204 protein-coding genes, 3 tRNA genes, 1 other RNA gene and 3 pseudogenes are annotated in these 211280 nt (G+C 64.3%); 113 read left to right on the forward strand and 98 right to left on the reverse strand.

Features of this window, described 5'->3' with window-relative positions:
- Positions 1 to 240: 240 nt before the first annotated feature.
- The gene (locus JQ632_RS08730) at positions 241 to 1056 is read right to left on the reverse strand and encodes an acyl-CoA thioesterase II (protein WP_212401898.1); all 816 of its coding nucleotides are present in this window, start codon (positions 1054 to 1056) and stop codon (positions 241 to 243) included.
- 174 nt (positions 1057 to 1230) lie between these two features.
- Positions 1231 to 3756, reverse strand: a complete 2526-nt coding sequence (locus JQ632_RS08735; protein ID WP_409363475.1) for a glycogen/starch/alpha-glucan phosphorylase — start codon at positions 3754 to 3756, stop codon at positions 1231 to 1233.
- A 208-nt stretch (positions 3757 to 3964) separates the two neighbouring features.
- On the opposite strand from JQ632_RS08735, the gene JQ632_RS08740 reads away from it, so the two are divergent.
- Positions 3965 to 4198 carry a hypothetical protein gene (locus JQ632_RS08740; protein ID WP_212401900.1) on the forward strand — a complete coding sequence of 78 codons (234 nt, stop codon included), beginning with the start codon at positions 3965 to 3967 and terminating at the stop codon, positions 4196 to 4198.
- A gap of 61 nt (positions 4199 to 4259) precedes the next feature.
- Here the strand turns inward: JQ632_RS08740 and JQ632_RS08745 are convergent.
- Positions 4260 to 4546, reverse strand: a pseudogene (locus JQ632_RS08745) (GIY-YIG nuclease family protein).
- A 195-nt stretch (positions 4547 to 4741) separates the two neighbouring features.
- Here JQ632_RS08745 and JQ632_RS08750 point away from each other — a divergent pair.
- Complete coding sequence (locus JQ632_RS08750) at positions 4742 to 5173, forward strand: hypothetical protein (RefSeq protein ID WP_212401901.1); 432 nt, start codon at positions 4742 to 4744, stop codon at positions 5171 to 5173.
- A 78-nt stretch (positions 5174 to 5251) separates the two neighbouring features.
- Here the strand turns inward: JQ632_RS08750 and JQ632_RS08755 are convergent, their stop codons facing one another.
- Together JQ632_RS08755 and pyrE are read right to left on the reverse strand one after the other, a co-directional pair.
- Positions 5252 to 6019 (reverse strand): DUF2865 domain-containing protein, encoded by a 768-nt coding sequence (locus JQ632_RS08755; RefSeq protein ID WP_212402087.1) that lies wholly within the window; start codon positions 6017 to 6019, stop codon positions 5252 to 5254.
- A 183-nt stretch (positions 6020 to 6202) separates the two neighbouring features.
- Entirely contained in the window at positions 6203 to 6766 is a 564-nt protein-coding gene (gene pyrE, locus JQ632_RS08760; RefSeq protein WP_212401902.1) for an orotate phosphoribosyltransferase, read from the reverse strand.
- A gap of 192 nt (positions 6767 to 6958) precedes the next feature.
- Here pyrE and JQ632_RS08765 point away from each other — a divergent pair, with 192 nt between their 5' ends.
- Positions 6959 to 7585 (forward strand): glutathione S-transferase family protein, encoded by a 627-nt coding sequence (locus tag JQ632_RS08765; protein ID WP_212401903.1) that lies wholly within the window; start codon positions 6959 to 6961, stop codon positions 7583 to 7585.
- A gap of 31 nt (positions 7586 to 7616) precedes the next feature.
- On the opposite strand, the gene JQ632_RS08770 is transcribed toward JQ632_RS08765, so the two are convergent.
- The 3 genes from JQ632_RS08770 to polA form a co-directional block, all read right to left on the reverse strand.
- A complete protein-coding gene (locus JQ632_RS08770; RefSeq protein WP_212401904.1) occupies positions 7617 to 8252 on the reverse strand; it encodes a LysE family translocator in 636 nt (211 codons plus the stop codon).
- 227 nt (positions 8253 to 8479) lie between these two features.
- Entirely contained in the window at positions 8480 to 9022 is a 543-nt protein-coding gene (locus JQ632_RS08775; protein ID WP_212401905.1) for an NADPH-dependent FMN reductase, read from the reverse strand.
- A gap of 17 nt (positions 9023 to 9039) precedes the next feature.
- Positions 9040 to 12105, reverse strand: coding sequence for a DNA polymerase I (gene polA, locus JQ632_RS08780; protein WP_212401906.1), 3066 nt, complete (start codon positions 12103 to 12105; stop codon positions 9040 to 9042).
- A 528-nt stretch (positions 12106 to 12633) separates the two neighbouring features.
- On the opposite strand from polA, the gene JQ632_RS08785 reads away from it, so the two are divergent.
- From JQ632_RS08785 to JQ632_RS08850, 14 genes are all read left to right on the forward strand, one after another.
- The gene (locus JQ632_RS08785) at positions 12634 to 12939 is read left to right on the forward strand and encodes an AlpA family transcriptional regulator (RefSeq protein WP_212401907.1); all 306 of its coding nucleotides are present in this window, start codon (positions 12634 to 12636) and stop codon (positions 12937 to 12939) included.
- The gene (locus JQ632_RS08790) at positions 12936 to 13823 is read left to right on the forward strand and encodes a hypothetical protein (RefSeq protein WP_212401908.1); all 888 of its coding nucleotides are present in this window, start codon (positions 12936 to 12938) and stop codon (positions 13821 to 13823) included. The genes JQ632_RS08785 and JQ632_RS08790 overlap by 4 nt, the downstream gene beginning before the upstream one ends.
- A 415-nt stretch (positions 13824 to 14238) precedes the next feature.
- A complete protein-coding gene (locus tag JQ632_RS08795; RefSeq protein WP_212401909.1) occupies positions 14239 to 15273 on the forward strand; it encodes a toprim domain-containing protein in 1035 nt (344 codons plus the stop codon).
- 8 nt (positions 15274 to 15281) lie between these two features.
- On the forward strand, positions 15282 to 16517 hold the full coding sequence (locus tag JQ632_RS08800; protein WP_212401910.1) for an ArsR family transcriptional regulator: 1236 nt from the start codon (positions 15282 to 15284) through the stop codon (positions 16515 to 16517).
- 236 nt (positions 16518 to 16753) lie between these two features.
- Positions 16754 to 17041 carry a hypothetical protein gene (locus tag JQ632_RS08805; RefSeq protein WP_212401911.1) on the forward strand — a complete coding sequence of 96 codons (288 nt, stop codon included), beginning with the start codon at positions 16754 to 16756 and terminating at the stop codon, positions 17039 to 17041.
- 9 nt (positions 17042 to 17050) lie between these two features.
- A complete protein-coding gene (locus JQ632_RS08810) occupies positions 17051 to 17338 on the forward strand; it encodes a hypothetical protein (protein ID WP_212401912.1) in 288 nt (95 codons plus the stop codon).
- A gap of 40 nt (positions 17339 to 17378) precedes the next feature.
- Entirely contained in the window at positions 17379 to 17684 is a 306-nt protein-coding gene (locus JQ632_RS08815) for a hypothetical protein (RefSeq protein WP_212401913.1), read from the forward strand.
- A gap of 10 nt (positions 17685 to 17694) precedes the next feature.
- A complete protein-coding gene (locus JQ632_RS08820) occupies positions 17695 to 18261 on the forward strand; it encodes a hypothetical protein (RefSeq protein ID WP_212401914.1) in 567 nt (188 codons plus the stop codon).
- On the forward strand, positions 18248 to 18478 hold the full coding sequence (locus tag JQ632_RS08825) for a hypothetical protein (RefSeq protein WP_212401915.1): 231 nt from the start codon (positions 18248 to 18250) through the stop codon (positions 18476 to 18478). The genes JQ632_RS08820 and JQ632_RS08825 overlap by 14 nt, the downstream gene beginning before the upstream one ends.
- A gap of 68 nt (positions 18479 to 18546) precedes the next feature.
- On the forward strand, positions 18547 to 18891 hold the full coding sequence (locus JQ632_RS08830; RefSeq protein ID WP_212401916.1) for an HNH endonuclease: 345 nt from the start codon (positions 18547 to 18549) through the stop codon (positions 18889 to 18891).
- 212 nt (positions 18892 to 19103) lie between these two features.
- On the forward strand, positions 19104 to 19394 hold the full coding sequence (locus tag JQ632_RS08835) for a hypothetical protein (protein ID WP_212401917.1): 291 nt from the start codon (positions 19104 to 19106) through the stop codon (positions 19392 to 19394).
- Positions 19384 to 19575, forward strand: coding sequence for a hypothetical protein (locus JQ632_RS08840; protein WP_212401918.1), 192 nt, complete (start codon positions 19384 to 19386; stop codon positions 19573 to 19575). The genes JQ632_RS08835 and JQ632_RS08840 overlap by 11 nt, the downstream gene beginning before the upstream one ends.
- Before the next feature lie 30 nt (positions 19576 to 19605).
- Positions 19606 to 19803, forward strand: coding sequence for a hypothetical protein (locus JQ632_RS08845; protein WP_212401919.1), 198 nt, complete (start codon positions 19606 to 19608; stop codon positions 19801 to 19803).
- Positions 19804 to 19866: 63 nt separating this feature from the next.
- Positions 19867 to 20325 (forward strand): hypothetical protein, encoded by a 459-nt coding sequence (locus tag JQ632_RS08850; RefSeq protein ID WP_212401920.1) that lies wholly within the window; start codon positions 19867 to 19869, stop codon positions 20323 to 20325.
- A 159-nt stretch (positions 20326 to 20484) separates the two neighbouring features.
- On the opposite strand, the gene JQ632_RS08855 is transcribed toward JQ632_RS08850, so the two are convergent.
- The 7 genes and pseudogenes from JQ632_RS08855 to JQ632_RS08885 form a co-directional block, all read right to left on the reverse strand.
- Entirely contained in the window at positions 20485 to 20697 is a 213-nt protein-coding gene (locus JQ632_RS08855; RefSeq protein ID WP_212401921.1) for a hypothetical protein, read from the reverse strand.
- A gap of 24 nt (positions 20698 to 20721) precedes the next feature.
- Positions 20722 to 20949, reverse strand: coding sequence for a hypothetical protein (locus JQ632_RS08860; protein ID WP_212401922.1), 228 nt, complete (start codon positions 20947 to 20949; stop codon positions 20722 to 20724).
- Between the two features lie 39 nt (positions 20950 to 20988).
- Positions 20989 to 21198, reverse strand: coding sequence for a hypothetical protein (locus JQ632_RS08865; RefSeq protein WP_212401923.1), 210 nt, complete (start codon positions 21196 to 21198; stop codon positions 20989 to 20991).
- 799 nt (positions 21199 to 21997) lie between these two features.
- A complete protein-coding gene (locus tag JQ632_RS08870; protein WP_212401924.1) occupies positions 21998 to 22240 on the reverse strand; it encodes a hypothetical protein in 243 nt (80 codons plus the stop codon).
- Between the two features lie 725 nt (positions 22241 to 22965).
- A pseudogene (locus tag JQ632_RS08875) lies at positions 22966 to 23630 on the reverse strand (SOS response-associated peptidase).
- Positions 23631 to 23637: 7 nt separating this feature from the next.
- Positions 23638 to 24069: a DUF3237 domain-containing protein gene (locus JQ632_RS08880; RefSeq protein ID WP_212401925.1), complete on the reverse strand. Its 432-nt coding sequence runs from the start codon at positions 24067 to 24069 to the stop codon at positions 23638 to 23640.
- A 144-nt stretch (positions 24070 to 24213) separates the two neighbouring features.
- A complete protein-coding gene (locus tag JQ632_RS08885; RefSeq protein WP_212402088.1) occupies positions 24214 to 24675 on the reverse strand; it encodes a hypothetical protein in 462 nt (153 codons plus the stop codon).
- A 278-nt stretch (positions 24676 to 24953) separates the two neighbouring features.
- Between JQ632_RS08885 and JQ632_RS08890 the strand changes: the two genes are divergently transcribed.
- Both JQ632_RS08890 and JQ632_RS08895 read left to right on the forward strand, forming a co-directional pair.
- Entirely contained in the window at positions 24954 to 25916 is a 963-nt protein-coding gene (locus JQ632_RS08890) for an ABC transporter substrate-binding protein (RefSeq protein WP_212401926.1), read from the forward strand.
- Between the two features lie 229 nt (positions 25917 to 26145).
- Positions 26146 to 26637 (forward strand): cupin domain-containing protein, encoded by a 492-nt coding sequence (locus JQ632_RS08895; RefSeq protein ID WP_212401927.1) that lies wholly within the window; start codon positions 26146 to 26148, stop codon positions 26635 to 26637.
- Positions 26638 to 26974: 337 nt separating this feature from the next.
- Here the strand turns inward: JQ632_RS08895 and JQ632_RS08900 are convergent, their stop codons facing one another.
- From JQ632_RS08900 to JQ632_RS08910, 3 genes are all read right to left on the reverse strand, one after another.
- Positions 26975 to 27958, reverse strand: coding sequence for an AbiJ-NTD4 domain-containing protein (locus tag JQ632_RS08900; RefSeq protein WP_212401928.1), 984 nt, complete (start codon positions 27956 to 27958; stop codon positions 26975 to 26977).
- A gap of 374 nt (positions 27959 to 28332) precedes the next feature.
- Positions 28333 to 28629, reverse strand: coding sequence for a hypothetical protein (locus tag JQ632_RS08905; RefSeq protein WP_212401929.1), 297 nt, complete (start codon positions 28627 to 28629; stop codon positions 28333 to 28335).
- A 158-nt stretch (positions 28630 to 28787) separates the two neighbouring features.
- Positions 28788 to 28943 carry a hypothetical protein gene (locus JQ632_RS08910; RefSeq protein ID WP_212401930.1) on the reverse strand — a complete coding sequence of 52 codons (156 nt, stop codon included), beginning with the start codon at positions 28941 to 28943 and terminating at the stop codon, positions 28788 to 28790.
- 65 nt (positions 28944 to 29008) lie between these two features.
- Here JQ632_RS08910 and JQ632_RS08915 point away from each other — a divergent pair, with 65 nt between their 5' ends.
- Positions 29009 to 29260 (forward strand): hypothetical protein, encoded by a 252-nt coding sequence (locus JQ632_RS08915; protein WP_212402097.1) that lies wholly within the window; start codon positions 29009 to 29011, stop codon positions 29258 to 29260.
- A gap of 37 nt (positions 29261 to 29297) precedes the next feature.
- Here JQ632_RS08915 and JQ632_RS08920 read toward each other — a convergent pair whose 3' ends face one another.
- Positions 29298 to 30728 carry a site-specific integrase gene (locus JQ632_RS08920; protein ID WP_212401931.1) on the reverse strand — a complete coding sequence of 477 codons (1431 nt, stop codon included), beginning with the start codon at positions 30726 to 30728 and terminating at the stop codon, positions 29298 to 29300.
- Positions 30729 to 30915: 187 nt separating this feature from the next.
- Positions 30916 to 31983 (reverse strand): acyltransferase family protein, encoded by a 1068-nt coding sequence (locus JQ632_RS08925; RefSeq protein WP_249151642.1) that lies wholly within the window; start codon positions 31981 to 31983, stop codon positions 30916 to 30918.
- A 189-nt stretch (positions 31984 to 32172) separates the two neighbouring features.
- Here JQ632_RS08925 and JQ632_RS08930 point away from each other — a divergent pair, with 189 nt between their 5' ends.
- The 4 genes from JQ632_RS08930 to JQ632_RS08945 all read left to right on the forward strand — a co-directional run bounded on the left by JQ632_RS08930 (position 32173) and on the right by JQ632_RS08945 (position 38438).
- Positions 32173 to 33489 carry a UDP-glucose/GDP-mannose dehydrogenase family protein gene (locus JQ632_RS08930; RefSeq protein WP_212401932.1) on the forward strand — a complete coding sequence of 439 codons (1317 nt, stop codon included), beginning with the start codon at positions 32173 to 32175 and terminating at the stop codon, positions 33487 to 33489.
- A 152-nt stretch (positions 33490 to 33641) separates the two neighbouring features.
- A complete protein-coding gene (gene hrpB, locus JQ632_RS08935; protein ID WP_212401933.1) occupies positions 33642 to 36119 on the forward strand; it encodes an ATP-dependent helicase HrpB in 2478 nt (825 codons plus the stop codon).
- Positions 36120 to 36245: 126 nt separating this feature from the next.
- Entirely contained in the window at positions 36246 to 36758 is a 513-nt protein-coding gene (locus JQ632_RS08940; protein WP_212401934.1) for a TIGR02281 family clan AA aspartic protease, read from the forward strand.
- A gap of 180 nt (positions 36759 to 36938) precedes the next feature.
- A complete protein-coding gene (locus JQ632_RS08945; RefSeq protein WP_212401935.1) occupies positions 36939 to 38438 on the forward strand; it encodes a phosphomannomutase/phosphoglucomutase in 1500 nt (499 codons plus the stop codon).
- Between the two features lie 159 nt (positions 38439 to 38597).
- Here JQ632_RS08945 and JQ632_RS08950 read toward each other — a convergent pair whose 3' ends face one another.
- From JQ632_RS08950 to JQ632_RS08995, 10 genes are all read right to left on the reverse strand, one after another.
- Positions 38598 to 39107, reverse strand: coding sequence for an Lrp/AsnC family transcriptional regulator (locus JQ632_RS08950; RefSeq protein ID WP_212401936.1), 510 nt, complete (start codon positions 39105 to 39107; stop codon positions 38598 to 38600).
- A 67-nt stretch (positions 39108 to 39174) separates the two neighbouring features.
- The gene (locus JQ632_RS08955; RefSeq protein ID WP_212401937.1) at positions 39175 to 40128 is read right to left on the reverse strand and encodes a sugar kinase; all 954 of its coding nucleotides are present in this window, start codon (positions 40126 to 40128) and stop codon (positions 39175 to 39177) included.
- Positions 40129 to 40143: 15 nt separating this feature from the next.
- Entirely contained in the window at positions 40144 to 41088 is a 945-nt protein-coding gene (nudC, locus tag JQ632_RS08960; protein ID WP_212401938.1) for an NAD(+) diphosphatase, read from the reverse strand.
- Positions 41089 to 41098: 10 nt separating this feature from the next.
- On the reverse strand, positions 41099 to 41518 hold the full coding sequence (locus tag JQ632_RS08965; RefSeq protein WP_212401939.1) for an HIT family protein: 420 nt from the start codon (positions 41516 to 41518) through the stop codon (positions 41099 to 41101).
- A gap of 110 nt (positions 41519 to 41628) precedes the next feature.
- Positions 41629 to 42897, reverse strand: coding sequence for an FAD-binding oxidoreductase (locus tag JQ632_RS08970; RefSeq protein ID WP_212401940.1), 1269 nt, complete (start codon positions 42895 to 42897; stop codon positions 41629 to 41631).
- 8 nt (positions 42898 to 42905) lie between these two features.
- Positions 42906 to 44033, reverse strand: coding sequence for a muconate cycloisomerase family protein (locus JQ632_RS08975; protein WP_212401941.1), 1128 nt, complete (start codon positions 44031 to 44033; stop codon positions 42906 to 42908).
- Positions 44030 to 44785 carry an SDR family NAD(P)-dependent oxidoreductase gene (locus tag JQ632_RS08980; RefSeq protein ID WP_212401942.1) on the reverse strand — a complete coding sequence of 252 codons (756 nt, stop codon included), beginning with the start codon at positions 44783 to 44785 and terminating at the stop codon, positions 44030 to 44032. Before JQ632_RS08980 ends, JQ632_RS08975 begins: the two co-directional genes overlap by 4 nt.
- Positions 44785 to 45579 (reverse strand): amino acid ABC transporter ATP-binding protein, encoded by a 795-nt coding sequence (locus JQ632_RS08985; RefSeq protein ID WP_212401943.1) that lies wholly within the window; start codon positions 45577 to 45579, stop codon positions 44785 to 44787. The genes JQ632_RS08980 and JQ632_RS08985 overlap by 1 nt, the downstream gene beginning before the upstream one ends.
- The gene (locus tag JQ632_RS08990) at positions 45576 to 46238 is read right to left on the reverse strand and encodes an amino acid ABC transporter permease (RefSeq protein WP_212402090.1); all 663 of its coding nucleotides are present in this window, start codon (positions 46236 to 46238) and stop codon (positions 45576 to 45578) included. Before JQ632_RS08990 ends, JQ632_RS08985 begins: the two co-directional genes overlap by 4 nt.
- Before the next feature lie 137 nt (positions 46239 to 46375).
- Positions 46376 to 47236 carry a transporter substrate-binding domain-containing protein gene (locus JQ632_RS08995; RefSeq protein WP_212401944.1) on the reverse strand — a complete coding sequence of 287 codons (861 nt, stop codon included), beginning with the start codon at positions 47234 to 47236 and terminating at the stop codon, positions 46376 to 46378.
- 190 nt (positions 47237 to 47426) lie between these two features.
- Between JQ632_RS08995 and ffs the strand changes: the two genes are divergently transcribed.
- The 6 genes from ffs to JQ632_RS09025 all read left to right on the forward strand — a co-directional run bounded on the left by ffs (position 47427) and on the right by JQ632_RS09025 (position 51308).
- Positions 47427 to 47523: signal recognition particle sRNA small type (gene ffs / locus JQ632_RS09000), an RNA gene on the forward strand.
- A gap of 94 nt (positions 47524 to 47617) precedes the next feature.
- Positions 47618 to 49456, forward strand: coding sequence for a DNA polymerase III subunit gamma/tau (locus JQ632_RS09005; RefSeq protein WP_212401945.1), 1839 nt, complete (start codon positions 47618 to 47620; stop codon positions 49454 to 49456).
- Positions 49457 to 49529: 73 nt separating this feature from the next.
- Positions 49530 to 49847, forward strand: coding sequence for a YbaB/EbfC family nucleoid-associated protein (locus tag JQ632_RS09010; protein WP_212401946.1), 318 nt, complete (start codon positions 49530 to 49532; stop codon positions 49845 to 49847).
- A gap of 4 nt (positions 49848 to 49851) precedes the next feature.
- Entirely contained in the window at positions 49852 to 50454 is a 603-nt protein-coding gene (recR, locus tag JQ632_RS09015; RefSeq protein WP_212401947.1) for a recombination mediator RecR, read from the forward strand.
- Positions 50455 to 50480: 26 nt separating this feature from the next.
- Positions 50481 to 50912, forward strand: a complete 432-nt coding sequence (locus JQ632_RS09020) for a hypothetical protein (protein WP_212401948.1) — start codon at positions 50481 to 50483, stop codon at positions 50910 to 50912.
- Positions 50913 to 50921: 9 nt separating this feature from the next.
- Positions 50922 to 51308 carry a hypothetical protein gene (locus tag JQ632_RS09025; RefSeq protein ID WP_212401949.1) on the forward strand — a complete coding sequence of 129 codons (387 nt, stop codon included), beginning with the start codon at positions 50922 to 50924 and terminating at the stop codon, positions 51306 to 51308.
- Positions 51309 to 51407: 99 nt separating this feature from the next.
- Here the strand turns inward: JQ632_RS09025 and JQ632_RS09030 are convergent, their stop codons facing one another.
- Together JQ632_RS09030 and JQ632_RS09035 are read right to left on the reverse strand one after the other, a co-directional pair.
- On the reverse strand, positions 51408 to 52781 hold the full coding sequence (locus JQ632_RS09030; RefSeq protein ID WP_212401950.1) for an AmpG family muropeptide MFS transporter: 1374 nt from the start codon (positions 52779 to 52781) through the stop codon (positions 51408 to 51410).
- A gap of 129 nt (positions 52782 to 52910) precedes the next feature.
- Positions 52911 to 54110, reverse strand: a complete 1200-nt coding sequence (locus JQ632_RS09035; protein ID WP_212401951.1) for a DNA recombination protein RmuC — start codon at positions 54108 to 54110, stop codon at positions 52911 to 52913.
- Positions 54111 to 54280: 170 nt separating this feature from the next.
- Here JQ632_RS09035 and def point away from each other — a divergent pair, with 170 nt between their 5' ends.
- The 3 genes from def to truA are packed head-to-tail and all read left to right on the forward strand — an operon-like array spanning position 54281 to position 56490.
- A complete protein-coding gene (def, locus tag JQ632_RS09040; RefSeq protein ID WP_212401952.1) occupies positions 54281 to 54808 on the forward strand; it encodes a peptide deformylase in 528 nt (175 codons plus the stop codon).
- 9 nt (positions 54809 to 54817) lie between these two features.
- On the forward strand, positions 54818 to 55753 hold the full coding sequence (fmt, locus tag JQ632_RS09045) for a methionyl-tRNA formyltransferase (protein ID WP_212401953.1): 936 nt from the start codon (positions 54818 to 54820) through the stop codon (positions 55751 to 55753).
- Complete coding sequence (gene truA, locus JQ632_RS09050) at positions 55753 to 56490, forward strand: tRNA pseudouridine(38-40) synthase TruA (protein WP_212401954.1); 738 nt, start codon at positions 55753 to 55755, stop codon at positions 56488 to 56490. The genes fmt and truA overlap by 1 nt, the downstream gene beginning before the upstream one ends.
- 167 nt (positions 56491 to 56657) lie before the next feature.
- On the opposite strand, the gene dapE is transcribed toward truA, so the two are convergent.
- From dapE to rpmH, 11 genes are all read right to left on the reverse strand, one after another.
- Positions 56658 to 57824: a succinyl-diaminopimelate desuccinylase gene (gene dapE, locus JQ632_RS09055; RefSeq protein WP_212401955.1), complete on the reverse strand. Its 1167-nt coding sequence runs from the start codon at positions 57822 to 57824 to the stop codon at positions 56658 to 56660.
- Positions 57821 to 58465 carry a DUF805 domain-containing protein gene (locus JQ632_RS09060; protein WP_212401956.1) on the reverse strand — a complete coding sequence of 215 codons (645 nt, stop codon included), beginning with the start codon at positions 58463 to 58465 and terminating at the stop codon, positions 57821 to 57823. Before JQ632_RS09060 ends, dapE begins: the two co-directional genes overlap by 4 nt.
- Positions 58466 to 58728: 263 nt before the next feature.
- Entirely contained in the window at positions 58729 to 59574 is an 846-nt protein-coding gene (dapD, locus tag JQ632_RS09065) for a 2,3,4,5-tetrahydropyridine-2,6-dicarboxylate N-succinyltransferase (RefSeq protein WP_212401957.1), read from the reverse strand.
- Positions 59575 to 59762: 188 nt separating this feature from the next.
- Entirely contained in the window at positions 59763 to 60458 is a 696-nt protein-coding gene (locus JQ632_RS09070) for a pyrimidine 5'-nucleotidase (protein ID WP_212401958.1), read from the reverse strand.
- Positions 60459 to 60644: 186 nt separating this feature from the next.
- Entirely contained in the window at positions 60645 to 61631 is a 987-nt protein-coding gene (locus tag JQ632_RS09075; protein WP_212402091.1) for a DUF1036 domain-containing protein, read from the reverse strand.
- A gap of 185 nt (positions 61632 to 61816) precedes the next feature.
- Complete coding sequence (argB, locus tag JQ632_RS09080) at positions 61817 to 62704, reverse strand: acetylglutamate kinase (protein WP_212401959.1); 888 nt, start codon at positions 62702 to 62704, stop codon at positions 61817 to 61819.
- 107 nt (positions 62705 to 62811) lie between these two features.
- Positions 62812 to 63180, reverse strand: coding sequence for a DUF423 domain-containing protein (locus JQ632_RS09085; RefSeq protein ID WP_212401960.1), 369 nt, complete (start codon positions 63178 to 63180; stop codon positions 62812 to 62814).
- A complete protein-coding gene (gene yihA, locus JQ632_RS09090; protein WP_212401961.1) occupies positions 63180 to 63833 on the reverse strand; it encodes a ribosome biogenesis GTP-binding protein YihA/YsxC in 654 nt (217 codons plus the stop codon). The genes JQ632_RS09085 and yihA overlap by 1 nt, the downstream gene beginning before the upstream one ends.
- A 112-nt stretch (positions 63834 to 63945) precedes the next feature.
- The gene (gene yidC, locus JQ632_RS09095; RefSeq protein ID WP_212401962.1) at positions 63946 to 65811 is read right to left on the reverse strand and encodes a membrane protein insertase YidC; all 1866 of its coding nucleotides are present in this window, start codon (positions 65809 to 65811) and stop codon (positions 63946 to 63948) included.
- A 16-nt stretch (positions 65812 to 65827) separates the two neighbouring features.
- On the reverse strand, positions 65828 to 66202 hold the full coding sequence (gene rnpA / locus JQ632_RS09100; RefSeq protein ID WP_212401963.1) for a ribonuclease P protein component: 375 nt from the start codon (positions 66200 to 66202) through the stop codon (positions 65828 to 65830).
- A 30-nt stretch (positions 66203 to 66232) separates the two neighbouring features.
- Positions 66233 to 66367 carry a 50S ribosomal protein L34 gene (gene rpmH / locus JQ632_RS09105; protein WP_008542748.1) on the reverse strand — a complete coding sequence of 45 codons (135 nt, stop codon included), beginning with the start codon at positions 66365 to 66367 and terminating at the stop codon, positions 66233 to 66235.
- Between the two features lie 349 nt (positions 66368 to 66716).
- Between rpmH and JQ632_RS09110 the strand changes: the two genes are divergently transcribed.
- The 3 genes from JQ632_RS09110 to queD all read left to right on the forward strand — a co-directional run bounded on the left by JQ632_RS09110 (position 66717) and on the right by queD (position 68929).
- The gene (locus JQ632_RS09110) at positions 66717 to 68210 is read left to right on the forward strand and encodes an ATP-binding protein (RefSeq protein ID WP_212401964.1); all 1494 of its coding nucleotides are present in this window, start codon (positions 66717 to 66719) and stop codon (positions 68208 to 68210) included.
- Positions 68211 to 68409: 199 nt separating this feature from the next.
- Positions 68410 to 68486, forward strand: a tRNA-Arg gene (locus tag JQ632_RS09115).
- A gap of 86 nt (positions 68487 to 68572) precedes the next feature.
- Positions 68573 to 68929 (forward strand): 6-carboxytetrahydropterin synthase QueD, encoded by a 357-nt coding sequence (gene queD, locus JQ632_RS09120; RefSeq protein WP_212401965.1) that lies wholly within the window; start codon positions 68573 to 68575, stop codon positions 68927 to 68929.
- 40 nt (positions 68930 to 68969) lie between these two features.
- Here queD and JQ632_RS09125 read toward each other — a convergent pair whose 3' ends face one another.
- A complete protein-coding gene (locus JQ632_RS09125) occupies positions 68970 to 69302 on the reverse strand; it encodes a hypothetical protein (protein ID WP_212401966.1) in 333 nt (110 codons plus the stop codon).
- Between the two features lie 261 nt (positions 69303 to 69563).
- Here JQ632_RS09125 and JQ632_RS09130 point away from each other — a divergent pair, with 261 nt between their 5' ends.
- Positions 69564 to 69803 (forward strand): hypothetical protein, encoded by a 240-nt coding sequence (locus JQ632_RS09130; protein ID WP_212401967.1) that lies wholly within the window; start codon positions 69564 to 69566, stop codon positions 69801 to 69803.
- 21 nt (positions 69804 to 69824) lie between these two features.
- On the opposite strand, the gene JQ632_RS09135 is transcribed toward JQ632_RS09130, so the two are convergent.
- Complete coding sequence (locus tag JQ632_RS09135) at positions 69825 to 70370, reverse strand: carboxymuconolactone decarboxylase family protein (RefSeq protein WP_212401968.1); 546 nt, start codon at positions 70368 to 70370, stop codon at positions 69825 to 69827.
- Positions 70371 to 70526: 156 nt separating this feature from the next.
- On the opposite strand from JQ632_RS09135, the gene JQ632_RS09140 reads away from it, so the two are divergent.
- Both JQ632_RS09140 and JQ632_RS09145 read left to right on the forward strand, forming a co-directional pair.
- Positions 70527 to 71741, forward strand: coding sequence for an acyl-CoA dehydrogenase family protein (locus JQ632_RS09140; protein WP_212401969.1), 1215 nt, complete (start codon positions 70527 to 70529; stop codon positions 71739 to 71741).
- Between the two features lie 120 nt (positions 71742 to 71861).
- The gene (locus JQ632_RS09145) at positions 71862 to 73001 is read left to right on the forward strand and encodes an acyl-CoA dehydrogenase family protein (RefSeq protein WP_212401970.1); all 1140 of its coding nucleotides are present in this window, start codon (positions 71862 to 71864) and stop codon (positions 72999 to 73001) included.
- A 272-nt stretch (positions 73002 to 73273) separates the two neighbouring features.
- Here the strand turns inward: JQ632_RS09145 and JQ632_RS09150 are convergent, their stop codons facing one another.
- From JQ632_RS09150 to JQ632_RS09200, 12 genes are all read right to left on the reverse strand, one after another.
- Positions 73274 to 74311 (reverse strand): amino acid ABC transporter substrate-binding protein, encoded by a 1038-nt coding sequence (locus JQ632_RS09150; RefSeq protein WP_212401971.1) that lies wholly within the window; start codon positions 74309 to 74311, stop codon positions 73274 to 73276.
- A gap of 54 nt (positions 74312 to 74365) precedes the next feature.
- Complete coding sequence (locus JQ632_RS09155) at positions 74366 to 74959, reverse strand: L,D-transpeptidase (RefSeq protein WP_212401972.1); 594 nt, start codon at positions 74957 to 74959, stop codon at positions 74366 to 74368.
- Positions 74960 to 75155: 196 nt separating this feature from the next.
- Positions 75156 to 76130, reverse strand: a complete 975-nt coding sequence (locus JQ632_RS09160) for a hypothetical protein (RefSeq protein ID WP_212401973.1) — start codon at positions 76128 to 76130, stop codon at positions 75156 to 75158.
- A gap of 92 nt (positions 76131 to 76222) precedes the next feature.
- Positions 76223 to 76816 carry a hypothetical protein gene (locus JQ632_RS39380; RefSeq protein WP_249151643.1) on the reverse strand — a complete coding sequence of 198 codons (594 nt, stop codon included), beginning with the start codon at positions 76814 to 76816 and terminating at the stop codon, positions 76223 to 76225.
- Positions 76813 to 77202: a hypothetical protein gene (locus tag JQ632_RS39385; RefSeq protein ID WP_249151645.1), complete on the reverse strand. Its 390-nt coding sequence runs from the start codon at positions 77200 to 77202 to the stop codon at positions 76813 to 76815. The genes JQ632_RS39380 and JQ632_RS39385 overlap by 4 nt, the downstream gene beginning before the upstream one ends.
- Positions 77203 to 77312: 110 nt before the next feature.
- A complete protein-coding gene (locus tag JQ632_RS09170) occupies positions 77313 to 77876 on the reverse strand; it encodes a thioredoxin family protein (RefSeq protein WP_212401974.1) in 564 nt (187 codons plus the stop codon).
- A 26-nt stretch (positions 77877 to 77902) separates the two neighbouring features.
- On the reverse strand, positions 77903 to 78601 hold the full coding sequence (locus JQ632_RS09175) for a cytochrome c biogenesis CcdA family protein (protein ID WP_212401975.1): 699 nt from the start codon (positions 78599 to 78601) through the stop codon (positions 77903 to 77905).
- Positions 78602 to 78980: 379 nt separating this feature from the next.
- Complete coding sequence (locus tag JQ632_RS09180; RefSeq protein ID WP_212401976.1) at positions 78981 to 79592, reverse strand: sigma-70 family RNA polymerase sigma factor; 612 nt, start codon at positions 79590 to 79592, stop codon at positions 78981 to 78983.
- A gap of 315 nt (positions 79593 to 79907) precedes the next feature.
- Positions 79908 to 80645, reverse strand: a complete 738-nt coding sequence (locus tag JQ632_RS09185) for a response regulator (protein WP_212401977.1) — start codon at positions 80643 to 80645, stop codon at positions 79908 to 79910.
- Positions 80646 to 80669: 24 nt separating this feature from the next.
- Positions 80670 to 82418 (reverse strand): DUF3369 domain-containing protein, encoded by a 1749-nt coding sequence (locus tag JQ632_RS09190; protein WP_212401978.1) that lies wholly within the window; start codon positions 82416 to 82418, stop codon positions 80670 to 80672.
- A complete protein-coding gene (locus JQ632_RS09195; RefSeq protein WP_212402092.1) occupies positions 82388 to 84418 on the reverse strand; it encodes an ATP-binding protein in 2031 nt (676 codons plus the stop codon). Before JQ632_RS09195 ends, JQ632_RS09190 begins: the two co-directional genes overlap by 31 nt.
- A 54-nt stretch (positions 84419 to 84472) precedes the next feature.
- Positions 84473 to 85477: a TRAP transporter substrate-binding protein gene (locus tag JQ632_RS09200; protein WP_212401979.1), complete on the reverse strand. Its 1005-nt coding sequence runs from the start codon at positions 85475 to 85477 to the stop codon at positions 84473 to 84475.
- 217 nt (positions 85478 to 85694) lie between these two features.
- Between JQ632_RS09200 and ugpB the strand changes: the two genes are divergently transcribed.
- From ugpB to JQ632_RS09250, 10 genes are all read left to right on the forward strand, one after another.
- Entirely contained in the window at positions 85695 to 87023 is a 1329-nt protein-coding gene (ugpB, locus tag JQ632_RS09205) for a sn-glycerol-3-phosphate ABC transporter substrate-binding protein UgpB (protein ID WP_212401980.1), read from the forward strand.
- A complete protein-coding gene (locus JQ632_RS09210) occupies positions 87024 to 87968 on the forward strand; it encodes a phosphotransferase (protein ID WP_212401981.1) in 945 nt (314 codons plus the stop codon). It abuts the gene before it with no gap.
- A 244-nt stretch (positions 87969 to 88212) separates the two neighbouring features.
- Positions 88213 to 89835 (forward strand): ABC transporter substrate-binding protein, encoded by a 1623-nt coding sequence (locus JQ632_RS09215; RefSeq protein ID WP_212401982.1) that lies wholly within the window; start codon positions 88213 to 88215, stop codon positions 89833 to 89835.
- A 296-nt stretch (positions 89836 to 90131) separates the two neighbouring features.
- Entirely contained in the window at positions 90132 to 91145 is a 1014-nt protein-coding gene (locus JQ632_RS09220) for an ABC transporter permease (RefSeq protein ID WP_212401983.1), read from the forward strand.
- A 10-nt stretch (positions 91146 to 91155) separates the two neighbouring features.
- Positions 91156 to 92055, forward strand: a complete 900-nt coding sequence (locus tag JQ632_RS09225) for an ABC transporter permease (RefSeq protein ID WP_212401984.1) — start codon at positions 91156 to 91158, stop codon at positions 92053 to 92055.
- The gene (locus tag JQ632_RS09230) at positions 92055 to 93905 is read left to right on the forward strand and encodes an ABC transporter ATP-binding protein (protein WP_212401985.1); all 1851 of its coding nucleotides are present in this window, start codon (positions 92055 to 92057) and stop codon (positions 93903 to 93905) included. Before JQ632_RS09225 ends, JQ632_RS09230 begins: the two co-directional genes overlap by 1 nt.
- A 97-nt stretch (positions 93906 to 94002) precedes the next feature.
- The gene (locus JQ632_RS09235) at positions 94003 to 94182 is read left to right on the forward strand and encodes a DUF4089 domain-containing protein (protein ID WP_212401986.1); all 180 of its coding nucleotides are present in this window, start codon (positions 94003 to 94005) and stop codon (positions 94180 to 94182) included.
- Between the two features lie 7 nt (positions 94183 to 94189).
- Positions 94190 to 95587, forward strand: a complete 1398-nt coding sequence (locus JQ632_RS09240) for an AtzE family amidohydrolase (protein WP_212401987.1) — start codon at positions 94190 to 94192, stop codon at positions 95585 to 95587.
- Between the two features lies 1 nt (position 95588).
- Positions 95589 to 95999 (forward strand): oxalurate catabolism protein HpxZ, encoded by a 411-nt coding sequence (gene hpxZ, locus JQ632_RS09245; RefSeq protein WP_212401988.1) that lies wholly within the window; start codon positions 95589 to 95591, stop codon positions 95997 to 95999.
- Entirely contained in the window at positions 95996 to 96718 is a 723-nt protein-coding gene (locus tag JQ632_RS09250) for a GntR family transcriptional regulator (protein ID WP_212401989.1), read from the forward strand. Before hpxZ ends, JQ632_RS09250 begins: the two co-directional genes overlap by 4 nt.
- Positions 96719 to 96857: 139 nt before the next feature.
- Here JQ632_RS09250 and atzF read toward each other — a convergent pair whose 3' ends face one another.
- Positions 96858 to 98666 (reverse strand): allophanate hydrolase, encoded by a 1809-nt coding sequence (gene atzF, locus JQ632_RS09255; protein WP_212401990.1) that lies wholly within the window; start codon positions 98664 to 98666, stop codon positions 96858 to 96860.
- Positions 98667 to 98873: 207 nt separating this feature from the next.
- Positions 98874 to 99383 carry a MarR family winged helix-turn-helix transcriptional regulator gene (locus JQ632_RS40030; protein ID WP_212401991.1) on the reverse strand — a complete coding sequence of 170 codons (510 nt, stop codon included), beginning with the start codon at positions 99381 to 99383 and terminating at the stop codon, positions 98874 to 98876.
- Positions 99384 to 99538: 155 nt separating this feature from the next.
- Between JQ632_RS40030 and JQ632_RS09265 the strand changes: the two genes are divergently transcribed.
- Together JQ632_RS09265 and JQ632_RS09270 are read left to right on the forward strand one after the other, a co-directional pair.
- On the forward strand, positions 99539 to 101395 hold the full coding sequence (locus JQ632_RS09265; RefSeq protein ID WP_212401992.1) for a feruloyl-CoA synthase: 1857 nt from the start codon (positions 99539 to 99541) through the stop codon (positions 101393 to 101395).
- Between the two features lie 248 nt (positions 101396 to 101643).
- Positions 101644 to 103326 (forward strand): tannase/feruloyl esterase family alpha/beta hydrolase, encoded by a 1683-nt coding sequence (locus JQ632_RS09270; RefSeq protein ID WP_312015588.1) that lies wholly within the window; start codon positions 101644 to 101646, stop codon positions 103324 to 103326.
- Positions 103327 to 103485: 159 nt separating this feature from the next.
- Here JQ632_RS09270 and JQ632_RS09275 read toward each other — a convergent pair whose 3' ends face one another.
- A complete protein-coding gene (locus JQ632_RS09275; protein WP_212401993.1) occupies positions 103486 to 104472 on the reverse strand; it encodes a fumarylacetoacetate hydrolase family protein in 987 nt (328 codons plus the stop codon).
- Between the two features lie 90 nt (positions 104473 to 104562).
- On the opposite strand from JQ632_RS09275, the gene JQ632_RS09280 reads away from it, so the two are divergent.
- The 3 genes from JQ632_RS09280 to JQ632_RS09290 all read left to right on the forward strand — a co-directional run bounded on the left by JQ632_RS09280 (position 104563) and on the right by JQ632_RS09290 (position 107328).
- Positions 104563 to 105222, forward strand: a complete 660-nt coding sequence (locus JQ632_RS09280; RefSeq protein WP_312015589.1) for a GntR family transcriptional regulator — start codon at positions 104563 to 104565, stop codon at positions 105220 to 105222.
- Between the two features lie 78 nt (positions 105223 to 105300).
- A complete protein-coding gene (locus JQ632_RS09285; RefSeq protein WP_212401995.1) occupies positions 105301 to 106527 on the forward strand; it encodes an MFS transporter in 1227 nt (408 codons plus the stop codon).
- A gap of 24 nt (positions 106528 to 106551) precedes the next feature.
- A complete protein-coding gene (locus JQ632_RS09290; RefSeq protein ID WP_212401996.1) occupies positions 106552 to 107328 on the forward strand; it encodes a cyclase family protein in 777 nt (258 codons plus the stop codon).
- 320 nt (positions 107329 to 107648) lie between these two features.
- On the opposite strand, the gene JQ632_RS09295 is transcribed toward JQ632_RS09290, so the two are convergent.
- The gene (locus JQ632_RS09295; RefSeq protein WP_212401997.1) at positions 107649 to 108155 is read right to left on the reverse strand and encodes a MarR family winged helix-turn-helix transcriptional regulator; all 507 of its coding nucleotides are present in this window, start codon (positions 108153 to 108155) and stop codon (positions 107649 to 107651) included.
- A gap of 83 nt (positions 108156 to 108238) precedes the next feature.
- Here JQ632_RS09295 and JQ632_RS09300 point away from each other — a divergent pair, with 83 nt between their 5' ends.
- Genes JQ632_RS09300 through JQ632_RS09310 form a run of 3 tightly spaced genes read left to right on the forward strand, consistent with a single transcriptional unit; the run spans position 108239 to position 111056 of the window.
- Positions 108239 to 109450 (forward strand): cytochrome P450, encoded by a 1212-nt coding sequence (locus JQ632_RS09300; RefSeq protein WP_212401998.1) that lies wholly within the window; start codon positions 108239 to 108241, stop codon positions 109448 to 109450.
- 10 nt (positions 109451 to 109460) lie between these two features.
- A complete protein-coding gene (locus JQ632_RS09305) occupies positions 109461 to 109784 on the forward strand; it encodes a 2Fe-2S iron-sulfur cluster-binding protein (protein WP_212401999.1) in 324 nt (107 codons plus the stop codon).
- 60 nt (positions 109785 to 109844) lie between these two features.
- Positions 109845 to 111056 carry an ABC transporter substrate-binding protein gene (locus tag JQ632_RS09310; protein WP_212402000.1) on the forward strand — a complete coding sequence of 404 codons (1212 nt, stop codon included), beginning with the start codon at positions 109845 to 109847 and terminating at the stop codon, positions 111054 to 111056.
- A gap of 266 nt (positions 111057 to 111322) precedes the next feature.
- Here JQ632_RS09310 and JQ632_RS09315 read toward each other — a convergent pair whose 3' ends face one another.
- Positions 111323 to 112588, reverse strand: coding sequence for an NAD(P)/FAD-dependent oxidoreductase (locus JQ632_RS09315; protein ID WP_212402001.1), 1266 nt, complete (start codon positions 112586 to 112588; stop codon positions 111323 to 111325).
- 300 nt (positions 112589 to 112888) lie between these two features.
- Here JQ632_RS09315 and JQ632_RS09320 point away from each other — a divergent pair, with 300 nt between their 5' ends.
- The 3 genes from JQ632_RS09320 to pdeM all read left to right on the forward strand — a co-directional run bounded on the left by JQ632_RS09320 (position 112889) and on the right by pdeM (position 117628).
- A complete protein-coding gene (locus JQ632_RS09320; protein WP_212402002.1) occupies positions 112889 to 114061 on the forward strand; it encodes an ABC transporter substrate-binding protein in 1173 nt (390 codons plus the stop codon).
- Between the two features lie 237 nt (positions 114062 to 114298).
- Complete coding sequence (locus JQ632_RS09325; protein WP_212402003.1) at positions 114299 to 116860, forward strand: ligase-associated DNA damage response DEXH box helicase; 2562 nt, start codon at positions 114299 to 114301, stop codon at positions 116858 to 116860.
- A 69-nt stretch (positions 116861 to 116929) separates the two neighbouring features.
- On the forward strand, positions 116930 to 117628 hold the full coding sequence (gene pdeM, locus JQ632_RS09330; RefSeq protein WP_212402004.1) for a ligase-associated DNA damage response endonuclease PdeM: 699 nt from the start codon (positions 116930 to 116932) through the stop codon (positions 117626 to 117628).
- On the opposite strand, the gene JQ632_RS09335 is transcribed toward pdeM, so the two are convergent.
- Positions 117625 to 118488, reverse strand: coding sequence for a LysR family transcriptional regulator (locus JQ632_RS09335; protein ID WP_212402005.1), 864 nt, complete (start codon positions 118486 to 118488; stop codon positions 117625 to 117627). The genes pdeM and JQ632_RS09335 overlap by 4 nt on opposite strands.
- Positions 118489 to 118583: 95 nt before the next feature.
- On the opposite strand from JQ632_RS09335, the gene JQ632_RS09340 reads away from it, so the two are divergent.
- Positions 118584 to 119489 (forward strand): DMT family transporter, encoded by a 906-nt coding sequence (locus JQ632_RS09340; RefSeq protein WP_212402006.1) that lies wholly within the window; start codon positions 118584 to 118586, stop codon positions 119487 to 119489.
- An 82-nt stretch (positions 119490 to 119571) separates the two neighbouring features.
- Here JQ632_RS09340 and JQ632_RS09345 read toward each other — a convergent pair whose 3' ends face one another.
- From JQ632_RS09345 to JQ632_RS09370, 6 genes are all read right to left on the reverse strand, one after another.
- Positions 119572 to 120342, reverse strand: coding sequence for a TIGR02186 family protein (locus JQ632_RS09345; protein WP_212402094.1), 771 nt, complete (start codon positions 120340 to 120342; stop codon positions 119572 to 119574).
- Positions 120342 to 121259, reverse strand: coding sequence for a sulfite exporter TauE/SafE family protein (locus JQ632_RS09350; protein WP_212402007.1), 918 nt, complete (start codon positions 121257 to 121259; stop codon positions 120342 to 120344). Before JQ632_RS09350 ends, JQ632_RS09345 begins: the two co-directional genes overlap by 1 nt.
- 459 nt (positions 121260 to 121718) lie before the next feature.
- Positions 121719 to 122528, reverse strand: coding sequence for a hypothetical protein (locus tag JQ632_RS09355; RefSeq protein WP_249151650.1), 810 nt, complete (start codon positions 122526 to 122528; stop codon positions 121719 to 121721).
- 130 nt (positions 122529 to 122658) lie between these two features.
- Complete coding sequence (locus tag JQ632_RS09360) at positions 122659 to 122994, reverse strand: GIY-YIG nuclease family protein (RefSeq protein ID WP_212402009.1); 336 nt, start codon at positions 122992 to 122994, stop codon at positions 122659 to 122661.
- Positions 122995 to 123023: 29 nt separating this feature from the next.
- A complete protein-coding gene (locus JQ632_RS09365) occupies positions 123024 to 126533 on the reverse strand; it encodes a tetratricopeptide repeat protein (protein WP_212402010.1) in 3510 nt (1169 codons plus the stop codon).
- A 272-nt stretch (positions 126534 to 126805) separates the two neighbouring features.
- Positions 126806 to 127396, reverse strand: coding sequence for a PadR family transcriptional regulator (locus tag JQ632_RS09370; RefSeq protein WP_212402011.1), 591 nt, complete (start codon positions 127394 to 127396; stop codon positions 126806 to 126808).
- Positions 127397 to 127577: 181 nt separating this feature from the next.
- Between JQ632_RS09370 and JQ632_RS09375 the strand changes: the two genes are divergently transcribed.
- The 5 genes from JQ632_RS09375 to JQ632_RS09395 all read left to right on the forward strand — a co-directional run bounded on the left by JQ632_RS09375 (position 127578) and on the right by JQ632_RS09395 (position 133660).
- Positions 127578 to 127970 (forward strand): nuclear transport factor 2 family protein, encoded by a 393-nt coding sequence (locus JQ632_RS09375; RefSeq protein ID WP_212402012.1) that lies wholly within the window; start codon positions 127578 to 127580, stop codon positions 127968 to 127970.
- Positions 127971 to 128081: 111 nt separating this feature from the next.
- Complete coding sequence (locus JQ632_RS09380) at positions 128082 to 129872, forward strand: acyl-CoA dehydrogenase C-terminal domain-containing protein (RefSeq protein WP_212402013.1); 1791 nt, start codon at positions 128082 to 128084, stop codon at positions 129870 to 129872.
- Between the two features lie 10 nt (positions 129873 to 129882).
- Positions 129883 to 130170, forward strand: coding sequence for a hypothetical protein (locus JQ632_RS09385; RefSeq protein WP_212402014.1), 288 nt, complete (start codon positions 129883 to 129885; stop codon positions 130168 to 130170).
- Positions 130171 to 130219: 49 nt separating this feature from the next.
- A complete protein-coding gene (locus JQ632_RS09390; protein WP_212402015.1) occupies positions 130220 to 131428 on the forward strand; it encodes an acetyl-CoA C-acetyltransferase in 1209 nt (402 codons plus the stop codon).
- A gap of 18 nt (positions 131429 to 131446) precedes the next feature.
- Complete coding sequence (locus JQ632_RS09395) at positions 131447 to 133660, forward strand: FAD-dependent oxidoreductase (RefSeq protein ID WP_212402016.1); 2214 nt, start codon at positions 131447 to 131449, stop codon at positions 133658 to 133660.
- A gap of 532 nt (positions 133661 to 134192) precedes the next feature.
- Here the strand turns inward: JQ632_RS09395 and JQ632_RS09400 are convergent.
- Positions 134193 to 134501, reverse strand: a complete 309-nt coding sequence (locus JQ632_RS09400) for a hypothetical protein (RefSeq protein WP_212402017.1) — start codon at positions 134499 to 134501, stop codon at positions 134193 to 134195.
- Positions 134502 to 134733: 232 nt separating this feature from the next.
- On the reverse strand, positions 134734 to 135348 hold the full coding sequence (gene gstA, locus JQ632_RS09405) for a glutathione transferase GstA (RefSeq protein ID WP_212402018.1): 615 nt from the start codon (positions 135346 to 135348) through the stop codon (positions 134734 to 134736).
- Positions 135349 to 135473: 125 nt separating this feature from the next.
- Between gstA and JQ632_RS09410 the strand changes: the two genes are divergently transcribed.
- The 3 genes from JQ632_RS09410 to JQ632_RS09420 all read left to right on the forward strand — a co-directional run bounded on the left by JQ632_RS09410 (position 135474) and on the right by JQ632_RS09420 (position 138306).
- Positions 135474 to 135959, forward strand: a complete 486-nt coding sequence (locus JQ632_RS09410) for a MarR family winged helix-turn-helix transcriptional regulator (protein WP_212402019.1) — start codon at positions 135474 to 135476, stop codon at positions 135957 to 135959.
- Between the two features lie 97 nt (positions 135960 to 136056).
- Positions 136057 to 137427 carry a glutamate--cysteine ligase gene (locus tag JQ632_RS09415; protein WP_212402020.1) on the forward strand — a complete coding sequence of 457 codons (1371 nt, stop codon included), beginning with the start codon at positions 136057 to 136059 and terminating at the stop codon, positions 137425 to 137427.
- Positions 137428 to 137739: 312 nt separating this feature from the next.
- On the forward strand, positions 137740 to 138306 hold the full coding sequence (locus JQ632_RS09420) for a PAN domain-containing protein (protein ID WP_212402021.1): 567 nt from the start codon (positions 137740 to 137742) through the stop codon (positions 138304 to 138306).
- A 128-nt stretch (positions 138307 to 138434) separates the two neighbouring features.
- Here the strand turns inward: JQ632_RS09420 and JQ632_RS09425 are convergent, their stop codons facing one another.
- The 3 genes from JQ632_RS09425 to tldD form a co-directional block, all read right to left on the reverse strand.
- On the reverse strand, positions 138435 to 139010 hold the full coding sequence (locus JQ632_RS09425) for a nucleotidyltransferase family protein (RefSeq protein WP_212402022.1): 576 nt from the start codon (positions 139008 to 139010) through the stop codon (positions 138435 to 138437).
- Positions 139011 to 139142: 132 nt separating this feature from the next.
- Entirely contained in the window at positions 139143 to 139928 is a 786-nt protein-coding gene (lepB, locus tag JQ632_RS09430) for a signal peptidase I (RefSeq protein WP_212402023.1), read from the reverse strand.
- Positions 139925 to 141352: a metalloprotease TldD gene (gene tldD, locus JQ632_RS09435; protein ID WP_212402095.1), complete on the reverse strand. Its 1428-nt coding sequence runs from the start codon at positions 141350 to 141352 to the stop codon at positions 139925 to 139927. Before tldD ends, lepB begins: the two co-directional genes overlap by 4 nt.
- Before the next feature lie 89 nt (positions 141353 to 141441).
- On the opposite strand from tldD, the gene JQ632_RS09440 reads away from it, so the two are divergent.
- On the forward strand, positions 141442 to 141930 hold the full coding sequence (locus JQ632_RS09440) for a GNAT family N-acetyltransferase (RefSeq protein ID WP_212402024.1): 489 nt from the start codon (positions 141442 to 141444) through the stop codon (positions 141928 to 141930).
- A gap of 236 nt (positions 141931 to 142166) precedes the next feature.
- Here JQ632_RS09440 and JQ632_RS09445 read toward each other — a convergent pair whose 3' ends face one another.
- A complete protein-coding gene (locus JQ632_RS09445) occupies positions 142167 to 142700 on the reverse strand; it encodes an invasion associated locus B family protein (protein WP_212402025.1) in 534 nt (177 codons plus the stop codon).
- 511 nt (positions 142701 to 143211) lie between these two features.
- On the opposite strand from JQ632_RS09445, the gene coxB reads away from it, so the two are divergent.
- The 14 genes from coxB to JQ632_RS09515 all read left to right on the forward strand — a co-directional run bounded on the left by coxB (position 143212) and on the right by JQ632_RS09515 (position 155836).
- Positions 143212 to 144069, forward strand: a complete 858-nt coding sequence (gene coxB / locus JQ632_RS09450; RefSeq protein WP_212402026.1) for a cytochrome c oxidase subunit II — start codon at positions 143212 to 143214, stop codon at positions 144067 to 144069.
- A 68-nt stretch (positions 144070 to 144137) separates the two neighbouring features.
- Complete coding sequence (gene ctaD / locus JQ632_RS09455; protein WP_212402027.1) at positions 144138 to 145757, forward strand: cytochrome c oxidase subunit I; 1620 nt, start codon at positions 144138 to 144140, stop codon at positions 145755 to 145757.
- Positions 145758 to 145819: 62 nt separating this feature from the next.
- Positions 145820 to 146764, forward strand: a complete 945-nt coding sequence (locus JQ632_RS09460; RefSeq protein WP_212402028.1) for a heme o synthase — start codon at positions 145820 to 145822, stop codon at positions 146762 to 146764.
- 7 nt (positions 146765 to 146771) lie between these two features.
- Positions 146772 to 146936 carry a CoxF protein gene (locus tag JQ632_RS09465; RefSeq protein WP_212402029.1) on the forward strand — a complete coding sequence of 55 codons (165 nt, stop codon included), beginning with the start codon at positions 146772 to 146774 and terminating at the stop codon, positions 146934 to 146936.
- Between the two features lie 8 nt (positions 146937 to 146944).
- Positions 146945 to 147601 carry a cytochrome c oxidase assembly protein gene (locus tag JQ632_RS09470; protein WP_212402030.1) on the forward strand — a complete coding sequence of 219 codons (657 nt, stop codon included), beginning with the start codon at positions 146945 to 146947 and terminating at the stop codon, positions 147599 to 147601.
- Positions 147602 to 147684: 83 nt separating this feature from the next.
- Complete coding sequence (locus JQ632_RS09475; protein ID WP_212402031.1) at positions 147685 to 148581, forward strand: cytochrome c oxidase subunit 3; 897 nt, start codon at positions 147685 to 147687, stop codon at positions 148579 to 148581.
- A gap of 77 nt (positions 148582 to 148658) precedes the next feature.
- Positions 148659 to 149045, forward strand: a complete 387-nt coding sequence (locus tag JQ632_RS09480) for a DUF983 domain-containing protein (RefSeq protein ID WP_212402032.1) — start codon at positions 148659 to 148661, stop codon at positions 149043 to 149045.
- The gene (locus JQ632_RS09485; RefSeq protein WP_212402033.1) at positions 149042 to 149797 is read left to right on the forward strand and encodes an SURF1 family protein; all 756 of its coding nucleotides are present in this window, start codon (positions 149042 to 149044) and stop codon (positions 149795 to 149797) included. Before JQ632_RS09480 ends, JQ632_RS09485 begins: the two co-directional genes overlap by 4 nt.
- 210 nt (positions 149798 to 150007) lie before the next feature.
- The gene (locus JQ632_RS09490) at positions 150008 to 150373 is read left to right on the forward strand and encodes a nuclear transport factor 2 family protein (RefSeq protein WP_212402034.1); all 366 of its coding nucleotides are present in this window, start codon (positions 150008 to 150010) and stop codon (positions 150371 to 150373) included.
- A gap of 221 nt (positions 150374 to 150594) precedes the next feature.
- Positions 150595 to 151239, forward strand: a complete 645-nt coding sequence (locus tag JQ632_RS09495; RefSeq protein ID WP_212402035.1) for a response regulator transcription factor — start codon at positions 150595 to 150597, stop codon at positions 151237 to 151239.
- Between the two features lie 429 nt (positions 151240 to 151668).
- Positions 151669 to 153087: a threonine synthase gene (gene thrC / locus JQ632_RS09500; protein ID WP_212402036.1), complete on the forward strand. Its 1419-nt coding sequence runs from the start codon at positions 151669 to 151671 to the stop codon at positions 153085 to 153087.
- A complete protein-coding gene (locus JQ632_RS09505) occupies positions 153084 to 154373 on the forward strand; it encodes a pitrilysin family protein (RefSeq protein WP_212402037.1) in 1290 nt (429 codons plus the stop codon). Before thrC ends, JQ632_RS09505 begins: the two co-directional genes overlap by 4 nt.
- 40 nt (positions 154374 to 154413) lie before the next feature.
- On the forward strand, positions 154414 to 155001 hold the full coding sequence (locus JQ632_RS09510) for a GNAT family N-acetyltransferase (RefSeq protein WP_212402038.1): 588 nt from the start codon (positions 154414 to 154416) through the stop codon (positions 154999 to 155001).
- 181 nt (positions 155002 to 155182) lie between these two features.
- Complete coding sequence (locus JQ632_RS09515; protein ID WP_212402039.1) at positions 155183 to 155836, forward strand: hypothetical protein; 654 nt, start codon at positions 155183 to 155185, stop codon at positions 155834 to 155836.
- Between the two features lie 264 nt (positions 155837 to 156100).
- Here the strand turns inward: JQ632_RS09515 and JQ632_RS09520 are convergent, their stop codons facing one another.
- The 5 genes from JQ632_RS09520 to JQ632_RS09540 all read right to left on the reverse strand — a co-directional run bounded on the left by JQ632_RS09520 (position 156101) and on the right by JQ632_RS09540 (position 158744).
- Positions 156101 to 156586 (reverse strand): ATP F0F1 synthase subunit B, encoded by a 486-nt coding sequence (locus tag JQ632_RS09520; protein ID WP_212402040.1) that lies wholly within the window; start codon positions 156584 to 156586, stop codon positions 156101 to 156103.
- Positions 156587 to 156591: 5 nt separating this feature from the next.
- On the reverse strand, positions 156592 to 157158 hold the full coding sequence (locus JQ632_RS09525; protein ID WP_212402041.1) for a F0F1 ATP synthase subunit B: 567 nt from the start codon (positions 157156 to 157158) through the stop codon (positions 156592 to 156594).
- A gap of 60 nt (positions 157159 to 157218) precedes the next feature.
- Positions 157219 to 157446 carry a F0F1 ATP synthase subunit C gene (locus JQ632_RS09530; RefSeq protein ID WP_018643436.1) on the reverse strand — a complete coding sequence of 76 codons (228 nt, stop codon included), beginning with the start codon at positions 157444 to 157446 and terminating at the stop codon, positions 157219 to 157221.
- A 53-nt stretch (positions 157447 to 157499) separates the two neighbouring features.
- On the reverse strand, positions 157500 to 158249 hold the full coding sequence (locus JQ632_RS09535) for a F0F1 ATP synthase subunit A (protein ID WP_212402042.1): 750 nt from the start codon (positions 158247 to 158249) through the stop codon (positions 157500 to 157502).
- A 120-nt stretch (positions 158250 to 158369) separates the two neighbouring features.
- A complete protein-coding gene (locus tag JQ632_RS09540) occupies positions 158370 to 158744 on the reverse strand; it encodes an AtpZ/AtpI family protein (RefSeq protein WP_212402043.1) in 375 nt (124 codons plus the stop codon).
- A gap of 372 nt (positions 158745 to 159116) precedes the next feature.
- On the opposite strand from JQ632_RS09540, the gene JQ632_RS09545 reads away from it, so the two are divergent.
- Positions 159117 to 159638 carry a hypothetical protein gene (locus JQ632_RS09545; protein WP_212402044.1) on the forward strand — a complete coding sequence of 174 codons (522 nt, stop codon included), beginning with the start codon at positions 159117 to 159119 and terminating at the stop codon, positions 159636 to 159638.
- Between the two features lie 8 nt (positions 159639 to 159646).
- The gene (locus JQ632_RS09550) at positions 159647 to 160120 is read left to right on the forward strand and encodes a secondary thiamine-phosphate synthase enzyme YjbQ (RefSeq protein WP_212402045.1); all 474 of its coding nucleotides are present in this window, start codon (positions 159647 to 159649) and stop codon (positions 160118 to 160120) included.
- Positions 160121 to 160179: 59 nt separating this feature from the next.
- Here JQ632_RS09550 and JQ632_RS09555 read toward each other — a convergent pair whose 3' ends face one another.
- Entirely contained in the window at positions 160180 to 161805 is a 1626-nt protein-coding gene (locus JQ632_RS09555) for an MFS transporter (protein WP_212402046.1), read from the reverse strand.
- A gap of 350 nt (positions 161806 to 162155) precedes the next feature.
- Here JQ632_RS09555 and JQ632_RS09560 point away from each other — a divergent pair, with 350 nt between their 5' ends.
- The gene (locus JQ632_RS09560) at positions 162156 to 162827 is read left to right on the forward strand and encodes a response regulator transcription factor (protein ID WP_212402047.1); all 672 of its coding nucleotides are present in this window, start codon (positions 162156 to 162158) and stop codon (positions 162825 to 162827) included.
- A gap of 153 nt (positions 162828 to 162980) precedes the next feature.
- On the opposite strand, the gene eda is transcribed toward JQ632_RS09560, so the two are convergent.
- From eda to JQ632_RS09585, 5 genes are all read right to left on the reverse strand, one after another.
- A complete protein-coding gene (gene eda / locus JQ632_RS09565) occupies positions 162981 to 163661 on the reverse strand; it encodes a bifunctional 4-hydroxy-2-oxoglutarate aldolase/2-dehydro-3-deoxy-phosphogluconate aldolase (protein WP_212402048.1) in 681 nt (226 codons plus the stop codon).
- Positions 163658 to 165496, reverse strand: a complete 1839-nt coding sequence (gene edd / locus JQ632_RS09570; RefSeq protein ID WP_212402049.1) for a phosphogluconate dehydratase — start codon at positions 165494 to 165496, stop codon at positions 163658 to 163660. The genes eda and edd overlap by 4 nt, the downstream gene beginning before the upstream one ends.
- 49 nt (positions 165497 to 165545) lie before the next feature.
- Positions 165546 to 167024: a glucose-6-phosphate dehydrogenase gene (zwf, locus tag JQ632_RS09575; protein ID WP_212402050.1), complete on the reverse strand. Its 1479-nt coding sequence runs from the start codon at positions 167022 to 167024 to the stop codon at positions 165546 to 165548.
- 58 nt (positions 167025 to 167082) lie between these two features.
- Positions 167083 to 168051: a carbohydrate kinase gene (locus JQ632_RS09580; protein ID WP_212402051.1), complete on the reverse strand. Its 969-nt coding sequence runs from the start codon at positions 168049 to 168051 to the stop codon at positions 167083 to 167085.
- Positions 168052 to 168170: 119 nt separating this feature from the next.
- Entirely contained in the window at positions 168171 to 169412 is a 1242-nt protein-coding gene (locus tag JQ632_RS09585; RefSeq protein WP_212402052.1) for an ROK family transcriptional regulator, read from the reverse strand.
- 202 nt (positions 169413 to 169614) lie between these two features.
- Between JQ632_RS09585 and JQ632_RS09590 the strand changes: the two genes are divergently transcribed.
- From JQ632_RS09590 to JQ632_RS09600, 3 genes are all read left to right on the forward strand, one after another.
- A complete protein-coding gene (locus tag JQ632_RS09590; RefSeq protein WP_212402053.1) occupies positions 169615 to 170634 on the forward strand; it encodes a sugar ABC transporter substrate-binding protein in 1020 nt (339 codons plus the stop codon).
- Between the two features lie 123 nt (positions 170635 to 170757).
- Entirely contained in the window at positions 170758 to 171840 is a 1083-nt protein-coding gene (locus JQ632_RS09595; protein WP_212402054.1) for an ABC transporter permease, read from the forward strand.
- Positions 171837 to 172634 carry an ATP-binding cassette domain-containing protein gene (locus JQ632_RS09600; protein WP_212402055.1) on the forward strand — a complete coding sequence of 266 codons (798 nt, stop codon included), beginning with the start codon at positions 171837 to 171839 and terminating at the stop codon, positions 172632 to 172634. The genes JQ632_RS09595 and JQ632_RS09600 overlap by 4 nt, the downstream gene beginning before the upstream one ends.
- A 248-nt stretch (positions 172635 to 172882) precedes the next feature.
- Here the strand turns inward: JQ632_RS09600 and JQ632_RS09605 are convergent, their stop codons facing one another.
- The 7 genes from JQ632_RS09605 to JQ632_RS09635 all read right to left on the reverse strand — a co-directional run bounded on the left by JQ632_RS09605 (position 172883) and on the right by JQ632_RS09635 (position 183495).
- The gene (locus JQ632_RS09605; protein WP_212402056.1) at positions 172883 to 176392 is read right to left on the reverse strand and encodes a PAS domain-containing hybrid sensor histidine kinase/response regulator; all 3510 of its coding nucleotides are present in this window, start codon (positions 176390 to 176392) and stop codon (positions 172883 to 172885) included.
- Between the two features lie 371 nt (positions 176393 to 176763).
- Positions 176764 to 177993, reverse strand: a complete 1230-nt coding sequence (hemA, locus tag JQ632_RS09610) for a 5-aminolevulinate synthase (protein ID WP_212402057.1) — start codon at positions 177991 to 177993, stop codon at positions 176764 to 176766.
- A gap of 226 nt (positions 177994 to 178219) precedes the next feature.
- Complete coding sequence (locus JQ632_RS09615; protein ID WP_212402058.1) at positions 178220 to 179281, reverse strand: MBL fold metallo-hydrolase; 1062 nt, start codon at positions 179279 to 179281, stop codon at positions 178220 to 178222.
- Positions 179282 to 179501: 220 nt separating this feature from the next.
- Positions 179502 to 181646 carry a methyl-accepting chemotaxis protein gene (locus tag JQ632_RS09620; RefSeq protein WP_212402059.1) on the reverse strand — a complete coding sequence of 715 codons (2145 nt, stop codon included), beginning with the start codon at positions 181644 to 181646 and terminating at the stop codon, positions 179502 to 179504.
- A 166-nt stretch (positions 181647 to 181812) separates the two neighbouring features.
- Entirely contained in the window at positions 181813 to 182544 is a 732-nt protein-coding gene (locus JQ632_RS09625) for an outer membrane protein (protein WP_212402060.1), read from the reverse strand.
- Positions 182545 to 182765: 221 nt separating this feature from the next.
- Positions 182766 to 183086, reverse strand: coding sequence for a hypothetical protein (locus tag JQ632_RS09630; RefSeq protein WP_212402061.1), 321 nt, complete (start codon positions 183084 to 183086; stop codon positions 182766 to 182768).
- Positions 183087 to 183183: 97 nt separating this feature from the next.
- Complete coding sequence (locus tag JQ632_RS09635; RefSeq protein WP_212402062.1) at positions 183184 to 183495, reverse strand: hypothetical protein; 312 nt, start codon at positions 183493 to 183495, stop codon at positions 183184 to 183186.
- A gap of 218 nt (positions 183496 to 183713) precedes the next feature.
- On the opposite strand from JQ632_RS09635, the gene irr reads away from it, so the two are divergent.
- From irr to JQ632_RS09660, 5 genes are all read left to right on the forward strand, one after another.
- On the forward strand, positions 183714 to 184202 hold the full coding sequence (gene irr / locus JQ632_RS09640; RefSeq protein WP_212402063.1) for a Fur family transcriptional regulator Irr: 489 nt from the start codon (positions 183714 to 183716) through the stop codon (positions 184200 to 184202).
- Between the two features lie 94 nt (positions 184203 to 184296).
- Complete coding sequence (locus JQ632_RS09645; RefSeq protein WP_212402064.1) at positions 184297 to 185235, forward strand: helix-turn-helix domain-containing protein; 939 nt, start codon at positions 184297 to 184299, stop codon at positions 185233 to 185235.
- Between the two features lie 86 nt (positions 185236 to 185321).
- Positions 185322 to 185786, forward strand: coding sequence for a (2Fe-2S)-binding protein (locus tag JQ632_RS09650; protein ID WP_212402065.1), 465 nt, complete (start codon positions 185322 to 185324; stop codon positions 185784 to 185786).
- A gap of 1 nt (position 185787) precedes the next feature.
- Positions 185788 to 188019, forward strand: coding sequence for a molybdopterin cofactor-binding domain-containing protein (locus JQ632_RS09655; protein WP_212402066.1), 2232 nt, complete (start codon positions 185788 to 185790; stop codon positions 188017 to 188019).
- A 95-nt stretch (positions 188020 to 188114) separates the two neighbouring features.
- Entirely contained in the window at positions 188115 to 189359 is a 1245-nt protein-coding gene (locus JQ632_RS09660) for an acyl-CoA dehydrogenase family protein (RefSeq protein ID WP_249151651.1), read from the forward strand.
- 193 nt (positions 189360 to 189552) lie between these two features.
- Here JQ632_RS09660 and JQ632_RS09665 read toward each other — a convergent pair whose 3' ends face one another.
- Positions 189553 to 191868: a molybdopterin-dependent oxidoreductase gene (locus tag JQ632_RS09665; protein ID WP_212402067.1), complete on the reverse strand. Its 2316-nt coding sequence runs from the start codon at positions 191866 to 191868 to the stop codon at positions 189553 to 189555.
- 365 nt (positions 191869 to 192233) lie between these two features.
- On the opposite strand from JQ632_RS09665, the pseudogene JQ632_RS40420 reads away from it, so the two are divergent.
- A pseudogene (locus tag JQ632_RS40420) lies at positions 192234 to 192665 on the forward strand (alpha/beta fold hydrolase); the annotation flags it as partial.
- Between the two features lie 402 nt (positions 192666 to 193067).
- Here the strand turns inward: JQ632_RS40420 and JQ632_RS09675 are convergent.
- Positions 193068 to 194618 (reverse strand): winged helix-turn-helix domain-containing protein, encoded by a 1551-nt coding sequence (locus tag JQ632_RS09675; protein WP_212402068.1) that lies wholly within the window; start codon positions 194616 to 194618, stop codon positions 193068 to 193070.
- Between the two features lie 134 nt (positions 194619 to 194752).
- Here JQ632_RS09675 and mddA point away from each other — a divergent pair, with 134 nt between their 5' ends.
- Both mddA and JQ632_RS09685 read left to right on the forward strand, forming a co-directional pair.
- Positions 194753 to 195529, forward strand: a complete 777-nt coding sequence (gene mddA / locus JQ632_RS09680) for a methanethiol S-methyltransferase (RefSeq protein ID WP_212402069.1) — start codon at positions 194753 to 194755, stop codon at positions 195527 to 195529.
- 25 nt (positions 195530 to 195554) lie between these two features.
- The gene (locus tag JQ632_RS09685) at positions 195555 to 195977 is read left to right on the forward strand and encodes a GFA family protein (RefSeq protein WP_212402070.1); all 423 of its coding nucleotides are present in this window, start codon (positions 195555 to 195557) and stop codon (positions 195975 to 195977) included.
- Between the two features lie 165 nt (positions 195978 to 196142).
- Here JQ632_RS09685 and JQ632_RS09690 read toward each other — a convergent pair whose 3' ends face one another.
- A complete protein-coding gene (locus tag JQ632_RS09690) occupies positions 196143 to 197702 on the reverse strand; it encodes a winged helix-turn-helix domain-containing protein (protein WP_212402071.1) in 1560 nt (519 codons plus the stop codon).
- A gap of 188 nt (positions 197703 to 197890) precedes the next feature.
- Here JQ632_RS09690 and JQ632_RS09695 point away from each other — a divergent pair, with 188 nt between their 5' ends.
- Positions 197891 to 198151, forward strand: coding sequence for a hypothetical protein (locus JQ632_RS09695; protein ID WP_212402072.1), 261 nt, complete (start codon positions 197891 to 197893; stop codon positions 198149 to 198151).
- Between the two features lie 12 nt (positions 198152 to 198163).
- On the opposite strand, the gene JQ632_RS09700 is transcribed toward JQ632_RS09695, so the two are convergent.
- A complete protein-coding gene (locus JQ632_RS09700; protein WP_212402073.1) occupies positions 198164 to 198988 on the reverse strand; it encodes an SDR family NAD(P)-dependent oxidoreductase in 825 nt (274 codons plus the stop codon).
- 205 nt (positions 198989 to 199193) lie between these two features.
- Here JQ632_RS09700 and JQ632_RS09705 point away from each other — a divergent pair, with 205 nt between their 5' ends.
- Entirely contained in the window at positions 199194 to 200630 is a 1437-nt protein-coding gene (locus JQ632_RS09705; protein WP_212402074.1) for an NAD-dependent succinate-semialdehyde dehydrogenase, read from the forward strand.
- Between the two features lie 684 nt (positions 200631 to 201314).
- Here the strand turns inward: JQ632_RS09705 and JQ632_RS09710 are convergent.
- Positions 201315 to 201389 (reverse strand) — tRNA-Thr (locus JQ632_RS09710).
- Between the two features lie 325 nt (positions 201390 to 201714).
- On the opposite strand from JQ632_RS09710, the gene JQ632_RS09715 reads away from it, so the two are divergent.
- The 13 genes from JQ632_RS09715 (at position 201715) to JQ632_RS09775 (ending at position 210966) form a co-directional block, all read left to right on the forward strand.
- Positions 201715 to 201903, forward strand: coding sequence for a hypothetical protein (locus tag JQ632_RS09715; RefSeq protein WP_212402075.1), 189 nt, complete (start codon positions 201715 to 201717; stop codon positions 201901 to 201903).
- A 23-nt stretch (positions 201904 to 201926) separates the two neighbouring features.
- Positions 201927 to 203639 carry an FAD-dependent oxidoreductase gene (locus JQ632_RS09720; RefSeq protein WP_212402076.1) on the forward strand — a complete coding sequence of 571 codons (1713 nt, stop codon included), beginning with the start codon at positions 201927 to 201929 and terminating at the stop codon, positions 203637 to 203639.
- A 119-nt stretch (positions 203640 to 203758) separates the two neighbouring features.
- Positions 203759 to 204067: an EthD family reductase gene (locus JQ632_RS09725; protein WP_212402077.1), complete on the forward strand. Its 309-nt coding sequence runs from the start codon at positions 203759 to 203761 to the stop codon at positions 204065 to 204067.
- A gap of 192 nt (positions 204068 to 204259) precedes the next feature.
- Positions 204260 to 204769 (forward strand): hypothetical protein, encoded by a 510-nt coding sequence (locus JQ632_RS09730; RefSeq protein WP_212402078.1) that lies wholly within the window; start codon positions 204260 to 204262, stop codon positions 204767 to 204769.
- A gap of 87 nt (positions 204770 to 204856) precedes the next feature.
- A complete protein-coding gene (locus JQ632_RS09735) occupies positions 204857 to 205681 on the forward strand; it encodes an alpha/beta fold hydrolase (RefSeq protein ID WP_212402079.1) in 825 nt (274 codons plus the stop codon).
- Between the two features lie 188 nt (positions 205682 to 205869).
- Positions 205870 to 206529: an epimerase gene (locus JQ632_RS09740; protein ID WP_212402080.1), complete on the forward strand. Its 660-nt coding sequence runs from the start codon at positions 205870 to 205872 to the stop codon at positions 206527 to 206529.
- Positions 206530 to 206604: 75 nt separating this feature from the next.
- The gene (locus tag JQ632_RS09745; protein WP_212402081.1) at positions 206605 to 207039 is read left to right on the forward strand and encodes a DUF2948 family protein; all 435 of its coding nucleotides are present in this window, start codon (positions 206605 to 206607) and stop codon (positions 207037 to 207039) included.
- Positions 207040 to 207317: 278 nt separating this feature from the next.
- Positions 207318 to 208613, forward strand: a complete 1296-nt coding sequence (gene hisD / locus JQ632_RS09750) for a histidinol dehydrogenase (protein WP_212402082.1) — start codon at positions 207318 to 207320, stop codon at positions 208611 to 208613.
- Complete coding sequence (locus tag JQ632_RS09755) at positions 208610 to 209107, forward strand: UPF0262 family protein (protein ID WP_212402083.1); 498 nt, start codon at positions 208610 to 208612, stop codon at positions 209105 to 209107. Before hisD ends, JQ632_RS09755 begins: the two co-directional genes overlap by 4 nt.
- Positions 209108 to 209113: 6 nt before the next feature.
- Positions 209114 to 209581 (forward strand): low molecular weight phosphatase family protein, encoded by a 468-nt coding sequence (locus JQ632_RS09760; RefSeq protein ID WP_212402084.1) that lies wholly within the window; start codon positions 209114 to 209116, stop codon positions 209579 to 209581.
- Positions 209582 to 209736: 155 nt separating this feature from the next.
- On the forward strand, positions 209737 to 210366 hold the full coding sequence (locus tag JQ632_RS09765; RefSeq protein WP_212402085.1) for a Maf-like protein: 630 nt from the start codon (positions 209737 to 209739) through the stop codon (positions 210364 to 210366).
- Between the two features lie 157 nt (positions 210367 to 210523).
- Entirely contained in the window at positions 210524 to 210706 is a 183-nt protein-coding gene (gene yacG / locus JQ632_RS09770; RefSeq protein ID WP_212402086.1) for a DNA gyrase inhibitor YacG, read from the forward strand.
- A 184-nt stretch (positions 210707 to 210890) separates the two neighbouring features.
- Positions 210891 to 210966, forward strand: a tRNA-Phe gene (locus tag JQ632_RS09775).
- Positions 210967 to 211280 lie beyond the last annotated feature (314 nt).

Consider the following 211280-nt stretch of genomic DNA (forward strand, 5'->3'; position numbering starts at 1 on the left):
ACCGAACCGCCGTATACGGACCCGTACGTACGGTGGTGTGGGAGGGGCGGAGCTGAGAGGCTCCCCCCTATCCCGATTTGGGGCACGGGCGCAAGCCACACATCCGCTGTCGTCCCGGCGAAGGCCGGGACCAATACCGCGTGATCTATCGATGAAGAGAGATCGCAGTACCGGACGACAAGTCTTCGCCAAACTCGGTCCTGTGGTTATGGGTCCCGGCCTTCGCCGGGACGACACCTTCTACGCCTTGAAATACGCAATCTGCGTCGTGGTCGCGAGCAGGCGGCCGTTCGGCGACCAGAGTTCGGCCGTCTGATCGCCATAGCTTCTGTGAAAAATCCTCGCGTCGGCGGTGGCGAGCACGCGGGTGATATCCTCGGTCGCAAGCTCGTCCGCATCGCTGTGGAAATAGGTGGTCAGCGACACCGTGCCGAACGGCACCAGCTCGCGCCGCGCATGGAAGATGCGGCCGAAGAACGCGTCCGACATCGACATCAGCGACAGCATGTCGAGCGTGCGCGGCGAGCGATCGCCGATCCAGACTTTTGAGTAGGCGCTGTCAGGCCCGGCTTTCATGCCGCCGATCCGCATCTCGCCCTCGACGAAACGGAATTCATACTGGTTGGCCCAGCTCGCTGCGATCCTGGGAAACGGCAGCGTCTCTTCGAACGGTTTTGCGTCCGGAAATTTGGCCACCTGGTGCGACCAGGATGGGCGGCGCTCGGCAAACACGGCGGTCGCCAGCGTCGCGACCTCGCCGCCGTCCTGCGAGAGCTCGACGCACCAATGCTGGCTGGAGCGGTTGGCCTTCACCAGCCGGACGTCGAGATCGAATGCGCCCTTCGCGATCGGCGCGCAATAGTTGACGGTCATCGACAAGGGATCGCCGGCCCGCTCCGGGTGGTCGATCAGCGCGCGCAAAATGGTGGCGGCGGTGGCGCCGCCGAAGGGGCCGACAAAAGCCCAGTAGTCGTCGCTGGTGTGGCCCTGCCAGCGGCTGTCGCCGGCTGTGACGCGCGTGGCTTCATCGAAAGGGTGCGGGAGTTTGGCGTGCATGCTTTTTTCCGACTGAAGTCATTCCGGGGTACGTCGCAGACGTGAACCCGGAATCTCGAGATTCCGGGTTCGGTCCTTCGGACCGCCTCGGAATGACGATCGTCATATCACACGCGTCGCAGCCTTGTTCAATAACCTCGCTGGTAATCGACCGGCTTCCGCGCCGCGGAAAAATCAGCCGGCAGCGCCGCGCACGTCGCGTTGTGCTGGCGTGGCCGGATGCACCGGCACGTTCCAGATCTCCTCGGCATATTCGCGGATGGTGCGGTCGGAGGAGAACCACGCCATGCGCGCGACATTGAGGATGCTGGCCCGCGTCCAGGCCGGCACCACCTGCCAGCGCGCATCGATGCTGCGCTGCGCATCGTAGTAGGAATCGAAGTCGGCGCTGACCATGTAGTGGTCGAGATAGCGCAGCGCATGCGCGATGGACTCGAAGCGGCCGGGATCGCCGGGCGAGAACTCGCCACCGCCGATCGAATTGATGGCGCGCGAGAGCTGCGGCGATCGGCGGATCACGTCGGCCGCATCCAGGCCCTGTTTGCGGCGGATCATCACGTCGCCGGCCTCCATGCCGAAGATCGCGATGTTCTCCGCGCCGACATGGTCGCGGATCTCGATATTGGCACCGTCGAGCGTGCCGATGGTGATGGCGCCGTTCAGCGCCAGCTTCATGTTGCCGGTGCCGGAGGCTTCCATGCCGGCGGTCGAGATCTGCTCGGAGAGGTCGGCCGCGGGAATGATGACTTCAGCGAGGCTGACATTGTAGTCGGGAATGAAAGCGACCTTCAGCTTGCCGCCGATCGTGGGATCGTTGTTGACGACCTCGGCGACATCGTTGATCAGCTTGATGATCAGCTTGGCATATTTGTAGCTCGCCGCCGCCTTGCCGGCGAAGATTTTTACGCGCGGCACCCAGTTGCCGTTTGGATCGTCCTTCATCGCCTGGTACAGCGCGACGGTCTCGATGATGTTGAGGAGCTGGCGCTTGTACTCGTGGATGCGCTTGATCTGTACGTCGAACAGCGCGTTCGGATCGACCTTGATGCCGAGCCGCTCGCCGATCAGCCGCGCCAGCGCGGCCTTGTTGTGCAGCTTGACCTCGCGGAACTTCTGCTGGAATGCGTTGTCGCTGGCGCGCGCTTCCAGCAGCGTCAACTGCGTCGGGTCGTCGAGCACGGCGTCGCCGCAGGTTTCGCGCAACAGCTCGGTCAGCTTCGGGTTCGCCAGCATCAGCCAGCGGCGGAAGGTGATGCCGTTGGTCTTGTTGGTGATGCGGCCGGGATAGAGATGGTTGAGATCGTGGAACACGGTCTCGCGCATCAGGTCCGAATGCATCGCCGAAACGCCGTTAATGCGGTGCGAGCCGACGAAGGCGAGCTGGCCCATGCGCACGCGCCGGCCGCTCTTCTCGTCGATCAGCGAGACCGAGGCGCGGAAATCGATGTCACCGGGGCAGCGCGCCTCGGCCAGCGCCAGATGCTGGACGTTGATGCGGTAGATGATCTCGAGATGCCGCGGCAACAGCCGCTCGAACAGCTCGACCGGCCAGGTCTCCAGCGCCTCCGGCAGCAGCGTGTGGTTGGTGTAGGAGAGGGTGGCGACCGTGATCTTCCAGGCCTCGTCCCAGCGGAAATTATGGAGATCGACGAGGATCCGCATCAGCTCGGTAACGGCGAGCGACGGATGGGTGTCATTGAGCTGCACCGCGACCTTCATCGCGAGGCTGCGGAGCTGGCCGTCGGAGGTCAGGTGCCGCTTGACGAGGTCCTGCAGCGAGGCGGAGACGAAGAAATATTCCTGCCGCAGTCGCAGCTCGCGGCCCGCGGGGCTTTCGTCGTTCGGATAGAGGAATTTGCAGATCGCTTCGGCGCGCGCCTGCTCGGCGCTGGCGCTGACATAGTCGCCGGTGTTGAAGGCGTCGAGCTTGAGCGGATCAGGCGAGCGTGCCGACCACAGCCGCAGCGCATTGACGTGCTGGCCGCGCCAGCCGACGATCGGCGTGTCATAGGCGATCGCCTGCACCGTCTCGGCCGGATGCCAGATTGCGCGGTCGCGGCCCTTCTCGTCGACATGCTCGACGCCGCCGCCGAAATGGATGTGATAGACCACCTCCGGCCGCTGCAATTCCCAGGGATTGCCGAAGCCGAGCCATTCGTCCGGATATTCCTGCTGCCAGCCCTGATTGATGATCTGCCGGAACAGGCCGTAATCGTAGCGGATGCCGTAGCCGATCGCGGGGATCGACAGCGTCGCCATGCTTTCCATGAAGCAGGCGGCGAGGCGGCCCAGGCCGCCATTGCCGAGCGCGGCATCGGGCTCGCATTTTCGAAGTTCGGGGAGAGAGACTCCGAGATCGCCGAGCGCGACCTCGAAGATCTTGAGCAGCCCCATATTGTTCAGCGCGTCGGTGAAGAGGCGGCCGATCAGAAATTCGAGCGAGAGGTAGTAGACCCGCTTGCGGCCGGCGTCGTAGCTGCGCTTCTCGGCGGAGAGCCAGCGATGCACGATGCGGTCGCGCAGCGCGAGCGCTGCGGCCTGGTACCAGTCGTGCCGGGTCGCCATGCCGGCGTCCTTGCCGATGGTCAGGCGCAGCTTCGTCAGGATCGCGCTCTTGATCTCCGCCAGCGCCAGTTCGTCGATCGGCTGCCCGGGGGCGAGAAAGGTGTGCTCGAAGGTAGAATCTTGCAAAGCCGTCACATCCTGGTCCTGGGAAGACAACACTTACGCGCCCTGACCCTACCCGCCTTGCTCTGGGATCGGAACCATCGCAGGCGCGGCCGTGCACTGCATTGATGTAAATTTATGCAAGGAATGGGCCGCTTTGGGAACCCGGATGGCCCCGGAGAAACGCCGATTTGATGCTACACTGGCCGCGGTCCAGCCATCGTCGGGGAGGAATAACCTCATGAGATTGATGATCGAAATCGCGGCCGCCACCCTGCTCGTCGTCTGCATCAGCGCCTCCAGCGCCGCCTTCGCCGCCGGCACGACCGGCCGCAGCGCCGACGGCCTCACCTGCTCCTTCTCCGTCCCGCAAAACGCCACTCCAGCCGCCCGCTGCGCCGCCATCAAGCGCCAATGCGGCGGGAAGTTCTACGCGAATTATTGCGGCGACAAGATGCTGTCGGCGGTGAATTGAGGGGGCAAGGCTCTCTCCACATCGTCGTCCTGGCGAAAGCCAGGACCTATTACCCCAACTATCAGAGAAGGCCCGAGCGGTCTTCCCAATCGGGATTTTCCCTCTCGATCAGTTCGATCTTCCAATCCCGCTTCCAGAACTTGAGTTGCTTCTCGCGCGCGATGGCCTCTTGAGGTGTGGTAAATCAACGTGGACAAGGCGGAAGATCTTGTACTTCTGCACGAACTTCGAGCCGCGCCCTGTGCGATGCAGGTCAAGCCGCGCGCGAATGTCATTGGTAACGCCGATGTAGAGCGTGCCGTGGTGGCGGCTCGCAAGGATGTAGACGTAGTAGCTGCCTGCGCTCATCGGTGGCTCAAGCTCGCAAAGACAACGCTGACCGGGGTAATGGGTCCTGGCTTTTCGCCAGGACGACGTTTCCGCACAATCAGATTGCACCATCGGAACAAATTAAGAACACTTTAGCAAGTCTTTGATATATCATTGTGATTCGGTGCGTTGCCGACACAATATCTAGCGTCTGTCCGATTCCGCGAGGACTACATGTCCACCATCGCCTTTGATCAATTTGCCCTCACCCGGATCGCCGACTTTGCGCGGTCGCTATCGCTTCTGCATCAGGCGGCGCGCCGTTACGCGGTCGACGACGACCAGTTCGACCGCGAGTTCAACGCGGTGTGCCAATCGATCTGGGGCTACACCATCGACGACATCAGCGACGATCTGTTCTCGGCGGAGGACCATATGTTCCTCGACACGCTCGACGAAGCGCATGCGCGCATCTTTGCGGCCGAGCAGGGTTATGACCTCGTCGACGAGGCGGGCATGCTCACGGACTGGTGGGGCTTTTGCTGGATGATCCTCGCCGAGAAGCGCGGGCTGCTCACGCCTGATAACCGCGCCGCGGCGCGCGCGGCCATCGAGGAGAAATATCTGGCGGCGCCGAACGTGATCGGCGTGATTATTGGCAGGTGACGCGAAGCGTCATTCCGGGTTCATCGCTGCGCGATGCCCCCATTGCGCACTTGCGCAATGTGGAATGACGAACTCAAATCAATCCAATCCCGCCCGCTTCGCCGATTTCGGCGCCGGCGTCTTCGGCACAGTCACATCGGGCAGCGGCTCGCGAACGATCTCGGTCGGCGCATCGGCCGCAAGTGTCTCCGCACGCACCGGCGCGACCTTCATCTCGCCGAGCCGGGCACGCACTTGTGCCGTGAGGCCGGGATAGGAAGCGACCGGCGTGAAATCAGCGGCCTGGTCGTTGCCGACGCGGATGCCGGTATAGGCCACGAGGCCGTCGGTGGTCGCGATCACGTCGCCGGCCTTCAGCGAACTGTCCAGCGCGAGGTCGACCGGGGCGAGGCCGGCAGGCTCGCGACCGTTGCAAGTGCAGTCCGCGCGCAGCGCTTTGCGGAATGCGAAGGCGTTCTCGCTGTCGGCGTAACGCTCGCCGTTCTGCGCATAGGCGCCGTCGATGCTGGAGCCGAAATAGATCTTTGTCGCGCTGGCGGGGCAGAACGCCTGACACATCTGTGCCGGCGACGCCATGCCGCGCGTCAGCGGAAAATACTTGCCGTCGCAGGTGCGCACGCAAAACGCAGGTCCTGAGCCGCCGGCGGTCCGCGTCGGTGGAATGTACGATGATCCGACCGGCTGGCCGACGAAGGCGTTGGGATCGGTGTAGGCGCTCGCCTGAGGCACCTCGCGTTGCGGGCGCTGCTGCTGCATGCCACCGAAGAAGAAGTCGAACAGGCCCTCGGCCGAGACGGGCGCCGGCACGATCAGGAGCGGCGCGACGAGGGTGGCGGCAACGAACATCGCGCGACGCCGCCGGCGCGCAGGCACAAACTGTGTACGCAAAGCTCACTCCACCCGACGCAACGCACCCAGCCGAGACCAGCATGTCTCAGCTTCAAGGTCACAATAAGACGCGATGGTAAATGAGCGGTCACCAGAGAGGCTTTCGCCTCGCCCCGCTTGCGAGGAGGAGGAGAGGAGTTTCTACCCCTTCAAAAACTCGGACGCCTTGTAGAGCGAGCGGAACGGCAGGCCGGCCGCGCCAAAAGTGTCGTTGGCGCCTTCCTCGCGGTCGACCATGGTCAGCACCAGCACCACTTCGGCGCCGGCCTCGCGCACGGACTCCACCGCCTTCAACGCCGAGCCGCCAGTGGTGGTGACGTCTTCGACGATCACGACGCGCTTGCCTTCGAGCGTCTCGCCCTTGGCGAGCCCCTCGATCGCCAGACGCGCACCGTGCTCCTTCGGCTTCTTGCGCACGAAGAACGCTGCGATCGGATGGCCCTTGATCCAGGAGATCTGAGCAAGGGCGCCCGCAAGCGGCACCGCGCCCATCTCGAGACCGCCGATGAAATCGAGCTGGTCGTCCTTCAGCGCCTCATAGGTGAGCTCGGCGAGCAGCGTCGCGCCCTCGGGGTCGAGCATGGTCGGCTTCAGGTTGAAGTAGAAATCGCTCTTGCGGCCCGATGCGAGCGTCACCTCGCCGCGGCCGAAGGAGCGGCGGCGGATGATTTCGAAGAGGCGGGCGCGAGAGGCAGATTTCGACACGGTGGTCCCTCGGGGGCTTTGCTGGAGGAGGCGGAATTTATCCGTCGTTGCGCCGACATTCCAGAGGGGAGGATGCCCGTCAACAAGGCATCGGCCGCGCGGGGAACGACGATCCGCCATACCGGCCCGCCGGTTGTAAGGCCGCAACTTCCTGGGGTAGTTGGGTGGGCGAAATGGGGGAGGACAGAGAATATGACCATCGCGCTCCACACCTGGAACACGCCGAACGGCCGAAAAATCTCGGTCGCGCTCGAGGAAATGGGGCTGCCCTACAAGGTCATCCCGGTGAACATTACCAAGGGCGAGCAGATGGCGCCGGAGTTCCTCAGGCTCAGCCCGAACAACAAGATTCCTGCGATCGTCGACCCCGAGGGGCCGGACGGCAAGCCCGTCAGCGTGTTCGAATCCGGCGCGATCCTGCTCTATCTGGGCGAAAAGACCGGCAAATTCCTGCCGAAATCGCTTGGCGAGCGCATTCCCGTCTATGAATGGCTGATGTGGCAGATGGGCGGGTTCGGCCCGATGCCCGGCCAGGTGCATCATTTCATTGCGCTGGAGAACGAGCAGGACCGCGCCTACGGGTTGAAGCGCTTCATGGCCGAGACGCGCCGGCTCTATGGCGTGCTCGACCGCCGCCTCCAGGCCCGCGATTTTGTCGCAGGCGACCTGTCGGTCGCCGACTTCGCCATTCTGGGCTGGGCCTGGCGCCATCCGCGCCACAAGGTGGAGCTTGCAGACTTCCCCAACGTCAAGCGCTGGTACGAGACCCTGATGGCCCGCCCGGCGGTCAAGCGCGGCATGGAAGCGAAGCTGGATTGAGCTCTTACCCTCCGGGGAGGGCAAGACGAGCTCACACCCTCTTCGCCTCGACCGCCATTCGCACCGCGAGCCCCGCCAGCACCGTGCCCATCAGCCAACGCTGGATCAGCATCCAGCTCGGTCGCGCTGCGAGGGCCAGCGCGATCGACCCTGCGGCGAGCGCGATCATGGCGTTGACGCTGACGCTGATCGCGATCTGGATCGCGCCCAGCACCAGCGACTGCGTCAGCACGCTGCCGGCGCTGGGATGGATGAAGTGCGGCAGCAGCGCCAGATAGAGCATCGCGATCTTCGGATTGAGCAGGTTGGTGACAAACCCCATCGCGAACAGTTTTCGCGGGCTGTCGATGGCGAGCTTGCGCACCTCAAACGGCGAGCGGCCGCCGGGTTTCACCGCCTGCCAGGCCAGCCACAGCAGATAGCCCGCGCCGGCAAGGCGCAGTGCGTCATAGGCAAAGGGAATGGCGAGCAGCAGCGCGGTGATGCCGAAAGCCGCGCACAGCATGTAGAACACGAAGCCCAGCGCGACGCCGCCGAGCGAGACGATCCCGGCCCCTGGCCCCTGGGTTATCGAGCGCGAGATCAGGTAGATCATGTTCGGCCCGGGCGTCAGCACCAGACCAAGACAGACGAGGGCAAAGCCGAGCAGCGCAGGCGCGTGGGGCATCGGTGGATCCGTGCGGGAGGTGCCACGGTTCTATTATGCGTAGCGTTGTGCCGCCATCGCGCAATTGCACGGAGGACAATTCAGTCGCATGCGCGGTCGCTAAAGCGTGACGGTTTTAGGTTGAATCGTCGTCGCGCTTTAGCTCGTTGTTCGAGCATGATCTCCGCGCAATCGCGTTCCGCGTTTGTCGCGAGGGAAAACCGCTGCGCACTTTTCCGGATCATGCTTTAGGAGGCCTCGGCCTGCACATTCCTGATGAATACTGCAAATCTCTCCATTGCCGCACGCAGAGGCTCGGCAAGGGCCGGATCGGCGACAATGCTATGCTCGTCATGGGCACCGCCGAGCAGAGGCAGCGTCGCGCAGCCGTCCTTGGCGATCCGGGCCGACATGGTCTCCAGCGTCAGCGTCAGCGCCGCCAGCGCATGTGTCGCGCGCGGCGACGTATTGATCAGGGCGACAGGCTTGCCCGGAAATTCATGGCTGCCGACGAGCCAGTCGAGCGCGTTCTTCAGGACGCCGGCGACGCCACGGGCATATTCGGGGCTCGAGATCAAAATCCCGTCCGCGTTTCCGATCGCCTTGCGCATTGCCTCAACCGGCTCTGGCACGACGTCGCCGTCGAGGTCCGGATTGAAGAAGGGTAAAGCCGCAATTCCATCGAACGAGAAGACCTCGACCCCGGCGGGCGCGAGATGCGCTGCCGCACGGAGCGCGGCCGTGTTGCTCGAGCCGGCGCGCAAGCTGCCGGAGATCGCGGCGATCCTCATCTGGAAGCCCCTGGCTCTCAGTGCGCCTCGTCCCAGTTCTTCGCCGCGCGCGCATCGACATGCAGCGGCACCGAGAGCAGCACGGCCGGGAAGGGCGCGTCCTGCATCACGTGCTGCACGACGGGCAGCGTCGCCTCGACTTCCGCATCGGGCACCTCGAAGATCAACTCGTCATGCACCTGCAGCAGCATCTGCGCCGAGAGTTTCTTTGCGGCAAGCGCGTCCTCGACCCGGGTCATGGCGCGGCGGATGATGTCGGCCGCGGTGCCTTGCAGCCGCGCGTTGATCGCGGCGCGCTCGTTGAAGGCGCGCACCGAGGCGTTGGACGCCTTGATGTCGGGGTAGTGGCATTTGCGACCGAACAGCGTGGTGACATAGCCGTGCTGCCGGCAAAACTCGCGGGTCTCGTCCATATAGGCGCGGATGCCGGGGAAACGCTCAAAATACTTCTTGATGTAGGCGGACGCCTCTTCCCGCGCGATGCCGAGCTGGTTGGCGAGGCCGAAGGCCGAGATGCCATAGATGATGCCGAAGTTGATCGCCTTGGCGCGGCGGCGGATTTCGCTGGGCATGCCCTTGATCGGCACGCCGAACATTTCGGACGCCGTCATGGCGTGAATATCGAGCCCGTCCTTGAACGCCTGCTTGAGCACGGGAATGTCGGCGATCTCGGCGAGCAGCCGAAGCTCGATCTGCGAATAGTCTGCCGACACCAGCTTGTGGCCCGGCGTCGCGATGAAGGCGCGGCGAATCTTCCGGCCGTCCTCGGTGCGAACCGGGATGTTCTGCAAATTCGGCTCGTTCGACGACAGCCGGCCGGTGGTGGTCGCGGCCAGCGCGTAGGTCGTATGGACGCGATGGGTCTGCGGATGGACGTAATTTGGCAGCGCGTCGGTGTAGGTCGACTTCAGCTTGGAGACCTGGCGCCACTCCAGAATCTTCTTCGGGAAGTCGTGGCCCTGCTCGGCGAGCTCGTCGAGCACCTGCGCCGTCGTCGACCAGGCGCCGGTCTTGGTCTTGGTGCCGCCCGGCAGGCCCATCTTGCCGAACAGGATGTCGCCGATCTGCTTTGGGCTGCCGACATTGACCGGCTCGCCCGCGATCTCCTGGATTTCCGCCTCGACCCGCGCCGCGGTCTGGGCGAAATCGCCCGACAGCCGCGACAGCACCTGCCGGTCGATCGAGATGCCGCGCCGCTCCATGCGCGCGAGCACGCTTGTGAGCGGCCGCTCCAACGTCTCATAGACGGCGGTCATGTGCTCGGCCACGAGACGCGGCTTGAGCACGTTCCACAAACGTAAGGTGACATCGGCGCGCTCGGCGGAATGCTCGGTCGCCTTGTCGATCGCGACCTGGTCGAAGGTGAGCTTGTTCTTGCCGCTGCCGACGAGCTCGCTTTCAGCCAGCACCGCGTGCCCGAGCCAGCGCTCGGCGAGTGATTCCAGCGCGTGCGAGCCGCGGCCGGCATCGAGCACATAGGAGATCAATTCCGCGTCGTCATGATTGCGCAGCGTGATGCCGGCCTGCGCCAGCAGCACCGCGATGAACTTGGCGTTGTATCCGACCTTCAGGATGCCCTTCGACTCGAGCACGGGCTTCAGCGCCGTGACGGCCGCTTCGAATTTCATCTGGTCGGGTGCGAGCCCGGCATCGAACAGCCCGGCGCCGCCGCCCGGCTGCTTGTGGGCCAGCGGAATGTAGGCCGCGTCGTTCGGGCCGAGCGCCAGCGCGATGCCGCAGATATCGGCCTGCATCGGATCTTCCGCGTTCGCCTTGACCTCGATGGCGACATGGCCGGCGTCGTGGATGCGGGCGATCAGCGCCTTGAGCTGATCCGGCGTCCTGACGGTCTGATACTTGGTGCGGTCGATCCTGGCCTTGCGCGCAGCCTCGGCGTGTGCTTCGGCCAGCGAGACCGGCGTGCCCTTGAGGCTCGCGCCCTTGTCTCCCTTGTCGCCGCCCTTTGCGCTGGCCGCAGGGGCCGCAAAGAGATCGCCGGAGGCGCCGGCCGGTTTGGCCAAGGTAGCGGCGGACGCAGCGCCGCTGCGAGCCTCGCTGCTGTTGGTCGCGTCGGCCTCGACATTGGCGGGATCGATCTGCGAATAGTCGGCGACCCGGCGCGTCAGCGTCGTGAACTCCATCGCCTTCAAGAAAGCGATCAGCTTGCGCGCATCGGGCTCGTGCACCGCAAGATCGTCCAGCGGCACGTCCAGCTTCACCTTGTCGTCGAGCAGCACGAGCTGCCGCGAAATGCGGGCCTTCTCGGCGTTCTCGATCAGCGCCTCGCGCCGCTTCGGCTGCTTGATCTCGCCGGCGCGGAACAGGAGCTGTTCGAGGTCGCCATACTCGACGATCAGCTGCGCCGCGGTCTTGATGCCGATGCCGGGGACGCCAGGCACGTTGTCGGTGGAATCGCCGGCCAGCGCCTGCACCTCGACCACCTTCTCCGGCGGCACACCAAACTTCTCGATCACCTCTGATATGCCGATGCGGCGATCCTTCATGGTGTCGTACATGGTGATCTTGTCGTTGACGAGCTGCATCAGGTCCTTGTCGGAGGACACGATGGTCGCAATTGCGCCGCGTTCGCTGGCCTGCCGCGCATAGGTCGCGATGAGATCGTCAGCCTCAAATCCCGCCTGTTCCAGGCAGGGCAGGTCGAACGCTCGCACGGCCTCGCGGATCAGCGCGAACTGCGGGATCAGATCATCAGGTGCCGGCGGCCGGTGCGCCTTGTACTCAGGATAGATCTTGTTGCGGAAGGTGACTTCCGACTTGTCGAACACGATCGCGAGATGGGTCGGCCGGTTGTCCGCGGGCATGTCGCGCAAGAGCTTCCACAGCATGTTGCAGAAGCCGAGCACCGCATTGACCTGCAAGCCATCGGACTTGCGGTTGAGCGGCGGCAGCGCGTGATAGGCGCGGAAGATGTAGGAGGAACCGTCGACCAGGAAGACATGGTCGCCCTTGCCGGCGGCTTTCGCGGCGATGGGCGCTGCCTTGGCAGGTTTGTTATCGGCCGCCTTCGGAGCAGCAGCCTTGGTGTCAGCTTTGGCGGGGGGCTTCGGGGAGGTTTTTGGCATGGCCGCAATGTATGAATTTTTGCGGGCTTTGACAGCCTTGGGCGGAGGAATTTCGAGCTGATTCCCACACTCAAATCGTCGTCCCGGCGAAGGCCGGGCCCCATACCCACAGGGAGATTTTTGACGAAGACTCGGAGTCATCTCCCGCCATAACCCAATCCTGGGGATATGGAAGCAAGGGCTTTTTCTCGGGATTTTTGCAGTGTTTGCTTGGCCGGGCCCCAATAGGCCCTTTGCTCATATGGCGCCGGGGCTGAAACACCGCGACACGGGCCGACTCTATCTCAGCATGTGAACCTGTAGCGGCACCACCCGCAAATTTAATGCTTGGGCCTTTTCGGTGGCACCTTTGTGTCAGGCGCGCCGAGTTCTTCTGACAGAGCAGAGCCTTATGCCTGCCATTGTCGGACCACCCAACAATAAGTGTTGGTTTTCATTGAAGAATTGCTGTTGACGGTGTCCCGCTCACTTTGTTCGGATCGCCGCTGATCAACCGTGTCCTGCGGGAAACTCTGAGAGAGGTCAGTGATGATCACCACGGCAAAAACCGACGACGTCATGCGGTCCGCCGCGACCGTAGCGGAGCAGCCCGAGCCGATGCTGAACGAGGCGCAGGTGCTGCAGCTCATCCCGGTGGCAAGGACCACGTTGCATCGGATGATCAAGAAAGGGACGTTTCCGAAAGGCGTCTACGTCTCGCCGAATCGCGTGCTGTGGCGCGCGAGCGAGGTGGCACGCTGGCAGCTTACGGTCAACGAGCGTGTCCCGAACCGTGGCCGTGGTCCGGGACGTCGCAAGCGCGTCGCCCGCGAGCAGGCGGGGGCGCAGTCATGACCAGCGAGTATTTTCAGACAAGTATGAAAAAGGGTCGCGGTCGGTCGCAGCGGTCAAAAGACCTGATCCAAGCCATGTACGACATCGTCGAGGAGGCTCAACCGATCACCGGGCGCGGTGTCGGCTACAAACTTTTCTCGCGCGACCTGATCCCATCGATGAGCAGGAACGACATGCAAGCCGTCTACCGGCTGCTGAAAGAAGCCCGTGAAGAAGGCTCGATCCCGTGGGATTGGATCGTCGACGAGACCCGCGAGCTGGAGCAAGTCTCAACCTGGGACGACCCAGCGGCCTTTGTCCGTTGTGTGGCCCGTTCCTATCGGCGCGACTTCTGGATTCAGCAACCGCAACGCGTCGAAGTCTGGAGCGAGAAAGGCACCGTGCGCGGGGTGCTGCAGCCGGTGCTTGACGAATATGGCGTCGGCTTTCGCGTCATGCACGGGTTCGGCAGTGCCACCATCATCAACGATGTGGCGCAGCAGGATGATGACGGCCGTCCGCTGACCATCCTTTACATCGGCGATTATGATCCGAGCGGGCTTTATATGTCGGAGGTCGACATTCCCGAACGGCTCAAACGTTACGGCGGCAACCATGTCTTCGTCCGGCGGATTGCACTGCTTCGCCGCGACTGCGATCGTCTCGGCAGGCGGCCTGCCTTCAATGTGAAGGAGAAGAAGAAGGACCCGCGCGCGCCGTGGTTTCGCAAGACCTATGGGCAGCTGTGCTGGGAGCTGGACGCGATGGACCCCAACGATCTGCGTGCCCGCGTCGACGTGGAAATTGGGATGTATATCGAACCTGACGCTTGGGAACGTTGCCGGGTCATTGACCAAGCCGAGCGCGAATCCCTGCGCCATGTTCTGGACAAGTGGAATCAATGACCACACACCAGCCCGGCCTTGGAAGCCGGGCTTTTGCATTTTGGGCTGAGGGGCGACAGCGAGAGCGAAAAGGAAATTCCAAAATGGAAGGTGAGAACGCCGTCAGGCTAGACGAACAGGGGCGATGCCCTGTCTGCAACGAAGCGCCGCAAGTCAAGAAATACACCAGCGAGCGCGTGTGCCCGAAGTGTCAGCGCGCGTTTGATCCCAAGACCGGCGAGCAAGTCGCAAGTCTCGCTTGGGATCGTGTACGCGATTCATCGCCACCCAAGTTCAAACATGCACTAGGGCCGAAATGGAAAGTTTGAGCACCTGATGCGCGAAACCCGCCCAAAAGCGGCTTGGCTCGCGGGCGGGTTTCAACAGATCAAGAGCGAAAAGGGCAATCGATCATTCCGGGCTGGGAGACGATCCAATGCGTCGACAGTCTAACTCTGCGAGCGCCGCGCAAGCAAGCCGCGACTTTGACAACTGGGTGGATCGCGCCCGTGCCGTCACGCTGGAAGATGTGCTGAGACTGCGCGGCATCTCTCTGAAGGGCAAGAATGGCAAGCTTGCCGGGCCATGTCCGCGCTGCGGTGGCCGGGACAGATTCTCTGTCAACTGCAGCAAGCAAGTCTTCTTTTGTCGCCACTGCGATCAGGGCAATGGCGGATCGATCAGTCTCGTCAAATTCATCGACGACTGCGACTTCCTGACGGCCGTCGAGTCGTTGACCGGCGAGCCGCCGCCAAAACGCGATCACAGGGAAACCGACGACGAGCGCCGCGCCCGTGAGCAGCGCGCCATTGAACGGCGCGAACGGCTGGCACGTGAGCAGCGCGAGCGTGAGATGCGCGAAGCCGCTGAGTTACGCGACAAGATTCAATACTGCGATCAGCTCTGGGCCGAGACGGTGCCGCTGCCGCTGGAAGCCATCGCGTATTTCGCGCGGCGACGCATCCATCTCGATGATGTACCCGATCAGGGCGGGCTGCGCTTTCATCCGCGCTGCCCATTCGATGGCGTGATCCTACCGTGCATTCTCGCCCGCTTCACCGATGCGGTGTCCAACACACCGGGCGGCGTCTGGCGTCGTCCGCTCAGTGGCGAGAAACCGAAGTCGTTGGCGCCAATCAAGGATCACGTCATCCGGCTATGGCCGGATGAGTACGTCACACTGAGCCTGACAGTTGGCGAAGGCGTCGAGACGACATTGGATGCCGCCACCAAGAAGCAGCATCGCAATGCGCTGCTGCGCCCGGCGTGGGCGTGTGGACATGCCGACAATCTGCGCAACTTTCCGATTCTCAGCGGCATCGAATGTCTGACCATTGTCGCCGATGCTGACGCCAGCAGCACGGGACAGGACGCCGCGCGCGCGTGCGCGAAGCGATGGGCGGCGGCAGATCGCGAAGCCGACGTGCTAATCCCCGACAAGATCGGCACCGATTTCAATGACATTGAGTGAGCCGCGTTATGAACGAGCAGTTTCACGGTGAGCACTACGGGCCGTCATCGTCGTCGGGAAACAGCAATGCCGGTTTCCGCTGCAGCACGCTCGCCGAAGTGCACGACGTCTTTCGCCGCTGGCTGGGCGATGACTATGACATGGATAGCCTGGATGCCGTGCTGGCTGTCGCCGCAAGCGAGCGTTTGCCAGGCGATCCGGCGTGGTTGCTGGTGATCTCGGGCAGCGGCAACGCCAAGACGGAAACCGTGCAAGCCGTCGCCGGACTCGGTGCGCATATCATCTCGACGATCGCCAGCGACGGCGCGTTGCTGTCGGCATCGCCCAAGCGCCAGAAGGCCAAGGACGCGACGGGCGGATTACTGCGCGTGATCGGCAAGCGCGGCATTCTCGTGATCAAGGATGTCACGTCGATTCTGAGCACAGCGCGCGAAATTCGTGGCGCCATCCTCGCCGCACTGCGCGAGATTCATGACGGCCGTTGGGTGCGCAACGTCGGCAGCGACGGCGGGCAAACGCTAATCTGGGAAGGGCGAATCGTCGTGATCGGCGCGTGCACGACGGCATGGGACGCAACACATTCCGTTGTCGCCGCGATGGGCGATCGTTTCGTGACGATCCGTCCGGACTCACGCAAGGGCCGTCTCAACAACGGACTACGTGCGATGCGCAACACCGGCAGCGAGACTGCGATGCGTCACGACATGGCGGAAGCCGTGGCCGGGCTCGTCGGCAACATCGACGTAGACAAGCCGTATTGCTTGACCGCTGACGACGAGACGAAGATCGTTGCAGCAGCCGAATTGGTGACGTTGGCGCGGACTGGCGTCGAGACCGATTATCGCGGCGACGTGCTCGATGCCCATGATCCGGAAGCGCCGACCCGGCTGGCCAAGCAGTTAACGCAGATCATGCGCGGCGCGATGGCGATCGGCATGTCGCACGGTAATGCACTGCGTCTCGTCATCCGCTGTGCGAGAGATTCGATGCCGCAACTGCGGCTGGCTGTGCTGTGCGACGTAGCGAAGCATCCGGACTCGCCGGTGATCGAGATCAGGCGACGGCTGCAGAAGCCAAGGACAACCATCGATCGGACACTGCAAGCGCTTCATATTCTGGGCTTGCTGGTTTGCCGCGAAGAAGAGCGGGCACGCGGCGGGCAGATCGTGCAAGTCCGCTTCTACAAGCTGGCGGATGACATCAGCATCGACCCGATCACAGTTCCTGTCCGGAAAAGTAAGTAGATATATAGTCAGATAGTAAAATAAGGGGCTTCATACGGTTACTTACTTTCCCGGACAGGACGCGTTTTGGCGCGGCAAATAAAGAAAACTTGTATCGGCACAATGACTTGAACTCGATAACGAGGGTTCCATGCCCGGCCGTCACCTGCCCCGCACGACGCGCCTGAAACTTCGCCATGGCGTCAAGGTCTCCGTCCATCGCGGCTGGCCGCCCGGCCGAGTGCCCGCCGAGAGCCGTGCGCCGGACGATCCGAAGCGATCGGGTTAATCTGACGGACGAACAGAAACAGCTCCTTAAGGTCATCTACGACGGCCCAACGAAGGAGCATGTCGTGCAGGGCGATCTCGCCGCCTATCTGGCGCTGACGACGATCTGCGGCCCTGCAACAAGCGAGCGTTATGTGCGGTTCGCCGTCGATGATGCTACAATGTGGCAAGCGGCTTCACCCGAATTGCAGGGAGTTATCGGCCGCGATGCAAAGGGCCGTCTCTATTTTTCTGGCAGAGCCGTCCTGACAACATAGGTGATTTCGATGGCTGGCATCATGAAGCGTGCTTGGTTCAGTGCGGCGGAGCGAGACCGGCGCATCGTTTCGTCCGTGCTGGGCGATAAGCAGCTTGCGCTGATGGACAAGGCGAATGCCGAAGTCGACGCCTTGCTGCGCAGGCGTCGTGCGAAGGCCAAGGCTAACGCCTTGCTGCGCAGGGTTCGTGCGAACGCCAAGGCTAAGGCCAAGGCTAAGGCCTTGTTGCGCAGACTTCGTGGTCGCACGGCGAGGGCCAAGGCTAACGCCCTGCTGCGCAGACTTCCTGGGAGCTAAGCAGACGCTATCAGCGTTCAATTGGTAGGGGATTGATCCGATGGCAAGCAACAAAGAAGACCAGACGACTGCTCCTCCGCTCTCGAACATTACGATGGCGCAGGCTACCGAGCTGCGCGCCGAGATCACGCGGCTTCATGCTGAGCTGCATCAAGCCAGGATCGATCTGCATCGAACCACAGACGAGCTGAATCAGAAGCAGAAACAGATCGACGACAATAAACGGGCATACGACGGCTGGCGTGTCTCCGTAGATCGGTTGCAGGAGGAGCTGCTGGCCGTCAGAGAGCGCAACATTGAGCTGCGAGACAAATTGCTGGCGGTACATCGAGCCGTGAGTGAGTAGGCAAGCAAAAATGACGCGCGAAGAACTTGCAGAAATGGATCGACAGAACGCTGATTGCGATCTCTTGCTGCGCCGGATGGGCGAGCGCCGCATTGCAAGCGGCGACGACGATGATATCCGGCGCACCAACTGGATGCCGTCGCATCGCTCGCGTCGAGAGCAAGGTACGACGGTTGACAAGCGTGTCGTTGAGCAGATGGTTCGCGAGATGCAGTCCCCGCAGCATAGTCAAGGTTATGTCGAAGGCTGGACGCGTTTTGTCGACCAGTGCATCGATCGGCGCGACCTGCTCGACAAGGATTTCCACGACAAGTTCGTCGACTGGTACACCAACATGCTCGCCGAGGAAGTCGGTCGGATCGAGCGCGGCATTAGAAACGATCTTGTCCAACGACAAGATACCGAGATCGCCGCGTTGCGCGCCGAGGTTACGGTGTTGCGCGCGCAGGTCAGTGAGCTGGTCGACATCACGCAAGGGTTGGCGGCCGACATCGCCGAACTGCAAGCCGATATGGGTGATGCGATGGATCGATCCGGCAATGTGACGAAGTTGAGGAAGCGCAATGCGGCTGCCTGACTTGGAACGGTTTTGTAGGATTTATGAGGATACGCGCCGGCGCGTTGCGGCTGGTGAAGCATATCCGTTCATCGAGGATCGGTTTCGGCTTGGTGTGCTGCTCGCCTTGGTGCGGCGCGTGGTCAGCCATTCACACGGACTGACCTATGACCAACGGCTCGCGTTGTCGAACGAACTGCTAGGAGCAAGTGACGAGATCTCGCATCGTCGGGATTGACCGATAGGTTCTCGGTCAAGGCGGCCAGGCGCGGTTACCAGAGCGCTGCAGCAATAAGGAACGCGTCGATGGTCTACGATGAGGTTGAGAGATGGCGAGGTTCCGCGCGGTGGCGGCGACGCGTGCGGTTCCAGTTGGCCACCAACCCCCTTTGCCGAATGTGTGCCGAGCAGGGTGTGGTAGCGAGTGCAACAGTCGTCGATCACGTCATCCCGCATCGCGGTGATCAGCAGTTGTTCTGGTTCGGCGACTTGGCCTCCCTATGCGCCAGCCATCATTCGAAGGACAAACAGCAGGCCGAAACGAAGGGCTACACGACCGCGATCGGCGCAGATGGTTATCCGACCGACGTGCAGCATCCGTTCTATCGAGCAGGTTGTGCAGAAACAAAAAGACACCCGGGGGGCGAGTAATCCGTTTTCGCCACAACCCAGAGTTTCACGCGGCGGGGCGACCAAATCGTGCTAAACATCCAGTTTCCCCGAGGCTCAGCCGGTCACCGCTAAAGGCCAAAACGATGAGAAACCGAGGCCGAAAATCGATCGCATCGCTGACGACACCGCGTCCAACCGGCAAGTCACCGCGATTGAATCCGCCCGCATGTCTGACGACCGCCGAGCGCGCATTGTTCGTTGAGCTGATCGAGTCGACGGACGAAAGACATTTCGTCAAGAGCGATTTGCCGACGCTGACCTGCTACGTGGAGGTCGTCGCACTGGCGCAAAGTCTGGCTCACAAGTCGAAGCAGCGTGCGGAGTGGCGCGAGGCTGTCAAGCTGCAAATGGCATTGGCGCGATCGTTGCGGCTCACGGTGCAGTCTCGCACCGATCCGAAAACGATCGGCAGGCGCATGCCTGACGTGATCCTTGAACGGCCGTGGGAAGATGACGACATGAGCCCGCGCCATGACAACTGATCGCAAGGCCAAGTTCTTCGCGCTGATCGCGCGCGCCAATCGCATCGGCGCGCTGTTGCCGACGAACATCGAGGACATCGATGTCGACGATCCCGTTGTCATTGCCGAGCTGAGGGTGATCTTGGCCGAGTTCAACGCGGCGCTTGCGGCCATCGCGGCGTTTCCGCCCGGCGCGGCCTGAATAAATAGGAACGTCCGCTGAGCATGACACTTGCCGTTCATGCATACCGCGCGCGAGCTGTTCGCCCGCGCCGCAGACCTAGAGCGGCGCGCTAAACAGGCGATTGATCCGTCGACGACGCTGACGTTGCTCGCAGCTGCGCAGAACTTGCGGCGGGTCGCGGCGCGGCTGAAGCGGATAGAGGACGATCCGATATTCCGGATGTATGTTGGGCGGCGTGAGGATTGAGCCGGATGGCGGTTTGGCTTGGCCGTTTGATGGCTTTGTGAAATCATCAAGACGGAAAAGGAAATGATGAGCACCACAGAAGATAAATATCCTCGGGGCACTGCGGTTCATGAGGCTGGTCATGCCGTCGTCGCATGGTCGCTTGATTTGCCAGTCGGCGCGATCTGGGTCAGTGCCGATGATGCGAGTGGCGGCGCGCAGATCGGTCGGGCGGATCACCTCAAGCTCGAAGAGCAAATTGCCGTCCGTTGCGCGGGCGGCATTGCGGAGGAGGTCTTTGAATGCTCAAACCATGAATTCGCAACATTCAACGACAACGTGGCCATCATGGCATTACTCGACGAACACGGGGTCACCGAGGAGAACGGCGGCGCGGCCATACGAGCACAGGGCTATGACATTGCGGCGGCCAAGCTGGGGGTGAACCGGGCTAAGGTGCTGGCTTTAATCGAGCAACTTGTGGAGCACGGCAGAGTGGAGCCCGCTGCTTTCCTAATCCTGATGAACGATCCCCATCTTTAGAGTCACATTCACCGCCGATCCCGACCCGCCCGCTCCGCCGCATTCATCGTCGTGTAGGCCTTCGCCAACGCTTCCTCGCCGTGCTTCTGCTTGAACGCGGTCGACGTGGATGCTGTAGTCGCGGACGCCAATGACGCGTTTGGTGAGCATTCAGGCCACTCACCCTAGCTCCGCTAGAATCCGGTCGCGTTCCTGCTCGTGGAGCCTTTGCGTCTGTCGCATGGTGTAGAGCACGGCCAGAGCGCCGGTCGTGTCGTGGCCATCACGATCCAACTCGGCGACCAACGCCTCTTGTTTTGCAAGATGGGCTTCGCCTTTCGCCACGTGGCGCTCGGCAATCGCGAGGTGTTGCAGGAGAAGGTCGCGGTTCATGGCTTGCCTTCTGCCGTCGCTCTGTTAACTGCCCCGCAGCGGAATAGCTAGACGATCAGGACGGCTGATGTTTCCGGACTTCTCCCGCTTCATGTTCAAGGCCGCTGCGTGCTCTTCGCTGAGCTGGCGCTGAACCAAGCTAGCGGCCCAGCCCTCCGGGATGATGTCGAGCACCGCGCTTACGGCTTCATCCTGAGGCGTCGCGGCGAGCCAGATTTCGGGGACGCGATCGTCCGGTGTGACCCGGACCAAGCAGACTCCGGGCTTGCGTTGCATGATCCTACAAGTGCCTCAGCTGGGTTTAGTTTCTTGAAACTGCGCCCACCCGCGATCGGAGATGCGGTAAAGCCCTTGGACGCCCGTGGTGTCCGGCCCCTCGATCAGCCCGCTCTCGATCTGCTGCGCCAGCAAGGCCCGGAGTTGGCTGGCGCCGCCAATCTGGCCGTTGAGCGCAAAGTGCACCTTCGCGATATCACCCCAGCGCAGATAGCGTTCGTTCATTGGTTGATCCTTTTCGTGAACGGCACCCGTCGACGTTAGCGCTAGGCCGTCCCGGACGTCGAGACCATTGCGCGGCTCGCCGGGGCTCAATTGCGCGGATCGGGGTCATGAGAGCGCTTAACCGTGGCAAGGCGGCGCGCGGTGGCACGGCGCAAGATAGCGCGGGTCTACAGGATCGTTCGGTAGCAAGGGGCCGCCTCGTAGCGACCCCTGGCGGTCGAAATGCTTGTTCGGAATGAAATGTCCAGCCCCGGCAACGCCTAGCTTTGGTGTCTGCCGCCGGTTCGATCACTCTCGGGAGACTACTGGTCGTAGCATCATCTCCTGAATTTCGACCAGCCCCGCGCGCCTGCACGATCAGATTTTGCGTCGCCACGACCAGCTGAGCCATCGATCTCGTCGGCGCGCATCCCTGTGCGGCTTGTTGCCGACCCGGCGCTGCGATTGGCCGTCCAGCTCGCGTAGCCGGTCGATCTGCATTCGGAGGAGCGCCGGTAGCTCAGGCTCGTCTCTCAGGTATGCTCGTAGTCGTTCGCCAATCTCTTGAGAGATTGCCCGGCTGTGTACATGGTCGATATCGATGCGGTTTCGCATAACGGAACCTTCGTTCCGGAGAAACCCCGCCCACAAACCATTGATTTCATCAATCCCACCGGACCACGCACGCGCCAATGCAGGTTCGCGGAATGGAGACCGCCGCCTTTGGCTATCTGCGCGCGCGCTGTTTTGATCAGCGGGTCCGGAGGACCTTTGGCTATCCGCGACATGCGCCGTTCTCTGTTGGCGGCGAGCGGCGGCCTCAAGCTCCAAAGTCGCGGCGGGGACTTTCGTTCCCCGGTTTCTCTATCGCGCTGTCCAAAGTGCGGTATCTTGCGAGACGCTCCTCGCGCTCTTCACCCAACTGGTCTAGCCGGTGCAGATACACCAGCCCGGCCTTCTGCAGAGCAATAGGGTCTTGCTCGTCAGACTCGCAAAGATTGATGATGTACCGATGCAGCGCGATACGCCGATCGTCGTCTTCCTCCACGTCTGTGTGGGCCATTAGATACGTGCTCCAAGCGGCAGCGCACGCACACTCTGCAGCATGAGAAGTCATGGAATGACTCCTTCTTTCAGAGGGACCTCAGCCGCCACTGTTTGTGGAGGAACAAACAGAAGCGCTCTTTTTCGTTCCGAAGGAACTCTCGGTACTGTCTGTATTTAGTGTCCTATGTTGAACCCGCTGGTGTCCTCGTTTGATGGATCGTCAGGATGTACCGAATGGCCCCAGACTATCGAGCAGTCCCGGACTATCGACACCTGCAGCTAATATGCGAACGACAGGCCGTCGTTACGAGCACGGAGGAAGCCCGCAGGGCGCTGGAGGAGATGGCCGAGGAATATCGCAAGATGGCTGAGTTCCTAGAGCACAAACTACAGGAACAACAACGCCACTAGGCCGCCTCACAGCACCGGGGACGGTCTCGTTCGCAGTGGAGCGAACGATGGAAGCTTCGAGCGGCGATAAGTCGTCGCCTCAACAGGATCATGAAGACCGCCGCTGCCCTCGCTGCAACGCTCCGTCCCCTTGGCTCGCCACATTACTAGATACCCATAAGGGGAAGACGGTGCGCATTTTCAAATGCGGCGAATGTGGCAATCTCACTTGGGATGATTAAGGCCGCCTCAGCTGGCGGCATCTTTCGTTTTGAACGTCACCCGTTGGCCCATAGCGCCCAGACCGGGCCGTCTGCTCTTGGTCTGCTTATTGAAGCGAAGCAGGACTGATCATGCCGCCGCCCGATCTTCCTTCTCTGCCCCACGCATCACGATCTTCAGCGCATCATCCGTCAATGGCCGCTGCAGCGCCTTCGCCTCATCCCACGGTGCGCGCATCCAGACGTCGCGCTCTTCATCGGTCGTCAGGATCACTGGCATCGCTTTGGCATGGATCGGCTCGACAACCGCGTTCGGCGATGTCGTCAGAAATCCGTAGACCTGATGCGGCCCCGGAATCGGCTTCGACTTGGTCCCGCGATCACCCTTGAAGGTGGTCCAGATGCCCGCGAACGCGAACAACGGCCGATCCTCATTGAGCGCGAACCACACCACGTCCTTCTTCTTGGTCTCAGGGTTCGGCTCCGGCGCGTACTCGGCGAAGCTGTTGGCGGGGACCACAGGCAGCGGGTCTCCGGCTTTAGCCAACCGCGCCAATGCGGCGACGAGGTGTTGCGGATGTTGGTGACCGGCGGCCCGCCGGTGCGGGGCGGGGGCGGCATGCCCCAGCGCATCGTCTCCAGTTCAGTGCCTGTCTCAGTGTTGCGGATTACGGGAGCCGGATAGTCCGGGAAGACGCCAGGCATCGACGCGAGGTTGCCGACATAGCGGTTGATAACGCGAAAAAGCGTGCGGATTGCTTCTTGGTTCGTGGTGATGCTGTAAAGATTGTACATTCACAGGTCATTTGACGACGAAGAGATCGTAAATGAGGTGGTCTCCGTTTTTGTACTCCACCATTTTTCCAATGGCCTGAACATCATTGAGCCAAGAATACTTCTCCGACTTCGTCTGGAATGTAGGAGCACTAACGAGGTAACATTCGTCGGCCTTTATCGGTTCGCCCTTGCGGAACCGATCTGCGCTTTCCTTATCGCAGTTCATCCTGCCATTGTAGCTCATGTAAATTGTTTCGTGCTCGTCGGTTTCGATAGTTACGCGAGCGTCTAATCGAAGCCGCATGGCATTGCTCGGGACTATCGTAATCCAATCGGCGGATGGGTCCACAATTCTCCCGCTAACCTTACCTCTTATCCATCCCCCTGTTTGGTCACGGGAGATCGCGAGAGTGGAGGCCGCGGCTAGAGCTGGGTCTTTCTGGATGTACACCGTCATCAGATACTCGGTACTGACAGACGTCGATTGCGCTATCGCTGGTGTTCCGGAGAGAAGGGTCGCCGTTGCCAGCGCTGCGAACCGTGAGCACAATAAACATGTCATCGTTTCCTCCTTAGAACCTCACCTTCCCCCGTTTTGCCGTTATCTCACCGTTGAACGCTGCTCGCTACGGGATATCACCCACATTGCTTCACCTCTCCCCGGCCACCATGTCGACGCCGGATCACCCGCCGAAATCTTAGCCCGCCGTAGCGCCACCAGATGGCTTCGCTTGTACGGATAACCGCGCATCTCCGAGCAGTCCTTGCAGCGCATGTAGCGCTCAAGCTCATGGATCGGCGTCGCCTTCGGTCGCCGCACGATGTCGAGCGCAACGGTCTGGTTGGTATTGCAGCCGAGGCTGCGAACTTCGAGATAGAGATAGCCCGCATTAAGCGCGTCGCCCAGTGTCGGCGAGGGCTGCGCCGGATCCTTGAACGCGAGCATGCGCTTGGTCCACGCCTCGCAGGCGAGCTTGTCGGCTTGCTTGCGTGCCTCAGCGGCGCGTTCGGCCGCCATGCGGACCGACGTGCCGTAGAGGCTGTCGCGAGATTTGGTGCCCAGGGCGGGAAGAATGCGATGGCGGGTCGGCCGGGGCAAGCCGCTAGAACTTGAGGCCGATGCATAGGGGGCCACTAAGGGCACTGCTATGAGATGTCGGCAAGCTCAGGCCGCTAGGTCGGGTATTAGCAGTCCACTGGACATCGATCTCTGATCTTCCGACCAGCGCTTTTGACCCTGAGCGGAACTCGCATTGACCGCCAAAGCCGCGGTGAGGCTTTCTGACTCCACGCGGTTCGGGCTGCTATAATCTGGTGGTGGCCCCGCCGTTGGAGGACCAAATGAGACGCCGCGATCTCATTGTATTTGTCGGTGCGGCGAGTGTTCTTGCGTCATTCGCCGCCGCGCAGCAGCCAAAAATGCCAACCATCGGCGTTCTTGTTGTCGGATCTCCCGCCTCGGAGCGCTTTTGGCGGCTCTTTCAGCAGGATATGCGCGAGCTCGGCTACATCGAGGGAAGAAACGTTCGATACGAATTTCGATCGGACGCGGGGCAGACAAGCCGGTTGCCCTCTTTGGCTGAGGAACTGGTGCGGCTCAAGGTGGACCTGATTGTGGCCTGGTTCACGCCAGCAGCCCTCGCCGCCAGACAGGCAACTCAACAGATCCCGATCGTGATGGCACTGGTGGGCAATCCGGTCGAGACGGGGCTTGTCGCGAGCGTCGCCCAGCCGGGAGGCAATATCACCGGCATGGCGGCCATCGGTGCGGAACTGGCAGGCAAATTGGTTGATGTCGTCCGCGAACTGATTCCGGCATCGCATCGCATCGCGGCGCTGGCGAATGTACCAGATCCCTTTTCCAAGCCATTTTTGCAGCGGGTCGAGAGCGACGGGGCAGCTGCCGGGGTCATGATCAATCCCGTCATGATCCACAGCAGCGCCGAGCTTGACGCTGCCTTTTCGGCATTGGAGCAGGAGACTCCGGACGCACTGATCGTCCAGCCCAGTTTGCCGATCCGGCGGGTTGCCGAACTGGCGGTCCGCTACCGGATTCCGGCGGTGTCCTTCGTTCGCGATTTCGCAGATCTGGGCGGCCTGCTGAGCTATGGGTCCGACGAGGCCGATGCGTACCGGAAGGCCGCAACCTACGTCGATAAGATCCTGAAAGGCGCCAAGCCTGCCGACCTGCCTGTGCAGCAGCCAACGAAATTCGAGCTCGTGATCAACCTGAAGACAGCGAAGGCGCTCGGCCTTACCGTGCCGCAATCGTTCCTCATTCGCGCGGACGAGGTGATCGAATGATCGAATAGGCTTTGCTTGCTGCGGCGCATGAGTCCGCAAGTGGCCCTGAGGCGAAGTCGCGCGGGAACCTACGGAGGTCCGCTGTCACGGGCGAAGCGGACTCACCAAGCAGGCAGTTTCGATCGCCGCTCTTGACCCAAAGCCGTCCTTGGCCATGGGCGTCGCTCGTGGTGCAGCATTCTGCTATTGTGGCTTTTTCATTGTTGCGTATTGGCCGAGGGAGCACGCGATGCCAAATAGCAAGGAAATCGAGGCGAAGTCGCACAACCCGGTGCCGCAGGGCTATGTGCTTGGTGCCGAAGAGGGCGAACACCTGATCCATTTTCGTGATGGTGGCAACATCTTCATCAAGGTCGACCCCGTAACGGGGTCCAATAATCTTGGCCTCGGCATTCAGCAGCTACCTAAGGGCTCAGGCATTCCGGTTCACCGACACCTCGACAGGGACGAAGCCTTCTACGTTCTGGAAGGCAGTGGCACGGTCACACTCAACGATGTGTGTCACTCTTGCGAAAGAGGTGGAACGATTTTCATACCCAAGAACACGTGGCATGGTTTCAGTAGTCCAGATCAGGAACTGGTTCTACTGTGGATCATGGTGCCCCCAGGCCTCGACGGTTTCTTTCGCGAAACCTGCGGCCGACCCGGCGAACCGCGAAAGGAATTGACGCGGGAGCAGATCAACGCGATCGCTCTCAAACATGGGCAAGAATTCAGGTAGGCGGGGCTCAAACATTTGCCCACAAGAGCTAAGCGCTGAGTCCGAAATTGGCCCATAGCGCCCAAACCCGGCCTTCTGCTCTTGGGTCCGGTTCTGAGGGGTAAGCGAACAGAGAACGCTGCCAACCGCTCAATCTCCTTTCGTGGCGCCGCTTCGCACGATCCTTTTGAGCGCCCCCAGGCGGCAACGGGTCGATCGTTGCCCGCAGGCAGATGCGTTCAGTGTGTGGGCCGCGACGTCGGAGCGATTGCACCACGTGCTAAAGCGTGACGGTGTGAGATGATCACGTGCCTGAGTTGGGCACGAGCTATCTCGAAGGGCGGCGTGATCTCTCACATCATGTTCGAACCAAACGTTTGATCCAACTTAGGCTCGTGTCGATCACCCAATCGGTTTGTTCGGTGGTCAATGTCGGCATCGCGGCGGCGCCGGGACCATGGCCGAGGGGATTTCGTACATAGGTGAATAGATGTTTTAGAGCATTTGCTTCCCAGCTCACAAGGTTTCCGTTGCCTGACAAGTTATCGATATAGTTATGAGCCCCGCGCTCCTTGCCTGTTGTCAAATTGTTTTCCGCCGAGATAATTTTGATCGCGCTCTCCAGCGCTCGTACTGCATAGAACGCTGGGTCACGCGCGCTATTGTCTCGACGGTCGAATGCCTCTTTCATGTCAGTGTCTACATTTTTCCACTTCGGAGCAGACACTAGACTCCAGAACGGTGTATCGATTTCAGCCTGCATCCGCTCATCGTCCGCACTTTGGACAAAGCCGTTGTGATAATGCAGTTTGCACTCGGCTTGACGGAGGCGGGTATTCAGCTCTGCCACGGCCGCGCGAAAATCTTTGTTCATCGTCTCATTCTGCGTCCGAATCCCGTCGGAATAGTTTCCGGGGATACGGGGCTTTCCGCTGCGAGCGCTTCTGGTGCTATAAAAGTCTTCCGCCTGCTTAATCGCTGCAGGCAAGTTGGCGTTGTTGGTGGCGACGCGCTCCTCGACCAGACGAAAGGCAAGCTCGATAAAGCTAACTCGTTCCTTCATAAAGCGATCGGCTGGATCACTTCCATCGAAGTCTTGCAAGAACCACGTTTTGCAGACGTGTTCGATATCCCATGATCCATAATAGTGGTGTGGTTGGCCGTTCCAGGTTCCCATGAAATTGTAGGTCAGAGGCGAAAGAGATGCTTGGCCTAATTCCATTGACAGCCTGCTTTGCACCTCAGACCAGAGGCCTTTGTTGCTGCCGGTGAAGCGACAGAGTTGCTCCGAAAACAATCGGTAGATTTGGACCAGCAGTCGCTGCTCGGTTTGAGTGAACATGGTCCATAGAGGCGTCTGCTTGTAACGCTCTGCAAAACATCAGTCAGCATTGCGGAAAATATCCTCGAATCAACGAGGGATGGTTACACGCGGGCGCTACACGCCAGACAGTTTTTGGAGGATGTCCGCAAAATCCACAGGGAGTTGCGGGACTGCGCGGCCCCGCCGCAACTGGTCACCGATTACCAATTGGTTCGCGTGGCTCATCTATACGCCAATCTCGCGGCTGCCGGACTGCCCGCGCCGCGTAGCGTTTTCGAAACGGGGGACGAGCCCGGCGAAGTTTGTCGGCGTTTGAATTGATCGTGCCCCCGGTGAAAAATTCTTCACCCGGGAAGTGGGGCCGAAGTGGCGGCGCATTCTTGGTGCGCAGTTCAATCCTTATAACCTTCCTTGTGCTTCATGCATCCTTCTTGGTCGCAGACATAATCGCCCGTGCGACCGTGCATCGTGCAAGGCTGCTTGGGAATCGGGGCGTCATCGGGTTTTGCGTTCGAGTCTTGGATAAATCGATCCCAAGCTGCCAAAAACTGCCTAGAACAATCCTTAGGTCGTGGCTTTAAAGTCTTTCCTGTCTCGGCGATCACCATTCCTGACATGAACGTTATCGCCGCAAAGGCTATGGCAAACTTGATTCTCATCGGCATATCTTGCCCCACGGCAGTATTCATGGCGTGGTCGCCATGCCGGGCACGCTAGAACGGTACCATGGCTGAGGTGAAGGGCTGGGGCCGCCCCTTCGACGATCCGATCAGGCTACCGGATGACCGCGTGCTGACCACGCTGCCCAAGGCGGTCCACAATGCGCCAGAGTGACAGGCGGCGACGGCTATGGACGTTCTTCCCGCTTGGGACTGGCCGGGACTTCTCGCGCCTCTTCTTCGGACAGGAGTTGCCGGATGACGGCGCGCTTGTGCTCGTCGGTCTCTTCCTCAATGAGCTTTCGATACCGGCGGATATTCTCGTTGTGGATGTATTGTTCCATGGGACCTGCCCTCCCACGCAAATTTGGGTCGTGTCGGTATCCTAGTCCCAAGCCAAACTTAATCCATGTTAATTTTTGTGGTGCCGGCCGCGCGGCATCAACAAGGGCTTCCCTTGATCTGTCTCAACGGCCCCCTTCAGCCCCTCCCTCCCATCGGGCCTATGAACCAAGCTAAGGACAAGCTGCCACCCCGGCCGAAACCCAAGCCCGCGCCGAAGTCGCGTAAGTGGCAGATAGACGAGGCGCAGAAGACCATCGAGGAGTACGCGGCCGATCTGCGCGAGCTGATCAAGAAGCTGCGGCGGCGGCTGCATTGAAGTGCTGCGGGGCGTCGCGGCGGGCGGCGCCACCCGATCACGCCGCGATCTTCCGCGCCTTGCTCTCAGCCGCCGTCGCGACGATCCGTCGCAGCTCGGCCGCGACGCCGTCGAGCACCGCGCGCTTTTCCTTCATCCGCTTGGAATGGTTGTAGACCTTGCCGGTGACGGTGGGCACGATCTCCTCGCCCTTCTTGCTCACGGCGTGGTCGAGGCATTTCGCGATCTGCGCATCGTCGAAACCGAGATCACCGGCCAAGGTCGCCGCCGTGCGGCGCAGATCGTGCGGCGTGAAAGGCTTGAGCCCGAGCAGCGCGCAAAGGCCGGGCGTCTTGATCTGTCCCTTGCGCTTGCCATCGGTGTGCGTGGTGCCGCGCAGTGCCACGGCCATCACCTGCCGGTTCATCCGCTGGTCGCCGAGCGGGCTCGCAAACACGAACTGCTGATCCTTGGACGCCAGCGCTTCCTTGATGGTCTCGACGGCGAGAGACGACAACGGTTGCTGAATCACCCGGCGCTTCTTGACCCGCTTCAACGGCACGTCGAAGCGCGGGTGCTCGCTGTCGAGATCGAACAGCTCGTCCCGGCGGGCGCCGAGCAGCTCATTCGAGCGCAGCATGGTGACCAGCTCGAACTTGAGCGCCAACCGGGTCCGGCGGTCCCATGGCAAATCCTCGCGGTCGAGGCCGTGCCAGAAAATCCTGATCTCGTCCTCGGACAACACCCGCGTGCGCGGATGCTCCGGGTCGAGCTTCGGCAGGTTGACGCAGGGGCTGGCGGTGACGTAGTCGCGGCCTGCTTCGGCCGCCCAGTTGAACAGCGCGCTCGCCGCCTTGCGCATCTGCCGCGCATTGCTGGTCGAGGGGACGCCGAACTCACCGGCAACGATGTCGTTCGACAGCGTGGCGATGTCGTGCTTGGTAACCTCGGTGGCGAGCTTGCTGCCGAGCCGGGGGCTCAGGAACCGTTGCAAATTGCTCGCGGTCGTCTCCCAGCTCTCCAGCCGGGGCCGCATCTCGCCGTCCGGCTTCTTGACTTTGACCTTCATCCATTCGATGCGCTCGGCGATGATGTCGTCGACGGTCCGGCCGCGCTTGGTCTTCAGCACCTTCTGCTGCCGCAGACCCTCGGCGACGTTCTCGCCCTTGCCGAGCCGGGCCTTGAGCGCATAGACCGCGCTGCGGGCGTCCTCGACGGTGAAGGTCTCGGGGTTATAGACGCCCAGCACGGTGGAACGCTGCTTGCCGGTCGACGGATCGGTGAACTTGAAATTGAAAGTCGCCGTGCCCGCCGCGATGATGCTGACATAGAGGCCGGGGCACTTGCGGTCGTAGACCTTGGTGCGCGCGGTGACCCGCTTCTGGCAGATGCGGTCGGTCAGGATCACACGGCCGTTGCGGGCGGGTTTGGCGAGGGGTTCGAGAATGATGACGGTCGGCTCGATCGCGACGAGTGCGGTGCTGGTCATGTGCGAATGTCCTTCGGTTGGGGTTAGGGCCCGGCCCTGAATTTGGCGAAGCCCGCAGAAACAGCCCGCACCAAGCCTAATCAGAAAGGCCTGATTTCATAGGGGTTTCTTAGTTTCGGCGTGTTTCACCGAATACCAAGATAATGCCCTGTGGTTATGGGTCCCGGCCTTCGCCGGGACGACGGTGTCACTCTGCCGCCTGCAACGCGCCCGCTGCCTTCTTCGGCGCGATCCAGAATGCGCGGGGACGCTCGAACAGGAAATTGGCGCGCAGGCGCAGCGCGGCCTGCCAGATCACGAGCGATCCAACGATGCCGGCGATGGTGACGATCAGCGAGACCATGCCGATGTCGGGGATAATGTCGGTGCGCAGCAGAAAGGTGCGCGTCGAGGCCATCGGCAGGAAGAAGGCGAGGTAGATCACGATGGAATGCTCGCCGCAGAAGCGCAGGACGTTCATCCAGTGCACGCGCGCCAGCAGCGTGCCCACCGTGATGATGGCGCAGGCGCCGGCAAAGCCGAGCAGCAGCGAGACGAGCTTCCATTCGCTCGCGCCCAGCGCGACGAGGCTGCCGTTGACGATCGCCCATGCCGCGAGTCCCGCGAGCGCCAGCCGAGGATGGCTGCGCGCACGATCGGACAGCGCGAAGACGTAGTCTGCGAACAAATAGCCCGAATAGAAATAGACGAAGCGCGCACAGAACTCGTCGATCGCGGTCCACCCCGTCGTGACGCGCGCGGTCTCCAGCGCTGCTGCGATGAGCCAGATCGCGAGCGGGGGGAATCTGCGTGTCAGTTTTGTGACGACGAAGAACACCGGCAGCAGATAGATGAACCAGAGCGTGCCGAACGGCTCGATGAAGGACTCCAGATAAAGCCAGCCGACCTCGCGCCAGCCGGTCTCCACCGCAAGGCCATGCGCCTTGAAGCCGAACTGGATTGTCACCCAAACGACATAGAAATAAGCGAAATGCACCACCTTGCGGTCGAGATAGGTTCGCCAGTCGCGGTCGATCACCAGGGGCAGGAACAGGCCCGAAATCAGGAAGAAATCCGGCATCCGGAACGGTTTTGCGAACACCACCAGTCCATGCATGAAGCCGGTCTCGCCCGCAGCGAGTTCAACCCCCAGCACCGAATGCATCATCACGACCATGACGATGCAGATGCCCTTGGCATAGTCGACCCAGTCGACACGCGCGGCCGCCGAGGTCCCGAAACCTCCGTGGGCGGGCATTGTGCCGATTGGTGTCATGGTGTCCCTTTTCGAGGCGGTCACCGCCCGGTTGTGAGGCAGTGTGAGGCCTTGCGGTTTACGCTATCTTTACTGGTACAAATCGCATGCCGCTTTTCGAATTCCAGGCCTTCCCTCGCGGCCGGAAAATGCCTAAGACCGAGTCGAATTCGAGTTAGATTTTGTTAACCACGACAGACAGGGTTTCCGATGCGCATCGCCATGATCGGCACGGGTTATGTGGGGCTGGTGTCCGGCGCCTGTTTTGCGGATTTCGGTCACGATGTCACCTGCGTCGACAAGGATGAAAGCAAGATCGCAGCGCTCCATCGCGGCGAGATCCCGATCTACGAGCCGGGGCTCGACGCGCTGGTCGCGGCCAACGTGAAGGCCAAGCGGCTCGACTTCACCACCGACCTGTCCAAGCCGGTGGCGGACGCGGATGCGGTGTTCATCGCGGTCGGCACGCCGTCGCGCCGCGGCGACGGTCACGCCGATCTCACCTACGTCTATGCCGCCGCGCGCGAGATCGCGCAGTCGCTGTCCGGCTTCACCGTGGTGGTGACGAAGTCGACCGTGCCGGTCGGCACCGGTGACGAGGTCGAGCGCATCATCCGCGAGACCAATCCGAAAGCCGATGTGGTGGTCGCCTCCAACCCCGAATTCCTGCGCGAGGGCGCGGCGATCCGCGACTTCAAGTTCCCCGACCGCATCGTGGTCGGCACCGAGGACGAGCGCGGCCGCAAGGTGATGGGCGACGTCTACCGCCCGCTGTCGCTGAACCAGGCGCCCGTCATGTTCACTGCGCGCCGCACGGCCGAGATGATCAAATACGCCGCGAACGCCTTCCTCGCGACCAAGATCACCTTCATCAACGAGATCGCCGATCTCTCCGAAAAGGTCGGCGCCAATGTCCAGGAGGTCGCGCGCGGCATCGGCCTGGACAACCGCATCGGCACGAAGTTCCTGCATGCGGGGCCCGGCTTCGGCGGCTCCTGCTTCCCGAAGGACACCCGTGCGCTGATCAAGATCGCGCAGGACTATGATGTGAGCCTGCGCATCGTCGAGGCGGTGCTCGCCGTCAACGAGAACCGCAAGCGCGCGATGGCGCGCAAGGTCAGCCACGCGCTCGGCGGCGCGCTTCGCGGCAAGACCATCGGCGTGCTCGGCCTCACCTTCAAGCCCGACACCGACGATATGCGCGAGGCACCGTCGATCCCGCTGGTCACCGGGCTGCTCGACATGGGCGCGAAGGTGCGCGCCTACGATCCCGCCGGCATGGAGCAGGCGCGGCCGGAGCTGCCGAGCATCGACTATTGCGAGGACGCCTATGCCTGCGCTGAGGGCGCCGACGCCCTCGTGATCGTCACCGAATGGGTCCAGTTCCGCGCCCTCGATCTCGACCGGCTGAAGCAGACCATGGCGCAGCCCGTGATCGTCGACCTGCGCAATATCTACCGCCCCGAGGAGATGGAAGCCGCCGGCTTCGTCTATGAGAGTGTGGGAAGGGCGTCGGCGAACGGTTGATTCGCATCTACTCCAGTAATTCCGTCATGGCCGGGCTTGTCCCGGCCATCCACGTCTTGTTCACTCCGCGATGAAAGAACGTGGATGCCCGGGACATCTAGCGCGAAGACGCGCTTCGCGCTTTTGCCCGGGCATGACGAGTGGATAGAATCTTGCCCCACAGCTTCGACACACCTCTTCCAATCGACACGGTGCTCGACGAGCTCACGCGCACGCTCGATCAACACAATGCGGCCGTGCTGGTGGCGCCGCCGGGCGCCGGCAAGACCACGCGCGTGCCGCTGGCGCTGCTGGACGCGCCCTGGGCTGTGGGCAAGAAGATCATCGTGCTGGAGCCGCGCCGCATCGCGGCCCGTGCCAGCGCCGATCGCATGGCGAAATCGCTGTCCGAGCGCACTGGGGAGACCGTCGGCTATCGCGTTCGTTTCGGCTCGAAGATATCGAGCGCGACCCGCATCGAGGTGGTGACCGAGGGCATTTTCACCCGCCAGATCCTTAGCGATCCCGAACTGTCGGGCATCGCTGCCGTGCTGTTTGACGAATTCCACGAGCGCTCGCTGGACGCCGATCTCGGCCTGGCACTGGCGCGCGACGCGCAAACCGGACTGCGCGAAGACCTGCGCATCCTCGTGATGTCGGCAACGCTCGACGGCGCGCGGGTCGCAAGGCTCTTAGGGAATGCGCCCGTGGTTGAAAGTGAAGGCCGCGCCTTTCCGGTCGAGACCCGCTATCTCGGCCGCAAGCCGGACGTGCTGCTGGAACGGCAGATGGCGGATGCGATAGCGTCCGCGTTGCGCGCAGATAGCGGCTCGGTGCTGGCGTTTCTTCCCGGCGCCGCCGAAATCCGCCGCACGCAAAACTTCCTCGCCGAGCGCATCCAGGATGCCAGCACCGAGATCGTGCCATTGTTCGGCGCGCTCGATGCCGCCGTGCAGGACCGCGCGATTGCGCCGGCGCCCAGGGGCAGCCGCAAGGTCGTGCTGGCGACGTCGATCGCCGAGACCTCGCTCACGATCGAAGGCGTGCGCATCGTGGTCGATTCCGGCCTTGCGCGCGTGCCGCGCTACGAGCCGGATATCGGCCTGACCCGGCTCGAGACCGTGCGCGCCGCGCGCGCTGCGGTCGATCAGCGTCGCGGCCGCGCGGGCCGCACCGAGCCCGGAATCTGCTATCGCCTGTGGGACGAGCCGCAGACGGCGTCGCTCGCGCCCTATACGCAGCCGGAGATCCTCAGCGCCGACCTGTCGTCGCTGGTGCTCGATCTCGCGCAATGGGGCGTCGCCGATCCCACGGCGCTGTCGTTCCTCGATCCACCGCCCGCGCCCGCTTGGAAGGAGGCGAACAGCCTGCTCGGCGAGCTCAACGCGCTCGATGCCGACGGCCGCATCACGGCGGAAGGCAAGAGCTTGCGCGCGCTCGCGCTGCCGCCGCGGCTGGCGCGCATGATCGTGGATTCGCACCGGTCGGGCGAGGGCGAAGCCGCCGCCGAAATCGCAGCTATCCTCACCGAGCGCGGGCTCGGCGGCGATACCGTCGATCTCGACCAAAGGCTCGATCAGTTTCGCCGCGACCGCTCGCCGCGCGCCTCCAGCGCCCGCGATCTCGCCCGGCGCTGGGCTGCGCAGGTCGCCTCGACGGAGAAATCTGGATCAGGGCAGGGCGAGCTGAGCACCGGCGTGATGCTTGCCTTTGCCTTCCCCGATCGCGTCGCGCGCAACCGCGGCAATGGCAGCTTTGTGCTCGCCAATGGCCGCGGCGCCGCCGTCGATCAGACCTCATCGCTTGCGCGCGCACCCTACATCGCGGTGGCCGAGATGACGGGAACGGCGGCCAGCGGTCGCATCCTGCTCGCCGCGCCGATCCGCGAGGCCGAGATCGAGCAGCATTTTGCCGAGCACATCGAAACCTCGGACGAGATTTCCTTCGATCGTGGCGCGATGGCGCTGCGTGCGCGGCGCAAGCGCATTTTGCATGCGATCACGCTCGCGGAAGCACCACTCACGATTTCACCGTCCGCCGAGACGGCACGCGTCCTCGCTGACGGCTTGATCGCGACCGGACTTGACCGGCTGCCCTGGTCGAAGCAGGCCGTTCAATGGCGTGACCGCGTGATGTTTTTGCGCAAGGCCGAAGGCGAGAGCTGGCCCGACCTGTCCGATGCGGCATTGATCGCACGGCGCGAGGATTGGCTGGTGCCCGCGCTCTACGACAAGATTGCGCTGAAGGACGTCTCGGCCGGCGATCTGTCGGAGGCGCTGATGGCGCTGTTGCCTTGGGACTTGCGCGCGCGGCTGGATCGCGAGGCGCCGACGCATTTCGAGGCGCCGACCGGCACGATGCTCGCGATCGACTATGAGGCCGAGCAGGGGCCGACGATCGCGGTGCGGCTTCAGGAATTGTTCGGCCTCAACACCCATCCCTCGATCGCAGCCGGCAAGGTGCCGCTGGTGTTGGAATTGCTGTCGCCGGCGCAGCGCCCGGTGCAGGTGACGCGCGATCTGCCCGGCTTCTGGCGTGGCAGCTACAGCGCGGTGCGCTCCGATCTGCGCGGCCGCTATCCACGTCACCCCTGGCCCGACGATCCCGCCAATGCGTTGCCGACCCGGCGCGCCAAGCCGCGCGGGACCTGAATCACACAGGCTCATTAACCGTTCGCTCATCCTTTTCGCCAAAATGGCAGCGTCCCGGCCGTGGCCTTGCTCGCGGAGGGGCGCTTGCCGTGGTGAGATCGTGCGTTCGGTTCGAAGTGGTGTGTCATGCGTAACATTATGATCTTCGCGGCCATCATGATCGGCCTCGGCACGTTCATGGCTCAGATGGCGGATAAGATGAGCGCGGCCTCGGCGACCGCGGCGCCACAGCACACCATTGCCGTCGCGACGCCGGCGCAGACGGGTTCTCGCAGCCTCAGCATCGCCCGCGACGCCCGCGGCCATTTCCAGACCGAAGGCCGCATTGACGGCCAGCGCATCGACTTCATGGTCGATACCGGCGCATCGGTGGTTGCGTTGAACGAGAAGTCGGCAGCCCGTTTCGGCCTGCGTCCCTCGCGCAGCGACTACAACGCGAGCGTCACCACCGCCAACGGCACCATCAAGGCCGCGCGCACCCGTCTTGCCATGCTCGAGGTCGGCGGGCTCATCGTGCGCGACGTCGATGCCATGGTGCTGCCGGACGAGGCGCTGTCGGAGAACCTGCTCGGGCTTTCCTTCCTTTCCCGGCTGAAGCGTTTCGAATACGCCAACGGTCGGATGATGCTGGAACAGTAAGGCCCAGCCGAACATATTTCGCGATATTGCAGCCGTTTGCTCCACCATCGGGCGGTTAAGGTTTCCTCGTTACCAATCTGCCGCAATTATCGGCCATAAGCCGCCAATCCCGCCTTCCGCTGCGCCCTGGCATTCGCTATGGCTGCGGCATTCCTCTGTCGATTAACGAGACGGTTCTCAATGTTCCCCAAGCCGAAATCCGTGCTGCTGCCCAACACCTATGCCTTCGAATCCGAGCCGATGGTGAAGGCCACGGGTTTCCGCGAGTATGACGCCCGCTGGCTGTTCCAGAAGGAAATCAACCTGATGGGTGTGCAGGCGCTGGGCATGGGCCTGGGCGCGCTGATCGCCGAGCTTGGCGTCAAGCAGGAGATCGTCACCGGACACGACTTCCGCGGCTATTCGGCCTCGATCAAATATGCGCTGATCTCCGGCCTGATGGCGGGCGGCTGCAAGGTGCACGACATCGGGCTCGCGGTGACGCCGATGGCCTATTTCGCGCAGTTCGATCTCGACGTGCCCTGCGTCGCCATGGTCACGGCCTCGCACAACGACAATGGTTGGACCGGCGTGAAGATGGGCGCCAACCGCCCGCTCACCTTCGGCCCTGATGAGATGACCCGGCTGAAGCAGATCGTGCTCAACGCCGAGTTCAGGAACAAGGCCGGCGGCTCCTACCAGTTCCACGAGAATTATCCGGCGCGCTACATCGCCGACCTCACCAGCCGCCCGAAGCTGAAGCGCAAGCTTAAGGTGGTCGCGGCCTGCGGCAACGGCACCGCCGGCGCGTTCGCTCCGCAGGTGCTGGAGGCGATCGGCTGCGAGGTGATCCCGCTCGACACCGAGCTCGACCACACCTTCCCGAAATACAATCCGAATCCGGAAGACATGGAGATGCTGCACGCGATCCGCGACGCGGTGCTGCATCACAAGGCCGATGTCGGCCTCGGTTTTGACGGCGACGGCGACCGCTGCGGCGTGGTCGACAACACCGGCGAAGAGATCTTTGCCGACAAGGTCGGCGTGATGCTGGCGCGCGACATGTCGGCGATCCACAAGGACGCGCAATTCGTCGTCGACGTGAAGTCGACCGGTCTCTTCGTCACCGATCCGGTGCTGCAGAAGCAGGGCGCGAAGGTCGCTTACTGGAAGACCGGCCATTCCTACATGAAGCGCCGCACCAACGAGATGGGCGCGCTCGCGGGCTTCGAGAAGTCAGGCCATTTCTTCTTCAACAAGCCGTTCGGCCGCGGCTATGACGATGGCCTGGTTTCGGCGATCGCGATCTGCGACATGCTCGACCGCGCGCCCGGCAAGTCGATGGCGGACCTGAAGGACGCGCTGCCAAAAACCTGGTCGTCGCCGACAATGTCGCCGCATTGCGGCGACGAGGTCAAATACGGCGTCATCGATGCCGTGGTGAAGCATTTTGAAGGCTTGCAGAAAAACGGCGCGAAGATCGGCGGGCAGGCGATCCGCGACCTCGTCACCGTCAACGGCGTCCGCGTCACGGTGGAGGACGGAAGCTGGGGCCTGGTGCGCGCCTCCTCCAACAAGCCGGAGCTCGTGGTGGTCGTCGAAAGCCCCGTCTCCGAGCAGCGCATGCACGACATGTTCGAGATGGTGAACAGCGTGCTGCGCACCCATCCCGAGGTCGGCGAGTATAATCAGAAGATCTGAGCAGTTTCAGCGATACTGGCGCCCCTATCTCCGCCGTCATGCCCGGGCTTGTCCCGGGCATCCACGCCTCTCCTCATGCGCGAATGCTAAGACGTGGATGGCCGGGACGAGCCCGGCCATGACGATTTCCGAAGGAGCGTCGCCCTCCGTTGAACAGACTTACGCCGCCACCACGGCCGGGATCGGCAGCGCGGTGACCGACTTGATCTTCTCCATCGCAAAGCGCGAGGTGACGTTCTTCAACGGCACGGCGCTGATCAGCTTCTTGTAGAACACGTCGTAGCTCTGCATGTCCGCGACCACGACGCGCAGCATGTAATCGACGTCGCCGGCCATGCGGTAGAATTCCATCACCTCGGGCATGGCGCTGACGGCCTCGGCGAATTTCTTCAGCCAGGCGTCGGAATGGTCGGAGCTCTCGACCGACACGAACACGGAGATGCCGAGCCCGATCTTGTTCTGGTCGACCAGCGCGACCCGCTTCAGGATCACGCCGTCGGCCTCCAGGCGCTGGATGCGCTTCCAGCAGGGGGTGGAGGACAGGCCGACCCGGTCGCCGATCTCGGCGACGGACAACGAGGCATCGTCCTGGAGCACCATCAGGATCTTGCGATCGATGGCGTCGAGGCGGCGGTTGGTCTCGGGGAGTTGGACGGCGAGGTCGCTCATTTTGAGAAACTTTTTCCATTCTGAGGAGCAGTTTCCCTCATATAGAGAAAAATCTTCTATTGCAAGCCTATAATCTCGGCGCGACTGTCGCACCCCCGTTCGACGCCGCCCGCAAAAGCTCTTCAACTTCAAAGCGTTGCGGGGCGGAGGTGCCGCCACCAAAGCGGATGCATTTCAGCGCCGCCGCCGCGGAGGCGAATCGCAGCGCCTCCCGTGCGTCCCGGCCTTCGGCAAGCCGAAGCGCGAAGGCGCCATGAAAGACGTCGCCGGCCCCGAGCGTGTCCACCGCCTGGACCGGAAAGGCGGGCGTTTCCGCTAGCTCGCCCCGCTCGCTCAACCAGATCGTCCCTTGCGGGCCACGCGTGGCGGCCAGGAAGGCCGGCGTCACCCGGCGGAGGTGCTTCAGGGCCTCGCCGTCATCGGCCATTCCCGCGGTCTCCCGCACCTGTTCGCTCGCGAACAGAATGTGCGAGGCCGCCGTGAGCAGGGCGTCGTTCAACACCATCGCGCGATCGACGCCGACGATGACAGCGATCCCGCGCCGCCGCGCCGCGTCACAGAGGTCGATGCAAAACGGCGCACAGCGGCTTTCGACGAGGACCGCCTGGCAGTCGGCAAGCAACTCCTCCGCGCCCGGCAACGTCACGCGCCACAGGGCGGGATCGCGATAGATGGTGAGCGTCCGCTCGCCGGTCGCGTCAATCGTGACGGCTGATACGGGCGTCATCAGGCCCGGCATGCGCACGATATGCCTGGTCTCGATGCCCTCGCGGGCCATCTGTTCCTGGATGAATCCGCTCGATGTCTCGCCGACATCGCCCATGGGACCTGCCAGCGATGCGCGGCCGCCGAGCCGCGCGATCGCGATCGCGGCATTGAGCGCGTTGCCGCCGCAAATCTCGGCCAGGTGGGTGGCATTCGCCTTACTGCCGCGCGCCGGGACGTGCTCGACCCGGAAGGTGAGGTCGCGCACGGGAATGCCGATGCAGAGAATGCGCGGTGCTATCCCCGATGTGGACAAGCGCCACTCCGTCGCTTAGGCGCCGCCCTTGCCATGCACCCAGCGTCCAAGCAGGTGATGGGCGATCGCGAAGGGATGCGGCCCCGCGAGCCCGTCGGGGTGCGTGCGCGCCAGCATCTGCCGCGCCTCGTCGCGCGTGAACCAGCGCGCCTCTTCCAGCTCGGTGCGATCGACGACGATGTCCTCGTTGAGCGCCCGCGCGCTGCAGCCGATCATCAGTGATGACGGATAGGGCCAGGGCTGCGTCATGTAATACTGCACGTCCGTGCAACGGATGCCGCTTTCCTCGAAGATCTCGCGGCGCACCGCGTCCTCGATCGTCTCGGCCGCTTCGACGAAGCCGGCGAGGCAGGAATACATGCCGGGGGGAAACTGCTTCTGGCGCCCGAGCAGGCATTTGTCGCCGGAGGCCACCAGCATGATGACGACAGGGTCAGTGCGCGGAAAATGCTCGGCCTTGCAAGCAGGACAGTCGCGCTTCCAGCCGCCTTCCTTCATCGCGCTGCGCGTGCCGCAATTGGCGCAATAGCCGTGGCGCTGATGCCAGGTCACCATCGACTTCGCCATCGCGATTGCGGAGAGCTGATCGGGCGGAATCGCGCCCTGCATCGCCATGCCGCGCAATTCGGTCACGGCATAGTCGTCGCGGCCCATCAGTTTCTCGGCGGCGGCCTGCGGCATGCCCATGCCGAACACCGCGGCGCCGTCACGCAGGCCCAGAAAGATCGTGCCGGGATTGGCGCCGCACTTGGTCGCTTCGTCGATCGACAGCAGCGCGCGCACGCCATCGCCCTCGCGCTTCACCAACAGCGAGTCGCGGTAGATGACATAGGCGCGCGAGGTGGACTTCTGCTCGAGCGCGAACAGTTTTTCGTCGTCGCGGCGCAGATGCGCGGCGCGATCGAGGATGCTTGTGACGAAGGCCGGCTGTCCCAGGGGAAATGCGTCGAATGCTGACATTATTGTTCTTTCAACCCAACCAGATCTTGCGGCGAAGCGCGCTGATGAAATTCTGGACTTCCGTGGCGTCATGCGCCAGCGGCGGCATCACCCCCCAGACCGGACGCGGCCAGGCCGCATCGCTGGTCCGCCGCGCGATGATATGCACGTGAAGCTGCGGCACGAGATTGCCGAGCGCTGCGACATTGAGCTTGTCGCATTTGGTGATCTCTTTCAGCGCGCGCGAGACGCGCGAAATCTCCGTCATCAACTGCGCCTGCTCGACCTCGTCGAGATCGATGATCTCGACCGCATTGGGCCGGCGCGGCACCAAGAGGAGCCAGGGATAATGGGCGTCCTTGATGACCAGGACTTTTGACAGCGGCAGATCGCCGATGTCGATCGTGTCCTCTTTCAATCGGGAATTCAGCGACCAGGCGGGTTCAGGCATGAAGGTTTCCGGATCGCCCGATGGATTCGGGCTTGGTGGGGCAGGCCCCTGCTTGTTTGGATCAGACCATACGATACCGATTCCCCGAGGGGAAGGATTGCAGGCTCGGGTCACCACATCCGAAAACGCACAGCGGAATAGGACCGGAGTGGAATCGAGGGCGAGCGCCCCGCGATCACATCAGCGACAACCGCGGCCGTGGCCGGCCCTGCGGCGAGGCCTACATGACCGTGGCCGAACGCATGCACGATGTCGTGACAGGCGGAGGCTGGCCCGATCACCGGCAGCCCATCTGGCGTCGACGGGCGGTGGCCCATCCAGCGGCTCAGTCGCGTCGCCGGAACATCTTTAGGCAATGCCGGATAGGTCCGGCGCAGATGATCGAGCAGCACCTGCGCGCGCTGCCAGTTTGGCGGCGCCTCGATCGTGGCGAGCTCCACCTGGCCCGATGCGCGCAGGCCCTTTGTCGTGACCGTGTTTCCCATCTTGCCGTCGCTCGGCATCACGGGCGTGCGCGGCACGGCCTCGGGATCGGCGATAACGACGTGATAACCGCGCTCGCTCGTGAGGCTCACGCGGTCTCCGGCCGCCAGCGCGAGATGCTTCGACCAGACACCCGCCGCGATCACCGCGCGATCGCACGCGATCCTGCCTTTCGCGGTCAACACCGCGCGCAGCCTGCCCTCAGCGATGTCGAAGCCGGTGGCGCGAGCGCGGGCAAGCGTCGCACCTTGCGCCACCGCATGACGGACGAGTGCCGCGACATAAGCGCCGGGATCGACGCAATGCGCGCCGGCTTCGACGAGCACGCCAAAACGATAGCGCGGATCGAGCGTTGGCTCGCGCGCCTGCAACTCCTCGCCGTACAGCTCGCGCCATTGCACGCCATTGTCCCGCCGCAGCCGCCACGCCAACGCTTCGGCCTCGAACGCCTGGCGATCGGGATAGACGTAGAGCAGACCATTTTGGCGGATGAGGTCCGGCACGCCGGCTTCAGCCGCGAGCTTTGCGTGCTGCGCCGGGGAATCCCTCAGCAGCGGCGACAAGGCGCGCGCGGTGGCTTCCACCCGCGGCACTGTTGCGCCTGCCAGGAGGAAGCGCGTCAGCCAGGGCAAGAGGCGCGGCAGCGCCGTGATGCGGATGGTCAGCGGCCCCAGCGGGTCCGCGAGATATCCCGGCACCTTCTTCCACATGCCCGGCATCGACATCGGCACGACCGAGGCGGGGCTGAGCCAGGCGCCGTTGCCAAAGCTTGCCGCCTGCTCGCCACCGGGCTCGCCCGGCTCGACGATGGTGATGTGATGGCCGTCGCGCAGCAATTCGAGCGCGGTCGCCGCGCCGACGATTCCCGCTCCGATGACGACGACATGCAGGCTCATGAGAAGGATCAGGCTTCCGCGAGCACGCGCGCATTGGCGCGCACGGAGGATTCGCTGACGCGAATGCCGAGGCCTGGGCCGTCGGGCACGACGACGTGGCCGGCGCGGTTGGCGACGCGCTCCTCCAGCACGTCCTCGGTGAGCACGTGATGCGGCATGTAGAACTCGCAGCCGAGCGAGATGCCCGGCGTCGCCGCGATCAACTGCGTGCCGGCGGCAAGCCCGATGCCGCCTTCCCACAGCGTGCCGCCATAGCCGGGTAGTCCCGCGATATCGGCAATCGCCATGATGGCCTGGGCCTCGAACAGGCCGCCCGCCTTCATCAGCTTGATCGAGACGGCGTCGGCCGCCTCGCGGCGCACCACCTCCATCATGTCGCGGCGGTCAAAACAGCTTTCATCGGCCAACACCGGCGTTTCCAGCGCCGCAGTGAGCTGCGCCATCACATCGAGAAACTTGCGCGGCACCGGCTGCTCGATGAAGGTCGGCGCGAACTCTTCGACATCGCGCAAGATCTTGATGGCGCCGAACGGCGCCAGCGCCTGGTTGTAGTCGACGCGCAGATCGACCTTGTCGCCGAATTCCTTTCGGATCGCCGCGAGATGATCGAGGTCTTCGCGATGCGGTTTCACGCCGGTCTTGACCTTGTAGATGACGTTGCCCTCGGGGACCATTTTGCGCATGCGCTCGAGGTCGGCGGAAAAATCCGGGTCGGCGATCGAGAAGGAGAGGGGGATGGTGTCGCGTACGCGGCCGCCGAGGAGATCGGCGACGGACAGCCCCGACGCCTTGCCGATGATGTCGAGCAACGCCATCTCGATTCCGACCTTGGCCTCGGCATGCCCGACCAGCGCGCGATCGAGTTCGACCATCAACGCGCGCACGCGCTTGACCGGCTTCTTCAGCACGATGGGCCGCAGGTAGATATCGAGTGCCGAGAAGGCCGCTTCAGGCGTGCCGGTGAACACCTCCCAGGGCGCGGCTTCGCCCCAGCCGACGATGCCGTCGCTCGACGTGAGCTCGATCAGGACACGCTTCACCGTGCCCTTGACGTTGCCGACGCCCTGCAGGCGCGCCATCTTGATCGGGCTTTCGATCAGGAACAGCCTGATACGTTCGACGGTCGCCTCGGTCATGTCAGGCCTCCATTGACGTGCCAGATCTGGCCGGTGACGTAAGACGCGGCCGGCGAGGCCAGGAAGGTGATCACGGCGGCGACCTCCTCCGGCCGTCCGCGGCGGCCCATCGGGATCGACGCCTCGGTCGCGGCAATCTGCTCCGGCGAGAGCTTGCTCTCGGTCGGCTTGTCCTTTGCGATCAGCCCTGGCGTCACCGCGTTGACGGTGATGCCGTCCCGCGCAAGCTCGAGGGACATCGATCGCACCAAGGCTTCCAGCGCGGCGCGACTGGCCGCGGTCGCGGCGAACGGCGCGAAATCGGGGCGGAAGACGTGCGCGACGAAGGAAGACACCGCGACGATCCGCGGATCGGTCCCGGCGCGCAGCATCGGCAGCGCGGCCTCAGTCAGTCGTGTGAAGGCGAGCGCGGACTCGTCCATCGCCTGGCGGAATTGCTCGGCTGGAACATCAATCGCGCTGCCGCGACGCGCCGATCCCCCGATCGAGACGAGCGCATCGAGCCGACCGAACGAACGCTGCGAGGCCGCGACAGCTTCCGATGCGACCGAGGCCTCGGCGAGATCGCCGAGACACACGGCGACCTCAGCACCCCTGGCACGGGCGTCGTTGGCGGTCGCATCGAGGCCGGTCGCGTTGGCGCGCGTGTGCAGCAGCAGCGCCGTGCCCGGTGCTGCGAGCAGTTTTGCCGTGGCGCGGCCGATGCCGCTGGCGGCACCGGTGACGAGATAGGCGCGATCGATCCCGGGCATCACGATGCAGCGGTGGCTGGCGGCAGGGCGCCGGTGCGGTGGAAATGGCTGAGGAAGGCACGCATCGCCGCCTCTTGCGGGGTGTCGATCACCTGTCGCGCCGGGCCTTCCTCGACCACGACGCCGTCGCGCATGAAGACTACGCGGTCGGCAACCTCGCGCGCGAAGGCTATCTCGTGGGTGACGATCACCATGGTCATGCCTTCGGCGGCGAGCTGCTGGATGACGTTCAAGACTTCGCCGACGAGCTCGGGATCGAGTGCCGATGTCGCCTCGTCGAACAGCATCACGTCCGGCTCCATGGCGAGCGCACGTGCGATCGCGACGCGCTGCTTCTGCCCGCCCGAGAGCGTCGCCGGATATTGATCCGCCTTCTCGGAGAGCCCGACCTTTGCGAGCTGCGCTCGCGCCAGCTTTTCGGCATCGGCCCTGGGCATGCGGCGGACCGTGACCGGACCTTCCATGACGTTCCGCAGCGTCGTCATGTGCGGGAACAGGTTGAAGTGCTGGAACACCATGCCGGTCGTGGCGCGGAAGCGCGCCAGCGTCTTGACGTCAGGTAGTCTTGCCCCAGTGCCGAATTCGAACCTTGTGTCACCGACACGGACGCTGCCGCCGTCGGGGACGACGAGCAGATTGATGCAGCGGAGCAGCGTCGATTTGCCCGAGCCCGACGGGCCGATCAGCGCCACCACGCCGCCCTTGGCGACGTCGAGGCTGATGCTCTTCAAAACCTCGTTGCTGCCAAAGCTCTTGCGCAGCGACCGGACTTCGATCTTCGGTGTGTCGCTCATTCGCTCACCGCCATTCGCTTCTCGCCGCGCCGGACGAGGATGGTCAGGGGAATGAGGATCGCCGCATAGGCGACCGCCACGGCGGTGTAGGTTTCCAGCGGCCGGTAGCTGTCATGGGCCGCGACCTGGCTCTGATAGACCAGATCAGGCACCGCGAGCACCGAGACCAGCGAGGTGTTCTTGAACTGGATGATCGACTGGTTCATCAGCGCCGGGATCATGCGCTTGATCGCCTGCGGCAGCACGATGCGCGTCATGGTCTGCCGCGGCGTCATGCCGAGCGCGGCGCCGGCCTCGGACTGGCCGCGGTCGATCGAGACGATGCCGCCGCGGATGATTTCCGAATAGAACGAGCCGCCATAGAGCGACAGCGCCAAAGCCGAGGCCGTGATCGGCGTCATCTCGACGCCGGCGAGAATCGGCAGCGCGTAATAGAACCAGATCAGCTGCACCAGGATCGGCGTGCAGCGGAACGCCTCGATGAAAATCAGCGCGAGCGTGCGCACCGCCTTGAAACGGGAAAGGCTGCCGAAGGCGGCTATGAGGCCGCAGAGCAGCCCACACACCACAATGACCACGGTGAAGCCGACGGTGACGCCAAGCCCGTTCAGGAAGAGCCACCGGTAGCTCCAGAGGATGCCGAAGTCCCACTGATACATGCGTGCTTTACTCGTCGTGCGCTTGGCCGTTTGCGCCGTCATTCCGGGGCGCGACGAAGTCGCGAACCCGGAATCCAGAAGTTGTGGCGCGAGATTCCGGGTTCTCGCTTCGCGAGCCCCGGAATGACAGTGGAAGCTTACAGCGACACGCCCGGCGGAATGTCCGCCTCCGTCACGCCCACGAGCTCCATGTTCGTGATGATGGCGTTGCGGATGAAGCCGAGGCCCTTGTTGAAGTCGATCCAGGTGTTGACGAAGTCGCGCCAGGTCTTGTCGGTCTCGCGGCGGAAGCCGGCATTGGACGTGGTGGCGAAGATCGGCGTCGGCAGCACGAACTGGCCGAGCGAGGGGTTCTTCTTCAGCACGGTCAGCGACAGCATGGTGATGAGGCACTGCGCGTCGACGCGGCCGGTCTGCAGCGCGGCGGTGGCGTCATCCGCGGTCTTCAGCCGGGTGATCTGGGCTTTCGGCGTCAGGCGGCTGACGACCTGGTCGTGCGAGGAGCCCTGGTCGACCGCGATCTTGATGTCGGGCGAGTTCAGCTCGGCCCAGCTCTTCGGCTTGAAATCCTTCTTGCAGAGAATGCCGAAGGCGTTGTTGAAGACCGGCACCGAGAAATCGATCACCAGCGCGCGCTTCGGGGTCGGGTTGAGGCCGAAGAAGATGTCGATCTTGTTGGACTGGAGGTCCAGCACCGAGTTGCCCCAGGTGGTCTCGGTGATCTCGAGCTCGGCTTCCATGTCCTCGGCGAGCGCCTTGGCGATGTCGATGTAAAAGCCCTTCCACTGCCCGGTCGAAAGATCCTTCATGTAGTAGGGGGCGCCGCCGCCCACCGCGCCGATCCGCATCTTCTTGGTGCGGCGGATGCGGGCAAAGGTCGTTTCGTTGGGATCGGCCGCCGTCTGTGCCGCAGCCTGGGGAACGATCGCGCTTGCCGTGACTGCGGCGCCGAGTGCGCCAAGCCCGACAATCGATGCAACATCACGACGTGTAACCATTTGAATGATCGCTTTTCTGGTTGGGTGGAGTTCCGGGAGTTTTCTTACCAAGGCGGCACCATCAGCGAAAGCACAGCCTCTTGGCGCCGAGGACTAGATCTTGCGCCGGGTTTTGCCCGGATGCTGGGCAAGTCAAATCCGGGCCGATACCCGCTTGCTTTCCGGCCCTTTTGGCCCCAAATAGGGATTGGGAGATTGGCGGTGGACGAGCCACTCGCCAACCGGGTCAGGTCCGGAAGGAAGCAGCCCTAACGAGGTCCGGATCGGGTCGCTCGTCAGTCTCCTACCTGTTTTTCGAGCGGATCAGCGCAGGCCTAAGCCGCCTGCGCACGCTCCTTTCCGCAAAAGCCGGCCGAGAGACATTTCATTGCGGATCGACCGATGACCGACGCTGGCGGCCCGACACCCCCCCATAGCGCCAGCCAGGCTGGCTTTGAGCTCGGCGCCCAGCCGGGCACCCCCTATCGGGTGCTGGCGCGAAAGTACCGTCCCTCCTCCTTCGACGATCTGATCGGCCAGGAGGCCGTGGTCCGCACCGTCTCCAATGCGTTCGAAACGGGGCGCATACCGCAGGCCTGGATCCTCACCGGCGTCCGCGGCGTGGGCAAGACCACCACTGCGCGCATTTTGGCGCGCGCGCTCAACTACGAGATGCCGGACGGCTCGGTGAAGGGCCCGACCATCCACATGCCCACCCTCGGCGTGCACTGCCAGGCGATCATGGAAAGCCGGCACATGGACGTGCTGGAGATGGACGCGGCGTCCCACACCGGCGTCGACGATGTCCGCCAGATCAATGACAGCGTGCGCTACGCGCCGGCCAGCGCCCGCTACAAGGTCTACATCATCGACGAAGTCCACATGCTGTCGACGGCGGCGTTCAACGCCTTCCTGAAGACGCTGGAGGAACCGCCGGAGCACGCCAAATTCGTGTTCGCGACCACCGAGATCCGAAAAGTTCCGGTCACCGTGCTGTCGCGCTGCCAGCGCTTTGACCTGCGCCGCGTCGAGGCCGACGTGCTGATGAAGCACCTCGCGGGCATCGCGACCAAGGAGAGCGTCGAGATCGAGCCGGAGGCGCTCGGCATCATCGCGCGCGCGGCCGAAGGTTCCGTGCGTGATTCGCTGTCGCTGCTCGACCAGGCGATCGCGCATGCGGCGGGCAGCGTGAAGGCCGATGCCGTCAGGCAGATGCTGGGGCTCGCCGACCGCACCCGCGTCATCGACCTCTTCGATTCGCTGGTGCGCGGCGACATCGCCTCCGCGTTCAGGGAGTTCCGCGACCAGTACGACACCGGCGCCGATCCGATCGTCGTGCTGTCGGACCTCGCGGAGTTCGTGAACTTCGTCACCCGCGTCAAGATCGTGCCTGCGACCGCCGACAATGTCGCCTATGGCGAGACCGAACGGCTGCGCGCACGCGATTTTGCGTCAAAGATCTCGATGCGCGTGCTGTCGCGGATGTGGCAGATGCTGCTCAAGGGCATCACCGAGGTGCAGGCCGCGACGCGCCCCGCCGCCGCCGCCGAGATGGTTTTGGTCCGCATTGCCTATGTTGCCGACCTGCCGACGCCGGACGAAGCGATCAAGATGCTGGAGCAGAATGGCGGCGCCTCGCTGGTGGTGAGCGGTGCAAGTGCTTCGCGCAGTGCGCCGACCGCGCCTGTCGCCTCGGCGGCACCGGTGCGTGCGCCGACGTCGTCGCCGCCTTCTTTCGGCGGTGGTGCGCGTCCGCAAATGGCGGCGCCACCGGCGCCGCAGGCCGCGACTGCACCCGCGCTGCGCATCACGAGTTTTACGCAGCTCGTCGCGCTCGCCGGGCAGAAGCGCGATGTCATGACCAAGGCGGCGCTCGAAGGCGACATGCGCCTGGTGCGGTTCGAGGATGGACGGCTCGAAGTTGCGCTCGAGCCCAACGCGCCGAAGTCGCTGATCACGGAACTGCCGCGCAAGCTCGAGCTCTGGACCGGCCGCCGCTGGACCGTCGTGGTGTCCAACGAGCAGGGCCAGCCGACGCTGCGCTCGGTGAACCAGGCCGCCAAGCAGGAGCATGCCCGCACTGCCGAGGCCGATCCACGCGTGCAGGAGGTGCTGTCGCGCTTCCCCGGTGCCAAGGTCGTCGAGGTCCGCAGGCTTGCCCCCGAGACGCCCGAAACCAATATTAACTCCGACTATGGCAGTGACGATCCGCCCGACGGTTCCGACGGCGACGATCTCTAGAGCATGATCCGGAAACGAGTGAAGCGGTTTTCCGCTAAGATCATGCTCAAGCAACAAGTTGAGGACAGGACCGATGGCTGATTTTCTCGGCATGATGAAGCAGGCCCAGCAGCTTCAATCCAAGATGCAGGCGATGCAGGAAGAGCTCGGCAATCTCGAGGTCGAGGGCATCTCCGGCGGCGGCCTGGTCGCGGTGCGCATGACCGCGAAGATGGACGTGAAGGGCATCAAGATCGATCCGTCGCTGATGAAGGCGGAGGAGCGCGAGGTGCTGGAGGATTTGCTCGTCACCGCGCTCGCCGACGCACGCCGCAAGGCTGAAATCGCGATGCAGGAGAAGATGCAGGCGCTGACCGGCGGGCTCGGCCTGCCGCCGGGACTGCTCGGCTGACATCATGCCCGCGGTTGCCGGACCCGAAATCGAGCGCCTGATCCAGCTTCTGGCGCGTTTGCCTGGTCTGGGCCCGCGCTCGGCGCGGCGCGCCGCGCTGCATCTGATCAAGAAGCGCGAGGCGCTGATGATGCCGCTGTCGGCCGCGCTCCAGGTCGCGCTCGACAAGGTCCAGGTCTGCAAGACCTGCGGCAATATCGATACGCAAAATCCCTGCACGGTTTGCACCGATCCGCGCCGCGATCCATCGATCATCGTCGTCGTCGCCGACGTCGCCGATCTCTGGGCGCTGGAACGGGCCAACGCGACGCAAGGCCGCTACCATGTGCTTGGCGCGACATTGTCGCCGCTCGACGGCGTCGGCCCGCAGGATCTCACCATCGACGCACTGGTGGCCCGCGCGCACAACGCTGAGGTGCACGAGATCATCCTGGCGCTGAATGCGACAGTGGACGGCCAGACCACGGCGCATTACATCACCGACCTCCTGCAGGACGCCAATGTGAAGGTTACCCGGCTCGCGCACGGTGTGCCTGTCGGCGGCGAGCTTGATTATCTCGACGAAGGTACGCTATCGGCTGCGATGCGGCAGCGGACCCTGTTCTAATACTCCCAACGACGGAAACGGACGACATGACGAAACGACGATTCGGCAAGCGGCTCGCTGTGGCTGCCACGATGATGACGCTGGTGACGCCTGCCGTATCCGCGCAGCAGGGCGACGTGCCGCCGTCCAAGCCCGGCAGGCCGATCAACACGGGCGACGTGCTCTCCGGCGAGCTCAACGCGATGAAGGTGCGCGACGCCAAGAACGGCAAGCGCGTCGCGACCTATCAGATCACGTCCGAGCCGCGCCGCCTGCCGGCGCCGAACGGGCTCTGCAATCTGGAGACCGGCCCCGAGACGTTCCAGCTCGTCACCTCCAGCGACGCGCAGGCTACGCAGCTGAAATCCTTTGTCGGCAAGGAAATCTCCGTGAAGGTCGACGAGGTCGCTTGCGCCAGTGATCCCGGCCAGATGAGCGAAGCCGTGATCACGAAGTGGAGCCTGGTGAAGAAGCAGTAGGAGTTTCGCATGTCGCCGCTGTCGCGCCTTGCCTGCATCGCTACTGCCTTGCTTGCGCTGTGCACGGCGGCCGAGGCGCAGGCGCCGATCAAGGCCGGCGATACGCTGACCGGCACTTTGCGGTTGGTGCGTACGCGGCATCCCAACGGCACGAAGATCGAGGCCTACCAGATCGTCAGCGCACCGCGCCTGATGCCGGCCGACGATGATTTCTGCGAAGCCGGCAAGGGCGTCACCACCTTCCATCTGTTCACGATGACGGATGCGGCGCGCAAGCAGCTCAAGCCGCTGCTCGGCAAGACCGTCACGGTGCAGGCGACCGCGCTGTTCTGCTCGGAAACCGCCTGGCACATCGGCGATGTCGCGGTGCCGGAGTGGACGGTGGTCGGGAAGTAAACACTCTCCGTCATGCCCGGGCTTGTCCCGGGCATCCACGTTCTTGGTTCGGGAGAGCAAGGCGTGGATGGCCGGGACAAGCCCGGCCATGACGAACTCCTACACCCTTACCGGCCCCAGCTGCTCAAAATGCCCGCGCTTCTGCAGCCAGGTGAGCAGCATCAGGCTCGGGATCGCGACCAGCACGCAGATCACGAAGAACATCGGCCAGCCCACGGCCTTCGCGACATAGCCGGCACCTGACGACAGATAGGTCCGTCCCACCGCGGCGAGCGCGGTGAGCAGCGCATATTGCGTGGCCGTGTGCAGCGGGTTCTGGCACAGCGCCGAGAGATAGGCGACGAAGATCACGGTGCCGATGGCGCTGGTGAAGTTCTCGGCGCAGATGGCGAGCGCCAGCGCCCATTGATTGGTGCCGACCACCGCAAGCCAGGAGAAGGAGAGGTTGGCGAGTGCCTGCACCACCCCGCCGATCCACAAGCTTGCCGCGAGCGGATAGCGCCGCGCGACGAACCCGCCGGCAAAGCCGCCGATCAGGGTCGCGGCAAGGCCAACACCTTTCACGATCGCCGCATAGTCGTTGCGGGTGAAACCGAGGTCGATCACGAACGGCGCGGTCATGGTGCCGGAAAACGCGTCGGTGAACTTGAACAGCACGACGAAGGCAAGCGCCGCCAGCGCATCCTTGCGCGACAGGAATTCCGAGAAGGCGCCGACCGCGGCATGGAGCACCCGGGCGATGGCCGAGTCCGCCTGCGTCGCAGCTTCCGCGCGCGCGGATTGCTCGGGCTCGGTGGCGGCGAGCGCGGTGATGGTGCCGATCAGCACCAGCGCCGCCATCACCACATAGCCCCACATCCACGCCGACGAGCGCGGAATGCCGGTGCCCTCAAATCCGGAGACGATGAACAGCGCGCCCGCGGTCGAGACCAGCATGCCGATGCGGTAGGCCGCGACATAGGACGCCATGCCGGCGGCCTGCTCGCTCTCCGGTAGGCTCTCGACGCGGAAGGCGTCCACCACGATGTCCTGCGTCGAGGACGTCGTCGCCACCAGGAGCGCGCCGAGCGCGACATAGAACGGCGAGCGCGCCGGGTCGGTCAGCGCCAGCAGCAGGATGGAGATGATGAGTAGCAGTTGTGCGAACAGCAGCCAGCCGCGGCGCCGCCCGAATGCGCGTGTGAACAGCGGCACATGCAGCGCATCCACCAGTGGCGCCCACAAGAACTTCAGCGTGTAGGGCGTACCGACCAGCGCGAACAGCCCGATGGTCCCGAGATCGACGCCGGATTCCCGCATCCACACCAGCAGCGTCGACCCCGACAGCGCCAGCGGCAGGCCGGAGGAGAAGCCGAGGAACAGCACGATGAGCACCCGCGGCTGCAGGTAGACAGCCAGGCTCTCTCGCCAGGAGGGGGAGGAGGCGTCGGTGGTGGCCGGAGCAGTTCCGGAGGTCGCGTCAGGTGCGGTCATGAAGGGGTGTTAGCAGATTCTGGCGGCGCTGCCTCTGCCCCAAACTCGTCATGCCCGGGCTTCCACGTTCTTGGTGCGGCGAGCAAGCTCATGGATGGCCGGGACAAGCCCGGCCATGACGGCGCGGAATCACTCCCCGGCCTGCAGCTTCCTTGGAAACAGCTCCGGGCTCGTTGCCACCAGCCGCGGGCCCTCCGTCGGCGCATCGGTCTTGCTGAAGTCGAGCTCTTCGATCCGTCCGGCGCGCTTCTCGATCTTGTCGGCCGAGATCAGGATCTGGCGGACGTCCTCGTTGGCGTCGGCAAAGTGCTTCTGCAACTTCGTCACACGATCCCTCAGGCGGCCGAGATCGTCGCCGAGCTTGATCACCTCGGTGCGGATCTGGTCGGCGGCGTCGCGCATGCGCGCGTCCTTCATGATCTGCTGCATGACCTGGATCGCCAGCATCAAGAGCGAGGGCGAGACCAGCACGACACGGGCGCGATAGGCCTTTTGGATCACATCGTCGAAACCGTCATGGATTTCGGCGTAGACCGATTCCGACGGCACGAACATCAGCGCCATCTCCTGGGTCTCGCCGGTGACGAGATATTTTTCGGCGATGTCGCTGACATGCTTCATGACGTCGCCGCGCAGCCGCTGGCTCGCGACACGCCGCTCCTCGTCGCTGCGCGCATCATGCAGCGCGGTCATCGCTTCCAGCGGAAACTTTGCGTCGATGCAGAGCGGGCGCTGGTCCGGCAAAAACACCACGCAGTCCGGCCGCTTGCCCGTCGAGAGCGTGAACTGGAACTCGTAGGAGCCCTTGGGCAGACCGTCCTGGACGATCGCCTCCATCCGCGCCTGGCCGAAGGCGCCGCGCGACTGCTTGTTGGCGAGCACATCGCGCAAGGTCGTCACCTGCGTCGTCAGGTCGGTGAGGTTCTTGTGCGCATTGTCGATGATGCCGAGCCGCTCATGCAGCGCGCGCAGGCTCTCCATGGTGTTGCGGGTGGTGTGCTCCATGGACTGGCCGACGCGATGCGTCACCGAATCCAGCCGCTCGTTGACCGCCCGCGCCATTTCGGCCTGGCGTCCCGCGAGCGACTGCGCCATGGCGTCGACCCGGCCCGAGTTCTCGCTCTGGGCGCGCAGCATCTCGCTCAGCCGCTCCTCCAGCTCATCGGCGCGGATGGCGTTCGCCATCGCGAGTTCCGCGCCTCGGCGCGAGGACTTCGCGATCACAATGGCAATGACCAGAAGGAGGATGAGGACGAGCGCGCCGAAGCCGATAGCCGCGTCGATCGCGCGCACCGGCCAGTCGCCAGCCATGAAAATGATCTCGTTCATGGCAGCCCTTCTATCCGATTCGCCCGATAGCGCGAACGAATAGCGAACATTTATAGTAAATGGGCGGTTAATTTTTATGGTTAACGAAGGCCTAACTTTTATGGTTAGCGGATCGTTAACGCGTTCCCGTCCGCATTGACCGCTTGGGGGCGGCGGCTTAAATCGCGGCCATGGCCCTCAGAGAAATCATCATCCTGCCCGACAAGCAGTTGCGTCTGGTCTCCAAGCCGATCGAGAAGGTGACATCGGAGATCCGCAAGCTCGCGGACGACATGTTCGAGACCATGTACGACGCGCCCGGCATCGGGCTCGCGGCGATCCAGGTCGCGCAACCGCTCCGTCTCATCACCATGGATCTCGCCAAGCGCGACGAGAACGGCGAGACCAAGCCGATCCCGCGCGTCTTCATCAATCCGGAGATTCTGTCCTCGTCCGAGGAGATGTCGGTCTACGAAGAGGGTTGCCTGTCGATCCCCGAATATTACGAGGAGGTCGAACGGCCCGCGAAGGTGCGCGTGCGCTTCACCGATCTCGACGGCAAGGTGCATGAGGAGGATGCGGAGGGGCTCTACGCCACCTGCATCCAGCACGAGATCGACCATCTCAACGGCGTGCTGTTCGTCGACTATCTGTCAAAGCTGAAGCGCGACCGCGTGATGAAGAAGTTCGAGAAAGCCGCCAAGCGCGCGGCGGAGTAGGCGCCGCTCATGCCCCTCCGCCTCATCTTCATGGGCACGCCCGATTTCTCCGTGCCGACGCTGCTGGAGCTTGTCGCGCACGGCCACGAGATCGTCGCCGTCTACACGCGCGCGCCGAAGCCGGGCGGGCGGCGCGGGCTGCAACTGCAGCCGACCCCGGTCGAGGAAGCCGCGCGAAAGCTCGGCATTCCCGTGTTGACGCCGAAGACACTGAAGACTTCCGAAGCACTGGAGGAGTTTCGCGCATTTGATGCGGATGCCGCCGTCGTCGTCGCCTATGGCATGATCTTGCCGCAGGCCATCCTCGATGCGCCAAAGCTCGGCTGCTACAACCTGCATGCCTCGCTGCTGCCGCGCTGGCGTGGCGCCGCGCCGATCAATCGCGCGATCATGGCAGGCGATGCCGAGAGCGGCGTCATGGTGATGAAGATGGATGTCGGGCTCGACACCGGCGACGTCGCCATGGCCGAGCGTCTGGCGATTCAGGACAACATGACCGCGGCCGATCTGCACGATCGCCTCTCCCGGCTCGGTGCCGATCTGATGGTGCGCGCGATGGCCGCACTCGGACGCGGCGGGCTCCAGCTCAAGAAGCAGGACGAGGACGGCGTCACCTACGCCGCCAAGATCGATAAGGCCGAGGCGCGGATCGACTGGAGCAAGCCGGCGCGCGCGGTGCTGCGCCACATCCACGGCCTGTCGCCCTTCCCCGGTGCCTGGGCCGAGCTTGCCGGCGTGACCGAGAACGCGCGCGTCAAGATCTTGCGCTGCGAACTGGCAAAGGGCACCGGCGCGCCCGGTGACGTCCTCGACGATCAGCTCACGATTGCCTGCGGCGACGGCGCGATCCGCATCATCGAGCTGCAGCGCGAGGGTAAGGCGCGGATGCAGGCCGCCGACTTCCTGCGCGGCGTGCCGTTGAAGCCGCCGATGCGGCTCGCATAGTGCCCCGCTACAAGCTCACCATCGAATATGACGGCGCGCCGTTCTTCGGCTGGCAGGTGCAGGAGACGCTGCCGTCGGTGCAGGGCGCGCTGGAGACGGCCGTCAAGGCCATGTGTGGCCAGGACGTGCGCGTGCATGGCGCGGGCCGTACGGACGCCGGCGTGCACGCGCTCGGCCAGGTCGCGCATGTCGATATCGAAAAGCCGTTTCCGCCGGATCGCCTGCGCGACGGCTTGAACGCCCATCTGCGTCCGCATCCGATCGCAGTGCTCAGCGCGGAGATCGTGCCCGAAAGTTTTGAGGCGCGCTTCTCGGCCGTCAAGCGGCACTATCGCTACCGCATCGTCAACACCCGCGCCAACCTCGCGCTGGATGTCGGCCACGCCTGGCGTGTGTCCCGCAAGCTGGACACGGATGCGATGCATGCGGCCGCCCAGCGCCTGCTCGGCAAGCACGACTTTACGACGTTTCGCGATACCGAGTGCCAGGCCAAATCGGCGGAGAAGACGCTCGACCAGCTCGATGTGCTGCGCGACGGCCGCGAGGTGACGATCCTCACCTCGGCGCGCTCGTTCCTGCACAGCCAGGTGCGCTCGATGGTGGGCTCGCTGGTCTGGGTCGGCGAGGGCCGCTGGACCGCCGACGATCTCGCCGCAGCGCTAGCCGCGCGCAACCGGGCCGCTTGCGGCATCGTCGCCCCGCCGGAGGGGCTGTATCTGGTGCGGGTGGATTATTAGAGGTCGGAGCGAGACGCACGCTCTCGCCACACCCACCGGAGTCATGCCCCGCGAAGGCGGGGCATCCAGTACGCCGCCGCCTCTCCGTATCCTCGCGCTGCCTCTGGAATACTGGATCGCCCGCCTTCGCGGGCGATGACGGCGGAGGGATTGGCGGCAGCGGAGCGCTACGCAAAATACCGCGTCAAAATCCCCCGATACACCTTCGTCAGCTGCTCCAGATCCTTCACCGGCGTGCGCTCGTCGATCTGGTGCATGGTCTGGCCGACGAGGCCGAATTCGATCACGGGGCAGTAGCTGGAGATAAAGCGTGCATCCGACGTGCCGCCTGATGTCGACAGTTCCGGCTTGCGCCCCGTCACCTCCTCGATCGCGGAGACCGCGAGATCGGTGAACGGGCCCGGCTTGGTGACGAACACGTTGGAGTTCGACGTCTCCCAGACGATGCGGGCGCGGATGCGGTTGCCGCAGGCTTTTGCCAGCCGTGTCTCGACCAGCTCGCGCAGGCTCGCTTGGGTGTGGTTGTCGTTGTAGCGGATGTTGAACTTTGCGCGGGCCTGGCCGGGGATTACGTTATTGGCGGTGTTGCCGACGTCGACCGAGGTGAATTCGAGGTTGGAGGCCTGGAACTGCGCGCTGCCATGGTCGAGGGGCTCGTCCGAGATCGCCACGATCAGGCGCGAGATGTCCGGCACCGGATTGGCGGCGCGATGCGGATAGGCGACGTGCCCCTGCAGGCCGTCGACGTAGAGCGTGCCGGATTGCGAGCCGCGGCGGCCGACCTTGATGGTGTCGCCAAGCGTCTCGACATTCGAGGGCTCGCCGAGCACGCAATGATCGAACTTTTCGCCGCGCTCGGCGGCCCATTGCAGCAGCTTGATCGTGCCATTGATCGAGACGTCTTCCTCGTCACCGGTGATCAGGAAGGAGATCGAGCCCTTGCCATCGCTGCGCGGCTTGCCGCCATTCGCTGCGAGATGCTCCAGCACCGCGGCGGCCGAGCAGGCGATGCCGCCCTTCATGTCGACCGCGCCGCGGCCGTGCAGAAATCCGTCCTTCACCTCGCCGGAAAACGCGCCGACGCTCCAGGCGCTCTCGTCGCCGGGCGGCACGACGTCGGTGTGGCCGGCAAAGGTGATGTGCGGGCCTTCGGTGCCGATCCGCGCGTAGAGATTGTCGACATCGGCAGTACCGGGCTCCGAGAAGGTCACGCGGTGGCAGGTGAAACCGGCTTCGGTGAGCAGCTTTTCAAGCACCCCCAGCGCACCGGCGTCGGCCGGGGTTACCGAGGGGCAGCGGATGAGGTCGCGGGCAATCGAGAGGGCATCGGTCATGCGCTCCGCTTAACATGCATGCCGCCGGGCGGGCTAGCGCTGGGCGGCACTAAATCGAGTTCACTCTGCTGGTCCCAGCTTTTTGCGGAGGACGAGGCGGAGCCATCCTCGGTCTCGGCCAATGGATCAGGACCGAACCGGTTATTGCCCACGCTGCCGGGTACGACGAACATTTCGACGAAGCCCCACAGCCACAGGATGGAAGCGGCCCAGCTCAACGGAAGCACCCAGTTGGACTCGGGCAGCAGGTCCGAGAACTGGCTGAACAGGCCGGGCACGACGAAGAACGGAACCATCCACCAGCCGCTTCTGTCGCGATCGTGCAGCCGCTTGATCGCGGTTGCCAGGTAAATCCAGAGGAACGGCGATATGCCGAGCACCTTGAGGATCAGGGACGCACGATCGGCGGATGCCGGCAGACGGTAGGCCCGCGGGTCGACAAGCCTGAAGAGGTCGTCGAGGCCGAAGTCGAAGTCGAGGTTGACCTTGAACTTGAAGGATGTGGCCCCTTCGAGGATCCCAATGACCTGACCGATGATCCCCAGCAACGCCGCCAGCAGCGCGACAATCAGCAGCGCCTGCCACAGCAGGGCGCGGTTGATGCGGCCGTCGAAGCGGAAGAGGTACCAGGTCCAGTCCATGGCAAAGGCTCCGGGCGGCAGGGGCCGCCCGGGAATTGGTCGCTGTGGGGGGAGGGAGGGTTCGATCTGCCGCCAGCCCCGTCATCCTGAGGCGCGAGGCATGGGGCGCGGCGCGCCCCATGGGGAGCCTCGAAGGATGAACGGCCCCGATGCAGCCGGGCCGTCGCCCTTCGAGGGCCGCTGAAGAAGCGGCCACCTCCAGCGACAACGGCTTCGCCGTTGCGCGGGGGTGACGGTGAGGGGATGGCGGTCGCGGCGCGCGATCAATCCCGCAGCAGCTCGTTGATGCTGGTCTTCGAGCGCGTGCGCTCGTCGACGCGCTTGACGATCACGGCGCAGGCGGTCGACGGGCCGGGCTGGCCGTTCTTCATGGGCTTGCCGGGCAGGGCGCCGGGGACCACCACCGAATATTCCGGGACTTCGCCGATGAACACTTCACCGGTCTCGCGGTCGACGATCTTGGTCGAGGCGCCCAGAAACACGCCCATCGAGAGCACCGCGCCCTTGCGCACGATGACGCCTTCGGCGACCTCGCTGCGTGCGCCGATGAAGCAGTCGTCCTCGACGATCACGGGCTCGGCCTGCAGCGGCTCGAGCACGCCGCCGATGCCGACGCCGCCGGAAATGTGCACGCGCTTGCCGATCTGCGCGCAGGAGCCGACGGTCGACCAGGTGTCGATCATGGTGGACTCATCGACATAGGCGCCGAGATTGACGAAGGAGGGCATCAGCACGACGTTGCGCGCAATGAAGGCCGAGCGGCGCACGATCGCGCCGGGCACGGCACGGAAGCCAGCGTCGCGAAACCGGTTCTCGCCCCAGCCGTCGAACTTCGAGGGCACCTTGTCCCACCACGAGGCCTTGCCGGGGCCGCCGGGAATGGCCGCCATGTCGTTGAGGCGGAAGGACAGCAGCACAGCCTTCTTCAGCCACTGATTGACCTTCCACTTGCCATCAGCCTCGCGCTCGGCGACCCGCGCCTCGCCCTTGTCCATGATCTCCAGCGCATGGTCCACGGCCTCGCGCACCTCGCCCTTGGTCGAGGTCGAGATGCCGTCACGCGCGTCGAATGCGCCGTTGATGGTGGTTTCGAGGGCTGCAAGAGACATCGGGATTTCCTCTTCGAAAGGCGGGATTTGCGGTGATTTGGAGCGCTTTTTCGGGATTTGGGGGGAGAGAGTCAAGCTTGGTTCGCTGTCATCACCCGCGAAAGCGGGTGATCCAGTACGCCGCAGCAGTTGTGATGAATCGAGATGGCAGTGATTACTGGATACCCCGCCTTCGCGGGGGATGACGGCTATTTCGGGCCCGAAAGCCCCGCCAAAAACCCCGCCAGATCATCCGTGACATGGTCGACATGGGCGGCTTCGCGGCCCTCGAGTTCCCAGTCTTCCCGCACCACCTCCTGCGTGCCGTCGGGCACGACCAGCACCGTGGTCATCCCGAGGTCGTGGGGAACGACGAGGTTGCGGGCGAGGTCCTCGAACATCGCTGATCGCGCCGGATCGACCGAATGGTCAGCGAGAAATTTCTCATAGGTCTGCCGCGCCGGCTTCGGCTCGAAGTTCGCGGCGATGATGTCGAACACCCCATCGAAATGTGCAGCCAGGCCGAGCCGCGCCAGCACCGCATCGACATGGTCGACGGAGCCGTTGGTCAGGATGAGCTTTCGTCCCGGCAGCTTTGTGATGGCCGCACCGAGCGCCGGATTCGGCTCCAGTGGCGAATGGTCGATCTTGTGCACATAAGCGAGGTAGTCGTCGGCGTGCACGCCGTGCAAGGTCATCATGCCGCGCATGGTGGTGCCAAAGCGCTGGTAATAATCCTTCTGGATCTTTCGCGCTTCCACCGGCGTCACGTTGAGCCAGTTGCACACGAACTCGGTGATCCGCAAATCGACCTGTTGCCACAGGTTCACGTGGTGCGGATAGAGCGTGTTGTCGAGGTCGAACACCCAGGTGTCGATGTGGGTGAAGGTGCGGGGAATTCTCATCGCGATTCTCTATCTGCTACACGCAAGCGTCGCCCATTCTCCGCTGACGTCCCGGCGAAGGCCGGGACCCATAACCCCAGGGAGCGGTTTGGCGAAGACTGACAACCACCATCTCGCGCCACAACGATCCCGGCCTTCGCCGGGACGACGGTTGTGTATGCGGCGCCGTCATCGCAACACGCCCGATCACGGCACCGCAAATCGCAGCGTCTTGCCGCCGCCGCTCATATCGACCGCGCCAAAGCCGGTGGCGGCAAATCCGCGCGCGGGGCAATCGGCCTGCTCGTTGGTCTCGAATTTTGTCTCGCGCGTGCAGAGCTGCCGGTCGCCACCCCAGTTCAGCGGGCGGTCCTTCAGCTTGATCGCGCGGTTGTCGGCGTCGACGGCTTCCGCAAAGCTGTAAACCTGCTTCGGCGTGCCTGTCACGTCGGGGTGCAGGCATTTGCCGGGATCGATGCGATACCAGCCGCGGCTGGTCACGGCCTTGCCGTCGTCGGTCGCGACCGCCGCCATCACCTTGTGCGGCGTGTCGTTGCACCAGGTGAGCCCGCTCACTGAGGGCGTCTGCACCGCATCCACCATGGTCTTGAAGAAATTTGGTGACGACGTGATGTCGGAGCCGAGCCCGCGGCTTTTCAGGAAAGCTGCGAGGGCACCTTGCGTCTTCGGGCCATCGACGCCGTCGATCGCGCCGGCATCGTAGCCTGCGATAGCCAGCAGGCGCTGGATGCCGGCGAGGCGCGCCTGCTCGTCGTCATATTCACTGTCCTCGGCGAGGTAGGCGACGAGGTTGCCGTCGTCGGTCCGCGTCGGCGTGATCTGCGTGAACGGCGCCTGCGTCTGTCCGGTGCGGCACTGCCGCGCGGCCGCAATGACAAAATTCTCCGGCGCGACGCAAAGCATGTCGCTGCCGTTCTGCGGGATCGGCGAGGAGCCGTAGACGCCGAGCGCGCGGGCATTCAAGAGGATGCGGTCGGCGGCGAGCGTGCCTTGCACCACGACGCGGCAGGTGGCGGGATCGATGCGGAACCAGCCGCGCGTCGCGGTCGCCGCCTTGTCGTCGATGCCGATCGCAGCCTCGACGACATAGCTCATGCGGTTGCAGATTTTGAGGTCGGCGAATGCAGGTGCAGCGGAAGCAAAGAAAGAAATGACCGCTGCCGGCAGCGTCATCAGGAAACGCGTGAGAGGCGAGCGACGCGGGCGCGTCTCTCTCCGCTCGTCATGGCCGAGCAAAAGCGCGGAGCGCGTCTCAACGGACAAGTCCCGGCCATCCACGTCTTGGCCGCGAGAAGAAAGGTCGTGGATGCCCGGGACAAGCCCGGGCATGACGTTCATCTTCCTTGGCCGCTCGCCCATCACTTGTGGATCAGCGTTCCCGTGCCCTGGTTGGTGAAGAGCTCGAGCAGCACGGCGTGCTGCATCTTGCCGTCGATGATGACGACGCCCTGCACGCCCTGCTCCAGCGCGTAGATGCAGGTCTCGACCTTCGGGATCATGCCGCCGGAAATGGTGCCGTCGGCGATCAGTTTGCGCGCGTCCTTCACCGAAAGCTGCGGGATCAGTTTCTTGGACTTGTCGAGCACACCCGGCACATCGGTGAGCAGCAGCAGGCGTTTTGCCTTCAGCGCGCCCGCGACCGCGCCTGCAAAGGTGTCGGCATTGACGTTCAGCGTCTGGCCGTCCTTCGAAGTCGCGAGCGGCGCCAGCACCGGGATCAGTTCGTAGCCGATCAGCTGGTTCAGCAGCGTGAGGTCGACCTTCTCGGGATCGCCGACGAAGCCGAGGTCGATCGCTTTCTCGATGTTCGAATCCGGATCGACGATGGTGCGCGTCGTCTTCGACGCCTTCACCATGTTGCCGTCCTTGCCTGAGAGCCCCACGGCCTTGCCGCCGGCTTCGTTGATGTAGCCGACGATCTGCTTGTTGACGGAGCCGGCGAGCACCATCTCGACGATCTCGATGGTGGCGGCATCGGTGATGCGCAGGCCGGCTGCGAATTCCGACTGGATGCCGAGGCGCTTGAGCATGGTCGCGATCTGCGGTCCGCCGCCGTGCACGACCACCGGATTGATCGCGGTCTGTTCGAGCAGAACGATGTCGCGCGCAAAATTCTTCGCGGTCTCCTCGTCGCCCATGGCATGGCCGCCATATTTGATGACGATGGTCTCTTCGTCATACTGCTGCATGTGCGGCAGCGCTTCGGACAGGATGCGGGCCTGATCGAGCGGTGAAATGTCGGTCATGAGGCGGATCTCGCTGGCGGGACTGTCGGGCCGCGTTCTATCCGATTGGCGGCGTTCACGCAAAGTCCTGATCTTCGCCTCTCCCACAAGGGGAGAAGGGAAGGATTTCATTTCTGCTGCCACAGCGCCGCCACGCTCACCGCCAGCCAGCTCACGATCAGCAGCGTGCCGCCGGTCGGTGCGGCAAAAGGAAACAATCCGTGGCCGGCATATTGCCGCAAGGCGAGGTCTCCCGCGAACAGCGCTGCCGCGATTACGAAGCCGAAGGCGGCGGCGAGGCCAATTCCGCCGTGCAGAATCCCGCGCGCGAGCAGTGCGGCCGTGCCGAGTATGGCCGTTGCATGAAACAGCAGCATGGCGCTTGCGGAGGCAAGGCGGCTGGCATCGGCGCCGTGCGCCGAGGCTGCTGCCAGCGCGACGCCGGCGGCGCCCATCAATCCGGCAAGCGCAATCAGCAGGCGAAACGATCGCGGCATCACGCGCCCCGTTCGTCCAGCAGCCGAACGATCGCCGCGCGCAGCTCCGCCATGCCGGTGCCGGAGCGCGAGGAGGTCGAAAGCACGTGCGGGAACGCCGCCGGATGCTTTGCCAGCGCCGCCTCGGTCTCGGCGATCGTTGCGGCGAGTTCGGACGCTTTCACCTGGTCGGCCTTGGTCAGCACGATCTGGTAGCTGACGGCGGTGCGGTCGAGCGTCTTGAGGATTTCGAGATCGACGTCCTTGAGGCCATGCCGCGCGTCGATCAGCACATAGACGCGCGCCAGCGAGGCGCGCCCCTGCAGGAATTTATGGATCAGCTCGGTCCAGGACGCGACCTGCGTCTTCGGCGCCTTGGCATAGCCATAGCCGGGCATGTCGACGAGGCGCAGGCCGGAATTCGGAGGTCCGTCGAAGAAGATCAGCTCCTGCGTGCGGCCCGGCGTATGCGAGGTGCGCGCGAGGCTGTTGCGGCCGGTGAGGGCGTTGATCAGGCTGGATTTGCCGACATTGGAGCGGCCGGCAAAGGCGATCTCGAGCCCCGCCATCGGCGGCAATTGCTCGACCGCGGGCGCGGCCCAGATGAACTGCCAGTCGCCGGCGAACAGCTTTCGCCCGGCTTCGATCAGCTTCGCATCGGTATCGTCGGTCATGCGAAGCTCTTTTGTTTCGTTGTCATTCCGGGGCGATGCGCAGCATCGAACCCGGAATCTCGAGATTCCGGGTCTGGTGCTTCGCACCATCCCGGAATGACGAAGGGAGAAGCTACACCGCCTCAGTCGTCACTTTTTTTTTGAACGAGTTTCGAATGTTGTCGAACAGCTCCACCTTCACGCCGTTGCGGCGCATGATGTAGCTCTGCTGGATCACCGAGAGCAGATTGTTCCAGGCCCAGTAGATCACGAGTCCGGCCGGGAAGCCCGCCAGCATGAAGGTGAAGATCAGCGGCATCCAGTCGAAGATGATCTTCTGCGTCGGATCCGGCGGCGTCGGGTTCAGCTTCATCTGGAACCACATCGTGATGCCCATGATGATCGGCCAGATGCCGAGCGCGAGGTAGTGACCGAACAGCGGGAGCTGCGTCGGATCGACCGGGATCAGCCCGAACAGGTTGAACAAATTGGTCGGATCCGGCGCCGAGAGGTCCTTGATCCAGCCAATGAACGGCGCGTGCCGCATCTCGATGGTGACGAACAGCACCTTGTAGAGCGAGAAGAACACCGGGATCTGGATCAGCACGGGCAGACAGCCTGCCACCGGGTTGATCTTCTCCTTGCGGTAGATCTCCATCATCTCCTGCTGCTGCTTCACCTTGTCGTCGGGGAAGCGTTCCTTCAGCGCCTGCAGCTGCGGCTGCACCGACTTCATCTTCGCCATCGAGGCGTAGGATTTGTTGGCGAGCGGGAAGAACAGCAGCTTCACGATCACGGTGACGAGCAGGATCGAGACGCCGAAATTGCCGAACAGGCGGTAGAAGAAGTCGAGCCCGAGGAACATCGGCTTGGTGATGAAGTAGAACCAGCCCCAGTCGATCAAGAGATCGAAGTGGTTGAGGCCGAGCTCCTTGTTGTAGCCGCCGAGCCCGGTGAACGGGAAGTTGATGCCGACGACGCCGGCTTCCTTGGCGCCCGCGAACAGCCGGGCATTGGCGCTCGCCGTGCCGCCGATCGCGACTGTCTGCGGGTCGAGCAGATAGTCGGTCTGGTATTTCCGCAGATTGTTGCTGAGATTCGACGAGAAGCTCGCCTGCAATTGCGCGTTGGTGTCGGGCAGCAGTGCCGAGGCCCAGTACTTGTCGGTAATGCCGAGCCAGCCATTGGTGGCCTTGAAGGGCACCCGCCCGGCCTCGTCGATCTTCTTGTAGCCGTATTCCTGCAGGCCCTGGTCGCCGAGATAGCCGATCAGGCCTTCATGCAGGATGTAGTAGCCGGAAACCTGCGGCGTGCCATGGCGCGAGATCAGCGCGAAGGGATAGAGCGTGACCGGCGCGTTGCCGACATTGGTCACCTCGTCCTTGATGGTGAAGAGATAGCGTTCGTCGACCGAGATCTTGCGGCGGAAGGTGAGGCCTTCGCCGTTGTCGTATTTCAGCGTCACCGGCGAGGTCGGCGTCAGCTCGCCCGAGCCGTCCTGCTGCCACACCGTTGTGGAGTCGGGCATCCGCGCCGTCGAGCCGCTCGCCGCCACCCAGCCGAACTCGGCATAGTAGGGTTCCGCGGTACCGGAGGGCGAATAGAGGATGATGGCCGGCGACTTCGGGTCGACTGTGTCGCGGTACTGCACCAGCGCGAGATCGTCGATGCGCGCGCCCTTGAGCGAGATCGAGCCGGTGAGGCGGGGCGTATCGATCTTCACGCGCGGCGAGGCCGAAATCGCGACACTACGCGCGACGACCGGCTGGGCCTGCTGGTTGGCGCCGGGCGCGGCCTGCGGCGTCGTGCCGCCGGCTTGCGGGGTGGCTCCCGGCGTGGCGGTCGCATTGGGCTGCGGCGTGGTCTTCTGGAGTTCGGCCTGCGCCTGTTGCTGGGCGCGCTGCTTCTCCATCGCCGGCACGTTGTAGAAATACTGCCAGGCGATCAGCACGAGGCCGGACAGAATGACGGCGAGGATGGTGTTGCGATTGTCGGTCATCTCTGGGGTCTCGTCATCAATCCGGTTTGCGGCTGTTCGCAGGATTTTTCTCGCGCCCCCTCGCGGCCTGCCGCGAGAGGCGGCCGAGCGCCCCGCGGAGGTCGTCGACCATGGTCGCGAAGTCGCGTGTGAGCGCGTCCCTGCGGCCCACTAGCACATAATCATGATGGGGATGCATCGATACCGGATCGAGCCGCTTCACCAGTTCGCGAAGCCTGCGCTTGATCCGGTTGCGCTCGGTGGCGGTGCCGTTCTTTTTGGTAACGGTAAAGCCGATCCGGATCGGGCCGTCATCCTGGCGGGCGCGTCCCTGCAGGACGAAGGCGCCGCTGTTCACCCGCGCGCCATTGGCAACGGCGAGGAAATCCGCCCGCTGCCTCAGCCGATCCATGATGAAATCCCAAAAGGGGGCCAGTCCGGCTCAGGCGCTCAGACGCTTGCGGCCGCGGGCGCGGCGGGCGGCCAAGACCTTGCGGCCGCCGGCAGTGGCGAGACGGGCACGGAAACCGTGACGGCGCTTGCGCACCAGTTTGCTGGGTTGATAAGTCCGCTTCACGGGTTGTTCTCCGCTGACCGGGCAATATGCCTGTAGAATTGAAGGGTACGTCCGGAAGATGCGGCCCAAAACGGGCCCGTTCCGGCCCAAAAGAGCCGCTCCCGGCGCGTGCCGGGTCATCGCGGACTATTCGGCGCGGCTTATAAGGGAGCGGTCCCTTTTCGTCAACGTCGCCTGATGCCCCAAATGCGGCGAATATCGCTGTTTCCGCGGGGTTTTTGACGGTTGAGGATGGCGACTCGGCCGTAGCCGGCCTACATCGGTAAAACCCGACATTAGCGATCCGTAATTTGACCGATTTCGGGGCAGACCGCATCTTGATTGACTTAGGCGAGTGAAGGCGAATTTCGTGGCAGCGACGGACCTTCAGCCTCTGCAAGACCAGCCGACCCCCGAGGAGCCGCGCGCCCGGGTGCCGCAACGGCTCGGCCTGTCCGGCAAGCTTCTGCTGCTCACCATTCCGCTGGTCATGATCGCGGCGATCCTGCTCTACGTGCCCGCGATCGCCAATTTCTGGGTCAACCGGCTGAACGACCGCGTCGCCGCGGCGAACACCGCCGCCCTCGTGCTCGACGCGGCACCGTCAGGCATGGTCCCGGATTCGCTGGCACGGCAGATCCTGCGAAGCATCAATGCACGGGCGGTCGCCATCAAGCTCGGCCAGCAGCGCCGGTTGCTCGCCAGCGCCGACCTGCCGGCGGCCATCGACCACGACATCGACCTGCGCGAGATGACGGCGTGGCAGGCCATCACCGGCTCGTTCCAGATGATGCTGGAGACCGGCAACCAGGCGATCCGGATCGTCGGCCCGTCGGTCGGCAGCGCGCAGTTCATCGAGGTCGTCACCGATGAATTGCCGCTGCGGCAGGCGATGTACCGCTTCTCGCGCAACGTCGTGGTGGTGGCGCTGTTCATTGCGGTCCTGACCGCGGGCCTGGTCTACCTAGCGCTGCATTATTTGTTCGTGCGGCCGATGCGGCGGCTCACCGCGAGCCTGGTCGGCTTCCACGAAAACCCGGAAAGTTCGGCGCGGATCATCGTGCCGAGCCAGCGCGGCGACGAGATCGGGGTCGCCGAGCGCGAGCTGTCCGACATGCAGCGCGACCTGATGTCGATGCTGAATCAGAAGAGCCGCCTTGCCGCGCTCGGCCTCGCCGTCTCCAAGATCAACCATGATCTGCGCAACCTGCTGGCGTCGGCGCAATTGCTGTCAGACCAGCTTGCGAGTGTGCCCGATCCGCGCGTGCAGCGCTTTGCGCCAAAACTGGTGCGATCGCTGGAGCGCGCCATCGCCTTCTGCCAGTCGACCCTGTCCTATGGCCGTGCCCAGGAGGCCGCCCCCGACCGCCGCCTGATCCCGATCGAGCCCGTGGTGCTGGAGGTGCGCGAGACCGCGGGCCTTGGCACCGATGCCTCGATCGCCTGGGTCGCGGCGATCGAGCGCGGGCTGTCGGTCGACGCCGATCCGGACCAGCTGTTCCGCGTGCTGCTCAACCTCGTGCGCAACGCCGCGCAGGCGCTGGAGAGCCATTCGTCCGGCGATGGCGGCGTGCAGCAGATCCGCATCACGGGAAAGCGCGAGGGCGCGGTCGCGATCATCGAGGTCTCCGACACCGGGCCCGGCGTGCCAGAAAAGACCCGCCAACACCTGTTCGAGGCGTTCCAGACCTCCGGCCGCCCCGGCGGCAGCGGGCTGGGCCTCGCCATTGCGGCCGAGCTGATCCGCGCCCATGGCGGCGACATCCACCTCGTCGAAGGCACCATCGGCGCCACCTTCCGGATTGTCATCCCCGACCGCCCCGTGGAACTCTTGACCATCCGCAACGAGCGGGCGCGGGCGTAGCCGTTCAGTCATTCCGGGGCTCGCGACGTTGTCGCGCCGCGAAATGACGATGCGGAGGCCAAAATGGCCCAAAAACCCCCATCCCGGACCTTGCCAACCGGGACGAGAGCGGTTAGTCAGAGCGCTCTTTCGAGAACCCTTCCGGCCTCGTCCGGAGGATGCGTGCGGGCGAGCCCCGCCAACGCCGTTCGCGAAACACGCGCCCGTAGCTCAGCTGGATAGAGCATCAGACTACGAATCTGAGGGTCGGACGTTCGAATCGTTCCGGGCGCGCCATTCTTCGACGCCGGTCAGAACAAGGCAGCATCTGGTCGCCAGATTGGGCCGAGATCGCGGATCGACCGCGCCCAATGAGGAACCGGATGAAGATATCGCAGGCATTCAAGTTCGAAGCGGCGCATCGGCTGCCGAACGTGCCCGAGACGCATCGATGCAGCCGACTGCATGGTCATTCCTACCGCGTCGAGGTGCAACTGGACGGACCGGTGGACCCGCGCACGGGCTTCGTCGTGGATTTCTTCGACATTGAAAAATGTTTCGCCGACATCATCGACGCATTGGACCACCGATGCCTCAATGAGGTCGAGGGGCTCGAGAATCCGACCGCCGAGAATATCGCGGTCTGGATCTGGGACCGCGTGAAGCCTGATCTCGCGCAGCTCTCGGCTGTTCGGGTCTATGAGACTGCGGACTGCTGGGCCGAATATCAGGGGCGGTGACGCCCGCCGCACGCCGCGCCTTTGCTCCCGCACGACCAGATCAGGACGCGACCGCTGCCGGGGTGGCCCAATGGCTCCTGACGAAGTCGCGGATGTGCTCCGGCACGGGCATGGTGTCGATGTCGCAACGCGTCTGGATTTCTTCCGCAAGCTCTCTCGACACATCCTTCGACCAATGACCCTTCGGATCGAAGGCGACGATGCGGACGGGGTCGTTGAAACGACCGGCGATCAGGTTCGCGATGACGGTTTCGATATCGGTCCGCTCGACCTCAGTTTTCCGGTCGGCTTTGCCGGGCCGTCCGGCAATATTGTCGACGATCAGATAGACGATTCGATCCGCCGCATCCTGATGAGCCGCGCGTGCGGCCATCGACGTCAATCCATTTCCAGCCATACGCGTCTCCATTGCAATAGAGCCGGTAATTTGTCCGGACGGGACCAGCCTGAATTGATCAAGCGCAACGCTATGTACCCGGGTCACTACGGTCGCGCATCAGGACCAAAGTACGATCAAGACCAAAGTCGGATGACGCGCGGATAGTGCTTTGTAAGATCGGATCCGGCCATACGAGGGCAAGGAAGCGGCAATCGTGCACGCGACGGCCCCGGCGAACCGGAAGGGATGCGATGCATGTTCGTGACCGTCGTTGCAATTCTCTGCCACTTGGGTGCCGCCGCTGCGGGCGATTGCGTCGAGGAGATCGTGACCGACAGCAACATGACGCCCGACATCACGTTTCAAGAGTGCCTGAAAGGGGCGCAGGCACCGCTTGCGAAGTGGATGGGTGACCATCCGCTGTATCATTCCAATTGGCGGATCGATCGCTACAAATGCGTGCCGGGTCACTATGAGATCAAGGGTCGCGCTTAGCAGAAGCGTCATGACGCTCCGTCAGGAGAGCTCCGACACTTCCCCATCCGGCAGCTCGAACTCAAAGGCGTTCAGCGTCATCGACACCATCGTGTAGTAGCCGCAGAGGCCGATGATCTCGACCACGCCGCGCTCGCCGAGCAGCTTGACGGCTTCGTCGTAGAGACCCTTCGCAAGACCATGCCCCTCGTGCAGCGATCTTGCGACGTCGTAGATCATCCTGCCCTTGGGATCGTCGAACTCAGGCGTGCGGCGCTCGCGGATCGCGTCGATGATCTCCGGCTTCATGCCGCCTTCCAGCGCCAGGCGCTTGTGCGCGTACCATTCGTAATGCGCGCTCCAGTGCCGCGCCGTCACCAGGATCGCGATCTCGGACAGCTTTGCCGGAAAGATCGTGTTGAAGCGCAAGACCTCTCCGAGGCGCGTGGCGTGGCGGGCCATCTCGGGGCTGTTGAGCCAGGCCATCATCGGCGCCGGCGGCTTGCCGCGTTTTCCGGCAATCGACTCGTCATAGGTCTGCTTCTGGTCCGCGCTCATTTCGCCAGGCGAAAGTAACTTCAGGCGCATTCTCGTTTCCTCTTTATTTTCAAGCCTCGCCGTGAACGACTATAGCGGAATGCCGTCCGGCGCGCTTAGCCGTGCCGCATGGAAGATGGTTGAATTCCGCAGTGCGATGGCTCAGAGTCATCAGCAACAAATCGATCTGCTTGATGGAAACGACCCATGACCGATTCTGAGACGTCTGCGGCTGAATCAGCCGAGCTCGAAAAATTCCGTGGCGAGACACGCGCCTGGCTCGAGGCCAATTGCCCGCCGGAGATGCGCAAGCCTGCGAGCTCTGACACCGACGTGTTCTGGGGCGGACGTAACGCCAAATTTTCGTCCGAGCCGCAGCGCGTCTGGTTCGAGCGCATGCGCGACAAGGGCTGGACCGTGCCGGACTGGCCGAAGGAATATGGCGGTGGGGGCCTGAGCCCGGCCGAGCACAAGGTGCTGCGATCAGAGATGGGAAGAATCGGCGCACGGCCGCCGCTGTCGAGCTTTGGCATCTGGATGCTCGGGCCCGCGCTGCTGAAGTATGGCAACGAGGCGCAGAAGAAGGAGCACCTGCCGAAAATCGCGGCGGGCCTGATCCGCTGGTGCCAGGGCTATTCCGAGCCCAACGCCGGCTCCGACCTCGCCTCGCTGCAGACGCGCGCCGAGAGCGACGGCGATGATTTCGTCATCACGGGCCAGAAGATCTGGACCTCCTACGCGAACTACGCCGACTGGATTTTTTGCCTGGTGCGCACGGATCCGGCTGCGAAAAAGCACGACGGCATCAGCTTCATCCTGTTCGACATGACCTCGAAGGGCGTGACGACCAAGCCGATCCTTCTGATCTCCGGCTACTCGCCGTTCTGCGAAACCTTCTTCGACAATGTCCGCGTGCCGAAGTCGCATGTGGTCGGGACCGTCAATCGCGGCTGGGACGTCGCAAAATATCTGCTCCAGCACGAACGCGCGATGATCTCGGGCATGGGCGAGCGCGGCGTCGGCCGGCCGCTCGGCCAGATCGCGGCCGACTCGATCGGCACCGACGGGCAGGGGCGTCTCGACGATTCGATGCTGCGCGGGAAGATCGCGAGCTTTGAGGTCGATGAAGCGGCGCTTGCCGCGTGTGCCGAACGCGCAGTCGATCTCGCCAAGGCGGGGCAGGCGCATCCGGCGTTCTCCTCGGCGATGAAATATTACGGCACCGAGCTCAACAAGCGCCGCTACGAGATTTTGATGTCCGCCGGCGGCGTCGACGCGCTGGAATGGGAGAGCGAGCGTTCCAGGCAAGGCGCCCGTCCGCGCGCCTGGCTACGCACCAAGGCCAACTCGATCGAGGGCGGCACGTCAGAGGTGATGCTCGGCATCGTCGCCAAGCGCATCCTCGATCTGCCGGGGGCGTGAAGCCTTCCGTCGTTCCGGGGCGCGTCGAAGACGCGAACCCGGAACCTCGAGATTCCGGGTTCGCGCTATCGCGCGCCCCGGAATGACATCAACAAATTCCGCTAGACGCTAGAGATACACATGGCCCTCGTCCTCACCGAAGAACAATCGATGCTCCGCGACAGCGCGCGCGGGCTGATCAGCGACAAGGCGCCGGTGTCGCATCTGCGCCATTTGCGCGACTCCAAAGACCCGACAGGGTTCTCCAAGGAACTCTGGCAGTCCTTTGCCGAGATGGGCTTTGCCGGCCTGTTGGTGCCGGAAGAATTTGGCGGCAGCGGTCTCGGCTTCGTCGATGCCGGCGTCGTCATGGAGGAGATCGGCCGCACGCTGATGCCCTCGCCCTTCCTGGCGACCAGCGTGGTTGCGACCTCGGCGCTCGCGCGTGGCGGCAACGCCGCGCAGAAGTCGGAGTACCTGCCAAAAGTCTCCAGCGGCTCGCTGCTGGCGACGCTCGCGATCGACGAAGGTGCCAAACATCGCCCGCTGCAGACGAGCCTGCAGGCCGTCCGCTCCGGCAACGGTTTCAAGCTCTCCGGCGCCAAGGCGCTGGTCGTCGACGGTCACGTCGCCGATCTCCTGATTGTCGCCGCGCGCACCGCCGGTGTTGCCGGCGAGCGCGAGGGGTTGACGCTGTTCCTGGTCAATCCCAAGGCCAGGGGCATCGCCACCGAGCGCACCATCATGGTCGACGCGCACAATGCGGCGCGCATCGAGTTCGCCAATGTCGAGGTCAATGCCGACAGCGTGCTCGGCGAAGTCGACCAGGCGGCCAGCCTGCTTGACGGCGTGCTCGATATCGGCCGCGGCGCGGTGGCCTCCGAGATGGTGGGCCTCAGCGAGGAGGTGTTCGGCCGCACCGTCGACTACCTGAAGAGCCGCAAGCAGTTCGGCAAGCTGATCGGCGAATTCCAGGCGCTGCAGCACCGTGCCGCGGAGCTCTATGTCGACATCGAGATCACCCGCGCCGCCGTGATGAAGGCGCTCCAGGCGCTCGATGCCGACGTGGCGAAGGCCGGCGCAGCCATCGCCGTCGCCAAGGCGCGCGCCGGCACCACCGCGACGCGCGCGGTGCAGGAAGGCGTGCAGATGCACGGCGGCATGGGCATGACCGACCAGTTCGACATCGGCTTCTTCATGAAGCGCGCCCGGGTCTGCGAGGAGCTGTTCGGCGACGCGAACTATCACGCCGAGCAACTGGCGCGGGCGAAGGGGTATTGAGGCGAGGCGTAGCCACTAGGCACGCCGTCATGGCCGGGCTTGTCCCGGCCATCCACGCGCTTCCGCGTACGCCGTGCAAAGACGTGGATGCCCGGGACAAGCCCGGGCATGACGACTGTGAGTGTGGCGCGATCCTGTACCCACATGTCATTGCGAGCGCAGCGAAGCAATCAAGAATTTTTCCGCGGAAAGATTCTGGATTGATTCGTCGCTACCGCCTTCGCTCTTCGAGCAAAGGCGTGCGCTTCTCGCAATGACGAGGGGAGAGGCCTTTACCGCATCGGCGGCGCGTACTGCACGCCGCCGGCGTTCCAGAGCTGGTTCATGCCGCGCGGGATCTTCAGCTTGGACTTTTCGCCGATATTGCGGTCGTACATCTCGCCGTAATTGCCGACGTGGCGGATGACGCGCACGACCCAGTCCTTGGTCAGCCCGAGCTGCTCGCCGTAATTGCCTTCGGTGCCGACCAGCCGCATCACCTCCGGCTTCTTCGACTTCAAGGCTTCGTCGATATTCTCCGAGGAGACGCCGAGCTCTTCGGCGTTGATCATCGCATAGAGCGTCCATTTCACGATCATCATCCAGTCGTCGTCGCGCTGGCGCACCACGGGAGCGAGCGGTTCCTTGGAGATCATGTCTGGCAGGATCATGTGGTCGCCGGGCTTGGAGAGATTGAGCCGCAGCGCGTAGAGCTGAGAGACATCGGCAGAAAGCGTGTCGCACTTGCCGGTGTCGTAGGCCTTCACCACGTCGTCCAGCTTGTCGAACTTCACCTCTTCATACTTCATGTTGTTGGCACGGAAGTAGTCGGCGACATTGAGCAGCGTCGTGGTGCCAGCCTGAACGCAGACCTTGCTGCCGGTGAGGTCGAGCGAGGTCTCCTTGTTGCGCGCGCGCGGCAGCATGAAGCCTGCACCGTCATAGTAGGCGACCGCGGGGAAATAGAGATCGTAGTCGAGCTCGCGCGCCATGCTCCAGGTGGAGTTGCGCGAGAGGATGTCGACCTTGCGGCTCTGCAATTCCTTGAAGCGCTCGCTGGCGTCGAGCGCGACGAATTTCGCCTTGTTGGGATCGTTGAAGATCGCGGCTGCCACGGCGCGGCAGAAGTCGACGTCAAAGCCGGTCCAGTTGCCCTTGTCGTCGGGAATCGAGAAGCCCGGCAGGCCCTTGTTGACGCCGCACAACACCTCGCCGCGGCGGACCGTCCGCTTCAGCGTGCGGGTATCGTAGAATTCATAGATGACGGCGAGTGCGCCGACCAGCACGGCGACCGCGAGCCCGATCAGCAGGCCGCCTCGAAAAGTGCGCATGATGTCTCTCTCGATTGAATCGGGAAAAGGAAATTGAGCGGAAAACGGAGGGGCTTACAGTTCGGGCTTCTGCCGGATGACCACCTTGGTCCCGACCGGAACGCGATCGTAGAGATCGGCCACGTCGCGGTTGACGAGCCGGAAGCAGCCCGACGACACCTTGGTGCCGATCGTGTCGGGGCGGTTGGTGCCATGGATGCGGTAGACGGTGGTGCCGAGATACATGGCGCGCGCGCCGAGCGGATTGCCGGGGCCGCCGGCCATGAAGCGCGGCAGATAGGGCTGACGCTGGATCATCTCCGGCGGCGGCGTCCAGTCCGGCCATTCCTTCTTCTGGGTGATGTTCACCAGCCCCTGCCACTGAAAGCCGTCGCGGCCGACACCGATGCCGTAGCGGATCGCGCGTCCGCCGGGCTGGACCAGATAGAGGTGCCGTTCGGCCGTCGAGACGATGATGGTGCCGGGCGCTTCGGTGGTGCGGAAATAGACGACCTGCTTCTGCCATTCCGGATCGAGCTCGTAGCCGTCATCGGCAATCAGGCCGGGCTCGTCGCCGCGGTCAGGCTGCTGCGCCTGAGCGTGCGGGGTCGACAGGGCCAGCCCGATCGCGGCGATGAAAATCCCGGTCAGGCGACGAAAATCCGTCATGCAAAGCTCTCCCCGCTACCAAAGCGCAAATCAAGTCGGACGCATCAAAACTCAGGGGCAAGTTCATGGCAAGTTTTGGGCGCCCTGGCCGATATGTCACGAGAATGCTTTGGTTTTTTGACATGGGTCAATGCCATGATCAGGGCGGATGGCGCGAAAAGCCGTGATCTTCAACCCTGCCGGGGGCGGAGGCCTGTCAAATCTGGTTGTTCTCCGGCGCAATGGCCAGGCGGCGGACGATCTCGGTGCCGACCGCCCGGGCCTCGAGCCTCGACCCGATGCGGGGGCTGCGAAATCGCCGTCCAGACTGCAATCTGATCTGGACCAGGCAGTGCTCATCCTCGGATCGACCGCGGCGCTCGACACTGATCGTCTTCACGTCGCGCCCCTCGATATGGTCCGCGCGCGGGCTGCCGTCGCCCCAGAGGCGTTCAATGCGGATGTCGCCCTGGCGGATGATCCAGAAGGCGCCGGTGGCGCGGTTGGCCAGTCTGTAGACCGCGAATGCGGCGATCGCGCCAACCGGCAGCAGCGTAATGTCGAGCCAGCCGGGCGATAGCCCACGCCAGAGCTTGTAGGCGTAGGGAACGGCGCAGAGCACTGCGGCGATCGCGGCAACGATCCAGATATCCCGGCTGGGGAACGGCTCGATGGGCTCGCCGAGATGCATCTCCGGATTGCTGGCATCGACCGGATTGGCGGGAGCCTCGACATCGGGAACGTCGAACTGTGCAGCGATCCGCGCCACCGTTTCGCGCACATGGGTGACGTCGGACATCGGCGGGGACGTCAGGTTTTCGCCTGAGGCCAGCGTGAAGGTGAGCTGGAAGCGGGCTTTTGCGGACCGGCTGCCCGAGACCTGCAACGCCGTGATCTCGTCCTTTGGAATGACCCGGCTGTGGAGCCGGCCGAAGGGGCGCTGTTGCCCGATCAAAATCTCGGTCGGCGTGATGATCCACACCACCGCCGGTGCAAACATGACGCCGGCGATGAGCCCCGCGCCCACGAGAAGCGCGACCACCGAGATGATCACTTCCATTGTATCGTGCGTGAACAGGCCGGGCGTGAAGCAGAGGGCGACGCCTGCCGCAAAGCCGGCCTTGATCAGCCGCTGCGCGATCGAGGAGCCTTCACGAAGGCGGATGTCGTTGCTGGTGGGCGCGTCGTCCATTGCGGGCGGCTGTTGCAGTCGCCGCGAAGCTCCACGGACGGGTCCGTGGAGTCAAGCCACAAGCGCGAGACCCGGGCCGGGATGAAGGGGACTCATTGGCGGACTTTTTCCGGGGCGATCGCCAGCCTTCGGACGATTTCAGCTGCCACTGCGCGAGTTTCGTCCAGCGTCCCAACGTCTGGGCTGCGGAGCTTCTGGCCGCTGACGAGGTCGATCTTCACCACGTAGCGGGTGTCATCGGAATGGCCGTACTCGAGCTCTATTGCTTGAACGTCGCGGCCCGCGATCGTTTCCACATACGGCTTGCCCTCACGGGACAATCGTTCCACGCGAATCTCATTGTGGCCAACGACCCAGAAAGTGCCGGCAAGGCGATATGCGTATCGAAAGAAGACGAAAGCCACGATGGGGCCGACGATCGAGAACATGATCTCGCCGGTTGCAAGGGGCAGGTCGTTCCAGAACTTGTATGCGTATGGAATGGTGCACAGGCTTGCGATGATCAGCGTCTTGATTTGGATATCGTGGCCGACAGCCGGTCTGACTGGTTCGCCGAGGTATATCTCCGCATTGGTTGCATCAAGGGGGTTCGCGGGCGGTACGATATCGGGGACCCCAAGCTGTTCGGCGATGTGCGCCGTGGTTTCGTGGATGTGCGTGACCTCGGGAAACGGCGGCGAGATCAAACAATCCCTGAAATCAGATGAAGAGAGAGATGGAATCTCGTTGCATTGGCCTTGTCACGATCGACGTGAATTCCCGAAATGTCCTCTCGTCTGATGAAGCGGTGGTTGGGCCGGCCGAATGGCCGCGTCTTTTCGATGGCGACCCCATCCCGGGTGATGGTCCAGAGCACGTCGGCGCCGAAGCCCGCATGACAGAGCATGAGAGTCCCTATCACGAGAGCTATCAACGTTGCGATGTCTTGCGCATGTCCGCTCGCGGCCCATGTCGCGAGACCACCAACAGAAATGAGCAGTACCACGTCCGCACAGATCGCTAGGATCAAGCGCTCTCGACGAGACAGCCTCTTGTGGAGGCGAACTTCGTCCTCGGTTGTTGCGTCGTTCATTAAGGGTACGAGACTCCCCGGCCGCGGAGGAACCTCCATTAACGGCTCAGGCGAGTCAAGCAGAACGACGTGTCCGGCAGACGAAGCAACCTAAGGCTTAGGTAACGACCTTAGCTGCTGGCGTTGAGCAGGCGCGCCACCGTGCGCTCGATCTCGTCATAGCGGCCCTCGCCGGCGTGCTGGAACACGATCTTGCCGGACTGGTCGACGATGTACTGCGCCGGCCAATATTGGTTGCGATAGGCGTTCCAGGTCTGGGAATCGTTGTCCTGCGCGACCGGATAGGTGATGCCGTGGCGCTTCAGCGCCGCCTGCACATTGCCGGCCGAGCGTTCGAACGGAAATTCCGGCGTATGCACGCCGACCACGACCAGGCCGCGGTCTTTGTACTTCTCGTGGAGCGCGGTCACATGCTGCAGCGTGTTGACGCAGTTGACGCAGCCATAGGTCCAGAAATCGACCAGCACGACCTTGCCGCGCAGGTCCGCAATGTTGAGCGGCTTTGAGTTGAACCAGTTGGTGATGCCCGTGAAATTCGGTGCGGTGTCCTGGGGCGCGGCGGCGACGGTGATCGGTTTTGCGGGCGAGGCCTCGTCACAGATGCCGGGGATGACGGCGCCGGTCAGGGCGAGGCCGATCAGCGAAGCGGATACGGCGAGCAGTTTGATGGTCATGGGCGTTACTCCGGTGAGATGAGGGGTCAAAGGCCGATCTGGCCGGTGGGGTAGAATCCGGTGAGCCACGCCACGATCAGCGTGTCGTACTGGAAGTAGGAGGCGATCGCGAAGCCGATCACGACGATTCCAAAGGCCTGCTGCAGGCGCGGCGCGAAGCGCGCCATGCGGCGTACGCGCGTGGTCGCCGCCTGTCCGCCATAGGCGATCGCGAGCATCGGCAGTGCGGCGCCGATCGCGTAGGCGATCAGCAGCGTGCCGGCCCAGGCGGCGTTCTTCGAGGTCGCAACCAGCGTCAGGATCGAGCCGAGCACGGGACCGGCGCAGGGCGTCCAGACCAGGCCGAGCGTGGTGCCGAGCACGAGCCCGCCGAGCGCGCCTTCGTTCGAGCCCGCGCTTGCAGCGCCGAGATCGAGCCATCCATTGAGCCGGATCGACAGCCATTCGAACGGCGCCGGCCACAGCATCAGCAGGCCGAAGCCGAGCAGGAGAATAGAAGCGGCCGAGCGCAGCATATTGGGATCGAAGTCGAACAGGCGCGTGATCGCGCCGAGCAGCAGTGCGGTCGCAGAGAACGAGACGACGAAGCCGAGCGCGATCATCGCTGGCCGCAAATATCCGGCACGGCCGATCGATGCGCCCAGGAGGATCGGCAGCACCGGCAAGGTGCAGGGCGCGGCAATGGTGAGGATGCCGGCAAGGACAGCGAAGATCAGGTCGAGCATCGGGCCTCGCGTGAAGGGGGTCACGAGGATGCTTCGAACCGAAGGCTCCGGGCGTTACGGGTCGTCACGCCTTCGTGACGGAGATGCGACCTTGCTAGAGGTCGTCATGCCCGGGACAAGCCCGGCCATGACGACGTGGAGGCGCCGGCGGGCCCAACGGCTGGCGGCCCGAGCCAAAATACAAAACGACCCGGAGGGGGGCATCCCGTCCGGGTCGCTGGAGGTCCTTGGGAGGTTTAACAAAACCGTATGTGATCTTTATAAGGAGGAAGTTTTTCCGCCTGATGTTGTGCTTTGTTTCAATTGTTTCGTCGGCGGTAACGCTTTCGTGTGCGGGACAGGGTCGAAATTAGGGTCCTATCCCATTGAAATCCTTAGGTTAGGCGGCGAAGCGGTCGACGCCGGCACCCTTAAGCAAATCGGCGAGCTGCTTGCGGGCGTAGAACATCCGGGTCTTCACCGTCGACTGCGGGATCCCGATGATCTGGCCGACCTCTTCCACCGACTTCTCGTGGTAGTAGACGAGGTTGATGATCTCGCGATGGGCAGGCGACAGCTTGGCCACGCAGGCGCGCAGGATCGCGCTGGTGTCGCTGCGGTCGAGCGAGGTTTCCGGCGTATCGGCCCCATCGGGGATCGCGCGGACGTCTTCCTGATCGATGTCCTCGAAGCGGCGCTGGCGCATCGCGGTGAGCGCCTTGAAGCGGGCGATCGAGAGCAGCCAGGTCGAAACCTGCGAGCGGCCCTGGAATTGGCTGGCGGTCCGCCACACATCCAGGAACACCTGGCTGACCAGGTCTTCCGCTGTCGTGGCGTCGCGCACGATGCGCAGGATGAAGCGGTAAACCCGCACATTATGACGGCAGTAAAGGATGTGCATGGACGTCCGGTTACCGTCCGCAATGCTTTCGAGAAGCATGTCGTCCGAGGTCGCCTGAGCGGCGATGATGCTCTGGCTGGCTTGGGCGTTAAGGGCGATGACGTTCGGCATGACAGGCTCCCAGTGGCGCCGCGACCGGCGGCGTTCGTGAGCCAAAGTGTTAATCAGCCAACGTTTCGGGACGTCTGCACGACAAGCGAAAAATGGTTTCGTGCGCAGCCAAATTGTTTCGTCGCAGGCGGGCGGACGAAACATTCGGGGCAAAAAAGCCAATTATTTCAATGTACGGTAATTACGGGGTAGGGAGGTTTGGGGGGCTGAGGAACGAATTGGTGCCTCTTGCGTTTGGCCGCCTCCAATCGTCGTCCCGGATCGGCGCGCCGCTGCACGGCGCTTGTCCGGGACGACCTCGGGGAGGCAGTAGCCCTACGCCTTCTCGCCCGCCGGCGAGAACAGATAGCCGCCGCCTCTGATAGTGCGGATCACGGCGGGTTTGGTCGGATCCGGCTCGATCTTGCGGCGAATGCGCATGATGCGCAGGTCGACGGCGCGGTCGAACGCCTCGGCGTCGCGCGCATTGGCCAGTTCCAGCAGGCGTTCGCGCGACAGCACGCGCTTCGGATTGGCCGCGAACACTTTGAGCAGCCCGAACTCGGACGCGGTCAGCGGATGCTCATTGCCCTCGTCGTCGCGCAGCGCCTGGGCTTCGAGGTCGAGCCATTTGGTGCCGAAGCGCACCAGCTGATCCTTGTCCGACTTTGCGGGCGCGGCTTCTGCTGCTGCCGCTTTCACCGGCGCGCTCCGCCGCAGCACCGAGCGGATGCGCGCCATCAGCTCGCGCAATTCGCAGGGCTTTGCCACGTAGTCGTCGGCGCCGAGCTCGAGTCCGACGACGCGGTCGATCGGGCTCGCGGTCGCCGTCAGCATGATCACGGGAACGTTGATGCGGCTCTTGAGATCGCGGATGATCGAAAGCCCGTCCTCTTCCGGCATGTTGAGATCGAGCACGACGAGATCGGGCATGCCGCCTTCGATGGCGGTGCGCAGGCTCTTGCCGCCGTCGCACAGCGTCACGGTGAATCCGTGCATCTTGAGGTAGTCGCCGACCATTTCCCGGGCCGGAGCCTCGTCGTCGACGATCATGATGTGCTGGCTTTGGGTCATGTCACTTGGATCTTGGCATTCAGACTAGGGCACGTCGGTCGCGGGCAGGGTGATCGTGAAGGTCGAGCCCCTGCCGGGGCCCTCGCTTTCGGCGGTCACCTCGCCGCCATGCATGTCGATAATACGCTTGACGATGGAAAGCCCAAGGCCTGTCGAGCTCTCCCCCGCGGTCGGTTTTGCCGACAGACGCTGGAACCGGCCGAACAGGCGGCCGAGATCCTCGGGCGACAGGCCCGCGCCCTCGTCGCTGACGCGAACGACGGTGTCGCTGTCCTCATGCGTGACCGCGACGACGATCTTGCCGCCCATCGGTGAGTATTTGATGGCGTTGCTGATCAGATTGTCGATCGCTTCGCGGATGCGGTCGGTGTCGCACATGGTGACGATATTGGGCGGCGCCGTCACCGAGATGGTCTGCTGCTTGTTGACCGCGAGCGGCTGGTTGGCGTCCGCAACCTCCTGCACCAGGGCTGCAACGTCGACCGGCTCGCGGCGGATGGTGATGTCGAAGGCATCGGCCATCGCGTCCGAGATCAAATGATCGACCATCGTGGTCAGGCGCTTGGTGGCGTCGCGGATGTGGTCGACCTGGGCGGTGACGCCGCCTTCGGAGGCACCGGTCGAGATCAGCTCCTTCAGCATCTCGGTGCGGCCGAGGATGACGCCGAGCGGATTTTTGAGGTCATGCGCGACCGTGCCCAAAATCTCGTTCTTGAAGCCGTTGGCGCGTTGCAGGCGCAGCCATTGTGCCGAGAGGCGGCGGTTGGCCTGCATCAGCGCGCGGGTGCGCTGCGCGACGCGGTCTTCCAGTTGCGTATTGGCGTCCTGGAGCTGCTGATAGAGGATGACGTTGTCGAAGGCGATCGAGAGCCGGCTGGAAAAGATCTCGACCAGCGCGCGGTCGGTCTCGGACAAATCGCGCTCGGCCTGCAGCAGCACCACGACCTCGCGGCCGGAGCCGGTGCGCAAATAGATCACGCTGCGATGGTCGGCGAATTCGTTCTTGCGGCGCTGGAAGGCGGCTTCGACGAGCTCGCGCAGATCGGGGTCGAGCGCTTTCGAGGACGTCGTGCCGATGAAGCGACTGTAGCAGCCAGAGCCGGCCAGCACGGACAGTTCCGCGTTCGCCGTGCTGCCATTGTCGCGCAGCACCAGAATCCCGGCGCAGTCGACGTTGAGCAGCGAGGCGAGCTGGGTCAGGACGCCCTCGGCCAGCCGCTGCATCGACTTGAAGTCGTAGAGCGTCGAGGCGGCGTCGATGATGATCTCGAGCCCGCGCCGCGTCTGCACCATGCGCTCGAGCTGCTGGTAGGAGCGCAGCGCCGCGGTGAGCGAGGTGAACAGCTTGTCGGCGGTGAGCTCGGTCTTCGCCTTGTAGTCGTTGATGTCGTACTGGACGATCACGCGGCGTTCCGGCGCCTGGCCCGGCTGTCCGGTGCGCAGGATGATGCGGACGGTCTCGTTCTGGAGCTCGTTGCGGATGAACTCGACGAGCTCGAGACCCGCGACGTCGGTCTCCATGATGACGTCGAGCAGCACGGCGGCAATATCGCGATGCTCGCGCATCAGCTTGCGGCCTTCGGCGGCGGAATAGGCCGAAAGGATCTCCAGGCTCTGGCCGTTCAACACATAGTCGGACAGCGCAAAGCGGGTGCCGTCATGGACGGCCGGATCGTCGTCGATGACGGCGATTTTCCATTTCCGCGCAGTCGAATCCTCCGACGCGGCACCGGTGTCGTCGATCAGGTGGAGGACATCGTCCTGTTCGGCCATTGAGAAGTCCCGTCGATCTCTGTGCTTTCAGAGCCGCCCTTGGCGACCCGCGGCATGATAATGCGAAAAGTGGTGCCTTGTCCCAGCTTGGATTCCAGCATCATCCGCCCGCCGAGCTGCTGGGTTACCAGATTATAGACGATATGAAGACCCAGGCCCGTGCCGCCTTCATTGCGCCGGGTGGTAAAGAAAGGGTCAAAGGCCTGCCGCTGCACGTCCGGCGTCATGCCGGCGCCGTCGTCGGCGAAGATGATCTCGATGTCGTCGACCCCGCGGGGCCGCGCCGAGATCGAGATCGTGCCGGCGCGCCCGCCGGCGAAGGCGTGGTTGGCGGCGTTGAGGAAGAGGTTGGTCAGGATCTGGCCATAGGAGCCCGGATAGCCGTCGAGCAGCAGGCCCTCCGGCACGTCGACCTGGAGCGTGATCGGCGAGCGTTTCAGCACGGGCCTTAAGCTCGCGATGATCTGGTCGGTGGCTTCGCTCAGCGAGAATTGCCGCCGTTCGGCATGCGAGCGGTCGACCGCGACCTGCTTGAAGGACTGGATCAGCTCGCCGGCGCGCTGCAAATTGGCCACCAGTTGCTGCGATGCGTCGCGCGAGGACTGCACGAACTCCTCGAGCTGCGAGCGGCGCAGGCCGCCGTCACCCTTCAACTGTGCCTCGAAGATCTCGCTGCGGCGGGCGAGACTGGAGGCCACCGTCAGGCTGATGCCGATGGGGTTGTTGACCTCGTGCGCGACGCCGGCGACGAGGCCGCCGAGGGCCGCGAGCCGCTCGGCGTCGATCAAATTCTGCTGCGCGGCGTTGAGCTCGAGCAGGGCGCTCTCGGCCTTTTCCTTGGACGCCCGCAGCTCGTCCTCGGTCTGGCGCTTGGCGACCGCGTTCTCGCGGAAAACCTCCACCGCGCGCGCCATGGCGCCGACCTCGTCGCGCGCCTTGACGCCCTGCACCTCGCGGTCGAGGTCGCCCATCGTGATCGCCCGCATCGCGCTCATGATCTGCTGCAGCGGCAGCCGGATCGACAGCGCGATCAGCACGCCGACGGTGAGGATGATGCCGAGGAAGATCACTGCGATCGACAGCACGCGCCGCGAGATGTCGGCCAGCGTCCGGTCGAAGGTTTCCTGCGCCTTCTGCTCGCGCTGGCGCATCTTTGTCGATAGCTCGTCGATGGCGCCGATCGCCTCCGCCTGGCTGGCGTCGATCGTGTTGCGCAGCAAGTCGGTGCGGCTCGCAAGCTGCTCGGAAAGTTTTGCAAAGCCCTCGCGCATCGCGGTGGTGCGGGTGGAGAGCTTATGCAGCGCCATGCGCTGCAGGTCGTTGTCGGCGAGGTCGAGCATGACGGGAATCGTCTTCTCGATCGTCTCGGCATTGCGGCGGGCGTCCTCGGCGGAGGCGGAGGACAGCGACAGGTAGTACGAATTGGCAGCGACCAGCATCGCGGTGAAGGCTTCGCGCGATTTCCCGAGCGACGGCCAGATCAGCGCGTCGCGATGGCCGGTCGCGCCTTCGATGATGGAGTAGAGCCCGGCCATGTCCTTGGCCGGCCCCAGCACCTGCTCTTCATAGGTCTTGGCGATGGTGGCCTGGACGAAGCGCAGTTCGCCAAAACCGTTGAGGAAGCGCTCGGTGGTGCGCTCGAGCTCCTCGACCGAGCCGGCCAGCACCGGGTCCTTGGCGGCGCGGTTGGTCAGCGTGCCCAGCACCGCCTCGCGCAGCAGCAGGATTTCGGCGAACAGGTCCGGGCTCGGCTGGTTGATGTAGCGGTGGATCAGGTTCTGCAGGCGGCCGGTCTCGCTTTCGAGCAGTGCCAGGATCTTGTCGGACTCGCGGACCTGCCGGACGTCGTCCCAGGCCGTGCCGAGCACCTGCGCGCCGTTCCAGATCATCGCCACCAGCACGATGACGACGGCGGAGTTGAGCGCAGCGATCGACAGGATGCGCCAGCGGATCGGCACGGCCCTGAGCAGGCCGACGATGCGCGCGCGCAGCCGCCCGATCGGGCCGGGCAGCCTTTCCGTCAGCTCGCTATGTGCGGGCTCGACCAAAGCGCGTCACTCCACCTTGCGAATGCGTTCGATCAGGGCGGCAGCGTCGGGATTGCGCTGCGCCTTGCCGTAGATCCCGGCCATGGCGTCCTCGAACGGCTTGCGGTCGATGTCGCGGATCAGCGTGACGCCGGCGGCTTCCGCCTTGCGCTGCGACTGCTCCTCGAGATCGCGCCATTTCTCGCGCATGAACTGGCTGGAGCGCTGCGCCGCCTCCCTGAAGACCTTCTGGTCCTCGGCCGACAGGCTCCGCCAGGCCTTCAGCGACATCACCAGCACCTCCGGGCTCATCGTGTGCTCGGTCAGGGTGTAGTAGCCGGCATATTTGTAATGGTCTGTCGTCACGAAAGAAGGCCAGTTGTTTTCCGCGCCGTCGATCAGATGGGTCGCGAGCCCGGTGAGCACCTGCCCATAGGGCAATTCGACCGGCTCGGCGCCGAGCGAGCGGATCATCTCGCTCATCAACTCCGATTGCTGCACCCGGATCCGCAATCCCCTGAGGTCGGCGATGGTCTTCACCGGGCGGACGCCGTTGTAGATCGAGCGCGCGCCGGAATCGTAGAAGGCGAGCCCGACGAAGCCAAAGGGCTCGAAGCTGCCGAGGATCTCGGTGCCGACCGGTCCGTCCAGCACCTTCTGCATATGTTCGATGGACCGGAACAGGAACGGCATGGCGAGCACATTCATCGCCGGCACGAAATTGCCGATCAGTGCCACATTGGTCCGGTTGAGGTCGATCGCGCCGGCCCGGGTCTGCTCGATCGTCTCCTTTTCTTCGCCGAGCTGACGCGAGTGAAACACCTTGATCTGGTGGCGGCCGCCGGTCCGCTCCGCGATCAGGCTGCCCATGTAGCGCAGTGCCTGGACGGTGGGATAACCCTCGGTCTGGGTATCGGCGGCGCGGAATTCGCGCGCCAAAACACCCGTCGCGGCCAGCGAGGAGATCGCGACGCAAAGGGCGACGACAAACACTCCGGTCCGCGGTCGTTCGGCACGGCTCAACACAGGCACACTCAACCCCTCAGTGATGGAGTCTATGGCGGGAAGAAAAGGTTCAAGCCAATCTAGCAGAAGGTAAAGGGAAAACTATCCCGCCACAGGGCCCGACACGGGATTAGAGGCCGCCCCGATTGTGCGTTGCGGCTCGGACTTATTCCCAATTGAAACGAAAGAGGCCGCGCCGTAAGCAGGAACAAACGTCGCCGCTCGGGGCGACACGGAAAGACCGATGCCGAATTCACCATGGCGCCTCCTGCAAATCGCGGCCGCCGCCGCGGCATTGACCCTGGCCGCTCCGGCGCAGGCCGCGACCGACATCATGTGGTGGCACGCGATGTCCGGCGAGCTCGGCCGGCAACTGGAAAAGCTTGCCACCGACTTCAACGCCTCGCAGTCCGACTACCGGATCGTGCCGAGCTACAAGGGCAGCTACACCGAGACGGTGACGGCTGCGATCTTCGCCTTCCGGTCCCGCGGCCAGCCGGCGATCGTCCAGGTCAACGAGGTCGCGACCGCGACCATGACCGCGGCCAAGGGCGCGATCTATCCGGTGTTCGAGCTGATGCGGGACCAGAACGAGCCGTTCTCGCCATCAGCCTATCTGCCCGCGGTGTCCGGCTATTATGCGGACGCTTCCGGCAACATGCTGTCGTTTCCGTTCAACGCCTCGACGCCGATCCTGTACTACAACAAGTCCATGTTCCGCGACGCCGGTCTCGATCCGGACAAGCCGCCAAAAACCTGGCCCGAGCTCGGCACCGCGGCCAAGCGCCTGCGCGAGCGCGGGGCGCCGTGCGGCTTCACCACGTCCTGGCCGTCCTGGATACATGTCGAGAATTTTTCCGCGTACCACAACATGCCGCTGGCGACCCGGACCAACGGCTTTGCCGGCCTCGACGCCGAGCTGACCGTCAACAACCCGACAGTGGTGCGCCACATCTCGCAGCTCGCACAATGGCAGAAGGACAAGGTGTTCGACTATAGCGGCCGCGGGCAAACCGCCGAGCCGCGCTTCCAGAACGGCGAATGCGGCATCTTCATCGGCTCCTCGGCGACGCGCGCCGATATCAAGGCCAATTCGAAGTTCGACGTCGGCTACGGCATGATGCCCTATTGGCCTGACGTGCAGGGCGCGCCGCAGAACTCGATCATCGGCGGCGCCACGCTGTGGGTGCTCCGCGACCGTCCCCGCGACGAATACAAGGGCGTGGCAAAGTTCTTCGCCTATCTGTCCCAGCCGGGCGTGCAGGCCGCCTGGCACCAGAACACCGGCTATCTGCCGGTCACCCGCGCTGCCTTCGAGCTGACACGCGCGCAGGGCTTTTACGATCGCAATCCGGGCACCGCGATCTCCTTCGAGGAGATTGCGCTGCATCCGCCGACGGAGAATTCCAGAGGCTTCCGGCTCGGCTCCTTCGTGCTCATCCGCGGTTCGATCGAGGACGAGCTGGAGCAGGCCTTTGCCGGCCAGAAGCCGGCGCAGGCCGCGCTCGACGCGGCCGTGGAGCGCGGCAACAAGCTGCTGCGGCAGTTCGAGAAGGCGAGCCCCGACCGCTAGATGCTGCCGGCCTTCGCGGATTACGAGAGTTTTCGGGTCTGGCGCTCCGAACCGTCGGCGTGGCTTGCCACGGCGATCGACATCGCGCGCGGCCACGGCTGTCGGTGCAGCGCGCCGCAGACGTTCTCGACCGGCACCAATCTCGTCGTCGGGCTCGACGATCGCCTGATCCTGAAAATATTTCCGCCGCTGCTGCGCGCGCAATTCCTCTCCGAGCGCGGTTCGCTGACGCAGCTTGCCGGCCGCCTTCATTTGCCGATTCCCGAGATCGTCGCGGAAGGCGAACGTGACGGCTGGCCTTATCTCATCATCACGCGCCTTGCCGGCACGCTCGGCGCGGAGATCTGGCCCTCACTGCCGGAAGAGCAGAAGGAGCGCCTGCTGCGCCAGATCGGCGAGACCATCGCCGCCGTGCAGCGCGCGCCTCTTGGACCGCTCGCGCAGATCGAGCCGCGCTGGGGCGAGTTCATGCGCAGGCAGATGCAGGGCTGCAAGGCGCGGCACACGCGTCTTGGCCTTGCGCCAAAATTCCTCGCCGGGCTCGACGATCTCCTGCGCGACGCGGCAGAGCTCATTCCGATGGATTCGCCAGCCGTCATCCTGACCGGCGAATACATTCCTGAAAACTTTCTGCTCGCCTGCCGCAACGACGAATGGTCGGTCGCGGGCCTGTTCGATTTCGGAGACGTGCGGGCTGGATGGCGCGACTACGATCTGCTCGGCCCCAGCGCCTTCATGGCCGCGGGGCGGCCGGGGCGGATGCGCCGCTTGTTCGAGGGTTTTGGCTACGCGCCAACGGACGTGACCTTCACGCTCAAGCGTCGGCTGATGGCGTTGATGTTGCTGCACCACGCCAGCGACCCGGTGAGGCACATCTGCATCGCCGACTGGCAGGAGAAGGCGGACGACCTCGTGCAGTTGCAGGAGCTGATCTGGCCGGACTGAGCGGTTCGTCGCGGCAGTGTCGCTCTGCTCAAACCGAAAGCGCCTAGATTTTCAGCCTATTTTTCGAGCAAAACTCACCGTTTGTATGCAATTGCGCGGTGGCCGATTGCCCGCTTGTGCGCCGGGTTGCGAAATAAATTATAGTAGAATCATCGCGTTACGGTCGATTTAAGGTTCCGTTAGCCTTTGGCACGAACCTTGCGAATCCTGTTCCAACCAAAAACCTTTGCGTTGGAGCATTGCCATGAAGCGCCGCGATTTCCTGAAATCCGTGTCTGGATTGGCTGCCGGGGCGGTGCTGCCGGCTGCGCCCTCCGTGATCTCGTCGGCCAAGGCCGATGCCCGCTCCGAGACGTTGCTGATCGTCTCCGAAGGCGGCCCCAACAATCTCGACATCCATGGCGTCGGCACCAACGTGCCCGGCTATGAGGTGTCCTGGAATTGCTACGACCGCCTGATCAGCCATGAGATGAAGAGCGGCCCCGGCGGGGTGCCCTATTACGACCGCGACAAGTTCAAGGGCGAGCTCGCCGACGACATCAAGATCGACGACATGTCGGTCACCTTCAAGCTGAAGAAGAACGCGAAATTCCACGACGGCGCGCCGGTCACGGCGAAGGACGTCAAATGGTCGCTCGACCGCGCGGTCAGCGTCGGCGGCTTCCCGACCTTCCAGATGTCCGCGGGCTCGCTGACCAAGACCGAGCAGTTCGTGGTGGTCGACGACTCCACGGTGCGCGTCGACTTCCTGAAGAAGGATCGTCTCACGATTCCCGATCTCGCGGTCATCGTGCCCTGCATCGTCAACTCCGAGCTGGTGAAGAAGAATGCCAGCGAAAAGGATCCGTGGGGCCTCGAATTCACAAAACAGCAGACCGCGGGCTCCGGCGCCTACAAGGTGACGAAGTGGACCGCCGGCACCGAAGTGATCATGGAGCGCAACGAGGACTGGGTCGGCGGTCCATTGCCAAAAATCAAGCGCGTGATCTGGCGCATGGTGCCGCAGGCCGGCAACCGCCGCGCGCTGCTGGAGCGCGGCGATGCCGACATCTCCTACGAGCTGCCGTTCAAGGATTTCCAGGAGATGAAGGCGAACGGCAAGCTCAACGTCGTGTCGCTGCCGTTCTCCAACGGCATCCAGTATATCGGCATGAACGTGACCAAGCCGCCGTTCGACAATCCCAAGGTACGGCAGGCGATGGCCTATGCGATGCCGTACCAGAAGATCATGGACGCGGTGCTGTTCGGCCTCGGCAATCCCATGTTCGGCGCGGCGAAAGACAAGGCCACCGACGTGGCCTGGCCGCAGCCGACCAAATATTTCACCGACATGGAGAAGGCCAAGGCATTGCTGGCGGAAGCCGGCTACGCCAACGGCTTTGAGACAACGATCTCCTTCGACCTCAATTTTGCCGGCGTCAACGAGCCGCTCTGCGTGCTGGTGCAGGAGAGCCTCGCGCAACTCGGCATCAAGACCACCATCAACAAGGTGCCCGGCGCCAACTGGCGCACCGAGCTGAACAAGAAGGAGATGCCGCTGTTCACCAACGTGTTCTCGGGCTGGCTCGATTACCCCGAATACTTCTTCTACTGGTGCTATCACGGCAACAATTCCGTCTTCAACACCATGAGCTACAAGTCGGCCGAGATGGACAAGTTCATCGACGGCGCGCGCACGGCCGCCGCCACCGGCGACAAGGCGGCCTATGAGGCCGACGTGAAGGGCTTTGTCGATCTCGCCTTCGCGGACGTGCCGCGCATTCCGCTGTATCAGCCCTTCGTCAACGTCGCGATGCAGAAGAACGTCACCGGCTACCAATACTGGTTCCACCGCCGCCTCGACTACCGCGCGATGGCAAAGGGGTGAGGGGGCTTGCTGATGGTCTACGACACATCGGCATCGGCACTGGGCTCCCTCTCCCGCTTGCGGGAGAGGGTTGGGGAGAGGGTGTCTCCGCGTCGGGATAGCGAGGGATTGTGGAGGATGTCCCTGCGTGGCGAGAGCCCTCACCCGCCGCGCTCTGCGAGCGCGTCGGCCTCTCCCGCAAGCGGGAGAGGCGAAACAAGCCCACAGACCATCCTCGTGAAATCCATATGCGATTGCATGGGAGGAGGGAACGCAGCGGAACGAGAGCCGCGAGCGTTGCGAAGGAGTCCCATCCCATGCTCACCATGATCGGCAAGCGCCTGATGTTCGCGATCCCGTCGCTGATCGGGGTCGTCATTGTCACCTTCCTGCTGACGCGCGCGCTGCCCGGTGATCCCGCGGCCTATTTCGCCGGGCCCGCCGCGACCAAGGAGGCAGTCGAGCAGATCCGGAAAAAACTCGGCCTCGACAAGCCGCTGATCGAGCAGTTCTTCCGCTACACCAACGATCTCGCGCATGGTGATTTCGGCAACTCGCTCACGACGGGACAGCCGGTCGCGACCGAGATCCGCAACCGCCTGCCGGCCTCCGCCGAGCTGACGCTGCTCGGCCTCATCGTTTCGATCGTCATCGCCATCCCGCTCGGCGTGCTGGCCGCGACGCGGCCGGCATCGTGGATCGACCATCTCTGTCGCATCACTACGACGGCGGGCGTCTCGCTGCCGGTATTCTTCACGGGTTTGGTGCTGGTCTACGTCTTCTATTTCCGGCTCGGCTGGTCGCCGGCGCCGCTCGGGCGGCTCGACGTGTTCTACAGCGCGCCGCCGACGGTGACCGGCTTCTATCTCATCGACACGCTGATCGCGCGCGATTTCGAGGCGTGGCGCTCGGCGTTCAGTCAACTCATCCTGCCCGCGACCACGCTTGCGATCTTTTCGCTGGCACCGATCGCGCGCATGACGCGCGCCTCAATGCTCGCGGTGCTCGCCTCCGAATTCGTCCGTACCGCGCGCGCCAGCGGCCTGTCGCCGGCGACCGTGATCGTCACCTATGCCTTCCGCAACGCCATGCTGCCGGTCATCACCACGCTCAGCATGGTGTTCTCGTTCCTGCTCGGGGCCAACGTGCTGGTGGAAAAAGTGTTCGCCTGGCCCGGCATCGGCTCCTACGCGGTGGAGGCGCTGATCTCCTCGGACTTCGCGCCGGTGCAGGGTTTCGTGCTGACCATGGCGGTCATGTACGTGCTGCTCAATCTGATCATCGACATTCTCTATGGCGTGATCGATCCGCGCGTGCGGTTGGAAGGGTAGGGGTGGGACTATGAGCTCTGTTGCGCCTGCTGTTGAACCCGTCGGGCCCGCGCGCACTTCGGGACTCGTCGCGATCCTCGAACAAACCCGCTATGTGCTCGGTGAGAACAAGGTCACCGGCTTTGCCTTCGGCCTGCTGCTGATCATCGTCTTCGCAGCGCTGTTCGGCCCCTATGTCGTGCCCTACGATCCGTTGACCTCGGACACCGCGGCCGCGCTAAAACCGCCATCGGCCGCACACTGGTTCGGCACCGATCAACTGGGCCGCGACATTTTCAGCCGCGTCATCGTCGCCACCCGGCTCGACTTCTTCATCGCCATCGCCTCGGTCGTGCTGGTGTTCTTGATGGGCGGGCTCGCCGGCATCGCGGCCGGCTATTTTGGCGGCTGGACCGACCGCATCGTCGGCCGCATCGCCGACACCATCATGGCCTTTCCGCTGTTCGTGCTGGCGATGGGCATCGTCGCCGCGCTCGGCAACACCGTGCAGAACATCATCCTCGCCACGGCAATCGTGAATTTTCCGCTCTACGCCCGCGTCGCGCGTGCGGAGGCCAATGTCCGCCGCAACGCCGGCTTCGTGCAGGCGGCGCGGCTCTCGGGCAATGGCGAGTTCCGCATCCTGCTCGTGCACATCCTGCCGAACATCATGCCGATCATGATCGTGCAGATGTCGCTGACCATGGGTTACGCCATCCTCAACGCCGCCGGCCTCTCCTTCATCGGCCTCGGCGTCCGCCCGCCGACGGCGGAGTGGGGCATCATGGTCGCGGAAGGAGCGGGCTTCATGGTGTCAGGCGAATGGTGGATTGCGCTGTTCCCCGGCCTTGCACTGATGATCGCCGTGTTCTGCTTCAATCTCCTCGGCGACGGCCTGCGCGACATCGTCGACCCGCAGCGGAGGACGTGATGACCGCCCAGCCGCTGCTCGACGTCAAGGATCTCACCGTCGAATTCACCACCCGCCGCGGCATCGTCAAGGCGGTGCAGCACGTCGACATCTCCGTCGCCAAGGGCGAGACGCTCGCGATCGTCGGCGAGTCCGGTTCCGGCAAGTCGGTGACGTCCTATGCCGTGATGCGCATCCTCGACCGCGCCGGCAAGATCGCCGAGGGCTCGGTGATGTTCTCCGGCATCGACGTCAAGGCCGCGACCGAAGACCAGATGCGCGATTTGCGCGGCCGCGAAGTCTCGATGATCTTTCAGAACCCGCGCGCCGCGCTGAACCCGATCCGGAAAGTGGGCGACCAGATCGAGGACGTGCTGCGCACCCACGTGCAGCAGGCGCAGGTCGCCGATCGCGGCGAGAAGGCGATCGAGGCGCTGGAGCAGGTTAAGATCGCCCGCCCGCGCGAGCGCTACCACGCCTATCCCTTCGAACTGTCCGGTGGCATGTGCCAGCGCGTCGTCATCGCGCTGGCGCTCGCCTGCAATCCGCAGCTTCTGATCGCGGACGAGCCGACAACGGGATTGGACGTCACCACGCAGAAGGCGGTGATGGACCTGATCGTCGAACTGACAAAACGCCGCGCGATGTCGACGATCTTGATCACGCACGACCTCGGCCTTGCCGCCGCCTATTGCGACCGCGTCGTGGTGATGGAGAAGGGCAGGGTCGTCGAGACCGCCAAGGCCGCCGATATCTTCGCCAACCCGCAGCACCCCTACACAAAGAAGCTGATGCGCGCGACGCCGCGGCTCGGCGTGTCCTTGCGCGATCTGTTGCCGGAAGAAGAGGCGGGTATGGCCGCTTCCTTCGCCTCTCCCCGCTTGCGGGGAGAGGCCGACACGCTCGGCAGCGCACTTGCGCGCCAGAGCGTGGCGGGTGAGGGGGAGCCTCCACGAGTCGAGCTTGCGGAGGCAGCCCCTCACCCCACGAAGAGCGGGGAGAGGGAGACGGGCAGCGCAAGTGGGGAGAGGGAGAAGCCGCTTCTCCTCATCGACAAGCTGGTCAAGGAATATCCCCGCCAGGGCGCGACCGCCCTGCTCGGAAAGCTGTTCGGCCGCAAGCCGCCGGTCGAGCCGGACGTGTTCCGCGCGGTCGACGGCATCAGCTTCTCGATCGGCCATGGCGAGAGCGTTGGCCTGGTCGGTGAGTCCGGCTGCGGCAAATCGACCACGTCGATGATGGTGATGCGCCTGCTGGATCAGACCTCGGGCCGCATTCAGTTCGACGGCGAGGAGATCGGCAGCATCATGCCGAACGCATTCGCCAGGCTGCCGCTGCGCAGCCGGATCCAGATGGTGTTCCAGGACCCGACCGACAGCCTCAACCCGCGCTTCACCGCGGCCCGCGCCATCGCCGACCCGATCATGCAACTCGGCGACATCAAGGGGCGCGACGCGTTGCGGGCCCGCTGCGAGGAACTCGCTGCTATGGTCGGGCTGCCCCTCAACCTGCTCGATCGCTTCCCGCACCAATTGTCAGGCGGCCAGAAGGCTCGCGTCGGTATTGCGCGCGCCATCGCGCTGCACCCAAAACTCGTCATCCTGGATGAGCCGACCGCCGCGCTCGACGTCTCGGTCCAGGCCGTGGTGCTGAACCTGCTCCAGGACCTGAAGCAGCGGCTCGGTATGAGCTATCTGTTTGTCTCGCATGATTTGAATGTGGTGCGCTTGCTGTGCGATCGTGTCATTGTGATGCGGACGGGGCGAATCGTGGAGGAAGGCTCTTCCGAAAGGGTCCTCAGCGATCCGCAGGACGACTACACCAAGGAGCTGTTGACGGCGATTCCGCATCCGCCGTTGCCGGCGCACTAGAGCATGATCCGGAAAAGCGTGTAGCGGTTTTCCGACAAGATCATGCTCAAACGAGAATCGAAGCCGCGATTGCAAGAAGAGCGCAATAGAGAGAGTGATGGCCGAACCGCTGGATGACTATATCGACGCTGTCGCGAAAGCGCTCGCGCTGCCGGTCGAGGAGGCCTGGCGCCCCGCCATTCGTGCCAACCTCGAAGTGTCGCTAAGGCTCGCCCGCCTCGTCGACGAATTCGCGCTGCCGGATGAGACCGAGCCGGCGCCCGTGTTCACCGCTTGATGCTGCCATGACGAGGAGGCCAGAATTGACAGCCGCTGATATCGCCAAGGCAGTCGCCGCCGGCAAGATGTCGGCGCTCGATGCCATCGAAGCAGCACTCGCGCGCATCAAGGCGCACGACACTGTCCTCAATTCCTTCACCGACGTCACCGCCGATCGCGCCCGCGCCAAGGCGCGCGCTATCGATGCCGACATCGCCGCCGGCAAGAAAGTCGGCCCGCTCGCCGGCGTGCCCTTTGCGGTGAAGAACCTCTTTGATGTCGCGGGCCTGCCGACGCGGGCCGGCTCGAAGATCAATCGCGACCTGCCGCCTGCTGCGCGCGACGCCACGCTGATCGAGCGAATGGAAGCGGCCGGCGCCGTGCTGGTCGGCGCGCTCAACATGGGCGAATACGCCTACGACTTCACCGGCGAGAACGTCCATGACGGTCCCTCGCGCAATCCGCACGACACGACGCGGATGAGCGGCGGCTCCTCCGGCGGGTCCGGCAGCGCCGTCGGCGGCGCGCTGGTGCCGATCGCGCTGGGTTCCGACACCAACGGCTCGATCCGCGTGCCGTCCTCGTTCTGCGGCATCTTCGGCCTCAAGCCGACCTATGGCCGGCTGTCGCGCGCGCGCTCGTTCCCGTTCGTCGCAAGCTTTGATCACCTCGGCCCCTTCGCGCGCTCGGTCGCCGATCTCGCGCTCGCCTATGACGCGATGCAGGGGCCGGACGCGGACGATGCCGCCTGCACCACCACACGTGGTCTGGAGCCGACGACGCCGCTGCTCGCCAATCCGGTTTCGGACCTGCGCATCGCCATTGCCGGTGGGTACTTCCAGAAGAACGTGTTTCCGGAAGCCGTCGAAGCCGTCAGCCGCGTGGCCAAGGCGCTCGATGCAACGCGCGTCGTGGAAATCCCCGAAGCCGCGCGCGCCCGTGCCGCGGCCTATGTCATCTCCACGACCGAAGGTGCCTCGCTGCATCTCGATCGCCTGCGCAAGCGCCCGAATGATTTCGATCCGGCGGTGCGTGACCGGCTGATCGCGGGTGCCATGGTGCCGGCGCCGATGGTCGACCGCGCGCAAAAATTCCGCCGCTGGTATCGCACGCAAGTCGCCGAACTTTTCAAGTCGGTCGACGTGTTGATCGCACCCGCAACGCCCTGCATCGCGCCAAAACTCGGCCAGGTCACCTTCAAGCTCGACGGCGTCGAATTGCCGGTGCGCGCCAATATCGGCATCCACACCCAGCCGATCTCCTTCATCGGCCTGCCCGTGGTCGCCGTGCCGGTGCCGCTCGAGCCGATGCCGATCGGCGTGCAGATCATCGCCGCGCCCTGGGGCGAGGACATCGCGCTCCGCGTGGCCGCCGCGCTCGAGCGCATGGGCGTCGCCGTCGCGCCCGCACCGAGAGGATTTTGAGATGGAGATCGATCTCCCCGACGTGCTCGCGGACGTCACGGCCGCGTTCCAGCGCTACGAGAAGGCGCTGGTCGGCAACGACGTCGCCGTGCTCGGCGAGCTCTTCCGCAACGATCCGCGTACGCTGCGCTACGGCATCGGCGAGAACCTCTACGGCTATGAGGCGATCTCCGGCTTTCGCGCCGCGCGCTCGCCGGTCGGGCTGAATCGCCGCACCACGAAGACGGTCATCACCGCCTATGGACGCGACACTGCGGTCGCCTCCACGCTGTTCTATCGCGACACCATGCCCGGTAAAGTGGGCCGGCAGATGCAGACCTGGGTGCGCTTCCCCGAGGGCTGGCGCGTGGTCGCTGCTCACGTCAGCATCATCGACGAGCCCAAGGACGAGCTCAAGGAAGACAAGGCATGACGCTTGACGATCTCCCGCCCGGAGCGCTCCCGGCCGAACCGGTGGTGCCGCGCGTCGATCGCCCGCAACCTAGCGTGCAGAAGGTCACGCGCGCCGAGGAGCTTCGCCTGCAGCTCGCCGACGAGATCGTGCGCGGCACGCTGCCGCCCGGCTCAGCACTCGACGAGACCGACATTGCGCGCCGCTTCAACGTCTCCCGCACGCCGGTGCGCGAAGCGCTGCGCCAGCTCGTCGCGAGCGGCTTGGTTGAGGCGCGCGCCCATCGCGGCGCCGTCGTGGCGCAGCCTTCGATCGAGCGTCTCACCAGCATGTTCGAGGCGATGGCCGAGCTCGAGGCGCTCTGCGCCGGCCTCGCCGCCGAGCGCATGTCGGCCGCCGAGCGCCACGGCCTGGAGGCCATTCACGAAGAGCTCCGCGTACTCAGCTACACCGGCAACCCCGAGCGGTTCCACGAAGTCAACGAGCGCTTTCACAACGCGATCTATGCCGGCTCGCAAAACGGCTACATCGCCGAGATCACGCTGGCGACCCGCGTCCGCGTGCAACCCTTCCGCCGCGCCCAGTTCCGCAATCTCGGCCGCCTCGCCAAATCGCAGGCCGAGCATGACCGCGTGGTGGTCGCCATCATGCGCGGCGACAAGCAGGGCGCCGCAGCCGCGATGCGCGCGCATATCGAGCTGGTGCGCGGGGAGTATGAGATTTACGCGGTGTCGGTGTAGGGCAGGCGGCTCGCCAATAAACTCCGTTGTCATTCCGGGATGCGTGCGAAGCACGCAGGCTCGGAATCCATAACCACGATCGGGAGTATGGATTCCGGGCTCGCGCTTCGCGCGCCCCGGAATGACGACGTTGATAGAGCTACGCCGTCACCCCTTCCGCCATATACTTTCGCCAGCCGCCATACGCCGTGATATCGCGTGCGCCGTTGAGTGCCTCCGGCTCGACGAGAAAACCCTTCACGCCGCGGCCGTCGGCGAGCCGGATCGTGCCGATCGCCATCGGCGGCGGGATCGCGTTGACGAATTTGCCGAAGGCGGACGACGACAGCGACCAGATCTCCAGCTCGATGGACGAGCCCTGGCCGGCCTCGACGCGCAGCATGCCCGGTTTTGGCGGCGTCGTTTGCAGCGCATAAAGCTTGTAGTCCGCGGCAGTCTTCGTCGCCTCGATCAGCTTGCCGTTCAGCGCTTTCAATTCATGGTTCAGCGCCATGCCGGAGAGATGCGCGCCGACGACTGCGATTGAAATCTCGTCGCCGCCATTTGCAGGCAGCGCCGCAAGCGGCGGCTGGGCGGTGCCCTTGGCCCCGACCGGCAGTTTGGTGTCGGCGTGAAACACACGCCCGATGCTCGCCAGCATGGCATCGCGGCCGGCGGGCGCGAGCAGCGTGATGCCGAAAGGTGCGCCGTCGGACCGCATCGACGCCGGCAGCGCCAGTCCGCAGAGGTCGAGCAGATTGACAAAATTGGTATAAGTGCCGAGCCGGCTGTTGAGCTCAATCGGATTGGCGAGCACCTGCGCGGTCGAGTAGACCGTCGGTGCCGTCGGCAGCACCAGCGCGTCGACATTGGCAAAGGTGCGCTCGGCGATTTTGCGCAGTCCTTGCAACCGATACAGCGCCGAGAAGGTTTCGGCCGCGGTGAGCCGCGCGCCGGCGGCTGTGATCTCGCGCGTCACCGCGTGAATCGAGTCGGGCGCTGACGCCAGCAGATTGCGGATCACGAGATAGCGCTCGGCCACCCACGGCCCCTCGTAGAGCAGCCGGGCGGTCTCATAAAACGGCTCGAGGTCGAACTCGACCAGTTCCACGCCGAGCGACGTCCAGCACTTCAGGGCCTCGCCATAGGCGGCTTCCGATTTCTTGTCGCCGAAGAAGATCAGTTGCCCGTTGCGTGGCACGCCGAGGCGGATTTTGGCCGGGAACGGCGTGAGCGGGCCAAGCGGCCGGTCGCGCGAGAACGGATCTGCCTGATCCGGTCCGGCCATGACAGAGAGCGCGAGTGCGGCATCGTCGACCGTCAGCGCAAACACGGAGATGCAGTCGAGCGTGCGGCAGGCCGGCACCAGGCCCGCGGTCGAGATCATGCCGAGGCTCGGCTTCAGGCCGACGATGTTGTTGAGCATCGCCGGCACGCGGCCGCTGCCGGCGGTGTCGGTGCCGAGCGACAGCGGCACCAGGCCCGCTGCGACTGATGTCGCCGAACCCGAGCTCGATCCGCCGGGAATGAGATCCTCGCGGATCGGATTCTTGGGAATGCCATAGGGCGAGCGCACGCCGACGAGGCCGGTCGCGAACTGGTCGAGATTGGTCTTGCCGATGATGATGGCGCCGGCGGCGCGCAGCCGCGCCACCGCCGTGGAGTCGTGCGTCGGCGTGTAGGAGAAGGCGGGGCAGGCGGCCGTGGTTGGAAAACCCAGCGCGTCGATATTGTCCTTCACCGCGACCGGCACGCCGTAGAGCGGCAACTCGGCGGCATCCTTTCGCGCAGCGAGTTTTTCGGCCTCCGCGATCGCATCCTTTTCCTCGCGCAGGCTGATGAAGATGGCGGGATCGTTGGCGTCGCGGATGCGCTGATAGGTCCGCGCGATCGTCTCGGCCGGCGTGGTCGCACCCGCGCGATGCGCGGCGACGATTGCGGCTACCGTCTCAGGCTGGTCGGCCCCCATGGTGTGAAAAACTCCGGCGACAAATCTTCACCCGCTATGAAGCAAGCGATGTGCCATTGTGTACATTATCCGGGCAGATCCTACGCTCCGGATATAGTCGTCAGATCATACGCTTAAGCGAAGATGCGACGAGCGGCGGCGGTGCGAGGGTAACGCTCTCTGGCGTGCATCTGCTCAAAATTTGAGCAGGAGCGGCGCCGGCACCCATCAGGTGAAGTCGGAGAGAATCTGCAGCAGCTTCTCCCGGTTCTCGCGGCCGATCTTCTCCTCCACATGGCGCTCGTGCTCGGTGGCGAGCCGCTTGAACTTCGCCAGCGACGTCTCGCCCTGCGCGGTCAGGTGCAGCGCGTGGGAGCGGCGGTCGGATTTCGACTTGATCCGCTTGACGAGCTTGCGGCCTTCGAGGCTGTCGAGCAGATGCACCAGCCGCGCCCGCTCGATGCCGAGGCGGTTGGCCACCGCCATCTGGGTCAGGCCCGGATTGGCGCCGATCACGGTCATGACGGAATATTGGGTGGGCTTGATGTCGACGGCGGCAAGCGTCCGGACAAAATCCTGGAAAATCCAGATCTGGAAGCGCCGCACCGCATAGCCGGCGTGGCCGACCAGCGCATCGAGGCCGATCCCGTCCGCGTCGTTCGGACGCGCTCTCGCGCGATCCGTGCGCTTGCCGGAAGCGGCCTTCGGCGTTTCGGTTCGACTTGCGCTTTCTGTCACGGTCTGTCTCCACCCTCGGGAAGCCTTGTAGCGCCAGACGAGGTTTTGGAAAAGATTGTTGTTGACGACAACAATTGCTGTGCTCAACATTATGGCCGAAGCAGCCCGGAACGAGGCTGCGGTCGATCCCGCCTGAGGCGGGCGAGGAGGAACCCATGACCTTGGCCGCCCCCCGCGGTGACGCGTCCAGCCTGTTCGCAACGCCCAAAACCGTCGCCGAGCATCGCGCCGACGGCAGCATCGTGCTGCGGTCGACCGAGCCCTTGCGCGGCAGCGCGCGTTGCATCGGCGACTGGCTGGAGCGTTGGGCGCGGCAATCGCCGGATAAGATTTTTCTCGCCGAGCGTGCCAATGTCGACGCGGCCTGGAGCACCGTCACCTACGCGCAGGCGCTCCGGCAGGTGCGTTCCGCCGCCTCCTGGATCCTGGCGCAGGGGCTGAACGCGCAGCGTCCGCTCGTGATCCTCTCCGACAACAGCGTCGACCACGCGCTGTTCGCGCTCGCCGCCCAGCATGTCGGCGTGCCCTCGGCCGCGATCTCGCCGGCCTATTCGCTGATGTCCAAGGATTTCGACAAGCTCAAGAGCATGATCTCCCTGCTCGAGCCCGGCGCAATCTACGTCACCGCAACAAAGCCGTTCGCGAACGCGCTCGCCGCGATCAAGCCGCTGCACACGGCGGTCGTGGTCTCCGGAAATCCCGCCGACGAGGAGGCACTGGCCTTCAGCGCCATCTCCGCAACACCTGAATCGCCAGACGTCGCAAAAGCCTTCGCCGCGATAACGCCTGACACGATCGCAAAATTCCTGTTCACCTCGGGTTCGACCGGCACGCCAAAAGCCGTGATCAACACCCAGCGCATGCTGACCTCGAGCCAGGAGGCCAAGGCGCAGACCTGGACCTTCCTGGACGCTGGCGGCGACGATCTCGTGATCCTGGACTGGCTGCCCTGGAGCCACACCTTTGGCGCCAATCACAATTTCAACCTCGTGCTGCGCAATGGCGGCTCGCTCTATATCGACGCCGGCAAGCCGGCACCCGGCCTGTTTGCGACCTCGCTTGCGAATCTCAAGAGCGTGATGCCGACGGTCTATTTCAACGTGCCGCGCGGCTTTGACATGCTGATCGCCGCGCTACGCAGTGACGAGGAGCTGTGCCGCCGTTTCTGCGGCGAGGTCAGTTTCGTCTTCTATGCCGCCGCCGCGCTGCCGCAAAATCTTTGGGACGCGCTCCAGGAGCTCTCGCTCAAGACCGTCGGCCGCGCGCTGCCGATGGTCTCGGCCTGGGGCTCGACCGAGACCTCGCCGCTTGCGACCGATTGCCATTTCCAGGCCGAGCGCTCCGGCAATATCGGCGTGCCGATCCCCGGCACTGAATTGAAGCTCGTGACGTCCGGCGACAAGCTGGAGGTGCGCGTGCGCGGCCCCAACGTCACGCCGGGCTACTGGAAGGCGCCCGAGTTGACGAAGCAGGCGTTCGACGAAGAAGGCTTTTACCTGATTGGCGATGCCGTGAAATTCGCCGACGAGAAGCGTCCCGAGCGCGGCCTGTTCTTCGACGGTCGCGTCGCCGAAGATTTCAAGCTCAACTCCGGTACCTGGGTCAGCGTCGGCACGCTGCGCGTCGCCGGCATCGCAGCGCTCGCCCCGCTGGCGCAGGACATCGTCGTGGCCGGCCATGGCGGCGACGAAGTGCGCTTCTTGGTGATCCCGAACATCCCCGCCTGCCGCGCGCTTGCCGGTCTGCCGGAGAGCACTGGTGTGAACGAGGTGATCGGTCATGACAAGGTCAGGAGCGCCATCGCGGAGGGACTGGCAAAGCTGAAAGCGCAAGGCAGCAACTCCTCCGGCCACGCCACGCGCGCGTTGCTGCTCGCCGAGCCGCCGTCGGTCGACGGCGGCGAGATCACCGACAAGGGCTACATCAACCAGCGCGCCGTGCTGACGCGACGTGCCGACGCGGTGGCGAAGCTCAACGATGATGCGTCGGCCGAGTGGATCGGCTGCGCCTAAGCGCGATTCTTGCCCTCTCCCCTTGTGAGAGAGGGTGGCTTCGATGCGTAGCATCGAAGTCGGGTGAGGGGTCTCTCTCCGCGAGCGATTCTCTTGCAGCGTGATTCACGGATAGAACCCCTCATCCGGCGCTTCGCGCCACCTTCTCCCACAAGGGGAGAAGGGAAGAATTCGCTCGTCAGAATTGCTTGCAAAAATGGGGAATGCGAGTAATAATTATAAAATATAATCAATTGAGGGAGGCCGTCGTGAGGTCTGGCTTGGTATCGGCAGTCACGCTGGCTGCCCTTCTTGGATCCACCGCGCTCGTCCGCGCCGATGGCGAGGCCTGCTCGCCGGTCACATCAGCTTCGCTCGCCATCTCCGGCGTCGAGATTACGGGATCAAAGGCGCAAGAAGCCGCCAACGGTCTGCCCAAGCATTGCATCGTGACGGGGCTCGCCAACCGGCGCACCGGCGCGGACGGAAAATCCTACGCCATCCAGTTTGAGCTTCGCCTTCCGGCCGACTGGAACGGCCGCTTCCTGCACCAGGTGAACGGCGGCAACGACGGCGTCGTCGTGCCTGCGCTGGGCGACAAGCCGGACGGCTTTGCCTCGGGTGGGACGGTGCCGTTGGCGCGCGGCTTTGCCGTGCTGTCGTCCGACAGCGGGCATTCCGGCTCCGATCCCGCGAACAAGTCGCTGGGCCTGACCGCGGGCGCAGCCTTCGGTCTCGATCCGCAGGCGCGGCGCGACTACGGTTACGCCGCCGACATGACGCTGTCGCCCGTCGCCAAGACGATCATTGCCCTGCATTATGGCCGCAAGCCTGATCGCTCCTACATGGCCGGCTGCTCGAACGGCGGACGTCACGCGATGGTCGCGGCCTCGCGCATGCCCGAGAACTATGATGGATTCCTCGTCGGCAATCCCGGCTTCGACCTGCCGCGCGCCGCGATCCAGCATGCCTGGGATGTGCAGGCTTTTCTCAAAGCCGATCCCGACCTGCGCAAATCGATCACCAAAGAGGATGCCCAGCTCATTGCCTCTCGCATCACGGAAGCCTGCGATGCGCTCGACGGCGTCAAGGACGGCCTGACTGCGAATCTCGCCGCTTGTCAGAGGGCATTCGACCTCAAGAGTCTGACCTGTGCACCCGGTCAGACCAATGCGTGCCTGCCTCAAGCCAAGGTGGACGCGCTGAAGCAAAGCCTGGCCGGGCCGAAGAACTCAAAGGGCGAAGCGCTCTATTCCGACTGGCCGCTCGATGGCGGCATCGGCACCGGCAACTGGCGCGCCTGGAAGGTCGAGAGCCCGGTCGCGCCCTGGAACAATTATCCGATCATCGCCACCATGGGTGCGGCGTCGCTGAACTACATCTTCTCGACACCGCCGGTCGCGGTGGAGGGCAACACAGACAAGCTGATCGATGCCCTGAAGGCGTATGATTTCGACAAGGACGCGCCAAAAATCTTTGCCAAGGACGCCACATTCACGGAATCGTCGATGGACTTCATGACCCCGCCTGACGTCGACGATCCCAAACTTGCAGGGCTGCAAAAGACTGGCGGCAAGATGCTGATCTATCACGGCCAGGCCGATCCCGTGTTCTCGGCCAACGACACCATCCGCTGGTACGGCCGACTGGACAAGAACCTGCAAGGTCATGCCGCCAGCGTCGCGCGCCTGTTCACGATTCCCGGCGAAACTCACTGCGGTGGTGGCGTGGCGCTCGACAAGTTCGATGCGCTCACCGCGCTGACCGAATGGGTGGAGAAGGGCAAGGCGCCCGAGCGCATCATCGTCTCCGCCAATCCCGCGAACAAGGAAGTCCCGGCCTCCTGGAGCCCGAACCGCACGCGGCCGCTGTGTCCGTATCCGGCCTATGCCGCTTATTCCGGGCAAGGCGATAGCGAGGATGCTGCGAACTTTGTCTGCAAGGTGCCGTAGAGCGGCACCAGACGCGATATCCCTCGTCACCTCGCCCCGCTCTTGTCCGCCGAAGCTTTAGCGAAGGCGGATGCGGGGAGAGGCCGACATTCATGCGCAGCATGAATGTCGGGTGAGGGCGCTCCTGCATCACCTTCTCCCACAAGGGAGCGCTGCAGGTCAGGCTCCCCTGCGGAGAACCTGATTGCGCAGCTTGCCGATCTTCTCGACCTCGAGCTCGACGGTGTCGCCGTGCTTCAGCCAGCGATCGAGCTCGAGGCCGCAGCCGCCTCCGACGGTACCCGAGCCCATGAATTCGCCTGCCCGCAGCGTCTCGCTGCGCGATACGTAGGCGATCATGTCTTCGAAGGAGTGCAGCATGCCGCTGCTGCTCGTATCGGTCCAGATTTCGCCGTTGACCCGTGCGCGCATCGCAAGACTGTAGGGATCGGGAATTTCGTCGGCGGTGACGATCCAGGGGCCGATTGCATTGCCTGCATCGAAGCTCTTGCCTTTTGCGGGGCCCAGCATGCCCCGCATTTCCTCGAACTGCGCATCGCGGGCGGAGAAATCATTGTAGATCGTGTAGCCGAAGATGTGCGCATGCGCCTTTCCCGGCGCGATGTCGCATCCGTCCTTCGACAGGAAGATGCCAAACTCGAGCTCGAAATCCATCAACTCGCTGTATGGCGGCCAAAGCACTTTTTCGTCGTGGCCGGACACGCTGAAGCGGTTGGTGATGTAGTAGATCGGCCGCTCCCGATAGACTTCCGGCACGTCGTCGAGCGGCTGGGTGGGCGCTGCACTTGCCACGCCCCTGCGCATGGCGATGCGGGCCATGCCTGCCGGAGCGGCGCGGATGTGCCCGGCAAAGACGGAGAAGTCGCGCATCTGCGGCGGCTCAGGTATCGGAGCCAGCAGCCTGATACGGTCCAGCGGGTAGGATATGTCTTCGTCCGCCGCGCGGTCCTCGATCACCCGACGCGCGGCGTCAAGCGCTGCCTCTCCCGCCTCGATCAATTGCAGCAGACTGCCGCCGACGACATCGGCCAGGCCGGCTCGTTTCGCCGCGGCCTCGAGGTCTAGCACCCTCCGTCCTTCGGCAGTGTCGATGACTGCGCCCGGCCTGGCCGGCCCGCCACGCAGGTTGAATGTCGCAAGCTTCATGGAGGCTCCCTCTTGAAAAATATATTTTATGATGTAAAATATACGAAACTGTCAATGCGGCCATTTCTAGAAATCGCCAAAGGCGGATCCGTGGACCTGGAAAGCACCACTCTGACCGAGCGCGCCGAAGCGGCGCTGGAAGTTGCAATCGTCAAGGGCGAGCTGCGGCCGGACGCAAAGCTCAAGATCGCGGAGATCGCGGCGGAATACGGCATCAGCCAGACGCCGGCCCGGGAGGCTCTGTCGCGGCTGGTTTCCAGGGGGCTCGTCGTTGCAGTGGGGCAGCGCGGATTCCGCGTTGCGCCCCTGAGCGGCCAGGATCTGGCCGACATCACGTCGACGCGAATTGTGCTCGAGGTGGCGGCGCTGCGGCAGTCGATCCGCAAGGGTGACGCGAAGTGGGAGGGTGAAATCGTCTCGTGCCTGCACCAGCTCAAGCGCGTCGCGGGTCGATCCAGGCTTCTGAAGAACTCGCCCGAGCTAGATCGGGTCCACAAATCCTTTCATGCCGCCTTGATCGCGGCGTGCACGTCGCCCCGAACCGTCGGATTGGCAAGCCAGCTCTACGACCAGGCTTCCCGGTATCGCAACCTGATGCTCTCGAATGCAATCGTCGCCGACGAGTTCGTCGCAGAGCACGAGGAACTCGCCAATGTCGTGCTGTCGCGCTCAGCCAATGCGGCGGTGACAAAGCTCACCGCTCATCTCCAGCGAACCTATCACGACATCTACGGGGCTATGCCCGACTAGATCAAAGTACGGCATCTGCGCTCAGACAAGAACAACAGCAGGGAGCGCGAGGAAAAACCAAGGGAAAGGGAGGACCGCGTGAGTGCGATCGAAAGCCGGGTCGAGCTATGGAAGGACGAGATCAGCCGCGGCTGGTCGATTTTGGTTGTGGCGCTGATCGGGATCGGCGTTGGCTCGGCGTCTCTCTTGTTTTACAGCATCGGCGTCTTCTTCGAGCCGTTGCAGCAGGAGTTCGGCTGGAGCCGCGGGCAGATTTCGGGGGCCTTGATCTACGTGACCGCGGGATTCGTGGTCGCGGGACCGATCGTCGGATCGCTGATTGACCGGTTCGGCGCGCGCATCGTTGCGCTGGCGTCGATCCCGCTGTTGGTTCTCAGCCTCATCAGCCTTGCCCGCCTGAATGGTTCAATCGCCGTCTTCTACGCCTCGTTTTTCGCGGCCGGGTGCCTGGGCAGCGGAACGACGCCGGTGGTCTACACCCGGATTGTGAATGGAAACTTCAACGCGTCGCGCGGGTTGGCTCTCGGCATCGTGCTGGCCGGGACCGGGATCGCCGCCCTGGCCTTGCCCCCGTTGCTGGCCACGCAAATCGCGTTGCTGGGATGGCGTTCGGGCTTCATCGTCATGGCCGTGCTCGCGATGATCGCATGGCCATTGGTGTATTTCGGTTTCAGGGGGCTGGAAGGCGCGGCCCGGCCGGCGACCAAGGCAGCGGAAGGTATTGGTCGCTCTGAGGCGCTGAGATCCAGGGTCTTCTGGACGATCTCGATCGGTTTCCTCGCGGTTGCCGCCGCGGTATCCGGGATGGTGATCCACATGATTCCGCTGTTGCGGGACGCAGGCCTTCCGGTGCCGAAAGCCGTCGCGATCGCGTCATTGATCGGCGTCGGCGTCATCATCGGTCGCGTCCTGATCGGATGGACGATTGACCGCTTCTTTGCGCCGCACGTTGCAGGCCTGGTGTTCCTGATCACCGCCGGGGGATGCGTGCTCCTGAACATTGGGGGCGCACAAACCGCTCCGCTCGCAGCTTTCCTGGTCGGCTTTGCGCTCGGCGCGGAGATCGATCTCATCGCCTACCTGACCGCTCGCTACTTCGGAATGAGCAATTACGGCTTTCTCTATGGTTTGGCCTACTCGCTCTTCAGCATCGGCGCAGCGCTCGGGCCGGCTGTCACGGGACACCTGTTCGACCTCAACAAGAGCTATCAGACCGCTCTCTGGCTGATGGCGATATGTCTCGTGTTCGGAGCGCTGGCCATGAGCACGCTGCCGCGCTTCCCCACGCGCGAGCGAAGTCAGTAATGCGAACCCTATGAGCTGAAGCACATGGTCAGACGATTAATCGATATCTCGGTGCCGTTGCAGAACGACGTGCCCGCCGACCCACCGGGCTACCAGCCGTCCATCCAATACATCGATCACCAGCAGAGCCTGCCGGGCATGTTGCAGTTCTTTGCGGGACTGACGGCGAAGGATCTGCCCGAGGGGCAGGGCTGGGCGGTCGAGCACGTGACGCTATCGACCCACAACGGCACCCATCTTGATGCGCCCTGGCATTTTCACCCGACGATGGATCGGGGCGCGCGTGCGTTGACGATCGACGAAGTGCCGCTGGACTGGTGCATGCAGCCAGGCGTGAAGCTCGATTTCCGGCACCTGCCGGATGGCTATTTGGCGACCGCCAAGGACGTCGAAGACGAGCTCAAGCGTATCGGCCATACGCTGAAGCCTCTTGAGATCGTCGTCGTCAACACCAGTGCAGGGGCCAAGTTCGGCGGGCCTGACTATGTCAATTCCGGCTGCGGCCTCGGCTATGAAGCGACGATGTACCTGTTGGAGCGCGGCGTGCGGCTGACCGGAACGGACGCCTGGAGCTGGGACGTCCCCTTTGTCTTCACTGCGAAGAGATACGCGGAGACCAAGGACGCTTCGTTGATCTGGGAAGGGCACAAGGCAGGCCGGCACATCGGTTATTGCCACCTGGAGAAGCTGCACAATCTCGAGCTGCTGCCTTCGACCGGATTCACCGTGTCGTGCTTTCCGGTCAAGATTGCGCGCGCATCGGCCGGCTGGACTCGCGCGGTCGCGATTCTGGACGGCTAGAGCCGGAAAAGTGCGCAGCGGTTTTCCGGAAAGATCATGCTCAAACAAAGAGCTGGAGCGCGATAACGATTCAACCTGATCTCATCGCGCTCTAGGGGACTGTCGCGCCTCGAAACAGGCCAACAGCGCTGCCGCAATATAGTTCTGAGATTTTTGTTGCCTAAGCAACTAATCTGTGCGAATGCCTCCTGACGACAACGACGGCCAGAAAAACTGCCGCATCGGTTCAGGGAGGACGCGTGTTCGGCAGGAGAAGTGCCGCCGGCAAACGCCGGCGCATGCCCGGAGAAAGCAGCACGAAGCGTGCCGGACGCGCCGCGTCAGGTGTAGGTGCTGTCGGTCACCGCGCCGAGATTTTCGTGCAGCCGGCGCAACAGGTCGATCAGCACTTCCTGCTCGTCCTTGCTGAGGCACGACAGCAGGCGGCGCTCGCGCTCGAAGGCGGCGACGATCACCTTGTCATGGGTGGCGCGGCCCTTGGCGGTCAGCGAGATCGAATGGGTGCGGCCGTCCTTGGGATCGCTGCGGATCGCGACCAGGCCACGATTCTCCAGGCCTGCGAGAGTCCGGCTCACCGGGCCCTTGTCGAAACCGATGACCAAGCAGATGCGCGAGGCCGGGATGCCCGGCTCGATCGCCAGCAGCGACATGATCCGCCATTCCGTGACGTTGACGCCGAACTCGCGCTGATAGAACGCGGTCGCGCTGTTCGACAGCTTGTTGGCGATGAAGGTGATGAAGGCCGGGACGTAGCGCTCGAGGTCGAGCGTCGGCCCCGCCTCGGCGGTCGCTTGCTTGTGTCGGGCTTTGGTCGAGGGCGGGGTCATGATGGATGTTTGGCTCGTAGCGTGCCCGAAGACCTAAGGGCAAGCGGTCGCCTTTCACAAGATCAAAATGAGGGAGGACTTTCATGACTGCATCCGGCTCCCCAGCGTCATCAGCCATCCCCCATCTCGACGTCGATCCCTTCGCGATGGAGTTCTTTGCCGACCCCTATCCCGCGCATGAGGTGCTGCGGGAAGCGGGCCCCGTCGTCTATCTCGACAGATGGAAGGTCTATGGCGTGGCGCGCTATGCCGAGGTCCATGCCGTGCTGAACGACCCCGCCACCTTCTGCTCCAGCCGGGGCGTGGGCTTGAGCGACTTCAAGAAGGAGACGCCGTGGCGGCCGCCGAGCCTGATCCTGGAGGCCGATCCGCCCGCGCACACCCGCACCCGCGCGGTGCTCGCAAAAGTGCTGTCGCCGACCGCGATGAAGCAGGTGCGCGACCGCTTTGCCGCCGCGGCCGAGGAGCGGGTCGATGCGCTGCTCGCGATGCGCAGTTTCGATGCGATCGCGGATCTCGCCGAAGCCTACCCGCTCTCGATCTTCCCCGACGCGCTCGGGCTGAAGCCGGAAGGCCGCGAGCACCTCATTCCCTATGCCAGCGTCGTGTTCAACGCGTTCGGCCCGCCCAACCAGTTGCGCCAGGAGGCGATCGAGCGCTCGGCCCCGCACCAGGCCTATGTTGCCGCGCAGTGCCAGCGCGAGAACCTTGCGGCGGGCGGTTTTGGTGCCTGCATCCATGCCCAGGTCGGCGAGGGCGCGATCACAGCAACCGAAGCGCCGCTCCTAGTGCGCTCGCTGCTCTCGGCCGGCCTCGACACCACCGTTAACGGCATCGGCGCCGCTATCTATTGCCTCGCGCGCTTTCCCGATCAGTGGCGGCTTCTCCGCAAGGACCCGACGCTCGCGCGTAACGCGTTCGAGGAAGCGGTGCGGTTCGAAAGCCCGGTGCAGACCTTCTTCCGAACCACGACCCGCGACGTCGAGCTCGGCGGCGCCAAGATCGGTGAGGGCGAGAAGGTGCTGATGTTCCTCGCTGCGGCCAACCGCGATCCCCGCCGCTGGGACAAGCCCGACAGCTACGACATCACCCGCCGCACGTCAGGCCATGTCGGCTTCGGCTCGGGCATCCACATGTGCGTCGGCCAGCTCGTCGCGCGGCTCGAAGGCGAGGTGATGCTGTCGGCAATGGCGCGCCGCATCGAGAGAATCGAGATCACCGGCGAGCCAAAGCGCCGCTTCAACAACACGCTGCGTGGGCTCGACAGCCTGCCGGTGTCAATCACTCCGGCCTGACGAGGATTTGATGCCAGCCATCACCTTCATCCACCCCGACGGCAAGAGTGACCGCGTCGAAACAAGCGACGGCGACAGCGCGATGCAGGCCGCCACCCGCTACGGCCTCGACGGCATTTTGGCCGAATGCGGCGGCAACGCGATGTGCGCGACCTGCCACGTCTATGTCGACCATGGCTGGCTCGCCCGCCTGCCTGACATGGCCGACGACGAGGACGCGCTGCTCGATGGCGTGGCCGCCGAACGGCGGCCGACGAGCCGGCTGTCCTGCCAGATCAAGATCACGCCCGAGCTCGATGGGCTCGTGCTGCTTCTGCCGGACCGGCAGGTCTGAATTCTCTGAACACGCCGCCGGCAACGACCGGCGGCGAGGCAACATCATGAGGAGGGAACGATGAAGCATCTGAAGTGGACGCTTGCGCTGGCCGCGAGTCTTGTGGCGGGCGCGGCGAGCGCCGAGATTTCCGATAATGTCGTGCGCGTCGGCGTGCTCAACGACATCTCCGGCATTTTTCAGGACACCAACGGCATGGGCTCGGTCGAAGCCGCGCGCATGGCCGCGGAGGATTTCAACGGCGGCGGCAAGAACATCAAGGTCGAGATCGTCTATGCCGATCACCAGAACAAGGCCGACGTCGGCAATGCGATCGCGCGAAAATGGCTCGATGTCGAGGGCGTCGATGGCATTGTCGATGTGCCGAACTCGGCGGTCGGCCTTTCCATCAACACGCTCTTGCGCGACAGCCGCATGACGTTCCTGGCGTCCTCCACCGCCAGCTCCGATCTCACCGGAAAAGCCTGCTCGCCCAACACCATTCAGTGGGTCAACGACACCTGGGCGACCGGCAACACCACGGCGGCCGCGATGGTCGCGCGCGGCGGCAAGGACTGGTATTTCCTCACGGTCGACTTTGCGCTCGGCAAGGGCATCGAGACGGAAGCGCAGAAGTACATCGAGGCGCACGGAGGCAAGGTGATCGGCTCGTCAAAGCATCCGCTCGGCACGTCCGACTTCGCTTCCTTCCTGTTGCAGGCGCAGGGCTCGAAGGCGCAGGTGATTGGGCTCGCCAATGCCGGCGGCGACACCATCAACGCGGTCAAGCAGGCGGCCGAGTTCGGTGTCACGCAAGGCGGCCAGAAGCTCGTCGCCTTCCTGCTGTTCATCAACGACGTGCATGGCATGGGCCTGAAGGTCGCGCAGGGCCTTCAGATCATGGAAGCCTTCTACTGGGACACGAACGACGACACCCGCGCCTTCGCAAAACGCTTTGCCGCGCGTCCCGGCATGAACGGCAAGATGCCGAGCGCCAACCAGGCCGGCGTCTACGCCTCAACGCTCGCTTTTCTCAACGCGGTCGCCGCCACGGGCAGCGACAATGCCAGGGACGTCGTGCCGGAGATGAAGAAGTTTAGGGGACAAGACAAGCTGTTCGGCGACACCACCATCCGCCAGGACGGCCGCGTCGTGCATCCGATGTATCTGTTCGAGGTGAAGAAGCCGGAGGAGGCGAAGTACCCGTACGACTACTACAAGCTGGTCTCGACGATTCCGGCGGATCAGGCGTTCCGCCCGCTGGCGGAGGGTGGGTGTTCGTTGGTTAAGTGAGATAGAGCCGGCGCGCGTCAATGAAAGCCCGTCATGCCCGGGCTTGACCGGGCATCCACGCGTTTCCAATTGCTCCGTCATTCCGGGGCGATGCGCAGCATCGAACTATGGTGCGCAATTGCGCACCAGAGAATCTCGAGATTCCCCGATGCGCAATTGCGCATCTGAGGTCTGGTCCTTTCGGACCATCCCGGAATGACAGTGCAAGCCGCAACGCGTGGATGGCCGGGACAAGCCCGGCCATGACGGACGAGGGAGCTTGCAGCTCACCCCACCACCTTGCTACTGCCCTGCGTGATCAGCCGCGCGGCGCGCTGGTCGCGGACGTAGATCCAGAGCCAGCTCAGCGCCACGGCCATGCGATGGCGCAGGCCGATCAGGAAGTAGATGTGGGCAAAGCCCCAGATCCACCACGCGATCGCGCCGCGCAGCTTCACCTTGCCGAAATCGATCACCGCGAGCCGCTTGCCGATCTGGGCGAGGCTTCCGGCGTGCTTGTAGCGGAACGGTCCGGTGGTTGCGCCGCGCAGCCGCGCCTTGATTGTCTCGGCGACATGGCGCCCCTGCTGCTTTGCCGCCGGCGCGATCCCGGGCACCGGCTTGCCGTTCCACGCATTGATCATCACGGTATCGCCGATCGCAAAAATCTCGGGATGGCCGGGAATGCTGAGATCGTCTGCGACCTGGACGCGCCCGGCACGATCGGCCGGTGCGCCCAGCCATTCGGCGGCGGGTGAGGCGCGCACGCCCGCCGCCCAGATCATGGTCTTCGCGTTCAGGCGCTGGCCGCCATAGACGACGCCTTCGCGATCGATCTCGGTGACGGCCTGGCCGAGCACGACCTCGACGCCGATCTTTTCCAGCGACGCCTTCGCATAGGCCGAGAGATCGTCGGCAAAGCCCGCGAGCACGCGCGGGCCCGCCTCGATCAGCACCACGCGCGCCTTTCGCGTGTCGATGTTGCGGAAATCGCCCGGCAGCGTGTGGTGCGCCATCTCCGCGATGGTGCCGGCGAGTTCGACGCCGGTAGGACCCGCGCCGACGATGACGAAGGTGAGCCGCGCGGCGCGACGGGCCGGATCGGTCTCGCGCTCGGCACGCTCGAAGGCCACCAGGATGTGGCGGCGCAGCGTGGTGGCGTCCTCCAGCGTTTTCAGGCCGGGCGCCCACTTTTCCCACTCGTCATGGCCGAAATAGGCGTGGCGCGCGCCGGTCGCGAGCACGAGCGTGTCGTAGGGCACCTCGCTGCCGTCTTCGAGCAGCACCGCGCGCCTCGCCGCGTCGACGCCGCTCACGGTCGCAAACAGAGTCGTCACTTCCGAGCGGTCGCGCATGAGATAGCGAACCGGCCAGGCGATATCGCTGGTCGCAAGCGAAGCGGTCGCGACCTGGTAGAGCAGCGGCTGAAACAGATGGTGGTTGCGGCGGTCGATCAGCGTGATCGCAACATCCGCGCCTGCCAGCCGATAGGTCGTCTCCAGCCCGCCAAAGCCGGCTCCGACAATGACGACGTGGTGGGGATTGGCGGTCATGGAAGCGGCCCTCGGCTCTGATGCAGACTCCCTGCATTTAAGTGCGGAGAGGGGGCTTCGGTCCAATAGCTGTCATCAATGGAGGAATAGGCGTCGTGTATCGACGGGCCGCGAAAAAGCGCCGCAGCCCTCGTCGAAGTGAGTAGAACTATAATTCTTGCCATTAACGATCGGGGCGAATTATGGTGCAGGGATGGGAGCTGAGCCATTGACGGCTCACACGATTTCGCGCCCTAAACAGGTATCCGGAGGCGGGCGGTCGCCCCTCTCCAGGGAACGATAATGAGGAGGGGAGTGGTTATGAGGACGGCATTCTGGCTGGCGGGCGCGGCTGCGCTCGCGCTGGCAAGCCCGGCTTTCGCCGGCGACACGATCAAGATCGGTTTCGTCTCGACCTTCAGCGGCCCGACCGCTGTGATCGGCAACGACATGCGCAACTCGTTCGAGCTCGCGCTCGACCATCTCGGCCGCAAGATGGGCGGCAAGCCGGTCGAGGTGATCTACGAGGACGACGGGCAGAAGCCCGACATCGGCAAGCAGAAGACCGAGAAACTGATCCAGTCCGACAAGGTCGATTTCATCGCCGGCTATATCTGGTCCAACGTGCTGCTCGCCTCGCTCAAGACCGTGGTGGACTCGCAGACCATGATGGTCTCGGCCAACGCCGGCCCGTCGCAGCTCGCGGGCCAGCTCTGCTCGCCCTACGTGTTCTCGACCTCCTGGCAGAACGACCAGACGCCGCAGGCCATGGGCCTCTACATGAACCAGAAGGGCATCAAGAACGTGTTCCTGATCGGCCCGAACTATGCCGCGGGCAAGGATATGCTGGCGGGCGTGAAGAGCACCTTCAAGGGCGAGGTCAAGGGCGAGGAATATACGGTCTGGCCGAGCCAGCTCGACTTCTCCGCCGAACTGTCGAAGGCCCGCGCGTCCGGTGCTGAAGCCATCTTCGTGTTCTATCCGGGCGCGGCCGGCGTCCAGTTCCTCAACCAATATACGCAGGCCGGCCTCAAGCAGCAGATGCCGCTCTACACCGCCTTCACGATCGATGAAACGACGCTGCCGTTGCAGAAGGAGAACGCATTCGGGGTCCCCGGGGCGCAGCAATGGGTCAACGACCTGCCGAACGAGGAGAACAAGCGCTACGTCGCCGACTATCGCAAGAAGTACACCGGCCTGCGCCCGAGCTTCTACGGCGCGCAGTCCTATGATGCAGCCCAGCTCATCAACAGCGCCGTGGTCGCCGTCAATGGCGACACCAGCAAGAAGGATGCGATGAAGGCCGCGATGGAAAAGGCGACCTTCAAGTCGGTGCGCGGCGCGTTCAAGTTCGGCAACAACCACATCCCGATCCAGAACTTCTATCTGCAGGACGTGGTGAAGGACGCCGAAGGCCAGCTCTCGCTGAAGACGGTCGCCACCATCGTCGAGAACGACCAGGACCGTTTTGCCGACAAGTGCCCGATGAAGTGAGGGGTTAGGCTCGCTCTCGCCTCTCCCTCTCCCCGTTCTTACGGGGAGAGGGTGGGGTGAGGGGCCGCTTCCGCAATCACGGTGAGAGTTGGACTCGCGGAGAGTCCCCCTCACCCGATCGCTTCGCGATCGACCTCTCCCCGCAAGCGGGGAGAGGTGAAACGGCGCCGACGCCGCGGTCTTGGCGGTAGTCCCGCCCCCTCGACGAAGTCACCGCCACGGCTTACCTGTTACGCCGTGCCGCCCCCTATCCTCACCGTATCGGCCGAGCCGGCCGCGCTGTTGCCCGACCGCTTCCTGCGATGGTTCGCGGGCCGCGGCTGGTCGCCGCGCGAACATCAGATGGCGCTGCTGGAAAAGGCGCGCGAGGATCGCTCCGCGCTGCTGATCGCGCCGACCGGCGCCGGCAAGACGCTGGCGGGTTTCTTGCCGACCTTGGTGGAGCTGTCTTCACCCCGGAGCGAGAAGAGCAACGTCGTCTCCACCGGCCGCGCTGTGCAGCGCAGCGGGGGGCTGCACACACTCTACATCTCGCCGCTGAAGGCGCTCGCCGTCGACATCGCGCGCAACCTCGAGCGCCCCATCGCCGAGATGGGGCTACCGATCAAGGTCGAGACCCGCACCGGCGACACGCCGGTGTCGCGGCGGCAGCGCCAGCGCCGCTATCCGCCCGACATTCTGCTCACCACGCCGGAGCAGCTTGCGCTGCTGCTCTCCTCCGACGACGGGCCGTTCCTGTTCTCCTCGCTGAAGCGCATCGTGCTTGACGAGCTGCATGCGCTGGTCACGTCCAAGCGCGGCGACCTCTTGTCGCTTGGGCTTGCGCGTCTGTGGCGGCTGGCGCCGCAGATGCGCGCGATCGGATTGTCCGCCACGGTCGCCGAGCCGGAGCAGCTCGCTCGCTTCCTGATGCCGCAGCCGGACGGCCAGGCCCGGTCGGCCGACATCGTCACGGCGGGCGGTGCGGCCCCGCCAGTCGTCGAGATGCTTGATACGCGCGAGCGCCTGCCGTGGTCCGGTCACTCCGCGCGCCATGCGCTCAGCGAGGTCTACGAGCTGATCAAAGAGAACAAGACCACGCTGGTCTTCGTCAACACCCGCAGCCAGGCCGAGATGCTGTTCCAGGATCTCTGGCGTATGAACGACGATGGCCTCGCCATCGCGCTGCATCACGGCTCGCTCGATGTCGCCCAGCGCCGCAAGGTCGAGGACGCCATGGCGGCGGGTCGCCTGCGCGGCGTCGTCTGCACCTCCTCGCTCGATCTCGGCGTCGACTGGGGCGATGTCGATCTCGTCATCAATATCGGCGCGCCAAAGGGCGCCTCGCGGCTGATGCAACGGATCGGCCGGGCCAACCATCGCTTTGACGAAGCCTCGCGCGCGGTGCTGGTGCCGGCCAATCGTTTCGAGGTGCTGGAGTGCCGCGTTGCGATCGATGCGATCGCGGAGAATGCGCAGGACACGCCGCCCTTGCGGCTAGGGGCGCTCGACGTGCTGGCGCAGCACGTGCTCGGCTGCGCCTGCGGCGAGCCGTTTCTCTCCGATGAGCTCTATCGCGAAGTGCGCACTGCCGCGCCTTACGCCGATCTCGCGCGCAACGATTTTGACGACGTCGTCGATTTCGTCGCCACCGGCGGCTACGCGCTGAAAACCTATGAGCGCTTTGCCCGCATCAAGCAGGACAAGCAGGGGCGCTTTCGCGTCGCCAATCCGCGCGTGCGGCAGAGCTATCGCCTCAATGTCGGGACCATCGTCGAGGAGACGATGCTGAAAGTGCGACTGGTGCGCTCGCGCTCCACCGGGACCGGCTCGACCGGCGCGATCGCCCGCGGCGGCCGCGTGCTCGGCGAGATCGAAGAAGTCTTCATCGAAGGCCTCAGCCCCGGCGACACCTTTGTGTTCGGCGGCGAGGTCGTGCGCTACGAGGCACTGGCCGAAGATCAGGTCTATGTCTCCCGCGCGCATGACAAGGACCCAAAGGTGCCGTCCTATATGGGCGGCAAATTTCCGCTCTCGACCTACCTCGCCGAGCGCGTGCGAAAGCTGCTCGACGACGGGCGCGCGTGGCGCGGCCTGCCCGAGCAGGTGCGCGACTGGCTGTCGCTGCAAAGGGATGTCTCGCACGTGCCAGGGGTGCGCGAGCTGCTGGTCGAAACCTTTCCGCGCGGCAACAAGCACTACCTGATCTGCTATCCCTTCGAAGGGCGGCTCGCGCACCAGACGCTCGGCATGCTGCTCACGCGCCGGCTCGAGCGCGCCCGCGCCCGGCCGCTCGGCTTCGTCGCCAACGAATATTCGGTTGCGATCTGGGGCCTGGGCGATGCCTCCTTCATGATCCGCAACGGCCAGCTCAATCTCGACGCGCTGTTCAGCCCGGACATGCTCGGCGACGATCTCGAAGCCTGGCTCGCGGAGTCGGCGCTGATGAAGCGCACGTTTCGCAATTGTGCGATCATCTCCGGCCTGATCGAGCGCCGCTTTACCGGCGAGGAGAAGAGCCGGCGACAGGTGCTGTTCTCGACCGATCTCGTCTACGACGTCCTTCGCAAACACCAGGCCGACCACGTGCTGCTGCGCGCCGCGCGCGCCGATGCTGCCACCGGCCTGCTCGATCTCCGCCGGCTCGGGGACATGCTCGCCCGCATCCGGGGCCGGATCACCCACAAGGAACTCGATCACGTCTCCCCGCTCGCCGTGCCCGCCCTGCTGGAAATCGGCCGCGAGTCAGTTTATGGCGAAGCATCCGACGAGCTGTTGGTGGAAGCCGCCGAAGAGCTCGTGCGGCAGGCGATGGGATAAACTGTCAGCGAGAATGAATTTACGGCGCGCCACTCTCTCCGCATCGTCATGGCCGGGACAAGCCCGGCCATGACGGAGCAAGAGGCATTATCGATCAGTTCTACGCGCACCCTGGACGTCGCCAGCGTGTCATTCCACGCGGATCTCTCGGGCGCATTGGTCTGGGAAGAAGAGCGCCTGCTCGTCGTCTCCGACCTGCATCTGGAAAAAGGTTCCAGCTTCGCCATGCGCGGCGTGTTGCTGCCGCCGTTCGATACGGTGGCGACGCTCAGCCGGCTCGCCGCCGTGATCGCCCGGCATGATCCGCGTGTCGTGATCGCGCTCGGCGACTCCTTTCACGATCGCACCGCGCATGAGCGGCTCTCGGACGATGATCGTGATGCGGTATCCGCCCTTCAGTCCGGCCGCGACTGGATCTGGATTTCCGGCAATCACGATCCCGCGTTGCCGCGCGATCTCGGCGGCACGATTGCGGATGAAGTCATGGTCGGTCCGATCACCTTCCGTCACGAGCCGACCGGCGCGGCCGGCGAGATCGCCGGCCATCTCCATCCAAAGGCGCGTGTTTCCGCGCGCGGCCGCTCGATGGAGCGGCGCTGCTTTGCTTCCGACGGCGAGCGCGCGATCATGCCTGCTTTCGGCGCCTATGCCGGCGGCCTCAGCATCCGCGACGCCGCCTTCGCGAAAATTTTTGGCGCGCGCCACTTCACGGCGCATCTGCTCGGCGACCGCCGGGTCCACGCGATTGCCGCGTCGCGGTGTTCTTAAGCCGCCTTCGCCTGCACATTGTCGCAAAACTCGGCCAGCCTATCCGCGAGCCGCAGCGTCGCCGGGCTCGCGCCGGGCGCGGCCATCAGCGCCACTTCCGTCTTGTTGATCGGCGCAAAACCGTCCTTCGCCGTCAGCACGCGGTGATCGGCCAGGATCGCCATCTCGGACAAGATGCTCAGGCCCATGCCGGCGGCGACCGCGGCCTGGATGCCCGAAAGGCTCGATGACGTGTAGGCCATGTGCCAGGGGCGACCGGCGCTCTCCAGCGCATGGATGGCGCCGGCGCGATAGAGACAGCCGAGCGGAAATCCGATCAGCGGCACGGATGTGACGTTAGCCTGGATCGGATGGCTCTTGCTGGTGACCCAATGCACACGTTCGGGCCACACCGCGATCGCGCCGCTCTCGCCGGCCCCGCGCTTGAACAGCGCGAGATCGAGCTCGCCGCGTTCGAGATCGCGCTTGAGATGCTTGCTCTGGTCGGCGCGCACGTCGAGCCGCAGGCCGGGATGCGAGCGCGAGAATGCGCCCAAAAGTTTCGCCAGCCGATAGGCGGCAAAGTCCTCGGGAATGCCGAGTCTGACAGCGCCTTCGCTGCCGGGCTGTTGCAGCACGTCGCGCGCTTCTTCCGCGAGCGACAGCAGTCGCCGCGCGTAGGAGAGCAGCCGCTCGCCCGCCTCGGTCGGGCGCACGTCCTTGCCGTCACGATGCAGCAGCACCTGGCCGACATCCTCTTCCAGCCGCTTGATCTGCTGACTTACGGTCGACTGGGTCCGATGGACGCGCTCGCCAGCGCGGGTGAAGCCGCCGGCATCGACCACCGAGACGAAGCTGCGCAGGAGCTCCAGATCGAGCATGGCGGCCTCCATTGGAAAATCCACTGATCAGAAGTTAATCATTTAATTTCCAAATGGCAAGGCGCGCTCCTAGATCGAGAGTCAGGAGAATTGTCATGTCGCTCGCGCCTTCGATCGCCGTCCCCCGCACGCGCTTCAACCCGCTGCCGTTTTACATCGGCCTGTTCTGTCTGCTCTGGAGTTTTGCCTTCGTCGCCGGCAAGATCGGCGTCACCCATTGCCCGCCGCTGATCCTGCTCGCCGCGCGCTTTTCGCTCGCTGGCATTTTGATCCTGGGCATCTCCGCGTTTCAGCGTGATGGATGGGCGATAAGCTGGCGAGACGCCGCGATGTTCGCGGTGCTCGGCATCGCCAACAACGCGCTCTATCTCGGGCTCGGCTACACTGGCCTGCAATCGGTCTCCGCGGGTCTCGGCGGTCTGGTCGTGTCGGCCAATCCGGTGTTCACGGCGGCGCTGGCCGCGCTGTTCCTCGGCGAAGGCATGACCTGGCGCAAGGCGAGCGGCCTCTTGCTCGGCGTCGTCGGCGTCACCTTCATCGTCTGGCATCGCCTGTCGGTTGGTACGGACAGTTTTCACGGCATCGTGTTCACGCTGGCATCGCTCGCCTCCATCGTCGTCGGCACCATTTTGTTCAAGCTGTTCGCACCGAAAGGTTCGCTGTGGCTCGGCAACGGCATCCAGAACATGGCGGCCGGCATCGTGCTGACGCCCGTTGCACTGACCTTCTCCGACGTCCACGCGATCCAGTTCACACCAGGCCTGATCGGTGCCTTCGCGTTCCTGGTGCTGGGCGGTTCGATCCTCGCTTACCTGCTCTGGTTCCATCTCCTGAAGGTGTGCGGCGCCACTGTTGCGAGCAGCTATCATTTCCTGATGCCGCCGCTCGGCATGCTGTTCGCCTTCCTCGTGCTCGGCGAGCACGTCGAGGCGCGCGATTTGCTCGGGATCATTCCAGTCGCGCTTGGGATCTATCTGGTGACGCGGCCGGCGAGGGCGTAACTGTCACCACATCGTCATTGCGAGCGCAGCGAAGTGAACTGCTCCCCCAACGTCGTCCCGGCCTTCGCCGGGACGACGGACCTCAATCCTTCCTGAACACGATCGACGCCAGCCAGCCCGTCATCAGCGCCATCGCCGCCGTCACCAGGCCGTAGACAAAACCGTTCTGCCGCGCGCTGGTCGCGACGAACTGCTCGAAGCCGACCTTGACGATCTCGAACGCGGTTTCGGTCTTGGTCACGAGCGCGCCACCCGCGAACAGCTTGATCTCGACCTGGTAGGTGCCGATCGGCACTTCGGCCGGCAGCGGGATGCCGGTGCGGAACAGGGTCGGCGTCAAAAACGTCACCGCGGTGCCGTCCTCGCGATAGAGGCCGTGCTGGGTGCGCAGCCGGATGAAGGCCGAGCGGAAGACGTCGTTCGGCACCACGTCGGCATAATCGCCGCTGACGCGTTGGGTCAGCAGCACGTTGTTGAGCCCGATCTGCTGCCGCCGCGCGATCTCGGGCGAGGTGATCTCCTCGAACGGGCGGTTGGCGAACAGCGCGAGATAGCTCGGCACCTGCAAAAACTGCCGGTAGTCGGTGTTGATCCAGATCCCGAAGGTGCGCTCCTTGCGCCGCGTCACCATGTCGGCGCGCGGGCCGATCACGGTCACCACGAGATCGTAGGCGGTGCGGTCGGCCGGCGTCGAGGAATCCTTCTCCACCGAGCCGAACAGCACGAGCTCCTCGCCGGAATAATTCGGCGTCACCGTGACGCGGTGATTGGAAACCGAGACGATCAGCCGCTCGGCCCGCGCGGCAGTGCCGAGCAGGAGCAGGAGACAGGCAGCGATCAGCGCGCGCAGCATCATCTGCCCACCCCGGTCTCGCGGATCGTGAAGAGTTCTTCGGGCCGGATCACGAGCTCGACCGCGAAACGGATGCCGACGCAGAGGATCAGGAAGCCCAGCAGCAGGCGCAATTGCTCGCCGCGGATCTTTTGGCCCGCGCGTGCCCCGAACTGCGCGCCGGTGACGCCGCCGATCATCAGGATCAGCGCCAGCACGGCGTCGACCAGGTGATTGGTCACCGCATGCAGCATGGTCGCAACCAGCATGGTGACCAGCGTCAGGATCATCGACGTGCCGATCACCGTCGAGGTCGGCACGCGCAGCATGTAGATCATGACCGGGACCAGGATGAAGGCGCCGCCGATCCCCATGATGGCGCCGATGAAGCCGATCACGAGCCCGACCACCACGATCGGGATGACAGAGAGATAGATTTTTGATCGCTTGAACCGCATCTTCAGCGGCAGCGCGTGAATCCAGTAATGGGTGCGGCGGGGCGGAATCGCGCCGCGCCGCGTCCGCATCATCGCGCGCAGGCCTTCCCAGAACATCAGGCCGCCGACCGTGGACAGCAGCACGACGTAGGACAGCGCGATCATCAGGTCGAGTTGGCCGAGCGCGCGGAGCTGCGTGAACGTCCACACACCGAGCGCCGTCCCGGATACACCGCCGCATAATAATACGGTTGCGAGCGCCGGATCGATCGCGCGCCGTCGCCAATACGAGATCGCGCCGGAGAAGGACGAAGCCGCGATGTGGCTTGCGACGGAGGCGACCGCCACCGCCGGCGTGATGCCGATGAAGATCAAGAGCGGCGTCATCAGGAAGCCGCCGCCGATCCCGAACATGCCGGAGACGAAGCCGACCGCGGCGCCCATCGCGAGCACCAGGAGGATGTTGACCGGAATATCAGCGACGGGAAGGTAGAGCTGCATTCGTTCGGGTTCCGGCGAGGCGGTTCTCGAGCAGGATCCGGACCCGGAGGGCCGCGTTAGCGCAAAGTGTGACGCGGTTCTCCGAAAAGATCATGCTCAAACGAGAATGCGGAACGCTCGCGGAAGGCGGAACGATTGCCGCGTCCCTGCATAGCGGAATTTGCCCGCGGACGGGACCATGAATTCGCACCGAGCGAGCGTTTTTCACCGCGTCCCGATCACGATTGCGCCCGTGGTGAATAATTGGGATTAACGCGCCTGTCTGACGTGGACGCGAAATGGCCTTGGGTCGAATCGATCGTGCCGCGGTCTCGCTCAACCTCTCCCGCTTGCGGGGGAGGTCGGCGCGAAGCGCCGGGTGGGGGCTTTCTCCACGTTGAGATTCTCGATTGCGGAAGCACCCCCACCCCAGCCCTCCCCCGCGAGCGGGGGAGGGAGCGCACCTGCCTCGTGGCAATGCTACGGCTTGCCGATCGGGTCGGTGACGAGCCTCATGGTCACGGCCTGCCTGAGATCGAGCCAGCGCACCTCGCGCGTCTCCGACATCGCCTCGACGACCGAGGAGGAGACGCCCATCCGCGTCATGTAGCCGAGCACCATGCCGGCCACGCGCTGGGTGTCGGCGACGGGATCGTTGCCCGGCGCCGCGTTGACGAAGCGATGAACGCCGAGCGCCGAGCCTTCGACTCCGTAGCGGACCTTGCCGCCGGCAAAAGCGAGCACGCAGGCGCTGGCGCAATAGGCGGGACGCACGCGGCCCGTGCTATCTGCGACGCCGACGGCGGTGTCGAGCCCGCGCGCGCGGATTGCCTCGCCCATGATGACGGCCTGGGCGAGATTGCCGCCGGGCGAGGACAACAGGATGAGGTCGCCGGGCGAAAGCTTGGCCTCGTCGATCCGGTCGCGCAGCCAGCTCGCGGCCGCCGGCCCGATCTCGCCGGTGACGGCGAGCGCGCGCCTGCGGTTGCCGCCGCCGAGATCGGCATTGGGAATGACGCTCGCGGCGAGATGCGGCGAAAAATACTGGTCCTTCCAATAGGCCCAGGCCTCCGGCCGCGAGATGTCGCGATAGGCGCGGATCAGCGTGCCCGATGCGAGCAGCGCGAAGAGCAGGAGCGACCAGAACAGCCGCCCGCGCTTGGGCAGATGCAGCAGCGGTTTTGCCTTGCGCGGGGCTGCTTGCGGGATTTGGCGCGGCGGCGCGACGCGCGGACCAGTCGGAGAGCTTAGGAAGGAGTTATTGTCCTCCCTGCGGTTACTCTCAGGCAACGGCACACTCCTCAGGCTCGTCATGCCCGGGCTTGTCCCGGGCATCCACGTTCTTCGGTGCAACTGGTGAGGAAGGCCGTGGATGGCCGGGGCAAGCCCGGCCATGACGCGGGGTGATAGCGTTGCCCCATCACTGAACGATCGTGTCGTACAAATCCTTCCATTCCGGATTGTCTCTGAGGATCATCCTTACCTTCCAGGCCCGCGACCAGTGCTTGATGTTGTGTTCGCGTTGAATGGCGGTCTGAATGTCCTCATAACGCTCGAAATAGACGAGCAGCTTGACCCCGTACTTCTTCGTGAATCCAGGAACGAATCCATTTCGATGTTCGTAAGTGCGACGAACAAGGTCGTTCGTCACGCCGACGTACAAAATGCCGTTTGGCGTGCTCGCCAGGATGTAGACCCATCCACCATGAATGGTCGCATGTTGACGCACGTGGATGGCCGGGACAAGCCCGGCCATGACGGAGTGTGCGGCCCTATAGAGGCAAGTTAATGCGCGGCCGACGCCGCGCGCTTGGTCGCGACCGGTTTTGGCGCGGGTCTTGTGCTCGCCTGCGCCGGGGCGCTGTCCCAGCCGCCGGCAGGGGCGGCGACGTTGACGGCGTCGTCGGGTTGCGGCTCGGCGCTAAAAGTCTGGATCGCGAGCTTTGCGGCGGCGAGCGACTGCGGGTCGAGGCGTTTTGCGACGTCGTCGCGCTTGCCTGATGCATCCGAGTCGCCCTGGGCGGCCGCCAGGCTGAACCATTTGTAGGATTCGGCGAGGTTCTGTTCGACGCCGATGCCGCGGGCGTAGAGGATGCCGAGGTTGAACTGGCTGTCGGCGACGCCGCGATCGGCCGCTTTCCGGAACCACTGCGCCGCGCTCTTGTAGTTCGCGCCGCGCCCGCCGCCGTCGGCGTCGAGCACCGCGAGATTGTGCATCGCCTTGGCATTGCCGCGCTCGGCGGCCTGCGTGTAGTAGCGCCGCGCAATGTCGGCGTCCTTCTTCACGCCCAGGCCCTTTTCATAAAGCGTGCCGAGGCGGAAGGTGGCCGGCACCACGCCGGCCTGCGCCGCGCGGTCGTACCATTTGGCGGCTTCGTCGTAGTTCGCCGCGATGCCCTTGCCTTCGGCAAAGCGCACGCCGATCTCGTAGGCGGCGGTGGCGTCGCCCTTCATCGCGGCGGCGCGCAGCACCGGTCCGCCGATGCCGTCGGGCAGGCGCTCGGTCGGCGGCACCTGGACCTGGCCGAGCTTGGCTCGCGACGGCGTCGTTGTCGGGATCGCGCCGGTGATGTCGTTGGCGGCAGGCTGAGGTGGCACGGCGGCCGCAGGCGGGATCGCCACTTGCGCGCCGGAGTCGGTGTTCGCGGGCGGCTGATTGTTGAGTGACTGCCGGCCGAGCGGTGTCGGCGACGTCATCGACGGCGTGATCTGCTCGGGCGCCGAAGGCCTCGCGGCAGGTTCAGCGGGCGCCTGCATCTGCGGCGCGGGAGAACCCGACGAGTTCTCCATCGGAGGCAGCGGCGGTGCGGTGCTGCCGCCTTCCAGCAGGTTCATCGCCATCTTGAAGGTGCCGAGCACGATCACGACCACGCTCGCGCCGACCAGCAGCGAGCGGATCTTTGACGTGATCGTGGACGATCCGTCCTTGCCCTTGTCCTTGCCGGCTGCAGCAGCAGCCTTGGCTGCACGGCCCTGCTTCTCGGGAGGCTGTGCCGCGGCGGCCTGCGCCGCGCGGCGGGCGGCCGCGATGAAGCTCGACGAGGACACCGGCTCCTTTGGAGCGGAGGGAATTTCGCTGATCGCGTTTTCGGACGCGGCAATGCGCTCCGAGGGCGTGGCGGGCCGTCCGCCCGGACGAGTGCCGGGCTCAAGCGGATGATCCGGCGGCAGCTCGGGCGCGATCGCAGTGCGCGCGGGCGCGGTGTGCGGCTCCAAAATTTCGCTGATCGCGCGCGGCGGCAAGGGCGGTGTGACTTGCGGCGCCACCGGCATCGGCGGAGGCGGTGGGGCGGCCGGCGTTGCGGCGTGGAATTCGCGCGGCGCGGCGACGAAGGCGCCCTGTGCCGCGGCGGGGTTCGGCAGCTCCGGCTTCAGATCGGGCTTTGGATCGTATTTCGGCGCTTGCTGCGGCATCGCCGCGCGCGCTATCGGCTGCTCGACCGGCATCGACGGCGCGAAAGCATGCTGCTGCGGCGCGGGCGCCGGCGGCGCGGCGCGAACCGCGCGCAGATCGCCCTCGATCATGGTGAGGCGATCGACGATATGGCCGAGCGCATTGTGCACGGCCTCGAGCGAGTCCTGGGTCGAACGGTTGGTCTCGGACTGGCTGAAGCGGATGTCGGAGAGCTCGCGCTTGACGAGGTCCACGACGCCGGAGTCCGGCTGCGGCGTGGTGCGGCTCTCGGCGAGCGCGGCATAGGTCGCCTGCTGCCGTTCGAGATGCCGCAGGATGTCGTGCAGCCCGTCCTCGACGCGGCTCAGATTGCCGCTGCGCGGGTCGGAGGCGGCTTCGATCCGCTCCAGCAGATAGGAGACGCGCTGTTCGAGATGCGCGAAGGTCGATGCGGAATCGTTGCCGACCTGCATGCGGTCGAAACGGTCGGACAGCGCGCGGATCGCGCTTTCCAGATGCTCGGTGCTGATGCTTTCGACCGGCCGCCGCTCGCGCGCTTCCAGTGCCTCGGTCAGCGCCGCGAGACGCTGCTCGAGGATCGCAAACCCTTCGGCGTGACCATTGCCGTTGCTCGACACGCGGCTGATCTGCTCGACCTTGGACGACAGAAGCTGCACGTCATCGGCGAGCCGGCCCAGCGCCTCGTTGGAGGCGACGTTCGAGACGATGGCGCGCAGCGCGGCGATGGCATCTTCGAGCTGCCGCACCGTTCCGGGATCGTCACTGGCGCGCAGGATCATGTCGAGCTTGGCGCCGAGATTGCGGATCGCCTCGTCATAGCCCCTGAGCTGCTCGGCCGGCATCAATGTGCGTAGCGCCTCGCGGATCTCGGACAAGGCGCGCTCGACGCCGGCGAGCGCCTGACCATCGGAGCCGGAGGAGCGGGTCTCGTCGATGCGCCGGTGCAGCGAGCGGATCTCGTTCTCGATCGACTCGATCGCACGCCGCGGCATCGCCTCGGTGATGGCGTGACGGATTTCCGCGAGCTCGCTGCGGAAGCCGGCGATCGACTGCTCGATGTGATCGGGGCGCTGCAGCGCGTCGATCTGGCTCGTGATCTTGATCAGGTGCCGTTCGAGCGCGGAAAAATCAGGCCCCGGCGGTTGCGGCGGGGCAGGGGTGTAGGCCGGCGCAGGATTGTAGGCGGGCTGAGGCGGGTAGGCGGGGGGAGGCGCGTAGGCCTGCGGAGGCGGCGCCAAGGGGGCTGCCGAGGGGGCTGCCACGTGCGCAGCCATCGGCGCGATCGGGGGTGCCGCGCGCGGCGGCACCTGCCGCGGCACGAAGCCTTCGAGCTCGTTCTGCCGCGCCGCGATCTCGGCAACGGCAACGTCGAGCGAGGCGGGGCTGAGCGGCGGCGAATTGCGATAGACCTGCGTGGCCGCGCGCTCGACGGCTTCAGTCTGGCGCTGGCGCGTCTCGACCGGCCCGGGACGGGCGGGGCTTTGCGGCTTGGAGATTTGCGATAGCCGCGCATCGAGCCGCGAGATCGCGTCGTTCAACTGGCGGGCAACGCCCTGCTCGCGCGAAACGTCGGCGCGCGGCGCGGCGGGTTTTGAAATGTGTTCGATCTGCCGCGTGATCGCATCCAGCCGCTGGTGGATGTCGGCGACATCGCGGCTTTCCTGGCTGGGAAGCTGCTGCTGATATTGTTGCTGATAGTTTTGCTGATGGTTTTGCTGATGGTTTTCTTGGGGCGCGCGAAAATTCGGCGGCGCGGCGTCACCGAGCGTGGAATTGAGCCAATCGTTGAGTGACATGCCGGCGCGGCGCGCAGCGGCCTCGGCCCGCTCCCTGACGGATGGATCGATGCCGTCAACACTCCACGATACGCGCGAATTCATGACTCTGTCCGGTTCCGACTCCGGCGCCCCACCCGGCGCCTTCAGCCTTCCCACGCGTTCCGGTTGTAAAGACAATCCAAAACGGCGCGGGTCGTCTGCCTCGAAATCCGACTTTTGTCCGTTACGGTAAATAACGGGTTAAGGAATGCGTCCGCGCTGTCCTAAAGTTGGCGCGGGGAGCCGGGGACGGTGCCGCCAACTCGGTGTCATGCCCCGGCGAAGCCTTGGCGTAGCCGGGTCGCGGGGGATGACAGCAGAAAGAGCGGAAGGAGCTAACCCTTCTCCCGCTTCCCGTCCTCCAGCGGCACCACCGTGGTGCCGTGACCGGTCAGCCCCGACAGCGCGTCGATCGCCTCTTCGCACCATTCCGCCACCATCTGCTCGTGACGTGATCCGAGCTTGAGGAGCAGCAGATTGCCGATGTCGGCGGCTTCGCTGGCGGTGCCGTCGGGAAAGCGCTTCTTCAAGATGCGCTCATAGCGCTCGGAGCGGTCGCGGTGGTGCTCCAGGCGCGCCATCAGGTCGGCCCTGACGGGCTCGAGGTCGACGCTGTCGAGCGCGTGGAAGCGCACCAGCAGATCGTCCTTGTTCGAAGCGGGCGTGCTCGGCCGCGCGGCCCAGTGCCGCAGCGCTGTTCGGCCCTCATTGGTGAGCGTATATACGAGCTTGTTGGGCTTGCCGGTCTGCACGACCTCACGGCCCTGGATGTAGCCGCGGTCGCGCAGCTTGGAGAGCTCGCGATAGATTTGCTGGTGGTCGGCCTTCCAGAAGAAGCCGATCGAGGAATCGAAGGTCTTGGCGAGCTCGTAGCCCGTCATCGGACGTTCCGTCAGGCATGCGAGAATCGCGTCGCCCAGTGCCATGGCCGGCCTCCTTTTTTGGGCTGCCTAAGACTACCCGACCAATTCACTTGACTTTATGCACATCGGCGCATATGCGTCAATGTGCATATGGCGGCGAGGTGTCAAACCCGCCGGCGTCGGCCTGCGCGCTACTGTGCATGGGGTTGTTTTCAAGCTTTTTGCCTCAGGAGGCACCCTGATCATGACCGGCCTCGACAAATGGTACGGCTACATGAAGTCCCAAGATCGCGCTGAAGCCCGCACGGCGCTCTGGGATCTTCTTCATCCCGATGCCGTCTTTGAAAGTCCCGTCGTCCACACCCCGCAGCGCGGGCGCGACATCACCTTCAAATATCTGTCGAGTGCCGAGAAGGTCCTGGGTGGTCCGGGCTTCACCTATGTCGGCGAGTGGACGAGCGAGCGCGGTGCCGTGCTCGAGTTCAAGACCATGATCGACGGCATCGAGATCAATGGCGTCGACATCATCAGCTTCGACGCCGAGGGCCGCATCACGCATTTCAAGGTGATGGTGCGTCCGCTCAAGGCCATCAACATGCTGCATCGCCTGATGGCGGAGCAGCTCGCAGCACCATAACACCTGCCCTGAGGTTGCAGAAAGCGAGTATGCTCGCCAGTTGAGCACTGCGCCGCAGGGATTTCCTGAACAGACTTCCAAACTCTAAAGGCGCCACGCCGGGAGAACGCCATGCCGATCTACAAAGCCCCCGTCGAAGACGTGAACTTCCTGTTCAACGACGTCTTCCAGATCGACCGTTACGACAATCTGCCCGGCTTCACCGACGCCTCTAGCGACGTGCGCGAAGCTATCCTGGGCGAAGCGGCAAAACTCGCCGAAGAGGTGCTCCAGCCGCTCAACCGCGTCGGCGATCTCGAAGGCTGCAAGCGCGCCGATGACGGCAGCGTCACCACGCCCAGGGGCTTCAAGGAAGCGTTCAAGGCAGTGGCCGAGGGCGGTTGGCTCGGCCTGTCGGTGCCGGCTGAATATGGCGGGCAGGGCCTGCCGGTGACGCTGTCCCAGGCGGTCAACGAATTCCAGATCTCCGCCAACATGGCCTTCGCGATGTATGGCGGTCTCACCATGGGTGCGACCGCGGCTCTGCTGGTGCACGGCTCGGACGAACAGAAGAAGACCTACCTGCCGAAGATGGTGGCCGGCGAATGGACCGGCACCATGAACCTCACCGAGCCGCATTGCGGCACCGATCTCGGCCTGCTCCGCACCAAGGCCGTGCGTCAGGCCGACGGCAGCTTCAAGATCACGGGCACCAAGATCTTCATTTCGGCCGGCGAGCATGATCTCACGGAGAACATCATCCACCTCGTGCTCGCCCGCATCGAGGGCGCGCCGGCGGGCATCAAGGGCGTCTCGCTGTTCGTGGTGCCGAAGAACCTCGTCAATGCCGATGGAACAGTCGGCGCCCGCAACGGCGTCACCTGCGGCTCGATCGAGCACAAGATGGGCATCCACGGCAATTCGACCTGTGTGATGAACTACGACAACGCCACCGGCTGGCTGATTGGCGAAGAGAACAAGGGCATGCAGGGCATGTTCGTGATGATGAACGAGGCTCGCCTCGGCGTCGCCGTGCAGGGGCTCGCGCAGTCCGAGGTCGCCTATCAGAACGCCGTTGCCTATGCGCGCGAGCGTCTGCAGGGCCGTTCGCTCACCGGCGCCAAGGCGCCGGACAAGGCCGCCGACCCGATCATCGTGCATCCCGACGTGCGCCGCACGCTTCTCACCATCCGCGCCTTCAACGAGGCCGCGCGCGCCTTCGTAGTGTGGACCGCGCTGAAAAGCGACGTCGCCCACCGCTCCGAGGATCCCAAGGACCGCCAGGCCGCCGACGACCATATGGGCCTGATGACGCCGGTGCTGAAGGGCTATCTGACCGAAATCGGCTTTGCCAACGCGGTGCAGGCCCAGCAGATGTTCGGCGGCCATGGCTACATCGCCGAGCACGGCATGGAGCAGTTCGTGCGCGATGCCCGCATCGCCATGATCTATGAAGGCGCCAACGGCATCCAGGCGCTCGACCTCGTCGGCCGCAAACTGCCGCGCGACGGCGGCCGCGCCATCATGGGCTTCTTCGGCGAGGTCATGGGCTTTGCCAAGGAGAACGGCGGCGACGAGGCGATGAAGCCGTTTGTCACTGCGCTCTCGACTTCGCTCGGCCATCTCCAGCAGGCCACCACCTGGCTGATGCAGAACGCGATGATGAAGCCCGACAATGCCGGTGCCGCGGCGACGGACTACATGCATTTGTTCGGCCTCGTCGCGCTCGGCTACATGTGGGCGAAGATGGCCAAAGTCACGCAAGGCAAGATTGCCGAGAGCGGTGCCACGCCCTATCTCTCGACAAAACTCGTCACCGGCCGCTTCTTCATGGAGCGGATGCTGCCGGAAACCGCGCTGCATCTGGCGCGCATCCAGACCGGCTGCGCCACCACCATGGAATTGCCGGCCGAAGCGTTCTGAGGACTGGTCGATGGCGGCAGCAGACGGGATCGTTGCGGAGTTTCGTGCCTTTGGCGCGGGACTTCACCGCGACAAGTTCTGTGTGCGATCCGCTTTCGACATCATCGACCGCTGCGAGACGGCAGGCGTTGGCATCCTCGGCATCGAGGGCTTTTACCTGACCGACACGACGACCATTCCCCAGCTCGATCACATCCTCGATCTGAGCGCGGGCATGACGGCCTACGACGTCGCGCGGCAGTTCCTTCGCCATGGCGAAGGGCTGCCGTTGTTCTACGAATTCACCTTCCACGGATGATCACGACCGCGCGGCGGTCTTCAACAATAGCTGCACTCAGGAGGCTCACATGGCAGATGCCTATATCTACGACCACGTCCGAACCCCGCGCGGCCGCGGCAAGGCCGACGGCGCGCTGCACGAGGTGACCGCGCTCGCGCTGGCCACCGTGCCGCTGCAGGCGCTCAAGGAGCGCAACAATCTGCCGGAAGACTCCGTCGACGACGTCGTGCTCGGCGTGGTCGATCCCGTCGGCGAAGCCGGAAGCGACATCGCGCGCTTCGCCGCGCTCAAGGCCGGCCTCGGCGAAGCCGTTCCCGGCGTGCAGATCAGCCGCTTCTGCGCCTCCGGCCTGGATGCCGTGAATTTTGCCGCCGCCCAGATCATGAGCGGCCAGCATGAACTCGTGATCGGCGGCGGCGCCGAATCGATGAGCCGCGTCGGCATCGGCGCGTCCGGCGGCGCCTGGCCGATGGATCCCTCGATGGCCGTGCCCGCCTACTTCATGCCGCAGGGCGTCTCGGCCGATCTGATTGCCACGAAGTACGGTTTCTCCCGCGACGACGTCGACGCTTATGCGGTGCAGAGCCAGCAGCGCGCGAGCAAGGCCTGGGACGAGGGCCGCTTCAACAAGTCGGTGGTGCCGGTGAAGGACATCAACGGCCTCACCATTCTCGCCAAGGACGAGCACATGCGTCCGACGACGACGATGCAGTCGCTGGCGCAGCTGCAGCCGTCGTTCACGATGATGGCGCAGATGGGCGGTTTTGACGGCGTCGCGCTTCAGTCGCACCCGGAAATCGAGCGCGTCAATTACGTGCACCATGCCGGCAACTCGTCGGGCATCGTCGACGGCGCGGGCGCCGTGCTGCTCGGCAGCAAGGAGGCGGGTGCGAAGTATGGCATGAAGCCGCGCGCAAAGATCCGTGCCTTTGCCAACATCGGCTCGGAGCCCGCGATGATGCTGACCGGTCCGGTCGACGTCACCGAAAAACTGTTTGCGCGTTCGGGCATGAAGAAGTCGGACATCGACCTGTTCGAGCTCAACGAGGCCTTTGCCTCCGTCGTGCTGCGCTACATCCAGGCCTTTGACATCGACAACGCCAAGATCAACGTCAATGGCGGCGCGATCGCGCTCGGCCATCCGCTCGGCGCCACCGGTGCGATGATTTTGGGCACCGTGCTCGACGAGCTCGAGCGCACCAACAAGTCCACCGCGCTGGTGACGCTGTGCATCGGCGGCGGCATGGGCACCGCAACCATCATCGAGCGCGTCTAAGGCTGAGGGAGCACCAACATGACCTACAAGAACTTCAAGGTTGAGACCGACGCCGACGGCATCGCGCTCGTCACCTGGGACATTCCGGGCCGTTCGATGAACGTGCTCGACGAGACCTCGACCAGCGAGCTCGAGGCGATCGTGAAGGCGACCACCGCGGACGCTGCGGTGAAGGGCGTCGTCATCACCTCGGCCAAGGACGCCTTCTGCGCCGGTGCCGACCTCTCCATGCTCGAGGGCATGAACCAGGCCTACGCCAAGGTTCTGAAGGAACAGGGCGAGACGGCGGCGAACCAGATGCTGTTCGACCAGAGCCGGCGCTTCTCGCTGGTGCTGCGTGGCATCGAGACCTCGGGCAAGCCGTGGGCGGCCGCGATCAACGGCCTCGCGCTCGGCGGCGGTTTCGAGATCACGTTGTGCTGCCACTATCGCGTCGCGGCCGAAAATCCCAAGACCCGCCTCGGGCTGCCCGAAGTCAAGGTCGGCCTGTTCCCCGGCGCCGGCGGCACGCAGCGCGTGCCGCGGCTGGTGCCGCCGCAGGACGCGATGACCATTTTGCTCAAGGGCGACCCGGTCACGCTCGACAAGGCGAAGCAGCTCAACCTCATCCACGCCATCGTTCCGGCTGCCGATCTGATCAAGGCCGCGAAGGACTGGATCAAGGGCGGCGGCAAGGCGGTCGCGCCATGGGACGAAAAGGGCTTTAAGCTCCCCGGCGGTCCGGTGTTCTCCAAGAACGGCATGATGATGTTCCCGGCCGGCAACGCGATCTACCGCCGCGAGACCTACGACAACTATCCGGCCGCGCGCGCCATCATGAGCTGCGTCTATGAAGGCCTCCAACTGCCGATCGACGCGGCGCTGCGCGTGGAGTCGCGTTACTTCACCTCGGTGCTGCGCTCGAAGGAAGCGGCCGCGATGATCCGCAGCCTGTTCCTGTCGATGCAGGAGCTGAACAAGGGCGCGCGCCGTCCGAAGGACGTCGCCCCGACCAAGGTGAAGAAGATCGCCGTGATCGGCGCCGGCTTCATGGGCGCGAGCGTCGGCTACGTCTCGGCCCGCGCCGGCCTCGACGTGGTCCTGATCGACCGCGACCAGGAAAGCGCAGACAAGGGCAAGGCCCACGCGCAGAAGGTGATCGAGGAGCAGATCAAGAAGGGCCGCGCCAAGCCCACCGACGCTGAAGCGCTGCTCGCGCGCATCACGGCAACGGCCGACTACGCCGCCCTGAAGGACGTCGACCTCGTCATCGAGGCCGTGTTCGAGGACCGCAAGGTCAAGGCCGACACCTTTGCCAAGGCGCAGGAGTATCTCAAGCCCGACGTGGTCTTCGCGTCGAACACCTCGACGCTGCCGATCACCTCGCTTGCCGAGTCCTTCAAGGACCAGGGCAAGTTCGTCGGCATCCACTTCTTCTCGCCGGTCGAGAAGATGATGCTGGTCGAGATCATCCTCGGCAAGAACACCGGCGATCTCGCGCTGGCAACCGCGCTCGATTACGTCCGGCAGATCGGCAAGACGCCGATCGTCGTGAACGACAGCCGCGGCTTCTATGCCAACCGCTGCGTCGGCCGTTATATCGCCGAAGGCAACGAAATGTTCCTCGAAGGCGTGCCGCCGGCGATGATCGAGAACTGCGCCAAGATGGCGGGCATGCCGGTTGGCCCGCTCTCGCTGTCGGATGAAGTCGCGCTCGACCTCGGGCTCAAGGTGATGAAGGCGACGGAAGCCGACCTCGGCCCCAACGCCGTCAACCCCGACCAGAAGAAACTGATGGTGGAGATGGTCGAGAAGCAGGGCCGTCTCGGCCGCAAGAACAGCAAGGGCTTCTATGACTACCCCGAGAAGGGCAAGGGTCAGAAGAGCCTGTGGCCGGGTCTCTCCGCGCTGCAGCCCAAGCAGCTCGATCCTGACACGCTCGACGTCGAGGAGTTGAAGCAGCGCTTCCTGGTGGTGCAGGCGGTGGAAGCCGCGCGCACGGTCGAGGATAACGTCATCACCGACCCGCGCGAGGCGGATGTCGGCTCGATCCTCGGCTTCGGCTTCGCGCCGTTCACCGGCGGCACGCTGTCCTATATCGACTTCATGGGCACGAAGAAGTTCGTCGAGCTCTGCCACAAGCTGGAAGCCAAATACGGCTCCCGCTTCACGCCGCCGAAGTTGTTGGTGGAGATGGCGGCGAAGGGCGAAACCTTCTACGGCCGTTTCGCGCCGAAGAAGGCTGCGGCCTAGCTCTCCACTGTCATCCCGGACAAGCTCACGGCAACGCGCGAGCGTTGCTGTGAGCGCCGATCCGGGACCCCCGCGCGAGCGCGTAGCGTTCGTCGCGATAACCACAGGGAGCAGTTTGGCGAAAGCTGGTCATGGCCAGTTCATGCAACAACGAACATCCGGGGTAATGGGTCCTGGCTTTCGCCAGGACGACTGTGTGGATCGACCACATCAAAACAAAGGCCGGATCGTCGATCCGGCCTTCTTCACATCAGTCCCCCACGCATTCGCGATGCCACGCTCGCGCCGCGCTGCGTTCGCAGGGGCGCCATGCCCGCCTCGTCGTGGCATCGCTCTTGCTACCGCTCTTGCCAGCAAGCCGGTAAGGCGACAATCAGCATCAAGGTGTCCCGTAGTGAACTCACCGGTGTCTCAAAAGAGTGCGGCCGGCATCGCGGTCCAATTCGCGCCCCTGTCCTTTGTAAGCGGCCTGCTGACGCGCCGAAAATCCTTGCGCCTGCGCCGCAAGGTTCCGTCCTGGGCAGGATTGGCGCTACTCGTTCTGGCCGCGGATATTCTTCTGGCGGTGTCCGCCTGGGTGGCCGTCGATTTCGTCCTCCGCTGAGAGGTCCCAGCGGTGCAGATGGAACGTCGCCAGCATATAGGCGAGCTGGCTGACGACGAGGCATCCGACGATGACCGATACACCAGCGAAGAATTCAAAGCCCGAAGTCTGAAGAACGATCGCGGACACCACCGCGATCAACGGCGAGACCAGAAGCAGGGCCCAGACCCGGAACAACAGACCTGTCGCGAGGCCGGCGATCAAGCTCGCAAGCAGGAGGGTGACAGCAACGGTCACAGTTCAATTCCACTTCACGAAGCCCCCCGCGATCATTGGTGGCCAACCAGATCGCACAAGCAAGCGTGCTGTCACGCGTGGTGTGGACAAGGCCGGGTTATTATTAACTCCGACAATGCCGCTCAAATTGATATCGGCCGGTCTCCCCGGTTGAATCTGCGGACACAACGTCGAGGCAAAACAAAAAGAGCCGGATCATTGATCCGGCTCTTTGGAACTCGACCGGGCGACTTCACGTCGCCTGCGCGAGGCCTTCGCGCTTCAAGGCTTCCTGCACCTGCGGCCGCGCGGCGACGCGGGCCTTGTAGGTGGTGAGGTTCGGCATCGCCGAGAGATCGAACTTCATGCGGTCGCCCCAGGTCAGCATGGTGAAGAGATAGCCGTCGGCGACCGTGAACTGCTTGCCCATGAGGTAGTCGCGTCCCGCGAGCTGGCTGTCGATATATTTCAGCTTGCCCATGACGCGGTCCTTGAAGAATGTTTTCGCATCGTCGTTCAGCGCCGGCGCGAACAGCGGACCAAAGCTCTTGTGCACCTCCGAGGTGAGGAAGTTCAGCCACTCCAGCAGCTTGTAGCGCTCGGAACTGTCGCGCGCCGGCGCCAGCGCTTTCGCGGCGGCCTGGTCGGCGATCATCTGGACAATGACCGGTCCTTCGGTCACGATCTCACCGCTATCGAGGCCCAGCGCCGGGACCTGGCCCTTGGGATTCACCTTCAGATAGTCTTCACCGTTTTCGAGCTTCTTGGCGCGGATATCGACCTTGACGAGGTCATAGGGCAGGCCCGCTTCCAGGAGCGCAATGTGGGGGGACAGTGAGCATGCGCCGGGCGAATAGTAGAGTTTCATGGAATTTTCTCCTGCCGGTGGTTGGTTACGGCGGAGGAATGACTACATGCACTTGCATTAAATAGTCAAGATTGATGCATATGCATCAAGTGCGGTAGAGTGAGCATACGATCGAGAACCGGACCATGAAGCGCAAACCATCGACCGAGGCGACCTCCGCCTGGATCCGCCTGATGCGGGTGCAGAGCCGGGTGCTCGACTGCGTCGAGCAGGACCTGAAGAAGGCCGGCTTTCCGCCGCTGGCCTGGTACGACGCGCTGCTGGAACTGTCGCGCGCGCCGACGGGTGAATTGCGACCGGTGGAACTCGAGCGGCAGATGCTGATCCCGCAATATTCGACCTCGCGGCTGATCGACCGTCTGGTCGACGAGGGCCTGGCGGCCCGGCGCGAATGCAAGATCGACAAGCGCGGCCAGTTCGTCGAGATCACCGAAGCCGGCCGCGAATTGCAGAAGCGGATGTGGGGCGCCTATTCCGCCGCGATCGAAAAATATGTCGGCTCGAAACTGTCCGATGCGGACGCCGTGAAGCTCAGCGCTCTGCTCGATCGTCTGGGCTGCTCCTGCGGCGAAATGAAGCTGCCCGTCAACGAGAGCGCGACGGCGCGATGATCCCGCATCACCCCACATCGTCCGCGGCCCCCCCGGGTTCGCGGACTTCACTGTCACCTCGCGCATTCGGTCGAAGCGCTTTTGATTAGAGTTTGATATGGCGCGAGACCAGATCGATATGACGCCGCTGCAATCGCGCGACGAACTCGTCGCGTGGTTCGAGGAGGGCAGCAAGCCGCGGAACGAATTCCGTATCGGCACCGAGCACGAGAAGACGCCATTCACGCTCGATGGCCTCCACCCGGTGCCCTACGCCGGTGCGCGCGGCATCGGCGCGTTGCTCGACGGCATGAAGCTCCTGCTCGGCTGGGAGCCGATCATGGAGAAGGGCAACATCATCGGCCTTTATGACGTCACCGGGGGCGGCGCGATCTCGCTCGAGCCGGGCGGACAGTTCGAACTGTCGGGCGCGCCGGTCGAGACCGTGCACCAGACCCAGAGCGAGCTGATGGCCCATCTGGCCCAGGTGCGCGAGATCGCAACGCCGCTCGGCATCGGCTTCCTTGGGCTCGGCATGACGCCATCCTGGTCACGCGCTGAAATCCCGGTCATGCCGAAGGGCCGCTACAAGATCATGACGAACTACATGCCGAAGGTCGGCAAGTACGGCATCGACATGATGTACCGGACCTGTACCGTGCAGACCAATCTCGACTTCTGCTCCGAAGCCGACATGGTCAAGAAGCTGCGCGTCGCGCTGGCGCTGCAGCCGGTCGGCACCGCGCTGTTCGCCAATTCGCCCTTCACCGAAGGCAAGCCGAACGGCTTCCTCTCCTTCCGCTCCGAGATCTGGCGCGACACTGACAATGCGCGCGCGGGCATGCTGCCCTGGGCGTTCGAGGACGGCATGGGTTTTGAGCGCTATGTCGACTATGCGCTCGACGTACCCATGTACTTCGTCAAGCGCGGCGACGATTACATCGACGTCTCGGGTTCGTCCTTCCGCGCCTTCTTCGAGGGCCGCAACAATTCGCTTCCCGGCGAACGGCCGACGCTGTCGGACTGGGCCAATCATCTGTCGACGATCTTCCCCGAGGTGCGGCTCAAGCGCTATCTCGAGATGCGCGGTTCGGACGGCGGCCCCTGGGGCCGGCTGCCGGCGCTGCCGGCCTTCTGGGTCGGGCTGCTCTATGATGACACCTCGCTCGATGCGGCCTGGGACATAGTCAAGCACTGGAGCGCGCATGAGCGCCAGGCGCTGCGCGACGATGTGCCGCGCTTCGGCTTCAAGTCCCGCATCAAGGACCGCTATCTGTTCGAGATTGCCAAGGAATGCCTGATGCTGGCCCACGCAGGCTTGCGGCGCCGTGGGCGGATCGATCATCTCGGCCGTGACGAGACCCGCCACCTCGAGCCGCTCGACCGCATCATCGATTCCGGGCGGACGCCGGCCGAAGAGCTGCTGGAGAAATTCAACGGGCCCTGGAAGGGCTCGGTGGAACCGGCCTATGCGGAATACGCGTTCTAGAGCCTGATCCGGAAAAGTGCGAAGCGGTTTTCCGAAAAGACCATGCTTAAACAGTAACCTAAAGCGCGATGATGATTCATCCTGATCTCATCGCGCTTCAGAGCGTTTTCAGGCGAAGTGGACGCCGGTTCGCGTCAAGAAAACGCGTCAAAGCTAGAATCCAGAGCCCCGTTTCGATTTCATCGGAACGGGGCTCTAGTTCAATCGTCTGATTGCGCCCTTGGCGCCGTTCATCGCCCATACAGGTTTGCGGCGATCAAATGACCGGCTGCAAAAAAGGGCAATGCGTTCAACAACTCGAAAGCTGTTCTGATGGGGAAAGGCCGCCTGCCTGGGGCCCTCATGGCAAAGGTTTTGGCATGGGCGATGCTGCTTGTGGCCGCGCTCGCGCCGCCGCTTGCCCGGGCGCAGACGGCGTTCGACCGCCCGGGCGGCGATTATTTCAACACGCCGGTGGTCTCCGGCGACCCCGAGGATTGCGCGCTGCTCTGCGAGCGCGACCGCAAATGCCGGGCCTGGAGTTTTAGCTATCCCGACATCGAGGGCGGCAAGGCGGTGTGCTGGCTCAAGAACACCGTGCCGCCGCGCGTTCCCGAAAGCTGCTGCATCTCCGGCGTCCGCGGCGCCGGCGTCGTCGAGCCGCGTATCGAAGGCGTGGAGAATTCGACCGACCGCCCCGGCGGAGACTTGCGCAATTTCGCGCTGAAGCCCGATGAGAGCGAGGACGCCTGCAAGGCGGCCTGCGTTGCCGACAACAAATGCCGCGCCTTCACCTATGCGCGGCCCGGCTACACCGGCCGCGAAGCGCGCTGCTTCCTGAAGAAGGAAATCAAGCCGCCGCGAAAGAAGGCAGGGTTCATTTCGGGCGTGGTGCGGTAGCCCGAGACTCGGTGCCGTAGGGTGAGTTAGCCCCGCGGATTGCGCAAAGCGCAATCCGCTCGGCGTAACCCACCACTTCTGTCACCGCGGAAGCCAAAGCGGTGGGTTACGCCTTCGGCTAACTCACCCTACGATTCCTCCATCGCCGCAATCACCGTGAGCTCCGGCCACAGCGCCTTCCAGCGCGCGGCCTTCGCAGCGTAATTCGCCGCGGAAAAGTTCGGGCCCGGGTTGGGCCGCGCGATCAGGCCAGCGACATCGTCAAAGCCATGCGGTGCGTAGACGTCGTAGCCGTCGCCTGTCCTTCTGATGCCGATTTGCGTGTTCCGGGTGAGGAAGCGATCGATGCCCTCGGTCGAGCAGGTCAGCGGCGGATAGGGCAGGTCGTGCTTGGCCGGATACCAGAGATGCACGCGCGCCTGGTTGCGCGCTTCGACCTTCGCCGGGAGATGCGCGAGCCGCTGCTGCAGGGCGCGGATCACCGCATCTTCCGCCTCCCATGAGGTATCAGGATCGAAATAGAACACGTCGTAATCGGCAATGCCGTGATCGACCGCGCGTCCCGAGAGCACATTCCACGCGCTCTGCACCAGGCAGCCGGAGACGAGCCACGCATCGGGCAGCGCGAGTTCGAACAAAACGTCGGTGATCGCGACGTTGTTCGGGTTCTGGAGCGCGAGAGCGAGGAATTCGTCACGGGTCATCGAGAATCGTAGGGTGGGCAAAGGCGCACTTGCGCCGTGCCCACCATCTCTCCAGGATTGAGACAGAAGCGGTTGGCGCGCGTTCGCGCGACCCGTTGGCTTTGCCCACCTACGATTCGCGCGCTTGGCCGCTCACTTCACCGCGGTGAAGAACCGCGCGACGCGAAAACCGGACAGCCAGGTCCACACCGGCTGGCTGCGCATGCCGAGGTCCCAGGAGCCGAGCACGGCATCGGCGCGTCCGACGAGATTGTCGATCGGCAGCAGCCCGACGCCGCCGGAGCGCAGCGGCACGCGGCTGTCGGCTGAGTTATCGCGGTTATCGCCGAGCACGAACAGATGGCCGGCCGGCACCTTCACCTCCGGCGTGTTGTCGAGCGGGCCGTTGTCGCGCATCTTGAAGATGAGATGCGACACGCCGTTCGGCAGCGTCTCGACATAGCGGTAGGCGGGCTCGCTGCCGCCATTGTCGTCCTCGGCCTGTCCGACGCCGTCAGGCTTCAATTCGCAGGGACGGTCGTTGACGAAAAGCTGGCCCTGCCGGATCTGGATGCGGTCGCCGGGCAATCCGACCACGCGCTTGACCCAGGCCTGCGAGCGGTCGCCGGGCCAGCGGAACACCACGACGTCGCCGAGCTTGGGCGTCTCGGCGAACACGCGGCCGGTTTCCGGCAAATTGATCTGGATCGGCAGCGACGAGGTGCCGTAGCCATAGGGGAATTTGGAGGCGAGCAGCGCATCGCCGATCAGGAGCGTCGGCTCCATCGAGCCGGACGGCACGTAGAACGGCTCGGCCAGCGCGCCCTTGGCGATGAACACCGCCGCGACGATGCCGGCGAGCTGCACGAGCTGCCCGCGCCAGCCGCTGCCTTTCACGCTGTCCTTGGGCTTCGTGGTCGCCACTTTCTCAACGCTCATGCGCCGGTGCCTCCAACCGTGATGCGCTCCATCAGCAGCGACGGCTGGCCGACGCCGACGGGAACGCCCTGTCCGTTCTTGCCGCAGGTGCCGATGCCGGTATCGAGCGCGAGATCGTTGCCGATCATGCGGATGCGATGCAGGTCGGTCGGCCCGTTGCCGATCAGCATGGCGCCCTTGAGCGGCGCGCCGATCTTGCCGTTCTCGATCTTGTAGGCCTCGGTGCACTGGAAGACGTATTTGCCCGAGGTGATGTCGACCTGGCCGCCGCCGAAATTCGCGGCGAACACACCGTTCTTCACCGAAGCGATGATCTCGCCCGGCTCGCGGTCGCCGGCCAGCATATAGGTGTTGGTCATGCGCGGCATCGGCACATGGGCATAGCCCTGGCGCCGGCCGTTGCCGGTCGGCTTCATGTTCATCAGCCGCGCGTTCTGCCGGTCCTGCATGTAGCCGACCAGAATGCCGTCCTCGATCAGCACGGTGCGGTTGGTCGGCGTGCCCTCGTCGTCGATCGAAAGCGAGCCGCGGCGCGAGGCAATGGTGCCGTCGTCGACCACGGTGACGCCCTTGGCCGCGACCTGCTGGCCCGTCAGGCCGGCAAAGGCCGAGGTCTTCTTGCGGTTGAAGTCGCCCTCGAGGCCATGGCCGACCGCTTCATGCAGCATCACGCCGGGCCAGCCGGCGCCCAGCACCACGTCCATCTCGCCGGCCGGCGCCGGCACGGATTCGAGATTCACCAGCGCCTCGCGCAACGCGCCGTCGGCGGCGTCGCGCCAGTTCTTGGTCTCGATGAATTCGGCATAGCCGGCGCGGCCGCCATAGCCCTTGCTGCCGCTCTCCTGCCGGTCGCCTTGGCCTGCGACGACGGACACGTTCACGCGCACCAGCGGGCGGATGTCGCGATAGCTCTCGCCGTCCGGCCGTAGGATTTCCACGACCTGCCAGGTCGCGCCGAGACTCACGCTGACCTGCCGCACCCGCGGATCCTTGTCGCGCAAGTAGGCGTCGATCTCGGCAAGCAGCTTGACCTTGGCCTCGAAGCCCGGCGCGTCCAGCGGATTGTCGTCACTATAAAGCCGCACGTTGGTATGCGCAGGCGGGGCGGCGAAGCTGCCGGAGTAACCGCCGCGAACGGCGGCGACTGCGTCGGCCGCGCGGATCAGCGCCGGGAGCGATACGTCGGAGGAATGCGCATAGCCGACCGCATCGTCCTTGACGGCGCGCAGGCCAAAACCCTGCGAGGTGTCATAGGTCGCCTGCTTCAGCCGGCCATTGTCGAACATCAGCGCTTCGGTCTGGCTGTATTCGAGGAACAATTCGCCGTCGTCGGCGCCGGACAGCCCGCGCGCGACTTCGTGGCGGACCTGGTCGCGGTCGAGGTTGGCGCGCTCGAGCAGGGAGGTAGTGGCGGGATTTGTCATCATGCGTCCGTTGTCGGGGATGTCTGGGGCAAGATAATGGTTTCGGATGCGTTCGGCGAGGGGCGGTCCAAACACATTACGGAAACGACATGATTGAAATTATTGCGATATCCGAAGCGCATATCGAAAGCTTCCACCGCACCCTCGATGCGGTTTCGCGCGAGCGGCGCTATCTCGCCTTTCTGGAGGCGCCACCGTTCCCGGACACGCGCAGCTTCGTGCTCGACATGATCGCCCATGGGCATCCGCAATTTGTCGCCCTTTCCGGCGGCGAAGTCGTTGGCTGGTGTGATGTCAGGCGGCATCCGCGTCCGATCTACGCCCATGCCGGCATCCTCGGTATGGGCCTTTTGCAGCCGTTTCGGGGCCAGGGCATCGGAAGGCGCTTGATTCGGACGACACTCGACGCCGCGCAGGCCGCCGGCATGATTCGGGTCGAGCTCTCGGTTCGCGAAGACAATCTGAACGCGATCGCGCTCTACAAGAGCGTCGGCTTTGCCGTCGAGGGATTGTCGCGCAATGCGGTCAGGATCGATGGGGTCTATGAGAACGTGATCCAGATGGCGGTGCTGTTTTAGAATTCCCGTCATTGCGTGATGATGGAGTCCGGGGAGACTGCCGCCTTCTCATCGTCATTCCGGGGCGCGCGGAGCGCGAGCCCGGAATCCATAACCACAGGCCTGTGTTGCTTGCGCGAGATCGGGGCCGATCTCGGTCGCCACAACGCAATCCTGTGGTTATGGATCCCCGCCTTCGCGGGGATGACATCGAATGCTTGGCCGATTGTTTCGCCCACAAGCCGCGCAGGCGCTGCCTACGGCAGCTTGTCATAGCCGTCGCCGAGCCCGTTCAGGCTGAGCGGGAAGCCAATGCCTTCTTCCGGCGTCTCGAAGATGATGAAGGTCGCGGTCTTGGCGCTGCGGAGCTGACCCAGCAGCTTGTCGTCCATCACGACCTCGGCGACGCAGCCATTGGGCAGGCAGCGGACGAAGCCGGCGCGGCCGACGTCCTGATTGTCGAGCTTGAGGCCGAGGCCCGAGGGCAAGAGGACGCCCAGGGGCGCGACCACGCGCATCAGGCGGCTCTTCTGGTCGGCGGTCTTGAGCACGATCACGGTCAGGCCGGCGTTGGAGCGGTCCTCGGCGACAACGCTCTGGATCAGGGCGCATTGCTCGGCCTGGGCGCCCGGCGGTGTGTCGCAGCGGATCTGCCAGTCGCCATGCACCGAACGCACCGCCCCCTGCGCGTGGGCAAGGCCGGGCAGGGTGAGCAGGACAACCGCGGCCAGCAGGCCGGCCAGCGTGTTCCAACGTCTCACCTTGCATCCCCTGAGTTTCGAGAGCCCCATCGGGTCAATCCCTCTGATCGCCTTGCAGGTCTTCCAGCTTGCGGGTTCTTCCAGGTCAGTCTCACTCGCCTGGGTCGTTTCGGTCGAACTATCGGAACTGATACGGGAAATGACGGCGTCTTGAAGGCGATTCGCAAGCAAATATCGCGCCGCGCGCCCCGCCTCAGCCCGCACGAATCAGGCCCGGCCCGACCAGCTCGCCTGTGCCTACAGCGGGCAATCCTGCTGTCAAGCCGCAGCGCCTGCGGGAACGGTATTTTTGTCTGATGTTACTGGGAAATATCTTGCGTGTGATGGCTGACAGACCGGGCTCAAGACTGCATTGCGATGGATCAAGAATTATGGTTTGAGAGGCTGATTTCGGCGTTCTAGCGATCTGGCCCAAGTCCCTGAGAGGCGTGCCTCTTAGAGGTATTCTTGAGAGGCGGTTTGTCAGAGGGCGGGTCGGACAAGCATTCCCGGACAATGGGCGGAATGCATTGGGGTAATTCTTGAGGGGAGCGCGAACGGCATGAGGATGTCGATGGGCCGGATGGGCCGGCACTTGCTGGGATTGGCCAACGCCGGTTTGGTAACCGCGGGCTTGTTGCTGGCCGCAGGCGGCGCGGCCATCGCTGGCGAGCTGGGTCAGCCGTCGCCGTGGGAATGGACGCTACAGCCGTCCGCATCGCCGGTGATGGACAACATCGTCTGGTTCCACAATTTCCTGTTCATCATCATCACCCTCATCACGCTGTTCGTGCTGGCGCTGCTGGTGATCGTGGTGGTGAAATTCAACGCCAAGGCCAATCCGGTGCCCTCGCGCACTACGCACAACACGCTGATCGAGGTGGCCTGGACGCTGATTCCGGTGCTCATCCTGGTCGGCATCTCGGTGCCGTCGTTCCGCCTCCTGTTCCTCCAGCTGGACCTGCCGAAGGCGGACCTGACCGTCAAGGCGACCGGCAAGCAGTGGTACTGGTCCTACGCCTATCCCGATAACGGCAAGTTCGAATTCGATTCGCTGATGGCGCAGGACAAGCAGCCGCGCCTGCTCGGCGTCGACAACGAAATGGTCGTGCCGGTCAACAAGGTGATTCGCGTCCAGACCACCGGCGCCGACGTCATCCACGCGTTCGCGTTGCCGGCCTTCGGCGTCAAGATCGACGCCATTCCCGGCCGCCTGAACGAGACCTGGTTCAAGGCCACCAAGACCGGCATGTATTACGGCCAGTGCTCCGAGCTGTGCGGCAAGGACCACGCCTTCATGCCGATCGCGATTCGCGTGGTCAGCGACCAGGAGTTCGCCTCCTGGGTCGAGGCGGCGAAGAAGAAATATGCGAGCGGCGGCACCAACACCTTCGCTTCGGCTGCGGGCCCGACGCAATAAGCGTCGGTCTGGGGAATAAGGGCGGGACCTCCAGTGGGTCCGAACGGGACGCAAGGCAGGATTTGAAAATGGCAACGAGTGCAGCGACACACAGCGACCACGCTCATGACGATCATGCGCATGACCATCCGACCGGATGGCGGCGCTACGTCTATTCGACGAACCACAAGGACATCGGCACGATGTACCTGGTGTTCGCGGTCATCGCCGGCATCATCGGTGCCGCGATGTCGGTCGCGATCCGCGCCGAGCTGATGATCCCGGGCGTGCAGATCTTCCACGAGACGCACACCTACAACGTCTTCGTGACCTCGCACGGCCTGATCATGATCTTCTTCATGGTCATGCCCGCGATGATCGGCGGTTTCGGCAACTGGTTCGTGCCGCTGATGATCGGCGCGCCCGACATGGCGTTCCCGCGCATGAACAACATCTCGTTCTGGCTGCTGCCGGCCTCCTTCGCGCTGCTCCTGATCTCGACCTTCGTCGAGGGCGAGCCGGGCGCCAACGGCGTCGGCGCCGGCTGGACCATCTACGCGCCGCTGTCGACCTCGGGCCATCCGGGTCCGGCCGTCGACTTCGCGATCCTGGCGCTGCATCTTGCCGGTGCCTCGTCGATCCTGGGCGCGATCAACTTCATCACCACGATCTTCAACATGCGCGCGCCGGGCATGACCCTGCACAAGATGCCGCTGTTCGTATGGTCGATCCTGGTGACGGTGTTCCTGCTGCTGCTGTCGCTGCCGGTGCTCGCCGGCGCGATCACCATGCTGCTCACCGACCGTAATTTCGGCACCACCTTCTTCTCGCCCGACGGTGGCGGCGACCCCGTGCTGTTCCAGCACTTGTTCTGGTTCTTCGGTCACCCCGAGGTGTACATCCTGATCCTGCCCGGCTTCGGCATGATCAGCCAGATCGTGTCGACCTTCTCGCGCAAGCCCGTGTTCGGCTATCTCGGCATGGCCTACGCCATGGTCGCGATCGGCGGCATCGGCTTCGTGGTGTGGGCGCACCACATGTACACGGTCGGCATGTCGTCGGCGACGCAGGCCTATTTCGTCGCCGCCACGATGGTCATCGCGGTTCCGACCGGCGTCAAAATCTTCTCGTGGATCGCCACCATGTGGGGCGGCTCGATCGAATTCCGCGCCCCGATGATCTGGGCGGTGGGCTTCATCTTCCTGTTCACGGTCGGCGGCGTCACCGGCGTCGTGCTGGCGAATGCCGGCGTCGATCGCGTGCTGCAGGAGACCTATTACGTCGTCGCGCACTTCCACTACGTGCTGTCGCTCGGCGCCGTGTTCGCGATCTTCGCCGGCTGGTACTACTGGTTCCCGAAGATGACGGGCTACATGTACAATGAGGGCCTCGCGAAGCTGCACTTCTGGGTCACCTTCATCGGCGTCAACCTGGTGTTCTTCCCGCAGCACTTCCTCGGCCTGTCGGGCATGCCCCGCCGTTACGTCGACTATCCGGACGCGTTTGCCGGCTGGAACTACGTCTCGTCGGTCGGCTCCTACATCTCCGGCTTCGGCGTGCTGATCTTCCTCTACTGCGTGATCGACGCCTTCACGCGCAAGGTTCCTGCCCCGAACAATCCGTGGGGTGCGGGCGCGACCACGCTGGAATGGACGCTGTCCTCGCCGCCGCCCTTCCACCAGTTCGAAGTTCTGCCGCGCGTGCAGTAAGCAACATTTGCCGCGGCGCCTCTCGGGGCGCCGCCGCTCTATCCCGAAGCGAGTAACTTTACGTGTCGGTCCTCGATCATAGTGCCATCGACGTCGAGCCCCGGATCTCCGAGGCCGATGTTTCCGATTACATTGCGCTGCTGAAGCCGCGGGTGATGTCGCTCGTGATCTTCACGGCGCTGGTCGGGATGATGATGGCGCCGGGGCACTTCCATCCCGTGCTGGCGTTCACCTCGCTGCTCTGCATCGCGGTCGGCGCCGGTGCGTCCGGCGCGCTCAACATGGCGCTGGAAGGCGACATCGACGCCAAGATGTCGCGCACGGCCAACCGCCCGATCCCGCGCGGCCGCGTCACCAAGCCCGAGGCGATGACGTTCGGCATGACGCTCGCCTTCTTCTCGGTGATGACGCTCGGCATTCTCGTCAACTGGATCGCGGGCGCGCTGCTCGCTTTCACCATTTTCTTCTACGTCGTGATCTACACGCTTCTCTTGAAGCGCTGGACCGCGCAGAACATCGTGATCGGCGGTGCCGCCGGTGCGCTGCCGCCGGTGGTAGCCTGGGCCGCGGCAACGGGCTCGGTCGCAGCCGAGCCGCTGTTCCTGTTCGCCATCATCTTCTTCTGGACGCCGCCGCACTTCTGGGCGCTGGCGCTGTTCCGCTCCGACGACTATGCGCGCGCCGGCATTCCGATGCTGCCCAACGTCGCCGGTCCGGACGCCACGCGCCTGCAGATCTTGCTCTACACCATCGTGCTGATCGCGGTTGCCGCGGCGCCCTGGGCGCTCGGCTATTTCGATCTCGTCTACGGCGTCACCTCGCTGATCCTCGGCGCCGGCATGCTGGTGTTCGCGATCGAGGTTTTCATTCGCCGCGAGCGCAGCCAGTCGCTGCGCGCGACCCGCAAATTGTTTGCTTTCTCCATCCTTTATCTGTTCGCGCTGTTTGCGACCCTGCTCGCCGAGGTCGCGTTCCGGGCGCTTGCTCCGCTGGTAGGGGGCGCATGATCGAGGCATGGCCGACAAACCCGAGCCAGATGGAATCGTCCTCACCGAGGCGCAGAAGAAGAGCCGCCGTCAGCGTTCGATCGCGATCGCGCTCGCACTCGGCGTGCTCGTGCTCCTGTTCTTCGCGGTCACAATGGTCAAGGGACCGGCGGTGCTGATACGGCCGATGTAACGAGAGAGATGGATCAGAAACCGACCATAGCGCAGGACGTGACCCCCAAGCCGGCGCAGCCCCAAAAGGCGGCGACGCGCCGCGGGCTGGGCCGCGACACGCTGGTCGCCTCGATCTGCGGCCTCGTCGTAGCCCTGATGGTCGGCGCGTCCTACGCGGCCGTGCCGTTCTACAACTGGTTCTGCCGCGCCACTGGCTTCAACGGCACCACGCAGGTCGCGACCTCGGCGCCCGCCACCGGACCGCTGGCGCGGAAAATCGCGGTGCGTTTCGATGCCAATGTCGGGCCGGGCCTGCCCTGGAAGTTCGAGCCCGAGCAGACCGAGATCGAGGTCAATGTCGGCCAGGTCGTGACCGTCTACTACACCGTAACCAACCAGGCGGCGCGCACCACGGCGGGGCAGGCGGCCTACAACGTCGCGCCGCTGACGGTCGGATCCTATTTCCAGAAGATCAACTGCTTCTGCTTCACCGAGCAGACCATGGCGCCCGGCGAGAAGCGGGAGATGCCGGTGGTGTTCTATGTCGATCCGTCGCTCGCCGACGATCATGAGAATGACGGGCTCGGCACGATCACGCTTTCCTATACGTTCTATCCCGTGCGCGATCCGGTGGTGAAGCCGCTCGCCTCGGGCGAGGGCGACAGACGCAAGGGTAATCTTTGATCGCCGGGATCGCTTGAGATCCCGATGATTGGAATTCGAGGGGACAAGTGCCTCACAGGCACGGGCTAAGGAGACTGACCGCAATGGCAACCGCGCACGGCAAGCAACACGATTACCACCTGGTCGATCCCTCTCCGTGGCCGGCCGTCGGCTCGGTGTCGGCCTTCGTCATGGCGCTCGGCGCCATCGCCTGGATGCACCACATGTTCAAGGGTGCGCCGATCGTGTTCGGCATCGGCACCATCGGCGTGCTCTACACCATGGCGAGCTGGTGGGGCGACGTGATCAAGGAAGCCCAGTACAAGGGCGACCACACCCGCGTCGTGCAGCTCCATCACCGCTACGGCATGATCCTGTTCATCGCCTCCGAGGTGATGTTCTTCGTCGCCTGGTTCTGGGCCTATTTCAACGCGGCGCTGTTCCCGGCGGATGCCGTCCACGCCACCCGTGACGCCGTGTTCGGCTGCGGCCTCGGCACCCAGGCCGGCGCCTGCGCCGTGCCGGGCACCTGGCCGCCGAAGGGCATCGAGACCTTCGACCCCTGGCACCTGCCGCTGCTCAACACGCTGATCCTGCTCACCTCCGGCACCACCGTGACCTGGGCCCATCACGCGCTGCTGGAGAACGATCGCCAGGGCCTGAAGTACGGCCTGATCCTCACCGTCCTGCTCGGCGCCGCCTTCACCTGCGTGCAGGCCTATGAGTACGCCCACGCGGCGTTCTCCTTCGCCGGCAACGTCTACGGCGCGACCTTCTTCATGGCGACCGGCTTCCACGGCTTCCACGTGCTGGTCGGTACCGTGTTCCTGATCGTCTGCCTGGCGCGCGCCTATGCCGGCCACTTCACGTCGAAGCAGCACCTCGGCTTCGAATTCGCCGCCTGGTACTGGCACTTCGTCGACGTGGTGTGGCTGTTCCTGTTCCTCTGCATCTACGTCTGGGGCCGCGGCGCCGAGGCCATGGCGCACGGCGCGCACTAGGTCCTCATCGATCGTGCTACAAGGGGCGGCCGCCACGGCCGCCCCTTTCGTTTAACAGGAGAGGGGAAGGAGCGCGTATGACTGACTATCCTCCCACGACCGTCCTGCAGAGCGCGATGCGCGGGCTCGCTTGCAAATGTCCGCGCTGCGGCCAGGGCAAGATGTATGCGGGCTTTCTGACGCTGGCACCGTCCTGCGACCGCTGCGGTCTCGACTACGCCTTCATCGACACCGGCGACGGGCCGGCGATCTTCATCATCATGCTGGCCGGGGCGATCGTGGTGGCCTGCGCGCTCATCGTCGAGGTCAAGTACCAGCCGCCGTTCTGGCTTCATGCGGTGCTGTGGCTGCCGCTCATCCTCGCGACCACGCTGTTGCCGCTGCGCTCGATGAAGTCGCTGCTGATCGCGCTGCAATTCCACCACAAGGCGGCGCCGGGCCAACTGATCGACCGCCCGAAATGAACGCTGACGCGCCGCGCAAGCCGGCCATTGCCGGCTTTGCCCTGTTCACGCTGATCGTCATGGGTGCCTTCATCTCGCTCGGCGTCTGGCAGCTGCAGCGCCGCACCGCCAAGCACGAGTTGATCGCAGCGCTTACCGAGCGCCTTGCGGCGCCGCCCACAGCCCTGCCGGCGCCCGCGCAATGGAGCACGCTGAACGCGGCCAGCGACGAGTTTCGCCGCGTCACCTTCACAGCGACCTATGCGCCGCTGCCGGACGCGATGGTCTACAGCTCCGGCTCCGCCGTGCGCAGGGACGCCTCCGGCCCCGGCACCTGGGCCTTCTTGCCGGCGCGGTTGTCTGATGGCGCGATGGTCGCGATCGATGCGGGCTTCGTCGAGAACACGATGCAGGATCGCTCGGTGCAGGACCGCGCGACGAAAAAACTCGTGACTGGCGAGCCGGTCACGCTGACCGGTTACCTCCGTTTCCCGGAAGCGCCAGGCTTGCTCACGCCGGCCGAAGACCGCGCCAAGCGGCTGTGGTTCGTGCGCGATCAGCACCTGATGGCGAGCGCGCTGGGCTGGGGCACGGTCGCGCCGTTCTATGTCGATCTGGAGCAGCCGGTGCCTGAGAACGGCATCCCGCGGCCCGGACCGCTCGACGTGCATCTGAAGGACGACCATCTGCAATACGCCATCACCTGGTTCTCGCTCGCGGGGGCCGTGCTGATCGCGTTCGGCGTCTGGGCGAGGGGACGGCGGCGGGCCTAAGCCGGTTCCCAGAGTTTCCGTTCCGATAGAATCGGAACGGAAACTCCGGATACTTGTTTTGACGCGTTTTCTTCACGCGAACCGGTATCCACTTCGCTTGAAAACGCTATAGCCCCGGAATTGTCCGGTCTTCCCATCCAGCGCAGGGTTCACGACTATTGGCCTAAGGCGCGATCGCATTTGTGCGGGGCGCACAGTAGGGTTGAGCGCGTGAACGATATCGACCAGATGGGCATCGTCGTGGATTGGCTGGACGCCTGCCGCAAGGGCGACCTCACCACGCTGCTCGACCTCTACGCCGACGATGCGGAGCTGGAATGCCAGTGCGCCGGCTCGCATGTCTATCACGGCCGCAACGAGATCGGCGCGTACTGGGAACCGAAGATCGGCGCCTTCTCCTTCACCGGCGTCGGCCTCGAGGACATCAGCCCCGCGCCGCAGGGTATCGAGCTCGAATATTCCGTTGCCGGCTCGTTGCGCATCCGCGCCCTGTTCGGCTTCGGCGCCGACGGCAAGATCGTCCGCACGCTCTGCGGGCCAGCGCAGCAGAATCCGGCCGATTGCTGCGCGTGCTAAAGCGTTTTCGAGCGAAGTGGATACCGGTTCGCGTCAAGAAAACGCGTCAAAATTGAATCTCGCGCCCGTTCCGAGTCCATTGGAACAGCGCTCGAGTCTGCAATCGCTGCAGCAATCCGCAGGACGGCGTTGTCATATTAGGTCAATTCTAACGGAGGTGGCATAATTCGCTCTTTCCATTTGTTCCCGGCGGGGTATCTGTCGGGAAACGAGGGCGCGCAATGCAAGACACCGCCAAGCCTGCGACCAGGGTTTTGATCGTCGACGACCATCCCGTGGTGCTATCAGGTTGCAGGACCCTCCTCGGCGTCGACCAGTCGATCCGGATCGACGAGGCAAGCGACGCAAAATCCGGTCACCGCGCCTATATCAGCAAACGTCCCGACGTCACCGTGATCGACATCGGCTTGCCTGATGTCTCGGGCTTCGAGTTGATGCGCCGCATCCGCAAGGACGATCCGGACGCCAAGATCATCATGTTCAGCATGAACGACGATCCGGCCTTCGTCGTCCGCGCGGTCGAGCTCGGCGCGCAGGGCTACGTGTCCAAGGGCGACGATCCCAGGATCCTGTTGAAGGCGGTGCGCAAGGTCGTCGCCGGCGACAACTTCATCTCGCCGCAGCTTGCCGAGGCCGTGACGTTCTCCGGAGCTGCGATCAAGGCCAATCCAGCCTCGCAAATGACGCCGCGCGAGTTGGAGATTTTGCGTCTGCTCGGCCGCGGCCACAAGATCGTCGAGGTCGCCGAAGCGCTCGGCATTTCCTACAAGACGGTCGCCAACACCACCTCGCTGTTGAAGCAGAAGCTCGCCGCCAAGAACCACTCCGACCTGATCCGCATTGCGGTTGCGATCGGGCTGGATTGAGCGCGTCCCCGCCGGGAAAACCTGGAACAATCGCCGCTGCTCGCGGTTTTTGCACTTGACGATCCCACGGCGGCCGACGATAGCTCACCGCCTGCGATTTGACGGGGACGCGACGCGGACGAGGGATAAAGTAGGTCTGCACAAATTAACGACAGACCCTTCCAGGAGAGGGCTGCGGCGACCCCGCGGCCCTTTTTCTTGGGCCTAAGGCATGATCCGGAAAAGTGTGCAGCGGTTTTCCGAAAAGATCATGCGCAAACAAAGAGCTAAGGCGCGATGCCTAAAGCCATCGCGCTTTAGACGCGACGCCGAAGCGGTTTCCCGATCCCGCAAAACGCTTTATGGTGCCGCCCCAGTCGGTGACGGGCGAAACAAGTAACTTCATTAAAATCAAAGGTTTAGGCTAAGGGCCGACCTTTGGAGGGCGGTTTGACGCGATATCTTTCGACCCGGGGCGAGGCCCCCGAGCTTGGCTTCTGCGACGTGATGCTGACCGGGCTTGCCCGCGACGGCGGCCTCTACGTGCCCGCGGAGTGGCCGCAGCTTTCGCACGAGACCATCGCAAAGTTCTTCGGCCGTCCCTATTGGGAGGTCGCGGTCGACGTCATCCGCCCGTTCGCCGCCGGCGAGATTTCCGATGCCGAGCTCGGCCGCATGGCGAACGAAGCCTACGCCACCTTCCGCCATCCCGCAGTCGTGCCGCTGCGCCAGATGTCGCCGCACCAGTTCGTGCTCGAGCTGTTCCACGGCCCGACGCTGGCGTTCAAGGACGTCGCGATGCAGCTGATCTCGCGGCTGATGGATCACGTGCTCGCCAAGCGCGGCCAGCGCACGACCATCGTGGTTGCGACCTCGGGCGACACCGGCGGCGCCGCGGTCGAGGCCTTCGCAGGGCTGGAGAACGTCGATCTCATCGTGCTGTTTCCGAACGGCCGCATCTCCGACGTGCAGCGTCGCATGATGACGACGACGGGCGCTGCCAACGTGCATGCGCTCGCGATCGAGGGCACGTTCGACGATTGCCAGGCCATCGTGAAGGGGATGTTCAACCATCACCGCTTCCGCGACCAGGTCGCGCTGTCCGGCGTCAACTCGATCAACTGGGCGCGCATCGTCGCGCAGGTGGTCTACTATTTCACCTCCGCCGTCGCCGTCGGTTCGCCCGCGCGCCAGGTCGACTTCACCGTGCCCACCGGCAATTTCGGCGACATCTTTGCCGGCTACGTCGCCAAGCGCATGGGCCTGCCGGTGCGGACCTTGCGGATCGCCGCCAACGTCAATGACATCCTCGCGCGCACGCTCAAGACCGGCATCTACGAGGTGCGCGAGGTGCACGCCACGGCGTCGCCCTCGATGGACATCCAGATCTCCTCGAACTTCGAGCGCCTGCTGTTCGAGGCCGGCAAGCGCGATGCGGGCAGCGTTCGCCGCCTGATGGATTCGCTGAAGCAGTCGGGCCGCTTCGTGCTGCCCGATGCGACGCTCGCGGCCGTGCGCGAGGAGTTCGACGCAGGACGTGCCGACGAAACCGAGACCTCGGCTGCGATCCGCGCCGCCTGGCGCGAGGCCGGCGAGCTCGTCGATCCCCACACCGCGGTGGCGCTGGCCGTAGCCGACCGCGACTCCACGGACACTGGTGTTCCTAACATCGTGCTGTCCACCGCGCATCCGGCGAAATTCCCCGACGCGGTCGAGGAGGCCTGCGGCGTGCGGCCGCAACTTCCTGCCTGGCTTGACGGGTTGATGACCAAATCCGAACACATGAAGGTGGTGAAGAACGACCAGGCCGAGGTCGAGCGGTTCGTGCTGTCGGTCAGCCGCGCCGCGAAACAGGGAGTCGCCGGATGAGCGTCGAGATCTCCAAGCTGACGTCCGGCCTCACTGTCGTCACCGACAACATGTCCCATGTCGAGACTGCCGCGCTCGGGGTCTGGGCCGGCGTCGGCGGACGCGACGAGAAGCCGAACGAGCATGGCATCTCGCATCTGCTGGAGCACATGGCGTTCAAGGGCACGACGCGGCGTTCCTCGCGCGAGATCGTCGAGGAGATCGAGGCCGTCGGCGGCGACCTCAACGCCGGCACCTCGACCGAGACGACATCCTATTATGCGCGGGTGATGAAGGCCGACGTGCCGCTGGCGCTCGACGTGCTCTCCGACATCCTCGCCAATCCCGCCTTCGAGCCGGACGAGCTCGAGCGCGAGAAGAACGTGATCGTGCAGGAGATCGGCGCCGCGCAGGACACGCCCGACGACGTCGTGTTCGAGCATCTCAACGAGCTCTGCTACCCGGACCAGCCGATGGGCCGCTCGCTGCTCGGCACCGCCAAGACGCTGCGCGGCTTCAACCGCGACATGCTGCGCGGTTATTTGTCGACGCATTATCGCGGACCCGACATGGTCGTGGCCGCGGCCGGCGCGGTCGATCACAAGCAGGTGGTGGCCGAGGTCGAGAAGCGGTTCTCGAGCTTTGAAGGAACGCCCGGACCGAAGCCGCAGACGGCGCAGTTCGGCAAGGGCGGCGCGAAGGTGGTGCATCGCGAGCTCGAGCAGGCGCACCTGACGCTGGCGCTGGAAGGCGTGCCGCAGACCGATCTGTCGCTGTTCTCGCTCCAGGTCTTCACCAACATCCTCGGCGGCGGAATGTCGTCGCGGTTGTTCCAGGAGGTGCGGGAGAAGCGCGGGCTCTGCTACTCCATCTACAGCTTTCACGCGCCCTATACCGATACCGGGTTCTTCGGGCTCTACACCGGCACCGATCCCGCCGACGCGCCCGAGATGATGGAGGTCGTGGTCGACATCATCAACGATTCGGTGGAGACTCTGACGGAGGCCGAGATCGCCCGGGCCAAGGCGCAGATGAAGGCCGGCCTGTTGATGGCGCTCGAGAGCTGCTCGTCGCGCGCCGAGCAGCTTGCGCGGCACGTGCTGGCCTATGGCCGGCCGCAGACGGTGCAGGAATTGGTGGACCGAATCGATGCGGTCAGCGTTGAATCGACCCGCAATGCGGCGCGGGCGCTGTTGTCGCGGAGCCGCCCTGCCGTGGTTGCATTGGGCAGCGGCAGGGGTCTGGACACGGCGGTGTCTTTTGCGGAAGGATTGACCAGGGCGCGAGCCAAGGCGCGGTTGCATTAGCACCTGACCTCGCGGGCTGAGGCGCCCCGGGAAGCATCACATGGCCCTGTTTCGCCTGCCATCCAGTGGACCCGCCGCCCTCGCCCCGCGCGGCAATGGCCTCCTGCTGCGCGCGCCGCAGATGTCGGACTTCCTGCAATGGGCACATTTGCGTGAAGCGAGCCGCGACTACCTGACGCCCTGGGAGCCGATCTGGCCCTCGGACGACCTGACCCGCGCGGGCTTCCGCCGCCGCCTGCGTCGTTACGCCGAGGATATCGCCGCGGACCGCTCCTATCCCTTCCTGATCTTCCGGGAACTGGACGGCGCCCTGGTCGGCGGCATCACGCTCGCCAACGTCCGCCGCGGCATCGTCCAGGCCGGCACCATTGGTTACTGGGTGGGACAGCCCCATGCCCATCGCGGCTACATGACCGCGGCGCTCCGGGTGCTGCTGCCGACCCTGTTCGGCGAGCTCAATCTGCACCGGGTCGAGGCCGCCTGCATCCCCACCAACTCGCCCTCGATCCGGGTGCTGGAGAAGTGCGGATTCTCCCGCGAGGGCCTGGCGCGCCGCTATCTCTGTATCAACGGGGTCTGGCAGGACCATCTGCTGTTCGGGCTGCTGCACGAGGATTTTCGCGGCTAACCAAGCCGAAAGTCTGCCAATTGCTGCCTTGGTTTGTGCCTTGGGTTCGCCGATTTTGGCGATATAACCCGCGCCAGAGCGTTTTCGAGCGAAGTGGATACCGGTTCGCATAAAGAAAACGCGTCAAAACAAGAGTCTAACCGGCAACTTGCCGGGGAGTGTCATGGAGTACAGGGCTTTCATGCGGAAAGAGCTTCGTTCATCGCTGGGGATGCCAAGGCGAGGTCTCGTGATCGCGCTGGCCGCCTCGGTTGCGGTGGCCGCCGCCTCGCCGGCGGGCGCCCAATCACTCACCGACCGCTTCAAGAGCCTGTTCGGCGGCAAATCCGACGAGCCGGCCCAGACGACGTCCGCGCCCAACCAGCCTGCCGATTCGCAGGGCGAGGTCGATTGTCCCCAGGTCACCGTGCGCGCCGGCGCGTCCACTTATGCGGTCGCAGCAGCCGGCAAGCAGGCGGTCGGCAACGACGTGCGCTACCAGGCCTCGATCACCAAGATGGCCCGCGAATGCGTTCGCAACGGCGGCGCGATCACGGCGCGGGTCGGCATTCAGGGCCGTGTCGTCGCAGGTCCCGCAGGCGCCCCGTCGTCGGTCGAGGTTCCCTTGCGCATCGCCGTGGTCCAGGGCGGCATCGGCGAGAAGGTGATTGCCTCGAAGGCCTACCGGACCACGGTCGAGATGTCCGAAGACGGCAGCATCCCCTTCACCTTCGTCGCCGAGGATCTGGTCTATCCGCTGCCGTCCCCCGCGGTTGCCGATTCCTACATTTTCTACGTCGGCTTCGATCCGCAGGCGCTGTCGGGATCGAAGGCGCCGGCGAAAAAGAAGAAGTAGGCGCGCGCTACGCGCCGCCCCAATTTCCGCTGTCATGCCCCGCGACCCGGCTACGCCAAGGCTTCGCCGGGGCTTGCGGTCTTGGGGCGCCGAAGCTTTAGCGTAGGCGGCAGGCGGGCATCCAGTACGCCGCGGCTTCTCCGTACCCCTCACTGTCTCTGGAATACCGGATCGCCCGGTCTTCGCCGGGCGATGACGCCGAGAGTGGTCAACAAAAAAGCCGGCGCTCTCGCGCCGGCTTCTTGATTGTCGAGGACCTGTCCCTCAGTTCAGCTTCTTCCGAACCTCGGCGATGCCCTTGGCCAGCAGGTCGTCGGCGACCTGGCCTTTGACCGACTGCGACATGATGGTGGAAGCAGCCTGGACGGCGGCTTCTGCTGCGGCTGCGCGAACGTCCGCGACCGCCTGGGCCTCGGCGAGCGCGATCTTGCTCTCCGCGGTCTTGGTTCTGCGGGCGACGAAGTCTTCCATCTTCGCCTTGGCTTCGGCCGCGATGCGCTCGGCTTCGGACTTGGCGTTGGCGATGATGTCGGCGGCCTCACGCTCGGCAGTGGCGCTGCGCGCCTTGTAGCCGGCGAGCACCTTGGCGGCCTCTTCCTTCAGACGCAGCGCATCGTCGAGCTCGGCCTTGATGCGGGCGGCGCGATGGTCGAGCGCCGTCGTCACCGACTTGAAGACCCCGAGATAGCCGAACACGATCATCAAGATCACGAAGGCGACGGCGACCCAGGTTTCAGGATCGAAGAACATATCGACTAACCCTTCAAGGACGCGTCAACGGCGGCATTGACCGACACCGCATCCGGAACGACGCCGGTGAGCTGCTGCACGATCGTGCCCGCCGCATCGGCCGCGATGCCGCGAACGTTGCTCATGGCGGTCGTGCGGGTCGAAGCGATGGTCTTTTCCGCCTCGGCGAGCTTGTTCGCCAACTGCTGTTCCAGGGCCTTGCGCTCGGCTTCCGCCTGGGCATTGGCCTTCTCGCGGGATTCGTTGCCGATCGCCTGCGCCCGCGAGCGCGCCGAAGCGAGCTCACCCTCGTAGGCCTTCAGCGCCGCGTCGGACTGGTCCTTCAGCTTCTGCGCTTCGGCGAGGTCACCCTCGATCTTGTTCTGGCGCGCCTCGATCGCACCGCCGACCTTCGGCAGAGCGAGCTTGGACACGATCACGTAAAGCACGACGAAGAAGATCGCGAGCGACACCAGCTGCGAAGCAAAGGTGCTGCTCTCGAACGGCGGAAAGCCGCCGCTGTGATGACCGCCATCGGCTTCAGTGTGGGCATTGGCCGGCTGGCCTTTTGCCCCGCCATGACTCTCGGCCATGGAGTACTCCTGTTGCTGTCACGCGCCGCTTCGGATGAAGCGGCGCGAAGGAAGTCGTTCTCAGAAAACGAACAGCAGAAGCAGCGCGATCAGCAGCGAGAAGATGCCGAGCGCTTCGGTCACGGCGAAGCCGAAGATCAGGTTGCCGAACTGGCCCTGCGCGGCCGACGGGTTGCGGACGGCTGCGGCGAGGTAGTTGCCGAAGATCACGCCCACGCCCACGCCCGCACCGCCCATGCCGATGCACGCGATGCCCGCGCCGATAAGTTTTGCTGCTGCCGGATCCATTTTAGACTCCTTGGAAGAAAGATTGGGTTTTGGGTGGAAATTCCCCGGACCGCTCAGTGTCCCGGATGAATGGCGTCGTTGAGGTAGATGCAGGTCAGGATCGCAAACACATAGGCTTGCAGGAACGCGACCAGAATCTCGAGAGCGTACAGCGCGATCGTGAGCGCCAGCGGCAGCACGCCGCCGACCCAGCCGATGGCGCCGAGGGAGAAGCCCAGCATGGCGACGAAACCCGCGAACACTTTCAGCGCGATGTGGCCGGCCAGCATGTTGGCGAACAGACGAATGCTGTGCGAGACCGGCCGCAGGAAGAACGACAGGACCTCGATGAACATGACCAGCGGCAGGATGTAGCCGGGGACGCCGTGAGGAACGAAAATCGAGAAGAACTTCAGGCCGTTCTTGGCGACGCCGTAGATCAGCACGGTGAAGAAGACCAGGAGCGCCAGTCCTACGGTGACGATGATGTGGCTCGAAACCGTGAACGTGTAGGGGATGATGCCCACCAGGTTCGAGACGCAGATGAACATGAACAGCGAGAAGATCAGCGGGAAGAACTTCATGCCTTCCGCGCCGGCGGTCGAACGGATCGTCGAGGCGACGAACTCGTAGGAGATTTCGGCGACCGACTGGAGGCGTCCCGGAACGAGCTGGCTGCCGCTCGCCAGCATCAGGAGGGAGATGATCGCCACGGCGACCAGCATGTAGAGCGATGAATTGGTGAAGGCGATCGTTTGATTGCCGATGTGGCCGATCGTGAAAAGGGGCTCGATGTTGAACTGGTGGATCGGGTCGATTTTCATCGCGCGGCATCTTTCGGTCTGCCGGGCAAGCCGGCTGGTCTCGGTCTGCCGGCCGGGCCGGCATGTACCGGTGGGGCCGGTACGAAAACTCAATTGGCCAGTTCGGTTCGGCCAGTCCGGTTACGAGCCGCCACGCCTGCTTTGACCCGCGCCGGCCGACCTCACCACATTCACGACGCCGGCCACGAAGCCCAGCAGGGTGAACACGATGAATCCGAAAGGCGACGTCGACAGCAAACGGTCGAAACCCCAGCCAATCCCCGCTCCGACAATGACCCCGGCGATCAACTCGGACGAAAGCCGGAAACCCAGCGCCATCGCCGAGGCTCTGGCCGCTCCGTCTCCACTTTCACCTGCGGGTTGCTCCGTCTTTATCTTGCGGTCGCGAAATTCGGACAACCGCTGATCGAGACTTCCGAGCCTTGCGGAAAGCGCAGCTTCTTCAGGCGATTTATCGCCATCCCCATTCTCGTCGTGTCCCGTGCCCTGTGTCATGCAACGAAGACCCGAAACGTCACGCTTGAATGGAAATTACGTCCGCCACCCTCAAAAGCCGCGCGGACCATACTGATGGCACCTAGCCAAGTCAAGCCAAGTCAAGATTGCGTCGCAATCGTCTATATCATTGATTTGTTTGAGAATATTTCCAGATTTGCCGACGCTGCGCACAGCGTGGCGCCGCACCGCAGCAGCTCCTGTGGGCAACGCACGATTTCGCCGCTTTCGGCACGTCGCGGGGAGCGCATCCCATGCGCAAGCTGCGGGCCGGTTTTTGCACCGATGGAGACTTTTCCGAACCGTGCGCCCGTCCGGAGGCGGGTGTAGGATCGGTATCACCCAAGCGATGATCGCGACGGAGCCCGTGCGATGAGACCAGCGACATCATTCCCGAAATCAATGATCGCCATCGCGGCCGTCGCCGCGGTGCTGGCGCTGGGCGGCGGCCTCGTCACTGCGCAATCGGCGCCGGACGGCGAGAACGGCCGCTACACCATGACGCCGACGCCGGAGGGCGTGCTCCGGCTCGACACCCGCACCGGAACGGTGTCGACCTGCAGCAAGAACGGCACCGGCTGGGCCTGTTACGCGGTGCCCGACGAACGCACCGCGCTCGATGCCGAGATCGGACGGCTGCAAGCCGAGAACGAGAAGCTGAAGGCGCAACTGGCGGCCGGGCCCACGGTATCAGGCAAGATCGAGGACGCGCTGCCGAAATCGGACTCGCTGAAGAAGGGCGAGCCGAAAGTTGCGGAGGGCGAACGCAAGATCGAGATTCCGCTGCCCAGCGACCAGGATGTCGATCGCGTGATGTCGTTCCTCGAGCGCGCCTGGCGGCGGCTGATCGAGATGGCCAACCGCGTGCAGAAGGACGTGTCGGGAAGGATTTGAGAGTTTGAATGACACCTGAGAAGCACCTGACCCGTTCGGCGGCGTCGACCGTGCAAGTCACGTCCATCAGTACCTCTCTGCTGACAGCGCCGACACCCGGTCGCGGCTTCGTCGATCTCACCGCCGAAGTCGCGAAGTTCATCAAGGACGTTCATGCACGCGACGGTGCGCTGACGCTGTTCATCCGCCACACCTCGGCCTCGCTTACGATCCAGGAAAACGCTGATCCATCGGTGCTGCTCGATCTCAACACGGCGCTCGCGCGACTGGCGCCCGAGGGTGCCGGCTGGACGCATGACACGGAAGGCCCGGACGATATGCCGGCGCACGTCAAGACCATGCTGACGCAGACCTCGCTGCACGTGCCCGTCCTGAACGGAAAGCTCGCGCTCGGCACCTGGCAGGCGATCTATCTGGTCGAGCATCGCAGCCGTCCGCATCGTCGCGAAATCGTGCTGCAATTCATCGGAGAGACGCGCTGACAAAACAAAACCGGCCGCGGAATCCGCGGCCGGTTCGTTTGGTTGATCGATGCCTTCGATCAGGTCGCCTTGATGTCGACGTCCTTGGTCTCGGGCAGGAAGAAGAAGCCGATCACGACCGTGATGGACGCGAAGATGATCGGGTACCAGAGACCTGCATAGATGTCGCCGGTCGAGGCCACGATCGCGAACGCGGTCGCGGGCAACAGGCCGCCGAACCAGCCGTTGCCGATGTGGTAGGGCAGCGACATCGAGGTGTAGCGGATGCGGGTCGGGAACAGTTCGACCAGCATCGCGGCGATCGGGCCGTACACCATGGTCACGTAGACGACCAGGATGAACAGGAGCCCGATGATCGCGGCCACCTGCGGACGGAAGATGTCGAGCGGATGCGCCATCTTCACGATGCCGGCGTCGCCTGCCTTGGGATAGCCGGCGGCCTGCACCGCAGCGGTGATCGCGGGGTTGCCGTCCTTGGCGTTCGCGTAAGCCACTTCCTTGCCGTTGACCATGACCTTCACGCCGGAGCCGGCCGGAGCCGCCGTCGTCGAGTACTTGACCGACGACTGGGACAGGAAGGCGCGGGCGGTGTCGCAAGGCGCGGTGAAGACGCGGGTGCCGACCGGGTTGAACAGATCGCCGCAGCCTGCGGGATCGGCCACCACCTCGACCTTGGCCTGCTCGATCGCCTTTTCCAGCGCCGGATTGGCGTTGGTGGTGATCATCTTGAAGATCGGGAAGAAGGTCAGCGCCGCGATCAGGCAGCCGCCGAGGATGATCGGCTTGCGGCCGATCTTGTCGGACAGCGCGCCGAACACGATGAAGAAGCCGGTGCCGAGCAGCAGCGACCAGGCGATCAACAGGTTGGCGGTGTAGCCGTCGACCTTGAGGATCGATTGCAGGAAGAACAGCGCGTAGAACTGGCCGGTGTACCAGACCACGCCCTGGCCCATCACGCCGCCGAGCAGGGCGAGCAGGACGAGCTTGCCGTTCTGCCAGTTGCCGAAGGCTTCGGTCAGCGGCGCCTTCGAGCCCTTACCTTCTTCCTTCATCTTCTGGAAGATCGGCGATTCGTTCAGTCGCAGCCGGATCCAGACCGAGATGCCGAGCAGCAGCACCGAGACCAGGAACGGGATGCGCCAGCCCCACGCCGCGAAGTCGGTCTCGCCGATCGCCGAGCGGGTGAACAGGATCACCAGCAGCGACAGGAACAGGCCGAGCGTCGCGGTGGTCTGGATGAACGAGGTGTAATAGCCGCGCTTGCCGTTCGGCGCGTGCTCCGCGACGTAGGTCGCCGCACCGCCATACTCGCCGCCGAGGGCTAGACCCTGGGCGAGGCGCAGCGCGATCAGGATGATCGGAGCCGCGATGCCGATGGTTGCCGCGTTCGGCAACAGGCCGACGATGAAGGTCGACAGACCCATGATCAGGATGGTGACGAGGAAGGTGTATTTGCGGCCGACGATGTCGCCGACGCGGCCGAACACGATGGCGCCGAAGGGGCGGACCAGGAAGCCCGCGGCGAAGGCCAGCAGCGCGAAGATGTCACGGGTGGCCGGCGGATAGGCCGAGAAGAATTGGGCGCCGATGATGCCGGCGAGCGATCCGTAGAGGTAGAAATCGTACCATTCGAACACGGTACCGAGCGAGGAGGCGAGAATGACGAACCGTTCGTCCTTCGTCATCCCTCCCGCGCCAGCTTGGGACACAGCCATTGTCGACATGTTGAGTTCGCTCCCCGAAAATTCGTTTGCTATCTCCCGGACGACCGGATGTGCCGGATCACCCTGGGCCTTGCGCCAAAGTAACATCGTCGTGAAACCTCCCCCAATACGACTTTCGGCCTTGCGCACTGACGCGCATCTGACGACCTGCCGTTCGATCCCGCGCGGCAAAGAGGGGGTGTGGATTAACCCCTTTGCAGCAAAGGGATAATGTGTACTTGCATGCCACGGCCGGTCGGGGAAGAATTGGGCAAGCCCGGGCGTGGTTGTCCCCACGTTGTCCCCCTCGGGCGTAACGACAGCAAGAGACGATGAACGCTCCCTCAACCCACCTTGTCATTGCCGATGATCATCCCCTGTTCCGCGACGCGTTGCGGCAGGCGGTGGCCGGCGTCCTGACCTCGGCCAAGATCGACGAGGCGGGATCGTTCGAGGATCTGACCAAGCTCTTGGAGCAGAACTCGGAAGTCGATTTGATCCTGCTCGATCTCTCGATGCCCGGGATCTCCGGCTTTTCCGGCCTGATCTATCTGCGGGCGCAATATCCGGCGATTCCGGTGGTCATCGTCTCGGCCTCCGACGACAGCGCCACCATTCGCCGCTCGCTGGATTTCGGTGCCTCGGGTTTCATTCCCAAGCGGTTCGGCGTCGAGACCCTGCGCGACGCCATCCTCAAGGTGATGGAGGGCGACGTCTGGGTGCCGGCGGATACCGACCTGTCGGCGCCGTCCGATCCCGACATGTCGCGCCTGCGCGACCGGCTGGTGACGCTCACCCCGCAACAGGTGCGGGTGTTGATGATGCTGTCGGAAGGACTGCTCAACAAGCAGATCGCCTACGAGCTCGGCGTCTCCGAGGCGACCATCAAGGCCCACGTCTCCGCGATCCTGCAAAAGCTCGGGGTCGAGAGCCGCACCCAGGCCGTCATCGCCGCAGCCAAGATCGCCGGCAGCCAGTGGAAGCAGGGCACGCCGACGGGGTGATCCGTCCGTCGGCCGTTGGCTCTTGCTAGAGCATGATCCGGAAAAGTGTAAAGCGGTTTTCCCTCGCGACAAACGAGGAACGCGTTTGCGCGGAGATCATGCTCAAGCAAGGGCCTAAAGCGCGATGACGATTCATCCAAATCTCGTCGCGCTTTAGGTTAACAGCGCGGTCTTGGAGCTCATACCCTGTCTTTGCCGCACGGACGTCAGTGCAGCGGCAGCTCGGCTCGCAACGGTGATGGACGCCCAATCGCGTGCGGAGACCAGATCCCTTGGAGCCATCCAGGAGCCACCCACGCAGAGGACATTTGTCAGCTCCAGATATCGAGGCGCGCTTTGCCGGGTTATGCCGCCCGTGGGACAGAATTTGAGTTGCGGCAAGGGCGAGGCAAGTGACGCAAGAAAATCAACGCCCCCTGCTGACTCGGCTGGAAAGAATTTTGCCAATTGATAGTTGCGTTCGATCAGGCCCAGTGCCTCGGATGCGCTCGAGACGCCTGATAAGAGTGGGATCTCGCTCGTCTCCGCAGCGTCAAGCAGACGAGTGGTGTATCCTGGCGAAACGGCGAAACGCGCGCCGGCCCGCATCGCTGCCTCAAGCTGCCTGGGTTCGATGATCGTTCCCGCGCCGACCTCGACGGCCTCGACCTCACCTGCAATAGCGCGGATCGAATCGAGAGCTGCAGCCGTGCGCAGCGTAACTTCAATGACGGACAAGCCGCCGGCCGCCAGGGCGCGTGCCAGAGGGATCGCATCCGAAGCACTATTTAGAGAAATCACGGGAATGACCGGCGTCTTCGAGAGAGTTTCGAGGAGGCCTCGCTGCGCCGTCATCTCGTCACTCCCTGAAAGATGCTTGCGCCGTTGTCGGCGCGACCAACGCGGTCGCGAAAAATTGCGAATAGTTCTCGGCCGACTCCGCTTTGTGCGATGGAAGAATCGAAACGCATCGGCGCCCGCGCCCTCCATTCTTCCGGATCGACAAGAACCTCGAGCCGGCCGGCAATGGCGTCGACTCTGATGAGGTCGCCGTCGCATATTTTGGCGATTGTGCCCCCTTCGGCCGCTTCCGGTGTGACGTGAATGGCGGCCGGCACCTTGCCAGAGGCGCCCGAAAGCCGCCCGTCGGTCACGAGGGCGACTTTGAGGCCGCGATCCTGCAACACGCCGAGTGGGGGCATCAGCTTGTGCAACTCCGGCATTCCGTTGGCTTTCGGTCCCTGGAAGCGCATGACGATGACGAGATCGTTCGTGAGTTCTCCCCCCGCAAAGGCTTTCTGCAACTCTTCCTGGGAATGAAAGACGCGGGCGGGCGCTTCGATCACATGCCGTTGTGGCGCAACGGCTGATGTCTTGATGATGGCCGTCCCGATGTCGCCATTCAGGACTTTCAGCCCGCCTGTCTTTTGAAAGGGCTCGGAAGCGCCTCGCAGCACGGAAGGATCACCGCTGGCTTGCGCTCCTTCATGCCATGTTACCGTTCCCTCGGAGCCGAGCTTCGGCTCGCTCAGGTATGCCACCAGGCCATCGCCCGCGACTGTGGTGACGTTTGCGTGCAAGAGGCCGGCTCCGAGCAGTTCCCGGATCAGGAAGCCCATGCCGCCGGCGGCATGGAAATGGTTCACGTCTGCAGAACCGTTGGGATAGATCCGGGCCAAGAGCGGCGTGACCTCGGCGAGGTCGGCGAAATCGTCCCAGGTAAGGGTGAGGCCGGCCGCCGCAGCCATGGCAATCAGATGCAGCGTCAGATTGGTCGAGCCGCCAGTGGCGTGCAGCCCCACGATGCCGTTGACGAACGTGCGCTCGTCGAGCACGCGCCCGATCGGGGTGTATTGATTGCCGAGCGAGGTGATGTCCAATGCTCGCTCGGTCGCCGCGCAAGTAAGCGCATCGCGCAAAGGCGTATTCGGGTTCACGAAAGATGCGCCCGGGAGCTGAAGGCCCATGATCTCCATCAGCATCTGGTTGGTGTTGGCCGTCCCGTAAAACGTGCACGTCCCCGCGCCGTGGTAGGCTTGCGCTTCCGCTTCCAGCAGAGCTTCGCGACCGAGCTTTCCTTCGGCGTAGGCCTGGCGGATTTTCGCTTTTTCGTTGTTGGCCAGGCCCGAGGTCATCGGCCCCGACGGAATGAAGACCGCAGGCAAATGCCCGAACGAGAGCGCGCCGATAACGAGGCCCGGCACGATCTTGTCGCAAATGCCGAGAAACACGGCGGCATCGAAGGTTTGATGCGACAGCGCGATCGCCGTGGACAAGGCGATGACCTCGCGTGAGAACAGCGAGAGCTCCATTCCCGCTTCGCCTTGCGTGATGCCGTCGCACATCGCCGGCACGCCGCCTGCGACCTGGGCAACACCCCCCGCCGCACGCGCGCTCTGTCGGATGAGATCAGGGAAACGCTCATAGGGCTGATGCGCCGAGAGCATATCGTTGTAGGCCGTGACAATTCCGAGACTGGGAACGTGGCCATCCTGCATCAGCTTCTTGTCGCGCCCGCCGCAAGCCGCGAAAGCATGGGCCTGGTTGGCGCATCCCAGTCGTCGCCGCACCGGCGTGCTCGCCGCATTCGCAATGCGGTCGAGATAGCGTGCCCGGCTGTCGTAACTGCGCCGAGCGATGCGATCCGTCACTTCGGCGACGCGCGCATTGACCCTTGCTTCGATCGTCATATAGGCCTCCTGTTCGCGGATTGAGCATCGACTAAGCGCTGCTCCGTGGTCACGGACCGTCCTCCATCCATGTTCGGCCGTCGCGTTCGATCAGCGCGACGGCGGCGGAGGGGCCCCAGCTGCCGGCAACATAGGGGCGCGGGATTTCATTCATCTGGCTCCACGCCTGACGGATCGGGTCGATCCAGCGCCATGCCGCCTCGACTTCATCCCGGCGCATGAACAAGGTCGCGTCTCCGCGGACCACATCCATCAACAGCCGTTCGTAAGCGTCCGGTACCGAGACGTCGAATGCTTCCGCAAAGCTCATGTCGAGGGGGACATATTGCAGCCGCATGCCGCCCGGTCCGGGCTCCTTGATCATGAGCCAGAGCTTGATCCCCTCGTCGGGCTGCAGGCGGATCACGAGCCGCGTCTGCACAGCCTTTCCCGAATTCGAATTGAAGATCGAATGCGGAACTTTCCTGAAGGTCACGACGATCTCGGAACTGCGTTGCTGCAACCGCTTTCCGGTGCGCAGGTAGAAGGGAACGCCGGTCCAGCGCCAATTCGCAACGGCCGCCTTGAGCGCAACGAAAGTCTCGGTCGAGCTTGGGCGATCGGTGATTTCTTCCGCATAACCGGGAACCGCGATGCCGTCGCATGCGCCGGCGCGGTATTGACCCGGCACGGTTAGGAGTGCCGCGTTTGTTTCGTCGATCCGTTCGAGCGACTTCAGGATCTTGAGCTTCTCGTCGCGCACGGCGTCGGCTTCGAGCGAATGTGGCGGCTCCATTGCCACCAGGCAGAGCAGCTGCAGAAGATGGTTCTGCACCATGTCGCGCAGGGCGCCGGACTTGTCGTAGTAGGGGCCACGTTCTTCCACGCCGATGGATTCGGCGACGGTAATTTGTACATGGTCGATGTGAGCGGCATTCCACAGCGGCTCGAACAATGCGTTGGCGAACCGCAACGCCATCAAATTCTGCACCGTCTCCTTGCCGAGATAGTGATCGATCCGGTAGACGCGTTCCTCCGGAAAGATCATGCCGACGGTTTGATTGAAGCGGATTGCGGACTCAAGATCCTTGCCGATCGGCTTCTCGATGACGATGCGGGAATCGCCCTTTGCAAGTCCGTAGTGACCTAGCCTTTCGCAGATCGGTCCGAACAGATGCGGTGCGGTCGCGAGATAATGGACCTGAATGCGTTCGGCGTGGGCCGACAGGGCGGCCGCGAGTTCGGTCCACCCATTCTCACCTTCGGCATCGGCTGCCATGTAGGAGATGCGGGCCAGGAAGCGATCGAGTTCGGGTCCCGTGGTTTCCGATGCCGGCACATATTTCGTGACCGCCGCGCGCACCATGGCGAGGAAATCATCCCGTGACATCGCGGCGCGCGCGACGCCGAGAATCGTTGCTTCATCTGGTAGCTGGCCCGCAAAATCGCGACGAAACAGCGCCGGCAACAGCTTGCGGCACGCCAGATCGCCCGTCGCTCCGAAGACGGTCAGGACGAAGGGAGCCACGGGAATCACGCGGCTTGTCATGCGCGAGCCTTTCTCAATTCGATCCCGTCCGATGGGCCGCGTTGCGTCCGTCACTCTGTCAAGCATGGCAAGGCTCCGTACTCGGCTCCGTACTCGCATCGATGTCGGCGGCGGTCGGCAGGTCGGCACCATCACGGGAAACCGTGATGGCGGCGGCAGCCGTGCCGTAAGCAAGCAACTCGCGGATTGCAGACAGGTCGAGCGCGGCGATGGCGTCGGGATGGAGCCTGCCGGTCTTCGCAAGCTGCGCAAGCAGCGCGGCGTGGAATGTGTCGCCAGCGCCCACAGTGTCGCGCACGACCACGGAACGACCGGACACTGAAACGCTTCCAGCGGCGGAAAAGGCGGTCGCCCCCTTCGCTCCCTCGGTCACCACCACCAGGCGTGCGCCGCACTTGAGCCAGTAGGCGGCAGCATCGGCAATTGACAAGCGACCGCTCCACGCAACGCGAACGTCCTCGTCGCTCGCCTTGATTATCGTGGCCGTTCGGTAGAAGCGTTCCGCGGCGACCGCCCAGCTCTGCATGTCGCCGACGACGGTGGGACGGACGTTCGCATCGACGCTGATGACGCGGCGACCGTGCTCGCGTCGGGCGAGCGCGGCAAATGTGGTGCCAACCGGCTCGACAGCCATCGAATAAGAGCCGAAGGTCAGAGCCTGAATATCGTTCGGCAGCGTGCCGGGAAGGTCGGCAAGCCCAAGCGAACGATCTGCCGCCCCCTCGCCATGGAAGGCGTAGTTCGGTTGACCGTCGTCGGTTGTCGCCACGATCGAAATCGTGGACGGCCGGTCGGTGCGCACGAGGAAGTCATCATCCACGCCTTCGCAAGCCAGCCTGTCCGCGAGGAACGCGCCGAAGTGATCGTGCGAGATGCCGCTCAGGAAGGCCGTTCGGACGCCAAGCCGGGCGAGACCAATCGCGACATTGAAGGGAGAGCCACCGGCAACGGCACGGACCGACATTTCCGACCGGCCGGGCCTCGTCACAAATAGATCGATCAGGGCTTCGCCACAGACAAGAATCACGATGCATCACCCCTGTTCATCGTGACAAGCCTCGAGGCTGTCACGCCGTTCGCGCGAAGAACGATCCGCGCCAGGTACGATGATGCGTTCGGGGCGGAGAGCCGTGTCGTCGACCATGCTTAATCCTTGAAGAGCACGTCGTGATCGCGAGCGAACGCCGCGAGCAACGGCAAGGCCGCACCGCCGATCGCGCGTGCATCACGCCCGATCGAGCCTTCCACCACCACGGCGTCGGTGAGGCCCTGCCGGTCCATACGAGCCCAATGTTCATTTGTGCGCTCGACGAGGCGACGGCGTACATCGAGCGGAAAGGCTCCGTCGATGATGACGGCTTCAAAGTCGATCACGGCCAGCAATGCGGCGATGGCCTGCGCCAGCGCCTCGGCGGCGGCCGTGACCCACGCTTCGAGCGGATCCTCGAAACTCGACCAGTCGTCGGGCGAGAGCCAGATATCAGTGCCACGTCGACCGGCGGCGATCAGTCGGCGCTCCAACTGGTAGATGGAGGCGGTGCGGATTAACTGCTGAAGGCTTGTCTCGCCATTTTCGTCCCGCCGCATGATCGGCATGGAGCCGAGCGCGCCGGCGTTGCCGCTGCGGCCCGGGAAGAGGCTTCCGTTCAGAACGATACCGCCGCCGATGAAGGCGCCGATGTAGAAGTAGGCGAAATCCCGGTACGCTGCGCCGGCACCGAAGGTGAGTTCGGCCGCGCATGCCGAAGTCGCGTCGTTGCAGACGTGCACCGGCCAAGGGCCGAAGCGGCGCGAGAGTTCAGCGGCGACGTTGAAATCACGCCACTTGCCGAGTACGCCGGGCGGCGTTTGCAGATCGGCTTCCCAGTTCCACAATTCAAATGGCATCGCGACGCCGAGGCCGCTGATCCTGCCATGCTGGGCTTCGGGCAATTCGGCGAGAAGGCCCGGCATCTCGCGCTCCGCAAATGCCATGATCTCTTCGGGCACCGGGAAGGAATAGATCGCGCGGCGTCTGGCGCGGATTCCGGCGGTGAAGTCCATCAACACCAGATCGGAGCTGCGCCGGCCGATCATCAGCCCCAGTCCAAAAGCGCCGTCTGGGTTGAGCGAGTAGGGGACAGAGGGCTGCCCGATGCGGCCTCGCTGCGGTTCGCCGGCAAGGAGCAGCCCGTCGGCTTCCAGCCGATTGATGATCACGGTCGTGGTTTGAGTCGACAGGCCGGTGAGCCGCGCGATCTCGACTTTGGCGAGGCCGCGATGGCGCCGGATGAGGGAGAGGATCAGGCGCTCGTTATACAGTCGCACGCCCGTTTGGGTGGTGCCGCGGCTTCCGCCCGGCAAGGCCGTCGGCGGGTTAACCGCTCCAACCGGTGCTGTTTCTTCCATCCTCGGCTCCGCAAGCGCCTTGGTCATTTGCCCAGCAAGTTCGCTTCCCAAGGCGGTCGATCACTACAATGAACGCAGTCGAGGGCGAGTGTCAATTAATAAGTCGGGATGATTTATTTATTGACAGGGCCGTTTGTAGCCTCTTAGGATCGCCCAACACGCGGACGAACCGCGCAGGCACAAATGCTCCAGGAGGGAATACATGCGTCAGTCACTCGGACTATTCGCGGCACTCGCGCTTACTTTGGGCGCCACCAGCTCCTTCGCGGCCGACAAGCCGATCGTCGGGCTCATCACCAAGACCAACACCAATCCGTTCTTCGTGAAGATGAAGGCCGGCGCCGAGGAGGCGGCCAAGGCCAATGATGTCGAGCTGCGATCCTTCGCCGGGAAGGTCGACGGTGACAATGAGGGCCAAGTCGCGGCCATTGAGAACCTGATCGCCGCCGGCGCCAAAGGCATCCTGATCACACCGAACGACTCCCGCGCCATCGTTCCGGCCGTCGAGAAGGCAAGGGCCGCGGGCATTCTGGTCATTGCCCTCGACACCCCGCTCGACCCGGCGAATGCAGCGGATGCGACGTTTGCGACCGACAATTTCCTGGCGGGTCAATTGATCGGCCAGTGGGCCGCCAAGACGCTGGGCGCCAAGGCGGCATCGGCGAAGATCGCGCTACTCGACCTGAACGTGAACCAGATCTCGGTCGACGTCGCCCGCGATCAGGGTTTTCTGAAAGGTTTTGGCATTGATCTCGGCAACCCCGCCAAGATCGGCGACGAGAAGGATGCGCGCATCGTCGGCCATGATGTGACGCTCGGCAGCGAGGAAGGCGGCCGCAAGGCGATGGAGAACTTGCTGCAGAAGGATCCCGGCATCTCGCTCGTCTATACCATCAACGAGCCTGCGGCAGCGGGAGCCTACGAGGCCCTGCGCTCGGTCGGCCGCGACAAGGACGTGCTGATCGTTTCGGTCGACGGCGGTTGCCCCGGCGTGCGCAACGTGAAGGACGGCGTCATCGGAGCCACCTCCATGCAGTTCCCGTTGCTGATGGCGGCGAAAGGCGTCGAGGCGGTGAAGGCCTTCGCCTCTGGCGGCGGCAAGCCGAAGGCGTCGCCGGGCCTGGACTTCGTCAACACCGGTGTCGAGCTCGTCACCGACAAGCCGGCCGGCGAGATGCCGTCGATCGACAGCGCCGCCGCATTGAAGAAGTGCTGGGGCTGATCGCGCCCTTGAACTGTAGCCGCTGGCAAGGACTGGCGCCCGCGAGCCGGGCGCCAGTAAGAGCCGAGGACGCTCACCCGAGACTGGATGGGCAGGTCTCCGCATGCAACGAGGAAAACGGCCATGACTGATATCGGCAGTAGTCGTCCCGCTGCCCAGGCCTTCGAGCTCGTGCTCGACAAGGGCGAGAGCCGCGTGGCCGAATTCGAAGTCCGTGCAAGATCGCCGCTGCAAAAGCTTCAGCACTTCCTGCACGCCAATCCGACGGCGGTGCCGGCGATTGTGCTCCTGCTCAGCGTTGCGGCGTTCGGCTTCACCGTCGGCTCGCGCTTTCTCTCGACGTTCAACCTGTCACTGATCATCCAGCAGGTCACGATCATCGGCGTGATCGGGGCGGCGCAGACGCTGATCGTGATCACCGCCGGCATCGATCTGTCGGTTGGGGCGATCATGGTGCTGTGTTCCGTCATCATGGGCAAGCTTGCGGTCACCATGGGACTGCCAGCTCCAATCGCGCTCCTTGCCGGCGTCGCCGCGGGTGCCGGCTGCGGCGTGCTCAATGGTGCGCTCGTGACCCGGCTCAAGCTGCCGCCCTTCATCGTCACGCTCGGGACATGGTCGATCTTTTTCGCGCTCAATCTCTGGTATTCGGCGTCCGAGACCATCCGCTCGCAGGAGGTCGCGAAAATCGCCCCGTTGCTGCAGGCATTGGGAACGCCGGTGAACGTCCTTGGCGCCCGTTTCACCTACGGCTCCTTCTTCATGCTCGGGCTCGTCGCATTGATCTGGTTCGTGCTCAATCGCACGGCCTTCGGGCGCCATCTCTATGCGGTCGGCGACGATCCCGATGCGGCGCGACTTTCCGGCATCCGGACCGACCGCATCCTCTTCAGCGTCTATGTGATCGCCGGCGTGATTTGCGCGCTCGGTGCCTGGACGTTGATCGGGCGCATTGGTTCGATCAGCCCGCAGGCCGGCCAGACGGCCAATCTGGACAGCATCACGGCGGTGGTCGTCGGTGGCGCCAGCCTGTTCGGCGGGCGTGGTTCGATTATCGGCACGCTGATCGGCGCCCTCATCGTCGGCGTATTTCGCAACGGGCTCGCTCTGTCCGATGTCGACGTGCTCTGGCAGGAATTCGCCGTCGGTTGGCTGATCATCATCGCAGTGGCGCTCGATCAATGGATTCGCAAGGTGTCAGCATGAGTGCAGGACCGAACGTTCCCGGGGCAACACCGCTCCTCCAGGCGCGCGGCTTGAACAAGCGCTATGGCCGCGTGACGGCGCTCGATCACGCCGACTTCGATCTCTATCAGGGCGAGATCCTGGCTGTGATCGGAGACAATGGCGCCGGAAAGTCATCACTGATCCGCGCGCTCTCGGGCGCACTCGTTCCGGACGCCGGCGAGATCAGGCTGGCCGGAATGCCTGTCGCGTTCCGCTCTCCGCTCGACGCGCAGGCGGCCGGCATCGAGACGGTCCATCAAACGCTTGCACTGTCTCCGAGCCTGTCGATCGCCGACAACATGTTTCTCGGCCGCGAGCTGCGCCGGGCGGGTCCGCTCGGCACGATCTGCCGCATGCTCGATCGCAAGGCCATGCAGCGCATCGCCCGCGAGAAGCTCACCGAGCTTGGTCTCATGACCGTGCAGAGCATCAACCAGCGCGTCGAGACCTTATCGGGCGGTCAACGCCAGGGCGTGGCGGTGGCAAGGGCTGCGGCCTTCGGCTCGCGCGTCGTCATCATGGACGAACCGACCGCGGCACTCGGGGTCAAGGAATCGCGTCGCGTGCTGGAGCTGATCCTCGACGTGCGACGGCGCGGCATTTCAGTGGTCTTGATCAGCCACAACATGCCGCACGTGTTCGAGATCGCCGATCGCATCCATATCCATCGGCTCGGTCGGCGGCTCACCGTCATTGATCCGAAGTCCTATACGATGTCGGATGCGGTGGCTTTCATGACTGGCGCGCGGGTCCCGATCGAAGTTGCCGCGTGACGGCAGTCCAACAAGCTTTGGCCATCGCATGGTGCCGGTCCTGCATGCTTGTTCTAGGCCAATGCGCGATGAATTCGGGCTGAATCGTCGCCGGTGCGCCCTAGCTCCTTGTTTGAGCACGAGCTTTTCGGAAAGTGGCGACACATTTTTCCAAAGCGCGTTCTACTGTGCATGGGGTTGTTTTCGACGTTCGTGCCGGACGGCGGCGAAAGCCTCGAACCGAACCTCGTGCGTGGCTTTGCCTCGGCCTATTCAGCCGCCACCATCTGCTGGGTTCGCCATTGCCCGAGCAGGGCGCGCAGCGAGGCTGGCTTCAGCGGCTTGTTCAGCACCGCGATCTTCTCCTCCCGCGCCGCCACCTGAACGGCTGGGCTGCGGTCGGCGGTGATCAGGATCGCAGGGATCGCCTCGCCGAACTTGCGACGGATGTCGCGGATGGCGGCGATGCCGTTGCCGCGGTCGAGATGATAGTCGACCAAGAGGCCGGTGACAGGACGACCGGCGGCCTCGATGGCTGGGATCGCGGACTCGGGGTCGGCGACCGCAATCACCTCGGCGTCCCAGGCCTTCAGCAGCGTGCGCATGCCGTCGAGGATTGCGGCGTCGTTCTCGATGCAGACGATCAGCGCGCCCGAGATCGGAGTGCGCGCGAGCGGCGTCGCACTCGTCACTGCGGCAGTGTGGGTCACCGCGCTGGCGGTCGGGACGGTGACGGAGAATACCGAGCCGCCGCCCGTATTGGCGTCGATGGCGATGCCGTGATTGAGCACGCGCGCCAGCCGCTCGACGATCGAGAGTCCGAGCCCGAGGCCGCGCGCGATCCGCGCGCCCTGCTCGAGGCGGTGAAACTCCTTGAAGATCTCGGCGCGCTTCACCACGGGAATGCCGACGCCGGTGTCGTAGACGCAGATCTTCAGGGACTCGCCATGGCGGCGGCAGCCGACCAGCACGCGTCCGCGCGGGGTGTACTTGATCGCGTTCGAGATCAGGTTCTGCAGCAGCCGCCGCAACAGCAGGCGGTCGGAGCGCACCGCCAGCGAGCACGGCATGAAGCTCAGCCGCAAGCCCTTGGCGCGCGCGATCGGCGCGAATTCGATCTCCAGCGAGCGCATGAGGTCGCCGACCCTGAAGCTCGTGATCGACGTCGTCATCGCGCCGGCGTCGAGCCGCGAAATGTCCAGGAGTGCGCCGAGGATTTCCTCGATCGCCTGCAGGGATTCGTCGATGTTCTCGACCAGCCGCGTCTCCTCGCCGCCGGCCTGGCGCTCGACGAGGCTCGTGACGTAGAGCCGCGCGGCGTTGAGCGGCTGGAGGATGTCGTGGCTTGCGGCGGCGAGGAAGCGCGTCTTGGAGATGTTGGCGTCTTCCGCGGTGCTTTTTGCCTGTGCCAGCTCCGAATTCAGGCGGGTCAATTCCTCGGTGCGGTCGCGCACGCGCTTTTCCAGCGTCGCATTGGCGCGCTCCAGCGCTTCGGCGGCTTCGAAGGACGGCGTGACGTCGGTGAAGGTGACGACGAAGCCGCCACCCGGCATCCGGTTGGTCAAGACCTCGATCACCATATGGCGGTCGGGCAGGCGCTCCACATACGGCTCGCCTTCGGTGGTATAGGCAGCCAGCCGCCGCTTGACGGTCGCCTCGTGCTCGGTGGAGTCAGCCGGAGTGTGGGGCTCCATGAATTCGAGGATCTCGTGCAGCGGTGTGCCGAACTGGACGAGGTGCACGGGCACGCCGACGATCTCGCCGAACTGCTGGTTGGAGCAGAGCAACTGGAAATCGGCGTCAAACACCGCGATGCCCTGACGCACATGGTTGAGAGCGGTCTGCAGGATTTCGCGGTTGAAATGCAGCGCCGCATGGGAATCGTCGAGCAGTTTCAGCGCGGCTTTCGCGGACACCGTCCGCTTGCGCAGCAACAGCGACATCACGAGACGTGAGGAGGCCGCGCCGATCGACGAGGCGATCAAATGTTCCGCATACTGGAGCAGCTCGAAATCTGCGGGCGCCGTGGGATCGAGCCGCGCATTGCGGCGCGCCGCAAAAGCCTCGAACGAATGCCGCGCGCGGTCTGGGCCGAGATACTGCGCCACCGTGCTCTGGATGTCGTGCACTGTGACGGTGGTGCGCCAGCGCCGGAAGCTCGGCGTGCTCGGGGCGAGCGTGTTGGGCACGAACAAATCGGCCTGCACCAGCTCGATTGAGGTCGGCGCGCGTGCCAGCGACAGCATGACATAGGTGAGGACGTTGAGCGACAGCGACCAGGCGACGCCATGCAGCAGCGGCGGCAAGTCGGCGCCGAACAGCGCCTGCGGCCGCAACGCCTCGATGCCGAGCGGCCCGTGCTGGAGCAGCAGGATTCCAGCCGTGGAGCTATCGAGGAAGCTCGGCACGAACAGCGTATACAGCCACACCGCAAAACCGACCAGCATGCCCCCGATGGCGCCACGCGCGGTGGCGCGCCGCCACAACAGCCCGCCGAAGAACGACGGCGCGAGCTGGGCGATTGCGGCAAAGGACAACAGGCCGATGGCCGCGAGCTGGGTGTTGCCGAGCGCGCGGTAGTACAAATAGGCCATCACCATGATGGCGAAGATCGCAAACCGTCGCGAGCGCAGCAGGAAGTCGCCAAAATCCTTGCCGCCGGTACGTCCCTCCGGCCGGCGCTGGAGCACCAGGGGCACGATGAGGTCGTTGGAGACCATGATCGAGAGCGCGACGCATTCCACGATCACCATCGCGGTCGCCGCCGACAGTCCGCCGACGAAAATCGCGACGCTGAGCAGCTCGCTGCCGGCCTCCATGGGCAGCGCCAGCACATACATATCGGGATCGATGGCTCCGAACGGGAAGGTCACGAGACCCGCGAGCGCAATCGGAATCACGAACAGGTTGATGGCGACGAGATAGAGCGGGAACAGCCAGCGGGCGCGGCCGACCTCGGCGTCCGACGAATTCTCCACGACGCTGACGTGGAACTGCCGCGGCAGCAGCATGATCGCGCAGAACGACAGCAGCGTCATGGTGAGGAAGTTGCCGATCGAGGGCGTGTAGTTGATTGCCCGCACTGCCTCCGGAGTCTTCATGGCGCGCTCGATCAGCTCGTGCGGCGAGAACATCCAGAAGGTGACGAAGGCGCCGGCTGCGAGGAAAGCGACCAGCTTCACGATCGATTCGGTGGCGATTGCGAGCATCAATCCATGCTGGTGCTCGGTGGCGTCGGTCTGCCTCGTGCCGAACAGCACGGCGAAGGCGGCCATCGTCAGCGTCACCATCAGCGCCATGTCGCCGACGATCGGGATGTGCGAGAAGGCCCGGTCCTCGCTCAAAATGGTTTCGAGCGAGGAGGCGACGGCTTTGAGTTGGAGCGCGATATAGGGCACCGAGCCGATGATCGCGATCATCGCCACCGTTGCGGCCACCGCCTGGCTCTTGCCGTAGCGGGCGCCGATGAAGTCGGCGATCGAGGTGATGTTCTGGGCCTTGGCGAGCTGGATGACCCGGCGCAGCACGCCGATGCCGACGGCGATCATCAGGACCGGGCCGATATAGATCGCAAGGAAATCGGTCGAGGTGCGGGTGGCGAAGCCGACCGAACCGAAGAAGGTCCAGGACGTGCAGTAGATCGCGAGGGAGAGCGGGTAGATCAGGCCGGAGGCGCGGCCAGGTTTGGCCGGCGAGCGGCGGTCGCCATGGCTCGCCACCAGGAACAGGAAACCGATATAGCCGAAGGCGGCTGCGATCACGCCCCAGTCATGGAGCATTGCGGCGGGCTCTCCCTGTGGGCGCCGGGTGGTCCGCGCCCGACCTCATTTTCGATAGCAAATCTAGCGCGTTGGCCTTCCGCAAGCGACAGCCATTTTCCCGGGGATTTCAGGAACTGGCATCGTCGTTAAGCCGATCGAGAGAGTCCCCGTGTGGCATCCCCTCCCTGCCCCTCCCCCGCAAGGGGGGAGGGAACGGAGAGAGCATCGCTCGTTGAGGACGGACGGGCCACGCCTCAGAGACGCGCGGCAGATCGATGTGAGGCGAGCACAACTGTTTCGCTCCCTCCCCCCTTGCGGGGGAGGGTTGGGGAGAGGGGTAGCCCCGGGGACAGTGTAGTTAGAACGCGCGCGAAGCGCAGCGCGGAGCTCTACTCCGCCGCCAGCGACTTCTGCTTGAGCGGCAGGCCGAGGCGGTCCCAGACCTGGAGCAGGGCTTCGGCAAGCTGATCGATCAGGCCGTCGTCGTGATAGGGCGAGGGTGTGATGCGCAGCCGCTCGGTGCCCTTGGCGACCGTCGGATAGTTGATCGGTTGGATATAGATGCCGTGCTCTTCGAGCAGCAGGTCGGAGGCCTGCTTGCACTTCTCGGGATCGCCGACGAACAGCGGCACGATGTGGGTGTCGTTCGACATCACCGGGAGACCGGCGGCATTGAGGATGGCCTTGACGCGGGCGGCGCGGTCCTGATGACGCTCACGCTCCCAGCTCGAGGTTTTCAGGTGCCTGATCGCAGCGGTTGCGGCCGAGCAGATCGCGGGCGGCAGCGCGGTCGTGAAGATGAAGCCCGGTGCGTAGGAGCGCACCGCGTCGATGATCTGGCCGTTGCCGGCGATATAGCCGCCGAGGCAGCCGAACGCTTTTGCCAGCGTGCCTTCGAGGACATCGATGCGATGCATGACGCCGTCGCGCTCGGCGATGCCGCCGCCGCGCGGGCCGTACATGCCGACCGCGTGGACTTCGTCGACATAGGTCATCGCGCCGTATTTCTCGGCGAGATCACAGATCTTTGCCAGCGGGGCGACGTCGCCGTCCATGGAATAGAGGCTCTCGCAGGCGATCAGCTTGGGACGGTTGGGGCCGGCGGCCTTCAGCAGCTCTTCGAGATGGGCGAGATCGTTGTGGCGGAACACGATCCGCTCGGCGCCCGACTGGCGGATGCCCTCGATCATCGAATTGTGGTTCAGCTCGTCCGACAGGATCAGGCAATTCGGAATCAGTTTTGCGATGGTCGCAATGCCGGTCTGGTTCGAGACGTAGCCGGAGGTGAACAGCAGCGCGGCTTCCTTGCCATGGAGGTCGGCGAGCTCGGCCTCGAGCTGCACCAGCGGGTGATGGGTGCCGGCGATGTTGCGCGTGCCGCCTGCGCCGGTGCCGACGCGGGTCGCGGTCTCGACCATGGCGCCGACCACCTTCGGGTGCTGGCCCATGCCGAGATAGTCGTTGGAGCACCAGATCACGACATCGCGCTTGCCCTTCGGCGAGTGCCAGACCGCATGCGGGAACCGGCCGGCCGTGCGCTCCAGATCGGCGAATACGCGATAGCGGCGCTCGGCATGGAGGCGATCGAGGGCGGTATCGAAAAACTGGTTGTAATTCATCGGTATACCCAGTGCGGAACCTGACCGGAGTGGCGGACCATTCTTTAGAGCTTTTCCAGCTCTAATGTCTATGCGCTATCCCACATTTGGACATGGGCTGCATTTGGTCAAAATGCCCTATCCGGGTGGGGCGCTGATTGATCCCGATCAACCTTTTGAACCGGTCTAAGCAGCCGGCTGCGACCGGCCAGGCCGGCCTCGGTCCGCTTGCGGGGCAAGGTAAGGTTCAGGTCGTCCTGAACTGGAGCACGCCGTCCTTGGTCTCGGCGGTCAGTCGTCCCTCGACCAGCATGTAGTTGACATGGGCGACCAGTTCGCCGGCGGCAAAACCCATCTGGTGCTCGTCCAGCACGTGCTTGTGGAACACGACCGGGACCAGATCCTTCGAGGTCTGCGGCACCTCGCGGCAGGCCTCTGCGATCAGCCGGCAGCGGTCCTCGTGGTGGTCGGCGAGCTGCTTGATGCGGGTCTTCAGGCCGTAGAACGGCACGCCATGGCCGGGCAGCACCAGCACGTCATAGGGCAGCGTGGTGGTGAGGCTCGCAAGCGAGGCCAGATATTCGCCGAGCGAGTTCTGCTCGGGCTCGACCGCCCACACGCTGACGTTCGGCGAGATCTTGCTCAGCACCTGGTCGGCGGACAGGAACAGCTTGTCGTCGGCGCAATACAGCATCACCTGGTCGAGCGCGTGTCCGCCGCCGGTGATCACCTTGAAGCGGCGCGTGCCGATCACGACGTCGTCGCCATGCGAGATGCGGTGATAGGACGGCGGCAGCACCGAGACGCGCTTCAGATAATCCTGGCCGCGGCCGAGCAGCTTTTCGGTGAGCGACTCGTCCATGCCGTGGCGGCGGAAGAACAGCCGCTGCGCGTTGCGGCGCTCTTCGGTGCCGCGGTTCTGGTGATAGACCGATTGCAGATACTCGACCTGCGACATCTGGAGCGGGCAGTTGAACCGCTCGACGATCCAGCCGGCGAGGCCGACGTGATCGGGATGGGAATGGGTGACGATGAGCCGCGAGATGTGGACGCCCTTGAGCGGCCCATCGAACAGTTTTGTCCAGGCCTCGATCGTCTCCTCATTGCCGAAGCCGGAATCCACCATGGCCCAGCCGTCGCCGTCGGCGAGCAGGTAGATGTTCACATGGTTGAGGCGGAACGGCAGCTTGAGCCGCACCCAGAGGACGCCGGGCCGCACCTCCACGACCTCTTCGGGGCCGGGATGCTGTTCCCAGGTGTAGCGCAGGGCCTCGGCCGAGGACTGCGCGGTGTCGGTTTTCGAATGCATGGCCTATCGGTACCCGCACAGGGGGCGGGACGCCAGCCGAAAAACGAACCGGGAAGCCCCGGCATACCCGTCATTCCGGGCTTCGGCATGTGGTCATTCCGGGGCGCGCGATAAGCGCGAACCTCAGATGCGCAGTTGCGCATCGGGGAATCCGGAGATTGTTGCGCGAGATTCCGGGTTCGGTGCTGTCGCACCGCCCCGGAATGACGGAGGAGGCGGCTCAAGCCGCGCGGATGTTGCCGAGGAACGCGTCGATCTCCGAGCGCAGCACGTCGGCCTCGCGGCGGAGCGCGTCGGAGGCGGTCAGCACTTCGGTGGCCGCGGCGCCCGCTTCCGCTGACGCGGTGGAGACGCCGACGATGTTGCTGGAGACTTCGCTGGTGCCCCCCGCAGCATGCTGGATGTTGCGTGCGATTTCGCGGGTGGCAGCACCCTGTTCCTCGACCGCGGCGGCAATTGCCGTCGTCACGTTGTTGATCTCGCCGATGGTCTGGCCGATGCCCCTGATGGCGCCGACCGCCGAGGTCGTGACCTGCTGCATGCTGACGATCTGGGTGCGGATCTCTTCCGTTGCCTTCGCGGTCTGGCTCGCGAGGCTCTTCACCTCGGAGGCGACCACCGCGAAGCCGCGGCCGGCTTCGCCCGCGCGCGCCGCCTCGATGGTGGCGTTGAGCGCGAGCAGGTTGGTCTGCGAGGCGATGGTCTGGATGAGATCGACGACGACGCTGATGCGGCTCGCGCTGTCGGCAAGCCCCTGGACGGTGGCATCCGTCGCGCCGGCCTCGTCGACCGCCTTCTTGGCGATCTCCGCCGAGGTGACGACCTGACGGCTGATCTCGGCGATCGAGGACGACAATTGCTCGGTACCGGCCGACACGGTCTGCACGTTGACCGAGGTTTCTTCCGCGGCCGACGCCACCGCGTTCACCAGCGCGTTGGACTGGTCGGCGGTCGTGGACATGCTCTGCGCGGTCGCCTGCATCGAGTTGGCCGATTGCGACAGGCTGTCGAGTGCGCCGCGCACCGTGCCTTCGAACGAGGCGATCTGGGCCTCCATGCGCGAGGCGCGTTCGGCCTTGGCGATGCGGTCCTTGTCCTGCTCGCCCGACAGCGCGCGCGCCTCGATCATGCTCTCGCGGAACACTTGCAGCGTATCCGCCATGGCGCCGATTTCGTCTTGATGCCTGGAGCGGAAGATCTCGGTGTCGAGATCGCCGGCCGACAGCACCTGCATCGAGCGCTGCAGGCCGCTGATGCGGCGCAGGATGTTGCGCCCGACATAGAGCCAGACGAACAGCGCCGAGCCGATCAGGGTCAGCGCGCCGAGGCCCACCATGACCGTGGTGGCGAGCGAAATTTCCTGTCGCGCCTCGAAGGTCGAGGCATTGGTTTCCTTCTGCACGCCGTCGACGAGCTGCTGCACGCTGATGCCGAGGCCGACATTGAGCTTGCGCGCCTCATCCAGAATAGTCTGGCCGTAGTCGATCGAGTCGAGTTCCTTTTCGCGCAGGCTGAACACACCGGTCTTGCCGCTGCCGAGCGCGAGCAGCTTGTCGGCAGAATCGCGCAGCATCTTCATGCCCTGCGTCTCGGGCAGCAGGTCGAGGTTGGAGCGCAGGCGACCCTGCGCCGTCTTGAAGCCCTTCTGGATGTCGTCGAGCTTGTCGGTGGTGTTCGCCGAGAGCGCTGCGCTCATGTCGGCGGCCGCGAGGTTGCCGCTGGCAACGACATTGCCGAGCTGGCCGACGGTCTGCGCCGCGTCGGAGGCGTCGCTGGCCGAGGAATCGGCCGAGGCGAGAATGGCGTTGACCTGTGTCTGCGCGTTCAGCATCGCGGGGCTCGCGGCGCCGACGAAATCGTTCTGCGCCTTGCGCAGCGCGTCATACTGCTTGTCGTGAAGGGCTGCGATCTCGAGCCGCTCGCGTGCGGCCTTGGCGAGGCTCTGCGCTGCCTCGTTGATCGCCTTCATGGTTTCGCTGAGGCCGGAGACGACAGTCTTGTCGGCGCCGAGCTCGATGATCTCGCCGAGCTTCTGCTGGGTCTGCTGCTGCAATTCCTGGAGCTTCTTGGTGCGCTCGTTCAGCGCTTCCTCGGTCGGGGCTGCGAGCAGGGCCGGGCCCTGCGCGGCGAGGCTCGCGCTGAGCGCCGACAATTGCAGGCTTGCGGACAGGCGCGGGATGTCGCGTCCGCTCAGATCGACCATGCGGCCGCCGAGATTTTGCAGCACGAGGCTGGCGCCGGCCGAGATCACGAGGCCCATGGCGGCGATGACCGCGAAAGCCGCGAACAGGCTGCCTCTGACGCCCCACTTCGGCAACGAGATGCGAGGAAGCCTGAATTTGCCCATGCTCAAGCGGATTGCCATCTGAATTCCCCCAACGCGCTACTTTATGTTTGCGAGCGGCAGTATCAGCGGAGCCAGTTAAAAAATCGCAAGTGATGCAATTGCTTGGGTACTTTCCATGCGACGAAAAAAGAAAGGGCCGGCAAAGCTGCCGGCCCTTCGTCACGAGACGGGATGTGGTTAGCGATCAGTAACGGGCGACGACCGGGCCGCCCCAGTTGAAGCGGTAGTTGACGCCCGCCTTCACGGTGTGGTCGTCGGTGGTGAAGCTGCCGGCCGGCACCATGGCCAGCGGCGCGGTGAAGTTGGCCTTGCCGAAGTTGTAGTACTGGTACTCCGCCTTGGCCGACCAGTTCGGGGCGAACATGTATTCGATGCCGGCGCCGACGGTGTAGCCGTCGCGGTGGTTGCCGTTGATGGCGAAGGGCACTCCGACGCCGCCGAGCGTTACGCTCTCGTTGTTGTCGGAATAGGCGTAGCCACCCTTCACATAGAGCAGGCCGGGACCCCAGGTGTAGCCGACGCGGCCTGTGATCGAGCCGAGGCCGCGCTGATTGTTGGTGTAGACGTAGCCGCCGGGGAACACCGCGCCGACGCTGCCGGAGAGCCAGGAATACTGGCCTTCGACACCGACCACCCAGTTCGGGTTGAACTGCCAGTCGGCGCCGACCTGCAAGCCGCCGAGGAAACGGCCGTTGCCGTTGTTGCCGGTGGTCAGGCCGCTGAAATTGCTGTCGCTCGAGAAGGCGCCGCCGAGATGCGCACCGAGATAGAAGCCGGTCCAGTTATAGAGCGGCGCGGCATAGGCGGGCGCAGGCTGCTGCTTGTAATAGGAACGGTTGCCGAGGTCGGCACCGAGGGCGGGGGCGGCCGCGCTCAAGGCGAGCAGCGCAACGGTCGCGAACAGGATCTTCTTCATCGTCTTTACTCCAACACTCAAACCCGGCAGGCGCGCCTCTGGCGCCGTCGTTGGTTACGCAGATAGCGGGCTTTCGACGAAAATGCTGTCACTCCCGTGGCACAGCGGTCGGTAACTTAACTTATTGGCTGGTAAATGCTTTTCGTGCCTAACGGCAGGTAAAGAAAGGCTGAAGGAAGGGTTAAATTGGCGCAGCTCGGGCCGTCCCGCGCAAGGCGTCGTTAACCAAGGCGGCGGCGCACCTCCTCGCGCATCTGCTCGCGAAACGCGGCGCGGCGGGCGGGCCGGTCCTTCTCGTGGATGGTATGGCGGTCGAATACGTTGAAGCTGTCCATGATCGGATAGCGGTCGCTGGCCATCGCAAGCACGCGGAGCACCTCGGTCGCCGCCGCGGTCGTACCCTTCACCTCCCAGCGCCGGATCGTGTCCGCGCCACCGGTCGCCGGCAATCCGCACAGCTTCGCCATGTCGGCGGCCGTCAGCTTCCTGCCGATGGCGTCGGAGAGGTCGGCGCGCAGTTGCTTCAGCTCAGGTCCGGTCATGTCACCTGTGATCCGCCGTATCAAACAGGTGAATGCACTATCGCTGATTCGGGGCTATCCGAAGACCGACAAGGCAACGAGGCGCGCGCAAAAGTGTTTAGGGACGATTGAGCGCGGCCTGCAATTCCCCGAGCGCTTCAGTGAGCTGCTCGCGATGGGCGATGTCGTCCTTCGGTATTGCGGCGACACTCGCCGCGAGCTCGCGCAAGATGCCCGCGAGTAGGCCGAAATTGATGTGCAGATGCACCGATTTCCGCACGTCGTCCGCGCCCGGGCGCTGAAGCACGAGAGCGAATCCGCTGCCGTCGAGATGCGCCTCGAAGCGCGATGAATGCTCGAACGTCCCGACATAGAACTTGTCGGGATATTCGAGCGCGACCTCGGCCTTGTCGGGAATGGGTTTTGACATCTTGAGCCTCGCCAATGCCAACCATTCTGGCATCGGATCGGGATCACGCTTTGCGCCAAGTCAGACTGAGAGAGATCAGACTGAGAAGAGCAGCCGCTGCCAGATTTGATCCGGATCAAAGCGGAACCGCTGCTTTTGCGATCCGATGGCAACAAGAGCAGCGGGGCGCCGCGCGCGGCCGTTCGCTTCGGTATGATCCAACCGTGAGACGGCCCTCGATGGATATCCTCTCCACCATGACCTTCGCCGGCGACATCAGCGAGGTCGCGCCTGAGGCCAGTGAGCCGCAGCGCGTCGATGACGCCACAGCTCATTGCGAACGCCTGCTGCGCGACGCCGGCTTGCTGCCGACGCGCCAGCGCCTGGCACTTGGGCAGCTCCTGTTCCTGAACGGCCATCGTCACGTGTCGGCGGAGACGCTGTTCGACGAAGCGGCCGCGGCGAACATGCGGCTGTCGCTCGCAACGGTCTACAACACGCTCAACCAGTTCACCGAGGCCGGCCTGTTGCGCCGGATCTCGGCCGACGGCTCAAAGTCGTTCTTCGATACCGACATCAGCGTCCACCCTCATTTCCATCTCGAAGGCGAGGATTTGCTGGTGGACATCCCCCAGGATCTGATCTTCACGCAGATGCCGCAGGCCCTGCCGGGCCACGAGATCTCCAGGCTCGACGTCATCGTGCACATCCGGCGGAAGCGGCAGTAGACCGAAGCGGCCGCGGCCGGCGAATTGACCGGTTGGCCCCGGGAAGGTAACTTTTTGCCTTGCCGGATCGTCCAATCGCTCAAGGCGCGCGCCTATGGAATGGTCAGCCAAACCGTTTCGTGCGGACCAGCCCTTTGGTAGCTGGGCCGACGATCTCGCTGCCGCCTTCGTCCGGCTCGAGCCGCGCCGGATGGCCGACCGTCCCTTCGAAGGCTCGATTGCGCGCACCGACGCTGCGCCGATCCAGATTTCGCTGGTCAGGGCCACCAGTCACCGGGTGCTGCGGCTGCGCAGTCACATTGCCGGCGGTGCGGACGATCTCTGCTTCGTGAATCTGCAGATCGGCGGTCTTGGCCGCACGACGCAGCGCGGACATGAGCAGGTTTGCGCAGTGGGCGATCTCGCGGTCGTCGACACCACCGAGCCGTTCGAGATCGCCAACGGTCGCGATTTCAGCCTGTATTGTTTTGCGGTCCCCCGGCGCCTGCTCCCGAACAATTTCTGCGATCGTCCGCGGCTCGCCCTGTCGCGCACCGAGGCCGGCCGCGCTCTATCGCGCACGCTCGCAAGCTATGCCGAGCTTTGTCTTGCAGCGCCGGCCCTCGCCGCAAGCGGCGGCGCGCATGTGGTCGAGCTGATCGCGCACGCGCCCGCGATGCTCGGCGAGCAACCGGTCGTGCGCGTGCATGCCCCGGTGCTGCTGTCGATGATGCTCGATCACATCGCGCGCCACAGCGACGATCCCGATCTCGACGCCGAGGCGCTGGCCGCAAGGTTCCGCTGCTCAGAGCGTTATGTGCACCGGCTGTTCGTCGCGACCGGCCGTTCCGTCGGCGAGCATGTCAATGACGCGCGGATCCTTGTATGCGCGCGGAACCTGCTCGACCCGCGCCATGGTCGCAAGACCATCGCCGAGATCGCGTTCGAAGCCGGCTTTTCCGACATCTCGCATTTCAACCGGCTGTTCAAGCGCGGTCACGGCCTGACGCCGCGCGAGTTCCGGCGAACCATGACTCCCGGATCGCAATCGTGATCCCTATTGAATTCTCCACGCCGTGATGCCCCCTCAAATCCCGCGACGATTTCGGCTAACATCGCGCGTCGAACAGGAGTGATGACATGCCCAGCTATCGACTCCGCATCAACGAAAGCGATTTGTCGGTCGAGTCCGCGGACAGCGCCAAGCCGCTGCTCTACGTGCTTCGGGGCCTCGGACTGACGGCGACCAAGTTCGGCTGCGGCCTTGGCCAATGCGGTGCCTGCACGGTCATCGTCGACGGCACGGCGGTGCAATCCTGCCAGTTGACCGTAGCCGATGCGCGAGACAAGTCGATCACGACGCTGGAAGGATTGGGAACGGCTGCGAAACCGCATCCGCTTCAGGCCGCCTTCATCGCGCATCAGGTGCCGCAATGCGGCTACTGCACGAGCGGCATGATCATGACGGCGGCCGCCTTGCTGGCGAAGACCCGGAAGCCGAGCGAGAGCGAGATTCGCTCGGCGCTGGAGCTCAATCTCTGCCGCTGCGGCTCGCATACGAGAGTCGTGAGCGCGGTCATGACGGCAGCGGAACAGCGAGGTTGAGATGAGCACTTCCCTGGACCAGCTTCGCATCTCCCGCCGTGCCGTTCTCAAGGGCGGCGCGCTGACCGTTGGATTTGCACTGACGGTGACACCGGGCGCCGCCCTGGCGCAGGCTGTCGGTGGCGTGTCCCGTCGCACCGACGCCACACAGGTCGACGCCTATCTCGCCGTGAACGGTGACGGCACCGTGACGCTCTATTGCGGCAAGGTCGATCTCGGCCAGGGCTTGCGCATCGCGATTCCCCAAATCGCGGCCGAGGAACTCGGTATCGGTGTCGACCGGATCAAATATATCGAGGGCGATACCGCCCTGACACCTAATCAAGGTCGAACGTCGGGCTCGACCGGCATCCAGCGTGGCGGCATGCAGATTCGTCAGGCCGCGGCGACCGCGCGCAAGGCTTTGGTCGATCTGGCCGCGCAACGTCTCAATCTCAGGCCGGACGACCTGATCGCCGCAGACGGCGAGGTGCGGCCGAAGGCAGGCGGGGACGGCATTCGCTTTGCGGATCTGCTCGACGGCCGCAAGTTCGACGTCAAGCTCGATCCCAAGGCGCCGCTGAAGGATCCCGCAAGCTACACCGTCGTCGGCAAGTCGCTGCCGCGCCCGGACGTGGCGGCCAAATGCCTGGGCACCGCGACTTATATCCATGACCTGACCTTGCCGGACATGCTGCATGCGCGCGTGATCCGGCCGCCTGCGATCGGCGCCACGCTCGTTGCGGTCGACGAGGGGTCGATCAAGGACCTGGCCGGCGCAAGAGTCGTGAGGCTCAAGGATTTCCTGGCCGTCGTCGCCGACGACGAATGGACGACGGTGCGCGCCGCGCGCAGCCTGCGCGCGCAATGGAGCGAGGCATCGAACCTGCCGGTTCAGGACCGGCTGACGGAAACCCTGCGGACGGCTGCGGGCGCCACGGCGGAGACCCTCGTCACCAGGGGCACCCCGCCGTCAGCGCAGCCGCAGGACACCAAGACCCTGAGCGCCAGCTATTTCTGGCCGATGCAGAGCCACGCCTCGCTTGGTCCATCCTGTGCAGTTGCCGACGTGCGCACCGACGAGGCGACGATTTGGACGGCGTCACAGGGCATGCATGACAACCGCGTCACCTATGCCCGTTTCCTGGGCCTGCCCCTGGACAAGGTGCGGCTGATCTATCTCGAAGGCTCCGGCTGCTACGGCATGAACGGTCACGAGGACGCGGCAGCCGACGCCGCCATCCTCTCGCGCGCGATGGGACGTCCCGTCCGCGTGCAATGGTCGCGTGCGGACGAACTTGGCTGGGACCCGAAGGGCCCGCCGCAACTGCTCGATCTCTCCGGCAGTGTCGATGCCGAAGGCCGCATCCTGGACTGGCGCACCGAGATGTGGATTCCGCAGACCACCAAGGGTCTGCTCAACATTCCCCTGCTCGGACCCCAGGCCGCCGGGCTCGACAACGTCGTCGGCCTCAACACCGGGTTGATCTCGCAGAACGGCGATCCGCCCTACGAGGCCGCGCACATGCAGGTCGTCGTGCACTGGCTGAAGGAGACGCCGCTGCGGCCGGCGCCGCTGCGCTCGCCGGGAAAACCTGCCAATTGTTTCGCGGTCGAAAGCTTCATCGACGAGCTGGCCGCTGCGGCGCGCCTCGATCCGGTCGCGTTTCGGCTGCGCGGCCTGAAGAACCCGCGGGGTGTCGAGCTGATCAAGCGGGTGGCCGCGATGATGAAATGGGAGCCGCGGGCCTCTCCAGGCCCGAACATTGTCGCGGCGGTCGCGCGCGGCCGCGGCATGTCCTACATCCACTACAAGCACAGCGAGACGTTCGTCGCCATGGGAATGGAGGTCGCGGTCGAGCAGGCGAGCGGCAGAATCCAGGTCGAGCGCGTCGTCTGCGCGCATGATTGCGGGCAGATGATCAATCCGGACGGCGTGCGCTCCCAGGTCGAGGGCAGCATCCTGCAAACGATCAGCCGTGTGCTGATGGAGGAAGTGAAGTTCGACCGGTCGCGCGTGACAAGCGTCGACTGGACCGGATACCCGATCCTGAGATTCTCCGATGTTCCCAGGATCGAGATCGATCTGGTCGATCGGCCCACCGAGCCGCCGCTCGGTGCGGGCGAAGCCGCCTGCGCTGCGGTGGGCGCCGCGCTCGCCAATGCCGTGTTCGACGCGACCGGCCTTCGGCTGCGGACCGTCCCGTTCACCCCGGAGCGGGTGAAGGCGGTGCAGAACAGCAAGGCGATCTGAGTTCACCCCCGGCCAAGAAATCGGTCGCTGCCGTCCAAGAATTCGGCCCTCGCCCGGCTCACCCTTTGGGTTGATCCGAGCGAGGGAGACCATCAATGGCGATCGATTTCACGCTGACACCTGCGCAGCGCGCGCTGCAGCATCAATCCCGAAAGTTCGCAAGGGAGGCGCTGGCCGGCGTACGCGAGGCCGAGCTGCTCGCGACGCCCGAAGAGCGCTTCCTCGCAACGCGGCCGATCTACGAAGCCATGGTCGCGGCGGGCTATTTGCGCAAATGCATTCCGCAACCTGCGGGCGGCGACAATGCCGGCCTGGTCGACATGGCAATCATGGCGGAGGAGTTTTACGCGGTGAATCCGAGCGTGACGCTGACCATGCTCGGCAGCGTGCTCGGGCTGTTGCCGATCCTGCTCGGTGGCACGCCGGAGCAATGCGGCCGCTTGCTCGCGCCGTTTCTGAAGACGACCGGTGCGCCGCTCGCGGGCTTCTGTTCGTCGGAGCCCGGCGGCAGCGCCAATGCCGCCTCGCCGCCGCCCGGTGAGGGCGTGCGCACCACCGCACGGCGTGACGGCGACATCTGGGTGATCAACGGCCGCAAGAAATGGGTGTCGTCGGCGACCGGATGGGACGGCAAGGGCGCCGATGTGCTCTGCGTGGTGTGCCGCACCGATGCGAGCGTGCCGCCGGAGCAGGGCGTGTCCATCATTGCGGTCGAGAAGCCCGCATCGGGCATCGTGCTCGAGCGCGCCATCGACGCGATTGGCCACCGCGCGCATCTCGTGCCGCAATTCGCGCTCCACAACGTCACGGCGCCGCGCGGCAATCTGCTGGGGCGGGAGGGCGGCGGGCTGATGCTGGCGGCGGCGGCCTTCACCGGGACCGCGGCGCTGGTCTGCATCTTCGGCGTCGCGCTGATGCGTGCGGCCTTCGAGCATGCGCTGCATTTCGCCCGCACCGAGAAGCGCGGCGGCGTGCATCCGATCATCGAGCATCAGGCGGTCGGCTATGCGCTTGCGGATGCCAAGACCACGATTGAGGCGGCGCGCTATCTGAGCTGGCGGGCTTGCCACGCACTCGACACGCAATCGGCCGGCGCCGACGAACTGGCGATCCAGGCCAAGATCTACGGCTCGGAGGCCGCCGTCCGCGTCATCACCGAGCTGATGCGCGTGGTCGGCATCGACTCCTACGACAACGAGGCGCCGTTCGGCCGTCTGCTGCAGGATGCGCTGGCACTGCCGATCTTCGACGGCGGCAACATGGGCATCCGCCGCCGCCAGCTCCACACCATGCTGATGCGCCCGGACTACGATCCGCTGACCGCGTGTGGCGGGGCCTGAAATAGAGCCGCGACATGTGCGGCGTTTATCCTTCTCCCCTTGTGGGAGAAGGTGGCGCGAAGCGCCGGATGAGGGGTTGTCTCCGCAGTTCAACTGCGAGAGATTCGTTCGCGGAGAGAACCCCTCACCCGGCTTCGCTTTCGCGAAGCCACCCTCTCCCACAAGGGGAGAGGGTAGAAAACTCTACGCTCGACTAAGCTCCGTGTATCCGCCTTGACTGCTCCTCATAGGTCGCGGCTTCCGTGGCCGCGAGCCGTTCGAGCTGCACCGCGACGTGCTTGTGATAGGGCGTGCCGGCGATCGGATCGCGGTTGCCGCTTTCGGTGAGCGCGTTGATGCGCGGGCCGTTGCTCAGCCGCTCGCCATTGCCTGTGGGGTAGGTCTGGCCATAACCATGCGGCAGTGCGAGCTGGCCGTCGCGCATGGAGTCGTCGCGCTTGGCGCGGGCGACAATACGCCCCGCAGGCGAGCGCACCGCGATCCAGTCGCCGTCGCTCGCGCCGAGCGTCTCGAGGTCGCGCGCGTTGATGAGCAGCGCGCCATCCGGATCGTCGCGCCGCCATGCCGGATCGCGAAAAATCTGGTTGGCGTTGAACATGCGCCGCTGGCCGGCCGCGAGCACGAAGGGATAGTCGCGCGCGGGCAGCGCGCTTGCGGGATCAAGTTTTTCGAGCCACTCCAGCATCGGCGCGATCGCGAGCCGCACTTTGCGATCGGGATGGGCGAGCAGCGTCCACACCTCATCATAGTCATGCTCGGTGATCACGGTGCCGTGGCGCGCGCCGACGATGGCGTCGAACAGCGCATCGCCGAGCGCCGCGTCCGTCACTTCGGGCCCGGCCTTCAACGCGCGCCGTACCGCCACCGGCGAACGCTTGGCGCAGGCGAGCGACGCCATCCAGAGCGGCGCGGCGGCCGCGGTGCCGTCGGGCAGGCTCGCACCCAGCGTATGATAAAGTACGAGCGCGCCGAGGCTCGCGAGTTGCGGATTGGCGCCCATGAAGGCGCGGAATTCGCTGGCGAAGGCCGCGCGGGAATGCAGCGCGGCCTCGCGCAACGGCGCCAGCGCGTTGTCGCCGGGCAACAGGCCGAGCGCGCGCGACAGGCGCGTGTAGATTTCGGGCTCGGGCAGGGTGCCTTCGAGCGGTGCCACCACGCCAGCCCGGACATGGAAGACGTTCGCCGGAAACTCGAAATTGAACAGCGTGAACTCGGTTTTCTCATACTGCGATGAGGCCGGCAGCACGTAATGCGCAAGCTGCGCCGTCTCGGTCATGGCGACGTCAACGACGACAACGAGATCGAGCGCGCGCAGCGCTTTCTCGACCGCGGCGGTGTTGGCGGCGGTGTTCGCCGGATTGGACGAGTCGATCCATGCCGCGCGCAGGCGATCGGGATGATCTGATAGCACGGCGTCGCAGAACAGGTTCGGCGGCAGCAAGCCTCCGATCACCTCGGTGTCGACAGCGGCAAAGCGCTGGTTCGGCGAATTGCCCCAGAGGGGTTGCAGCCAGCTATGGAGCTGGTTGGTGCCCTTCCGGCCAAAACTGCCGGTCAGCATGATCAACAGTTTTTCCAGATAGGAGTTGAGCGTCGAGTGCACGCCCTGCTGGATGCCGAGCTCGACCCGCACCGTCATGGCCTTTGCGGCAACGATCATGTCGACGCAGCGCTCGATCTGGTCGAGCGGAACGTCCGCGGCCTCGGCCCATTGCGCGACGGGAATTTTCAGCAGCGCGTCGCGCACCTCGTCATAGCCGGTCGTATGCTCTGCGACGAACTCGCGGTCGACCGCGTCGCGCCGCACCAGCGTTGCCAAAATCGCGCCGAGCAAAAAGGCGTCGGCGCCGGGCCGGACGGCGAGATGCAGATCGGCCATCTCGGCCGTTTCCGAACGGCGCGGATCGATCACGATCAGCTTGCGATTCGGATCCTTCCGGATCTGGTTCAAATGATCGCGCGCGTTGGGGAAACCGTGCGCGACCCAGGGATTGGCGCCGATCACGAAGAGGAGGTCGCAGTGATGGACGTCCTCGGCGGTGTGGCAGGTCTGGCTGCCGAACATGTGGCCGTTGACCCAGAAATCGCCGGTCTTCTCCTGCGCCAGCGCATTGAAGACGTGGCGCGAGCCAAGGGCGCGGAGCAGCGCATTGGCATAGGCGCCGCCGGCGTGGTTGCCCTGGCCGCCGCCGCCATAGAGCGCGATGCTCTTGCCGCCGTGGCGTTCGACCAGATCGCGCAGCCTGGCTGCGATTTCCGCGATCGCAGTGTCCCAGTCGATTGCGTCAAAACCGCCATCGGCGCGGCGGCGGAGCGGCGTGGTCAGCCGATCGCGGTGATGGGCGTAGAACGGGATGCGTGAGGCCTTGTTACAGAGATAGCCCTGCGATTTCGGATGCTCGCGGTCGCCGCGCACCTTTGTGATGCGGCCGTCATCGACCCGGACTTCAATGCCGCAATTGACGTAGCAGAGGTTGCAGGCGGTCTTGCGCCATTCGGAATTTTGCATCGGCGTCTCTCCCGGGATCGTCTGGCCGGTCAATTTATATTATGATCGTCATATATACAACGGCCTTCGCGGGCGGCTGCCGGCAACAGGCGGACACGCAAGGGTGATGGCGCCGCGCCGCCCGGCATGCCAGACTGGTTCCGATCGCCAAAAACAGTCCCAAGATCAGATCGGTGGAATCATGAGTGACCAGCCTTTTCCGGGTCCCGCCTTGCGCCCGGTGCGCCTGCAGCTCGGTGCGCAGACGATCGCTGGCTTCGAAAGTGCCGGCACCGGCCGCCCGATCCTGCTGATCCACGGGAATTCGTCGTCCTCGCACATCTGGCAGAAGCAATTGCAGGGTCCGCTCGGGGGCCAAATATCGGGTGATCGCGATCGATCTGCCCGGCCATGGCGCCTCCTCGCCGCCGCCCAACCCGGAGCAGGACTATTCCGGCCGCGGCTATGCCGCGCTCATCGCCAGCGTTGCCCGCGAGCTCGGCTTGAAGGACGCGATCGTCGTCGGCTGGAGCCTTGGCGGGCATGCGGTCTTGAACGCGGCCGCGTCACTGCCGGGTGCCGCCGGCCTGATGATCTTTGGCACGCCGCCGATCGGCGCCGGGCCGGAGGGTTTTGCCGGATTCAAGGGACTGTCGGCGACCGTCTTCACGCCTGATCCGAGCGAGGCGCAGATCAGGGAATGGGTGCTGTCGGCCTTCGCGCCCGGCTATGCGCCGATCCCGCCCTTTGTCGAAGAGGATTTTCGCAGGACCGACGGCAATGCGCGCGGCTATCTCGGCGTCAATGCGCAGGCCGGCCGCCTCGTCAACGAGGTCGAGATCGTACGCGACCTGAAAATCCCGCTCGCGATCGTCCACGGCTCGGAAGAGCAGATCGTCGATCTCGGCTACCTCCAGCGCCTGCCGACCCCCGACACTGTGGCGCGGCGCCGTGCAGGTGATCGACGGCGCCGGCCACGCCGTGCAATGGGAGAAGGCGGAGGCCTTCAGCAAGCTGCTCGACGAGTTTGCGGCGAGTGTTTGACTCTCACCCTCCCCTGGAGGGGCCCTGGAGGGGGAGGGTCGATCGCGCGCAGCGCGAGCGGGGTGGGGTCTCTCCACTCGGGCAGTGTTCAGCGCGGAGAGACTGTCACCCCACCCCGCCAAGCATTCCGCTGCGCTCCATGCTTAGCGACCAGGGGAGGGTGGCGGCGCCGCGCACTAACCCAGCCCCGCGCGCCGAAAGCCTTCCAGATAGTGCTCGCGATCCGCATCGCTGTTCCAGGGCAGTTGCGTCGCGATCCAGGCGAGCGAGATGTTGGGCTGGGTGCGGCGCAGTTCGGAAAGCGCCGTCTCCGCCAACTTCCTGTCGCCGGTCATCCCGGCCGAGACTACCAGCACGCGATAGGCGCCGGTGAGATCGCCGCGGTGACGGATCGCCTCGCGCGCGAGCGCGATCGCTTCGTCATAGTGACGTTCGGTGAAGCGCGCATAGCCGGCGATGCCGTAGTAGATCGCAAGCGAGGGATCGCGCGGGCTGAGCCGGATCGCCCGCTGGGCCGCTTCGTAGGACTCGCTGCTGCGACCGGCATAGGACAGCGCCAGCGCGTAATAGCCTTGCGCGACCGAAAAATTTGGATTGAGCGCGAGCGCCTGCTCGAACTCAGACAGCGCGTCGTCGAGCCGCCGGGTCGAGAAATAGACGCTGCCGAGCGCGGTGTGAGCCCAGGGGTCTTCGTGGTCGCTCCTGACCGCTGCCAGTGCCGCGCGCTCGGCGATCGGCGCGGCGGTGGCGCGCTCCGACCAGCCGAGATGCACGCCGAACATGTGGCTTGCTGCCAACAGTGACAGCGCCTGGCCGTAATCGGGATCGATGGCGATCGCCTGTTCGAGCAGCGCCTGCGCCATCCGATGATCCTGCCGCGTGATGCGCCAGTAATGCGACAGCGCGCGCATCAGCAGGTCCCATGCATCGAGGCTCGCCGGCTGCTTGCGCCGGGCGCGAAAATTCTCCGCGGCATAGATCTGCGGCTCGATCGCGGCGACGATGGCGTTGGTGATCTCGTCCTGGACCGCGAAGACGTCGCCGAGTTCGCGGTCGTAATGCTCGGCCCAGATATGGCTGCCGGTGGTGGCGTCGTTGAGCTGGGCCGTGATGCGCACGCGGTCGCCGGCCTTGCGCACGCTGCCTTCGACGACGTAGCCGACACCGAGCTCTTCGGCGATCTCCCTGATATGGACCGTACGTCCCTTGTACGTGAAGGACGAGTTGCGGGCGATCACCAGGAACCAGCGCACCTTGGAAAGCGCGGTGAGGATGTCCTCGCTGATCCCGTCACAGAAATATTCCTGCTCGGGATCGTCGCTCATGTTCTCGAAGGCGAGCACCGCAATCGCCGGGCGATCGGGCGCCGTACGCGGCGGTGTTGCTTGCGCAGGCGCAAACGTTGCTGTCGCGGGGGCCTGTTCCCTGACTTCGCCGACGAAGCGAAACCCCTTGCGCGGGACGGTCTTGATCAGCCGCTGAGCCTCGCCGTCGTCGCCGAGCGCTTTTCGCGCGGCATTGATGCGGCTGTTGAGCGCGGAGTCCGAGACGATGCGCTCGCCCCAGACCTCCGCGATTAGGTCATCCTTGCTGACCACGCGATCCCGCTGCTCGACCAGATAGACCAGCAAATCGAACACTTGCGGCTGCATGGGCACGGGCGTGCCGTCCCGCGTCAGCTCGCGAAGGCTGCAGTCAAGGGTATGATTTTCAAAGCGAAATCGCACGAATCTGTCGTCTCAAGCAAAAATCACTGTCGTCTCAGGCGAAAATCAACCGTCCGCAAAAGTCATGGCACGCCCCATACGGCATGGTGCAGCGACCTAACGAGTGCCGGTGTCTCGGCGCAACGGAGCTGTCTATGACCCAAGTTCATTCCATTGGCCCCGAAGTTGCGGGCTCCAGAGTGTTTAAGCTCTTCGCATTTTTGTACGGAATTGCGGCCTATCTCGTCTTTCTCGTCACCGTCCTCTACGCCATCGGTTTCGTGATGGGCCTGGTGGTGCCAAAGAGCATCGATACCGGTGCGGATTCGTCGGTGGTCGAGGCGATCGTCATCAATCTGCTCCTTATGGCGCTGTTCGCGGTTCAACACAGCGTGATGGCACGGCGGCGCTTCAAGGCCTGGTGGACGCAATTCGTTCCGAAGCCCGTCGAGCGCAGCACTTATGTGCTGTTCGCGAGCCTGTCGCTGCTGCTGTTGTTCTGGCAGTGGCGCCCGATGCCCACGATCGTATGGAACGTCGAGGATCCCGATCTCGCCGCGACCGTCGTCACGCTGTCGTTCGCCGGCTGGGTGCTAGCGTTCACGAGCACCTTCATGATCAATCACTTTGAATTGTTCGGCCTGAATCAGGTGACCAATCATGTGCTCGACAAGGAGGCGTCGCCGCCGCGCTTCCGCACGCCGCTGTTCTACAAATTCGTGCGCCATCCCCTCTACCTCGGCTTCATCATCGCGTTCTGGGCGACGCCGACCATGACCGTGGGCCATCTGCTGTTCGCAGCCGTGACCACGATCTACATCCTGCTCGGCATCGCGCTTGAGGAGCGCGACCTCGTCGACCTCTTCGGCGACGAGTACCGGCAATACAAACAACGCGTGTCGATGCTTATTCCCTGGCGCAAATCGATTTGAAGAAATCCAAGAAGGAGAGAAGAAAATGAAACATACTGGTCGATGCTTTTGCGGCGCTGTCGCGATCGAGGTTGCGGGATCGCCGGAAGCGATGGGCTATTGCCACTGCGGCTCATGCCGCTCGTGGTCCGGCGGCCCGGTGAACGCCTTCAGCCTGTGGAAGCCGGAGGCCGTGCGTATCACCGCCGGTGCCGATCATGTCGAGACGTTTTCGAAGACACCGCTCAGCCAGCGCAAATACTGCCGGAAATGCGGCGGTCACCTCATGACCAACCATCCGCCGCTCGGGCTCGTCGACGTCTTCACTGCCACGATCCCGACACTCGCCTTCGCGCCCGCCGTTCACGTCAACTACGCCGAGACGGTGCTGCCGATGCGCGACGGCCTGCCCAAGCTGAAGGACTTCCCCGCCGAGTTCGGCGGCAGCGGCGAGATGGTGCAGGAGTAGGAGGCACGCAGCGTTCCCTTCTCCCCTTGTGGGAGAAGGTGGCGCGAAGCGCCGGATGAGGGGTCTCTTTCCGCGGAATGTGGAGTCGCCAGAAGGCGCGGAGAGAGACCCCTCACCCGCCTCGCTTCGCGAGGCACCCACTCCCACAAGGGGAGAGGGAAGAAGTCATTCCAGCCCCGCGCGCCGCAGCCCTTCGAGATAATGTTCCCGGTCCGCCGCGCGCTTCATCGGCAACTCGTTGGTGATCCAGGCGAGCGTGACGCCGGGCTGGGCGCGGCGCAGTCCTTCGAGCGCTGAGGCGGCGAGCGCGCGGTGGCCGGACATGCCGGCGGATGCGGTCAGCACGCGATGCGCGCCGACGAAGTCGCCGCGCTGACGCAACGACTCGCGCGCGAGCTGGATGGCGTCGTCATAGTTGCCGCCGATGAACTGGGCATAGGCGGCGATGCCGTAATAGATCGCCGAGAACGGATCGCGCGGACTGAGTCGCAGCGCACGCCGCGCGGCCGCATCACCGTCCTGCCAGCGCCCGGAATAGCACAGTGCGACACCATAGAAGGCCTGCGCCATCGCAAAATTGGGATTGAGCCGCAGCCCCATCTCGAATTCCGCGATCGCATCGTCGAAGCGGCGCTGGAACAGGTATGTGTAGCCGAGCCCGTGATGGGCCCAGGCATCCTCACCGTCGGCTTCGACGGCCGCAAGCGCGGCGCGCTCGGCGACCGGCACTGCAGTGCCCATGCTGGCCCAGCCCATATGCGCGCCAAAAATGTGGCTGGTAGCCAACAGGCCGAGCGCCTTGCCGTAATGCGGATCGATCGCGATTGCCTTCTCGAGCAGGGCCTGCGCCGCAAAATTGTCCTCGCGCGTGATGCGCCAGAAATGCGACAGCGCGCGCATCACCAGATCCCAGGCATCCAGGCTGCCCGGCGGCTTCTGCTGCGCGCGAAAGCTCTCGGCGGCGTAGAGCTGCGGCTCGATCGCCGCGACGATGGCCTCGGTGATCTCGTCCTGCACGGCGAACACGTCCGCGAGGCTGCGGTCGTAGCGCTCGGCCCAGAGATGGCTGCCGGTGGAGACGTCGTTGAGCTGCGCCGAGATGCGGACCCGGTCGCCGCTCCGCCGCACGCTGCCTTCGAGCACGTAGCGCACGCCGAGCTCGCGCGCGATCTCGCTGAGGTGCGCCGCGCGCCCCTTGTAGACGAAGGACGAGTTGCGCGCGATGACGAAGAACCAGCGCAGTTTTGACAGCGCGGTGATGATGTCCTCGCTGATGCCGTCGGAGAAATAATCCTGCTCGCGGTCGCCGCTCATATTGGTGAAGGGCAGCACCGCGATCGCGGGCCGGTCCGGGAGCGGCAGCGCGGCCTGCGCGTTCCTCCTCTCCAGGACGATCGCGGGTTCCATCTGGCCCGGCCGCAGCTCGATGTCGCCGACGAAGCGGAACCCTTTGCGCGCGATGGTGCGGATCAGGGCTTGGTTCGCGCCGCTGTCGCCGACGGCCCTGCGCGCGGCGTTGATCCGGCTGGTGAGCGTGGATTCCGACACGGAACGCCCGTGCCAGATCTTGTCGATCAGTTCCTCCTTGGTCACCACCCGGTCGCGATTTTTCATCAGATGGACGACGAGGTCGAACACCTGCGGCTCGACTGACACGGGAGCATCGCTCCGGCTCAGCTCGCGCCTGTCGGTATCAAGTAGATGATCCCCAAACAGAAATTGCACCGGGAACTCTGACCTCACGAGAAAATCAAGCGAATGAAAAGACAAAATGAAATTGGCGGTCGAGTCTTTGAGTCCGCCGAGGGGCATCCTTGGTTCATCGCGACGGAAGGATGCCTGCCATGCCATTTCGGGATAGGAATGCAACCTCTGAGGGAAACCGGCGGCTTCATGCGAGGCTACTCGAGGCCATGCATCAGTCGCGACAGCGTCAGGCCACCGCGATCCTGTCCGCGCATGCGAACCTGCTCGCCAGCCAGGAACCGGCCGAGCCGCCGCGTGTGACGCCACAGGTGCGGAACTCACACGAGGCGAAGCCGTGGCGGCCCGGCGCGCTGATCGGCACGATCGCCGTGCTTTTGATCCTGGCTCATGCGATCTGCGCGGCCATGATCGTCGATCGTGCGCTGGCGCACGCCCCGGCATCGATCGCGATCAGCCCGAGCGACTGATCGCCCCGCGCCTTACGCCGGCCACGCCTGTCCGCCGCCGTCGATGCGCAGCACCTGGCCCGAGACGAACGCGCCCATCGGGCCGGCAAAAAACTCCACGACGCGCGCGACCTCGTCGACGGTGGCGACGCGGTCGAGCGTACCGGTCTCGACCATCCGGCTGGGATCGACCGCGCGAGTGCCGAGGAAACGGCCGGTGCGGGTGTCGCCGGGCGCGATGCAGTTGACGGCGATATCAAAGGCGCGAAGCTGGTCGGCGAGGCAGCGCGTGTAATGCGTCACGCCCGCCTTCGCCACCGCATAGATCGAGCCGTTGGTGCGGCCCTTGAAGGCCGCGACCGAGCCGAGCGTGACGATGCGGCCGCGCCGCCGCTCCATCATGCCGCGCGCGACAGCCTGGCAGGTCAAAATGGTCGAGAGCAGGTTGCGCTCCAGCACGGCGCGCACGTCCGCTTCCTTGATGTTCACGGCGTCGTTCGGATCGGGCTTGCCGCCGGCGGCCGCGATATCGCCGCCGGCATTGTGCACGAGGATGTCGATCGGGCCGAGCGCGCTTTCCGTCTCCGCGATCACGCGCGAAATGTCGTCGGCCCTGGTGAGGTCGCCGAGCACGCGCCGGGTGCGGACACCGAACGCTGCGCCGATCTCGGCGGCAACAGCCGTGAGTGTGGTGCCCTCGCCATATTCGGCCGGCCCGTTCTCGCGCATGCCGTGAATCGCGACGTCGGCGCCGAGCGCGGCGAGCTTTTCCGCAAAGGCGCGGCCGAGCCCGCGTCCCGCGCCGGTCACCAGCGCCACCTGGCCGGCCAGGATCTTCGTTCCGTCATGCGATGCCATGATCTTCTCCTCGTGATGCGGCGCAGTTTGCCGCGAGGCTGCGGCCGGTCGCAAGGGGCGCGATGCCAGCGCAATTTGTCACGGCAGCGTTGCAGGCAAATTTGATGCGTGAGACGGCGGCCGTCGTCGTGCTAGACATCGCGTCAGATGGAGTCCCATCGTCCAGCCACTTCAATACAACGCAGAAGCACACAGGGAGAGTCCGTTGGCCTATTCGAACACGCAGCTTTTTATTGGCGGCAAATGGCGCCCGGCCCAATCGGGCAAGGTCATCGAAGTCCTCAATCCCGCGACCGAAGAGGTGATCGGCACCGTCGCCCATGCCGGGAAAGCCGATCTCGACGAGGCGCTGGCCGCGGCCGCCGCGGGCTTCAAGATCTGGCGCAATGTCGCCCCGTTCGAGCGTTGCCGCATCATGCGCAAGGCCGCCGCGATCATGCGCGAGCGCAATGACGAGATCGCCCCGCTCTTGACCATGGAGCAGGGCAAGACCCTGGCCGAGGCCAAGATGGAAGCGATGGCCGCCGCCGACGTGATCGAATGGTTCGCCGAGGAGGCCAAGCGCGCCTATGGCCCTCTGATCCCGGCGCGCGGGCCCGGCATCTACCAGCTCGCGATGAAGGAGCCGGTTGGTCCGGTTGCTGCCTTCACGCCCTGGAATTTCCCGATCAACCAGGTGGTGCGAAAACTCTCGGCAGCACTCGGCGCGGGCTGCTCGATCATCGTCAAGGCCCCGGAGGAAACGCCGGCCTCGCCCGCGCAGCTCATCCGCGCCTTTGCGGATGCAGGCGTGCCCGACGGCGTCATCAACCTCGTCTACGGCGTGCCCGCGGAAATCTCCGAATATCTCATCCCGCATCCGGTGATCCGAAAAATCTCCTTCACCGGTTCGACCAATGTCGGCAAGCAGCTCAACGCGCTCGCCGGCCTGCACATGAAGCGCGCCACTATGGAGCTCGGCGGCCACGCACCGGCGATCGTGTTCAAGGACGCCGACGTCACTTCGGCGGCGAAGATCCTTGCGGCGGCGAAGTATCGCAACGCCGGCCAGGTCTGCATCTCGCCGACCCGCATGCTGGTGCAGGACGACGTGTTCAACGAGTTCGTCGACAAGTTCGTGGACGGCGCCAAGGCGTTCAGGGTGGGCAACGGCCTCGACCCCGAGTCCAAGATGGGGTCGCTCGCCAATCCGCGCCGCGTCACCGCGATCGAAGGCATGGTGCAGGATGCCGTCGGCAAGGGCGCCAAGCTCGAGACCGGTGGCAAGCGCGTCGGCAACAAGGGCTATTTCTTCGAGCCGACTGTGGTGAGCGACGTGCCGAAGGACGCGCGCGCCACGAACGAGGAGCCGTTCGGCCCGCTCGCGCTGATCTCGCGCTTCTCAAGTTTTGACGAGGTCGTCGAGGAAGCCAATCGCCTGCCCTTTGGTCTGGCCTCCTACGCCTTCACCAGCTCGACGAAGACCGCAACCGCGATCGGCTCGGCGGTCGAAGCCGGCATGATGTCGATCAACAGCTTTGGTCTCGCTTTGCCCGAAGTGCCCTTCGGCGGCATCAAGGATTCCGGCTACGGCTCGGAAGGCGGCACCGAGGCGATGGAAGGCTATTTCAACACCAAGTTCATCACGCAGACGGGCGTGTGATCCTGGACGAAAGACGACGGCTGCGCATCGCGAGGTGCGCAGCCGCGTTTCGTGGGATGGGTGGAGCGCTACGTCTTCGCCATCTTGATCGCACGGAGGTTGATCTGTCCGATCGACCTACATTCCCCAGTTCGGATGGCGATTGCTATACGAACCCGTCTCACTATCCAGTTGTGTTGAGCGGTAGTGGATCGGGGGCCTGGGCGGTGCGTAGGCGAAACCCGGAACGGTGCGTACGTTCACACCTTGGTTGGCGGGAGCAACGGCATGCCGTCGGTGTGACTGAGACGCCGTAGCGGCGTGGGCGGATGCATGCACAGCGATCAAGAAGCTCAAGGCCAAAAGAGAACGCATGGGAACCTCCCTCCGATCGGCCTGCTGCGAACTTGCAAAGGGGGCAACGCCGCCTCGATCTGTTACGGCATCACGATCAACCGCAACTGCGCTGGGTCACAGGCGCTTGCATCGCTTTATGGATATGACCGCGCAGGTTCGTTGAAATTCCCGCTACCAGCAAATTGAACTCTAGGTATTTGCCGGATTGGATCGTTGGAAGACGAGCGGGCCATGGGTGCCGGCCGGCATCCGTACTTCCTTGCGCCCTCTTTCCAACAAGAGGGTCACGGAATCGAGCACAACTCGGGCATCTGGTGCCGCGGGACTGCTGATGCATGCTTTTGAAGCTGGTGCTGCCGGACAGGATTGAACTGTCGACCTCTCCCTTACCAAGGGAGTGCTCTACCACTGAGCTACGGCAGCAAACGCTGGTCGAGAATCGGCCGCCACGAGGGGCCTACCAAGCGGGCTGTTCTGTGCCACAAGCCCCCCTCATGTGCAAGCTTGCTGGCCCCTGTAAACCGATAAAATCGGGCCGATCCCGGGCTCAAACGGATCATTTCGCCCCGAAACGCTCGGCTTTGGCCCGATTTGGTTCCCTCGAGTGCTCTAGCCAATTGGTCAGTTGGCGATCATCCGGAATTCGCCCCAATCTGGCAGCTTCATTGCTCCGGGCCCCCTTGAGCTGTCGTCCTGCGATGGCATCCTATCGGCGATCTCCCCGGCCCTGAATGTAACCTGATCGACAATGACTGATGAGACCGACAAGGCCGCCCCAGGCCGCCGCGACACGAAGCAGGACCGCCTCGCGTCCGCGCTGCGCGAAAACCTGAAGCGGCGGAAGGTGCAGGCGCGCGAGCGCAGCAAGCCGTCCGAGCCCTCGCGCAATGACGAAGTCACCCCACATCAGGGGATCGCCGGGAAGTCCGGCGACTAGTTTTGGAATGAGCGGGAGTGACGATGGGACAGGACGGCGAACCGCAACCAACCGGTCATGACGCGCTGATCTCGCGGTTCTCGCGCCCCGAGCAGACTTTCCCGACGCTCAACGAGACCGAAATAGCGCGCCTGCGCCAGTTCGGCGAGATACGCAGCTACAAGAGCGGCGATCTCCTGTTCGAAACCGGCAAGCGAGGCCCGGGCATGTTCGTCGTGCTGTCCGGTCACGTTGCGATCACCCAGCGCGACGGGCTCGGCCACGTCACGCCCGTCATCGACCAGGGACCCGGCCAGTTCCTTGCCGAGCTCGGCCAGCTCTCCGGGCGGCCGGCGCTGGTCGACGGCCATGCCGATGGCGATGTCGAGACATTATTGATTCCGCCGGATCGCCTGCGCGCGCTGCTCGTCGCCGAAGCCGAGCTCGGCGAGCGCATCATGCGTGCGCTGATTTTGCGCCGGGTCAGCCTGATCCAGGGCGGCATCGGCGGCCCCGTGCTGATCGGTCCGCCGAATTCGATCGGCGTGGTTCGCCTGCAGGGCTTTCTCACCCGCAACGGCCAGCCGCATCACCTGCTCGATCCCGAGGGCGAGCACGACGCCGCCGAGATCATCGCGCGCTATTCGCCAAAGCCGGAGGACTGGCCGCTGGTCGTGACCGCCGGCGGCACCGTGCTGCGCAATCCCAGCGAGACGGAGCTCGGCCGCGCCATCGGCATGATCGGTGGTCCGCGGAACGATCGCATCTATGACGTTGCGATCGTCGGCTGCGGACCTGCGGGCCTTGCGACCGCGGTGTATGCGGCTTCCGAAGGGCTGTCGGTCGCCGTGCTCGATATCCGCGCCTTCGGCGGCCAGGCCGGCGCCAGTGCGCGGATCGAGAACTACCTGGGCTTTCCGACCGGCATCTCCGGCCAGGCGCTTGCGGGCCGCGCCTTCACCCAGGCGCAAAAGTTCGGCGCCGACATCATGATCCCGATGACGGTGAAGTCGCTGGATTGTTCGCGCAGCCACGGAAATACCTTCTCGCTGGCGCTCGACGGCGGCGATCTCCTGCGCTCGCGTTCGGTGGTGGTCGCCAGCGGCGCGCGCTATCGCCGGCCCGAGATCGAGAACCTCGATAAGTTCGAGGGCCGCGGCGTCTGGTACTGGGCTTCGCCCGTCGAGGCGCGGCTTTGTGCCGGCGAGGAGGTCGCGCTCGTCGGCGCCGGCAATTCGGCGGGGCAGGCGGCCGTCTTCCTCTCCGGCCATGCCAGGAAAGTGCTGATGATCATCCGCGGCGGCGGGCTGGGCGCCAGCATGTCGCGCTATCTCATCGAGCGCATCGAAGCGACGCCGAACATCGAATTGCTGTTCAATACCGAGGTTGTCGCGCTCGAGGGCGACGAGGCCGCGCTGTTGCGGCGGATCCGCTGGCGGAGCCGGCTGTCACCGGACGAAGACAGCGCCGATATCAAAAACCTCTTTTTGTTCGTCGGCGCCGATCCCGCCACCAACTGGCTCGACGGCTGCGGCGTCACGCTCGATCGCGGCGGTTTTGTCGTCACCGGCGCGCAGTCCGAACAGAACCAGGGTCGGCTCGTTGCGCCGCTCGAGACGTCGGTACCGGGTGTCTACGCCGTCGGTGACGTGCGCTCCGGCTCGGTCAAGCGTGTCGGCGGCGCCATCGGCGAAGGCGCGCAGGTCGTGGCCTCCCTGCACGGCTATCTCGGCGACGCCGCAAAACCGGCGCTTTAGTCAAGGAGAAGGCAAGCAAATGACAAGCGCGATGTGACTTGCCATCTCGCCGGGTAATGCGGACTATCGGCTTACCAAACGGGCCTGACAACAGAACGAATTTTCAACGGGAGGACTAAATGGCTGAAGTCGTCGTGCTCTACAGGACGCCCAAGGATGCTGCCGCGTTCGATAAATACTACGCTGAGACTCACATCCCGCTTGCGAAGAAGATTCCAGGTCTGAAGAAATATGCCATCAGCTCCGGTCCGGTCGCCTCGCCCGCCGGACCGTCCGGGGTTCATCTCGTCGCCATTCTCACTTTCGACAGCGTCGCCGACATCCAGGCAGGCTTTGCCAGCGAGGCAGGCAGGGCGGCAGGTGGCGACGTGCCGAAATTCGCCAGCGGCGGCGCCGATCTGCTCATCTTTGACACCAAGGAGGTTTGATCCGTCCGGGATCGATTCAACTTTCGTCGAAAGTCTGCTGTCTGATGTGACAGCGTTGCAAGAAATGCGCGCATGCGTTTGCCGTCGTGAACGGCGAACGCATGGCTCGCTCCAAGCGTGTGGCAAGATCGCATGTAGAATTCCGATGAGGACCGTAATACCATTCACTGGTATCTCAATGGGGAGAGTGTCATGGTCCTGGGATTGAGCCTGCCTGCGTTCACACTGGTCCATGTCATCATCAGCCTGATCGCCATCGTCGCCGGCCTCATCGTGATGTTCGGCATGCTCGGCTCGAAATCGTCGCCGGGACTGACCGCGATCTTCCTGCTCTTTACCATCCTCACCAGCGCCACCGGCTTCCTGTTTCCTTTCAAGGAGCTGTTGCCCTCGCACATGGTCGGCATCCTCTCGCTGGTACTGCTCGCGATCGCCTGCATCGCGCTCTATGTGATGAGGCTGTCGGGCGTCTGGCGTCCCATCTATGTGGTGACGGCGCTTGTGTCGCTCTATCTCAACGTCTTCGTGCTGATCACCCAGTCCTTCCTCAAGATCCCGGCGCTCGCCGCACTCGCGCCCGCGGTGCCGCCGAACCCGCCCGCCGGACCCGTGTTCGCGGTCGCACAGGGCGTCGCGCTGATCTTCTTCGTGGTCGTGATCATCGGCACCTGGCGCCGCTTCAGGCCGATGGCGTTCGCCTAAGCCTCGCCATCTCGCAAGATCATCTTCGGATCCGGGCTTGCGCTGTCGCGCGGCCCGGAACGATTCCAAGAGCAACAAGGAGCAGTCATGCCCACCATCACCACCAAAGACGGCGTCGAGATCTTCTACAAGGACTGGGGCAAGGGCCAGCCGATCGTGTTCAGCCATGGCTGGCCGCTGTCGTCAGACGACTGGGACGCGCAGATGCTGTTCTTCCTCAACAACGGCTATCGCGTCATCGCCCATGACCGCCGCGGCCACGGCCGCTCCACACAGGTCGCCGCCGGCCACGACATGGATCACTATGCCGACGATCTCGCGGCCGTCACCGCGCATCTCGACCTCAAGAACGCCATCCATGTCGGCCATTCCACCGGCGGCGGCGAGGTCGTGCACTACATCGCGCGGCATGGCGAGAGCCGGGTGGCGAAGGCCGCGATCATCGCCGCCGTGCCGCCTTTGATGGTGCAGACGGCGGCCAATCCGGGCGGCCTGCCGAAGAGCGTGTTCGACGATTTCCAGGCGCAGGTCGCGGCCAACCGCTCCGGCTTCTACCGCGACATCGCCGCGGGTCCGTTCTACGGCTACAACCGGCCCGGCGCAAAACCGTCGGAGGCCGTGATCCAAAACTGGTGGCGCCAGGGCATGATGGGCGGCGCGAAGGCGCATTACGACGGCATCGTCGCGTTCTCGCAGACCGACTTCACCGAGGATTTGAAGAAGATCAACGTGCCGGTGCTGGTGATGCACGGAGACGACGACCAGATCGTTCCCTACGCCGACTCCGCGCCGCTGTCGGCAAAGCTCCTGAAGAACGGCACGCTGAAAACCTACAAGGGCTTTCCGCACGGCATGCCGACCACGGAGGCGCCAACGATCAACGCCGACCTGCTGGCGTTCTTCAAGGGCTGAGGACGCTTCCTTCCTTCTCCCCTTGTGGGAGAAGGTGGCGCGCGTAGCGCGCCGGATGAGGGGTTGCATCCGCGACCAAAACTGCGAGAGATTTACTCGCGGATAGATACCCCTCACCCGGCTTCGCTCGCGCGAAGCCACCCTCTCCCACAAGGGGAGAGGGTGCAGATTGCCTTAAGGCCCTCGCGATGAAAGTCATCATCTTCGGCGCAACCGGCATGGTCGGGCAGGGCGTGCTGCGCGAATGCCTGATCTCGGCCGAGGTCACGCGCGTGCTGGTGATCGGCCGCAGCCCGACCGGGCAGCGCCACGTCAAGCTCACCGATATCATCCACGACAACTTCCTCGATTATTCGGCGATCGAGGCGCAGCTCGTAGGCTTTGATGCCTGCTTCTTCTGCCTCGGCGTCTCCTCGATCGGCATGGACGAGGCGCGCTACCGCCATCTCACCTACGACATCACCATGGAAGCGGCGAAGACGCTGGCGCGGCTCAATCCGCAGATGACCTTCATCTACGTCACGGGCACCGGCACCGACACGACCGAGCAGGGGCGCGTGATGTGGGCGCGCGTGAAGGGCAAGACCGAGAACGATCTGGCAAAGCTGCCGTTCAAGGCCACCTACATGTTCCGGCCCGGCGGCATTCAACCTCTGCACGGTGCCCGCTCGAAGACCGGCTGGGTGAACGCGTTCTATGTCGCGACCGCGCCGCTGCTGTCGCTCACCCATCGCCTCGCGCCGCGCCTGATGACCACAACCGAGAAGGTCGGCCGCGCCATGATCGGCGTGGCCCGGGACGGCTATCCGACGCGGGTGCTGGAGAACGAGGATATCAATAGCTTCTAGCCGACCGGCTCGATAGCCTCGCCGGCGGCGGGCGCGGTGGAACGGGCCCACGGCTCGCGACGTTAGAGGTCGGCCATGGCTCCCCAGCTCAAACTGATCGCGCTCGACGCCGACGACCTCGCGGTGATCTCAACCCATGTTCAGGACGCACGGGTGCAGACATCGGACATCATCTGGCGGCAGGGCGAGAAGCGTCTGGTGGTCGGGCTCAACCGGCTCGACTGGGAGCAGACGCTGCACGGCGAGACCGAGCCGAGCCGCTTGGTTTCGGCCCTCCGCTTCGACCGCGTGCTCGCCTGCAAATCGCGCAACATCGACCTCGCCGCGTCGGAGAAGGTGCTGGACCTCGTCGGCATCGAATTCCACGCCCACGACGCGCCCGGCGGCAGCGCGCTGTTGCTGTTCGCCCATGGCGGCGCCATCCGGCTGGACGTCGAATGCCTTGAATGCGAGCTGACCGACCTCGGCGCGGACGATCTCGGGACCGGGGAGGTGGGGGAGGCTGGGTGAGGGCGGTGATCCTGCGCCACATCCTCCGCTGTCGTCCTGGCGAAAGCCAGGACCCGTAACCCCAGGATTGAATGAGGCGGCAGGGCGGGGCCACATCTCGTTTCAATAACAAAGACTTGGGGTAATGGGTCCTGGCTTTCGCCAGGACGACCTTGAGGCAGGACGACGTCAAGCAACGGGCAATCTCCCAAGGGTTGACGCCGGATGCCCGTCGCGCCATTGAGCAGGGGGCTGCGCCGCCCCAAGGCGCCCCTGACACGCCGGAACGACACGCCAAAATGCCCATCCGCCTCGACCGCAGCAGCGCCGATTTTGACAAGCGATTTGCGGCCTTCCTTGCCGCCAAGCGCGAGATTTCAGCCGACGTCGAGGCCGCCGCGCGCGCCATCGTCAACGATGTCGCGGCGCGCGGCGACGCCGCCCTGATCGAGGCGACGAAAAAGTTCGACCGGCTGTCGCTCGATGCCGGCTCCCTGCGCGTCTCGGCCGCCGAAATCGATGCCGCGGTGGAGGCCTGCGATGCCGCGACCCTGGACGCGCTCAAGCTCGCCCGCGACCGCATCGAGACCTACCACGCGAAGCAACTGCCCAAGGACGAGCGCTTCACCGACCCGCTCGGCGTCGAGCTCGGCTGGCGCTACACCGCGATCGAATCGGCCGGCCTCTACGTGCCCGGCGGCACCGCGGCCTATCCGTCCTCGGTGCTGATGAATGCGGTGCCGGCCAAGGTCGCCGGCGTCTTGCGCCTCGTGATGGTGGTGCCGTCGCCCGACGGTAAGCTCAATCCGCTGGTGCTGGCGGCGGCCAAACTCGGCGGTGTCACCGAGATCTATCGCGTCGGCGGCGCGCAGGCTGTCGCCGCGCTCGCCCATGGCACCGCGACGATCGCGCCGGTCGCAAAGATCGTCGGCCCCGGCAATGCCTATGTCGCCGCTGCAAAACGGCTGGTGTTCGGCAAGGTCGGCATCGACATGATCGCCGGTCCGTCCGAGGTGCTTGTCATTGCCGACGACACCGGCAATGCCGACTGGATCGCCGCTGATCTCCTGGCGCAGGCCGAGCATGACGCGAGCGCGCAGTCGATCCTGATCACCGACTCGGCCCGGCTCGCCGCCGATGTCGAGGCCGCCGTCACCGCGCAGTTGACGACGTTGCCGCGCGCGGCGATCGCCAGCGCCTCGTGGAATGATTTTGGCGCCGTCATCATGGTGAAGGACCTCGCCGAGGCCATCCCGCTTGCGGACGCCATCGCCGCCGAGCATCTCGAGATCATGACATCAGACCCGGATGCGCTGGCGGCAAAGATCCGCAATGCCGGCGCGGTCTTCCTCGGCGCGCATACGCCGGAGGCCATCGGCGACTATGTCGGCGGCTCCAACCATGTGCTGCCGACCGCGCGCTCGGCGCGGTTCTCCTCGGGGCTCGGGGTCGCCGACTTCATGAAGCGCACCTCGATCCTGAAATGCGGCCCGGACCAGTTGCGCGCGCTGGGGCCTGCTGCCATGACTCTCGGCAAGGCGGAGGGGCTGGACGCCCATTCGCGCTCGGTTGGATTGCGCCTCAATCTGTCATGAACAAGCCGCCCGAACAGGACGACTCGAACAACCGCATCGTCGGCGTCACGCTCGACGAGGAATCGATCGGCCGCTCCGGGCCCGACATCGAGCACGAGCGCGCGATCGCGATCTACGATTTGATCGAGCAGAACCTGTTCGCGCCGGAAGGCGCTGATGGCCAGGGGCCGTTCACGCTGCATATCGGCATCACCGGCCACCGCCTGATGTTCGACATCCGCCGCGAGGGCGGCACGCCCGTGGTCGCGCATCTGTTGTCGCTGACGCCGTTCCGGCGGATCGTGAAGGACTATTTCATGATCTGCGACAGCTACTACCAGGCGATCCGGACCGCGACGCCGGACAAGATCGAGGCCATCGACATGGGCCGCCGCGGCATCCATGACGAGGGATCACGCACGCTGCAGGAGCGGCTGAAGGGCAAGGTGCGGGTCGATTTCGAGACCTCGCGCCGGCTGTTCACGCTCATTACTGTTCTGCACTGGAAGGGGTAAGAGCGGATGGCTGCGCCCCCACGCGCACGCGATCCGCAATCGGTGCTGTTCGCCTGTGCGATGAACAGCGTGCGCTCGCCGATGGCCGAGAGCCTGTTGCAGCACATGTTTCCGCAGGGGCTCTACGTGAAGTCGGCCGGCGCCAGGAAGGGCGAGCTCGATCCGTTCGCAATCGCCGTGATGGCCGAGCTCGGCCAGGACATCTCCATCCACAGGCCGCAGACTTTTGAGGAGCTGGAGGACTGGGAGGGGCTGAATTTCGACCTCATCATCACGCTCTCACCCGAGGCGCACCACAAGGCGCTGGAGCTGACCCGCACGCTTGCCGCCGACGTCGAATACTGGCCCACTCAGGACCCCACCACCATCGAAGGCAACCGCGACCAGAAGCTCGCCGCCTATCGCGAGGTCTGCGACCAGCTCCTGATGCGCATCCGCCGCCGCTTCGCGAAGGTGGGCGCGGCGAGCGAGTAGGCGGGCCGTAACACCGGCGTCACAGACCGCGGGCACACGCATTTGCAGGCCTCGAATCAGTTAAGTCCGGCCTTGGGTTCCCGGGTTGTGAAAGCAGCCCCCTTCCGATAGGTTCCGCGCGCAAATCCACCCCTGCTTCACCCCAAAATCACCTGATGCTCGGCCGCCCCAAATTCGTTCTTGCCTCCGGTTCGCCACGGCGCCTGTCGCTGCTCAACCAGGCCGGCATCGAGCCCGATGCCTTGCGGCCGGCCGATGTCGACGAGACGCCGAAGCGGGGCGAGCTGCCGCGCGCCTGCGCCAACCGCCTGGCCCGCGCCAAGGCCGATGCGGCGCTCAAATCGGTGCAGCTCGACGACGAGCTGCGCGGCGCCTTCATCCTCTCCGCGGATACGGTGGTGGCGGTCGGCCGCCGCATCCTGCCCAAGGCCAATCTGGTTGATGAGGCCGCGCAGTGCCTGCGGCTGCTCTCGGGCCGCAACCACCGCGTCTACACCGCGATCTGCCTCGTCACGCCGCGCGAAGCCTTCCGCCAGCGCCTGGTCGAGACCCGCGTGCGCTTCAAGCGCCTCTCGGAGGACGACATCCAGGCCTATATCGGCTCCGGGGAGTGGCGCGGCAAGGCCGGCGGCTACGCCGTGCAGGGCATCGCCGGCTCCTTCGTGGTCAAGATGGTCGGCTCCTACTCGAACGTCGTCGGCCTTCCGCTCTACGAGACCACGACGCTGCTCGGCGGCGAGGGGTTTCCGATCCGCTTCGGCTGGCTCAACGCCGCCGGCCTTTGAGCGCGGACCCGCCTTCCGCGCCAAAAGCGCGAAAACAACCCCATGCAAAGTAGACGGGTCCCGCGGGCCGCGGGCCGGGACGCCTGCGCGTCCACGGCGGGAACCCGGTTGCCGACAGTCTCCTAGACGCCTTCACCTCGTGTAAGCTGCCGCCATCATGGACGACCAAGCCAAAAAGCCGCTCCCCCCGCTCAAGACCTGCCCGATCTGCGGCAAGCCGGCCGAGCACGCCACCCGTCCGTTCTGCTCCTCGCGCTGCCGCGACGTCGACCTGAACCGCTGGCTGAAGGACGGCTACGTCATCCCGGGTCGCGAGAACCACGAGGACGATGTAGAATAATCAATAATATCAATTGTTTAAGCTATCGCTTGGCGCCGGCGGCGACAGTCACGCCAGCACCGCCGACCGTTGTTCACAGCCGGGCCGCGCCCGGCGAAGCCTCTTGGCGAAGCCGGGTGGACAGGCCGCCCTCAGCCCACTATAAACCGCCCGCTCGATGGGCCTTGGCCCTGTCGTCGGGTACGCCCAGGTAGCTCAGTTGGTAGAGCATGCGACTGAAAATCGCAGTGTCGGTGGTTCGATTCCGCCCCTGGGCACCATGACTTCTACCCACCAAATGTCGGTGGTTCGATTCCCGATTTCACCCTAGATGATGCGCTATTGCGCACAGTGACGAGTCTCAGGCGACTCGCACATGGGTACGAATGTACGAATCTGGGTAGCGACGAAAACTGAACTGGAGCGCTACCCGCTCGATTTGTCCGTGGTTCGAGGTCGTGTCCCAACTGATGGTGTAGCTCGGTAGAGCAAAGCCGCCTGCACGCGCGCCCCCAAGCAGCGCCGTAGCGGGCGGGCGGCTTTGCGGTGGTCATCGATGATTCGCCGGTAGGGTCGGGTTGCTGACACCAACCTG

This window comes from Bradyrhizobium liaoningense, from assembly GCF_018130955.1.
GTDB lineage: Bacteria > Pseudomonadota > Alphaproteobacteria > Rhizobiales > Xanthobacteraceae > Bradyrhizobium > Bradyrhizobium liaoningense_C.

What these genes read in the sequence shown, in the direction of transcription:
- JQ632_RS08730 (WP_212401898.1), bottom strand. Translation starts at nt 1,056, where the DNA reads ATGCACGCCAAACTCCCGCACCCTTTCGATGAAGCCACGCGCGTCACA.
- JQ632_RS08740 (WP_212401900.1), top strand. Translation starts at nt 3,965, where the DNA reads ATGAGATTGATGATCGAAATCGCGGCCGCCACCCTGCTCGTCGTCTGC.
- JQ632_RS08750 (WP_212401901.1), top strand. Translation starts at nt 4,742, where the DNA reads ATGTCCACCATCGCCTTTGATCAATTTGCCCTCACCCGGATCGCCGAC.
- JQ632_RS08755 (WP_212402087.1), bottom strand. Translation starts at nt 6,019, where the DNA reads ATGTTCGTTGCCGCCACCCTCGTCGCGCCGCTCCTGATCGTGCCGGCG.
- JQ632_RS08765 (WP_212401903.1), top strand. Translation starts at nt 6,959, where the DNA reads ATGACCATCGCGCTCCACACCTGGAACACGCCGAACGGCCGAAAAATC.
- JQ632_RS08770 (WP_212401904.1), bottom strand. Translation starts at nt 8,252, where the DNA reads ATGCCCCACGCGCCTGCGCTGCTCGGCTTTGCCCTCGTCTGTCTTGGT.
- JQ632_RS08775 (WP_212401905.1), bottom strand. Translation starts at nt 9,022, where the DNA reads ATGAGGATCGCCGCGATCTCCGGCAGCTTGCGCGCCGGCTCGAGCAAC.
- polA (WP_212401906.1), bottom strand. Translation starts at nt 12,105, where the DNA reads ATGCCAAAAACCTCCCCGAAGCCCCCCGCCAAAGCTGACACCAAGGCT.
- JQ632_RS08785 (WP_212401907.1), top strand. Translation starts at nt 12,634, where the DNA reads ATGATCACCACGGCAAAAACCGACGACGTCATGCGGTCCGCCGCGACC.
- JQ632_RS08790 (WP_212401908.1), top strand. Translation starts at nt 12,936, where the DNA reads ATGACCAGCGAGTATTTTCAGACAAGTATGAAAAAGGGTCGCGGTCGG.
- JQ632_RS08795 (WP_212401909.1), top strand. Translation starts at nt 14,239, where the DNA reads ATGCGTCGACAGTCTAACTCTGCGAGCGCCGCGCAAGCAAGCCGCGAC.
- JQ632_RS08800 (WP_212401910.1), top strand. Translation starts at nt 15,282, where the DNA reads ATGAACGAGCAGTTTCACGGTGAGCACTACGGGCCGTCATCGTCGTCG.
- JQ632_RS08810 (WP_212401912.1), top strand. Translation starts at nt 17,051, where the DNA reads ATGGCTGGCATCATGAAGCGTGCTTGGTTCAGTGCGGCGGAGCGAGAC.
- JQ632_RS08815 (WP_212401913.1), top strand. Translation starts at nt 17,379, where the DNA reads ATGGCAAGCAACAAAGAAGACCAGACGACTGCTCCTCCGCTCTCGAAC.
- JQ632_RS08820 (WP_212401914.1), top strand. Translation starts at nt 17,695, where the DNA reads ATGACGCGCGAAGAACTTGCAGAAATGGATCGACAGAACGCTGATTGC.
- JQ632_RS08825 (WP_212401915.1), top strand. Translation starts at nt 18,248, where the DNA reads ATGCGGCTGCCTGACTTGGAACGGTTTTGTAGGATTTATGAGGATACG.
- JQ632_RS08830 (WP_212401916.1), top strand. Translation starts at nt 18,547, where the DNA reads ATGGTCTACGATGAGGTTGAGAGATGGCGAGGTTCCGCGCGGTGGCGG.
- JQ632_RS08840 (WP_212401918.1), top strand. Translation starts at nt 19,384, where the DNA reads ATGACAACTGATCGCAAGGCCAAGTTCTTCGCGCTGATCGCGCGCGCC.
- JQ632_RS08850 (WP_212401920.1), top strand. Translation starts at nt 19,867, where the DNA reads ATGATGAGCACCACAGAAGATAAATATCCTCGGGGCACTGCGGTTCAT.
- JQ632_RS08855 (WP_212401921.1), bottom strand. Translation starts at nt 20,697, where the DNA reads ATGAACCGCGACCTTCTCCTGCAACACCTCGCGATTGCCGAGCGCCAC.
- JQ632_RS08865 (WP_212401923.1), bottom strand. Translation starts at nt 21,198, where the DNA reads ATGAACGAACGCTATCTGCGCTGGGGTGATATCGCGAAGGTGCACTTT.
- JQ632_RS08870 (WP_212401924.1), bottom strand. Translation starts at nt 22,240, where the DNA reads ATGGCCCACACAGACGTGGAGGAAGACGACGATCGGCGTATCGCGCTG.
- JQ632_RS08880 (WP_212401925.1), bottom strand. Translation starts at nt 24,069, where the DNA reads ATGACGGTGTACATCCAGAAAGACCCAGCTCTAGCCGCGGCCTCCACT.
- JQ632_RS08890 (WP_212401926.1), top strand. Translation starts at nt 24,954, where the DNA reads ATGAGACGCCGCGATCTCATTGTATTTGTCGGTGCGGCGAGTGTTCTT.
- JQ632_RS08895 (WP_212401927.1), top strand. Translation starts at nt 26,146, where the DNA reads ATGCCAAATAGCAAGGAAATCGAGGCGAAGTCGCACAACCCGGTGCCG.
- JQ632_RS08900 (WP_212401928.1), bottom strand. Translation starts at nt 27,958, where the DNA reads ATGTTCACTCAAACCGAGCAGCGACTGCTGGTCCAAATCTACCGATTG.
- JQ632_RS08905 (WP_212401929.1), bottom strand. Translation starts at nt 28,629, where the DNA reads ATGAATACTGCCGTGGGGCAAGATATGCCGATGAGAATCAAGTTTGCC.
- JQ632_RS08910 (WP_212401930.1), bottom strand. Translation starts at nt 28,943, where the DNA reads ATGGAACAATACATCCACAACGAGAATATCCGCCGGTATCGAAAGCTC.
- JQ632_RS08915 (WP_212402097.1), top strand. Translation starts at nt 29,009, where the DNA reads ATGTTAATTTTTGTGGTGCCGGCCGCGCGGCATCAACAAGGGCTTCCC.
- JQ632_RS08920 (WP_212401931.1), bottom strand. Translation starts at nt 30,728, where the DNA reads ATGACCAGCACCGCACTCGTCGCGATCGAGCCGACCGTCATCATTCTC.
- JQ632_RS08925 (WP_249151642.1), bottom strand. Translation starts at nt 31,983, where the DNA reads ATGACACCAATCGGCACAATGCCCGCCCACGGAGGTTTCGGGACCTCG.
- JQ632_RS08930 (WP_212401932.1), top strand. Translation starts at nt 32,173, where the DNA reads ATGCGCATCGCCATGATCGGCACGGGTTATGTGGGGCTGGTGTCCGGC.
- JQ632_RS08940 (WP_212401934.1), top strand. Translation starts at nt 36,246, where the DNA reads ATGCGTAACATTATGATCTTCGCGGCCATCATGATCGGCCTCGGCACG.
- JQ632_RS08945 (WP_212401935.1), top strand. Translation starts at nt 36,939, where the DNA reads ATGTTCCCCAAGCCGAAATCCGTGCTGCTGCCCAACACCTATGCCTTC.
- JQ632_RS08950 (WP_212401936.1), bottom strand. Translation starts at nt 39,107, where the DNA reads ATGAGCGACCTCGCCGTCCAACTCCCCGAGACCAACCGCCGCCTCGAC.
- nudC (WP_212401938.1), bottom strand. Translation starts at nt 41,088, where the DNA reads ATGTCAGCATTCGACGCATTTCCCCTGGGACAGCCGGCCTTCGTCACA.
- JQ632_RS08965 (WP_212401939.1), bottom strand. Translation starts at nt 41,518, where the DNA reads ATGCCTGAACCCGCCTGGTCGCTGAATTCCCGATTGAAAGAGGACACG.
- JQ632_RS08970 (WP_212401940.1), bottom strand. Translation starts at nt 42,897, where the DNA reads ATGAGCCTGCATGTCGTCGTCATCGGAGCGGGAATCGTCGGCGCGGCG.
- JQ632_RS08975 (WP_212401941.1), bottom strand. Translation starts at nt 44,033, where the DNA reads ATGACCGAGGCGACCGTCGAACGTATCAGGCTGTTCCTGATCGAAAGC.
- JQ632_RS08980 (WP_212401942.1), bottom strand. Translation starts at nt 44,785, where the DNA reads ATGCCCGGGATCGATCGCGCCTATCTCGTCACCGGTGCCGCCAGCGGC.
- JQ632_RS08985 (WP_212401943.1), bottom strand. Translation starts at nt 45,579, where the DNA reads ATGAGCGACACACCGAAGATCGAAGTCCGGTCGCTGCGCAAGAGCTTT.
- JQ632_RS08990 (WP_212402090.1), bottom strand. Translation starts at nt 46,238, where the DNA reads ATGTATCAGTGGGACTTCGGCATCCTCTGGAGCTACCGGTGGCTCTTC.
- JQ632_RS08995 (WP_212401944.1), bottom strand. Translation starts at nt 47,236, where the DNA reads ATGGTTACACGTCGTGATGTTGCATCGATTGTCGGGCTTGGCGCACTC.
- JQ632_RS09005 (WP_212401945.1), top strand. Translation starts at nt 47,618, where the DNA reads ATGACCGACGCTGGCGGCCCGACACCCCCCCATAGCGCCAGCCAGGCT.
- JQ632_RS09010 (WP_212401946.1), top strand. Translation starts at nt 49,530, where the DNA reads ATGGCTGATTTTCTCGGCATGATGAAGCAGGCCCAGCAGCTTCAATCC.
- recR (WP_212401947.1), top strand. Translation starts at nt 49,852, where the DNA reads ATGCCCGCGGTTGCCGGACCCGAAATCGAGCGCCTGATCCAGCTTCTG.
- JQ632_RS09020 (WP_212401948.1), top strand. Translation starts at nt 50,481, where the DNA reads ATGACGAAACGACGATTCGGCAAGCGGCTCGCTGTGGCTGCCACGATG.
- JQ632_RS09025 (WP_212401949.1), top strand. Translation starts at nt 50,922, where the DNA reads ATGTCGCCGCTGTCGCGCCTTGCCTGCATCGCTACTGCCTTGCTTGCG.
- JQ632_RS09030 (WP_212401950.1), bottom strand. Translation starts at nt 52,781, where the DNA reads ATGACCGCACCTGACGCGACCTCCGGAACTGCTCCGGCCACCACCGAC.
- JQ632_RS09035 (WP_212401951.1), bottom strand. Translation starts at nt 54,110, where the DNA reads ATGAACGAGATCATTTTCATGGCTGGCGACTGGCCGGTGCGCGCGATC.
- def (WP_212401952.1), top strand. Translation starts at nt 54,281, where the DNA reads ATGGCCCTCAGAGAAATCATCATCCTGCCCGACAAGCAGTTGCGTCTG.
- fmt (WP_212401953.1), top strand. Translation starts at nt 54,818, where the DNA reads ATGCCCCTCCGCCTCATCTTCATGGGCACGCCCGATTTCTCCGTGCCG.
- dapE (WP_212401955.1), bottom strand. Translation starts at nt 57,824, where the DNA reads ATGACCGATGCCCTCTCGATTGCCCGCGACCTCATCCGCTGCCCCTCG.
- JQ632_RS09060 (WP_212401956.1), bottom strand. Translation starts at nt 58,465, where the DNA reads ATGGACTGGACCTGGTACCTCTTCCGCTTCGACGGCCGCATCAACCGC.
- dapD (WP_212401957.1), bottom strand. Translation starts at nt 59,574, where the DNA reads ATGTCTCTTGCAGCCCTCGAAACCACCATCAACGGCGCATTCGACGCG.
- JQ632_RS09070 (WP_212401958.1), bottom strand. Translation starts at nt 60,458, where the DNA reads ATGAGAATTCCCCGCACCTTCACCCACATCGACACCTGGGTGTTCGAC.
- JQ632_RS09075 (WP_212402091.1), bottom strand. Translation starts at nt 61,631, where the DNA reads ATGACGCTGCCGGCAGCGGTCATTTCTTTCTTTGCTTCCGCTGCACCT.
- argB (WP_212401959.1), bottom strand. Translation starts at nt 62,704, where the DNA reads ATGACCGACATTTCACCGCTCGATCAGGCCCGCATCCTGTCCGAAGCG.
- JQ632_RS09085 (WP_212401960.1), bottom strand. Translation starts at nt 63,180, where the DNA reads ATGCCGCGATCGTTTCGCCTGCTGATTGCGCTTGCCGGATTGATGGGC.
- yihA (WP_212401961.1), bottom strand. Translation starts at nt 63,833, where the DNA reads ATGACCGACGATACCGATGCGAAGCTGATCGAAGCCGGGCGAAAGCTG.
- yidC (WP_212401962.1), bottom strand. Translation starts at nt 65,811, where the DNA reads ATGACCGACAATCGCAACACCATCCTCGCCGTCATTCTGTCCGGCCTC.
- rnpA (WP_212401963.1), bottom strand. Translation starts at nt 66,202, where the DNA reads ATGGATCGGCTGAGGCAGCGGGCGGATTTCCTCGCCGTTGCCAATGGC.
- queD (WP_212401965.1), top strand. Translation starts at nt 68,573, where the DNA reads ATGAAGATATCGCAGGCATTCAAGTTCGAAGCGGCGCATCGGCTGCCG.
- JQ632_RS09125 (WP_212401966.1), bottom strand. Translation starts at nt 69,302, where the DNA reads ATGGCCGCACGCGCGGCTCATCAGGATGCGGCGGATCGAATCGTCTAT.
- JQ632_RS09130 (WP_212401967.1), top strand. Translation starts at nt 69,564, where the DNA reads ATGTTCGTGACCGTCGTTGCAATTCTCTGCCACTTGGGTGCCGCCGCT.
- JQ632_RS09135 (WP_212401968.1), bottom strand. Translation starts at nt 70,370, where the DNA reads ATGCGCCTGAAGTTACTTTCGCCTGGCGAAATGAGCGCGGACCAGAAG.
- JQ632_RS09140 (WP_212401969.1), top strand. Translation starts at nt 70,527, where the DNA reads ATGACCGATTCTGAGACGTCTGCGGCTGAATCAGCCGAGCTCGAAAAA.
- JQ632_RS09145 (WP_212401970.1), top strand. Translation starts at nt 71,862, where the DNA reads ATGGCCCTCGTCCTCACCGAAGAACAATCGATGCTCCGCGACAGCGCG.
- JQ632_RS09150 (WP_212401971.1), bottom strand. Translation starts at nt 74,311, where the DNA reads ATGCGCACTTTTCGAGGCGGCCTGCTGATCGGGCTCGCGGTCGCCGTG.
- JQ632_RS09155 (WP_212401972.1), bottom strand. Translation starts at nt 74,959, where the DNA reads ATGACGGATTTTCGTCGCCTGACCGGGATTTTCATCGCCGCGATCGGG.
- JQ632_RS09160 (WP_212401973.1), bottom strand. Translation starts at nt 76,130, where the DNA reads ATGGACGACGCGCCCACCAGCAACGACATCCGCCTTCGTGAAGGCTCC.
- JQ632_RS39385 (WP_249151645.1), bottom strand. Translation starts at nt 77,202, where the DNA reads ATGAACGACGCAACAACCGAGGACGAAGTTCGCCTCCACAAGAGGCTG.
- JQ632_RS09170 (WP_212401974.1), bottom strand. Translation starts at nt 77,876, where the DNA reads ATGACCATCAAACTGCTCGCCGTATCCGCTTCGCTGATCGGCCTCGCC.
- JQ632_RS09175 (WP_212401975.1), bottom strand. Translation starts at nt 78,601, where the DNA reads ATGCTCGACCTGATCTTCGCTGTCCTTGCCGGCATCCTCACCATTGCC.
- JQ632_RS09180 (WP_212401976.1), bottom strand. Translation starts at nt 79,592, where the DNA reads ATGCCGAACGTCATCGCCCTTAACGCCCAAGCCAGCCAGAGCATCATC.
- JQ632_RS09185 (WP_212401977.1), bottom strand. Translation starts at nt 80,645, where the DNA reads ATGACCCAAAGCCAGCACATCATGATCGTCGACGACGAGGCTCCGGCC.
- JQ632_RS09190 (WP_212401978.1), bottom strand. Translation starts at nt 82,418, where the DNA reads ATGGCCGAACAGGACGATGTCCTCCACCTGATCGACGACACCGGTGCC.
- ugpB (WP_212401980.1), top strand. Translation starts at nt 85,695, where the DNA reads ATGCCGAATTCACCATGGCGCCTCCTGCAAATCGCGGCCGCCGCCGCG.
- JQ632_RS09210 (WP_212401981.1), top strand. Translation starts at nt 87,024, where the DNA reads ATGCTGCCGGCCTTCGCGGATTACGAGAGTTTTCGGGTCTGGCGCTCC.
- JQ632_RS09215 (WP_212401982.1), top strand. Translation starts at nt 88,213, where the DNA reads ATGAAGCGCCGCGATTTCCTGAAATCCGTGTCTGGATTGGCTGCCGGG.
- JQ632_RS09220 (WP_212401983.1), top strand. Translation starts at nt 90,132, where the DNA reads ATGCTCACCATGATCGGCAAGCGCCTGATGTTCGCGATCCCGTCGCTG.
- JQ632_RS09225 (WP_212401984.1), top strand. Translation starts at nt 91,156, where the DNA reads ATGAGCTCTGTTGCGCCTGCTGTTGAACCCGTCGGGCCCGCGCGCACT.
- JQ632_RS09230 (WP_212401985.1), top strand. Translation starts at nt 92,055, where the DNA reads ATGACCGCCCAGCCGCTGCTCGACGTCAAGGATCTCACCGTCGAATTC.
- JQ632_RS09235 (WP_212401986.1), top strand. Translation starts at nt 94,003, where the DNA reads ATGGCCGAACCGCTGGATGACTATATCGACGCTGTCGCGAAAGCGCTC.
- JQ632_RS09240 (WP_212401987.1), top strand. Translation starts at nt 94,190, where the DNA reads ATGACGAGGAGGCCAGAATTGACAGCCGCTGATATCGCCAAGGCAGTC.
- hpxZ (WP_212401988.1), top strand. Translation starts at nt 95,589, where the DNA reads ATGGAGATCGATCTCCCCGACGTGCTCGCGGACGTCACGGCCGCGTTC.
- JQ632_RS09250 (WP_212401989.1), top strand. Translation starts at nt 95,996, where the DNA reads ATGACGCTTGACGATCTCCCGCCCGGAGCGCTCCCGGCCGAACCGGTG.
- atzF (WP_212401990.1), bottom strand. Translation starts at nt 98,666, where the DNA reads ATGGGGGCCGACCAGCCTGAGACGGTAGCCGCAATCGTCGCCGCGCAT.
- JQ632_RS09265 (WP_212401992.1), top strand. Translation starts at nt 99,539, where the DNA reads ATGACCTTGGCCGCCCCCCGCGGTGACGCGTCCAGCCTGTTCGCAACG.
- JQ632_RS09275 (WP_212401993.1), bottom strand. Translation starts at nt 104,472, where the DNA reads ATGAAGCTTGCGACATTCAACCTGCGTGGCGGGCCGGCCAGGCCGGGC.
- JQ632_RS09290 (WP_212401996.1), top strand. Translation starts at nt 106,552, where the DNA reads ATGGTCAGACGATTAATCGATATCTCGGTGCCGTTGCAGAACGACGTG.
- JQ632_RS09295 (WP_212401997.1), bottom strand. Translation starts at nt 108,155, where the DNA reads ATGACCCCGCCCTCGACCAAAGCCCGACACAAGCAAGCGACCGCCGAG.
- JQ632_RS09300 (WP_212401998.1), top strand. Translation starts at nt 108,239, where the DNA reads ATGACTGCATCCGGCTCCCCAGCGTCATCAGCCATCCCCCATCTCGAC.
- JQ632_RS09305 (WP_212401999.1), top strand. Translation starts at nt 109,461, where the DNA reads ATGCCAGCCATCACCTTCATCCACCCCGACGGCAAGAGTGACCGCGTC.
- JQ632_RS09310 (WP_212402000.1), top strand. Translation starts at nt 109,845, where the DNA reads ATGAAGCATCTGAAGTGGACGCTTGCGCTGGCCGCGAGTCTTGTGGCG.
- JQ632_RS09315 (WP_212402001.1), bottom strand. Translation starts at nt 112,588, where the DNA reads ATGACCGCCAATCCCCACCACGTCGTCATTGTCGGAGCCGGCTTTGGC.
- JQ632_RS09320 (WP_212402002.1), top strand. Translation starts at nt 112,889, where the DNA reads ATGAGGACGGCATTCTGGCTGGCGGGCGCGGCTGCGCTCGCGCTGGCA.
- pdeM (WP_212402004.1), top strand. Translation starts at nt 116,930, where the DNA reads ATGACGGAGCAAGAGGCATTATCGATCAGTTCTACGCGCACCCTGGAC.
- JQ632_RS09335 (WP_212402005.1), bottom strand. Translation starts at nt 118,488, where the DNA reads ATGCTCGATCTGGAGCTCCTGCGCAGCTTCGTCTCGGTGGTCGATGCC.
- JQ632_RS09340 (WP_212402006.1), top strand. Translation starts at nt 118,584, where the DNA reads ATGTCGCTCGCGCCTTCGATCGCCGTCCCCCGCACGCGCTTCAACCCG.
- JQ632_RS09345 (WP_212402094.1), bottom strand. Translation starts at nt 120,342, where the DNA reads ATGCTGCGCGCGCTGATCGCTGCCTGTCTCCTGCTCCTGCTCGGCACT.
- JQ632_RS09350 (WP_212402007.1), bottom strand. Translation starts at nt 121,259, where the DNA reads ATGCAGCTCTACCTTCCCGTCGCTGATATTCCGGTCAACATCCTCCTG.
- JQ632_RS09360 (WP_212402009.1), bottom strand. Translation starts at nt 122,994, where the DNA reads ATGGCCGGGCTTGTCCCGGCCATCCACGTGCGTCAACATGCGACCATT.
- JQ632_RS09365 (WP_212402010.1), bottom strand. Translation starts at nt 126,533, where the DNA reads ATGAATTCGCGCGTATCGTGGAGTGTTGACGGCATCGATCCATCCGTC.
- JQ632_RS09370 (WP_212402011.1), bottom strand. Translation starts at nt 127,396, where the DNA reads ATGGCACTGGGCGACGCGATTCTCGCATGCCTGACGGAACGTCCGATG.
- JQ632_RS09375 (WP_212402012.1), top strand. Translation starts at nt 127,578, where the DNA reads ATGACCGGCCTCGACAAATGGTACGGCTACATGAAGTCCCAAGATCGC.
- JQ632_RS09380 (WP_212402013.1), top strand. Translation starts at nt 128,082, where the DNA reads ATGCCGATCTACAAAGCCCCCGTCGAAGACGTGAACTTCCTGTTCAAC.
- JQ632_RS09385 (WP_212402014.1), top strand. Translation starts at nt 129,883, where the DNA reads ATGGCGGCAGCAGACGGGATCGTTGCGGAGTTTCGTGCCTTTGGCGCG.
- JQ632_RS09390 (WP_212402015.1), top strand. Translation starts at nt 130,220, where the DNA reads ATGGCAGATGCCTATATCTACGACCACGTCCGAACCCCGCGCGGCCGC.
- JQ632_RS09395 (WP_212402016.1), top strand. Translation starts at nt 131,447, where the DNA reads ATGACCTACAAGAACTTCAAGGTTGAGACCGACGCCGACGGCATCGCG.
- gstA (WP_212402018.1), bottom strand. Translation starts at nt 135,348, where the DNA reads ATGAAACTCTACTATTCGCCCGGCGCATGCTCACTGTCCCCCCACATT.
- JQ632_RS09410 (WP_212402019.1), top strand. Translation starts at nt 135,474, where the DNA reads ATGAAGCGCAAACCATCGACCGAGGCGACCTCCGCCTGGATCCGCCTG.
- JQ632_RS09415 (WP_212402020.1), top strand. Translation starts at nt 136,057, where the DNA reads ATGGCGCGAGACCAGATCGATATGACGCCGCTGCAATCGCGCGACGAA.
- JQ632_RS09420 (WP_212402021.1), top strand. Translation starts at nt 137,740, where the DNA reads ATGGGGAAAGGCCGCCTGCCTGGGGCCCTCATGGCAAAGGTTTTGGCA.
- JQ632_RS09425 (WP_212402022.1), bottom strand. Translation starts at nt 139,010, where the DNA reads ATGACCCGTGACGAATTCCTCGCTCTCGCGCTCCAGAACCCGAACAAC.
- lepB (WP_212402023.1), bottom strand. Translation starts at nt 139,928, where the DNA reads ATGAGCGTTGAGAAAGTGGCGACCACGAAGCCCAAGGACAGCGTGAAA.
- tldD (WP_212402095.1), bottom strand. Translation starts at nt 141,352, where the DNA reads ATGACAAATCCCGCCACTACCTCCCTGCTCGAGCGCGCCAACCTCGAC.
- JQ632_RS09440 (WP_212402024.1), top strand. Translation starts at nt 141,442, where the DNA reads ATGATTGAAATTATTGCGATATCCGAAGCGCATATCGAAAGCTTCCAC.
- JQ632_RS09445 (WP_212402025.1), bottom strand. Translation starts at nt 142,700, where the DNA reads ATGGGGCTCTCGAAACTCAGGGGATGCAAGGTGAGACGTTGGAACACG.
- coxB (WP_212402026.1), top strand. Translation starts at nt 143,212, where the DNA reads ATGAGGATGTCGATGGGCCGGATGGGCCGGCACTTGCTGGGATTGGCC.
- ctaD (WP_212402027.1), top strand. Translation starts at nt 144,138, where the DNA reads ATGGCAACGAGTGCAGCGACACACAGCGACCACGCTCATGACGATCAT.
- JQ632_RS09465 (WP_212402029.1), top strand. Translation starts at nt 146,772, where the DNA reads ATGGCCGACAAACCCGAGCCAGATGGAATCGTCCTCACCGAGGCGCAG.
- JQ632_RS09470 (WP_212402030.1), top strand. Translation starts at nt 146,945, where the DNA reads ATGGATCAGAAACCGACCATAGCGCAGGACGTGACCCCCAAGCCGGCG.
- JQ632_RS09475 (WP_212402031.1), top strand. Translation starts at nt 147,685, where the DNA reads ATGGCAACCGCGCACGGCAAGCAACACGATTACCACCTGGTCGATCCC.
- JQ632_RS09480 (WP_212402032.1), top strand. Translation starts at nt 148,659, where the DNA reads ATGACTGACTATCCTCCCACGACCGTCCTGCAGAGCGCGATGCGCGGG.
- JQ632_RS09485 (WP_212402033.1), top strand. Translation starts at nt 149,042, where the DNA reads ATGAACGCTGACGCGCCGCGCAAGCCGGCCATTGCCGGCTTTGCCCTG.
- JQ632_RS09495 (WP_212402035.1), top strand. Translation starts at nt 150,595, where the DNA reads ATGCAAGACACCGCCAAGCCTGCGACCAGGGTTTTGATCGTCGACGAC.
- JQ632_RS09505 (WP_212402037.1), top strand. Translation starts at nt 153,084, where the DNA reads ATGAGCGTCGAGATCTCCAAGCTGACGTCCGGCCTCACTGTCGTCACC.
- JQ632_RS09510 (WP_212402038.1), top strand. Translation starts at nt 154,414, where the DNA reads ATGGCCCTGTTTCGCCTGCCATCCAGTGGACCCGCCGCCCTCGCCCCG.
- JQ632_RS09515 (WP_212402039.1), top strand. Translation starts at nt 155,183, where the DNA reads ATGCGGAAAGAGCTTCGTTCATCGCTGGGGATGCCAAGGCGAGGTCTC.
- JQ632_RS09520 (WP_212402040.1), bottom strand. Translation starts at nt 156,586, where the DNA reads ATGTTCTTCGATCCTGAAACCTGGGTCGCCGTCGCCTTCGTGATCTTG.
- JQ632_RS09525 (WP_212402041.1), bottom strand. Translation starts at nt 157,158, where the DNA reads ATGGCCGAGAGTCATGGCGGGGCAAAAGGCCAGCCGGCCAATGCCCAC.
- JQ632_RS09530 (WP_018643436.1), bottom strand. Translation starts at nt 157,446, where the DNA reads ATGGATCCGGCAGCAGCAAAACTTATCGGCGCGGGCATCGCGTGCATC.
- JQ632_RS09535 (WP_212402042.1), bottom strand. Translation starts at nt 158,249, where the DNA reads ATGAAAATCGACCCGATCCACCAGTTCAACATCGAGCCCCTTTTCACG.
- JQ632_RS09540 (WP_212402043.1), bottom strand. Translation starts at nt 158,744, where the DNA reads ATGACACAGGGCACGGGACACGACGAGAATGGGGATGGCGATAAATCG.
- JQ632_RS09545 (WP_212402044.1), top strand. Translation starts at nt 159,117, where the DNA reads ATGAGACCAGCGACATCATTCCCGAAATCAATGATCGCCATCGCGGCC.
- JQ632_RS09550 (WP_212402045.1), top strand. Translation starts at nt 159,647, where the DNA reads ATGACACCTGAGAAGCACCTGACCCGTTCGGCGGCGTCGACCGTGCAA.
- JQ632_RS09555 (WP_212402046.1), bottom strand. Translation starts at nt 161,805, where the DNA reads ATGACGAAGGACGAACGGTTCGTCATTCTCGCCTCCTCGCTCGGTACC.
- JQ632_RS09560 (WP_212402047.1), top strand. Translation starts at nt 162,156, where the DNA reads ATGAACGCTCCCTCAACCCACCTTGTCATTGCCGATGATCATCCCCTG.
- eda (WP_212402048.1), bottom strand. Translation starts at nt 163,661, where the DNA reads ATGACGGCGCAGCGAGGCCTCCTCGAAACTCTCTCGAAGACGCCGGTC.
- edd (WP_212402049.1), bottom strand. Translation starts at nt 165,496, where the DNA reads ATGACGATCGAAGCAAGGGTCAATGCGCGCGTCGCCGAAGTGACGGAT.
- zwf (WP_212402050.1), bottom strand. Translation starts at nt 167,024, where the DNA reads ATGACAAGCCGCGTGATTCCCGTGGCTCCCTTCGTCCTGACCGTCTTC.
- JQ632_RS09585 (WP_212402052.1), bottom strand. Translation starts at nt 169,412, where the DNA reads ATGGAAGAAACAGCACCGGTTGGAGCGGTTAACCCGCCGACGGCCTTG.
- JQ632_RS09590 (WP_212402053.1), top strand. Translation starts at nt 169,615, where the DNA reads ATGCGTCAGTCACTCGGACTATTCGCGGCACTCGCGCTTACTTTGGGC.
- JQ632_RS09595 (WP_212402054.1), top strand. Translation starts at nt 170,758, where the DNA reads ATGACTGATATCGGCAGTAGTCGTCCCGCTGCCCAGGCCTTCGAGCTC.
- JQ632_RS09600 (WP_212402055.1), top strand. Translation starts at nt 171,837, where the DNA reads ATGAGTGCAGGACCGAACGTTCCCGGGGCAACACCGCTCCTCCAGGCG.
- JQ632_RS09605 (WP_212402056.1), bottom strand. Translation starts at nt 176,392, where the DNA reads ATGCTCCATGACTGGGGCGTGATCGCAGCCGCCTTCGGCTATATCGGT.
- hemA (WP_212402057.1), bottom strand. Translation starts at nt 177,993, where the DNA reads ATGAATTACAACCAGTTTTTCGATACCGCCCTCGATCGCCTCCATGCC.
- JQ632_RS09615 (WP_212402058.1), bottom strand. Translation starts at nt 179,281, where the DNA reads ATGCATTCGAAAACCGACACCGCGCAGTCCTCGGCCGAGGCCCTGCGC.
- JQ632_RS09620 (WP_212402059.1), bottom strand. Translation starts at nt 181,646, where the DNA reads ATGGCAATCCGCTTGAGCATGGGCAAATTCAGGCTTCCTCGCATCTCG.
- JQ632_RS09625 (WP_212402060.1), bottom strand. Translation starts at nt 182,544, where the DNA reads ATGAAGAAGATCCTGTTCGCGACCGTTGCGCTGCTCGCCTTGAGCGCG.
- JQ632_RS09630 (WP_212402061.1), bottom strand. Translation starts at nt 183,086, where the DNA reads ATGACCGGACCTGAGCTGAAGCAACTGCGCGCCGACCTCTCCGACGCC.
- JQ632_RS09635 (WP_212402062.1), bottom strand. Translation starts at nt 183,495, where the DNA reads ATGTCAAAACCCATTCCCGACAAGGCCGAGGTCGCGCTCGAATATCCC.
- irr (WP_212402063.1), top strand. Translation starts at nt 183,714, where the DNA reads ATGGATATCCTCTCCACCATGACCTTCGCCGGCGACATCAGCGAGGTC.
- JQ632_RS09645 (WP_212402064.1), top strand. Translation starts at nt 184,297, where the DNA reads ATGGAATGGTCAGCCAAACCGTTTCGTGCGGACCAGCCCTTTGGTAGC.
- JQ632_RS09650 (WP_212402065.1), top strand. Translation starts at nt 185,322, where the DNA reads ATGCCCAGCTATCGACTCCGCATCAACGAAAGCGATTTGTCGGTCGAG.
- JQ632_RS09655 (WP_212402066.1), top strand. Translation starts at nt 185,788, where the DNA reads ATGAGCACTTCCCTGGACCAGCTTCGCATCTCCCGCCGTGCCGTTCTC.
- JQ632_RS09660 (WP_249151651.1), top strand. Translation starts at nt 188,115, where the DNA reads ATGGCGATCGATTTCACGCTGACACCTGCGCAGCGCGCGCTGCAGCAT.
- JQ632_RS09665 (WP_212402067.1), bottom strand. Translation starts at nt 191,868, where the DNA reads ATGCAAAATTCCGAATGGCGCAAGACCGCCTGCAACCTCTGCTACGTC.
- mddA (WP_212402069.1), top strand. Translation starts at nt 194,753, where the DNA reads ATGACCCAAGTTCATTCCATTGGCCCCGAAGTTGCGGGCTCCAGAGTG.
- JQ632_RS09685 (WP_212402070.1), top strand. Translation starts at nt 195,555, where the DNA reads ATGAAACATACTGGTCGATGCTTTTGCGGCGCTGTCGCGATCGAGGTT.
- JQ632_RS09695 (WP_212402072.1), top strand. Translation starts at nt 197,891, where the DNA reads ATGCATCAGTCGCGACAGCGTCAGGCCACCGCGATCCTGTCCGCGCAT.
- JQ632_RS09700 (WP_212402073.1), bottom strand. Translation starts at nt 198,988, where the DNA reads ATGGCATCGCATGACGGAACGAAGATCCTGGCCGGCCAGGTGGCGCTG.
- JQ632_RS09715 (WP_212402075.1), top strand. Translation starts at nt 201,715, where the DNA reads ATGACTGATGAGACCGACAAGGCCGCCCCAGGCCGCCGCGACACGAAG.
- JQ632_RS09720 (WP_212402076.1), top strand. Translation starts at nt 201,927, where the DNA reads ATGGGACAGGACGGCGAACCGCAACCAACCGGTCATGACGCGCTGATC.
- JQ632_RS09725 (WP_212402077.1), top strand. Translation starts at nt 203,759, where the DNA reads ATGGCTGAAGTCGTCGTGCTCTACAGGACGCCCAAGGATGCTGCCGCG.
- JQ632_RS09730 (WP_212402078.1), top strand. Translation starts at nt 204,260, where the DNA reads ATGGTCCTGGGATTGAGCCTGCCTGCGTTCACACTGGTCCATGTCATC.
- JQ632_RS09735 (WP_212402079.1), top strand. Translation starts at nt 204,857, where the DNA reads ATGCCCACCATCACCACCAAAGACGGCGTCGAGATCTTCTACAAGGAC.
- JQ632_RS09740 (WP_212402080.1), top strand. Translation starts at nt 205,870, where the DNA reads ATGAAAGTCATCATCTTCGGCGCAACCGGCATGGTCGGGCAGGGCGTG.
- JQ632_RS09745 (WP_212402081.1), top strand. Translation starts at nt 206,605, where the DNA reads ATGGCTCCCCAGCTCAAACTGATCGCGCTCGACGCCGACGACCTCGCG.
- hisD (WP_212402082.1), top strand. Translation starts at nt 207,318, where the DNA reads ATGCCCATCCGCCTCGACCGCAGCAGCGCCGATTTTGACAAGCGATTT.
- JQ632_RS09755 (WP_212402083.1), top strand. Translation starts at nt 208,610, where the DNA reads ATGAACAAGCCGCCCGAACAGGACGACTCGAACAACCGCATCGTCGGC.
- JQ632_RS09760 (WP_212402084.1), top strand. Translation starts at nt 209,114, where the DNA reads ATGGCTGCGCCCCCACGCGCACGCGATCCGCAATCGGTGCTGTTCGCC.
- JQ632_RS09765 (WP_212402085.1), top strand. Translation starts at nt 209,737, where the DNA reads ATGCTCGGCCGCCCCAAATTCGTTCTTGCCTCCGGTTCGCCACGGCGC.
- yacG (WP_212402086.1), top strand. Translation starts at nt 210,524, where the DNA reads ATGGACGACCAAGCCAAAAAGCCGCTCCCCCCGCTCAAGACCTGCCCG.